At 39.3% G+C, this 230,686-nt stretch carries 206 protein-coding genes, 1 other RNA gene and 1 riboswitch (2 of these 208 only partly in view); of the genes, 115 read left to right on the forward strand and 92 right to left on the reverse strand.

The features are described 5' to 3' along the window. Positions 1-10,273, forward strand: the 3' portion of a protein-coding gene (locus OZX63_RS04165) for an SLAP domain-containing protein (RefSeq protein ID WP_277144869.1). It extends 4,136 nt beyond the left edge of the window; only the last 10,273 of its 14,409 coding nucleotides appear in the window; the start codon falls outside the window, past its left edge; its stop codon occupies positions 10,271-10,273. Positions 10,274-10,469: 196 nt separating this feature from the next. After that, a complete protein-coding gene (locus tag OZX63_RS04170) occupies positions 10,470-11,132 on the forward strand; it encodes a hypothetical protein (protein WP_277144871.1) in 663 nt (220 codons plus the stop codon). A 105-nt stretch (positions 11,133-11,237) separates the two neighbouring features. Here OZX63_RS04170 and OZX63_RS04175 read toward each other — a convergent pair whose 3' ends face one another. From OZX63_RS04175 to rpsD, 3 genes are all read right to left on the reverse strand, one after another. Next, on the reverse strand, positions 11,238-12,542 hold the full coding sequence (locus tag OZX63_RS04175) for a replication-associated recombination protein A (RefSeq protein ID WP_277144873.1): 1,305 nt from the start codon (positions 12,540-12,542) through the stop codon (positions 11,238-11,240). Beyond that, the gene (locus OZX63_RS04180; RefSeq protein WP_277144875.1) at positions 12,542-13,006 is read right to left on the reverse strand and encodes a YueI family protein; all 465 of its coding nucleotides are present in this window, start codon (positions 13,004-13,006) and stop codon (positions 12,542-12,544) included. The genes OZX63_RS04175 and OZX63_RS04180 overlap by 1 nt, the downstream gene beginning before the upstream one ends. A 71-nt stretch (positions 13,007-13,077) precedes the next feature. Beyond that, positions 13,078-13,689, reverse strand: a complete 612-nt coding sequence (gene rpsD, locus OZX63_RS04185; protein ID WP_277144877.1) for a 30S ribosomal protein S4 — start codon at positions 13,687-13,689, stop codon at positions 13,078-13,080. A gap of 343 nt (positions 13,690-14,032) precedes the next feature. Between rpsD and ezrA the strand changes: the two genes are divergently transcribed. The 10 genes from ezrA to mreD all read left to right on the forward strand — a co-directional run bounded on the left by ezrA (position 14,033) and on the right by mreD (position 26,313). Beyond that, complete coding sequence (ezrA, locus tag OZX63_RS04190) at positions 14,033-15,748, forward strand: septation ring formation regulator EzrA (RefSeq protein ID WP_277144879.1); 1,716 nt, start codon at positions 14,033-14,035, stop codon at positions 15,746-15,748. Between the two features lie 140 nt (positions 15,749-15,888). Beyond that, positions 15,889-17,046 (forward strand): cysteine desulfurase family protein, encoded by a 1,158-nt coding sequence (locus OZX63_RS04195; protein ID WP_277144881.1) that lies wholly within the window; start codon positions 15,889-15,891, stop codon positions 17,044-17,046. Between the two features lie 3 nt (positions 17,047-17,049). Beyond that, positions 17,050-18,267, forward strand: coding sequence for a tRNA uracil 4-sulfurtransferase ThiI (gene thiI, locus OZX63_RS04200; protein WP_277144884.1), 1,218 nt, complete (start codon positions 17,050-17,052; stop codon positions 18,265-18,267). A 271-nt stretch (positions 18,268-18,538) separates the two neighbouring features. Beyond that, positions 18,539-21,178, forward strand: coding sequence for a valine--tRNA ligase (locus OZX63_RS04205; protein ID WP_277144886.1), 2,640 nt, complete (start codon positions 18,539-18,541; stop codon positions 21,176-21,178). Position 21,179: 1 nt separating this feature from the next. Beyond that, the gene (locus tag OZX63_RS04210; RefSeq protein WP_277144888.1) at positions 21,180-22,457 is read left to right on the forward strand and encodes a folylpolyglutamate synthase/dihydrofolate synthase family protein; all 1,278 of its coding nucleotides are present in this window, start codon (positions 21,180-21,182) and stop codon (positions 22,455-22,457) included. After that, on the forward strand, positions 22,438-23,118 hold the full coding sequence (locus OZX63_RS04215; protein ID WP_277144890.1) for an HAD family phosphatase: 681 nt from the start codon (positions 22,438-22,440) through the stop codon (positions 23,116-23,118). Before OZX63_RS04210 ends, OZX63_RS04215 begins: the two co-directional genes overlap by 20 nt. 35 nt (positions 23,119-23,153) lie before the next feature. Further along, positions 23,154-23,777 carry a JAB domain-containing protein gene (locus tag OZX63_RS04220; protein ID WP_277144891.1) on the forward strand — a complete coding sequence of 208 codons (624 nt, stop codon included), beginning with the start codon at positions 23,154-23,156 and terminating at the stop codon, positions 23,775-23,777. Between the two features lie 97 nt (positions 23,778-23,874). Beyond that, entirely contained in the window at positions 23,875-24,879 is a 1,005-nt protein-coding gene (locus tag OZX63_RS04225) for a rod shape-determining protein (RefSeq protein WP_277144893.1), read from the forward strand. 49 nt (positions 24,880-24,928) lie between these two features. Next, the gene (gene mreC / locus OZX63_RS04230; RefSeq protein WP_277144895.1) at positions 24,929-25,780 is read left to right on the forward strand and encodes a rod shape-determining protein MreC; all 852 of its coding nucleotides are present in this window, start codon (positions 24,929-24,931) and stop codon (positions 25,778-25,780) included. Further along, complete coding sequence (mreD, locus tag OZX63_RS04235; protein ID WP_277144897.1) at positions 25,780-26,313, forward strand: rod shape-determining protein MreD; 534 nt, start codon at positions 25,780-25,782, stop codon at positions 26,311-26,313. Before mreC ends, mreD begins: the two co-directional genes overlap by 1 nt. Before the next feature lie 32 nt (positions 26,314-26,345). Here mreD and OZX63_RS04240 read toward each other — a convergent pair whose 3' ends face one another. Next, positions 26,346-26,483 carry a DUF4044 domain-containing protein gene (locus OZX63_RS04240; RefSeq protein WP_277144899.1) on the reverse strand — a complete coding sequence of 46 codons (138 nt, stop codon included), beginning with the start codon at positions 26,481-26,483 and terminating at the stop codon, positions 26,346-26,348. 92 nt (positions 26,484-26,575) lie between these two features. Between OZX63_RS04240 and OZX63_RS04245 the strand changes: the two genes are divergently transcribed. The 28 genes from OZX63_RS04245 to OZX63_RS04380 all read left to right on the forward strand — a co-directional run bounded on the left by OZX63_RS04245 (position 26,576) and on the right by OZX63_RS04380 (position 53,827). Continuing rightward, on the forward strand, positions 26,576-26,902 hold the full coding sequence (locus OZX63_RS04245) for a DUF3397 family protein (protein ID WP_277144901.1): 327 nt from the start codon (positions 26,576-26,578) through the stop codon (positions 26,900-26,902). Between the two features lie 171 nt (positions 26,903-27,073). Continuing rightward, complete coding sequence (mraZ, locus tag OZX63_RS04250; RefSeq protein WP_277132578.1) at positions 27,074-27,505, forward strand: division/cell wall cluster transcriptional repressor MraZ; 432 nt, start codon at positions 27,074-27,076, stop codon at positions 27,503-27,505. 3 nt (positions 27,506-27,508) lie between these two features. Continuing rightward, positions 27,509-28,456 carry a 16S rRNA (cytosine(1402)-N(4))-methyltransferase RsmH gene (gene rsmH / locus OZX63_RS04255; RefSeq protein ID WP_277144904.1) on the forward strand — a complete coding sequence of 316 codons (948 nt, stop codon included), beginning with the start codon at positions 27,509-27,511 and terminating at the stop codon, positions 28,454-28,456. A 12-nt stretch (positions 28,457-28,468) separates the two neighbouring features. Next, a complete protein-coding gene (ftsL, locus tag OZX63_RS04260) occupies positions 28,469-28,831 on the forward strand; it encodes a cell division protein FtsL (protein WP_277132582.1) in 363 nt (120 codons plus the stop codon). Further along, positions 28,831-30,996 carry a penicillin-binding transpeptidase domain-containing protein gene (locus tag OZX63_RS04265; RefSeq protein WP_277144906.1) on the forward strand — a complete coding sequence of 722 codons (2,166 nt, stop codon included), beginning with the start codon at positions 28,831-28,833 and terminating at the stop codon, positions 30,994-30,996. The genes ftsL and OZX63_RS04265 overlap by 1 nt, the downstream gene beginning before the upstream one ends. Positions 30,997-31,003: 7 nt before the next feature. Next, positions 31,004-31,966: a phospho-N-acetylmuramoyl-pentapeptide-transferase gene (gene mraY / locus OZX63_RS04270; protein ID WP_277144908.1), complete on the forward strand. Its 963-nt coding sequence runs from the start codon at positions 31,004-31,006 to the stop codon at positions 31,964-31,966. Between the two features lie 10 nt (positions 31,967-31,976). Then, the gene (gene murD / locus OZX63_RS04275) at positions 31,977-33,356 is read left to right on the forward strand and encodes a UDP-N-acetylmuramoyl-L-alanine--D-glutamate ligase (RefSeq protein WP_277144910.1); all 1,380 of its coding nucleotides are present in this window, start codon (positions 31,977-31,979) and stop codon (positions 33,354-33,356) included. Position 33,357: 1 nt separating this feature from the next. Further along, positions 33,358-34,464 carry an undecaprenyldiphospho-muramoylpentapeptide beta-N-acetylglucosaminyltransferase gene (gene murG, locus OZX63_RS04280; protein ID WP_277144912.1) on the forward strand — a complete coding sequence of 369 codons (1,107 nt, stop codon included), beginning with the start codon at positions 33,358-33,360 and terminating at the stop codon, positions 34,462-34,464. Positions 34,465-34,485: 21 nt separating this feature from the next. Further along, the gene (locus OZX63_RS04285; protein WP_277144914.1) at positions 34,486-35,340 is read left to right on the forward strand and encodes an FtsQ-type POTRA domain-containing protein; all 855 of its coding nucleotides are present in this window, start codon (positions 34,486-34,488) and stop codon (positions 35,338-35,340) included. Between the two features lie 56 nt (positions 35,341-35,396). After that, positions 35,397-36,758 (forward strand): cell division protein FtsA, encoded by a 1,362-nt coding sequence (ftsA, locus tag OZX63_RS04290; RefSeq protein ID WP_277144916.1) that lies wholly within the window; start codon positions 35,397-35,399, stop codon positions 36,756-36,758. A gap of 15 nt (positions 36,759-36,773) precedes the next feature. Next, positions 36,774-38,096 carry a cell division protein FtsZ gene (gene ftsZ / locus OZX63_RS04295; RefSeq protein WP_277144918.1) on the forward strand — a complete coding sequence of 441 codons (1,323 nt, stop codon included), beginning with the start codon at positions 36,774-36,776 and terminating at the stop codon, positions 38,094-38,096. Positions 38,097-38,111: 15 nt separating this feature from the next. Continuing rightward, positions 38,112-38,552 (forward strand): cell division protein SepF, encoded by a 441-nt coding sequence (gene sepF, locus OZX63_RS04300; protein ID WP_277132597.1) that lies wholly within the window; start codon positions 38,112-38,114, stop codon positions 38,550-38,552. After that, positions 38,552-38,854 carry a YggT family protein gene (locus OZX63_RS04305; protein WP_277144920.1) on the forward strand — a complete coding sequence of 101 codons (303 nt, stop codon included), beginning with the start codon at positions 38,552-38,554 and terminating at the stop codon, positions 38,852-38,854. Before sepF ends, OZX63_RS04305 begins: the two co-directional genes overlap by 1 nt. After that, the gene (locus tag OZX63_RS04310) at positions 38,854-39,663 is read left to right on the forward strand and encodes a YlmH/Sll1252 family protein (protein ID WP_277144922.1); all 810 of its coding nucleotides are present in this window, start codon (positions 38,854-38,856) and stop codon (positions 39,661-39,663) included. The genes OZX63_RS04305 and OZX63_RS04310 overlap by 1 nt, the downstream gene beginning before the upstream one ends. After that, a complete protein-coding gene (locus OZX63_RS04315) occupies positions 39,630-40,406 on the forward strand; it encodes a DivIVA domain-containing protein (RefSeq protein WP_277144924.1) in 777 nt (258 codons plus the stop codon). The genes OZX63_RS04310 and OZX63_RS04315 overlap by 34 nt, the downstream gene beginning before the upstream one ends. Before the next feature lie 227 nt (positions 40,407-40,633). Beyond that, positions 40,634-43,423 (forward strand): isoleucine--tRNA ligase, encoded by a 2,790-nt coding sequence (gene ileS / locus OZX63_RS04320; protein WP_277144926.1) that lies wholly within the window; start codon positions 40,634-40,636, stop codon positions 43,421-43,423. After that, entirely contained in the window at positions 43,423-43,644 is a 222-nt protein-coding gene (locus tag OZX63_RS04325; protein WP_277144928.1) for a cold shock domain-containing protein, read from the forward strand. Before ileS ends, OZX63_RS04325 begins: the two co-directional genes overlap by 1 nt. Further along, positions 43,645-44,208, forward strand: a complete 564-nt coding sequence (locus OZX63_RS04330) for an NUDIX hydrolase (protein WP_277144931.1) — start codon at positions 43,645-43,647, stop codon at positions 44,206-44,208. It abuts the gene before it with no gap. A 1-nt stretch (position 44,209) separates the two neighbouring features. Further along, positions 44,210-44,560, forward strand: a complete 351-nt coding sequence (locus OZX63_RS04335; protein ID WP_277144933.1) for a hypothetical protein — start codon at positions 44,210-44,212, stop codon at positions 44,558-44,560. A 26-nt stretch (positions 44,561-44,586) separates the two neighbouring features. After that, entirely contained in the window at positions 44,587-45,282 is a 696-nt protein-coding gene (locus tag OZX63_RS04340) for a 5'-methylthioadenosine/adenosylhomocysteine nucleosidase (protein ID WP_277144935.1), read from the forward strand. Continuing rightward, a complete protein-coding gene (locus OZX63_RS04345; RefSeq protein WP_277144937.1) occupies positions 45,283-46,431 on the forward strand; it encodes a cysteine desulfurase family protein in 1,149 nt (382 codons plus the stop codon). 48 nt (positions 46,432-46,479) lie between these two features. Then, positions 46,480-46,821, forward strand: coding sequence for a DUF1831 domain-containing protein (locus OZX63_RS04350; protein WP_277144938.1), 342 nt, complete (start codon positions 46,480-46,482; stop codon positions 46,819-46,821). 39 nt (positions 46,822-46,860) lie between these two features. Then, entirely contained in the window at positions 46,861-47,952 is a 1,092-nt protein-coding gene (gene mnmA, locus OZX63_RS04355; protein WP_277145097.1) for a tRNA 2-thiouridine(34) synthase MnmA, read from the forward strand. A 106-nt stretch (positions 47,953-48,058) separates the two neighbouring features. Then, the gene (locus OZX63_RS04360; RefSeq protein ID WP_277144940.1) at positions 48,059-48,718 is read left to right on the forward strand and encodes a histidine phosphatase family protein; all 660 of its coding nucleotides are present in this window, start codon (positions 48,059-48,061) and stop codon (positions 48,716-48,718) included. Beyond that, positions 48,719-49,357, forward strand: a complete 639-nt coding sequence (locus OZX63_RS04365) for a tetratricopeptide repeat protein (protein ID WP_277144942.1) — start codon at positions 48,719-48,721, stop codon at positions 49,355-49,357. Beyond that, on the forward strand, positions 49,350-51,713 hold the full coding sequence (locus OZX63_RS04370) for an ATP-dependent RecD-like DNA helicase (RefSeq protein ID WP_277144943.1): 2,364 nt from the start codon (positions 49,350-49,352) through the stop codon (positions 51,711-51,713). Before OZX63_RS04365 ends, OZX63_RS04370 begins: the two co-directional genes overlap by 8 nt. A 14-nt stretch (positions 51,714-51,727) precedes the next feature. Continuing rightward, the gene (locus OZX63_RS04375; RefSeq protein ID WP_277144944.1) at positions 51,728-52,114 is read left to right on the forward strand and encodes a DUF1828 domain-containing protein; all 387 of its coding nucleotides are present in this window, start codon (positions 51,728-51,730) and stop codon (positions 52,112-52,114) included. Positions 52,115-52,270: 156 nt separating this feature from the next. After that, a complete protein-coding gene (locus OZX63_RS04380) occupies positions 52,271-53,827 on the forward strand; it encodes an APC family permease (protein ID WP_277144946.1) in 1,557 nt (518 codons plus the stop codon). A gap of 42 nt (positions 53,828-53,869) precedes the next feature. On the opposite strand, the gene OZX63_RS04385 is transcribed toward OZX63_RS04380, so the two are convergent. The 4 genes from OZX63_RS04385 to def form a co-directional block, all read right to left on the reverse strand. Next, positions 53,870-54,817 carry a diacylglycerol kinase family protein gene (locus OZX63_RS04385; protein WP_277163681.1) on the reverse strand — a complete coding sequence of 316 codons (948 nt, stop codon included), beginning with the start codon at positions 54,815-54,817 and terminating at the stop codon, positions 53,870-53,872. Positions 54,818-54,852: 35 nt separating this feature from the next. After that, the gene (locus OZX63_RS04390; RefSeq protein WP_277144950.1) at positions 54,853-56,532 is read right to left on the reverse strand and encodes a ribonuclease J; all 1,680 of its coding nucleotides are present in this window, start codon (positions 56,530-56,532) and stop codon (positions 54,853-54,855) included. A 5-nt stretch (positions 56,533-56,537) separates the two neighbouring features. Beyond that, entirely contained in the window at positions 56,538-56,762 is a 225-nt protein-coding gene (locus OZX63_RS04395) for a DNA-dependent RNA polymerase subunit epsilon (protein WP_277132629.1), read from the reverse strand. Positions 56,763-56,938: 176 nt separating this feature from the next. Continuing rightward, positions 56,939-57,493: a peptide deformylase gene (gene def, locus OZX63_RS04400; protein WP_277144952.1), complete on the reverse strand. Its 555-nt coding sequence runs from the start codon at positions 57,491-57,493 to the stop codon at positions 56,939-56,941. Positions 57,494-57,749: 256 nt separating this feature from the next. Between def and typA the strand changes: the two genes are divergently transcribed. The 9 genes from typA to holA all read left to right on the forward strand — a co-directional run bounded on the left by typA (position 57,750) and on the right by holA (position 67,289). Further along, the gene (typA, locus tag OZX63_RS04405) at positions 57,750-59,591 is read left to right on the forward strand and encodes a translational GTPase TypA (RefSeq protein ID WP_277144953.1); all 1,842 of its coding nucleotides are present in this window, start codon (positions 57,750-57,752) and stop codon (positions 59,589-59,591) included. Positions 59,592-59,693: 102 nt separating this feature from the next. Beyond that, a complete protein-coding gene (locus tag OZX63_RS04410) occupies positions 59,694-60,863 on the forward strand; it encodes an FtsW/RodA/SpoVE family cell cycle protein (RefSeq protein ID WP_277144955.1) in 1,170 nt (389 codons plus the stop codon). Further along, on the forward strand, positions 60,863-61,204 hold the full coding sequence (locus OZX63_RS04415; RefSeq protein ID WP_277144957.1) for a YlbG family protein: 342 nt from the start codon (positions 60,863-60,865) through the stop codon (positions 61,202-61,204). The genes OZX63_RS04410 and OZX63_RS04415 overlap by 1 nt, the downstream gene beginning before the upstream one ends. Next, entirely contained in the window at positions 61,201-61,752 is a 552-nt protein-coding gene (gene rsmD / locus OZX63_RS04420; RefSeq protein WP_277144959.1) for a 16S rRNA (guanine(966)-N(2))-methyltransferase RsmD, read from the forward strand. The genes OZX63_RS04415 and rsmD overlap by 4 nt, the downstream gene beginning before the upstream one ends. Further along, a complete protein-coding gene (gene coaD / locus OZX63_RS04425; protein WP_277144961.1) occupies positions 61,752-62,231 on the forward strand; it encodes a pantetheine-phosphate adenylyltransferase in 480 nt (159 codons plus the stop codon). The genes rsmD and coaD overlap by 1 nt, the downstream gene beginning before the upstream one ends. Positions 62,232-62,233: 2 nt before the next feature. Next, entirely contained in the window at positions 62,234-63,283 is a 1,050-nt protein-coding gene (locus OZX63_RS04430; protein WP_277144963.1) for a SepM family pheromone-processing serine protease, read from the forward strand. Positions 63,284-63,344: 61 nt separating this feature from the next. Then, positions 63,345-64,052 (forward strand): helix-hairpin-helix domain-containing protein, encoded by a 708-nt coding sequence (locus tag OZX63_RS04435; protein ID WP_277144965.1) that lies wholly within the window; start codon positions 63,345-63,347, stop codon positions 64,050-64,052. After that, on the forward strand, positions 64,021-66,306 hold the full coding sequence (locus OZX63_RS04440; RefSeq protein ID WP_277145098.1) for a DNA internalization-related competence protein ComEC/Rec2: 2,286 nt from the start codon (positions 64,021-64,023) through the stop codon (positions 66,304-66,306). The genes OZX63_RS04435 and OZX63_RS04440 overlap by 32 nt, the downstream gene beginning before the upstream one ends. Beyond that, positions 66,303-67,289: a DNA polymerase III subunit delta gene (gene holA, locus OZX63_RS04445; protein ID WP_277144967.1), complete on the forward strand. Its 987-nt coding sequence runs from the start codon at positions 66,303-66,305 to the stop codon at positions 67,287-67,289. Before OZX63_RS04440 ends, holA begins: the two co-directional genes overlap by 4 nt. A 63-nt stretch (positions 67,290-67,352) precedes the next feature. Here the strand turns inward: holA and rpsT are convergent, their stop codons facing one another. Next, entirely contained in the window at positions 67,353-67,604 is a 252-nt protein-coding gene (gene rpsT / locus OZX63_RS04450) for a 30S ribosomal protein S20 (RefSeq protein WP_277129711.1), read from the reverse strand. Positions 67,605-67,806: 202 nt separating this feature from the next. On the opposite strand from rpsT, the gene rpsO reads away from it, so the two are divergent. The 7 genes from rpsO (at position 67,807) to yihA (ending at position 75,662) form a co-directional block, all read left to right on the forward strand. After that, complete coding sequence (gene rpsO, locus OZX63_RS04455) at positions 67,807-68,076, forward strand: 30S ribosomal protein S15 (RefSeq protein WP_277129710.1); 270 nt, start codon at positions 67,807-67,809, stop codon at positions 68,074-68,076. A gap of 155 nt (positions 68,077-68,231) precedes the next feature. Next, positions 68,232-70,001 carry a ribonuclease J gene (locus OZX63_RS04460; protein WP_277144969.1) on the forward strand — a complete coding sequence of 590 codons (1,770 nt, stop codon included), beginning with the start codon at positions 68,232-68,234 and terminating at the stop codon, positions 69,999-70,001. A 2-nt stretch (positions 70,002-70,003) separates the two neighbouring features. Further along, the gene (locus OZX63_RS04465; protein ID WP_277144971.1) at positions 70,004-70,837 is read left to right on the forward strand and encodes a tetratricopeptide repeat protein; all 834 of its coding nucleotides are present in this window, start codon (positions 70,004-70,006) and stop codon (positions 70,835-70,837) included. A 185-nt stretch (positions 70,838-71,022) separates the two neighbouring features. After that, complete coding sequence (gene tuf / locus OZX63_RS04470) at positions 71,023-72,213, forward strand: elongation factor Tu (RefSeq protein ID WP_277144973.1); 1,191 nt, start codon at positions 71,023-71,025, stop codon at positions 72,211-72,213. 148 nt (positions 72,214-72,361) lie between these two features. Further along, the gene (tig, locus tag OZX63_RS04475; RefSeq protein ID WP_277144976.1) at positions 72,362-73,693 is read left to right on the forward strand and encodes a trigger factor; all 1,332 of its coding nucleotides are present in this window, start codon (positions 72,362-72,364) and stop codon (positions 73,691-73,693) included. 126 nt (positions 73,694-73,819) lie between these two features. After that, positions 73,820-75,085: an ATP-dependent Clp protease ATP-binding subunit ClpX gene (gene clpX, locus OZX63_RS04480; RefSeq protein ID WP_277144978.1), complete on the forward strand. Its 1,266-nt coding sequence runs from the start codon at positions 73,820-73,822 to the stop codon at positions 75,083-75,085. Then, complete coding sequence (gene yihA, locus OZX63_RS04485) at positions 75,075-75,662, forward strand: ribosome biogenesis GTP-binding protein YihA/YsxC (RefSeq protein WP_277144979.1); 588 nt, start codon at positions 75,075-75,077, stop codon at positions 75,660-75,662. The genes clpX and yihA overlap by 11 nt, the downstream gene beginning before the upstream one ends. A 129-nt stretch (positions 75,663-75,791) precedes the next feature. Here yihA and OZX63_RS04490 read toward each other — a convergent pair whose 3' ends face one another. Continuing rightward, positions 75,792-75,914 (reverse strand): SPJ_0845 family protein, encoded by a 123-nt coding sequence (locus tag OZX63_RS04490; protein ID WP_277144982.1) that lies wholly within the window; start codon positions 75,912-75,914, stop codon positions 75,792-75,794. A gap of 176 nt (positions 75,915-76,090) precedes the next feature. Here OZX63_RS04490 and uvrC point away from each other — a divergent pair, with 176 nt between their 5' ends. The 8 genes from uvrC to OZX63_RS04530 all read left to right on the forward strand — a co-directional run bounded on the left by uvrC (position 76,091) and on the right by OZX63_RS04530 (position 85,115). Continuing rightward, entirely contained in the window at positions 76,091-77,893 is a 1,803-nt protein-coding gene (gene uvrC / locus OZX63_RS04495) for an excinuclease ABC subunit UvrC (RefSeq protein WP_277144986.1), read from the forward strand. 81 nt (positions 77,894-77,974) lie between these two features. Further along, positions 77,975-79,279 carry a GTPase ObgE gene (obgE, locus tag OZX63_RS04500; protein WP_277144988.1) on the forward strand — a complete coding sequence of 435 codons (1,305 nt, stop codon included), beginning with the start codon at positions 77,975-77,977 and terminating at the stop codon, positions 79,277-79,279. A gap of 28 nt (positions 79,280-79,307) precedes the next feature. Further along, positions 79,308-81,227 carry an acyltransferase family protein gene (locus OZX63_RS04505; RefSeq protein ID WP_277144990.1) on the forward strand — a complete coding sequence of 640 codons (1,920 nt, stop codon included), beginning with the start codon at positions 79,308-79,310 and terminating at the stop codon, positions 81,225-81,227. 12 nt (positions 81,228-81,239) lie between these two features. Next, on the forward strand, positions 81,240-82,181 hold the full coding sequence (rnz, locus tag OZX63_RS04510) for a ribonuclease Z (RefSeq protein WP_277144992.1): 942 nt from the start codon (positions 81,240-81,242) through the stop codon (positions 82,179-82,181). Next, positions 82,174-82,968: an SDR family oxidoreductase gene (locus tag OZX63_RS04515; RefSeq protein ID WP_277144995.1), complete on the forward strand. Its 795-nt coding sequence runs from the start codon at positions 82,174-82,176 to the stop codon at positions 82,966-82,968. Before rnz ends, OZX63_RS04515 begins: the two co-directional genes overlap by 8 nt. Before the next feature lie 8 nt (positions 82,969-82,976). After that, positions 82,977-83,198, forward strand: a complete 222-nt coding sequence (locus tag OZX63_RS04520; RefSeq protein WP_277144998.1) for a lipopolysaccharide assembly protein LapA domain-containing protein — start codon at positions 82,977-82,979, stop codon at positions 83,196-83,198. A gap of 111 nt (positions 83,199-83,309) precedes the next feature. Continuing rightward, positions 83,310-83,501 carry a 50S ribosomal protein L32 gene (gene rpmF / locus OZX63_RS04525; RefSeq protein WP_277129694.1) on the forward strand — a complete coding sequence of 64 codons (192 nt, stop codon included), beginning with the start codon at positions 83,310-83,312 and terminating at the stop codon, positions 83,499-83,501. 66 nt (positions 83,502-83,567) lie between these two features. Next, positions 83,568-85,115 (forward strand): bifunctional UDP-sugar hydrolase/5'-nucleotidase, encoded by a 1,548-nt coding sequence (locus OZX63_RS04530; protein ID WP_277145001.1) that lies wholly within the window; start codon positions 83,568-83,570, stop codon positions 85,113-85,115. Positions 85,116-85,162: 47 nt separating this feature from the next. Here the strand turns inward: OZX63_RS04530 and OZX63_RS04535 are convergent, their stop codons facing one another. Then, positions 85,163-85,369, reverse strand: a complete 207-nt coding sequence (locus OZX63_RS04535) for a YjzD family protein (RefSeq protein ID WP_277132678.1) — start codon at positions 85,367-85,369, stop codon at positions 85,163-85,165. A 111-nt stretch (positions 85,370-85,480) separates the two neighbouring features. Between OZX63_RS04535 and OZX63_RS04540 the strand changes: the two genes are divergently transcribed. From OZX63_RS04540 to OZX63_RS04620, 17 genes are all read left to right on the forward strand, one after another. Next, a complete protein-coding gene (locus tag OZX63_RS04540; RefSeq protein WP_277145003.1) occupies positions 85,481-88,609 on the forward strand; it encodes a DNA polymerase III subunit alpha in 3,129 nt (1,042 codons plus the stop codon). 166 nt (positions 88,610-88,775) lie between these two features. Continuing rightward, entirely contained in the window at positions 88,776-89,735 is a 960-nt protein-coding gene (gene pfkA, locus OZX63_RS04545; protein ID WP_277145004.1) for a 6-phosphofructokinase, read from the forward strand. A gap of 31 nt (positions 89,736-89,766) precedes the next feature. Further along, positions 89,767-91,536, forward strand: coding sequence for a pyruvate kinase (gene pyk, locus OZX63_RS04550; RefSeq protein ID WP_277145006.1), 1,770 nt, complete (start codon positions 89,767-89,769; stop codon positions 91,534-91,536). Between the two features lie 112 nt (positions 91,537-91,648). Further along, positions 91,649-92,536: a S1-like domain-containing RNA-binding protein gene (locus OZX63_RS04555; protein ID WP_277145009.1), complete on the forward strand. Its 888-nt coding sequence runs from the start codon at positions 91,649-91,651 to the stop codon at positions 92,534-92,536. Beyond that, positions 92,520-93,428: a site-specific tyrosine recombinase XerD gene (gene xerD / locus OZX63_RS04560; protein WP_277145011.1), complete on the forward strand. Its 909-nt coding sequence runs from the start codon at positions 92,520-92,522 to the stop codon at positions 93,426-93,428. The genes OZX63_RS04555 and xerD overlap by 17 nt, the downstream gene beginning before the upstream one ends. Before the next feature lie 8 nt (positions 93,429-93,436). Next, a complete protein-coding gene (locus tag OZX63_RS04565; protein WP_277145013.1) occupies positions 93,437-93,799 on the forward strand; it encodes a reductase in 363 nt (120 codons plus the stop codon). After that, a complete protein-coding gene (locus OZX63_RS04570) occupies positions 93,792-94,526 on the forward strand; it encodes a segregation/condensation protein A (RefSeq protein WP_277145014.1) in 735 nt (244 codons plus the stop codon). Before OZX63_RS04565 ends, OZX63_RS04570 begins: the two co-directional genes overlap by 8 nt. Then, the gene (gene scpB, locus OZX63_RS04575) at positions 94,516-95,124 is read left to right on the forward strand and encodes an SMC-Scp complex subunit ScpB (RefSeq protein ID WP_277145016.1); all 609 of its coding nucleotides are present in this window, start codon (positions 94,516-94,518) and stop codon (positions 95,122-95,124) included. The genes OZX63_RS04570 and scpB overlap by 11 nt, the downstream gene beginning before the upstream one ends. Continuing rightward, a complete protein-coding gene (locus tag OZX63_RS04580) occupies positions 95,124-95,843 on the forward strand; it encodes a pseudouridine synthase (protein WP_277145018.1) in 720 nt (239 codons plus the stop codon). The genes scpB and OZX63_RS04580 overlap by 1 nt, the downstream gene beginning before the upstream one ends. A gap of 27 nt (positions 95,844-95,870) precedes the next feature. Next, positions 95,871-95,984, forward strand: a riboswitch (FMN riboswitch). Between the two features lie 138 nt (positions 95,985-96,122). Next, positions 96,123-96,764: an ECF transporter S component gene (locus tag OZX63_RS04585; protein WP_277145099.1), complete on the forward strand. Its 642-nt coding sequence runs from the start codon at positions 96,123-96,125 to the stop codon at positions 96,762-96,764. 98 nt (positions 96,765-96,862) lie between these two features. Then, positions 96,863-97,381 (forward strand): LysM domain-containing protein, encoded by a 519-nt coding sequence (locus OZX63_RS04590; RefSeq protein WP_277145020.1) that lies wholly within the window; start codon positions 96,863-96,865, stop codon positions 97,379-97,381. Positions 97,382-97,423: 42 nt separating this feature from the next. Further along, positions 97,424-98,098, forward strand: a complete 675-nt coding sequence (cmk, locus tag OZX63_RS04595) for a (d)CMP kinase (RefSeq protein WP_277145023.1) — start codon at positions 97,424-97,426, stop codon at positions 98,096-98,098. Between the two features lie 72 nt (positions 98,099-98,170). Further along, positions 98,171-99,379 (forward strand): 30S ribosomal protein S1, encoded by a 1,209-nt coding sequence (rpsA, locus tag OZX63_RS04600; protein ID WP_277132701.1) that lies wholly within the window; start codon positions 98,171-98,173, stop codon positions 99,377-99,379. Positions 99,380-99,439: 60 nt separating this feature from the next. Next, on the forward strand, positions 99,440-100,750 hold the full coding sequence (gene der, locus OZX63_RS04605) for a ribosome biogenesis GTPase Der (RefSeq protein ID WP_277145025.1): 1,311 nt from the start codon (positions 99,440-99,442) through the stop codon (positions 100,748-100,750). A 186-nt stretch (positions 100,751-100,936) separates the two neighbouring features. Continuing rightward, the gene (locus tag OZX63_RS04610) at positions 100,937-101,212 is read left to right on the forward strand and encodes an HU family DNA-binding protein (RefSeq protein ID WP_277132704.1); all 276 of its coding nucleotides are present in this window, start codon (positions 100,937-100,939) and stop codon (positions 101,210-101,212) included. A gap of 125 nt (positions 101,213-101,337) precedes the next feature. After that, positions 101,338-102,591 carry a tetratricopeptide repeat protein gene (locus OZX63_RS04615; protein WP_277145027.1) on the forward strand — a complete coding sequence of 418 codons (1,254 nt, stop codon included), beginning with the start codon at positions 101,338-101,340 and terminating at the stop codon, positions 102,589-102,591. 192 nt (positions 102,592-102,783) lie between these two features. After that, positions 102,784-103,980, forward strand: a complete 1,197-nt coding sequence (locus OZX63_RS04620; protein ID WP_277145029.1) for a CCA tRNA nucleotidyltransferase — start codon at positions 102,784-102,786, stop codon at positions 103,978-103,980. On the opposite strand, the gene OZX63_RS04625 is transcribed toward OZX63_RS04620, so the two are convergent. Next, positions 103,977-104,642 (reverse strand): hemolysin III family protein, encoded by a 666-nt coding sequence (locus OZX63_RS04625; RefSeq protein WP_277145031.1) that lies wholly within the window; start codon positions 104,640-104,642, stop codon positions 103,977-103,979. The genes OZX63_RS04620 and OZX63_RS04625 overlap by 4 nt on opposite strands. A gap of 118 nt (positions 104,643-104,760) precedes the next feature. On the opposite strand from OZX63_RS04625, the gene OZX63_RS04630 reads away from it, so the two are divergent. The 11 genes from OZX63_RS04630 to OZX63_RS04680 all read left to right on the forward strand — a co-directional run bounded on the left by OZX63_RS04630 (position 104,761) and on the right by OZX63_RS04680 (position 115,748). Beyond that, on the forward strand, positions 104,761-105,621 hold the full coding sequence (locus OZX63_RS04630) for a DegV family protein (RefSeq protein WP_277145032.1): 861 nt from the start codon (positions 104,761-104,763) through the stop codon (positions 105,619-105,621). Positions 105,622-105,623: 2 nt separating this feature from the next. Then, on the forward strand, positions 105,624-105,854 hold the full coding sequence (locus tag OZX63_RS04635; RefSeq protein ID WP_277145034.1) for a YozE family protein: 231 nt from the start codon (positions 105,624-105,626) through the stop codon (positions 105,852-105,854). 50 nt (positions 105,855-105,904) lie between these two features. Then, positions 105,905-106,744, forward strand: a complete 840-nt coding sequence (ylqF, locus tag OZX63_RS04640; protein ID WP_277145036.1) for a ribosome biogenesis GTPase YlqF — start codon at positions 105,905-105,907, stop codon at positions 106,742-106,744. Beyond that, on the forward strand, positions 106,741-107,499 hold the full coding sequence (locus tag OZX63_RS04645; RefSeq protein WP_277145039.1) for a ribonuclease HII: 759 nt from the start codon (positions 106,741-106,743) through the stop codon (positions 107,497-107,499). The genes ylqF and OZX63_RS04645 overlap by 4 nt, the downstream gene beginning before the upstream one ends. Positions 107,500-107,545: 46 nt before the next feature. Next, positions 107,546-108,394 (forward strand): DNA-processing protein DprA, encoded by an 849-nt coding sequence (gene dprA / locus OZX63_RS04650; RefSeq protein WP_277145041.1) that lies wholly within the window; start codon positions 107,546-107,548, stop codon positions 108,392-108,394. A 65-nt stretch (positions 108,395-108,459) separates the two neighbouring features. Beyond that, positions 108,460-110,571: a type I DNA topoisomerase gene (gene topA / locus OZX63_RS04655; RefSeq protein ID WP_277145043.1), complete on the forward strand. Its 2,112-nt coding sequence runs from the start codon at positions 108,460-108,462 to the stop codon at positions 110,569-110,571. A gap of 87 nt (positions 110,572-110,658) precedes the next feature. Beyond that, entirely contained in the window at positions 110,659-111,975 is a 1,317-nt protein-coding gene (gene trmFO / locus OZX63_RS04660; RefSeq protein WP_277145045.1) for a methylenetetrahydrofolate--tRNA-(uracil(54)-C(5))-methyltransferase (FADH(2)-oxidizing) TrmFO, read from the forward strand. Further along, positions 111,976-112,899: a tyrosine recombinase XerC gene (gene xerC, locus OZX63_RS04665; RefSeq protein WP_277145047.1), complete on the forward strand. Its 924-nt coding sequence runs from the start codon at positions 111,976-111,978 to the stop codon at positions 112,897-112,899. Then, complete coding sequence (gene hslV / locus OZX63_RS04670) at positions 112,899-113,423, forward strand: HslU--HslV peptidase proteolytic subunit (RefSeq protein ID WP_277132724.1); 525 nt, start codon at positions 112,899-112,901, stop codon at positions 113,421-113,423. The genes xerC and hslV overlap by 1 nt, the downstream gene beginning before the upstream one ends. A 15-nt stretch (positions 113,424-113,438) precedes the next feature. Next, a complete protein-coding gene (hslU, locus tag OZX63_RS04675) occupies positions 113,439-114,842 on the forward strand; it encodes an ATP-dependent protease ATPase subunit HslU (protein ID WP_277145049.1) in 1,404 nt (467 codons plus the stop codon). An 18-nt stretch (positions 114,843-114,860) separates the two neighbouring features. Beyond that, positions 114,861-115,748, forward strand: a complete 888-nt coding sequence (locus OZX63_RS04680) for an aldose 1-epimerase family protein (protein WP_277145051.1) — start codon at positions 114,861-114,863, stop codon at positions 115,746-115,748. Positions 115,749-115,870: 122 nt separating this feature from the next. On the opposite strand, the gene plsY is transcribed toward OZX63_RS04680, so the two are convergent. Continuing rightward, positions 115,871-116,506, reverse strand: coding sequence for a glycerol-3-phosphate 1-O-acyltransferase PlsY (plsY, locus tag OZX63_RS04685; protein ID WP_277145052.1), 636 nt, complete (start codon positions 116,504-116,506; stop codon positions 115,871-115,873). Between the two features lie 96 nt (positions 116,507-116,602). On the opposite strand from plsY, the gene parE reads away from it, so the two are divergent. The 4 genes from parE to OZX63_RS04705 all read left to right on the forward strand — a co-directional run bounded on the left by parE (position 116,603) and on the right by OZX63_RS04705 (position 123,102). Next, complete coding sequence (parE, locus tag OZX63_RS04690; RefSeq protein WP_277145054.1) at positions 116,603-118,561, forward strand: DNA topoisomerase IV subunit B; 1,959 nt, start codon at positions 116,603-116,605, stop codon at positions 118,559-118,561. 15 nt (positions 118,562-118,576) lie between these two features. After that, a complete protein-coding gene (gene parC / locus OZX63_RS04695) occupies positions 118,577-121,027 on the forward strand; it encodes a DNA topoisomerase IV subunit A (RefSeq protein ID WP_277145056.1) in 2,451 nt (816 codons plus the stop codon). Between the two features lie 148 nt (positions 121,028-121,175). Next, positions 121,176-122,111, forward strand: coding sequence for a LysR family transcriptional regulator (locus tag OZX63_RS04700; protein ID WP_277145058.1), 936 nt, complete (start codon positions 121,176-121,178; stop codon positions 122,109-122,111). A 61-nt stretch (positions 122,112-122,172) separates the two neighbouring features. Continuing rightward, positions 122,173-123,102, forward strand: coding sequence for a manganese-dependent inorganic pyrophosphatase (locus OZX63_RS04705; RefSeq protein ID WP_277145060.1), 930 nt, complete (start codon positions 122,173-122,175; stop codon positions 123,100-123,102). A 65-nt stretch (positions 123,103-123,167) separates the two neighbouring features. On the opposite strand, the gene OZX63_RS04710 is transcribed toward OZX63_RS04705, so the two are convergent. After that, a complete protein-coding gene (locus OZX63_RS04710) occupies positions 123,168-123,527 on the reverse strand; it encodes a helix-turn-helix transcriptional regulator (RefSeq protein ID WP_277132737.1) in 360 nt (119 codons plus the stop codon). 1,326 nt (positions 123,528-124,853) lie between these two features. Between OZX63_RS04710 and xerS the strand changes: the two genes are divergently transcribed. Continuing rightward, positions 124,854-125,924, forward strand: a complete 1,071-nt coding sequence (xerS, locus tag OZX63_RS04715) for a tyrosine recombinase XerS (protein ID WP_277145061.1) — start codon at positions 124,854-124,856, stop codon at positions 125,922-125,924. A gap of 70 nt (positions 125,925-125,994) precedes the next feature. Here xerS and OZX63_RS04720 read toward each other — a convergent pair whose 3' ends face one another. The 3 genes from OZX63_RS04720 to OZX63_RS04730 all read right to left on the reverse strand — a co-directional run bounded on the left by OZX63_RS04720 (position 125,995) and on the right by OZX63_RS04730 (position 128,038). Beyond that, complete coding sequence (locus OZX63_RS04720; RefSeq protein WP_277145063.1) at positions 125,995-126,618, reverse strand: NUDIX hydrolase; 624 nt, start codon at positions 126,616-126,618, stop codon at positions 125,995-125,997. Between the two features lie 49 nt (positions 126,619-126,667). Beyond that, positions 126,668-127,546, reverse strand: a complete 879-nt coding sequence (locus tag OZX63_RS04725; RefSeq protein ID WP_277145065.1) for a DegV family protein — start codon at positions 127,544-127,546, stop codon at positions 126,668-126,670. 78 nt (positions 127,547-127,624) lie between these two features. After that, positions 127,625-128,038, reverse strand: coding sequence for a MarR family transcriptional regulator (locus tag OZX63_RS04730; protein WP_277141925.1), 414 nt, complete (start codon positions 128,036-128,038; stop codon positions 127,625-127,627). 377 nt (positions 128,039-128,415) lie between these two features. Here OZX63_RS04730 and OZX63_RS04735 point away from each other — a divergent pair, with 377 nt between their 5' ends. Next, entirely contained in the window at positions 128,416-130,104 is a 1,689-nt protein-coding gene (locus OZX63_RS04735; protein ID WP_277141927.1) for an NFACT RNA binding domain-containing protein, read from the forward strand. Between the two features lie 51 nt (positions 130,105-130,155). On the opposite strand, the gene OZX63_RS04740 is transcribed toward OZX63_RS04735, so the two are convergent. The 11 genes from OZX63_RS04740 to OZX63_RS04790 form a co-directional block, all read right to left on the reverse strand. Beyond that, on the reverse strand, positions 130,156-133,332 hold the full coding sequence (locus OZX63_RS04740; RefSeq protein ID WP_277141929.1) for a carbamoyl phosphate synthase large subunit: 3,177 nt from the start codon (positions 133,330-133,332) through the stop codon (positions 130,156-130,158). Between the two features lie 3 nt (positions 133,333-133,335). Then, complete coding sequence (locus OZX63_RS04745; protein WP_277141931.1) at positions 133,336-134,391, reverse strand: carbamoyl phosphate synthase small subunit; 1,056 nt, start codon at positions 134,389-134,391, stop codon at positions 133,336-133,338. Between the two features lie 4 nt (positions 134,392-134,395). Continuing rightward, the gene (locus OZX63_RS04750; protein WP_277141933.1) at positions 134,396-135,304 is read right to left on the reverse strand and encodes an RluA family pseudouridine synthase; all 909 of its coding nucleotides are present in this window, start codon (positions 135,302-135,304) and stop codon (positions 134,396-134,398) included. Further along, entirely contained in the window at positions 135,297-135,761 is a 465-nt protein-coding gene (gene lspA, locus OZX63_RS04755; protein ID WP_277141935.1) for a signal peptidase II, read from the reverse strand. Before lspA ends, OZX63_RS04750 begins: the two co-directional genes overlap by 8 nt. A gap of 9 nt (positions 135,762-135,770) precedes the next feature. After that, a complete protein-coding gene (locus OZX63_RS04760; protein ID WP_277141937.1) occupies positions 135,771-137,447 on the reverse strand; it encodes a formate--tetrahydrofolate ligase in 1,677 nt (558 codons plus the stop codon). Between the two features lie 188 nt (positions 137,448-137,635). Further along, a complete protein-coding gene (locus OZX63_RS04765; RefSeq protein ID WP_277141939.1) occupies positions 137,636-137,971 on the reverse strand; it encodes an acyltransferase in 336 nt (111 codons plus the stop codon). 4 nt (positions 137,972-137,975) lie between these two features. Further along, positions 137,976-139,214 carry a metallophosphoesterase gene (locus tag OZX63_RS04770; RefSeq protein WP_277141940.1) on the reverse strand — a complete coding sequence of 413 codons (1,239 nt, stop codon included), beginning with the start codon at positions 139,212-139,214 and terminating at the stop codon, positions 137,976-137,978. After that, positions 139,211-140,335: a class I SAM-dependent RNA methyltransferase gene (locus tag OZX63_RS04775; RefSeq protein ID WP_277141941.1), complete on the reverse strand. Its 1,125-nt coding sequence runs from the start codon at positions 140,333-140,335 to the stop codon at positions 139,211-139,213. Before OZX63_RS04775 ends, OZX63_RS04770 begins: the two co-directional genes overlap by 4 nt. Before the next feature lie 68 nt (positions 140,336-140,403). Further along, positions 140,404-140,761, reverse strand: an RNA gene (rnpB, locus tag OZX63_RS04780) — RNase P RNA component class B. Positions 140,762-140,790: 29 nt separating this feature from the next. Next, positions 140,791-141,219, reverse strand: a complete 429-nt coding sequence (locus OZX63_RS04785) for a DivIVA domain-containing protein (protein ID WP_277141943.1) — start codon at positions 141,217-141,219, stop codon at positions 140,791-140,793. Between the two features lie 91 nt (positions 141,220-141,310). Beyond that, entirely contained in the window at positions 141,311-141,880 is a 570-nt protein-coding gene (locus OZX63_RS04790) for a DUF1273 domain-containing protein (protein WP_277141945.1), read from the reverse strand. A gap of 69 nt (positions 141,881-141,949) precedes the next feature. Between OZX63_RS04790 and recU the strand changes: the two genes are divergently transcribed. Beyond that, on the forward strand, positions 141,950-142,585 hold the full coding sequence (gene recU, locus OZX63_RS04795) for a Holliday junction resolvase RecU (RefSeq protein ID WP_277141947.1): 636 nt from the start codon (positions 141,950-141,952) through the stop codon (positions 142,583-142,585). Beyond that, positions 142,572-144,896, forward strand: coding sequence for a transglycosylase domain-containing protein (locus OZX63_RS04800; RefSeq protein ID WP_277141949.1), 2,325 nt, complete (start codon positions 142,572-142,574; stop codon positions 144,894-144,896). The genes recU and OZX63_RS04800 overlap by 14 nt, the downstream gene beginning before the upstream one ends. A 44-nt stretch (positions 144,897-144,940) precedes the next feature. Here OZX63_RS04800 and OZX63_RS04805 read toward each other — a convergent pair whose 3' ends face one another. From OZX63_RS04805 to OZX63_RS04840, 8 genes are all read right to left on the reverse strand, one after another. Further along, positions 144,941-146,485: an ATP-binding cassette domain-containing protein gene (locus OZX63_RS04805; RefSeq protein ID WP_277141951.1), complete on the reverse strand. Its 1,545-nt coding sequence runs from the start codon at positions 146,483-146,485 to the stop codon at positions 144,941-144,943. A gap of 289 nt (positions 146,486-146,774) precedes the next feature. Then, complete coding sequence (gene nth / locus OZX63_RS04810) at positions 146,775-147,398, reverse strand: endonuclease III (RefSeq protein WP_277141953.1); 624 nt, start codon at positions 147,396-147,398, stop codon at positions 146,775-146,777. Next, positions 147,398-148,039 carry a DnaD domain protein gene (locus OZX63_RS04815; RefSeq protein ID WP_277141956.1) on the reverse strand — a complete coding sequence of 214 codons (642 nt, stop codon included), beginning with the start codon at positions 148,037-148,039 and terminating at the stop codon, positions 147,398-147,400. Before OZX63_RS04815 ends, nth begins: the two co-directional genes overlap by 1 nt. 75 nt (positions 148,040-148,114) lie before the next feature. After that, a complete protein-coding gene (gene asnS / locus OZX63_RS04820) occupies positions 148,115-149,413 on the reverse strand; it encodes an asparagine--tRNA ligase (RefSeq protein WP_277141958.1) in 1,299 nt (432 codons plus the stop codon). 66 nt (positions 149,414-149,479) lie between these two features. After that, a complete protein-coding gene (locus tag OZX63_RS04825) occupies positions 149,480-149,962 on the reverse strand; it encodes a hypothetical protein (RefSeq protein ID WP_277141960.1) in 483 nt (160 codons plus the stop codon). Further along, on the reverse strand, positions 149,955-152,741 hold the full coding sequence (locus OZX63_RS04830; RefSeq protein ID WP_277141962.1) for a helicase C-terminal domain-containing protein: 2,787 nt from the start codon (positions 152,739-152,741) through the stop codon (positions 149,955-149,957). Before OZX63_RS04830 ends, OZX63_RS04825 begins: the two co-directional genes overlap by 8 nt. 21 nt (positions 152,742-152,762) lie before the next feature. Beyond that, positions 152,763-156,377 carry a helicase-exonuclease AddAB subunit AddA gene (addA, locus tag OZX63_RS04835; protein ID WP_277141964.1) on the reverse strand — a complete coding sequence of 1,205 codons (3,615 nt, stop codon included), beginning with the start codon at positions 156,375-156,377 and terminating at the stop codon, positions 152,763-152,765. A 3-nt stretch (positions 156,378-156,380) separates the two neighbouring features. Then, the gene (locus tag OZX63_RS04840; RefSeq protein WP_277141965.1) at positions 156,381-159,857 is read right to left on the reverse strand and encodes a PD-(D/E)XK nuclease family protein; all 3,477 of its coding nucleotides are present in this window, start codon (positions 159,855-159,857) and stop codon (positions 156,381-156,383) included. Positions 159,858-159,932: 75 nt separating this feature from the next. Between OZX63_RS04840 and mvk the strand changes: the two genes are divergently transcribed. From mvk to fni, 4 genes are read left to right on the forward strand one after another with little or no spacing between them, the layout of a single operon-like run. Further along, positions 159,933-160,841, forward strand: a complete 909-nt coding sequence (mvk, locus tag OZX63_RS04845; protein ID WP_277141967.1) for a mevalonate kinase — start codon at positions 159,933-159,935, stop codon at positions 160,839-160,841. Further along, positions 160,841-161,803, forward strand: a complete 963-nt coding sequence (gene mvaD / locus OZX63_RS04850) for a diphosphomevalonate decarboxylase (protein ID WP_277141969.1) — start codon at positions 160,841-160,843, stop codon at positions 161,801-161,803. The genes mvk and mvaD overlap by 1 nt, the downstream gene beginning before the upstream one ends. Before the next feature lie 35 nt (positions 161,804-161,838). Continuing rightward, positions 161,839-162,921, forward strand: coding sequence for a phosphomevalonate kinase (locus OZX63_RS04855; protein WP_277141972.1), 1,083 nt, complete (start codon positions 161,839-161,841; stop codon positions 162,919-162,921). 8 nt (positions 162,922-162,929) lie between these two features. Next, complete coding sequence (gene fni / locus OZX63_RS04860) at positions 162,930-163,946, forward strand: type 2 isopentenyl-diphosphate Delta-isomerase (protein WP_277141974.1); 1,017 nt, start codon at positions 162,930-162,932, stop codon at positions 163,944-163,946. A 417-nt stretch (positions 163,947-164,363) separates the two neighbouring features. On the opposite strand, the gene OZX63_RS04865 is transcribed toward fni, so the two are convergent. The 8 genes from OZX63_RS04865 to OZX63_RS04900 form a co-directional block, all read right to left on the reverse strand. After that, the gene (locus OZX63_RS04865) at positions 164,364-166,154 is read right to left on the reverse strand and encodes an FAD-dependent oxidoreductase (protein WP_277141976.1); all 1,791 of its coding nucleotides are present in this window, start codon (positions 166,152-166,154) and stop codon (positions 164,364-164,366) included. Between the two features lie 11 nt (positions 166,155-166,165). Next, on the reverse strand, positions 166,166-167,977 hold the full coding sequence (locus OZX63_RS04870) for an FAD-binding protein (RefSeq protein WP_277141978.1): 1,812 nt from the start codon (positions 167,975-167,977) through the stop codon (positions 166,166-166,168). An 18-nt stretch (positions 167,978-167,995) separates the two neighbouring features. Beyond that, complete coding sequence (locus OZX63_RS04875) at positions 167,996-168,991, reverse strand: helix-turn-helix transcriptional regulator (RefSeq protein ID WP_277141980.1); 996 nt, start codon at positions 168,989-168,991, stop codon at positions 167,996-167,998. A gap of 371 nt (positions 168,992-169,362) precedes the next feature. Next, positions 169,363-170,100 carry an NADPH-dependent oxidoreductase gene (locus OZX63_RS04880; protein ID WP_277141983.1) on the reverse strand — a complete coding sequence of 246 codons (738 nt, stop codon included), beginning with the start codon at positions 170,098-170,100 and terminating at the stop codon, positions 169,363-169,365. Positions 170,101-170,125: 25 nt separating this feature from the next. Next, a complete protein-coding gene (locus OZX63_RS04885; protein ID WP_277141985.1) occupies positions 170,126-170,911 on the reverse strand; it encodes an HAD family hydrolase in 786 nt (261 codons plus the stop codon). A 9-nt stretch (positions 170,912-170,920) separates the two neighbouring features. Continuing rightward, positions 170,921-172,306, reverse strand: a complete 1,386-nt coding sequence (locus OZX63_RS04890) for an RsmB/NOP family class I SAM-dependent RNA methyltransferase (protein WP_277141986.1) — start codon at positions 172,304-172,306, stop codon at positions 170,921-170,923. Then, a complete protein-coding gene (locus OZX63_RS04895) occupies positions 172,299-173,264 on the reverse strand; it encodes a hypothetical protein (protein WP_277141988.1) in 966 nt (321 codons plus the stop codon). The genes OZX63_RS04890 and OZX63_RS04895 overlap by 8 nt, the downstream gene beginning before the upstream one ends. After that, positions 173,254-174,006: an SAM-dependent methyltransferase gene (locus OZX63_RS04900; protein WP_277141990.1), complete on the reverse strand. Its 753-nt coding sequence runs from the start codon at positions 174,004-174,006 to the stop codon at positions 173,254-173,256. Before OZX63_RS04900 ends, OZX63_RS04895 begins: the two co-directional genes overlap by 11 nt. An 81-nt stretch (positions 174,007-174,087) precedes the next feature. Between OZX63_RS04900 and lepB the strand changes: the two genes are divergently transcribed. Both lepB and OZX63_RS04910 read left to right on the forward strand, forming a co-directional pair. Continuing rightward, positions 174,088-174,660: a signal peptidase I gene (lepB, locus tag OZX63_RS04905; RefSeq protein WP_277141992.1), complete on the forward strand. Its 573-nt coding sequence runs from the start codon at positions 174,088-174,090 to the stop codon at positions 174,658-174,660. A gap of 62 nt (positions 174,661-174,722) precedes the next feature. Continuing rightward, positions 174,723-174,914, forward strand: a complete 192-nt coding sequence (locus OZX63_RS04910) for an LBP_cg2779 family protein (RefSeq protein WP_277141994.1) — start codon at positions 174,723-174,725, stop codon at positions 174,912-174,914. Between the two features lie 52 nt (positions 174,915-174,966). On the opposite strand, the gene OZX63_RS04915 is transcribed toward OZX63_RS04910, so the two are convergent. The 10 genes from OZX63_RS04915 to OZX63_RS04960 all read right to left on the reverse strand — a co-directional run bounded on the left by OZX63_RS04915 (position 174,967) and on the right by OZX63_RS04960 (position 185,008). Continuing rightward, on the reverse strand, positions 174,967-175,755 hold the full coding sequence (locus OZX63_RS04915; protein ID WP_277141996.1) for a DeoR/GlpR family DNA-binding transcription regulator: 789 nt from the start codon (positions 175,753-175,755) through the stop codon (positions 174,967-174,969). A 212-nt stretch (positions 175,756-175,967) separates the two neighbouring features. Continuing rightward, positions 175,968-177,362 carry a PTS transporter subunit IIC gene (locus OZX63_RS04920; RefSeq protein WP_277141998.1) on the reverse strand — a complete coding sequence of 465 codons (1,395 nt, stop codon included), beginning with the start codon at positions 177,360-177,362 and terminating at the stop codon, positions 175,968-175,970. Between the two features lie 45 nt (positions 177,363-177,407). Continuing rightward, positions 177,408-177,701, reverse strand: coding sequence for a PTS sugar transporter subunit IIB (locus OZX63_RS04925; RefSeq protein WP_277142000.1), 294 nt, complete (start codon positions 177,699-177,701; stop codon positions 177,408-177,410). Further along, complete coding sequence (locus OZX63_RS04930; RefSeq protein WP_277142002.1) at positions 177,698-178,150, reverse strand: PTS sugar transporter subunit IIA; 453 nt, start codon at positions 178,148-178,150, stop codon at positions 177,698-177,700. Before OZX63_RS04930 ends, OZX63_RS04925 begins: the two co-directional genes overlap by 4 nt. A gap of 55 nt (positions 178,151-178,205) precedes the next feature. After that, on the reverse strand, positions 178,206-178,853 hold the full coding sequence (locus OZX63_RS04935; RefSeq protein ID WP_277142004.1) for an L-fuculose-phosphate aldolase: 648 nt from the start codon (positions 178,851-178,853) through the stop codon (positions 178,206-178,208). A 15-nt stretch (positions 178,854-178,868) separates the two neighbouring features. Beyond that, positions 178,869-180,323: an FGGY family carbohydrate kinase gene (locus tag OZX63_RS04940; RefSeq protein WP_277142006.1), complete on the reverse strand. Its 1,455-nt coding sequence runs from the start codon at positions 180,321-180,323 to the stop codon at positions 178,869-178,871. Position 180,324: 1 nt separating this feature from the next. Continuing rightward, a complete protein-coding gene (locus OZX63_RS04945) occupies positions 180,325-181,320 on the reverse strand; it encodes a 2-hydroxyacid dehydrogenase (RefSeq protein WP_277142007.1) in 996 nt (331 codons plus the stop codon). Positions 181,321-181,323: 3 nt separating this feature from the next. Then, a complete protein-coding gene (locus OZX63_RS04950) occupies positions 181,324-182,379 on the reverse strand; it encodes a s-methyl-5-thioribose-1-phosphate isomerase (RefSeq protein WP_277142010.1) in 1,056 nt (351 codons plus the stop codon). 11 nt (positions 182,380-182,390) lie between these two features. Then, positions 182,391-183,605, reverse strand: a complete 1,215-nt coding sequence (mtnK, locus tag OZX63_RS04955; RefSeq protein ID WP_277142012.1) for an S-methyl-5-thioribose kinase — start codon at positions 183,603-183,605, stop codon at positions 182,391-182,393. 17 nt (positions 183,606-183,622) lie between these two features. After that, on the reverse strand, positions 183,623-185,008 hold the full coding sequence (locus tag OZX63_RS04960; protein ID WP_277142015.1) for a Na+/H+ antiporter NhaC family protein: 1,386 nt from the start codon (positions 185,006-185,008) through the stop codon (positions 183,623-183,625). A gap of 206 nt (positions 185,009-185,214) precedes the next feature. Here OZX63_RS04960 and OZX63_RS04965 point away from each other — a divergent pair, with 206 nt between their 5' ends. Further along, positions 185,215-186,387: an iron-containing alcohol dehydrogenase gene (locus tag OZX63_RS04965; protein WP_277142017.1), complete on the forward strand. Its 1,173-nt coding sequence runs from the start codon at positions 185,215-185,217 to the stop codon at positions 186,385-186,387. A 314-nt stretch (positions 186,388-186,701) separates the two neighbouring features. Here the strand turns inward: OZX63_RS04965 and OZX63_RS04970 are convergent, their stop codons facing one another. The 9 genes from OZX63_RS04970 to OZX63_RS05010 all read right to left on the reverse strand — a co-directional run bounded on the left by OZX63_RS04970 (position 186,702) and on the right by OZX63_RS05010 (position 194,191). Next, positions 186,702-187,538: a hypothetical protein gene (locus OZX63_RS04970; protein WP_277142019.1), complete on the reverse strand. Its 837-nt coding sequence runs from the start codon at positions 187,536-187,538 to the stop codon at positions 186,702-186,704. A 26-nt stretch (positions 187,539-187,564) separates the two neighbouring features. Beyond that, positions 187,565-188,383 carry a hypothetical protein gene (locus OZX63_RS04975; RefSeq protein ID WP_277142022.1) on the reverse strand — a complete coding sequence of 273 codons (819 nt, stop codon included), beginning with the start codon at positions 188,381-188,383 and terminating at the stop codon, positions 187,565-187,567. Positions 188,384-188,403: 20 nt separating this feature from the next. Then, entirely contained in the window at positions 188,404-189,240 is an 837-nt protein-coding gene (locus tag OZX63_RS04980; protein WP_277142024.1) for a hypothetical protein, read from the reverse strand. A 13-nt stretch (positions 189,241-189,253) separates the two neighbouring features. Then, the gene (locus tag OZX63_RS04985; RefSeq protein ID WP_277142026.1) at positions 189,254-190,084 is read right to left on the reverse strand and encodes a hypothetical protein; all 831 of its coding nucleotides are present in this window, start codon (positions 190,082-190,084) and stop codon (positions 189,254-189,256) included. After that, positions 190,084-190,791, reverse strand: coding sequence for an ABC transporter ATP-binding protein (locus tag OZX63_RS04990; protein WP_277142028.1), 708 nt, complete (start codon positions 190,789-190,791; stop codon positions 190,084-190,086). Before OZX63_RS04990 ends, OZX63_RS04985 begins: the two co-directional genes overlap by 1 nt. An 11-nt stretch (positions 190,792-190,802) precedes the next feature. Next, a complete protein-coding gene (locus OZX63_RS04995; RefSeq protein ID WP_277145100.1) occupies positions 190,803-191,156 on the reverse strand; it encodes a GntR family transcriptional regulator in 354 nt (117 codons plus the stop codon). Positions 191,157-191,461: 305 nt separating this feature from the next. Next, positions 191,462-192,703 (reverse strand): peptidase T, encoded by a 1,242-nt coding sequence (gene pepT, locus OZX63_RS05000; RefSeq protein WP_277142030.1) that lies wholly within the window; start codon positions 192,701-192,703, stop codon positions 191,462-191,464. Between the two features lie 14 nt (positions 192,704-192,717). Continuing rightward, on the reverse strand, positions 192,718-193,515 hold the full coding sequence (locus OZX63_RS05005) for a Nif3-like dinuclear metal center hexameric protein (protein ID WP_277142033.1): 798 nt from the start codon (positions 193,513-193,515) through the stop codon (positions 192,718-192,720). Continuing rightward, a complete protein-coding gene (locus tag OZX63_RS05010) occupies positions 193,502-194,191 on the reverse strand; it encodes a class I SAM-dependent methyltransferase (RefSeq protein WP_277142035.1) in 690 nt (229 codons plus the stop codon). Before OZX63_RS05010 ends, OZX63_RS05005 begins: the two co-directional genes overlap by 14 nt. A gap of 184 nt (positions 194,192-194,375) precedes the next feature. Here OZX63_RS05010 and OZX63_RS05015 point away from each other — a divergent pair, with 184 nt between their 5' ends. After that, positions 194,376-194,816, forward strand: a complete 441-nt coding sequence (locus OZX63_RS05015; RefSeq protein ID WP_277142037.1) for an 8-oxo-dGTP diphosphatase — start codon at positions 194,376-194,378, stop codon at positions 194,814-194,816. Between the two features lie 50 nt (positions 194,817-194,866). On the opposite strand, the gene rpoD is transcribed toward OZX63_RS05015, so the two are convergent. From rpoD to rpsU, 10 genes are all read right to left on the reverse strand, one after another. Further along, complete coding sequence (gene rpoD, locus OZX63_RS05020) at positions 194,867-195,988, reverse strand: RNA polymerase sigma factor RpoD (protein WP_277142039.1); 1,122 nt, start codon at positions 195,986-195,988, stop codon at positions 194,867-194,869. Continuing rightward, the gene (gene dnaG, locus OZX63_RS05025) at positions 195,988-197,805 is read right to left on the reverse strand and encodes a DNA primase (protein ID WP_277142041.1); all 1,818 of its coding nucleotides are present in this window, start codon (positions 197,803-197,805) and stop codon (positions 195,988-195,990) included. The genes rpoD and dnaG overlap by 1 nt, the downstream gene beginning before the upstream one ends. 24 nt (positions 197,806-197,829) lie before the next feature. Then, on the reverse strand, positions 197,830-199,896 hold the full coding sequence (gene glyS / locus OZX63_RS05030; RefSeq protein ID WP_277142043.1) for a glycine--tRNA ligase subunit beta: 2,067 nt from the start codon (positions 199,894-199,896) through the stop codon (positions 197,830-197,832). After that, positions 199,889-200,806 carry a glycine--tRNA ligase subunit alpha gene (gene glyQ, locus OZX63_RS05035; RefSeq protein WP_277142044.1) on the reverse strand — a complete coding sequence of 306 codons (918 nt, stop codon included), beginning with the start codon at positions 200,804-200,806 and terminating at the stop codon, positions 199,889-199,891. Before glyQ ends, glyS begins: the two co-directional genes overlap by 8 nt. Positions 200,807-201,058: 252 nt before the next feature. Next, positions 201,059-201,811: a DNA repair protein RecO gene (gene recO / locus OZX63_RS05040; RefSeq protein ID WP_277142047.1), complete on the reverse strand. Its 753-nt coding sequence runs from the start codon at positions 201,809-201,811 to the stop codon at positions 201,059-201,061. Further along, positions 201,812-202,720: a GTPase Era gene (gene era / locus OZX63_RS05045; RefSeq protein ID WP_277142049.1), complete on the reverse strand. Its 909-nt coding sequence runs from the start codon at positions 202,718-202,720 to the stop codon at positions 201,812-201,814. After that, complete coding sequence (gene ybeY, locus OZX63_RS05050; RefSeq protein WP_277142051.1) at positions 202,720-203,244, reverse strand: rRNA maturation RNase YbeY; 525 nt, start codon at positions 203,242-203,244, stop codon at positions 202,720-202,722. The genes era and ybeY overlap by 1 nt, the downstream gene beginning before the upstream one ends. Continuing rightward, on the reverse strand, positions 203,244-204,200 hold the full coding sequence (locus tag OZX63_RS05055) for a PhoH family protein (RefSeq protein ID WP_277142053.1): 957 nt from the start codon (positions 204,198-204,200) through the stop codon (positions 203,244-203,246). The genes ybeY and OZX63_RS05055 overlap by 1 nt, the downstream gene beginning before the upstream one ends. A 21-nt stretch (positions 204,201-204,221) precedes the next feature. Next, complete coding sequence (locus OZX63_RS05060; protein ID WP_277142055.1) at positions 204,222-204,665, reverse strand: GatB/YqeY domain-containing protein; 444 nt, start codon at positions 204,663-204,665, stop codon at positions 204,222-204,224. Positions 204,666-204,802: 137 nt separating this feature from the next. Next, on the reverse strand, positions 204,803-204,979 hold the full coding sequence (gene rpsU, locus OZX63_RS05065; protein ID WP_009560161.1) for a 30S ribosomal protein S21: 177 nt from the start codon (positions 204,977-204,979) through the stop codon (positions 204,803-204,805). Positions 204,980-205,162: 183 nt separating this feature from the next. On the opposite strand from rpsU, the gene OZX63_RS05070 reads away from it, so the two are divergent. The 3 genes from OZX63_RS05070 to OZX63_RS05080 all read left to right on the forward strand — a co-directional run bounded on the left by OZX63_RS05070 (position 205,163) and on the right by OZX63_RS05080 (position 207,810). Continuing rightward, on the forward strand, positions 205,163-205,990 hold the full coding sequence (locus tag OZX63_RS05070; RefSeq protein ID WP_277142057.1) for a pyruvate, water dikinase regulatory protein: 828 nt from the start codon (positions 205,163-205,165) through the stop codon (positions 205,988-205,990). A 71-nt stretch (positions 205,991-206,061) separates the two neighbouring features. Further along, positions 206,062-206,604, forward strand: a complete 543-nt coding sequence (gene msrA, locus OZX63_RS05075; RefSeq protein ID WP_277142059.1) for a peptide-methionine (S)-S-oxide reductase MsrA — start codon at positions 206,062-206,064, stop codon at positions 206,602-206,604. A 327-nt stretch (positions 206,605-206,931) separates the two neighbouring features. Further along, entirely contained in the window at positions 206,932-207,810 is an 879-nt protein-coding gene (locus OZX63_RS05080; protein WP_277142061.1) for a YitT family protein, read from the forward strand. Between the two features lie 49 nt (positions 207,811-207,859). Here the strand turns inward: OZX63_RS05080 and msrB are convergent, their stop codons facing one another. After that, on the reverse strand, positions 207,860-208,291 hold the full coding sequence (gene msrB, locus OZX63_RS05085) for a peptide-methionine (R)-S-oxide reductase MsrB (RefSeq protein WP_277142063.1): 432 nt from the start codon (positions 208,289-208,291) through the stop codon (positions 207,860-207,862). Positions 208,292-208,442: 151 nt separating this feature from the next. On the opposite strand from msrB, the gene OZX63_RS05090 reads away from it, so the two are divergent. Together OZX63_RS05090 and tpx are read left to right on the forward strand one after the other, a co-directional pair. Continuing rightward, positions 208,443-209,630 (forward strand): aminotransferase class I/II-fold pyridoxal phosphate-dependent enzyme, encoded by a 1,188-nt coding sequence (locus tag OZX63_RS05090; RefSeq protein ID WP_277142065.1) that lies wholly within the window; start codon positions 208,443-208,445, stop codon positions 209,628-209,630. A 100-nt stretch (positions 209,631-209,730) separates the two neighbouring features. After that, positions 209,731-210,222, forward strand: a complete 492-nt coding sequence (gene tpx / locus OZX63_RS05095) for a thiol peroxidase (RefSeq protein WP_277142067.1) — start codon at positions 209,731-209,733, stop codon at positions 210,220-210,222. Positions 210,223-210,268: 46 nt separating this feature from the next. On the opposite strand, the gene OZX63_RS05100 is transcribed toward tpx, so the two are convergent. The 7 genes from OZX63_RS05100 to prmA all read right to left on the reverse strand — a co-directional run bounded on the left by OZX63_RS05100 (position 210,269) and on the right by prmA (position 218,310). Next, positions 210,269-210,769, reverse strand: coding sequence for an NUDIX hydrolase (locus OZX63_RS05100; RefSeq protein ID WP_277142068.1), 501 nt, complete (start codon positions 210,767-210,769; stop codon positions 210,269-210,271). A gap of 69 nt (positions 210,770-210,838) precedes the next feature. Continuing rightward, the gene (gene aspS, locus OZX63_RS05105; RefSeq protein WP_277142070.1) at positions 210,839-212,695 is read right to left on the reverse strand and encodes an aspartate--tRNA ligase; all 1,857 of its coding nucleotides are present in this window, start codon (positions 212,693-212,695) and stop codon (positions 210,839-210,841) included. A gap of 2 nt (positions 212,696-212,697) precedes the next feature. Continuing rightward, entirely contained in the window at positions 212,698-213,984 is a 1,287-nt protein-coding gene (hisS, locus tag OZX63_RS05110) for a histidine--tRNA ligase (protein ID WP_277142072.1), read from the reverse strand. Between the two features lie 275 nt (positions 213,985-214,259). Continuing rightward, positions 214,260-214,697 carry a D-aminoacyl-tRNA deacylase gene (gene dtd / locus OZX63_RS05115; RefSeq protein ID WP_277142075.1) on the reverse strand — a complete coding sequence of 146 codons (438 nt, stop codon included), beginning with the start codon at positions 214,695-214,697 and terminating at the stop codon, positions 214,260-214,262. After that, on the reverse strand, positions 214,698-216,938 hold the full coding sequence (locus OZX63_RS05120) for a bifunctional (p)ppGpp synthetase/guanosine-3',5'-bis(diphosphate) 3'-pyrophosphohydrolase (RefSeq protein ID WP_277142077.1): 2,241 nt from the start codon (positions 216,936-216,938) through the stop codon (positions 214,698-214,700). 14 nt (positions 216,939-216,952) lie between these two features. After that, positions 216,953-217,327 carry a hypothetical protein gene (locus tag OZX63_RS05125; protein ID WP_348535247.1) on the reverse strand — a complete coding sequence of 125 codons (375 nt, stop codon included), beginning with the start codon at positions 217,325-217,327 and terminating at the stop codon, positions 216,953-216,955. Positions 217,328-217,365: 38 nt separating this feature from the next. Further along, the gene (gene prmA / locus OZX63_RS05130; RefSeq protein WP_277142079.1) at positions 217,366-218,310 is read right to left on the reverse strand and encodes a 50S ribosomal protein L11 methyltransferase; all 945 of its coding nucleotides are present in this window, start codon (positions 218,308-218,310) and stop codon (positions 217,366-217,368) included. 63 nt (positions 218,311-218,373) lie between these two features. On the opposite strand from prmA, the gene ybaK reads away from it, so the two are divergent. Next, positions 218,374-218,874 carry a Cys-tRNA(Pro) deacylase gene (gene ybaK / locus OZX63_RS05135; protein WP_277142080.1) on the forward strand — a complete coding sequence of 167 codons (501 nt, stop codon included), beginning with the start codon at positions 218,374-218,376 and terminating at the stop codon, positions 218,872-218,874. 114 nt (positions 218,875-218,988) lie between these two features. Next, positions 218,989-219,936, forward strand: coding sequence for a sugar-binding domain-containing protein (locus OZX63_RS05140; RefSeq protein ID WP_277142082.1), 948 nt, complete (start codon positions 218,989-218,991; stop codon positions 219,934-219,936). On the opposite strand, the gene citX is transcribed toward OZX63_RS05140, so the two are convergent. From citX to OZX63_RS05195, 11 genes are all read right to left on the reverse strand, one after another. After that, positions 219,929-220,471 (reverse strand): citrate lyase holo-[acyl-carrier protein] synthase, encoded by a 543-nt coding sequence (gene citX / locus OZX63_RS05145; protein ID WP_277142084.1) that lies wholly within the window; start codon positions 220,469-220,471, stop codon positions 219,929-219,931. The two genes, OZX63_RS05140 and citX, sit on opposite strands and share 8 nt — an antisense overlap. Before the next feature lie 87 nt (positions 220,472-220,558). Next, positions 220,559-222,097 (reverse strand): citrate lyase subunit alpha, encoded by a 1,539-nt coding sequence (gene citF, locus OZX63_RS05150; protein WP_280924406.1) that lies wholly within the window; start codon positions 222,095-222,097, stop codon positions 220,559-220,561. After that, positions 222,087-223,001: an aldolase/citrate lyase family protein gene (locus OZX63_RS05155; protein ID WP_277132891.1), complete on the reverse strand. Its 915-nt coding sequence runs from the start codon at positions 222,999-223,001 to the stop codon at positions 222,087-222,089. Before OZX63_RS05155 ends, citF begins: the two co-directional genes overlap by 11 nt. Continuing rightward, positions 223,002-223,298, reverse strand: a complete 297-nt coding sequence (gene citD / locus OZX63_RS05160; protein WP_277132893.1) for a citrate lyase acyl carrier protein — start codon at positions 223,296-223,298, stop codon at positions 223,002-223,004. Further along, positions 223,288-224,343, reverse strand: a complete 1,056-nt coding sequence (citC, locus tag OZX63_RS05165; RefSeq protein WP_277142087.1) for a [citrate (pro-3S)-lyase] ligase — start codon at positions 224,341-224,343, stop codon at positions 223,288-223,290. Before citC ends, citD begins: the two co-directional genes overlap by 11 nt. Further along, positions 224,328-225,128: an alpha/beta hydrolase gene (locus OZX63_RS05170; RefSeq protein ID WP_277142089.1), complete on the reverse strand. Its 801-nt coding sequence runs from the start codon at positions 225,126-225,128 to the stop codon at positions 224,328-224,330. Before OZX63_RS05170 ends, citC begins: the two co-directional genes overlap by 16 nt. 12 nt (positions 225,129-225,140) lie before the next feature. Continuing rightward, positions 225,141-226,607 carry a DASS family sodium-coupled anion symporter gene (locus OZX63_RS05175; protein ID WP_277142091.1) on the reverse strand — a complete coding sequence of 489 codons (1,467 nt, stop codon included), beginning with the start codon at positions 226,605-226,607 and terminating at the stop codon, positions 225,141-225,143. 19 nt (positions 226,608-226,626) lie between these two features. Then, positions 226,627-227,325, reverse strand: coding sequence for an RraA family protein (locus OZX63_RS05180; RefSeq protein ID WP_277142093.1), 699 nt, complete (start codon positions 227,323-227,325; stop codon positions 226,627-226,629). 16 nt (positions 227,326-227,341) lie between these two features. Further along, positions 227,342-228,271, reverse strand: a complete 930-nt coding sequence (locus tag OZX63_RS05185; protein WP_277142095.1) for an L-lactate dehydrogenase — start codon at positions 228,269-228,271, stop codon at positions 227,342-227,344. 220 nt (positions 228,272-228,491) lie between these two features. Continuing rightward, positions 228,492-229,889 (reverse strand): flavocytochrome c, encoded by a 1,398-nt coding sequence (locus tag OZX63_RS05190; protein WP_277142097.1) that lies wholly within the window; start codon positions 229,887-229,889, stop codon positions 228,492-228,494. 16 nt (positions 229,890-229,905) lie between these two features. Further along, positions 229,906-230,686, reverse strand: partial view of a class II fumarate hydratase gene (locus OZX63_RS05195; protein WP_277142099.1) — the 3' portion only. Its footprint extends 623 nt past the window's final position; only the last 781 of its 1,404 coding nucleotides appear in the window; the start codon falls outside the window, past its right edge; its stop codon occupies positions 229,906-229,908.

Genomic DNA, 230,686 nt, shown 5'->3' on the forward strand with positions numbered 1-230,686 from the left:
AGCTCAAGATTTAATCGATGATGTCAATAAGCGCTTAGACGCTCTTAATCAGTTAAAAGATGCTGCGGACAAGGCCAAAAAAGACCACCCTAAGCAGTCAGCTGCTATCAATGATGCCTGGAAAGAAGCAGCCAAAAATGTACTTAATGCTGCTAAGGACACAGGAAAGAACACTCCGATTGAAGATGCAGGTAAGAATGGGGTTGCTGCAATCACTAATACTGGTTTGCAAAGTCATGCCAAAGACGATATTGATACTGCCTATAATGCAGCTAAGAAGCGCATTCAAAACTCAGGCTTATCTGCAAAAGATCAAGCAAAATATCTTGCAGACCTTGATGCTGCCTATAAGTTAGCAACTGATAAAACCGGTAAAGATTCAATTTATACAACTAATAGTTCTGATTACATCAAAAATCGTAAGCAAAGAGCTCTTAATAAATTCAATAAAGCAGCTGCTAAGGCTGAAGTTGCTGGTTATGCGGATAAAGTCAAAAATGAGTTGGGTATCGCAGGGAATAATGCTGCAATTGATGCTGCTTTAGCTGCTGGTGAAGGCTTAATTGATGGTATTTCTGAAGGTGGTGCAACTGCACCAGATAATTCCCAGCTAATTGCTGATAATGAGCAAACAGCTAAGGATAAAATTCTGGCAGCAGCTAAGACTGCAGCTAAAGATTTGTTAGCGCAAAAAGAAAAAGATATTGATGATGCACTTGCTAAATTGCCAAATCTATCTGGAGACGACTTAGCTGCAGCCAAGCAAAAGGCTAAAGACTACGTTACTGCTGCTGGCAAAGACATTGATGCAGCTACGGATGATACCGGCGTTAAAACTGCCTATGACAACGGCGTTCTTAATCTTAATAATTTGCTGCAGACTGAAACTAAGAAGGACAATCGTAAACAAGCGATTAAGGACATTGAGAATAAGCGCGACGAAGTTTTAGCTGATCTTAATGATAAGAACAAGTACCCTGACTTAACTGATGAACATCGTAAGCAATTAATTGACAATGCCAATAATGCTGCTAAGGATGGAATTGATGCACTTAATTCACCTAGTGCAGTACCCGATGATCAAGTTGAAGGCGAGAAGAACAAAACCCTTACTAATCTTGACAATGTTTTAACTAATGCAGCTAGTGAAAACAAAACTGATAAAGAAAATAAAGAGAATGAAGTAAATACAGCCAAGACTGCTGCACTTAATAAGCTGAAGGCAGCACATGATGCCGCAGTAAGTAAAGTTAATGGTTATAAAGATAATCAAATTAGCTCAACCGACAAGGCAAATTATCTTGCACAGATTGAACATGATTATTCAGCTGCCCAGAATGCAATCAATGGTGCTACTGATGTTGATCGCGTTAATGCTGCTGAAGCAAAAGGTGAAAAGGACTTTGATAAACAAACCGATCTGGCTGAGATTGAAGCAGCAAAATCTGACGCAATTGCAGAGTTAGATAAAGATCGTGATGCTGCTCTTACTGCAGTTGAAAATGCCCATAACAGTGGTTCAATCACCGATGACCAATATAATAAAATGAAAGATGACATTACCAGCTTCCATAATGACGGTGCTAGTGCCATTAATCAGGACAAGGATAAGGCTGCAATTACCCAAGATAAAAATACTGCTGCTGAAAAAATTAAGGGTGTTGTTGACGGCATTTCAGATACTGCTTTAGCTAACAGTAAAGAAAAAGCCAAAACTGACCTTGAAACTGCAGCTAAAGATGCTAAAGATCATATTGATGGCTTAGATTCTCTTGGTCAAGATGAAAAGAATAGTCTAAAGCAACAAATAGACGATCAATTAAAAGCAGCTGAAACTGCAGTCGACACTGCTAAAACGCCAGATGCGGCCGCTAGTGCTGGTAGAAATGGTAAGACTGATTTTGCTAATACTAGTGCTGATGCCGATTTAAAGAATGCCAAGATTAAGGGCAAACATAAACTGGATGATCAACTAAAGGCAGTTGATGATGCGATTGATGCATTAACTAACCTCGATCAAGCAAGTAAGGATGCTTTAAAACAGAGTGTTAAGAATGCATACAATGATGCGTTAAATAAGGTTAACAATCCTGATCCAGCAACACCATCTCAAGTTGCTACTAATGCTAAAGATGGGTACGATGCTATGCAAGACATCATTAATAAAGCTCAAAGCCTTGATACTGTTAAGCAGACTAATAAGAATAAATTAGACCAAGCAGCCCAAGATGCTAAGGATCGAATTGACAAGTCTGCTTTAACTGATAAGCAAAAGCAAGATGCCTATCAAGCAATTGATAAGGCTCGTGATAATGCTAAGGCTAACGTTGACAAGGCGACAGATACTTCAGGTGTTACTCAAGCTGAAAACGATGGTGAAAAAGCAATCACTGACGCTGAAGCAGCTGCCAACAAGGATTATCTTGATGGTTTAAAGGACCAAGCTAAGCATGATATCGACGAGGCATGTAATGATGCTGAAACAGCTTTAGATGATGAATGGAAGACTTTGACTTCTGATGAGCAAGATAAAGTTAAGGATGACTTTAATAAAGCTAAGCAATCTATTGAAGATGCTCGCAAAGCTGCTAAGGATAAGGTTGACAAGGCCACTAATAAGGACGACATTGATGGTGCTGTTACTGAAGCCACTAACTCGGCAGCAGCAGCTAAAAAGCCGGCACTATTAGCTGCTTCTAAGGAAAAGGCTAAGCAGGAAATCAAAGATTATGGTGACAAGATTAAGGGTCAATTAACTAATCAATCTGACAAAGATATAGTTGATTCATTAGTTAATGACGCAATCCAAGAAATTGACAAAGATGCAAGCGCTGATGAAGTCAACGGTACTGTTACTAAATATAAGGACAAGATCGATGGTGTTAAGACTGCTGCTGATTCTGCTGAAGCTGATGCAATTAAAAAAGCTAGAGAAGAAGCACTTGCTGCCTTGAACCACAAATTAAATGGTGATGGTAAAGATAAAGGTGTTCTTGACCAAATCGATGCCTTAAAAGATCATTTAACTCAAGACCAACTTGATAAATATAAAAATGAAGCAACTGGTGCTCATAAGACTTATACAGGCAATGTTAATGGTGATACTAATGTATCTGATATTAATAGTGATAAAAAACATGGTCTTGATGCTATGCAAGCTGCTTTAGATGAAGCAACTTTGCAAGCAGCCAAGAACGATGCTAATAAGAAACTGCAACAAGATGCCCAAGATGCAATTGACAAGATTAATGGCATGACTAACTTGACTGATGACCAGAAAAAAGATGCGATTAATAAGGTCAACAATGCCATTTCACCAGATCCTGAAGGTGGTCAATATCAAGTCAATAATGCTAAGGATAAGGACTCAATTGATAAGATTCTTTCTGATACTGAGAACACAATCAATAACATTGTTGGTAATTCTTCTAATACGTCCTTTACTGCTGCTCAAAATAAGGCTAAGGGCGATTTGGAAACCAAGGCTAAGAAACTCAAGCAGAAGATTAAGGATGACTTAGCTGCTGGTAAGTTGAGTGAAACCCAAGCTAATGGTCCTGACGGTAAGGGCGGATTAAATGCCGCAATTGATGATGCTTTAAGTGCAGCAGAAGGCAAGATTGACGCTGCAACCGACCAGGCTGGAATTGATCAGGCTGAAAAAGATGGAAATACAGCTTTAGATAATATTAACGATGAGATTAATAAAGATGAGGCTTACAATGCTGACCTTAAGAAAGTAGCTGATGCTGTCAAAGCTGCTAAAGACCAAGCTAAAAAGTACTTTGACTCGCACCCACATATGACGCAAGCACAAAAGGATAAGGTTAATAATTCGGTAGATGCGATTGGTAATGCAGCTAACGAAAGTATTAAACAGCACTATAACGATCCAGAAAATGCTATCAATAATATGGATCAAGCTGCTCACGATGCCGTTGATAAGTTAAGTCACTTAACATCAGGTTGGGACGACAAGGAACAAGCAGTTGAGAAATTAAAGGCTCATGCTAAACAAGACAGCGACAATGTAACTGCTAATAATCCTGATTTCGATCAATTAACACCAGCTGAAATTGCAGCAGCACAACAAGCTATTCAACAAGCACAACTTGATGGCGAAAACACAATTTTTGGTTTAGATACTTCTAAGAATAACTTGAATGATACAGAAAAGAATTGTGAAAAAGACGTCGACAATGCATTACTACCTTATAAATTGTTGAATAAGCAACATCATCAAACTTCCGCACTTGATGATTATGCGGCAGGTAAAGATGGTCAGTCTGGGGATGGTGCAATTGATGCTCTGCCTAACTTGACTGATAAGGAAAAGGAAGACTACAAGGCACAAATTGCCAAAGCTCGCCAAGATGCAGCTAATAAGGTTAATGGTATTAAACTGCCAGATAAGCCAACTGATGCTGACTATAATTCTGCTGCTAAAGACGTTGACGATGCAGAAAAAGCCGGCGAAGCTGCCATTGCTGCAATTATCAATCAAGCAAAGCAAAATGATGATAAACGGCAAGCTGATAAAGAATTGGAAGATGCAGCTAACAAAGCTAAGACTGATAATCCTGACTTAGCAGACGCAATTAATCAAGTGGTTAGTGATGCTGAGAAACAAATCGAGAATACTTCAGTTACTGACCCAACTAATGCTAAATCACCAGAAGGCATTAAGAATGATGCAATTGATAAGATCAATAAGTTGGTTGACGATGCTAAGATTGGCAGTCACAAGCAAGATACAATTAAGAAATTGGATCAGGAAAAATCGAAGGCTGCAGCAGTTATTAACCGTTCGCAATTAACTGATGAGCAAAAGAAGGCGGCTTTAGCGAAGCTCGATGCGTTATATGATGACGCTCAAAAGCGGCTTGACACTAGCAAGACAGATAAGAACGGCAAGCCATTGCCAGCAAATGTTTATCAGGCAGCTGCTGACCAAATTGCTAATGATTACCAAAAGATGATTGATATGGTCATTAACCAAAATTCAAAGAATGCTGATTATCCTTGGTTTGAAAATGAAGCTGACAATGCTCACGGCGATTTGAATGGTAAGTGGAATAATCTTGAAGGCAGCTTGTCTGATACGCAAAAGAATAAGTATCGAGATTTAATCAATACTATTGAAAACAGTATTGGTGATCTTGATAAGTCACAAAGTGGCCACAAGACCTCAATTAGCGATGATATTACTGCTTATGATGCTGGTTTAACTGCTCTAAACAAGTTGAAGGCAGTTAAAGATGTTGAAGATGCCCAAACTGCAGCTAATACCGCAATTGATGGCCACTCTAACTTGTCCAAGGAGCAAAAGCAGTCATACAAGGATCAAGCTGATAAAGATGCCCAAACTGCAATTAATAATATTCTTGGTGTTAACCCAAGTGCTAATGACACAATTGGTAACCAAGATAAGATTGATGCAGCAAAGGGCAGTGTCGACAAGGACTTAGCTACTATTGTTAATAATGCCAATAAAGATGATGCTGGTGTACTTGCTGATGCTAAGAAAAAGGCAGCTGCTAAGATTGATGATGCATACAATGCTGCTAAAAAGAAGCTAGGTTCAGCTTATAAGCCAGGTGGCGAACTTGATCAAGCTCACCAACATGAGATTGATCAGTTGAATGGGATGTCACTTGACGCTCTGCAAAATGTTGATGATGCAATTAAGAATGTTGACAAAGCAGCCGTTAATGAAGCTGGCGATTACGCTAAGGATCAGATTGATAAATTACCTGACTTTACTGATCACCAAAAGCAAGCTTTGAAGGGTCAAATCGATAAGGATGTCGCAGTCGCAAACGGCGATCAGGGTACGATTACCGCTGGGACAGTTGATCCAGATACTGTTACTACTGCTCGTGATAATACGATTGATACAATTTTGGCTGATGCCAAAGGTGATACGCAAAATGACAAGGATGCGTTAGCTAATGATCCAGCTGTTCAATTAGATGAGGCAAAAGCACAAGCTGAAAAGGACATTCAAACTGTTTATGATGCAGCTAAGGCAAAATTACCTAGTGGTGCTGATACTTCTGAACTTGATGATGCTTTTAACAACAATAAGAATGTTAATGGCTCAAGCATTCAGGAAATTAAGGATGCTGTTAAGGCAGCTGAACAAGCAATTGCTAAGGGTGCTATCAAGGATGCTGCTAAGGCTGCTAAGAATCAGATTACTGGCTTAAAGCATGACGATGGCACAGACTTTACAGATGCTGAAAAGAATGCCTTGAATAACTTGATTGATAGTGATGTTGCTAAGGCTGATGATGCGATTAATGCAGCAGCTGCTGATCAAACTGGTATCACTTTAGCAGATGCCACTAATTCAACAGATGAAGGAATTGTCAGTGGTGCCTTGAACAATCACTTAATGACAATTGCTGCTGATGGCTCAGGTACGAGTGATGCAGATAAGGATGCTCTAAATACTGACCCAACTGTGCTTGCTGATGCTAAGCAAAAAGCTAAGGATGCCGTCAATACTGCAGCTAACAAAGCAAAGAAGGCAGTTGATAAGCTGACTAACCATAAGGATGGCACACCATATACTGCTGCTGAAAAGCAAGCTCTTAAAGATGCCATCCAAAAGGAAGTCGATAAGGCCAATGATGATTCAACTGGCTCAATTGATCAGGCTGACACGGTTGGTAAAGTTGATCAGGCTAAAGATGATGCACTTGCAGCAATTAATGGTATTAAAGATGATTGCGATAAGAATAAAGAAGATGCACTTAATAACATTATTAACAATGATCCTAATGTTGAAAAAGAGCGTCAGGATAAGGAAAATGCCAAGAAAGCTGTTCAAGAAGCGGCTAACAAAGCTCGCCAAGATTTAGGTGTTACTGAGGGTAGTTCTGATGCTGCTAAAATTGATCAGGCTGAAGAAGATGCATTAGCTAAAATTAACGAGGTAACTGATGGTAATTACACCACTGCTGCTAACACTGGTTTAGGTAATATTGTTGACCAAGAAAAGCAAACAGCCAAAGATAAATTAGGCAAGGATGCTGATGTAAGTGCAATTGACGCCGTTACAAGTGACGATACAACCAGCGCCAATGTTACTGACAAGCAGGATGCAATTAAGAATGCCTTTAATTCTAGCAAGGACAAGCAAGCAGCCCTTACTGCAGCTAATAGTGCCATCGATGCTGCTTACCATACGGCAATTGACAAATTGCACGAGCAATATGGTCCTAATGCGGATACTTCAAAGACCGATGCTGCCTATAAGGATCATCATGTAGCTCAAGGCGATACTGTTGACGCAATTAAGGCTGATGCTTTAAAGGCTGAAAAGGAAATCGCGCAAGGTGAAATCGCAGATGCCGCTGCTAATGCTAAGAATAAGATTGATCATTTGGCTAACAAGCCAGATGGTACTCCTTACACCGATACTGAGAAGCAAGCCTTGAAGGATAAAATCGATCAAGAAATTGACGACTATGTTTCCCAAGGTAATCAGGCAATTACTGATTCTGATACAGAAGATAAGGTTAACTCAGCTAGAGATAAGGCACTTGATAACATTAATAATGCACTTTCTGCTGATAATTTAGCTGATATTTTAAGTAAAGATCCTAATGTTGCTAAGGACAATGCTAATGCAGCAATCGATCAGGCTGCTCAAGATGCAATTGATAAAATTGATAAGAACAAGACCTGGAGCAAGGAACAAAAGGACAAGCTTAAGGATCGAGTTAAGCAAGACGCTCAGGTTGGTAAAGACAAGATCAAGAATGACTCTGACATTGCTGCCATTAATAAAGACAAAGATGCCGCAATTGACAAGATCAATAATGAACTTACTGCCGGAACTGCGATGCAGGCAGCCAAAGATAAGATTCAACAAGCACATGATGCTGCGATTGCTAACGGCGTATCTAAAGAAGATGCCGATAAGGCACAAGAAGAAGCTAATGAAGCTATCGAGAATGCTAAAGATCCATCTGATATTGATCAGGCACAACTTGCTGGTGAAAAAGACTTCGCTAAATTAGAAGTAGCTCATGCACATGATGTTGCAATTGCTAATGGTGTCTCTAAAGATGACGCTGATAAGGCCCAAGTTGCAGCTAATGCCGCAATCGATAAGGCAGACAGTGAATCGGGCGTTGATGATAGTAAGCTAGACGGCGAAAAAGACTTGGCTAAGCTAGAAGTTTCCCATGCCTATGATGCAGCGATTGCCAGTGGTGTGTCTAAAGATGATGCTGACAAGGCCCAAGCCGCAGCTAATGCCGCAATCGACAAGGCAGACAGTCAGGCAGGAATTAACAGCAATAAACTAAATGGTGAAAAAGACTTAGCTAAACTGGAAGTTTCCCATGCCTATGATGCAGCGATTGCTAGTGGTGTGTCTAAAGAAGACGCTAACAAGGCACGAGAAGATGCTAATAACGCAATCGACAAGGCAGACAGTCAGACAGGAATTAACAAGAATAAGCTAGACGGTGAAAAAGACTTGGCTAAGCTAGAAGTTTCTCATGCCTATGATGCAGCGATTGCCAGTGGTGTGTCTAAAGATGACGCCAACAAAGCGCGAGAAGATGCTAATAATGCAATCGATAAGGCAGACAATCAAGCAGGAATTAACAAGAATAAGTTATCTGGTGAAAAGGACTTAGCTAAATTAGAAGTAGCCCATTCCCATGATCTTGCTATTGCCAATGGTGTATCTGAAGCCGACGCTGATAAGGCCCAAGCTGCAGCCAACGCCGCAATTGATAAGGCAGACAATCAATCAGGTATCAATAATAGTAAGCTTGACGGTGAAAAGGACCTTGCTAAGTTAGAAGTTCAAGCTGCTTATGATACGGCTATTAGTAGTCATCTTACTGACGAGCGAGCAGAACAGGCTAAGAAAGACCGAGATACTGCACTTGCTGCGATTGATGATGCTAAGGATTCAGCTGGAATTACCAATGGTAAGTTATCCGGTGAAAAAGACATTGCTAAACTTGAAGTTGACCAATCCTATGATGATGCCATTGCCAGTGGTGTATCAAAAGATAAAGCAGATAAAGCTAAGCAAGATGCATTAGGTAATATCAATGATGGTAAAAATAACAATACTGTTACTAAAGATAAACTTGGTGGTGAAAAAGACCTCGCTAAACTAGAGGTTTCGAATGCTGCTGATAAGGCCAAGCAACAAGTTAAGGATCAGACCAAGGGTCTGCCACAAGACTTAATAAATGAATTGCTACGTGAGTTTGATGATTATCTTAATGAAGCTAACGGTGATGATACTAATAATGGTACGATTGACGATGCTAATAACCGACCAAGCATCACTGATGCAAGGGATAAGGCAATTAAGAAGATAAACGATGCCCTAGAAAAGATTAAGCAAAAATACCAAAATACTAGTTCTTCACCATCTGAGCCTGTCCAACAACCTGCTCCTGCAAAGGAAGAAAAGGGCACTGACTTAATCTTGATGCACAATGCTTACCTTTATGATGAAAATGGTAACCGTGCTAACAAGATTAACTTGAAGGCTGGCTCAGTAGTCACGACTTATGGTAAGCAAAAGATTAATGGTACAGAGTACTTCATCTTGATTGACAAGGGTGCTAATAACAAGAAGTATTACTTGGTAAGCACGAATATAACTAGTGTGCACAAGACTTTGACCCATAATGCCTATGTCTACAATAAGTATGGTCAAAGAATTAAGTCTCGTCATGCATTGAAAAAGGGCACGACAATTGCTACATTCGGAAGTGCTGTTACTATTGAAGGCCGCAAGTACTACATTACTGGTGAAAATAAGTACGTGAGAGTAACTAACTTTGCTAGTGATTCGACAGCTGCTACTAAGACAGTTAAGACACAAGAGGCAGTTGCTCCAATTAGTGACAAGCCTGATGCTCCAGTTGAAAAGAAGATTATGCATAATGCATATCTTTATAATAAACAAGGTGTTCGTACTACTGGATTGATCTTTAATGCTGGTTCAGTAATTACCACGACTGGCACTAAGTCAATTGATGGCGAAATTTACTACGGACTTGAAGACGGCTTGTATGTCAAGGCTGCTAATATTGATGCCAAGAAGTTAAAATTGAAGCATAATGCTTACATTTACGGCCAATATGGTAATCGTAAAGGTAAAAAGGTGCTTAAGAAGTCTAAGTCAGTTAAGACTTACGGCAATGCAATTTCAGTTCAAGGTAAGAAATATTACATTACAGCCAAAGGAAAATTAGTTAAGAAAGCTAACTTCAACAAGAAGTAAACTTTAGATAAGAAAATGTCCCAAATTGTTAAAATGACAATTTGGGGCATTTTTTGTGTTTCAGATAAAAATATGTAAATACTAGTATAAAGTATATTGACTTTTCGGGGGGGGTCAAGAGCATACTGTATACGTGAATTGTAGTTACGGCAAATTTTGAGTTTGGCGCATTTAAAATTATAGGAGGAGTTTGAGTATGAATTTAAACAAGAAAATCATCAAGTTAACAGTCTTAGGACTAGCAGCAGTTGCTCCATTGAGCTTATCGCGTGCAGCATTAGCTGATACGACAACCAATAACACTCAACCAACAACAACTAACGCACCAGCAAATACTGATAATAGTAAAACTACGACTGATACCACAGTTGACAAGGATACGGTAACCAATACAAAGCCAGTGACTAAGAAGCAAAAGGCACAAGCTGCTGCCGCAAAGAAATATTACAAGAAAGCTGTCAAGAAAGCCAAGGGTAAGTCAAAGACTAATAAGCGTAAGATTTATAGTAAAGCATACAATCACTTTAAGAAAATTCAAAATCATGCTAATAGTGTAAAGTATATGAAGAAGCTAGGTACTTTAATTTTTCATACGCGTACATTTTATCCTGATGCCAACGGTGTAATGCATGTAATAGAAAATCATATGGTAGATGCATATTCTAATAAGGTTTTTGGAGATTATACATTAAAAGATCTAAATATGAATATATTAAATAAAGAATTAGAAAAATATAATATGCCACAAAATATTCTACCAAATAAATATTACTTTAATTATAATTATAATGAAGATTCATGGCAAATGGTATTAAATTATACTAAATATAATCAAAAATTATATCCATTATTTAACTAATTATTTTAAGGAAGAGAAATCCTCCTTTTTTGTGTGATGAATTATAAAGGCAGGGACACAAAAATGCGTTAGAACTTTTAAGCTCTAACGCATTTTTTTAATTAGTTATTTTTGTTTAAGGCCATCTTCCTGCATTTGGTGCAAAACTTGGTATTGCTCCTTGAGGGCTTTTTCAATTTTAGAATTACCTTTAGGAGCAAAGTATTGCTTGCCAACGAGTTTATCAGGTAAATATTGTTGGGCAATCCAGTCATTAGGATAGGCATGAGGATAAATATAACCTGTGCCGTGGCCTAACTTCTTGGCACCAGAATAGTGGGCGTCTTTGAGATCGGCTGGAATTGCGCCAATGTCATTCTTGCGAACATCGTTAAGGGCCGCATCAATTGCCGACATTGCGCTATTGCTCTTAGGTGAGAGAGCCAGCTCAATTACGGCGTTAGCTAAGGGAATCCGCGCTTCGGGGAAGCCCAGACTTTGAGCGGCTTGAATAGCAATGATTGCATGTTGAGCCGCTGCAGGATTAGCTAAGCCAACGTCCTCATAGGCAATGACACTTAGGCGGCGACAGATTGAGACCAAATCGCCTGATTCAATTAATCGTGCCAAGTAGTGCAGGGCTGCATCGGTGTCAGAACCGCGAATTGACTTTTGAAAGGCTGAGACAAGGTCATAATGGCCATCACCATTAGCATCAAAGTTCTGGCTGCGCATCTGGATGGAATCAGCCATTTCTTGCTGAGTAATGGTGAAGTTGGTGTCTTCTTTTCCAGCAGCAATTAGCTCTTGCTTAGTTGACCTAACAGCCAGCTCCAAGCCGTTTAAGGTTGCTCGCAAATCGCCGTTACCTTTTTGAATCAGCAATTTTTCGGCATCATCTGTTAATTTTACTTGGTAGTCACCCAGACCATTTTCCTTATCAGTTAAGGCTCGATTAATCGCCCGTGCGACATCATTTTCGGCTAATGGCTTCAGCTCGAAAATTTGGCAGCGGGAGCGAATGGCGGGTGAAATCGAAATATAAGGATTTTCAGTTGTTGCCCCAATCAGAATAATTTGCCCAGATTCAAGTAGTGGTAGAAGATAATCCTGCTTGGTTTTGTCCAAGCGGTGAATTTCGTCTAATAACAAAATCACGGTGCCGCTCATTTTGCCTTCAGCGGCTACTTGTTCCAGCTGCTTTTTACTATCCGTCGCAGCATTTAACTTCCGAAAGGCATACTTGGTTGAGCCAGCAATTGCGCTGGCAATGCTGGTTTTACCAATTCCCGGTGGCCCATAAAGGATCATCGAGGAGAGCAGCTTGGCTTCAACCATTCGGCGAATAATCTTCCCAGGACCAATTAGATGTTGCTGGCCAACAACTTGATCAAGATTTTGCGGACGCATGCGGTAAGCTAACGGCTTCATTAATTGCCTCCATGAAAGAGCCGGTGCCAGAAGCCAGACTTCTTTGGCGTCTGGCCTAATTCCATCTTCGGCATTTCTTGCGGATAAACTTGCCCAATCTCAACGCGCATCTTATTGATAGCGGTCTTGGCGACAACAAGAACAGCAGTGTCTTGAGCACCGGTTCGGGCAGTATCGTTATTAACTAAGGTGAAGGGAACATTGTACTGCCCGCATTTAGCTTCGATTTGATCCAAAAATTCACCGGTTAAGTTGCCATTAATTAAGATTGAGTAATCACGATAATCGGCAAAATGGTCTAAAAAAGTTGCAGTCAATTCTGGCTTTTCAACTTCAGTATTGTCCATTCTGACTAATACGCGCTCACGCAGTGATCCTAAGAAACGCCGGCGCTCGTCAGGTTTAGTTTGTGGGGTAATTCCTTTAGCAGCATTTTCAACGCGAGTATTTAAATCTTCTGTCATGGCTGAAAATTTCCTTTCTTGGGTAGCAAAAACCCCTCTCCAAAGTGGAAAGGGGCATGCCAATGTAGAAATTAAAGTAACTTGTTGTAGTATTCAACAACGAGGGCTTCGTTAATTTCTGGTTCCATTTCATCACGTTCTGGAAGACGTACAAGAGTACCTTCCAACTTGTTGTCATCAAATGAAACAAATGATGGACGAGTTACGACTGCTTCAAGAGCATCCTTAACTTGTTGTAAGTTCTTTGACTTTTCCTTCAAGCCAATTGTTTGACCAACTTGAACTTCGTATGAAGGAATGTCAACGCGCTTGCCATCAACAGTGATGTGACCATGGTTAACTAATTGTCTAGCTTGTTGTCTAGTAGTAGCTAAGCCTAAACGGTAAACAACACTGTCCAAACGACGCTCTAACAAGATCATGAAGTTAGTACCGTGTTCACCTTCACGGATCTTACCGGCTTGAGCAAACAAAGTTCTAAATTGACGTTCGTTTAAACCGTACATCCAACGAAGCTTTTGCTTTTCGTGCAATTGCTCGCCGTATTCTGATAAACGACCACGTGAGTTAGGACCGTGTTGACCAGGAGCATAGTTACGACGACTAATTTCCTTGCCAGTACCTGAAAGTGAGATACCTAATCTTCTTGAGCGTTTCCAACTTGGACCTGTATATCTTGACATAAAATCCTCCAATAAAATCTGATAACAGTTTCTGGAGTAAAATATCACACATAAGTTCAACATTCGTGCATCTTAATTTTCATTTTCGCCTGTTGCAGCGTCGGTTACTCGTTCACTAAAACGTATTAAGATGTTGACGTTCTTGTCACTTATAGCTGCAAATATTTTACACGAAGTTAATTATATCGGTGTTAAGGCTCTAAAGCAAGGGAAAAGGTGATTTTAATCACTTTTGTGCTTAAAAAGGGATATTTTCGTAATTAAATTGCAGCTATCTTTAAAACCAGGCCCCACAGCAAGTAAGAAATTTGCTATAATAAAGGGTAGTTTTGGAGGAGAAATTATGTCACCAACCCAATCTCTAATCGTAGTAATTGCAGTTATGCTTATCTTAATTGCTGTTGCCTTTATGCTCTACGTTAATCGCCGGCAATTGCGGGCAATTTTGGAGTTAGACGATTTAATTACTAAAATTGAAAAAATGCATTTAAAGCAGGACATTGACCGGTTAAATAAGATGGATCTTGCCGGCGAGAGCCTGACGACCTTAACAACTTGGCGCAAGAGCTATGAGGAAGCAACAAGCAAGAAAATTCCTCAGGTGCAAAAATTGCTGGAACAGGCAGCTGACGAGAATGTTCATTATCGCTTGTTTAAGTCGCACCAAAATATTAAGCAGGCTCAGGAGATCATGAAGCAGACCTTTGATGATGCCAAGAATACCAAGGATGTTTTTACGGAATTACTTGAATCTAACCGCGAAAATCAGGTGCAGTATGATGCCTTAATCAAGGTTTATCATGAATTGCGCAAGAGTGTTTTGGCTGATTCGTTTGATTATGGCACGGCAATCGATCAGATCGAAAATGACTTGTCGAACTTAGAGAATGACTTCGCTGAAGCAAAGAATTTGTCAGCGCAGGGCGATCAAGTTGAGGCCAAACGGATTTTGTCCAAAATCAAGGCATCTTTGGCGACAATGCAGCAAGAACTGCCGCAAATTAAGCAAGGTCGCCATGAGCTAGATTCTGTTTTTCAAGATCAGCTGCAGGAATTGTCGGATTCCTATAAAAAGATGATTGCTGATAAGTACTACATTACTGAAATTGATGTCTTAGGCAAGATTAAAGAGATTCGCGGACAGATTACTGAAGCAGGGCAATTTTTGACAGAATTAAAACTGCCGGAATTAGCTAACTATATTAAGGAAATTAAAAAGGAAATTACTGCCCTCTATGATGTTCTAGCTAAAGAATACAAGGCGCGGCCATTTGTTGAAGAAAACCAAGATAAAATTCAGCGATTATTAGCGCGTGAACAGGTAGAATCCAAGAATTTGGTTGCTAAACTGCGCCATATTGATGAGAGCTACGAGCTGACACACGGCGAGTTAGCTAAGAGTAGGCAGCTGGAGCAGGAAGTCAACGACATGAACCGGCAATACACGGTTGACACGCAAAACGTGGCTGATGGCAAAGGTGTATTTTCTACGATTAAAGATTCGTGGCTGGGGATGCTGGAGCGTTTGCGCGAGATTGGTGAGCAGCAAAAGCAGATGTCGCAGGATGTCGATGGTCTGTATGATTCCGAGAATGTGGCTAACGACTCGATCAACCGCTTTAAGCAAGAAGTATCTCTAGTGTACCGGCGATTAGAACGCAAAAAGTTGCCGGGAAATCCTGATACCTTTGTTCAAATGTATACCTTGGTAATCAATGAGATTGGTCATGTTGCTAAGGAATTAGGTGAAGTTAGAATTAACATGGAAAAGATTTCTAACGAGTTAATTCAAATTTCTGACGATGTTGAGCGCTTGAAGCGTGAAGCCGACGACATCATTAATTCTGCAGATTTAGTTGAATTGACCTTGCAGTACTCCAATAAGTATTCTGATAACGATGCAATTAAACGGGCGCAAAAGAAGACGATGCAGCTTTACAGTCAGGACTACAATTATAAGGAAGCTTTGGACACGATTGCGACAGCAATTGAGAAGGCTGAGCCTGGATCATATCAGCGGTTAGAAAATTTATACTATTCTGATAAAAAGAATGAATAAAGTTTAAAAACAGTTTTAGGGCGATCCTAGAATTGTTTTTTACTTTAAAATGATTATTAATTGAAGCAAAGCTATATTTAAGTTACAATTTATAAGTTGAAGAAGTGGCTCAGTGGGCCTTTTTGAGGGGAGTAAAGTCTGTGATTTATTTTGATAATAGTGCGACGACTAAGATTGATCCGGCAGTGTTAGCTACTTATGATCAAGTTGCACAAAACATTTGGGGGAATCCGTCTAGTTTACATAAAATGGGCGACCGCGCGTTTCAATTATTGACGAGTTCGCGCAAGCAAATTGCCAGTTTACTAGGTACTAAACAAGATGAAATTTTCTTTACTTCTGGTGGAACTGAATCCAATAATCTGGCAATTAAGGGAACGGCAATTCAGAAGCGTGAATTTGGTAAGCACATCATTACTTCAAGTGTGGAACATGCTTCTGTTGCCAACGCGTTTAATGCCTTAGAGAACTTGGGCTATCGGGTTACGCGGCTTCCGGTTGATAAAGAGGGCCGCGTGAACGTTAATGATTTGCGCAATGCGATTGATACGGACACAACCCTGGTTTCGATTATGGGTGTCAACAATGAAATTGGGACAATCCAGCCGATTGAGGCCATCAGTGATTTACTAACCAACTACCCAACAATTCAATTCCACGTTGATAATGTTCAGGCTCTTGGTAAACATATTTGGCCGCGAGTATTTACTCCGCGCGTTGACTTGTCGAGCTTATCAGCACACAAGTTCCATGCGCCACGTGGCATTGGTATTTTATATAAAAAAGAAGGCAAGATGCTGTCACCGCTGCATGATGGTGGTGGTCAAGAAAAAGGTTTGCGGTCTGGTACGGAGAACTTACCAGCAATTGCGGCAATGGCGAAGGCTGTGCGGTTACTTTTGACTGATGAGGCCGCTAAAGCTGACCGCGAAGCCGCAATTAAGCAAAAAATTGTCAATTATCTGCAGGATAAGCCGGGAATCAAAATTTTCTCGCCAGTTAGTGACGGCTTTACACCACATATTTTGTGCTTTGCCCTTGAAGGAATTCGGGGAGAGACCCTGGTACACACGCTGGAAGAACACGACATTTATACATCAACAACTTCTGCTTGTGCTTCAACTAAGACTGATGAGGCCAGCACTTTGGTATCAATGCACGTTGACGACAAGATTGCAACTAGCGCAATTCGGCTGAGCTTCGATGAGAGCAATACAATAGAAGAAGCTGATGAATTTATCGCTGTCTTTGATAAGATTTACCAGCATTTTGCTAAAATTAATCATTTGGGAGAATAATTAATGGAATATACGGAAATTATGGTTCGTTACGGCGAACTATCGACAAAAGGAAAGAACAGAAAGGACTTCATCGGCAAGCTTGCTGGTAACGTAACTAAGGTGTTGCGTAATTTCCCAGAAGTTGAAATTCACCCGCGGCATGACCGGATGCACATTGTGCTGAATGGGGCACCGTTTGCGGAAATCGACCAGCGTTTGAAAAAGGTGTTTGGTATCCAGACCTATTCGCCAACAATTAAGATTGAAAAAACACTGCAGGCAATTGAAGAAACTTCTTTGGCACTAATGAAGGAAACTTTTAAAAAGGGCATGACCTTTAAAGTTAATACTAAGCGCAGTGACCACCATTTTGCTTATGATACAAATGAATTAAACTCACTTGTTGGTGATTATTTATTTGAAAACATGGCCGACTTAAAGGTAGAAATGAAGCACCCAGACCTTGTTCTACGAATTGAAGTTCGTCAAGATGCGATTTATATTTCTAACCAATTATTACATGGTGCTGGTGGGATGCCTGTTGGTACCGGTGGTCGTGCCGTCATGATGCTTTCGGGTGGGATTGACTCACCAGTTGCGTCATACTTGGCACTCAAGCGCGGCGTTGATATTGAAATGGTGCACTTCTTTAGTCCGCCTTATACTACTGAGAAGGCTCTGAACAAGGCAAAGGAATTGACTGGGATTTTAGCAAATTATGCTGGTCGCATTAACTTTATTGCCGTTCCGTTTGCGGAAATTCAGGAAACAATCAAGGAAAAAGTGCCAGAAGGATATTTGATGACGGTTCAACGGCGGTTTATGCTGCGGCTGGCTGATGAAATTCGGGCTAAGAGAAATGAATTGGCAATTTTTAATGGTGAATCAGTTGGTCAAGTTGCTTCACAAACTTTAGAGTCAATGATGGCCATCAATGACGTGACGACAACTCCTGTTGTGCGGCCAGTTGCGACGATGGACAAGACCGAAATTATTCGCTTGGCTGAAGAAATTGGCACCTTTGATTTGTCTATCAAGCCATTTGAAGATTGTTGTACAATTTTTGCGCCACCACGCCCTAAGACCAAGCCAAAAGTTGACAAGGCTCGTGAATATGAAGCCCGCCTTGACGTTGACGGCTTAATTGAACGCGCTCTTGCAGGGATCAAGGTCACGGCAATTTATCCGAATGACAAGTTTTTAGCTGATAAAGCTGAAGAAGATGCTGCATTACTATAAAAACGTGCTATAATAACTAGCAAAGCAATAACCAAGAGGTATTAACTTTATAGACAGAGAAAGGCTAAAATGGTGCGAGGCCGAGAGTTAATTGGTAGCTTGGTTTATAACTGATTGACTGAACTAATAGTAAGTTGATCCGGCAGAATTCGCCGTTATCACGATGCAAGAGAAGCAGTAAATGCTTAACTTAGGTGGTACCGCGGTTAGTAAATCGTCCTAGATATAAAATCTAGGGCGATTTTTTTATTATCAGAAAGAAGGAAATTATATGACAGATTTGGCTCCAAAATATGATCACAAGGAAGTTGAGGATGGTCGTTACCAAACTTGGCTTGATGAGGATTTGTTTAAGCCGTCAGGCGATAAAAAGGCACACCCATATTCAATTGTTATTCCGCCGCCAAACGTTACGGGAAAATTGCACTTGGGACACGCTTGGGACACAGCAATTCAAGATACATTGATTCGTTTTAAGCGGATGCAGGGCTATGACACGCTGTATTTGCCAGGAATGGACCACGCGGGAATTGCAACTCAGGCAAAAGTTGAAGCCAAGTTGCGCAAGCAAGGCAAAGATCGTCACCAAATGGGACGTGAAGCCTTTGTCAAGCAAGTTTGGGACTGGAAGGACGAATACGCTAGCATTATCAAGGGTCAATGGGCCAAAATGGGTCTGTCACTTGATTACTCCCGTGAACGTTTTACTTTAGATGAAGGTTTATCTAAGGCTGTTCGCCGCGTCTTTGTTCAATTATATAACGAGGGCTTAATCTACCGCGGGCAATATATTATTAACTGGGATCCAGCTTTACAAACTGCTTTGAGTGATATTGAAGTTATCCACCAGGATGACAAGGGTGCCTTTTACCACATTAAGTATCCATTCGCTGATGGCTCGGGCTTTGTTGAAATTGCAACGACGCGTCCCGAGACTATGTTTGGTGATACTGCTGTTGCGGTTGCTCCTGGGGATGAACGTTACAAGGACTTGGTTGGTAAAGAACTGATTTTACCACTTGTTGGCCGCCATATTCCGATTATTGAAGATCAACACGTTGACCCAGACTTTGGGACTGGTTTAGTAAAGATTACGCCAGCTCATGACCCGAACGACTTTGCCACTGGTAATCGGCATAACTTAAAACGGATTAACGTCATGAATGATGACGGTACGATGAACGAGGAATGTGGCGAATATGCCGGCATGGATCGCTTTGACTGCCGTAAGCAATTAGTTGCAGACTTAAAAGAACAAGGTTACTTGATTAAAGTTAAGCCAATTGTTCACTCCGTTGGTCACTCAGAACGTTCTGGCGTTCAAGTTGAACCTCGTTTGTCAACTCAATGGTTTGTTAAGATGAAGCCATTAGCTGATAAAGTGTTGGCTAACCAAAAGACTGATGGTCGGGTTAACTTTGTTCCTGAGCGATTTGAGCAAACCCTTGAACATTGGATGGAAAATGTTCATGACTGGGTAATTTCTCGCCAATTATGGTGGGGTCACCGGATTCCAGCTTGGTACAATAAGAAGACCGGTGAAATGTACGTTGGTGAAGAAGCACCTAAGGATGCTGAAAACTGGCGGCAAGACCCTGATGTTCTGGATACTTGGTTCTCAAGTGCTCTATGGCCATTTTCAACGATGGGCTGGCCTGATGAAGACGCACCGGACTTTAAGCGTTACTTCCCAACTAACGCACTAGTTACTGGTTACGACATTATCTTCTTCTGGGTATCACGGATGATTTTCCAAAGTTTACACTTTACGAATGAGCGTCCGTTTAAAGACGTTGTTTTGCACGGTTTAATTCGTGATGAACAAGGTCGAAAGATGAGTAAATCATTGGGCAACGGGGTTGACCCAATGGATGTTGTTAACGAATATGGTGCCGATGCTTTGCGCTGGTTCTTATTGAACGGTACAGCTCCAGGTCAAGATACTCGTTACAATCCAAAGAAGTTAGCTGCAGCTTGGAACTTTATCAACAAGATTTGGAATGCTTCAAGATTTGTAATCATGAACTTGCCAGAAGATGCCCAGCCAGCTCACATGCCTGATACCAGTAAGTTTGACTTAGCTGATAGTTGGATCTTTGACCGGTTGAACCACACAGTGAGCGAAGTTGTTCGTTTATTTGATGAATACAAGTTTGGTGAGGCAGGCCGTGAAGCTTATAACTTTATCTGGAATGACTTCTGCGACTGGTATATTGAAATTTCTAAGGTTGCCTTAAACGGTGATGACGCAGAGTTAAAGGCAAGAAAGCAGGATAACTTAATCTGGATTCTTGATCAAATTTTGCGGTTATTGCACCCAATTATGCCGTTTGTAACCGAAAAATTATGGTTGTCCATGCCTCATACTGGCAAGTCAATTATGGTTGCCAAGTACCCAGAAGCTCACAGTGAATTTGTTAATGAACAAGCTTCACGTGATATGACATTCTTAATTGATGTAATTAAGGCAGTCCGGAATATTCGCATGGAAGTTAATGCACCAATGTCATCACCAATTGATATTATGATTCAACTTGATGATGCCGCAAATGAACGGATTTTGACCGACAACGAAGATTACGTTAAGAACTTCTTGCACCCAAAGAAGTTGGAAATTGCCACAGAAATGGCTGCGCCAAAATTAGCTAAAACAGCAGTTATTTCCGGTGCGCAAATTTTTGTTCCGTTAGCTGAACTGGTTAACATTGATGATGAACTTAAGCGGATGGCAAAAGAGGAGCAAGACCTTGAGGCAGAAGTTGCTCGTTCAACTAAGAAGTTAGCTAACCAAGGTTTCGTTGCTCATGCACCAGCAGCAGTTATTGACAAGGAAAAGGCCAAGAAGGCTGACTATGAAAGTCAATTGGCTGGTATTCGTCAACGAATTCAAGATTTGAAAGAGAGTAAATAATGTGATTTTTACCAAAGCGCAAGATGTGATATCTTATTTATATTCATTACCCAAATTTCACGCAAAAGGTGACCTGACCTTTATTAAGCGGGTCTTAGCAGAATTGGATAATCCTCAAGATAAAGTCAAGATGCTTCACGTTACGGGCACTAATGGTAAAGGTTCTACTTCGTATTATTTAAGTAATTTATTGCAAAAGGCTGGTCAAAAGACTGGCCTTTTTGTCTCACCGTACGTTTTTGCGTTTGGTGAGCGGATCCAATTAAATGGTCAAAATCTTAGTGATCCTGATTTGGTAGCAACTGCTAATCAAATTGAACAGGTTTTGCAAAAAATCAGGCAAACAGACCCTGATTTTGGCTTAGTTACTTTTGAATATGAAGCAGTCATGGCTTTTACCTATTTTGCCCAAAAAGAGTGTGACTATGCAGTAATTGAGGTGGGCATCGGGGGCACGCATGACTCCACAAACGTGATTAAACCTGAAGTTAGCGTCATTACAACCATCGGCCTTGATCATGAAAAAATTATTGGCCCCACGATCCAAGATATTGCTCGGGAAAAGAGCGGCATCATTAAATATCAGCGGCCAATAGTTTTAGGCAACGTACCACAGACGGTTTTACCGATTATTAAAGAAAAAGCGGAGCAGGAACAGGCCCCCGTATTTCGATTAGGTCAGGACTTTACTGTAAAAAGTGCCTTGCAAACAAGCTATCGGGATGCAAGAAGAACATTGACTTTTGCCATTAGACCCGAAGTTGAAGGTTATGATCTGGCCGTTGCGATTCGGGCCTTTAGTACTCTGAATTTGCCGCTGAGTGATGAAAAGATTGGAGAAGCAATTAACCACACGGTAATTCCGGGGCGTTATCAAATTTTGCAGGATCAGCCGCTGATTATTTTAGATGGGGCACATAATATCCAAGCAATGCAAAATTTGCTCAATTTTGTTCACGACCAGCAGGCGAGACGTCGCGGCAAAGTGCGGGTGCTGATTACGATGATGAAGGACAAGGACTTAACAGAAGTCTTTTCGCTATTTCAAGAGTCCGATCAAGTCGAACTGACGACAATTGCTTATCCGCGCGCCGCTAAAAAGGCAGACTTTCCCTCTGCAGTGCAAGCAAAGTATCCGTATGATGCAAGCTGGCAAGCTGCTTTTACGCAGTTAAAGCAAGATAGTCAGCCAAATGATATACTGCTAGTAACGGGGTCGTTTTATCTCGTCGGAGAAGTTTTGCAATTGGAGGCCACAAATGCAAGTTCAAGGCATTGATGAAGAAATCAAGGGAATACTGTTTGATATGGATGGGCTGCTCGTTAATTCCGAGGATCTATACTGGCAGGCTAATATTCAGGCTTCAAAAGAAGCTCATTTGGGCACGCCTGATGATACTTATTTGAAACTAGTTGGTTCAACAACCAAGGAAATGCGGTCATTTTATGAGCGGTATTTTAAAACTGAAGAGGAACGCGTGCGTTTCATTGAGCGAACCAATGAATTGGTGGAGCAGTGGATTGCGGCAGGCAAGCTTGAGCTTAGACCTGGTGTTCAGCAGGCACTTGATAAATTTTATAATCTTGATTTGCCCCTAGCCATTGTTTCCAGTAATTATGAAAAAAGTATTGAGCAGGAAATGTGGGCCACTGGTATTCGGAATTACTTTCAGTTTCACCTAAATTATGATGATGTAAAAGAGCATCACTTAAAGGCTAAACCAGCGCCAGATATTTACCTGTGGGCTGCAAAAAAAATAAATATTCCCAAGCAAAACTTACTGGTCTTTGAGGATTCCTCAACTGGCGTCGCTGCAGCTGCCAACGCAGGACTTAAGTGTGTAATGATTCCAGATTTATTACCGCCAACTGACCAGGATCAAGAAAACGCGACGTTAATTTGTCATGATTTTAATGAATTTCTAAAAAGAATTAAGTGATTTTTGCGTAATAAATAGTGAAGGGAGTGATTTGAATGGAAATCATCAAGTCCAATCACTATTTAGTAAACACCGATATTGAATTATTAGGAAACTTATTTAATCAACTGCGAGCAAATGGCATCAGCGACTTAACGCAGGTGGAAGCCAAATTAGCGCAATTACAAATTGCCAGCTTTAATGACTTAGTTAAATATTTTTCGGGTTCCAATTGTGATCCGCAATTAGCAGTTGTTGGTGAAGAATTAATTGACCGTTTGCGGACTGCTGTTCCTGATCGCGAAGCTGTTTTGACTTCAAGTAATGAAGTTGGGACATATTTAGCTGACAAACTAGCTGGTCATAAGCAGGAAGAATTATGGGCAATTTATATCGATAACAGTAACCATATTATTGCCGAAAAGTGCTTGTTTAAGGGAACAATTGATAAGTCGGTTGCTCATCCGCGGGAGATTTTCCGCTGGGCTTTGATTTATGCGTGTGCAGGGATGTTTGTCGTTCATAATCATCCTAGTGGTCATTTGACCCCGTCGCAGAGTGATCTTAAGCTAACCCGCATGCTTAAAGGGGCTGCGGATATGTTACAGATTGATTTTTTAGATCATTTTATTGTTGGCAAAAACCAATTTTTAAGTATGCGCGAGCACGAATTGTTTTAAAATCGTCTTAAACTTGCTGCGGAATTCTTTTTTAAACAATGCTTTGTGCTATAATTATTCAAGATTTAAAGACTGCAATAATTAAGGAGAGATTTTCGTGTTTGGATTTGGAGCAAAAAATATTGGTATCGATTTAGGAACGGCCAATACACTTGTTTATATGGAAGGTAAGGGAATTGTCCTTAGAGAACCTTCTGTTGTAGCAAAGAATACCCGCACTGGTAAAGTAATCGCAGTTGGTTCAGAAGCCAGAGAAATGATTGGTAGAACACCTGCAACGATCGTTGCAATTCGGCCAATGAAAGACGGCGTAATTGCTGATTATGATACAACTGCATCAATGCTAAAGTATTTTATTGATAAGACTGTTGGCAACTCGAAGCCATCGGCAATGATTTGTGTGCCATCAGGCGTCACTGAAGTAGAAAAGCGTGCGGTTATTGATGCTGCACGTGTTGCCGGTTCTCGTGAAGCTTATGTTATTGAAGAACCATTTGCTGCAGCAATCGGTGCTGGTCTTCCAGTAATGGATCCAACTGGTTCAATGGTTGTTGATATTGGTGGTGGTACAACTGATGTTGCCACGATTTCACTTGGTGGGATTGTTTCATCAACTTCTATTCGTCAAGCTGGAGATAAGTTTAATTCCGCAATTGTTAATTACGTTCATTCTAACTTTAACTTGTTAATTGGAGAAAGAACTGCTGAGGATATTAAGATTCAGATTGGTTCTGCTTCAGTTGAAAAGGCAAAGGATATTGAATCCGTAAATATTCGCGGTCGTGACTTAGTAACTGGTTTGCCGAAGTCAGTTGATGTTAAGGCAGTTGATGTTGCTAAGGCAATTCAAGATGTCGTTCAAGATATTATTATTGCGATTAAAGAAACTTTAGAACAAACTTCTCCTGAAATTGCAGCCGATGTAATTGATCATGGTATTGTGTTAACTGGTGGTGGCGCTCTGCTTAAGAACCTTCCAGATGTTATTTCGGAAGCTACTAAGGTGCCAGTATTTATCGCACAGGACCCACTTGACTGTGTCGCAATTGGTACCGGTGAGTCACTTAAAAATATTGAATTAATGCGTAGAAGTCGCAAATAATACTGAAGCCGGCTGTTTTTGCCGGCTTTTCTTTTAGGAACAATCCCATATGAAAAAATTTCTACAGAATAAAAAATTATTAACGGTGTGTGTTGTTATTATTGTCATTTTTTCTGTGTTGGGTACCAGTGTTCATTTGCGTAATAAACGTAATACGCCGCTAATCATTCAGAGCTTAGGCAATGATGTTGTCGCAGTCGGCACAAGAGTCGTTGATTTTCCAATCAGTCTTGTGTCTGGTGGCCTCAGCAACGTTAATGAACTGCTGAATACACAGAATGAAAATAATTATTTAAAGAGCAAGGTAACTGATTTACAGCAAACCAAAGCTCGTAATGAAACTTTAGAAGCCGAAAACAAGCAATTAAAGTCAGCTTTAAAGATTAAGACAACACTGTCTGATTATGATCTAATTAGCGCATCAGTAATTTCACGTTCACCTGATAGTTGGACGGACTTATTGGTAATCAATAAGGGAACCACTTCTGGTTTACGCAAAAATATGGCCGTGATGAGCGGTGGTGGCGTTATTGGTAGGATTGTCGAAGTCAGTGCTGCATCATCTAAAGTTGAATTAATTACAACTAGCGATAAGGCTGCTAACCGGTTTGCAGTTGAAGCCACAGCGACTAATGGTAAGAAGGTTCATGGAATTATTACTGTGATCGGTAATAGTACACTGGCATTTACACAAGCCCTTGATAGCAACAAGTTAAAGCAAGGAACGCAAATTTATACCAGCGGCATGGGTGGTAATTCGCCTAAAGGATTGCTTGTTGGCTCGATTGCGCGGACAACTCATGATTCCTTTGGCTTATCGGATTTAATTAAAATTAATCCAGCAGGTGAACTGAATGATCCATCTGTTGTAACAGTCATCAGGAGAAAGGTGGAAGACTAATGCGGTCTCTACGCAAGTTTATTTTGGCTTTTGCCTTATATGTTGCTTTAGTTCTTGATGGCAGTTTGGCACTTTTTTTGCATCAATTTATGGCGCTGGGAAATGCTGCTTGCTTAATTATGCCAATTGGGATGATGTTAATTGCCTTATTTGATGATTTAAATAATAAGGAGATCTGGTTGGCCATCGGAGCTGGCATTGTCGCTGATATTTATTTCTTCGGAATTATTGGTGCCTATGCGGTTATTTTGCCAATCGTAACGTGGCTATTGCAGAAGTCAGCACGGTTTCTTCCAGAAGTATTCTGGGCAAGAATACTAGCTGTTTTACTGGCAGTTGTTATTGTGTGCTGTTATAACTGGTTAATCTTGAGCGTTGTTGGCGTAATTGCTGTTCCAATTAAGACAATGCTAGTTAGTTTATTGCCAACATTAGCTTGGTCGTTGGTCTTTGCAATTTTATCGTATCCAATTTGGGGGCGGCTAGCACGCAGTCATCCATTTATGGTTAACTTAGATAATTATCAACACTAAAAAAGCGTGAGAATTTTCTCACGCTTTTATTTTTAACCAAATGTACCGTTGTTAACCAATACCATTGCTACTTGAGCAACAATTGCCGCTAAAGTAATGAATGCCATCAGCCATGCCATCACGATAGTTAACTTTTGAAATCCTGATTTCTTTTTCTTTCTCCGTGCCATTAATTGACCTCCTCGTTTGAACAATATTTTATTCTTATTAGGAGTTTTTTTCAATTGCGTAGTAAGATAAAATAAGTAATGGAGGAATTATCATGCTATTTGTCTTTTTATTGCCACTTGTTGGCCTCGTCTTAGCGTTTTTGCTCACTAAATTTTGGCCAAAGGCAAAGTTTTGTGGTTATGACGTCTTGCCATTCTTTTTAATCTGGGCTTGTTACTTAATCACAGACATTGAAAGAAGACCTAGTTTTTTGCCTTATGGCTTCTTTGTCTTCTTCTTCTTAGTAATTATCGTTGCTGTCAGTGATGCAATCAAAAATAAAAATATTTCGCTTGGAAAAACATTGTATCGGCTGTGGAACTATTTAACAGTTTGTTCTATTTTTTGGTACATCGGCTTATTGGTGATGATGATCTAATTCCCACTATTTTTATAAAATAATTTGTCAAGAAAAAGGCTAAAATTCAACTGAATTTGGCCTTTTTTTACTTAAAAATAATTTAATCGTTAAATAACATACCTTTTTTAGGGAAACTGTGGTAGAAAGTGGTGAAATGTGGTAAATTATTCATTGGAAGGGGGCTAAACCATGTTCATGGGCGAATATCACCACAATCTTGACAGCAAAGGGCGGTTAATTATCCCTGCTCGTTTGCGAGAACAGATTGGTGATAAGATGGTATTCACCCGCGGAATGGAAGGCTGTATTTTCGGCTATACCACCGAGGCATGGCAGAAAATTGAAGCCAAGTTAGCGCAACTTCCGTTGACTAAGAGAAACGCGCGTAGTTTTACGCGTTTGTTTTACTCTGGTGCGATGGAATGCGAATTCGACAAGCAGGGGCGCGTCAATCTGACCACAACATTGAAGAAGCATGCTAACCTGACAAAAGAATGTGTCATTATTGGCGTTTCCGACCGAATTGAAATTTGGGCTAAGGAACGCTGGGAGAGCTTCAGTGATGAAGCAAACGAAAACTATGATGACATTGCCGAAGATTTGGACGATATTGAACTATAAATTATGGAATTCAAACACACCAGTGTACTCTTACACGAAACAATAGATAATTTAAAACCAAAAAACGATGGTCTATACGTAGATGCTACTTTTGGCGGTGGTGGACACGCAAGATATTTGTTAAGTAAGCTTGAACGAGGAACATTGATTGGTTTTGACCAGGATGAATACGCGATAAAATCGGCTAAGTTAAACTTTGCTGATTTATTGCAGGCTGACAGTAATCCTAAGTTGGAGTTGGTTCACGACAATTTTAGTCATTTGCAAAAGAATCTGGTTGAGCTAGGTTACACAGATGGTATTGACGGAATTTACTACGATTTAGGCGTTTCTTCACCCCAGTTTGATCAAGCAGGACGCGGCTTTTCATACCGCTTTGATGCTCGCTTAGACATGAGGATGGATCAAAGCCAGACTCTTGATGCTTATCAATTAGTGAACAACTCAAGTCAAAAAGACTTGGCAGCTATTTTGTACAAATATGGCGATGAAAAGTTTTCACGCCAAATTGCCCGCAAAATCGTTGAAAGGAGGCAGATTAAGCCAGTTGAAACGACATTTGAACTGGTTGATCTGATTAAGGAAGCAATTCCTGCATATGCAAGACGAACGGGAGGACATCCGGCGAAGAAGACTTTTCAGGCACTGCGAGTGGCTGTTAATCATGAGCTTGATGTCCTCAGAGAATCTCTTGAGGAAGCTATCGAACTTTTACGACCTAATGGTAGAATCAGCGTGATTACCTTTCAATCTGACGAAGACAAGATTGTTAAGAATATCTTCAAAAAGTATTCTGAGGTTGAGGTGCCACGCGGGATGCCAATGATACCAGACAGTATGAAGCCAACGCTTCGTTTGGTTAATCGTAAACCGATCGTTGCTTCTGATGAGGAGCTAGATAACAATAATCGCTCACACAGTGCAAAATTGCGAGTTGCGGAAAAATTGTAAAGAGGAAAAAAGATGGCTGATAATTTAGCGAGAAAAATAGAGTTTAATCCTAATAAGCAAACGGAAACAGAAACTCATCAGCGATTGGTTCTTGACCATCGCCGCGTTACTTGGTCTGCTTTCGAAAAATCTTTGCTTGTATTGGGAGCCTTAATAACTTTGGGCTTGATGACCCTGTTAGTTTCTTCTAGTATTTCTGCTACTTCAGCTCAACATGAACTCACCAACGTGGAACAGTCTGTTGCTAAAAAACAGAGTCAAGTTAGTGACTTACATCAAGAAATAGGTGAGTTAACCTCAAGTGCACGCATGAATAAGATTGCTCGCAGCAAGGGGTTAACTTTGATTGAAAAGAATATTAGGACTATTCACTAATGAAAAAACGCATTAGTAATTTAAAAACACAAAAATCCAAAGCACACAGCTACCGCTTCACAGTAGGGAGATTTCTCCAAGTAGCTGTAGCTTTGGTTTTTCTTGTATTTACAGGTAGATTTTTATATATTGGTATCTCTCAGAAGGTTAGTGGTGAGAATTTAAGCCAGCGCACAGAGCAACTTTATAAGCGCAATGAGGTGCTGAAGGCTAATCGTGGGACAATTTATGACCGTAACGGCTTGGCAGTTGCTCAAGACTCACATTTATATACTGTGTATGCTATCTTGGATAAGTCGTCGATTAATTATCACAATAAACCTGAATACGTAGTTAATAAAGAAGAAACCGCTGAGAAATTAGCAAAGGTCTTACCGCTTTCAGCAGATAAAATTTTGCACTACTTAAATCCTGCTCGTACAGCTTTTCAAGTACAATTTGGAGCTGCTGGCAGTAATTTAACTAAAGAAGAAAAAAGTAAAATTGAGCAGATGAAGTTGCCGGGAATTAAATTCTTTGAAACACCCGCACGATTATACCCGAACGGCAATTTTGCCTCACATATTGTTGGGCTTGCCACCCCTGAATATAATAAGAAAACAAACTCGGAAAACTTGACGGGTACAATGGGATTAGAAGCTTGGTATGACAAGCTTTTGACGGGTAAAGATGGCTACCGTATTTCATCAGTTGATGCATCTAACTATCAAACGCCTAACAGCACCCAGGATTATCAAGCACCAAGAAATGGTGATAACCTTTATCTAACAATTGATTCGCAGTTGCAAGATTATTTGGAAAATCGGTTAACCTATGTGCAAAAGACCTATAATCCGGTTTCGATGACAGCGGTTGTTGAAGATATGAAAACGGGTAAGGTGCTGGCAGCGTCTCAGAGACCGACGTTTAATCCGCAGACTAAAAAGGGAATGTCCAAGTCGTATCGGGATATTTTAGTTCAGGATGTCTATGAACCCGGCTCGGTTTTCAAAGTTTTAACTTTGTCGGCTTCAGTTAATAGTGGTAATTTTCATCCGAATCAATATTATAATTCTGGCTCGGTCACTGTTAGTGGCTCGACAATCCACGACTGGCAGACTTCTGGTTGGGGCAGTATTCCGTTTTCTCAGGCTTTCCCGCGTTCAAGTAATACCGGTTTTGTTCATATTGAACAGCAGATGGGGGCTAAGACTTGGCGTAAATACTTGCGCAAGTTTCATATTGGTAAAAAAACTGGCGTCACTTTGCCAGGTGAGCAGGTGGGACTGCTAGCTTTCAAGTCGCCGATTGATCAGGCGGTAACGAGTTTTGGTCAGGGTGTTAACGTTAATGTTATGCAAATGATGCAGGCGTTTAGCAGCTTGGCCAATGATGGTCAAATGGTCAAGCCGCAGTTTGTTGAAAAAATAACAGATCCCGATGGCAAAACAATTACTGGCTATCAAATTAAAAATGTTGGCCAGCCGGTATATTCTGCAGCGACAGCGCAAACTGTTTTAGCTAATATGCGGCGCGTCTTGAATAAGCGCATTGGTACGGGTTATGCCTATAAGATGAGCAACGCAAGCATTGCCGTCAAAACGGGAACGGCCCAGATTGCCAACCCTAAAGGCGGTGGCTACTTAAAAGGAGACAGCAACTATGTCTTTTCAGTGGTTGGTGTAACTCCAGCTAAGCACCCGCGTTACTGCATTTACATCACAATGAAGCAGCCACGGCGAATGGTGAAGCCAGCAGAAACTATTCTGTCGTCAATTTTCAAGCCAATGATGAGACAAACCATTTTAATGGCGAAAAACGCTCAGGACGATTCCACGGTAGTTAAAGTTCCAAATTTAAAGGGTCTGACTTATTCTGCTGCTGAGCAAAAAGTGCAGCAGATTGGGTTACGCATTGTTAAGATTGGCACAGGAAGTAAAATTATCTCTCAGTCGTATGCTAAGGGACAAAAAGAGCAGTCTGGTAAGCGAATGTTTGTTTTGACTTCTGGTAAGATTATCTGCCCAGATATGAAAAACTGGACGCTGGATGACCTGCATCAATTTGCAGACCTAACTGGTGTTAAGCTGAAAGTTGTCGGCAGCGGCGTCGTCAAGCAGCAAAGCATTCCACCGAAGACCAAACTTAAGTCAAAGACCAAAATTGTAATTAATTTAAAGGAGTAAACACAATATGCTCATTATTAGCATCATTGCATTAGTTAGTTCATTAGTTTTAACGGCAATCTTTTTGCCGTGGATGATTATTTTTATGCGGTCACATCACGAGGGCCAAGAAATTCGTGATGAAGGACCTAAATGGCACCAGAAAAAGTCTGGTACACCAACAATGGGTGGTGTTGTTTTCGTTTTAGCAGCAGCGATTTCTTCTGTATGGGTTTCTGCTTGGCAGCATAATATTAACAAAACCATTTGGATTTTGGTGATTAGTCTTCTGGGATACGGGATTATCGGTTTTCTGGATGATGGGATTAAACTCTTTTATAAGCGGAATTTAGGTTTACGAGCTTGGCAAAAATTATTACTACAGATTTTGATTGCGGTAGCGATTGTCGGGATTGCAATCACTGATAATTTCAAATTTAATCTGTATATTCCATTCTTTGGCGTAATTAGTAGTGTGATTTTGTTTACACTATTTGTCATTTTTTGGTTAGTTGGGTTTTCAAATGCAGTTAACCTTTCAGATGGTCTTGATGGCCTAGCAACAGGCCTTTCAATTGTCGCCTACGGCACATATGCTTATTTAGCTTTTAAGCAAAATAACTTTGCCATTTTAATTTTTTGTATGAGCGTGATTGGCGGCTTAATTTCGTTCTTCATTTTTAATCATAAGCCTGCTAAAATCTTTATGGGTGATGCTGGGTCACTTGCTTTAGGTGGGGGACTTGCAGCTGTCAGCGTCTTCTTAAATCGACCATGGTCACTGCTTTTAGTCGGTATTGTGTTTGTGTGTGAAACTGCAAGTGTTATTTTACAAGTGATTTCATTTCAAACGACTGGCAAGCGGATTTTTAAGATGACACCAATTCACCATCATTTTGAAATGTTGGGCTGGTCAGAATGGAAGGTTGATATTGTCTTCTGGTTAGTTGGATTGATTGGTAGTATGTTGTATTTAGTAATCTGGGGTTAAGATAGTAAAAATGAAACAGATTGACACTTATAAGAATAAGAACATTTTGGTTTTAGGGCTGGGAAAGAGCGGTTTTGCAGTAAGTACGTTATTGCTTAAACTTGGTGCAAAGCTGACCTTGAATGATAAGGCTGATTTAACGCAAAATGAACACGCACAAGAATTGGAGAAGATGGGGGTTCGCGTGATTGGCGGGTACCATCCAACCGAATTATTTGACCAAGAACATTTTGATTATTTGGTTAAAAATCCGGGTATTCCTTACGAAAATCCAATGGTGCAAAAGGCAACTGAATTAGAAGTTCCAATTATTACGGAGCCGGAAATTGCATTGAGCGTTAGTGAGGCGCCATATGTTTGCGTTACTGGATCAAATGGTAAAACAACAACTGTGATGTTAACGCAGCAAATTTTGGACAATCATTTGGCTAAAAATGGTCACCATGCCTATGCTGTAGGTAATATTGGTGTTCCGATTTCTGAAGTAGTTACTAAGGCAACTAAGGATGATATTCTTGTAGTTGAAATTTCTAGTTTCCAACTGCTAGGAGTAACCGATATTAATCCGCGTGTGGCAGCAATCGTTGATATTTATCACAATGTTCATATTGATTATCATAAAACTTTTGCCAATTATGTTAACGCCAAGTTGAACGTGACACGAACTCAATCTGCAGATAATTACTTTATTGCTAACTTGGATCAAAAAGATATTTTGGCTCAAGAACAAGCTGCTACAAAAGCTCAAATTCAAACGTTCTCAGAGACCGACCGGACTGCCGACTACTTTATTGCGGATGGCTATTTGCAAAGTCAATCAGAAAAGATTATTAAAACTAGTGCAATGAAATTGCCGGGAGTTCACAATCAACAAAATGCCTTAGTTGCAATTGCGATTAGCAAGTTGATGGGAGCAGATGACGAAGACATTCAAGCGGTTCTGACTACTTTTACTGGTGCCAAGCATCGTTTGCAATATGTGATGACTCTTGATGACCGTAAAATTTACAATGATTCCAAGTCAACTAATATTGAAGCAGCAACGGTAGCAATTCCATCATTTACTGAGCCTGAAGTCTTAATTGCTGGTGGTCTTGACCGCGGTTTTACCTTTGATTCTTTAGTGCCGCTATTTAAAAAGCATGTTAAAGCAATCGTGCTCTATGGCGAAACACGCTACTTATTGGCTGATGCAGCTCGTAAAGCTGGAATTAAGCAAATCGTAATTGAGAACACCTTGCAAGAAGCAGTTCCTAAGGCATATGAACTGACTGCTGCTGGCGATGTTTTGTTGTTTTCACCTGCATGTGCTTCATGGGATCAGTTTAAGACCTTTGAAGACCGTGGTGATTACTTTGTAAAGTTTGTTAAGGATTTAAAGACAAAATAAAATGAGAATTATTTTTACTGGTGGTGGCACTGGCGGCCATATTTATCCAATTATGGCAATTATTGAGCGCTTAAAAGAGCGGCAACTGGCAACAAATGATGAAATTTTGTTTGTCGGTACTAAACGTGGTTTGGAATCTAAAATTGTTCCAGCAGCTGGCGTTAAGTTTGAAACAATCGAAATTCAGGGTTTCAATCGCAAACATTTGTTAAAAAATTTCAGTACCATTAATATGTTCGTGAAGGCAACTAAGTCCGCTAAAAAGATTCTACAGGAATTTAAGCCGGATGTTGTCTTGGGTACTGGTGGTTATGTTAGTGGCGCCATTGTCTATGAAGCTGCCAAGATGGGCATTCCGACAATGATTCACGAATCAAATTCAGTCGTCGGTGTTGCCAACAAGTTCTTAGGGCATTATGTAGACAAGATTTGTTACACCTTTGATGATGCTGCTAAACAATTTTCGGAGAAGAAAAAACTAGTTAAAACTGGTAATCCGCGTTCACAACAAGTTTTAGGTTTGAATGAGGAGCATGTTAATTTAGAAGCTGAATGGAACTTTAATCCTAAAATTCCAACTGTGCTTGTGTTTGGCGGCTCACGTGGCGCTTTAGCAATTAATCGGGTGATGTTGCAGTCGATATTAAAACTGAAAAATAAGCCATATCAAATTGTTTGGGCAACGGGCAATTTGTATTATGATAAGGTACAGGAGAAGCTGCAGGGAATAGATTATGGTACTAACATTAAAATCTTGCCGTATATCAAGGATATGCCTGCTGTTTTACCCGAAATGACTTGTGTGATTTCACGTTCTGGTGCTACCAGTATTGCAGAATTTACCGCATTAGGTGTTCCTGCAATTTTAATTCCTAGTCCTAATGTGACGCACAATCACCAAATGAAAAATGCAACTGATTTAGAAAAAGCAGGTGCGGCATTAGTAATTGCAGAAAAAGATTTAAATCCTAATAGTTTTATTTCTTCAATCGATCATATTTTGCTTGATACAAAATATGCAAATGAAATGAGCAAATCATCGAAACAACTAGGTGTACCTGATGCTTCAGATCAGGTAATCAAAGTGATGCAAGCAATTGCTAAATAATAGGTAAGGGAGGCGAAGCAGATGCCGAAAAAACGGATAACCAAGATTGATCCTAACGAAAAACTAGCACATTATCTGGATCATCAGGCTGACCAAAACAGGCATCAACACCATAAAAATAAGGTTTCTGCCTCGCTTAATCACTTACACAGTGAGCGTAAATCGGCACTGATTAGACGTTTGGGCTTAATTATTGGTATTGCCTTATTGGCAATTGTTGGTTTAGGGTATTATATTTCTCCTCTAGCTAACGTTAGAAGCGTTCAGGTTCAAGGCAGCGATGACTTACCAGTTAAAGAAGTAGTCGCAACATCAGGAATTAAGGCTAGTGGCAAGGTTTGTGACTATCTGCTTAAACAGTCGGTAATTAGTCAAAAATTGGCCAATAAATATACCGAAGTTAAAAATGTTCAGATCACCACCCAAAATTTTAATCACCTAATTATCCATATCAATGAATTTAAAACAATTAGTTATATTAAAACGGATAATAGGTACCGTAAAATTCTTTCACATGGTAAACTAGGTACAAGGCTCTTGCCATGGAACATGGTGGATCATGATAAGCCGATTTTTGTAGGTTATAGTCATAAAGTTTCTTTAAAACAGGATCTTTCGTTATTTAATAGTTTACCCGACGATTTTCAGGAACAAATTAAGTTATTAAGTGGTAATACTAGACGTAAATCACAAGTCATTTTTGTAATGAAGGATGGCAATGTAATTACCGGCAATATTTCTACTCTCAAAGATAAAATAAAGTACTATAATAAAATCAAATCTAAAGTAAAGAAGAATAGTTTAATTGATTTAGAAGTAGGGGTTTTTAGTAGACCGCTAACAGCAAGTGAGAAGAAGGCTTATGGCATATCGTAAACTTGATTAGCATTTTATTAAGAATTTACTAGTTGAGCATCGATGGGGGGTTAATTTTGGACAATTCAAATTTATTAGTAGGCCTTGATATAGGTACTACAAGCGTGAAGGCAGTAGTCGCCGATTCCGGTAAAGTGATTGGCGCGGTCGCAATTCCTAACAAGGGAATGCGGCATGGTAATATCGTTGATATTGATGAGACAGCAAGTGCGATTAGTCGTGCACTGAAAGAAATTGCCGATAAGACAAATGCGCGGATTTATAGCGTGGTTACGGGAATTCCTGTAGGCCTTTTGCAACTTGAAACAGCCAGTGATCTGATTAATGTTAGTGATAATGGTCAAGAAGTTGGTAATAGCGACGTTAAACGTGTTTTACGGGCTGCGGTCAAGTCTGCAGTTAAAAATGAACGGGAACCAATAGCGTTTTTACCGAGTCGATTTTTAATCGATGGCAAAACCGAAGTTGATGACCCCCGGAAGATGATTGCGCATTCCCTTGCAGTTCAAGGAATTTTGCTGACGGCACCAGCTAGTCCATTGCATAATATTAAAAAGGCAATTGAACGTGCTGGCTACCAGAACAATTTCTTTGTGCCAACCCCTCTGGCCATTGCAAGTGTTGCTCTTGACGAAAGTGAACGTACTTTTGGATCAATTATCCTTGACCTAGGCGGCGGCGTGACTACTGCAACCGTTATTCATGACGGTCAAATTAAGTATGCGAACATTGATTTTGAAGGCGGCAGCGATATTAGCAATGATATTTCAGTTGTCCTGAGCACTTCCAAAAAAGATGCAGAGCAGATTAAACTTGATTATGGTTATGCTGATCCAGAATTAGCTTCAGAAAAAGACAAGTTTGCGGTTAACAGTGTTGGCACTGATGGTCAGCAAATGGTTGACGAAGTGTACTTGAGTAATATTATTAACGCTCGTTTAATGCAGACAGTTGGGCGAATTGGTAAAGGTTTGGCTAAGCATGATGCATTGAAATTGCCGGGCGGGATTATTATCACCGGTGGTAACAGTTTGCTTCAGGGAATTGATAACATTGTTGCTAATACTTTAAAAGTGAAAACGCGGATTTATCAGCCTGATCAGATTGGTATGCGCAATCCTGTATATTCTGCAGCTTATGGTATTGTTAACTACTCGTATAAAATGTCTGATATTGACTTTTTGGTTATCAGTGCAATTTATGGTAAGAGTCTCGTTGGTCAGACTGACGATGAGCCGGCTCAAGAGAATGTAAAAAAATCGAAAAGACCGGCAACTGCTAGTGAAACCAAAGTAAAAGAAGAATATAATAGACATGAGTTGCGAAAACAAGATAAGACAGCGCAACACAAACAAACAAATAATAATCAAAATAAAAATAAAGGCATTAAGAACTTCTTGAAAAAGTTCTTTGATTAAAGGTGGTTAATTTAGATGGATTTTACGTTCGATTCAGACGACAATAAAAATGCTGTCATCAAAGTAATTGGTGTCGGCGGTGCAGGTGGTAACGCTGTCAATCGAATGATTGATGATGGTGTGCAAGGGGTTTCCTTTGTTGCTGCAAATACTGATGTTCAAGCACTTAACAGCAATAAAGCAGAAACCAAAATTCAGTTAGGGCCTAAATTGACCAGGGGATTGGGTGCTGGTTCGCATCCAGAAGTTGGTCAAAAGGCAGCTGAAGAAAGTGAACAAACAATTGAGGATGCCCTTAAAGGTGCTGATATGATCTTTATCACTGCCGGAATGGGTGGTGGTACTGGTACTGGTGCTGCTCCAATCGTTGCCAAAATTGCTCGCGAAACTGGCGCTTTGACTGTTGGGGTAGTAACCCGCCCGTTCACTTTTGAAGGCCCTAAACGTTCTAAAAACGCAACTGAAGGTATTGCCCAATTAAAGCAGTATGTTGATACATTAGTTATTATTGCTAATAATCGCTTGCTTGAAATGGTTGACAAAAAGACACCGATGATGGACGCCTTTAAAGAAGCTGACAATGTCTTAAAACAAGGTGTTCAAGGTATTTCCGATTTGATTACCTCAACTGACTATGTTAACTTGGACTTCGCTGACGTTAAGACAGTGATGGCTAACCAAGGTGCTGCTTTGATGGGAATTGGCCGTGCTAGTGGCGAAAACAGAACGGTTGAAGCTACTAAATTGGCGATTTCCTCACCACTACTTGAGGTTTCAATTGATGGTGCTAAGCAAGTACTGCTCAACATCACTGGTGGCCCAGACTTAACATTGTTTGAAGCTCAGGATGCTTCTGAAATTGTGTCTAAGGCAGCTGGCGATGATGTTAACATTATCTTTGGTACGTCGATTAACCCTAACTTGGGTGACGAAGTTGTCGTAACTGTTATTGCAACTGGGATTAGTTCGCAAGCTGAAGAAGAAGCTTCTAAGCAGCTTCCGGGTCGCAGTCACCAAGTTAAAGCACAACAGTCAAGTGATATTACTCGTGAAAAGGCAGAGCCGCAAAACCAACAAGTAATGAATCATGAACAAACTGCTGAGCAAACACAAGTTAAATCTGCACCAAAGCATGAACCAATGGTTGATCCAACTAGTGTTTGGGGCTTGAATAATGACAGTCACGAAGCAAGACGGTCAACACCAAACATTAGCCAAAATGATGGTTTTAATTCATTTGACGATGATGATCAGAGCAGTATTTCACAAATTGAAACTAGTGCCCAAGATGATGATACTGATGATATTCCATTTTTTAGGCACCGTGGTGAGAACTAATAGGAGGCAAAAAAATTGGCTTTTAGTAAAATAGGTAAATTTTTCGGCATTTCTGATGAAGACGATGACATGCTTGATGGTGAAGAATATCTCGATGATCAAGAAATTGACAACGACACTATTCCAGCCAATACGATTGATCATGATAAGGTGGTTTCAATTAAGTCAGGGATGAATGCTGCTAAAAGTAAAATTGTCCTGTATGAACCACGAGTCTATTCTGATGCTAAGGATGTTGCCCAAAATTTGCTGAATAACAAGGCAGTGATCATTAATTTTAGTAGAATGGAAGATACATCTGCTAGACGAATTGTTGATTTTATCACAGGAACGGTGTATGCCCTTAATGGTGAAATTCAACGCATTGGTGACAAAATATTTTTGGCAACACCGCCTAAGTTTGTCACTAATGGGAAAATTAGTGAATTAGTTGATAAGAAAGATAACTTAAGTTAATGCTCACAATAATTTCTTATATTTTAAGTGCAGTCAACTGGCTGATTTGGCTTTACAGCATTATTATGGTGATTGATGCAATCTTGAGTTGGGTACCGTTTTTGCGGGATTCAGCTGTTGGCAGAATTCTTAATCGCATAATTGATCCTTACCTGAATATTTTTCGTAAGGGGCCAGTGCAAAGATTATCTTACGCAACGGGATTAGATTTATCTTTCCTATTGGGATTATTAGTTCTTTACTTTGTGCAGGATTATGCTCTTAATTGGTTAGCTAACATTCTCTTTCGGGTGCTAGGCTAATGATGAAAAGACAGGCAAGCAGCTTTTACCCACACTTTGATTCAGAAGAAAAGTCGACTGTTGACAAAATGGTCGGCTTTTTTAATCAGGTTATTTTTAAGCACGAGGCAATTCTAACGGACTTTTTAGACCCAGCACAAAGGGACATTTTAAAAACGGTCGCTGGTGGTGACTTGCTGGTGCAGGAATTTGGTGGCTACACTGATGCGGAGAAAAAGCGCGTTTATTTAAGTGAGGATTGGGTTAATTTAATGCCCGCGGATTATCAGGTAACGGCTTGTGAAATTTATTATCCTAGTAAATTTACCCAGTTAACTCATAGTTCAATTTTAGGAACATTGGCTAATTCCGGTGTTGAGACAGATACCTTCGGGGATATTATTACTGATGGCGCTGGCAAATGGCAGTTTTTTATAAAAACTGAACTGCTCGATTTTTTTACGCAGCAGATTGACCGCATTGGTCACACGCAGGTTAAAGTGCGTTCAGTTTTACCAAAAGAAATTTTAGTGCCAGAAGATGATAGTCAAATTGTTCCGCTAATTGTTGCTTCGCTTAGAATTGACGCGGTTTTAGCTGGGATTAGCAAGAACAGTCGCGGGCAATTAAAAGACGCAATTAATGCTAATTTAGTAAAATTAAATTGGCATGGAGTGAAAGATTCTAATATAATAGTAAAAGTAGGTGATGTTCTCAGCTTAAGGCACTTTGGAAGAAGTCAAATTATGGACATTACAACAACTAAAAAAGGTAAATATAGGGTGGTGCTAAAACTGTGGCAGACAAAAAAACACAAGCAAAAAGATTAACGCCAATGGACATTCACAATCAAGAATTTAAAAAGCGTGGACTTAACGGTTATGATCGTCGAGAAGTCGACAGTTTTTTAGATCAGGTTGTTGATGATTATGGTGATGCGTTAGATCAAACGGTTGATTTAAAAAATAATATTGTTAGCTTAAAGGATCAAGTTGCAAAATTGCAAACGCAGATTAACCAATATCAGCAGACTAAAGAAGATGCTGAGCAGGCAGTTGTTCGCGCGCAAGAGCAAGCACAAAAAATTATTCAGAACGCGACGCAACAAGCAGCAATTAATACTGATTACGAAAAGCAGCAACAAAAAACCATTAATAATGATTATGAACGGCTAAAGAAAGAAATAGCTGGTTATCGCAATCATCTTCAAGATTTGCTGCAAACGGCGATTGATAATTTAAGTGATGAAAAATGGCAAAAGGCGCTCGATAAATATTTTTCAACGGAACGCTTTTACCCGCCAGATGGCTCAGAACCAATAACTTTGGTCGATGATGACGAAGATATGGATGACGATGAAGAGCTAGATGAGCTTGACAATGATGATGAAGATGACGTAAACTTTGAGGAAGACATTGAAGAGGATCAGGATCCTGATGATCCGGACCGCCCCCAGCCAATGACTGGTGATAGTCCGAGTCATGAAACTGTTAATCAGCAAACGTCTAATCTATCAGATAATGGATCTGGACCAACAATTGTTTTTCCAGATGATTATAAAGATCATAATTAATAATAGACTGACAGTAAAACTTGCAGGCAATTCAGCGAATTAGCGCTGGTGGGAGGCTAATGTAAGAGCCCAATAGTTGATCAGCTGCCTTATTTGGTCTATTTACGTCGATTGCACGATACGCAATACATAAGTGGAGCTTAATAGCTCAATTTAGGTGGTACCACGATGATAAACCTCGCCCTAATTTAGGACGAGGTCTTTTTTTTACAGAAAGGAATCTAACAATGAGAGTAAAAGATACACTCAATTTGGGTAAGACCAAATTTAAGATGCGGGGAAATCTTCCAGTTCGCGAAGCTCAATGGCAAAAAGAATGGGAAGAAAACAAATTATATGAACAAAGATTGAAGTTAAATGAGGGCAAGCCTCGTTTTGACTTACATGATGGCCCGCCATTTGCCAATGGTAATATTCACATGGGTCACGCAATGAACAAGGTTTCGAAAGATATTATTGTTCGTTATAAGAATATGGACGGCTATTATGCACCATACGTTCCAGGTTGGGATACTCACGGTTTGCCAATTGAACAACAATTAGCTAAGCAGGGAATTGACCGCAAGACAATGGATCGGGCAGAATACCGTAAGCTTTGTGAAGAATTTGCTAGAAAAGAAATTAAAAAGCAAATGGAAGACTTCAAGCGCCTAGGTGTTATGGGCGATTGGGATCACCCGTATATTACGCTGCAGCCTGAATATGAAGCCGAAGAAATTCGCGTCTTTGGTAAAATGTACGAAAAAGGTTACATTTACAAGGGTAAGAAGCCAGTTTACTGGTCACCATCAAGTGAATCAACCTTGGCTGAAGCCGAAGTGGAATATCACGATATTAAATCACCATCAATTTATGTTGCCTTTCCAGTTAAAGACGGTAAAGGAATCTTAGATAGTAAAGATACTTATTTCTTAATCTGGACCACGACACCATGGACAATCCCAACTAACCAAGGAATTACAGTTAATCCAAAATTTGATTATTCTGTTGTTCAAGTTGGTGCTAAGCGTTATGTTGTTGGTACTGACCGCTTAGAAGCTGTTGCTAAGGATCTTGACTGGACTGATTACCAAGTTGTTCAACACATGCAGGGAACTGATATGGACCGCATGGTAGCCAAGCACCCATTGTATGACCAAGATTCCTTGTTGATGAATGCACTTCACGTTACATCTAGTGATGGTACTGGTTTAGTCCATACTGCTTCTGGCTTTGGTGAAGATGACTATAACGTTGCGCAAAAATATGGCTTGCCAGTGTTCAGTCCAATGGATAACAAGGGTTGCTTTACTTCTGAAATTCCTGATCCTGACTTAGTAGGGATGTTCTATAATGACGCTAATAAAGTTGTTAGTGAAAAGCTAAAGAAATCTGGCAATTTACTTAAGTTAAGTTTCTTTACGCACTCATACCCACACGACTGGCGGACTAAGAAGCCAGTTATTTATCGGGCAACGACTCAATGGTTTGCTTCAATTAAAAAGTGCCGTGAACAAATTCTTGAACAAATCGATCAAGTTAACTTCACACCATCTTGGGGTAAGTTGCGTCTGCACAACATGATCAAGGATCGTGGTGACTGGGTAATTTCACGTCAACGGGCGTGGGGTGTTCCATTACCAATTTTCTACGCTGAAGACGATACACCAATTGTTACTCCAGAAACGATTGAACATGTTGCCCAAATCTTTGCCAAGGAAGGTTCAAATGCATGGTACACGCACACTGCTAAAGAATTGCTTCCAGAAGGATTTACTTCAGAACATTCACCAAATGGCGAATTTAGAAAAGAAACCGACATTTTGGATGTTTGGTTTGACTCTGGGTCATCACACCAAGCAGTGATGGCTTACCGTAAAGATTTGCGCTTCCCAGCTGACCTCTACCTTGAAGGTAGTGACCAATATCGTGGTTGGTTTAACTCAAGCTTAATTACTGCTGTTGCAGCAACTGGTCAAGCACCTTACAAGGGAATTTTATCGCAAGGATTTGTTCTTGATGATAAGGGTCATAAGATGTCGAAGTCTTTGGGTAACGTAATTTCACCTAATGATGTAATTAAGCAAATGGGTGCTGAAATCATTCGTCTGTGGGTTGCTTCAGTTGATACAACTTCCGATGTTGCTGTTTCTCAAGATATTTTGCGTCAAACTTCTGAAAGTTACCGTAAAATTAGAAACACATTCCGTTACATGCTTGCTAATACTAGCGACTTTGATCCAAGTAATAATCGTGTGGCTTACAAGGATATGAATTCAATTGACCAGTACATGGAAGTTAGATTGAATGACTTGGTTAAGGAATGTCTTGACAGTTACGACAGATATGATTTTAATAATGTTTATAAGAAGGTCTTTGCCTTTATTTCTAACGATTTGTCAGCCTTTTATCTGGACTTTGCCAAAGATGTTTTGTACATTGAGAGTGAAGATGGTCTTGCAAGAAGATCAATGCAAACAGTGATTTATGATGCTGCCGTTAAGTTGGCCAAAATTTTAACACCGATTTTGCCGCACACAATGGAAGAAATCTGGTCATTCTTAAAAGAGCCAGAAGACTACATTCAACTTGCAAATATGCCAGAGGTTGAGGACTTTGCCAACCGTGAAGAATTGCTCGATAACTGGAAACACTTTATGCATCTGCGCGATGATGTTTTAAAGGCACTGGAAGAAGCACGGGATAAGAAGCTAATTGGTAAGTCATTTGAAGCTGCCGTTACTATTTATCCAACTGAAGAAACTAAGACAGTTCTTAATGAATTAGATGCTAACTTCAGACAGATTCTGATTGTTTCTAAGTTGACAATTGCTGATGGCGAAGCACCAGCAGAAGCTGAGCAATTGCCAAATGCCGCAATTGTTGTTGAACATGCAGCAGGAGAGGTTTGTCCACGTTGCCGGATGATCAAGACAGATATTGGTAATGATGCTGACTTGCCTTTGCTCTGTGCACGGTGTGCAGCAATTGTTAAAGAAGACCATCCTGAAGCAGTTCAAGAAGGATTAGAAGAATAATGCGTTTAGGAACAGTAAAACAATTTGATCATGACAGCAGTTTTGGCTTTATTGAGGATGACGAAAACCATAAATCGTACTTTGTATTTTATACAGCGATTAAAGAAGAGGGCTACCGCCGTCTTCAAGTCGGCCAAAAGGTTAAGTACCAACTTGCGCAAGGCAAAAACGGTTTACAATGTGTCAATGTGTATTTAGCTGATACGCAAGAAAGTGAGTAAATGGATTTAATAGAAACTGAAATTTCTTCAAAGCAAATTTTTAAGGGGCGAATTGTCGATCTCGCTGTTAGAACAATTAAATTACCTAACGGCGCTAGTGCAACTCGCGAAGTAGTCAATCATCAACCAGCCGCAGCTGTGATTGCAGTTAATAGCAAGCAAGAGATGTTGCTAGTTGAACAATGGCGTGAACCAATTAAAGAATTGACGTTGGAGATTCCAGCTGGGTTAATCGATGAAACTGACGCAAGTCCACTTGACGCGATGAAGCGTGAACTCAACGAAGAGGGCGGCTATCGTGCTGATTATTGGGAAAAAGTTGCTGAATTTTATTCATCACCCGGTTTTACTAATGAAAAATTGCATTTATTTTATTGTGATACATTAACTAAGTTAACTGACAAACGACCGCTTGATACTGACGAATTTTTAACCAGTCACTGGTATAATTTGGCTGATTTGAAGCAGCTGTCTGCTCAAGGTAAAATTGTTGATGCTAAAACCTTGTATGCAATGAGCGTGTGGGAAAACATGCTGCTAACAGGCGAAAAAGCAAAGGAATAATATGACTGAGAAACGATCCGATTACCGCAAACAAATTAAACGTAAAAAGAATAGTGGTCTTTTACATACAATTAAGTCAGCATTCGATGATAGCGATGAAACAGTTGATGTTAACCCTGACTTTATGCGTGAGCCTGAAGAAAAAGAGCAAGTAGCGTCAAAACATGCTGCAAGATCTAAGCGTGAAAAGCAGCATCATGATACTCGTGAGTCTAGTGCGCGAACTAGTGCAAAGGCAGGCAAAAAGCAGGATACTGACAAGGCCTTGCTCTTAAAGAAAAAGCTGAATCGAGCAATTTTGATTGTAATTGTTTTAATTGTTCTGGTATTATTGGCATTGTTTCATTTATAAAGATAAAATTTTATTTGAGGACTAAGATGAAGATAGCAATTATTGTCCCAATGGCAATTGAGGCAGAATATTATCGTAAAAACTTTCACTCAGGTAACAAGGAAATGTTCGGATCAACCGTATTCGAGCATTTTTGCGTTAAAGACAATGATATATATTTGGGCCTGAGTGGAATCGGCAAGGTGCAAGCGGCAATGAACTTGTCTAGTTTATTAAGCAAGATTGAGATTGATTTAATCTTGATGACTGGGACTGCTGGGTCACTGGCTGCTGATGTTCACAGAGAAGACTTGCTGCTAGCTGATTCGTTTACTTATCATGATGCGCATAATACCCTGGCTGGCGATTATGTGGAAGGGCAAATTCCGGGAGAACCAGCAGAATTTAAGCTGGATTCTCCTGCTAGAGAAGATTTTAAACGTTTCTTAACTGAGGAAAATGTGCCATTTAAAGAAGGGTTAATCGTTACTGGGGATGCCTTTATTGGCTCTGATGTTCAAAAGAAGACGATTAAGCAGAAATTCCCTAATGCCTTGGCTGTAGAGATGGAAGGTGCTGCTTTTGCGCAGGTTGCCTACCACTTCAATAAGCCGCTGATTGCTTTGCGGGCAATTTCCGACAATGGCAATGACGATGCTAACGAAGATTTTGACAAATTTGCCCAAAAGGTTGGTGCTAAAGCCGCTGAACTGATTTGTGCTTATTTAAAGAAGATGAATTAAATGCAAGAAATTTATTTAGATAATGCGGCGACCACGCCAATGTCACCGCAAGTTATTGATGTCATGACCAGCGAAATGAAGAACGACTTTGGTAATGCATCAAGTACTTACGAATTGGGCCGTAAGGCGCGACACGCAATTGATCATGCGCGCAGCCAAATTGCTGCAGCAATTAATGCCGATGATAATGAAATTATTTTTACTTCCGGTGGCTCGGAGAGCAATAATACTGCTATCTTTGGCGTTGCCCACAGTCGCAAAGAGATTGGTAAGCAAATTATCACGACTAAGATTGAGCATCCGTCGGTTTTGAATCCAATGCGTCAGTTAGAGCGTGAGGGTTACGAAGTGACATACCTCAATGTTGATGAGACCGGGCATATTTCACTTGATGACCTTAAAAACGCCTTGACACCAGAAACGATTTTAGTATCAGTCATGGCCGTTAATAATGAAGTTGGTAGCATTAATCCGCTGGCAGAAATTGGCGCAATTGTCGCGGATAGTAACGCTTATTTCCATGTTGATGCGGTTCAGGGTCTTGGTAATATTGACCTTGATGTTAAGAAAATGCAGATTGATTTATTATCAACTTCAGCTCATAAAATTAATGGCCCGAAGTTTTTAGGCTTTTTATACGAAAACAAGCAAATTAATTTACCACCACTAGTTTTAGGTGGTGAGCAGGAAACTAAACGTCGGGCTGGTACTGAAAATGTGCCGGGAATTGCTGGCTTTGGTGAGGCCGTTAGTGAAATTGCCGCGATTGATAAGACTGCTTTGCAGGCCAAGTATTCGCATTGGCAAGAGATGATTTTGCAGGCACTTGACGAGGGCCATGTTCAGTATGAAGTTAATGGCGGCCGCGGTGAGCACGTATCACATCATGTTCTTAATCTGCATATCGTGGGTGTCAGCACGACGATTTTACAGGCAAACCTTGATTTGGCAGGCTTTGCCGTCTCTGGTGGTTCTGCTTGTACGGCTGGTTCTCTTGAGCCTTCGCATGTTTTGATGGCTTGTTTTGGTAAAAAGTCTCCGCGAGTTAATGAGTCAATCCGAATTTCTTTTGGGCGGTATAATACGGACGAAGAAGTGGCTGCTTTTGCACAAGAATTATGCAAAATTGCCCATAAGGTACAAAAGTGATTGCTTTTTCTAGCAAGTTAACTTATTATAAGTAAGTGAGGTAAAATTATGGCAAATACAGTTATAATTAATGGCGACCAGCGTAAATTTACACTAAGTCCCGATTTAAAACTTTATGCGTTGATTGATGCCGGTTTTGTCAAAACCGTTAAGGGCAATTTCAATTATGAGCATCCACTTTATAATGATTCTCCTTATGATGCACCAACTAAACTTAAAATGACAATTAACAAGGACATGACGCGGTTAACAATGGTGGTAACCGATCGCAGTGGCTTGCAAAAGGTAAATATTTTTAAGAACAAGCAATTAGCGCAAACTGTAGAACTGTTAGACTATATTTTAAAAGATCTCGAAGAACGTAAAATTATTGTTCCAGTAAAGGATTGATGAAAGTTGACTGAAAAGAAGACAAGAGTCGTTGTTGGCATGAGTGGCGGCGTTGATTCATCTGTGTCTGCTCTTTTATTGAAGGAGCAGGGCTATGATGTGATTGGCGTCTTTATGAAAAACTGGGATGACACTGACGATGCCGGTGTTTGTACAGTAACTGAAGATTACGATGATGTTAAAAAAGTAGCAGATCAAATCGGCATTCCATATTACTCAATTAATTTTGAAAAGGAATATTGGCACCGTGTATTTGAGTACTTTTTAAGTGAATATAAAAAGGGTAGAACACCTAATCCAGACATTATGTGTAATAGTCAAATCAAATTCAAATCATTTTTGGAATTTGCATTGAACTTAGATGCCGATTATATTGCAATGGGTCATTATGCTAAAACCGTCACGGACGAAAACGGCGTCACGCACATGATGCGGCCAAAAGATGGCAATAAGGACCAAACTTACTTTTTAAGTCAACTAAGTCAAGAACAAATTAGCAAGGTGATTTTTCCACTAGCTAATTTGACAAAACCGCAGGTACGCGAAATCGCAATTAAGGCAGGATTAGCAACTGCTAAAAAGAAGGATTCGACTGGGATTTGTTTTATTGGTGAACGTAATTTCCGTAAATTCTTAAGCGAATTTTTACCAGCCAAGTCAGGTAAGATGGTTACCGCAGATGGCAAGGTTGTTGGCGAGCATGCCGGCTTAATGTATTACACAATTGGTCAGCGGTCAGGCTTGGGTCTTGGCTCAACCAAGGAGTCAACTGATCCGTGGTTTGTTGTTGGTAAGGACTTAGCAAAGAATGAATTAATTGTTGAACAGGGTTACGATAGTGAACTGCTGTATGCTACTAAATTAGAAGCTAGCGGCATGTCATTCTTTACTGGTCAGCCAGACCATGATTTCAAAATTCATTGTAGCGCCAAGTTCCGCTACCGCCAGTGTGATGTTGGCGTGACGGTTGAATATCACGCAGAACAAAACACTGCTACAGTATACTTTGATGAGCCGGCTCGCGCAGTAACACCCGGTCAGGCACTCGTCCTTTACAACGGTGAGGAATGCCTCGGTGGTGGGAATATTGATGCCGCATACCAGGAAGAGAAGCAATTACAATTAGTTTAATTTGATCTAAAAAAGGAAAGCATAATTTGCTTTTCTTTTTTTGTTTTGCTCTCATTAAATGATAAACTAGACAAGTAACAGCAATAGAAAAGAGATAAAATTACTGATGCAGATTTATTTTGTACGGCATGGAAAAACAGAGTGGAATCTTGAAGAACGGTTTCAAGGAGGACATGGGGACTCCCCGCTATTGTCGCAAAGTTTAATTGATATTAAAAAGTTGGGTCAGCACCTAAAAAATACTAAATTTAGGGCAATTTATGCTAGTCCGCTAAAGCGGGCCTTTGATACGGCGCAAGGAATTGATGATGCAATGAATGCTGAATTACCGGTGATTATTGATGAACGCCTGCGTGAATTTAACTTAGGTAAAATGGAAGGCATGCAATTTAAGGCAGCCGAACAAAAGTATCCTACACAAGTTGATGACTTGTGGCATCATCCTGAGCGCTATGAGGGGCATCAGATTAGTGGTGAAAATTACCCTGAAGTGATTGCTCGTGGTCAAAGTTTTGCCCGTGAAGTTGCGCAGAAATTTTCTAATCCAGATGATAAAGTTTTGGCAGTTAGTCATGGTGCTGCTTTGTCAGCAATTATGGGTGGTCTGTTAGGCTTTTCGCTTAAAAATTTACGGCAAAAAGGTGGCCTAAATAACACTAGTTTGACAATTTTATCTACCGATGACCAAGGCCAAACCTGGCACTCATTGATTTGGAATGAGACCGACTTTTTAGACCGTAAACTTTCAGAAACGGATGCATTATAAATGGCGAAACAGGATAAAAAGCAAGCAGACATTGACCAAAAAATTCACCAATTAATAACCAAAATCGATCAACAGCCGCAAAAGGCGGATAATTATTTGCAACTGGCAACTTATTTACTAAATGAGGGTAGTTTTGCTCAAGCAACGCAATTATTGGAGCAGGCCAAGCAGCTAGTGAAAAAGCCGCAGGACTTAGATTATGATTTAGCAGTCTGCTATTACATGCAGGGAGATTTTGATAAGGCATTAACCTTGCTGGACCAAATTCCAAATGATGATTTGGTTTTATATCAAAAAGCACTGGTTTACCTCAAGATTGGGCAGAAGCAAAAAGCCTTGGCTTATGCATTGACAATCAAGAAACTTGATAATCGGGTACGAGAATTATTGGGCGATATTTGGCTTAGCCTGGGTCAATTGAAGGAAGCGCGCACTAGTTATGAGCAAATTCCACCGGCTGCTAGAAGTGCGAAAGTTAATTTCTTACTTGGAATTACAGTCTTGGAAGATGACCGCAAGAAGGCACAAGAATTTTTGCAAACAGCGAAAAAATTGGACCCGAAATATTATCAGCAGGCACTTGACCAGTATTCATCAATTCTTAAATTAGTTAAGGATAAGGGCAATAGTAATGACTGAATTTGTAGGCAAAATTAACGGAATTGTTTTTGAAAATAATCAGGATTTATACAAAATTCTTGACGTGACGATCAGCGGCAAACTGGCTGATTATGACCGGGATGAAATCAAAGTCACCGGTAATTTCGGTGATGTGCAAATCGGTGGCACCTATCAGTTTTCAGGTAAATTGGTGGTCCACAATAAGTTTGGTTTGCAGTTTCGCTGCGATCGTTATCAGCAGGCTCTGCCACATGAGGAAGGCAGTTTGAGCCGTTATTTGAGTTCAAGCAAGTTCCCAGGCATTGGTAAAAAGGCCGCTAATACAATTATTGCCGAATTAGGAGTTGATGCCTTGGCGGTGCTGAAGGACAACCCGGCTAAGATTGCTACATTGCCGTTAACGCAAAAACAGAAGGACAGTTTGCTTACTGGCATAAATTCGATGGATTCTTATTCAGAAATCATTTTGAAATTGACCCAGTTCGGTTTGAATAAAAAGGTTGCCAGTCGTCTTTACCAAATCTATCATGGTGAAACGCTGGCCAAGCTCCAAGAAGATCCTTATGCCTCAATTGATGAGGTCACTGGTTACGCGTTTAGGAGTGCTGACCGTATGGGGCAGGAGCTGGGAATTCCTAGTGATGATCCCCGTAGAATTAACGGTGCCATTTTTCAGGTTTTGCTTGACGAGCTAAGTAAAGAAGGCAACACCTACGTTAAGTTGGCGCAATTATTGACAGATACCAGCAAGCTGTTGCAAATTAACCAGTTTGACCCAATTGCTAGCTGTGTTAACCAGCTTCAGCATGATGGTAAAGTTGTTGTTTCTGGCGAAAATGCGGCTTTGCAAAATATTGCGCAGACCGAGAATGACATCGCCTTAACAATGAAGAATTTAATTGAACGGCGAGTTGAGCAGGATGAAAACGAGCAATATAGTGATCGCAGCGTTAATCAAGCGATTAAAAAGGCCGAAAAAGAGTTAAAAATTAAGTATGATGACACGCAAAAGGCGGCCATTAAAAATGCTTTAACTCACCCGATTTCGATTTTGACAGGTGGCCCTGGTACCGGTAAGACGACAATCATTAACGGAATTTTGCTAGCGCTGCGTGATTTAGCAGAGATACCAGCTTCCGCTCTTTACAGTAGTGATCCACCGTTCCTATTGGCCGCGCCCACTGGTCGTGCTGCTAAAAGAATGGAAGAAATCACCGGTATTACTGCTAAAACAATTCATCGCATGCTAGGGTTAGGGATCGGTGAAAACGATGAAGCCGACTTAAATGAACTTAATGGTGAAATTTTAATCATTGATGAAATGTCCATGGTTGACATGTTCCTGTTTAAGCAGCTAATTTCAAGTATTAACCAAACTAAGCACGTTGTTTTTGTCGGTGATAAAGACCAGCTGCCGTCAGTTGGCCCAGGCAATGTCTTTAGTGATTTGATTAAATCAGCAGCGCTGCCGACGACGGTGTTAACGCAAATTCACCGGCAAGGCGACGATTCAAGTATTATTACTTTGGCGCATGATATTAATGAAGGTACTGATCAAGATGCCTTGTTCCAAAAGACTAAAAATTATTCCTTTATTTCTTGTCCACCACACGAAATCGGCCACGTGGTCAGTCAAATTGTTGAGCGTGCACTAAAGAAATTTAAACCAGATGACATTCAAGTTCTTGGGGCAATGTATCACGGGGAAGGCGGGGTTACTAACCTGAATAATTTGATTCAGGAAATCATGAACCCAGCTCAACCTGATAGCAAGTATCTTGAAGTCCATGATGAAATTTTTCGGATTGGTGATCGGGTGTTACAACTGCAGAATAACCCGGAAAAAGATATTTATAACGGTCAAATTGGGAAAATTATTTCCATCGATTCTAAAAATGCTCAAAAATGCATGACTGCTGATTTTGACGGTCGAGAAATCAATTTTAGTAAAAAAGACCTGTTTGACCTGACTCGTGCTTATGCCATTACAATTCATAAATCACAAGGGTCAGAATTTCCGCTGGTTATTTTAAATTTGACTATGCAAAATTATGTAATGCTCAAACGCAATCTGTTATACACGGCAGTTACGCGGGCAGAGAAAAATTTGGTTTTAGTTGGCGATCCACGCGCTTACGTGATGGCACTCAATACATCGGGCAATGACCGAAAAACTGGCTTGACCGCCAAACTGCAAAAATTACTTGAGCAGGAGCCAGATGAAGCTGACGATGAACAGGCTGTGGCTGAAACTTCGACTAAAGAGCAAAATAGTGAGCCGAAGGATTATATTTTGACATCAGAATTGATTTATTCTGGTGAAATTGATCCGATGATTGGCATGCGCGGCATTAAATTGGTGTCCCGCACATAAAATAGAGGTAAATAATGATAAAAGAACTAACAAAGCCAGTGCAACTTAAACAAGCAATCGGCGATTGGATTGCAAGTCACACTGGCGTTACCGCCGTTAGCAGCGATACTTGGGAAGTGGCAACGACTGCAATTGATTCTTATGGTGATACAGTTTATTGTTTTGTCCAACAAGTTGGCGAGGATTATTTAGTAACCGACGATGGGCGGATTTTATTTAAACTTGACCCCGGAATTAGTGACACAGATTTATTTGAAACAACCGCTGAGATTGCTTTAGGGGCGGGTTATGATTTCAATGAAGAAAATTGTGAAATTTCCATTCAGGTTAAACAGGAAAACTTGGCTCAGGCAATCATTAAGTTGGCACAGCTGCAAGTTGCTATTTCGTATCTAGGTTAAAAAAAGGTTAGTATTATTCAAAATTGTTTCTTCGCTTGGTTGCGGTTACCTTGATTTTGATGCTTGACATTTATACCAGAAGGGGCAAAATTAACTTTATGAAATGAGGTAATAAAAATTAAGAAGCAAAAAATTGGGTTAGTATCACTAACTCTTTTGTCATTAGGTTCGATTATTGGCTCGGGTTGGCTATTTGGTGCCGGAGAGGGTGCACATTTAGCAGGACCTGCGGCCATTTTTTCTTGGCTAATCGGTGCCGTTATCATGGGTTTTATTGCCATTGTTTATACTGAAATGGGAACAATGTTCCAGCAGAGTGGGGGCATGAGTCGGTTTGCACAGTACACTCACGGGTCACTGCTGGGCTTCATTGCTGCATGGGCTAACTGGGTTTCGCTTGAGACAATTTTACCAATTGAAGCCGTAGCTGCAGTTCAATATTTAAGTTCATGGCCATGGCCGTGGGCGCGCGGGTTTCACCAATTAATGCATCACGGACAAATCACGGGACTAGGCCTATTGGTCGTGTTTGCCTTTATGGGCATTTTTACATGGATTAATTATTATTCCGTTAATTTGATGGCGCGTTTTTCCAATACTATCACGTGGTTTAAAATTATCATTCCAACTTTAACCTTTATTTTGCTGCTGATGTCTGGCTTTAATGCACAGAACTTAGCGTTAACAACTACAAATTGGTTTCCTAACGGGACCGCGCCAATTTTAACGGCAACTACTAGTGCTGGAATAATTTTTTCTTACGACGCGTTCCAAACGGTTATTAACCTTGGGAGCGAAATTGAAAATCCGCAGAAAAATATGCGGCGTGCGATTATTATTTCATTGGGATTAAGTGCGTTATTATATACGCTGCTGCAATTTACGTTTGTAGCCAGTATGCCGCATCATTTGATTCAGGTAAAAGGCTGGTCAGGAATTAATTTTAGTTCACCATTTGCTCAACTGGCAGTGTTATTAGGGCTGAATTGGTTATCTATTTTGCTATATATCGACGCGTTTGTGTCGCCGTTTGGTACTGGAATTGCGTTTATGGCAACAACGAGCAGATCACTTGCCGCAATGGCTGAAAACCGGCACTTACCGCAATTTTTAACTAAATTGGATAATAAATATCACACGCCGCACAAGGCAATGCTGGCAAGTTTAATTGTTAGCATCATTCTTGTAACCTTGTTTCCAAATTGGGGCCAGCTGGCAAGTGTGATTGCCACTTCTACTTTAATTGCGTATTTAACTGGACCGGTTTCGACAACGGCATTGCGTAAGTTAGCACCGAAATTTAACCGCCCGATTAAGTTACGTCACTTGAAGGCACTGGCACCAATCACCTTTGTTTTAACCAGTTTAGCTGTTTACTGGGGCCAATTTCCAACTACTTGGGAAGTAATGCTGGTTATTTTGGCAGGGATGCCAATTTATGCTTATTATGAGTGGAAGAATAACGATCATCAGTTTAAGCAAGCTCTCCGCGGTAGCTGGTGGCTAATTTGTTACCTGGTAATGATGGCTGGGCTATCAGTTTTGGGTGCTAAAGAATTTGGCGGACTTAATTGGCTGCATTATCCCTGGGATTTGGTAATTGTGGCGATAATTAGTATTGGCTTTTACTATTGGGGTGTCCATAGTGCTTATGCTGGCCCTGATTTAGACCAAGCTGCACAAATTAATCAAAAAGCTCAGATAGAAGAATAAATAAAAATCGGTCTCGTAACTATTAATTACGAAACCGATTTTTTATTTTAATAGATTAAAATGACTGACCTTTAATTTTAAATTAAATGGTCGCTGGTAAATTTCCTCACCATCTACTTGCGCAAATTCTTTTTGCTCAGTTTTAACAATTATTTCTTTAGCTTCAATATAATGAAATTGTGGGTCGTTAACATGAGAACCATCTTTGAGCAAATGATAAAGCAAATTGACTAATTTAGGAATGCTGAACTTTTCGATAACAATTGTATCGATCCGGTGGCTTGTAATCTTGGCACTTGGCAATAGCGGGAAGCCACCGCCAAAGTAGGGATGGTTGGTGGTGGTCACTAAAAAGGCATCATCAAATTGCATCTTATTGGTTGCACTGCGAACTTCTACACTAAAGGTATTTTGCTTGCGCAGAGCACGTAAAATATTAGCACCATAAATTAGTTTGCCCTCATTCACTTTGTTGAGCATTTCTTTTAGTTTTGAGTGGTTGCTAAAATGATTAACATAAGCATCAAAGCCAATGCCGAAGCTGTTAGCAAAGTAACTGGTTTGATCCTTGTAGCCAGCTAATTGGAACTGGCCGCAGTCAATTCTTTTAGGGGATAAATCCTTTTGTAAGCTTGCCAGCAATTTTTCCGGATTAGATGTTAATTTAGCAGCTCGGGCAAAATCATTACCGGTGCCAGCGGGTAGGTAGGCAAAAGGAGTTTTGGGATTAGCAGAGCGTTTAATGCCGTTTAATACTTCATTAAGCGAACCGTCGCCGCCAATAATTAATAAGACATCGCTTGGAGAATGTTTTTGGTCACTATAATCTTGGGCCAGCTTAATCAATTCGCCGGCGTAGGTACTCTTTTGAAAGTCAAAATTAATATTGGCATCAACTAGTAGTTGTACTAATTTGCTAAAACTTTTTTTACCTTGGCCGTTACCAGCTATTTCGTTAACCAGCAGGTGTAATTTCATTTTATTACTCATCTTTATATACTAAAAAAGCCCTAACGGGCTTTTTATTATTTCTTTTCAACAATCATTGGCAAAATCATTGGCCGTCTCTTGGTTCTTGAATATAAAAAGTCAGAAAGATTTTCAACAATTGCCTTACGGATAACGCTGTCCTTAGGATGATCAGTCTTATCCATTTCTGATTTAAGTACGTGGTAGATATGCTTTTGAGCTTGACTAATTAAATCAGTTGACTCGCGCATATAGACAAAACCACGGCTTAAAACATCAGGTCCAGCTAAAACTCGCTTATGCTTGTAGTCAACAGTGGCAACCGCAACTACTAAGCCTTCTTCGGATAGGACCTGGCGGTCATGAACAACAACGTTGCCAACGTCAGCAGTCCCTGAAGTATCAACGTAAACATCGCCTGCTGGAATATGTCCAGCAATTCTGGAACCTTCGGGACTGAAGCAGAGCACCTCACCATTTTCCAAAACAAAAGTATGGTCTGCTGGAACCCCAGCAGCTTGGGCTAATTCTGTATGGATCACTTGCATGCGGTACTCGCCGTGAACCGGAATCATATATTGCGGGTGGGTCAAGCGAACCATCATTTTTAGTTCTTCTTGACCACCATGTCCGGAAGTATGAACGTTATTAACCCGGCCGTGAACAATATTAGCGCCGCCTTCCATCAACTTATTGATTAGGTGGTTAACACTCAAAGTGTTCCCAGGAATTGGGTTAGACGAGAAGATAATCGTATCTCCAGGCTGCAAACTAATTTGTCTGTGGGTCCCATTGGCAATCCGTGAAAGGGCAGCTAATGGTTCGCCTTGCGAACCAGTACATAAAATCATGGCCTGATCAGCTGGTGTGTGGTTAATTTCATTGGCATCGACGATTAATCCTTCAGGAACATTCAGATAGCCGAGGTCAATCCCATTTTGCACGCCGTTTTCCATACTACGACCAAAAATGGCTACTTTACGTCCCGTATCAATGGCAGCCTGAATAGCTGTTGATACCCGATAAAGGTTAGAAGCAAACGTGGCAAAGATAATTCGGCCATGAATCCCAGTGATAATGTCATGCAGCGATTTGGCTACAAAACGTTCAGACTTGGTAAACTGGGTAACTTCTGCGTTAGTTGAGTCGGAGAGAAGGGCTAAGACGCCATCCTTTCCTAATTTAGCCATCTTTTGGAAGTCCGGAGCTGGTTGGTTCATTACTGGGGTTAAGTCGAACTTAAAGTCACCAGTAAAGACAACTGCACCAAGTGGTGTATGAACGGCAATTCCTAAGGTGTCAGGAATTGAGTGGGTGGTTCTGAAGAATTCAACGGATAACTTCTTGAATTTGAGGACAGTGTCTTCGTGTTCTTCGTGAAGTTCAGTTGTTCTTAAGATACCATGTTCTTCAAGCTTGCCCTTAATCAAGGCCAAGGCAAACGGAGTGGCGTAAACCGGAATTTCTGGAATTTTTTCTAGTAAAAACGGGATACCACCAATGTGGTCTTCGTGACCGTGACTGACAACTAACGCCTTAATTTTCTTGCGATTCTTAACTAAGTAAGAATAGTCGGAAATAACGTAGTTAATTCCCAGTAAATCATCTTCTGGGAACTTAATCCCACAATCCATGATGATAATCTCATCTTGATATTGAACACAATACATATTTTTGCCGATTTCGTGCAACCCCCCGATTGCAAAAACGGCAACTTCATTATTTTTAATGCGCACGAAAACTACTTCTTGCTCTCAAACGACGTTAATTTAAAATCAGCGTGTTCTTTTTCGTAATCTAATGAATTACCTGCGAGTTCTTGGATGAGTTCGATGTTGTAGGGGGTATTTTCCTCAACCAATGTCCGGGCACTGACCATGTTGTCAGCTTCCATATAAAGAGTTTCGGTTGTTTCTCTACGTGGGTTAACAACCTTGTCTTTTTGATACAAAACTTTGTAGATCATCTTTGTATTCTCCTATTCAGTTATAAAAACGTTCTTAAGATGAATATTTGCAAAAATATTCAATAGCTAATAAAAATTCTACCATAATTGCAATGGCAAGTATAGAAACAAGTTTTAAATAGTTAAGCAAAAAAGCCGTCAAACAGGCATTGGCGGCTCCCTTGTCTTTAGCTTAACTAATAAATAACGACTGTGTCTTCGTCTAACTTAAATGGGTCTTGCTTGTTGATCCGGTCATAAAAGAGGTGACCACGCAAGTGCTCAATTTCGTGAGAAGCAACAATTGCTGGGTAGTCCTTTAAGCGAATGGTCTTTTCTTCACCATCAACAGTATAATAATGAATCTTTAACTTATCAGGACGTGGCACATAACCATCAATTACCTTGTCAACACTCAGGCAGCCTTCACCTTCACTCAGGCAAGCTTGGCGGACTGATTCGGACAAAATCTCGGGATTGACAAAAGTTTCCTTAAAAATAATTTCGTTCTTTTCATTTGGTACAAGCAGTGAGGCCATTTGGACACTTTCGCCAACTTGGGGTGCAGCCAGACCAACACCCGCACGTAACTGGTGCTTTTTGGCAATTTTAGGATCTTGCGAATTAATTAGGTATTCCATCATTTCGTCAGCTAATTGGCGATAGTGGTCACTAAGTGGGAAAGTCAATGGCTGAGCCACTTTACGCAATACTGGATTACCATCGCGGGTAATATCTTTCATTAAAATCAATTAAATTCACTCTTTCATCTAAAAGTTATACTTATATTTTTACCATAAATCTGGTTTAATTGTCTGACTTTTATTCTATAACACTTTTCAATTTTGAAAAAGAGGGTTAAACGTTGACCTGCATATACTTAGGTGGTAAAATCAATGAGCGTAACTACACAGATATTAAAACACTTCGATCAGCATGTTTTAAGCATGCCGCCGAAACTGTGACAAAGTCACAGTTTTTTTATTGAGGAGTGGAGGAGGAATACTTTTGTCAGAAAAAAGAAGAGACGATATTAGAAATATAGCTATCATAGCTCACGTTGACCACGGTAAGACTACTTTGGTTAACCAATTATTGAAGCAATCCGACACTCTACCTGAGCATATGGCTTTGGAAGACCGGGCAATGGATTCAAACGATATTGAACGTGAACGTGGTATTACTATCTTATCTAAGAATACTGCAGTTAAATACCACGATACTACAATCAACATTTTGGATACGCCGGGACACGCCGACTTTGGTGGTGAAGTTGAGCGAATCATGCACATGGTTGATGGGGCATTACTTTTGGTTGATGCCTACGAAGGTACAATGCCGCAGACTCGTTTCGTGCTGAAAAAGGCTTTGGAAGCTGGTGTTAAGCCAATCGTTGTTATCAACAAGATTGACCGTCCAGGTGCTCGCCCTAAGCAAGTTATGGATGAAGTATTGGAACTCTTCATTGAATTAGGTGCCAATGATGAACAGCTTGACTTCCCAGTTGTTTATGCTTCAGCCTTGAACGGAACTTCTTCATACGAAGCTGATCCAGCAACTCAAAAAGAAACAATGGATCCAATTTTTGATACCATTCTTAAGGCAATTCCAGCTCCACTTGACAACGTTGATGAACCATTACAATTCCAAATCACAATGCTTGACTGGGATGACTATGTTGGTCGTATTGGTGTTGGTCGTATTTACCGCGGCCAAGTTAAGGTTGGCGACAACATCACTGTTATGAAGCGTGATGGCTCAACTCAAAACTTCCGCGTTACTAAGCTCTTTGGTTTCTTTGGTTTGAAGCGTAACGAAATTAAGGAAGCTAAAGCTGGTGACATTATTGCGATCAGCGGAATTAACGACATTTTTGTCGGTGAAACAATTGCTTCAGCTGAACACCCAGAAGCATTGCCATTACTTAAGATTGATCCACCAACTTTGCAGATGGACTTTGTTGCTAGTGACTCACCATTTGCTGGTCGTGAAGGTGACAAGGTTACCCCTAAGAAATTGGAAGATCGTTTGATTAAGCAAACTCGGACCGATGTTTCTTTGAAGGTTGAACCAACTGACCAAATTAACGCTTGGACTGTTTCTGGTCGTGGTGAACTTCACTTGTCAATCTTAGTTGAAGAAATGCGTCGTGAAGGCTTTGAATTACAACTTTCACGGCCAAAGGTTATTTACCGTGAAGTTGACGGTACAATGTGTGAACCATTTGAAGCTGTTCAAGTTGATACTCCAGATGAATACGTTGGTTCAGTTATTGACTCCTTATCACAAAGAAAAGGTGAGATGCAGAACATGACCTCAACTGGTAATGGTCAAACTCGTCTTGACTTCTTAGTACCATCTCGTGGCTTGATTGGTTACAACAACGAATTTATGTCACAAACTGGTGGTTACGGAATCATGAACCACAGTTTTGATTCATACAAGCCAGTTGTTAAGAACTGGGAACCAGGTCGAGTAAACGGTGCTTTGGTTTCAATCAGTCAAGGTAAGTCAACTACTTACTCATTGCAAACTGTAGAACAACGTGGTCAATTATTTATCGGTGCCGGTGTTGAAGTTTACGAAGGAATGATTGTTGGTCAATCTTCTCGTGATCGTGATATTGCCGTTAACGTTATTAAGGGTAAGAACTTAACTAACACTCGTGCTGCTGGTAAAGACCATGCTGCTGCTATCCACGCACCAAAGAAATTGACTTTGGAAGAAGCAATTGAATTCTTAAATGAAGATGAATATTGTGAAGTTACTCCTGAATCAATCCGTCTTCGGAAGAAGATTTTGAACACTTCAGAACGTCAAAAGGCTGACAAGAAGCGTAACCGCAACTAATCAAAGTTTAACAAATTCAAAAAAAGAGCATTCACCTAATGAAGTGGTGCTCTTTTTGCTTTATAATAAAAGCAGGTTTTTACCCTGAAGGAGAGGCTATCCGTGCGTGAAAAAATACACCATTTGAATTACAATATTTTAGTTCCATATTTGTTACTGATTGTTATCGGAATCATTATGGTTTATTCAGCAAGTTCTGATATTTTGCTGGTAAATGGTTTTAAGCCGTCAGTTTATGGTGTTAGGCAGGCAGAGTATGCTGTTGCTGGACTAGTTTTTGCCTTTTTGTTTTTAAGACTACGACTTGAAAACTTTAAAAGTGCTAAGTTTGTTGAGTGGTTTTTAGGAATTAGCATGTTATTGCTCGCTTACTTGATTGGCTTAAAAGTTATCAAAGGGTCGGCAGCAGCTGTTAATGGGGCAGTTGGTTGGATTGACTTAAAAGTTATCAAGATTCAACCACTGGAAATTGCCAAATTGGCCTTAGTTGTTTATCTTGCCTTTATTTTAGACCGGCATGATGGTGCTTTTAGACTGGGGCATATTATCGAAAACTTATCACGGCCAGCATTTATAGCAGTGATCATGATGTTCTTGGTATTACTTGAACCGGACTTTGGGGGAACTGCAATCTTAGCAATGATTGTGATTGTAATGTTTGCAATGTCAGGCATTCCTGCCAAAATGGCGTTGCTTTGGCTAGTTGGCATTGGTGTTGGCGTCTTTTTGCTAGCGGCACTGGTGGTGCATTGGAATCCCAAATTTTTGCAAACTAGTTACCAATATCAACGTTTTATGTCGTTTTTACACCCGTTTCAATTGCAGCAAAAAGGTGGCGCACAGCTTGTTAATTCCTACTACGCAATTCATAATGGTGGCCTATTTGGCGTTGGTCTTGGTAATAGTATGCAAAAGCGCGGCTACTTACCGGAGCCATACACAGACTTTATCTTGTCAATTGCCGCTGAGGAACTTGGCGCAGTTGGCGCGATTGTTATCGTTGGGCTAATCTTTTACTTAATGTGGAGCATTATGGAGGTTGGCATTCATGCCAAGTCCCAATTTGATGCCCTAATTTGTTTTGGTGTAGCCACGATTATTTTTACAGAAACTTTATTTAACGTTGGTGCGGTACTGGGTTTGCTCCCAATTACGGGGGTAACCTTGCCGTTTATTTCTTATGGTGGGTCGTCAATGATCGTCCTTTCCGCATCGATTGGCCTAGTACTTAACGTGGCAGCTAATGAAAGAATGGAAAAGGAGCGTGAATAATGAGTATTAATCAGGACTTGCAGGATACTCCTGTGACTAAGAGACAGGGCCTAATTGTCTACCTTGATTCGGTTAGTAACCAATACAAGTTACGGCATTATGGCGATATTGTTTATTTTTCTAAAAAAATGTGTTACTGCGTTTTATATACTGATCAAGAAGAAATTGATCAGGTAATCCAAAAGTTGAATTCACTTGATTTTGTTAAAAAAGTAGAAAAATCAAGTGAGGAAAACTTGGACTTATCGAGCAGTCATATTGAACAACAAATTACAGAGATGGCACAAGCCGCAGAAGATAAACTATTAAAAGAACAAGAAAAATTGGAACATTTATCATGAGAATTATTTCTGGCAAATATGCTAAACGCAATTTATTTACGCTAAAAAGCCAAAAGACAAGACCAACAAGCGATAAGGTTAAGGAATCGCTGTTTAATAGTCTGGGGCAATTTTTTTCTGGTGGGCAAGTGCTTGACCTGTATGGCGGCAGTGGTGCTTTAGGAATTGAAGCAGTGTCGCGGGGCTGTGACCACGCAACAATAGTTGATATTAATTACGCAGCGGTAGAAATTATTCGCAAGAATGTTGCGCTCACTAAGGAAGAAGAGCGGTTTTCGGTTTATAAAATGTCCAGTAGTGTTGCGCTTAAAAAATTAGCCCAGGATGAGCAGCAGTTCGACTTAGTGTTTTTAGATCCGCCGTATGCTAAGCAGCAAATTGCAAAAGATATGCAAAAAATGGTGGAACTAGACTTGTTAACGCCAGACGCATTAATTGTTGCAGAGACCGATGATGAAACCAGTTTAGGTGACATTGCTGATTTTGCCTTAATTAAGGAGCATCATTTGGGCAAAACGATTGTCCGCTTTTATCGGAGGGAAAAGTAATGACGGCTGCATTGTTTCCGGGAAGTTTTGACCCAATTACGAATGGTCATGTTGGCGTTATCAAGCAGGCTGCGGGGATGTTTGATAAGCTGTACGTGGTTGTAATGACTAATATGGCGAAAAAATATTTATTTACCGTTGATGAGCGGGTTGCTTTTGCCCAAGATGCGTTAAAGGATTGCCCTAATGTTGAAGTTTTAAAACGGCCGGAAGATCTAACAGTTAATGTGGCGCGTGAATTGCATGCAAAGGCAATTGTTCGCGGCGTGCGCAACAGTTCCGACTTTTTGTATGAGCAGGAAATCGCAGCGATGAATAAAAAAATGGTGCCAGAAGTGGCAACGGTTTTGCTATTTACCAAGCCAGAAGATAGTTTTGTTGCCTCAAGTATTATCAAAGAGGTTGCTCATTTTCACGGCGATATTAGTGCTTTTCTGCCTAAAATGGCAGCTGAAGCTGTAAAGCAAAAGTTGGGATAATTATGACAAACGAGCATCAAAATTCGCCACAAGGCAAAAGACGACTACGCAACTGGCTATTTGGAATTATTTTTTTCGTGTTAGCAGTTGTTGGCCTAAGTTGGCCAACTAATTATTACCTAGAAATGCCAGGGGCAGCTGTTTCTACCGGTCAATTTGTGAAAAGCAGTCAACATGCACCTAATAATTTATATTTGGTAACGGTGAGTGAAACCAGTCAGCCGGCAACCGTGCTGCAATATTTATGGAGCTATACGCAAAAATATACAACGCGAATCCCGAGTTCCGAATTACTTGGCGGGCAAACCAATAGTCAATATCAAGAATTGCAGAATTGGTTTATGGAAACCAGCCAGCAAAATGCAATTTACTACGCTGCAAAAACAGCGGGCTTAAAGCCGCAACTCAATTATAAGGGCGTTTATGTGATGCAAGTCCAGAAACAGTCGAGTTTTAAGGGCAAATTGCAAGTTGGTGATACTGTCCTTGGGGCTAACGGTCACCGCTTTAAATCAACCGAAGAAATGATGCAATATTTGCAAAAGCAGCCGCTTCACTCGCAGATTAAAATTATGGTGCTACGTGAAGGCAAAAAGCAGTTTTTTACCGGTAAGATTGTGAAGGTGGCGGGAACTGGCAAGCCTGGAATTGGCATACAGCTAGTTGAACATGTTCAGGTTACTACTAAACCGCGATTGACAATTGACGCAGGTGAAATCGGTGGCCCGTCGGCGGGTCTGATGTTTACGTTAACCAGTTATGAAACTTTTACGGGCCGTCAATTAGCTCGAGGACATAAGATTGCTGGTACTGGGACAATTGCACCTAGTGGTAAGGTAGGCATTATTGGCGGGGTTGATAAGAAGGTTGTCGCCGCAGATAGAGTTGGTGCCGAAGTCTTTTTTGCGCCGATCGATACAACTGGTGTCAAAAAGTCGGCTAGCAATTATGTAGTTGCTAAGAAAACGGCACGCGCAATTCATTCAAAGATGAAAGTTGTTCCCGTCAGGACCTTTACCGATGCACTCAATTATTTAAAACAACATTATTAATCAAAAAGTCCAGAAAAATTCTGGGCTTTTTTTGCGTATTTAAAAATTGAGGTGAAAAAACGTGAATTGGGAACAAATCAAAGATTTTATTTTAGAGCATAAACAGTATTTTTTAGTTGGATTAGTTGTTGTTGGAATTGCGCTTTGGACTCATCAAGGAAGTAGTCAAAATGATACTGCTACCGAATTTACTGAAGATTCGCAAACAGAGCAAAAAAGCGCATCAGTTAAAGAAACAACTGATGATGTTAAGAGTACCAGCGCACAGGAGGAGCCAGCAAAACCGAAAAATGTCACTTGTGATATTTCTGGGGCCGTTAAACATCAGGGCGTCTATACCTTAAAGGCTGGTGCGAGACTTCAAGAACTAATTGAAGCTGCTGGAGGAACTGCTAGTAACGCGCAATTAAAGCAGGTTAATCGCGCATTAATATTACAAGATCAAGATAAAGTTCATATTCCTTATCAGGGCGAAAAAATTAAGGCTGATGAAATTGTAGTATCAATTGGTGGCAGTTCTACAGTAGCCACCACTTCAGATAATACTGGCAGTTCAACCACTGCTGACAAATCTGGGGCCAAGGTTAATTTGAATACAGCAGATGCCCAAGGACTGCAGCAGCTTAACGGTATTGGCGAGAAAAAGGCGGAGCAGATTATTGCTTACCGCCAAAAAAATGGTAATTTTAAAAAGATTGAAGATTTAAAGCAGGTTTCAGGAATTGGCGACAAAACCTTTGCGGCGCTCAAAGACCAACTGGCAGTCTGAATTATTAACGCCGGGCTTTTTCCTATTAACGGCGCTACTGGGTGTTGATCTAAGTTTTGGATTTTACCAAAGTCGCGGCTTCTTGCAGCAATTGACCTGGATATTATTAGCAAGTTACCTTGGTTTACTACTTTTGCAAAAGTTCGGTAACTTAAAGTGGGTAATTGTCATCTTGCTAGTAATAGGAATGGTTGATGTCTTTTTACATAATTCTAAAACTAATTTTGCTTTAACCGAAGATGCAGTAATCAAAATCTATCCCGACCAAGTTAAGGTTGATGATGATTGGCTATCTGGAATTGGTAGTATCAAAACCGGCAAAGTTTTAGTCTCGGGTACGATAACTAACCAGCAGATTAACCAGCTTAATCAGGGGCAGTCTGTATACCTATCAAGTTTAGTAGGCGATGTTAAGGCAATAGAGCCAGCAACTAATTACGGTCAATTTGATTCACGTCAGTATTATGCCGGCAAAAATATTTGGCAGCAGGTTAAATTTAAAAGTTGCCGGATGCAAACTAAGACTGGCAATTTGAGCGATTATTTTCATTATCTAAGGTTTAAATTGCAATCTTATTTTCGCAAAATGCCACGTATTTTGGGATTTTTTAGTAGTGAATTACTCTTAGGAGAAAATCCTAATCAGGATAACCAACAAATTTTAGATAATTATCGTGACCTCGGTGTCATCCATATTTTAAGTATTTCGGGATTGCACGTTGGGATCTATGCGCTGCTAATTAGCACTCTGTGTTACTATCTGAAATTTACTGAAGAAGAAACTTTTGTCTGTTGTTTAATTATCTTATTGGGCTGGGTGTTTTTAAGTAATGGTCAGGCCGGCTTTGTGCGTGCCAGTTTAACTTATCTTTTAGGAAAATTTTTCAATTTTAAAGGTTGGCAAATAAAGCATTTTGATTTATTAGGCTTAACTTGTCTAGTTCATCTGCTAGTCAATCCCCGTTTAATGATGGGCGTTGGTGCTATTTTAACTTACACGTTAGCGCTCGGCTTAGAGATGACTGATAAAATGACGGCTTTCAAGCAGTCGGCCATGCTTAATTTACTGTTAACCCCATTGTTATTAGTTTATTTCTTTCAATTCAACTTGTTGACGGTTCTGTTTAATATGTTAATCGTACCGTACTTCAACTGGGTGGTAATGCCGCTAACCTTTATTAATTTGGTGGTATTTAGCTGGAAGCCTAATATCTCAAGAATATTTGAGGCTGTTCTAAATTATGGTGAGCAGTTAATTGGTAAACTGTCCGCAACTAAGATTGGGCTATTAACTTTTGGTAAGATTAATTGGTGGCAATGCCTGTTTTTGCTGGTGCTAACGGCGATAATATTGGTCAAAGTCAATGAAAAAGTTAAACTGACTGGGCAAAATCGCAAACTAACAGCTGGTCTTGGCTTAACCTATTTGGCTATCTTAATTACGATTCATTTTCCGCTTACTGGCCAAGTAACTTTCATTGATGTTGGTCAAGGTGACAGCATTTTGATTACAACGCCACTTTGGCGCCATGTCTACATGATTGATGTTGGTGGTAAGCTGAATTTTGGTGGGAAAAAATTAACGCCGCAAGTCAATAAAATAACAATTCCACTTTTGAAAGCTGAGGGTATTAGCCAAATTGACGGGCTCTTTGTTTCGCATCAGGATGCGGACCACGTAGGCGATTTAGGTCCTTTTTTGGAACAAATGAAAGTTAAAAAGTTGTATATGGCACAAGGATTGATCAATAATCCATCTTTTCAAAAGCGAATTAGCGGTCGAATTGCTAAAAAGCAGATTGTTCAATTGCTGGCGGGGATGACTGTTCCTGGGCCGTTGCCATTTCATGTTGTTTATCCCTTTAAGCCGGGACTGGGAACCAATGATGATTCTTTATCGTTGACTTTTACATTGGCAGATAAAAGCTGGCTCTTTACAGGCGACTTGGGTCAAAAGGGTGAGCAGGAAATTATGGCAAAATATGGGCTGCATGCTGACTATTTTAAATTAGGACATCATGGCAGCAAGACTGCTTCAAATCCTGACTTTTTACAAAAATTACACCCAGCAATGGTCTTTATTTCTGCTGGTCGTGATAATCGTTTTGGCCACCCACATCCAGAAACACTAGCGACACTAGAGGCGCAACATATACCGTGGGCTTCAACCCAAGACTGTGGTATGATTACATGGACTTATGGCAAATTAATCAAGCCCAAATTAACACGTTTTATCCCGGTGAATAACAAATGACATTACTTTCCTTATTTAAAAATTCCAATAATAGTAATCCCCAAACATTAATTTTGGGTGAAGATAGCTTTTTAAATGATTATTTGGCTCGTTCTTATACGCACGAAGAGCGGTTTAATGATCTTGAACGAATCAGTATTGATTGTGAAAGCGATGGTCTTGATGAATTGATTGCGGACCTAACCGAATCAAGTTTATTTAGCCAACAAAAAATTATCACAGTTAAAAATCCGTTTTTCTTAACAGCCAAAGTTCCTAAAAAAATGCAGAAGCAGTTAGAGCAGCTACAGGAAATTTTTGCTAACTTGCAGCAGCTTGATGACATTGTTGTCCTAGTGGCTTCTTATGAGAAAGTTGACCGCCGTAAAAAATTAACCAAAACGGTCTTGCAGCAGTTCAATGTTATTGAAACCAAAGTGAAAACTTACGAAGTTGGTGCGATAACTAAGGCGTTGATTACTGCAGAAGGTTATCAAATTTCGCGCACGGGATTGCAATTATTGCTGCAGCGCAGTGACCAGGTGCTTGATACCATTTTAGGTAATTATAATAAGCTGAAGATGATTGCTGTTGATGGCAAAATTACTGAACAAGCAATTGAACAAAACGTTGACTTGTCACTTGCCCAAAATGTTTTTGCTATTTTAGAAGCCGCGCTAAAGCACAACTATCAAGAGGCGATTAGTCGACTGGACAACCAATTGCGTGAAGGTAGCAACCCAATTCAGTTGTTAGCTGTTTTTGAAAATCAGTTGGAATTAATTTTGGCAGCGAAAATTTTACAAAAGCGGGGGAGAAATGAGTCGCAGATTGTTAAGGAACTAGGTGTTCATCCTTACCGGGTAAAATTGGCGCTGAGTAATCGGTTAGCGCTTAAAAAATTAATGAACTTACTCGAAGAGGCAATTAAGTTAGACTTTAATTATAAAAACGGCCAGTATCGTGAAGATAATTTTCTAAAATTATTTATTTTGAATGTATAAAAAAGACAAGAATCATTAAGATTCTTGCCTTTTTAATTTGTTAGTCAATAAAAATTGGGCTAACTACTTAGCCAATTTAGCCAAACGACTCTTATCACGGCTAGCCTTGTTCTTATGAATAAGACCCTTTGAAGCGGCCTTGTCCAAAGCACGAGCAGCAGCAATGTGTAATTCGGAGGCGTCTTCAGCACCGGCTGCTTGAGCAGTCTTGAACTTCTTAACAGCAGTTCTTAACTGGTTCATTTGAGCGGCGTTACGCTTTCTTGCAGCATCTTGAGTTTTAACACGTTTGATAGCTGATTTGATTTGTGGCATGAGATTCACCTCCATTGATCGTAATTTTACTTAATTGATTATACTGGAGAATAATCTAAGATGCAAGATAATTTATACTTGCTTTTTAAAAAAATAATCTGTATTATACTATTGTTGTGAACCGTTAACGCTGTTTGCACGCTCACACCTGACGGTTAACGTTGTTAACGGCAATTATTTTAGTGAAAGGTGAAAAAATATTATGGCAATTTCAAAAGCTGAAAAAGACGAAATCATTAAGAAGTATGCAACTCACGAAGGCGATACTGGCTCAACTGAGGTTCAAGTTGCTATCTTGACTACAGATATCAACAACTTGACTGAACACATGAAGAGTCACTCACATGATCACCATTCTTACGTTGGTTTACTGAAGAAGATTGGTCACCGTCGTAACTTACTTCGTTACTTACAAGATAACGACATTAATCGTTACCGTGAATTAATCAAGAAGTTAGGTTTACGTCGTTAATTGCAAATATGATAAAAAAGTCAGCTCGTTTAGAACTGGCTTTTTTATTTTTGTCATCAATACTTTTTATGCTAAAATTAACAAAGATACTTTTTACGTTGTGATCGCAATGATCCATAAAATAACAACTGAATAGCAATAGAAAAGGAAGTATAATGGCTGATCAAGTTAAAATAATGATTTTGAGCGGCGTACGCGAACAAGGAAAAGACATGTTTGCCGTTCAAGTCAATGATGAAATTTTTGTCCTTGATGCAGGATTGAAGTATCCTGATAGTTCTTTGTTTGGAATCGATTTGGTTATTCCCGATCTTGATTTCTTTGAACAATATGGCGATCAAGTTGTCGGCATCTTTTTGACACACGGACACGCTGACTCTATCGGTGCTTTACCATATATCTTGCGAGATTATGATATCCCGGTATTTGGGTCACAGTTAACAATTGAGCTAGCTAAAATCAAGGTTAAGCGGGTTAATAAGCGGTGTAAAAACAGCTTATTCCATACAATTGATGCGGAAACCGAAATTGACTTTAAGAACGCTAATATTTCGTTCTTCCATACAACGCACTCAATCCCGGATTCATTGGGAATTGATGTTCATACACCAGCTGGTGAAGTTGTTTACACGGGGGACTTTAAGTTTGATCCATCGGCAGCACCAAATTACCGCACTGATATGGATCGACTTGCTGAAATTTCACAAAAGGGAGTTTTAGCACTCTTAAGTGATTCTTCAAATGCAGAAGCATCATTTCCAAATAATTCTGAGCAGAGTATTGGTGACTATGTAACCAATGTTTTTCGTAATACCGAAGGGCGCATTATTGTTGCTGCTAAGGCATCGAATATTATTAGAATGCAGGAAGTATTTAATGCCGCTCAGCAAACGGGCAGACGCGTTTTATTAACAGGTCGTGATGTCGCTAAAATTACGCGGACAGCAATGGAATTAGGCTACTTAAAGGTACCTAAAGGCTTATTAATGCGAGTTAAGGACCTTAAGACAACGCCCGAAAACAAGACGGTAATTTTAGAAACCGGACAGACTGGCGAACCACTTAATTCTTTACAAAAAATGGCACAAAACCGTCATAGCATGATTACCATTCATAAGGGCGATTTAGTCTTTATTTCGACAACACCGTCGCATTCAGTAGAAACGCGGCTTGCCCAAACAAGTGATATGGTTTACCGTGCTGGTGGTACTGTCATTCAATTAGGGCACGCTAAACATACTAGTGGCCATGCGACTGGACGTGATTTGCAGCTGATGATTGACACATTAAAGCCGCAATTCTTGATTCCTGTTATTGGCGAATACCGTTTGCTTGAAGTGCATAAGGATTTAGCAACCAAGACTGGCATGAAACCAGAAAATATTTTTGTTACCAAAAATGGTGACTGCTTGAATTATGACTTTAAACAAAAGAAGTTGTACTTAACAGATCCAGTACCTGGTGAGGATACGATGATTGACGGTTCAGGTATTGGGGATGTCGGCAATATTGTTCTCCGTGACCGCGAAGTATTGTCTGATGATGGCATTTTTATTGCTGTCGTAACAATTGATCGTCGCAAGAAGAAGATTATTGCAGAGCCGCAAGTCACTAGCCGCGGGTTTGTTTACATTAAGGCCAACCATAAGCTGATGCATGATAGTATTGAGTTAATCAAGGAAACCATCAACAATAATTTTGCCCATAAAAAATTTGATTGGACAGAAATTAAACAAGATGTGCGTAATGATCTTGAGAAGTTTTTGTACAAGCAGACTAATCGTCGGCCTGTAGTCTTGCCAGTTGTGATGGAAGTCAATCAAAATCGCCACCGTGCAATGCAAAAGCGTAACAGTAAAAATGATGCAGAGCCGCAAATGTCACCTAAGCAAAAGTCCAACCAAAAACCTGAACAGAAGGACTAAACATGACTTCATTGAGTCAACAAAATTTACTTAATTTAGCTCAAAAAAGCGAAGCAAATGGTGATTTTGAACAAGCTATTCAATATTTAGAAGAGGCTTTGCGCAGCGGCCGCACGGCTGAATTAGTGATTAGACTCTGCGACTTATACTTAAAGAATGGGCAAGAATATGCTGCATTTGCATTGATCAAAGAAGAGCCAGATCTCTTTTCGGAGCAGGACATTTTTGCTGAATACAGTAAAATTTTGCAGGCCAATCATTTCTTGATTGAAGCACTTGAAGTACAAAATTTAAGTAAAAAAAGTGTGCAGATCGCGGTTTCACCGATTCCTTTAGCCAAGCAGCAGGAAGTTATGCGGCAGTTTAGGCAGAAAAATCACGTGACGCAATTTGATTATGAGCAGTTATTTAAGTTAGATTTATCTAATTTTGTTAATTTTGCTCAAAGTCTTTTGCTGGATCCAAGCTTAAATTTTGCCGTGCGAATTGCTTTGTGCGAAGATTTAGTTCGTCTTGGCGTTAAAGATAAAATACGCGTTTTGGTGTTAGGCCAAAGTGAAGATTTTATCCCTCAAGATACTGAATTATTGGAAAAAGGCACGGTTTACCGTGAAATTATTTCGGCGATTGGATCGCGATATTATCACCGTCCAAGTCAATTACCGACAGTTTTAGGTGAAGTAAACTTGATTTTAGGCAGTCTTTATCCTAAACTAGCTAAGTACGTTGATGAGCCGGACAGTTTTGCCAGTGACCTTGCTTCGTATATTGAAAAACACGATGGACGAGGTCACCACAAGCTGTTTGAGCAAATTTATGCTAATTTACCTAAATAATTTTGAACAAAAAGACTTTACTTTTTGGAAGTATTTAGTATAATAGCAAAGGACGTTTTCATTAGGCATGGCTCTATGCATTAAAATACTAGGCATTTGCCAATGAAAGTAGTACAATATTCAACAGAGAATTATCCGTTACTTACTCAACGGACTTCTTGCAAAATTACAGGAGGGTCATTTTAATGGCAGAAAAAGAACATTACGTTAGAACGAAGCCACACGTAAACATTGGTACTATCGGTCACGTTGACCATGGTAAGACCACTTTAACTGCGGCTATTACTAAAGTTTTATCAGAAAAAGGCTTAGCAAAGGCTGAAGATTATTCAGAAATCGATGCTGCGCCAGAAGAAAAGGAACGTGGTATTACCATCAATACCGCCCACGTAGAGTACGAAACTGAAAATCGTCACTACGCTCACATGGACGCTCCAGGCCACGCCGACTACATCAAGAACATGATTACCGGTGCCGCACAAATGGATGGTGCTATCTTAGTTGTTGCCGCAACTGATGGTCCTATGCCACAAACTCGTGAACACATCTTGCTTGCTCGTCAAGTTGGTGTTAACTACATCGTTGTCTTCTTAAACAAGACTGACTTAGTTGACGATCCAGAATTGATCGACTTAGTTGAAATGGAAGTTCGTGACTTGTTAACTGAATACGATTACCCAGGTGATGATATTCCAGTTATCCGTGGTTCAGCTTTGAAAGCTTTACAAGGTGACAAGGAACAACAAGACGTTATCATGAAGTTAATGGACACTGTTGACGAATACATTCCAACTCCAGAACGTCAAACTGACAAGCCATTCTTGATGCCAGTTGAAGATGTCTTCACTATTACTGGTCGTGGTACTGTTGCTTCAGGTCGTATTGACCGTGGTACTGTTAAGATCGGTGACGAAGTAGAAATCGTTGGTTTGGTACCAGAAGTTCTTAAATCAGTTGTTACTGGTTTGGAAATGTTCCACAAGACTTTGGACTTAGGTGAAGCCGGCGATAACGTTGGTGTATTGCTTCGTGGTATTGACCGTGACCAAGTTGTTCGTGGACAAGTTTTGGCCGCACCTGGCTCAATTCAAACCCATAAAGAATTTAAGGGTCAAGTTTATGTTTTGAAGAAGGAAGAAGGAGGACGTCATACTCCATTCTTCTCAGACTACCGTCCACAATTCTATTTCCACACCACTGATATTACTGGTGAAATCGAATTGCCAGAAGGTACTGAAATGGTTATGCCTGGTGATAACACAGAATTTACTGTTAACTTAATTAAGCCAGCTGCCGTTGAAAAGGGTACTAAGTTCACTATCCGTGAAGGTGGTCGTACTGTTGGTGCTGGTCAGGTTACTGAAATTCTTGACTAGTTTCTAAAGAGACAGTTAAAAAAGATGTACTTCTTCATAGAAGTACATCTTTTTTTGCCTAAATTTGTTTTTTGCGCGCGTTTAATGTAAGATAACTTAGTACGCAACAAAGCGATCGATCGAACTTGACATTGGAGGTATTTAATTAATGTCTGTAAAATGGAATAAGACCGGTAAGACTGCCGGAGAACTTACTTTTGATATTTCTCAAGCTGAGGTTAAGCGCGGCTTGGATCAAGCCTTTAAGAGAGTAAAGAATAGTTTACGTGTGCCTGGCTTTAGAAAAGGTCACGTTTCTCGTGTTATTTTTGACCAATATTACGGTGAAGAAGCTTTATACGAGAATGCTTTAAACATTGTTTTGCCTGACGCATACTCAGCTGCTATTAAAGAAGCTGGCATTGCTGCTGTAGGTCAACCACAAATCCAACCTGTAGCAATGGATGCTGATAAGGACTGGACAATGAAGGCTATTGTTTCAGTTGAACCTGAAGTTGAATTAGGCGACTACAAGGGTATTGAAGTTCCTAAGCAAAACACACGTGTTTATGCAAAGGATATTGATGCTGAACTTGAAAAAGACCGTGAAAAGAATGCTGAACTTGTTCTTAAGAAGGGTGCTTCTGAAAAGGGCGATACTGTAACCATTGATTACAAGGGTACTATTGACGGTACTGCCTTTGATGGTGGTTCTGCTGACGATTACTCACTTGAACTTGGTTCAAACACATTTATCCCAGGCTTTGAAGATCAACTTATTGGTCATGAAGCTGGCGACGATGTTGATGTAGTAGTTACATTCCCAGAAAATTACGGTGCTAAAGATTTAGCTGGTAAAGAAGCTCACTTTGCAACTAAGATTCATGAAATCAAGTCAAAGCAAATGCCTAAGTTAGACGACGAATTTGCTAAGGACGTTGATGATTCAGTTGAAACTCTTGATGAATTAAAAGATAAAATCAAGAAGAACTTGAAGGAACAAAAAGAAGCTGCTGCTAAAGATGCTATTGAACAGGCAGCTATTGAAGGTGCTGTAGCTAATGCTACAATTGATGAAATTCCTGATGCAATGCTTCAAGAAGACATTAACACTCAAATGAACCAATACTTGGGCAACATGCAACGCCAAGGTATTAGTCCTCAAACTTACTACAAGTTAACTAATACAACTGAAGATCAATTGCGTGCTCAGTTTAGCAAGGATGCTGCAGAAAGAGTTAAGACTAACTTAGTTCTTGAAGCAATTGTTAAGGCAGAAGACCTTAAGGCTTCAAAAGAAGAAATTGACAAGGAAGTCAAGGATCTTGCTAGTGAATACAATATGGATGAGAAGACTGTCCGTAGTACTTTGACAGATGAAATGCTTTCTCACGATATTAATGTTCGCAAAGCCATCGACCTTGTTGCTGACAACGCTAAGCAAGTTGCTAAGTCTAAGATTAAAGACGAAAAAGAAGACGACAAGTCTGATAAAAAATAGAATTTAAATTCTAATAAAAAAGGTGGTTTGAGTTAAACCGCCTTTTTTATTTTCTACAAGCAAATAAGTCTGGTACTTTTTTAAATTTATGATACGCTTATTCTTGTAGATTACAGGAGGAATAGTATGGCAACACAGTTTACTGATCAGGAAGAAATTAAATGCTCTTTTTGTGGTAAAACACAAGATCAAGTTAAAAAGATGATTGCTGGTAACGGCGTATATATCTGTAATGAGTGTGTTGATTTATCTAAAAAAATCATTGATGAAGAACTGAAGTCTGACTCACTTAAAAAGGCTCATGACTTGCCAAAACCAATGGAAATCAAGGAGCAACTTGATCAATATGTGATCGGGCAGGAACGGGCTAAGAAAGTCCTGTCAGTGTCTGTTTACAACCATTACAAACGAATCAGTCAAATGGATATTGATTCGTCCACAGAACTGCAAAAGTCAAATATTGCCTTAATTGGGCCGACTGGTTCAGGTAAGACCTATTTGGCACAGACCTTGGCACGCATTCTGGACGTGCCGTTTGCAATTGCTGACGCAACTACTCTGACTGAAGCAGGGTATGTTGGTGAAGATGTCGAGAATATTTTGCTCAAGCTCTTGCAAAATGCTGATTATGATATTGATCGAGCAGAACGGGGCATTATTTATATTGACGAAATCGATAAAATTTCTAAAAAAGCAGAAAATGTTTCAATTACCCGTGATGTTTCCGGTGAAGGGGTACAGCAATCATTGCTGAAGATCTTAGAGGGCACCATTGCTTCTGTCCCACCACAAGGCGGTCGTAAGCACCCACAACAGGAAATGATTCAAATTGATACAACTAACATTTTGTTTATTGTTGGCGGTGCTTTTGACGGTATCGAACAGATTGTTAAAAATCGTCTGGGTAAAAAGGTTATCGGCTTTAGTGCTGAAAATAACCTTAACCAAGCTCGAGACGATGCTTGGACGCAACATTTAACAACTGGCGATTTAGTTAAGTTTGGTTTGATTCCAGAATTTATAGGTCGAATTCCAATTATTGCAACCCTTGATAAGCTTAATAATTCTGACCTTGTTCGCATTTTGACGGAACCTAAGAACGCGCTAGTTAAGCAATATACTAAATTGTTGGCACTTGACCAAGTAAAATTGAAGTTCACTGATGGTGCTTTAGAAGCAATTGCTGACTTAGCAATTGAACGTAACATGGGTGCCCGTGGCTTACGAACCATTATTGAAAATGCAATGATGGGCATTATGTACCAAACGCCAAGTGAGACGGATATTGAAGAAGTAGACGTTACTAAGGACGTTATTTTGCATAATGCTGAGCCTAAGGTAATTCGGCATGAATCAGACGACGAAATGAAGGCAACCGCGAATGATCATTAGAAGTAGTGACTATGCAATCAGTGCCGTTCGTGAAGATCAATATCCCAAAAATGATTTGCCTGAAATTGCACTTGCAGGGCGGTCTAACGTTGGTAAGTCAAGCCTGATTAATTCCTTTTTAAACCGGAAAAACCTCGCTAGAACTTCAGCACAACCGGGTAAAACGCAGACTTTGAACTTTTATATTGTCAATGAGGACTTTTACCTAGTCGATGTTCCTGGTTATGGCTATGCCAAGGTTTCCAAATCGCAACGAGCTAAATTTGGTGAAATGATTCAGGATTATCTCGAAACGCGGGAGAACTTAAGGGGATTAATCATTTTAGTTGATTCGCGCCACGAGCCAACTAAGGATGATATTGCTATGTATAATTATGCTCAATACTTGAATTTACCGATTTTGGTGGTTTGCACAAAAATTGATAAGGTCAAAAAAAATCAGGTTAACAAGGTATTGGCTAACCTGAAGAAGACGCTGGATTTGTCTTATGATAACGTTACTGTTCTAACATACAGTTCGGTTAAAAAATTCCATATTCAAGAATTAGGCAATTGGATTGAACAGCGTTTACAATAAAGTGGCAAATGTTTTAAAGTGGATAAAAGTACGGTGATGCTTTTATCTACTTTTTTATTTTGATGTAAAAAAATATCCTGTTAAAAGCACTACAAGCGGGTGCAATAACAGGATAAAATTCAATTTAATTTATTTATCTTCAGTTTTCTTTTGATTATCTTTACTTAGTTTTTTCTTTTTATCTTCTGGAACAGTTGCAAATTTATCAAATAATTTTTCTAATTCGTCTTGTTTTTTAAAAGTTAAGCCCATAATTATCTTCCTTTCGTTATGTCAATTATAATAAAGTTTGGTGCAGAGAGCTAGTATAAATTTTAGCAATTTTAAATAATTAAAATTATGTAAAGCTGACGGTTAATAATTAGAATAAAATCGATTTCAGTCAAATTATGTTAAAATTAATAGTGCATTTTCGAAGGAGTGATTTTTTGGCAACCGAATTAATTGAAAATAAATTAAAATTATTACCCGCAAAGCCGGGTTGTTACTTAATGAAGGATATTAATGGGACAGTTATTTATGTTGGCAAGTCAAAAAATCTAAAAAATCGGGTGCGCTCATATTTTAAAAGTAAGCAAGTGGGCCGCCGTGCTGAATTGGTACAGGAAATTCGTGATTATGACATTATTACGGTATCGACAGATAAAGAAGCATTTTTACTCGAAATCACTTTAATTAAGAAGTATCAGCCGTATTATAATGTTCAATTAAAGCAGGGGACGGGTTATCCGTACATTGAAATCACTAACGAGCGTGACCCACAGACCAAGCTCACAAGTATTGTTCGCCGTGATGGTGGTTATTACTTTGGGCCGTATCCCAATGTTTATGCTGCGCAAGCAACCCTGAAATTTATTCAAAAGGTGTTTCCACTTAGGCATTGTCATGGTAAAGAAGGTCGGCCGTGTCTTTACTATCACATGGGGCAATGTTTAGGTGCCTGTTTTAAAACTGTACCTAAAGCAGTTTACGATGCTCAAATTAAGAAGATTAAAAGTTTCCTTAATGGTGATATTGCTTGGGTCAAGCAGGATTTGAACCAAAAGATGCTGGAGGCATCACAAAATCTTGAGTTTGAACGAGCAGCAGATATTCGCGACCAATTGAAATATATTGAAGAAACCGTTGAAAAACAAAAGATTATTTCCAATGATAATAAACAGCGCGATATTTTTAATTTCTACGTCGACAAGTCCTGGATTTCCATTCAAATTTTCTTCCTGCGACAGGCTAAATTGTTGCGGCGGGAAACGAGAATGTACCCGTTAACTGATACTAGTGACCCAGAAGATACCTTTGCATCGTTTATTGTGCAATTCTACGGTCAAAAGAACCGGATTTTACCTAAAGAGGTGTTGGTACCCAAGGGGCTAGATAATGAAGCACTGGCAGAAGTGTTAAAAGTGCCAGTTAGAACGCCGCAGCGTGGGCAAAAACGGGCGTTACTTGATATGGCTAAGGATAATGCTAAATTAAAGCTTGACGATAAATTTAGATTGTTAGAATTGGGCAACAGAAAAACTAAGGGCGCCCAAAAAGAAATTTTTGCTTCACTTGGTTTACCATATGGTCATGTTATTGAAAGTTTTGACCACTCACATATTCAGGGTGCTGATCCTGTTTCTGCCTTAGTTGTCTTTAAGGACGGTGAGCCAGACAAGAACGCCTACCGTAAATACAAACTCAAGGGTAAAGTTGAACACCAAAATGGTGGTGATGAAGTCAGAAATACGCGTGAAGTTGTTAGACGGCGCTACGGCAGATTGCTGCGTGAACACCAAAAGATGCCCGACCTAATCTTAATGGATGGGGGGCAAATCCAAGTCGATGCCTGTGAAGATGTTTTACGCAATGAATTAAACCTTAATATTCCGGTTGCCGGGATGGTTAAGGATGATAAACACCGGACCAATCACTTGCTGTTTGGGGACCCAATTAACGGTGTGCCCTTGAAACTAATCCCACTTGATCCGAAGTCGCAGGGCTTTTACCTAATGACAAGGATCCAGGATGAAGTTCACCGGTTTGCGATTACTTTTCACCGGAAAACGCATGCTAAAAATGCATTGTCGAGTAAGCTTGACTCAATTAAGGGGATTGGCCCAAAAAGTAGAAATAAGCTATTGCGCCAATTTGGCTCGCTTAAAAAGATTAAAGAAGCATCAATTGATGAATTGCGAGCTGTCGGCTTAACACTGCCGCAAGCACAAACAGTGAAATTAACTCTGTAATTGTGGATTTATCTGATGATAACAGTAATTTTTATGTTATAGTAATGTATTAGAGTCTAGAAAGACGGAAGGAGAATTGACATGCCTACATTTGTCGATCAAACTAAGATTGAAGTCCAAGCCGGTAAAGGTGGCGACGGCATGGTTGCTTTCCGCCATGAAAAGTACGTTCCAAATGGCGGTCCAGCCGGTGGTGACGGCGGTCGTGGCGGCAGTATTATTTTTGTTGCGGATAGCGGATTAAGAACCTTGATGGATTTTCGCTATCGGCGAAAATTTAAGGCCGAACCTGGTGAGAATGGGCGCATTAAGTCCCAATATGGCCGTGGTGCAAAGGACCTTTATTTAAAGGTACCCGTTGGAACAACGGTTTATGATTTTGAAACCAATGAAGAAATTGGTGATTTAACCGAAAATAAGCAGGAGTTAGTTGTTGCTCATGGCGGTCGCGGTGGTCGCGGCAATATTCACTTTGCCACAAGTGTTAACACTGCGCCTGAAATCGCTGAAAACGGCGAGCCCGGTGAAGACCGTGTTCTTCGGCTGGAGTTAAAGGTGTTAGCTGATGTTGGATTAGTTGGTTTCCCATCCGTTGGTAAGTCAACTCTATTATCAGTTGTTACTAAGGCCAAGCCAAAAATTGCGGCCTATTCATTTACCACATTGACACCTAATTTGGGAATGGTTATCTTACCTGATGGCCGTGACTTCTCAATGGCTGACTTGCCCGGATTAATTGAAGGTGCAAGTCAGGGTGTAGGTCTAGGCATCCAATTTTTACGGCATATTGAGCGCACAAAAGTTATTCTGCACTTGGTTTCAATGGATCCAAATAATGGTCGCGATGCACTCACTGATTATCAGGCAATTCGTAAAGAGTTGTTGACTTATGATGACAGTCTTCAAGATAAGCAGGAGTTAATTGTTGCTTCGCAAATGGACATTCCAGGTTCAGACGAAAAGCTGGCAGAGTTTAAGCAAAACTTGCAAGAAGCAGGGATTAAAGAACCAGTTTATGCAATTTCGAGTGTGGCACACAAAGGTGTTGATGTCCTGATGCAAGATACTGCAACAATGGTTGCCGAAGTCGAAAAAAGACAAGCTGAGCAAGCACCTAAACAAGTTGAAGAAACTAAAGAATACAAGTTTACCGCTCCTAAGAAGAATGAATTTACAATTGAAAAACTTGAAGACCATGTCTTTGAGATTAAGAGTGAAAGTTTGCTTCGGTTAGTTGAGCGGACCAACATTGATTATCATGATGGGATTATGCGGTTAGCTCGTAAGCTGAAGAATTTAGGCGTTGATGACGCTTTACGCGAAAAAGGAGCCGTAGACGGCGACGACGTAATAATTGGTACATTCAATTTTGAATTTGTCCAATAGAATCATTAAATAGAAAAAGTTAGACATTATGACAAAAAATCGGTTTATTACAGGATACTCTGGACTTAGAGCATTGGCAGTTATTGGTGTGATTTTATATCACCTGAATCCTAATACTTTCGTCGGTGGTTATCTTGGGGTGCCGATCTTTTTTGTGTTATCGGGATATTTGGTTACTGATCATATGTTTAAGGCATATCGTGAGCAAGGGTATTACGATCAACACAAATTTTATTTTGGCCGCATAAAAAAATTGTACCCGCCGTTAATTGCTGTTTTATGGTTGTCGGCGGCATATATCTTTTTGTTTCAACGTAATTTACTGGTCAAGTTAGCGCAAATCGTAGTCGCCAACTTGCTGAATGTTTATAATTTTTGGCAAATTATAAATGGCCAGAGTTATTTTGAGCGGTTTGCTACCAATGAATCACCGTTCACGCATTTATGGACAATGTCCATTAACGGTCAATTTTATCTTTTATGGCCAATCGTGATTTATTTGCTGGTTAAATTCGCTAAAAAGCGCAAGACTACCTTTTGGATTTTGTTTGGTGTGTCTCTTGCATCAGCACTAGAAATGGCGCTTTTGTATCATAGCGGGGTTGACATTAACCGAATTTATTACGGCACAGATACGCGTTTCTTTTCTTTAGGATTAGGTGCGGCATTAGCTGTAATTTGGCCAATGGAAAAGTTACGGACCGATGTAACCATTACTGATACTTATATTCTTGATGGCGTCGGGCTAGTGGCATTAGCCGGGTTAATTTGGCTGTTCTTTAGTCCGCAAATGGATCCGGAGCATAGTTTTACTTATAACGGCGGGATGTTATTGTTTACGGTGCTAACAGCTATCTTAGTTGGCATTATTGCTCATCCTAGCAGTCACTGGAATAAGTGGCTGACCAATCCGGTGTTTAATTGGATTGGCTCGCGGAGCTATGGGATTTATCTTTATCAATTTCCCGTAATGATTTTCTTTGAAGACAAGGTAACGAATGTAGCTGATCATGTTTTCTTATATCCACTGATTGAAATTGCATTGATTTTGGTCTTAAGCGAGATTTCTTACCGGTTTATTGAACGGCCTCTGGGCAAAATTACATGGGTTAAGCTTAAGAACTATTGTAGTCAGCTGTTTAAGAAATCAACAACCAATTATTTTGCTAAGCTACAGGCAATTATTAGTTGTCTAGTGTTTTTAATTGGTACTGCAGCCATCTTAGTTTCACCTACAGTCAAAGCCCGCGATTTTAATAAGTCGCAATTAGCTACAAGAATTAGAGCTAACCAGGTTCAACAGAAAAAAGATAATCAAGTTTTAATTACTAAATTGCAAAAAGCCAAGAAAAAAACGCGCCAAAGGACTAAACTAGTTAATGAGGCACATCGTGCAGCCAAAAGCCATCCAGTTAACCAGTCTTTTGAAAAGTATGGTATTTCGCAGGTAGATTTACAATTAGCGCGAAAAGTGCAACTAACGGCGATTGGGGATTCCGTAATGGCAGGCTCAAGCGACACTCTTAGGCAGCTGATGCCTAAAGCAGTTATTGATGCCGCAATTTCAAGGCAGTTAAATGCGGCCTTTGGCTTAATCAGTCAATATCAGGCGCAAAAGGCGTTAGATAACAATGTCTTAATTGGATTAGGAACTAACGGGCCATTTCCAATGACTGACTTAGATCAGTTAATGAAGCAAGTAGGTCCAAAGACGCAAGTCTTTTGGATTAACACGCACGTGCCAAGTAAACCGTGGCAAAATCAGGTTAATAGTTTGCTAGAAACGGCAGCTAAAAAATATCGCAATTTAATTATTATTGATTGGTATAATTATTCAAAGAAGCATCCTAGCTGGTTTTATCAGGACAACACACACCCAACTCCAGTAGGATCAAAGTATTATAGTGCTTTGATTGCCAAAACAATTGCTAAGCACGCAAGATTTTAGAACAGGAAATATATGGAACTACAATTTCTAGGTACAGGGGCAGGGCAGCCGTCCAAAAAACGTAATGTATCAAGTATTGCATTAAAGATGCTTGATGAAATAAATGAAATATGGTTATTTGATGTTGGAGAAGCTACGCAGCACCAGATATTGCGGACAAATATTCGTTTGCGCAAGGTAACCAAAATTTTTATTTCGCATAATCATGGCGACCATATTTTTGGCTTGCCTGGATTACTTGCCACGAGATCATTTCAGGGGGATGTTGGCCCCCTAACAATTTATGGTCCAAGTGGCTTGGAACAATTTGTCCGGACAGCATTGCGGGTTTCACGAACTAAGGTTACTTATCCGATTAAGTTTGTTGTTTTGGACCAAGGCGGCTTAATTTATCAAGGACAAGGATTTAAGGTCTATGCCGAAAAATTGGTTCACCGTGTACCTAGTTTTGGCTATCGGGTAGTTGAGGATTCTCATCAAGGTGAACTTTTGATGGATAAATTAGCGCAATATAATGTACCTAATGGACCATTACTTGGTAAACTTAAAAATGGTGAACAAATTTCATTAGCCGATGGTACTGTGTTAGATGGTCATGACTTTTTAGGTCCCGATAAACCTGGTAGAATAGTAACAATTATTTATGATACTCGTTCGACACCAACAATTGCCAAATTAGCTAAGAATGCGGATATTCTAGTTCATGAATCAACGTTTGCTGGCAATGAAGCTGACTTAGCGCATTCATATTATCATTCGACTGCGGTTGAAGCGGCTAAGATTGCGCGCGATAATGGGGTTAAAAGTTTATACTTAAATCACATTTCGGCTAGATATTTGGGTGCTAAAGCTAAAAATTTAGAAAAACAGGCTCGAAAAGTATTTCCAAATACCAATTTAGCTAATGATTTTGATCGAGTAGAGATTCCAATGAAAGGTGAAAACAATGAGTGATTCGTTAAGAAATAAAGTAGTGGTTGTAACTGGTGCTTCCAGCGGCATTGGGCGTTCAATTGCGTTAGAAAGTGCCGGACGTGGGGCAACAGTGATTTTGATTGCTCGCAGTAAGGATAAACTTGAGCGGATTGCGGCCGAAGCACGTGAATTATCTGGTGCGGCATCTTATACTTTTCCAACCGATATGGGCGAAAGTGAAGAAATTGACGCTACTTTTAAGGAAATCATTAAGGTAACTAAGCACATTGATTATTTAGTTAACTGTGCTGGCTTTGGCAAATTTGAGCAATTTGTTGAAATGAACCGCCGAGAAGTAACCGCGATGTTTCAGGTTAATGTCTTAGGCTTAATGTATTTCACTCGTTTAATTGGCCGGGTGATGATGGACCAAAAGAGCGGGCAAATTATTAACTTCGGCTCGATTGCCGGCAAGATACCAACAGTTAAGTCTGCCGCATACAGTGCATCAAAGGCAGCTGTTATCCAATTTTCTAATGTTTTACGGTTGGAATTAAAGTCATTTGGCGTCAAGGTCATGACCGTTAATCCGGGACCGGTCTACACTAATTTCTTTAATATTGCTGATAAGAGCGGTAATTACGCTCAAAATGTTGAAAGATTTATGCTTGATCCTGATGATGTTGCTTGGCAAGTTGTCCATTACTTTGGCAGCAATAAGCGCGAGCTTAATTTACCAGTCAGCTTGGCTGTCTTAGCTAAGTTATATGATTTGTTCCCAACTATTGGTGATAGTCTATCATTGAAGTACGCTTCAAGAAAGTAGAGCTTAATATGAAAGATAAAATGCAACAGGCTAAATTAATTTTCAGTTTAGTTCTAATTTTATTAGCCGTAATTTTCGTTGTTCTCAATACTAACCAAGTAGCAATCAGTTTTGGCTTCTTTGATGTCAAATTGCCACTAATTATTGTGCTGGTCGTTATGATCATTATCGGGGTTCTAATTGGTTGGTTTTGGGGTTCCAACAAGGGCAATCATGATAAGAAAAGCTAATAAATCTTGATTTATTTATCATTCAATAGTATCATTAACACACGTGAGGTAATTTAGGCACTTTTATTAGTGTCCTAAAACTTAAATCTACAATAAAGGAGATCAATTTAAATGGCAGTTCCTAAGAGACATACTTCTAAGCAAAAGAAACGTTCACGTCGTGGCCATATCAAGTTAGCTGTTCCAGCAATGCATTACGATGCAACTACTGGTGAATACCGTTTGAGTCACCGTGTTTCACCTAAAGGTTATTACAAGGGTCGTCAAGTGGTTAACGAAACTAGCGCTAGCGACAACAACTAATTAAAGGACACCGAAATTTTTGGTGTCTTTTTTTTGCCCTAAATTTTTATAGAAAGAAAAAAGATTATGAAATTAGTATTTTTACATTCTAGTGATATTCATGGTTATTTGCTAGCGACGGATTATCAGACAAATACGGATTATGATGCTCCTTTTGGGTTAAGTCGAGTTGCTAGTGTCATTAAAGCAGAACAGGCAAAATATGGCGCTGAAAACGTGATTGTTACTGATGCGGGTGATTGCCTTCAGGGAGCGCCACTAGCTTCCTACGTCCATAATGCGGGCACAAAAGAGGCACTTAAGCAGTATACAGATGTTTATAATGCTATTGGCTATGACGCACGAGTCTTAGGCAATCATGATTTTAACTATGGCTTAGATTACCTGAAGTATTATATTGCGCAAAATACGGCGCCAATGTTGAATGCTAATATTTTAAATCAAAACACTAATGAGCCAGCGTTCGGTCAGGCTTATCGCATCATTGAAAAGCATGGAGTTAAGGTAGGACTAATTGGAATTACCACTCAGTACATTCCGCATTGGGAACCAGCAGACCATGTTGCTGGGTTAAAATTTACTTCCGCCTTTGCCGAGGTTAAGCATTACGCACAAATTTTACGTCCTCAAGTTGACGTTTTAGGGGTTATTTATCACGGCGGGTTTGAAGATGATCCGCAAACAGGTAGTGAGATTATGCCGCATAATGGCGAAAATGAGGGCGCCCAAATTTTAGCGCAAATCCCTGAAGTTGATGTCTTTTTAACTGGCCACCAACACCAAAAAATGCAGATGGTGGTTAATCAGACTGCCATTGTCCAACCGGGTTATCGCGGCGAGGCCGTTGGTAAGGTAGTGCTCGACATTGACGATACAACTAAAAAAATCACGTCAATGTCAACTGAGCTGATTACGACCAAGGATTTTGCAGCAGATCAGACAGTTAATAAGTTAACCAAAGCGCTGGATCAAAAAACACAAAGTTGGTTAGATCAACCGATTGCCACACTAAGTGAGCCAGCACCGATTGGCAATGCCACTAAGGCAAGGCTAGAGGGGGCACCGTTTATTAATTTGCTGCAGGCGATGCAGCTGCACTTTACCGGTGCTGATATTTCTGCGACGGCGGTAATGAGCGAAACAGCTAAGGGCTTTGACAAGCAGGTGACGATGCGGGATATTTTGCTTAATTATCCGTATTCTAACCAGCTATGCAAAGTAAAATTAACTGGCCGCGCGTTACGCCATGTGATTGAACATAGTTTGTCATTTTTGACTAAAGATGCTGCGGGCAAAGTAACTTTTTTGCCAGAAAAACGGGCGTTTCTCTTTAACTTTGATGTTTTTTATCCTGTAAATTATGAAGCAGATATTGCTCGTCCAGTTGGCCAGCGCCTAACTAAATTGGAATTAAACGGCCATCCAATTGAAGACGAACACACCTATTACTTGGCCGTTAACAATTATCGGGTAATGGGCGGCGGCTTTTATCCTGAGTACAGCCCAGATAAAATTGAAGAAATTTCTGATAAGGATTACGTGCAAATGTTTCAGGAATTTTTAACAAGTGGGCAAGTTAAAGTTGACACGCAGGCTAATTATCATTTCTTTTAGACATAAAAACCGCTAGCCAAAGCAGCTAGCGGTTTTTAAATTCAAAATTATTTAAGCTTGGTAAAATTACTTTTATCTTTACTTGAATGAGCGGTAATTGTTGGTATAATTGCCGCAAACAAAATACCGAAGATTATACCAACAATCACGGCATCTTGTAAATTAAAGACGTTCTGTGTTAACGGTGCAGCGATAAAACCCACGATTAACATGTAAACAACGCTCCAACAGATAGTCACTATATAACGACCCATAGTAGTTCCCTCTTTCATACATAGTAGAATTTTAGCAAAATTTATGTGCTTTTTCAAACTAAAAAGTTAGTTTTTGGTATACTGATTTTAGAAGAAAGGTGGAGCTTAAAGATGAAAATCGCCGCATTACAAAATATTAGCTCGTTTACGCTGCTGGCTAGTCCGATTAAAATTAAGGACTTGCTGCAAGCGGCAAAGGAGCAAGGGTATGAGGCTGTTGCATTAACGGATATTAATTTTACTTACGGATTGGTTAATTTTTATGAATTAGCCCAAAAAGTTGGTATTAAGCCGCTATTGGGGATGCAGCTGCGACTTAATGGCTTAATTGATAGTGCCCACCAATATGACTTAATTGCTCTAGCTAAGTCAGATGCAGGTTACCGTAATCTTTTGCGATTATCTAGTGCGATTAATTTGTTAACTGAGAATGGGACCAATCAAAAGATTTTGACTTTAACGGAATTAACAAAGTACTTAGGTGAATTAGTGCTGGTTGTCCCGGCTAATGACCGCAGTGAATTGGTCCACTTGCAAGAGCAGCAGGAACAATTAGGGAATGATTTTGTTCGCCAGTTGCTTAAGTTAGTGCCGCAATCGAGTTCGCTTTATTTAGGCGTATACGCCTCACACCACCAGGAAAATTATCTAGCTTATGTTCAAGCGCTGGCAAAGCAGTTTTCTCTTCCCGCGGTCGCTGTGGAAGATACACGCTATTTGAAACCAAATGAGCAATTTTTGCGGCGGACACTGCAGGCAATTAAAGCGGGAACAGTTCTGCAAGATACCGAGGAAATAGCCAAGCAAAAGGGGTCACACTTTTTAGCATCAGCTCAGGAATTAAGTGCTCGCTATCATGAAATGGACTTAGACGATGCGCTAGCGAATACTTGGCAAATTGCTCAGGATTGCAACGCTAAAGTGATTTTTCGGACGCCAGTTTTGCCCCAATATAAGCAGCAAAAATTTCCAACTTCGAAGGAATATTTGAATTATTTAGCGCAAAAAGGCTTGCAGGCAAGGTTTACTAATCGACCAGTTCCGGCTAACTACCAAAAGCAGCTTGATTATGAGCTAGGTGTCATTGACCAGATGGGCTTTAATGATTATTTCTTGATTGTTTGGGATGTAATCAATTATTGCCATCGCGCAGGAATTACTACTGGGCCGGGACGTGGTTCTGCTTGCGGCTCTCTAGTATCGTATTCTTTAAAAATTACCGAAGTTGATCCAATTCAGTACCATTTGTTGTTCGAGCGTTTTTTAAATCCAGCAAGACACGAAATGCCAGATATTGATTTGGATATTCCAGACAATCGGCGTGATGATGTAATTAAGTATATGTTCCAAAAATACGGCATGGATCATGCCGCGCAGATTCTAACCTTTGGCACATTAGCTGCTAAGCAGGTTTTACGTGATACGGGGCGCGTATTTGGGTTAAGCGAGGTTGAATTAACTAAGTGGTCGAATAGTGTTCCCTTTGCTAAGGGCAAAATTACGCTGCAGGAGGCTTATAAGCAGTCGACAAAGATGCGCCTGTTAGTCGGTGCTAGTGCCAAAAATAAATTGCTGTTTCAAACAGCTAGTAGACTAGAAGGCTTGCCGCGTCATTATTCAATCCATGCAGCCGGACTGGTAATTAGTGATAATTCCATTGCTGGGATTTCTGGCTTACAAACGGGGCAGTTGGGGATTCCAGTTACCCAGCAAACTAAAAAATACGTTGAAGCACTTGGCTTATTAAAGATTGACTTTTTAGGTTTACGTAATTTAACAATTTTGGGCGATACGCTGGACTTAATTGCCCAGCAGGGTAAAAAAATCGACCCTAATCAGATACCACTAGATGATCCCCAGACAATGACGGCATTTCAGCAAGGGAATACCGATTTGGTTTTCCAATTTGAATCAGGCGGGATCAGGCAGGTCTTGCGCGAATTACACCCAGATAATTTTGAGGATTTAGTAGCTGTTAACGCTCTTTACCGTCCGGGTCCAATGCAAAATATTCAAACCTTCATTGCTCGGAAAAAAGGTAAGCAGAAAGTTACTTATCCTGACCCAAGTTTGAAGACGATTTTAGCACCGACATACGGCATCTTAGTTTATCAAGAGCAGGTAATGCAGACGGCACAAGTGCTAGCTGGCTTTTCACTAGGTGAAGCCGATATTTTGCGCCGAGCAATGTCTAAGAAAAAGCAGGATGTCATTGAACAAGAGCGGGCAAAGTTTATTGCGGGTGCAGTTAAAAAAGGACATGCCAAAGAAGTTGCTAGCCGAGTTTACAATTATATTGAACAGTTTGCCAATTATGGTTTTAACCGTTCGCACGCGGTGGCCTATACTAAGATTGCTTTTTGGCTGGCGTATTTAAAAGTTCATTATCCAGCTGAATTTTACGCAGCAATGCTTAATTCAAATAGCGGCAGCCGCTTGAAGCTAAGTGATTACGTGATGCGTGCTCAGGAGGCTGGTACCAAGATTTTGCCGCCCGATATTAACCACAGTACTTTGGATTATCAGGTCATTAATGGCAGGATTTTAGTCAGCCTGAAGGCAGTCAAGGGTGTGCGGCTGGATTTATTAAAGGAAATTATTCAAGTTAGAACGCAAAAGCCATTTGCTTCACTTGATGACTTCTTGCGGCGAATTGATGTTAAGTTTATTAAGGTAAAAGTCATTCAGGCGTTAATTCAGGCCGGGTGTTTTGATCACTTGTATCCTAACCGTAAGGAACTACTGGCAAATAGCCAAGAAATCATTGAAAATGTTGAACTGACCGGGCAGAACATCGCTCTTTCTGAAAGTTTGGGTGGTGTCCCGATGAAGGAAGTCCCTGAAGCTACTAACGCGGAAAAGGCAGAAATGGAAAATGAAGTTCTCGGCTTTTCAACCAAGACTTCACCACTAGTTGCCGCGCAAAAATACGCAGAGCAGTTTAATGCTCGCCCGCTGCGTGATTTTGCAATTAATGAAACGGGGATTGCTGTTGGCAAACTGCTAAATTTAAAATTAATTCGCACCAAAAAAGGTAGCACAATGGCTTTTGCTACTTTTACTGACTCAACTGATAGACAAGAAATTGTTATTTTTCCTAATGTTTATGAAAAAGTGCAGGATAATCTAAAAGTTGGCAATGTTTATTTGCTGGGGATTAGAATCCAAAATGACCGTTATGATTCAAGTAAAAAGCAGTATATTTTAACTAATTTAAAGACGATTAATTTTAAAGGCTAAATATTTTTTTGCTTAAGTGTTAACAAGTAAGCATTGTTAACGCTAACATTCGAAAAGACCGTTAAATCAGGAAAAATAATCGTTTTTTGTGAGATTTTTTACTAAAAAAATGTTAAAATCTAAATGATGTGAGAAATTACACAATAAATCTTGATGAGGTGAATTCATGAAACGAATTGGTATTTTAACCAGTGGCGGGGATGCTCCAGGAATGAACGCAGCGATTAGGGCTGTTACGAAAACTGCGATTCATCACGGGCTTGGCGTCGTTGGTATTCGTTATGGTTTTGCCGGGTTAGTTGCTGGTGATTTTGTTCCGCTTACTGCGGAAGATGTTGACCACAAAATAAGTTTAGGTGGCACATTCCTTTATAGTGCTCGCTACCCAGAATTTGCACAAGAAGAAGTGCAAAAAAAGGGTGTTGAGCAGCTAAAAAAGCATGGCATTGATACTGTTATCGTTATTGGCGGTGACGGTTCATACCATGGTGCATTAGCTTTAACTCGTCTCGGTATTAATTCAATTGGTCTTCCGGGAACAATTGATAACGATATTCCGTATACTGATTATACAATCGGTTTAGATACTGCATGTACAACTGCGATGCAAGCAATCGATAAGATTCGCGATACTGCAAGCAGCCACCACCGTGTGTTCATTGTTAATGTGATGGGCCGCGGTTGTGGTGATATTGCAATGCGTGTTGGTCTTGCTAGTGGTGCCGATGCAATTGTTGTTCCTGAACGTGAATATGACGTTCAAGAAATTGCTGAAACACTGAAACGTGGCTTTGCAGACGGTAAAGATCATGGTATTGTCGTATTAGCCGAGGGTGTGATGGATGCTAATGACTTTAAGACTGAGCTCTTAAAGTATGGCGACTTTGATGCCCGCGCTAATATTTTAGGTCATATGCAACGTGGTGGCTCACCGAGCGTTGTTGACCGGATTAATGCCACAAAGATGGGTAATTATGCTGTTAAGTTACTTCTCGATGGTCAAGGCGGTTTAGCTGTCGGCATGGAGAATAACAAGTTAAGTACGCATGACATCCTTGATTTGTTTGATGAAAAGCACCACAGTGATGAAACACTGCTAGATATAAATGAAGAAATGACTAAATAATTAGCCGATTTTTTGGGGAGATTTTTACATAATGAAGAAAACTAAAATTGTTAGTACGTTAGGGCCAGCTTCAAATGATATTGAAACAATTACTGCTTTAGCAAAAGCTGGTGCAAATGTATTCCGGTTTAACTTCTCGCACGGTGACCATGCAGAACACCTATCACGGATGAAGATGGTGCGCCAAGTTGAAAAGGAAACTGGTTTAGTTCTGGGAATTGACCTTGATACTAAGGGTGCTGAAATCAGAACTACTGAACAAGAAGGCGGAAAATTTACCATTAATACCGGTGATGTTATTCGCGTTTCAATGGATGACTCTAAGAAGGGTAACAAGGACAAGATTCATGTTACTTATGAAGGCTTGTTTGACGATACTCACGTTGGCGGTCACGTTTTAATCGATGATGGTTTAGTTGACTTATTAATCACAAACAAAGATGACGAAAATCGTGAATTAATCTGTGAAGCACAAAATACTGGTGTGATTGGTTCTAAGAAGGGTGTTAACGCACCTGGTGTTGAAATTCGCCTCCCAGGAATTACTGAAAAAGATACTGATGACATTAAATTTGGTTTGCAACACGGAATTAACTTCATCACTGCTTCCTTTGCTCGTAAAGCACAAGATATTCTTGATATTCGGAAGTTGTGTGAAGACGCTAATTGTGATTACGTTAAGATTTATCCTAAGATTGAATCACAAGAAGGAATCGACAATGCCGATGAAATTTTACAAGTTTCAGACGGTTTAATGGTTGCTCGTGGTGACATGGGTGTTGAAATTCCATTTATCGATGTTCCATTTGTTCAAAAAGACTTAATTAAACGTGCTAATGCACTTGGCAAACCAGTTATTACTGCTACCCAAATGCTTGACTCAATGCAAGAAAACCCACGTCCAACTCGTGCCGAAGTATCCGACGTTGCTAATGCCGTTCTTGACGGTACTGACGCTACCATGCTTTCTGGTGAATCCGCTAATGGTCTTTACCCAGTTAAAGCTGTTAAGGCAATGGCTGAAATTGACGAAAGAACTGAACGTGAATTGTTGAAGCGTAACACTTTAGCTTTACAACGGTTTGAAGAATACAAGGGTTCAAATGTAACTGAAGCAATCGGTGAATCAGTTGTTCGGACTGCTCAAGAATTGGGCGTTAAGACAATTATCACTGCAACTAATTCAGGCTACACTGCAAGAATGATTTCAAAATATCGTCCAAACGCAGATATTTTAGCTTTGACTTTTGATGAAAAAGTTCAACACTCATTAGGTATTACTTGGGGTGTTCAACCATTATTGACTGAAAAGCCAAAATCAACTGATGATATGTTCGAAGTTGCTGCTAAAGTTGCTAAGGAACAAGGTTACGTTAAAGATGGTGACTTGGTAATTATTGTTGCTGGTGTTCCAGTTGGTGATTCAGGTACAACTAACTTGATGAAATTGCAAATTATCGGTAGCAAGTTAGCTCAAGGCTTAGGCGTTGGTAACGGCTCTGTTGTTGGTAAGACAGTTGTTGTTAACAGTGCAGAAGAAGCTAACAGCAAGGTTAAGGAAGGCGACATTCTTGTTTCTAAGACCACTGACCCAGATTACATGCCTGCAATTAAGAAGGCATCTGGTTTGGTAGTTGAAGCATCTGGCTTAACTTCACATGCTGCTGTTGTTGGCTTGTCACTTGGCATCCCTGTTGTAGTTGGTGTTACTGGCGCAACTGAAAAGATCGCTAGTGGTACAACTATTACGGTTGATGCTCGTCGTGGTGCAATTTACCAAGGTGAAATTTCTAACCTGTAATTAACAAGATAATTAAATAAAATAGTCAGCTTAAGTGCTGGCTATTTTATTTTGCAGCATTTTCTTTTATACTTAATAAAGACAGAATTATGTAAAATTAGGAGAAGTGACTATGCTAGGCACGATTGAAACAGGTAAAGTAATTGATCAAAATGAAGACGCATATTATGTGCAAATTGATGGCATTACTTATGAATTAAAGCGTAAGGAAATTACTCAAGAAGAAAAGCCCCAAATTGGTGATGAAGTTCGTGGGTTTTTGTATGATGATAAGCAGCACAATCGTGAAATGACGCAGTTTTTACCATTTGCCCAACAAGATCAGTATGGCTGGGGGAAAGTTACCGAAGTTAAGTATAACTTGGGTGTTTTTATTGATATTGGCTTGCCTGATAAAGATGTAGTGTTATCAGTTGACGACTTACCATTTGATAAAGATCGCTGGCCACGTAAAGATGATCAGTTGTTAGTCCACTTGATAACTGATGAAAAAGATCGTATTTGGGCAAAGTTAGCTGATGAAAATATTTTCGAGCAATTGTCAGCTCATTTTCCTAATGATATGGAAAACAAAAATATTTTTGGCACGGTTTATGCCAGTCGCGACTTGGGCGCCTTTGTAATTACTAAGGAATATTACTTGGGCTTTGTTCACTCCTCACAGATGGCACGGCCATTGCGTTTAGGTGAACAATTTAAGGGACGCGTTGTTGGCATTAGTCAGTATGGCCGGCTTAATTTGAGCAGTTTACCGCGGGCTTTTGAAGAAATTGACGATGATGCGCAGATGGTATTAATGAGTTTACGCAGAATGAATACAAAAACCCTGCCATTTTACGACAAGTCCGATGCTCAAGAAATCAAGAATTACTTTGGGATCTCTAAGTCTGCCTTTAAACGTGCATTGGGCCACTTATTAAAGGGTCATTACATCACTGAAGATAAGGTTAGCGGCACAATTAGCCTAGTTAACGATCCAAACGATGACCAAAATGAGTAAACTGCAGGAACAAGTTGAGGATTATTTGCGGTACAGTCAGGTTGAACGTGGGTTAAGTGCGAACACAATTACAGCTTACCGCCAAGATTTAACCGAGTTTCTCGCATTTTTAACTAACGAAAATCTAACGGCGTGGCCAACTAAGGCCTTAGACATCGACGCCTTTTTAGCTCAGCAGCGTGATTTGAATAAGGCTACCAGTTCGATTAGCCGGATGATTTCAAGTTTGCGAAAATTTTACCAGTGGCTAGCTAGGCAAAACATTCAAAAGTTAAATCCAATGCTTGAGATTGACCCACCTAAAAAGGAGCAGCGGCTGCCGGTTGCTCTGACGGTTGACGAGGTTGAGCGTTTGCTAGCTCAACCTGATGTTCATCAAAAGTTAGGCTTGCGCGACCGTGCACTACTTGAAACGCTATACGCTACTGGGATTCGAGTTAGCGAATTGATTAATCTAAAATTCGATGATTTGCATGAAGAATTAAAATTGCTGAAAGTCTTTGGTAAAGGCTCTAAGGAACGACTGATTCCGATTAGTCCAGTGGCCATTTCGTGGATTGAAAGTTATCAGACGAAGGTGCGCGAGCCACTACTATTAAAGGTCGGTAAAGCTAGCGATTATATTTTTCTTAATAATCGCGGTGGCTCATTAACCAGGCAAGCAGTTTGGCAGATTATTAAGCGCTATTGTCGAATGGCCCAGATAACCAAAGATGTGACACCACATACTTTGCGCCACACTTTTGCGACCCACTTATTAGAAAATGGGGCCGATTTGCGTGTTGTGCAGGAAATCCTGGGTCACTCTGATATTAGCACCACCCAGATTTATACCAATTTATCGCAAAAGCATATTCTTCAGGTTTATGCTAAAGCGCATCCGCGAGCTTAGGTGATTAAATGTTAATTGAATGTAAAAGTGATAAGGAAAAGGTCGCCATGGGCCTTTTGTCTTACCTAAAGGATTTTAAAAATCTTGCCAACCTAAAAGATGAAATCAACTTGAATAAAACTAGTTCGGAATTTCAGCTTTACTTGTATCGCGAAAATAATGCCAATTTTATTGGGGTCATCGGGACGCAGAATGATGCGAATTTCATTATTATTCGCTATCTTTCGTTTGCTCCCGATTATCGCAGTCCTAAGTATGAGGCAGCTGCAGTCCGTGAATTGGCAGCTAGCAATCCTAATAAACGGGTGACGGCTCTGCCTGACTGGACCCGCCTACTTAAATATTTAACAGAAAATAAAAACCATGAGTGATAATTTAACTTTAGAATTACCTAATTTTGAGGGCCCGCTAGATTTACTATTGCACCTGATTAAGTCGCAAAAAATTGATATTTATGACATTCCAATTGCACAGATTACTAGTCAGTATTTGGCTTACCTGCAGCAAATGCAGCAATTAAATTTGCAAATTGCGGGTGAGTATTTTGTAATGTCGTCAACGCTTTTGCGAATTAAATCGCAGTCTTTATTGCCGCAGAATGATTTTATCGAAGATGAGGTCGAGGAGGACCCACGAGATGAGTTAGTTCAGCAATTAGTTCAGTATTCAGTCTTTAAAAAGATATCGGCTTATTTTAAAAAGCGTAATGAAGCAGTGCCAATTACTGCGGCTAAAGAGGAGAGTGTTCCGCAAACTAAAAAGGTGCAGCCCCTTCCAACTGGGCAGATTACGGCAACTGAACTGGCTAATACTTTTATGGTTGTACTTCAGCGGCTAAAAATCAGACAGCCAGATATTGCATCCGTCGAGGTAAAGGAAACACCAATTACGGAAATGATTACTTTCTTAGAAGCAAAAACCGCTGGTGGAAAAAAGGTTAGCTTTTTTGCGTGCAGTGATGAGTTGCATAGTTTGTCCGATGTTATCGGTTTGTTCTTAGCGTTACTGGAGTTATGCAAGAAGCAGAAAATCAGGGTCAGTCAATCGCGAACGTATGGCGACTTAGAATTAGAAGGAATTGATGTTAATGCCAAGTAAAATTGCGCAATTAGAGGCTCTACTTTATGTAGCAGGAGACAACGGGATTGTTAGTGATAATTTATGCGAATTATTGCAGGTTGGCCAGCCGGCTTTACGAGAACTAGCTAAAAATTTGGCCGATAAATTGCAGGAAAATCATGATTCAGGATTGCAACTACTGCATATTAACCATAATTACAAGTTAACGACGCGCCCTGAAGTTGCTAAGACAGTAGCTAGTTACTTCCAAAAAGATTTAACAAAAACACTCAGTCAGTCAGCTTTGGAAATTTTGGCAATTGTTGCATATCGCCAGCCAATCACGCGGGTCGAAATTGATGACATTCGCGGAGTTAACTCATCTGGCGCATTGCAAACATTGATTTGGCGCGGCCTTGTTAAAGTTAACGGCAAAAAAGATGCACCGGGGCATCCCAACTTGTATGTTACTAGTGACTACTTCCTGCAGTATTTTGGCTACCAAAGCTTAGCCGATTTGCCGCTAATTGAAGATTTTGAAGATGACAGTATTAATGCGGAAGGCGAAATAGATTTATTTGCGGCTAAGGGTCAGGCTGATAAGAACTTGGCCAGCATACAAAAAGGAGAAAAATAATGGCGTTACAACGTTTACAAAAAGTAATTGCTGAGGCAGGAATCGCCTCAAGACGCAAGGCCGAAAAGATGATTACGGAAGGTCGCGTCACTGTAGATGGTGAAATTATCACTAAACTTGGGACTAAAGTAGAAACTTTTAGCAACATTACGGTTGACGGCGAACCAATCGAACGCGAGAGCTTGCACACCTACGTGTTTTATAAACCACGGGGAGTTGTTTCTACTGCTAATGATGACAAGGGTAGAAAAACAGTGGTCGATTACTTTAGCGATTTACCATACCGGTTATACCCAGTTGGACGCCTTGATTACGATACGTCGGGCTTACTCTTAATGACTAATGATGGTGAGTTAGCCAATTTAATGATGCATCCGCGTAACAAGGTTGCTAAGGTTTATGTTGCCCGCATTGAAGGCCAATTATTGCCTGAAGAAAGCAAGCAATTAGCGCGCGGAGTTGAATTTGACCACCACAAGAGTTCTCCAGCTAAGGTAAAAATTATTCGCACAGATAAAAAGCATAATCGGCAGATTGTCCAATTGACCATTCATGAAGGACATTATCACCAAGTTAAAAAAATGTTTAAGGCTGTTAACCATCAAGTTGAAAAACTAGCGCGGGAGAAGTATTCTTTCTTGACACTTGATGGTCTTGTGTCTGGTAAATATCGCGAATTGTCTCATGAAGAAGTTGACAGATTGAAGCATGTAGACTAGTATATTGATAGAAATTAATAAAGAGTTTGTTGTCTTCATGGCAGGGTGTAAGTCCCGACCGGCGGTAAGTCCGCGACCCGTGTAAACGGTGGAACCCCATAGTGGTACCGATAGTTAAAGTCTAGATGAAAGAAGACAGACTAAACTAAAAGAAAAGTAGATAAAAAGCTTACTTTTATTAGGTCTGTTGCTAGGAGCAACAGACCTAATATTGTTTTGGAGGTAAGTTTTTTGAAGAGTAAGAGTACGAGTAATTTAGCATTATTAATCGCCTGTGCGATGTTTGGTGCGGTAGCATTTGTCATCATTAAGTTTACGGGGATTCCGATTTTACCGAATGCGAGTTTCTTAAAATTTGATTTTTCTGATGTCATTATTACAATTGGGATGTTTCTTTTTGGCGCTTGGCCAGGGTTTTTCATTGCGATTATTAGAATGCTGTTAAGTTTGGTTTATAGTGGATTTAGCTTACCAAGTGTTGTTGGTCAACTAGCAGCATTGTTAGCATCAATTTCCTTTGCATTACCATTTTACTTTGTCACTAGAAATATGAAGCATGATGAAACAAGTGGAATGAAGCGCCACGTTAAGCCAATTATTGGTTTGATTTGCGGGACAATTGCCATGGCAGTTGTTTTGGCAACCCTGAATGCCTTGATTTTGACGCCAATGTACGCTGTAACAATGATACCAAAATTGCCAGCAATCCACGGTTATTCTGGTTTGCTTGGCTTTACCGAAAAGGTATACTTAGGTCAGATGTTACATATTCCATCAATGGGAGCATATATTTTCGGAATAATTGTTCCGTTCAATCTCGTAAAGGGATTAATCAACAGTGTTGTTGTTTACCTATTGTTTGAAGCAGTTTTACGTAACTTGAAACCTTTTGTTCAAAAGAATTTCAATTTAAAGAGATAATTTAACTTAAGTCGGTCATTCAAATGGCCGATTTTTTTATCCAAAAACGCCGGTAAATATGCTAAAATTAAACAAGTTAGGTGAATCGAGGTATTTTGATGAATCAGAAACAGGAAAAATCATATAAACATTACGCACGTCCAAATGAGCCCAGAGCCGTGATTAACAGGCCACATTATAAAGGCTGGCTAGTCACGATGGCAATTTTGGTCGTTGTGATTATTGCTCTTATTCCTGTTGTTCATCACTTAGCTTCAAGTGATCAGGTCAAGGAGCAGGCTGTTGAATTGCAAAAAACAACCAAAAAGTCGCCTAAAAAACCTGCTAAGCATGTGAAGCAAGAAAAACAAGCGGCTAAAAGCAAACCAAAAAAGGCAAAGGTTGCAGCTAAAAAGCAGCAGGCACCTAAAGTTAAAAAAGCCAAAGCTAAGAAATCCTTGGCTAAAAAGGCGCAAGCCAAAAAGCAGCAGGTGCCAAGTCAATATGTTGTTCAAGTTGGTGATACTTTAACTAGCATTGCCCAAAAGAATAACGTCTTGCCGCAAGAATTAATCCGCCTTAATGGCCTTAGCGCTGACGGCCAAGTATATGCCGGACAAACACTTAAATTGAGATAATTATTAAGAAAGGATAGGGACTATGCGTCCCTTTTTGATTGAATGCAAGTAGCAATTGATGGACCAGCTTCAGCTGGTAAAAGTACAGTCGCAAAAATTATTGCGCAAAAGTTAGATTTTATTTACATTGACACTGGAGCAATGTACCGTGCATGTACGGTAATTGCTCGGTCGCATCACCTTGATTATGGTGATGAAGCTGGAATTTTAAAAGCAATCGACCAGGATGGCATTGAACTTAAAGCTGTTAATGGTGAACAAAAAGTCTTTGCGGGTACGAAAGATATTTCTCGTGAGATTCGGACACCAGAAATTTCTGCCAATGTCTCACAGGTATCTGCTTTGGCTGGTGTACGAGCTAAGATGGTTGTTTTGCAGCGGCAAATGGCCGGAAAAGTAAATGTTATAATGGACGGCCGTGATATTGGGACAACTGTTTTACCTGATGCTGAAGTTAAAATCTTTTTAGTCGCATCACCAAGATCGCGGGCAGAAAGACGGCTGCTCGACTTGCAGGAGCGCGGGATTAAGTCCGATAAAACGGTCGCTGAAATTGAGCAGGACATTGCAGCTCGCGACTATAAAGATTCCCATCGGGAAATTTCGCCGCTGAAAAAGGCATCAGATGCGATTGAAATCGATACAACGACCATGTCAATTGACCAAGTTGTGGCCGCAATTTTGGCTGAAATTAAAAAAAGTCAAAAAAAACTATAAAAAAGGGGTTAAAACAGTAGAAAAATATCTAACTTTCATTTAGAATTAGATTATGATATTGGGAGGTAAATAATGTCAGAAAACAGTAATCAATTTTTAGATGCATTGAAACAAATGCAAGGGGTTGAGGTCGGAGATATCGTCGATGTAGAAGTATTAGACGTTGAAGACGGCCAAATCGATGTTGGTGTTGAAAATGCCGGTGTCGAAGGTGTAATCCCACGTCGTGAATTCACTTCAGACCGCAACGCCGATTTACGTGACCTTGTTAAACCAGGTGACAAGCTTAAGGCTTTAGTTTTAAGAAAAGCCGGTGGCGACAAGGAAAACGGTGAGTTCTTCTTCTCAGTAACTCGTCTTAAGGAAAGAGAAGCTTATGACGAATTACAAAAGGACTTTGAAGCAGGTAAGACAATCGAAGGTACTGTCACAGCTTCTGTTCGTGGTGGTTTATTAGTTGACGTTGGTACTAGAGGATTTTTACCAGCTTCACTTATTTCTAACCGTTACGTTTCCGATCTTAAGCCATACATTGGTAAGACCATGAAACTTAAGATTACCGAAATTGATCCAAGTAAGAATCGTCTGATTCTTTCACACAAGGACTTAATTGAAGAAGAACGTGAAGAAGCCTTTGATAAAGTAGCATCACAATTAGTTGTTGGTGATGTTGTTGAAGGTAAAGTTTCTCGTTTGACTAACTTTGGTGCCTTTGTTGATGTTGGTGGTGTTGACGGTTTAGTTCACATCTCAGAAATTTCATACAAGCACGTTGATAAGCCTAGCGATGTATTAAAGGCTGGTCAAGATGTTAAGGTCAAAGTTATCGGTATTGATGATGACAGACATCGCATCTCCCTTTCAATCAAGCAAACTGAACCTTCTCCATTTGAACAAGCTACTTCAGACTTACACGAAGGCGACATTTTTGAAGGTGAAGTTAAGTCATTGACTAACTTTGGTGCTTTCGTTGAAGTTGCTGACGGTATTCAAGGCTTAGTTCACGTTTCAGAAATTTCATACAAGCACGTGGACAAACCTAGTGATGTTTTGGAAGTTGGCCAAACTGTTAAGGTTAAGGTTTTGAACATTGACCCAAGTGAACGTCGGATTTCACTTTCAATGAAGGCAGCTGATTCTAAAGGCTCTGACAATGAAGGTTCTCGTTCACACAGTTCATACAACAATAACAGAAACTCTGTTAAGAAGTACATGAACAACGAAGACAGCGGTTTCGCTTTAGGTGACATTATTGGTGACCAATTAAAGGACCGTCGTTAATCATAATAAAAAAGCCGACTGTATAGCCGGCTTTTTTTATTTTATAAAGGAGGCTGAAAGATGGTTTTACCAGTAGTTGCAATTGTTGGCCAACCAAATGTTGGTAAATCAACGCTTTTCAACCGGATTATTAATGAGCGTTTAGCAATTGTTGAAGATAAGCCCGGTGTCACTCGTGACCGTAACTATGCCAAGGCTGAATGGATGGGGCAGAAGTTTGACCTAATTGATACAGGTGGTATCACGTGGGAAAATGGCCGCATTGAAGATGAAATTCGGGCGCAAGCAGAAATTGCGATTGATGAAGCTGATGTTATCGTGATTTTGACCAGCGTAACTAACCACCTGACGGACTTAGATGAGCGAATTGCTCATTTACTCTATCGCACCGAAAAACCGGTTATTTTGGCTGTAAACAAGGCTGATAACCCTGAGCAGCGGGCCGATATTTATGATTTTTACAGCTTAGGCTTTGGCGATCCAATCCCCGTATCAAGTGTTCACGGAACAGGAATTGGTGATTTACTTGATCGGATTGTTAGCGAGCTGCCAAAAGACTTAGCTAAAAAAGACGACGACCAAATTTCCTTTAGTGTTATTGGTCGACCAAATGTTGGTAAATCATCGATTGTTAATCAATTAGTCGGTGAGAAGCGCGTTATCGTCAACAATGAAGAAGGCACTACCAGGGACGCTGTTGATAGTCCATTTGTTGGTGAAGATGGCACTAAATTTAGGATTGTCGACACCGCTGGTATCAGACGTCGGGGCAAGGTCTACGAAAAGACGGAGAAGTACTCTGTAATGCGTGCAATGGGGGCAATTGAGCACTCAGACGTTGTTTGTCTTGTCTTAGATGCAAGTACAGGCATTCGCGAGCAAGACAAGCACGTTGCTGGCTATGCCCATGACGCGGGCCGCGGAATTATCATTATTGTTAACAAGTGGGATTTACCAAAGAAGAGCAGCACCAGTGCTAAGGAATTTGAGCAGACAATTCGGCAAGAATTCCAGTATCTTGATTACGCACCGATTTTGTTTGTTTCTGCTAAAACCGGTCAGCGACTTGACCAAATTCCGAAGATGGTTAAGCAGGTTTACCAAAACCAAAATCAACGGATTAAGTCTAGTGTACTCAATGACTTACTGCTAGAAGCAAGTAAATTAGTGCCGACGCCAATGATTAAGGGGAAACGTTTAAGAGTTTACTATATGACCCAAGTGTCAACTAATCCGCCGACATTTGTAGTCTTTGTTAATGATGCAGAATTAATGCACTTTTCTTATCAACGCTTTTTAGTAAATCAATTGCGGGAGAACTTTGATTTTACAGGGACACCAATTAAAATAATAGCGCGTAAGAGAAAGTGATTTGTATATTACAAATATACAAAAAATAATATTTTTAGTAAAAAAGCTTGTTGTAGTAAGGCTTTTGTGCTATTTTGAGTGCATGGAAACAATGATTAAATTGTAATCATTATTTCTTATTCTTCAGTTGAAGAATAAGCTTTGAGTCCAGTTAGGGGGACTCAAATTTTGGGAGGTGAAGTCCAGATGGCAAATAAAGCAGAATTAGTTTCAGAAGTAGCTTCAAGAACTAAATTAACTAAGAAGGACGCAGCTACTGCTGTTGATGTAATTTTTAGCGCAATCCAAGATGATCTTGCAAAAGGTAACAAGGTTCAATTAATCGGCTTTGGTACTTTTGAAGTTCGTGAACGTGCAGCCCGCAAGGGTCGTAACCCACAAACTGGTGATGAAATTGAAATCCCAGCAAGTAAGGTTCCTGCATTTAGACCTGGTAAGGCTCTTAAAGAAGCTGTTAAATAATTTAATAGTTTTATCTTAAAAGACGGTGATGTGATGGTCACCGTCTTTTTTGTTGGGCATAAATAATTCAGGATGTTTCTTGTTAAGCTGATTTTATGTCATAATTAAGGTAATGGAGGGACTAAATGTATTCTGAACAATTACTTGATTCAATTGAAAAACAAGATTTTTCGCAGGAAAAAGTCTTACTAAAAAAGGCCTTGGATAATGATGAACCAGAAGTATTGGCATCTTTAGCTGAAAATTTAACTGGGCTAGGTTTTACTAACTTATCAAAAGAAGTTTATCGCAGCCTGATTGCCCAATTTCCTAAAGAAGACTTATTCAAGGTTTACTTAGCAGAAATTTTACTGAATGATGGCGAAGACGATGATGGCCTGTCACTGCTGTATAACATTAAAGAGGATTCTTCAGCCTATCTTGACAGTCTGTTAGTTCAAGCTGATTACTATCAAACTAACGGCTTGCTCGAGACGGCCCATAGCAAGCTGATGAAGGCTGCTAAATTGGCACCTGATGAAGATATCGTTAAGTTTGGTTTAGCTGAGTTAGACTACTTGAGTGGTCATAATGAGCAAGCTCTAGCTTTGTATCAGGATTTATTAACGCGTCACAAAAACTTTAGTGAGGTCAACCTGATTGATCGCTTGTACCAGACACTGGCAAAATTAGGCCGTTATGAAGAAGCTAGCAAGGTAATCGAAGATCATAGCGGTGATATTTTAGATATTGATAGTAAATATCAGGCTGCCCTGATTATGCTCAATGTTAATAAGGACGACCAGGCAATTACGTATTTGAATGACGTTATCAATCAAAGTCCGGACTATGTGAATGCCTACCCGCTTCTAGCTACAGCTTATGAGCACAAAAATGATAACGAGCAGGTTTTGCGTTCAAGCCAAGCAGGACTGGCCTATAATGAGCTTGATCCAGTATTATACTCTAAGGGTGCACGTGCAGCTGCTAAATTGAACGATTTAAAAACAGCTGAGGATTTACTGACCCGCGGCCTCAAGGTTGAGCCAGAAAATAACGATTTACGGTTGCAATTGTCCAATCTTTATTTACATGAGGGTAAAAATGAGGCCAACCTGCAATTGTTTGCCAAACTCGATGAAAGTGATTTGGAACCACAAGCCCACTGGAATATGGCATTATCTTATGAAAATTTGGATAATAGTGACAAAGCTAAGAGTGAGTTTTTGCTGGCATATCCAGAATTTCAAAGTAATCCCGCTTTTTTGAAGCAAATGATTCGTTTCTTCAACACTGAGGCTAATGCTACCGAAATTGTTTTGCAGCTCTTAGAACGCTATCTAAAGCTGGAACCAGAAGATGGCGAAATGCAGGAATTGTATAACCAATTGGCTGATTAATTAAATTTTTTGGCAAAAAAGACCATGATGTGGCCTTTTTTCTTTGGCGATTTTTCAAGATAATACAAGTGGGTTCGTGTTCTACTTGTAAATAGGCTATAATAAGACATAGCTGCTATTTGAAAATTAATTAAAATAATAGTGCTAATTTACTAACAAAAATTAAAAATAAATAGATGAGTTGATTAATTAATGATGAAAATAAATGAATTACCCGCGATTTTTACCGCGGCGCTTCCTGTCCTTAAGACACTGGAACAAGCAGGCTTTGAGGCATACTTTGTTGGTGGCTCGGTCCGTGACTTGTTACTGGGCCGGCATATCCATGACATTGATATTGCCACTAGTGCTTATCCAGAGGAAGTTAAAGAACTATTTAGTCGATCGATTGATACTGGGATTAAACACGGAACCGTGACCGTCTTATACAATGGCGGCAGTTATGAAATTACAACCTTTAGAACGGAGTCTGGTTACCAAGATTATCGCCGTCCCGATCATGTAACTTTTGTGCAGAATTTAAGTGAAGATCTTAAACGCCGTGACTTTACAATAAATGCACTGGCGATGAACACAAGCGGTGAAATCATTGATTTGTTTGATGGTCTCGGCGATTTGCAAAAGCATGTTATTCGGGCTGTTGGTGATCCGGAAAAGCGTTTTAACGAAGATGCTTTACGCATGATGCGTGCAGTCCGCTTTATGAGTCAATTGCAATTTAGTTTGGAAACAAAAACAGAGCAGGCGGTTAAGGATAACCACCAGCTCTTGCAAAAGATTTCGGTAGAACGGATTCGTGATGAATTTGTTAAGATGGGGATTGGCCCGCATTCACGGCAGGCTTTTCAGGTCTTTTTAGATACGCAATTAAGCGAAGACGTACCGGATTTTGGCGGTAAAAGCGAATTATTGACAATTTACCCAAGCCTAAAGTTTAATCCAGATATCGAAACTAGCTTGTGGGCCATTATTATTATTTTGCTTAAAATCCCTAACGAGCAAATTGCTAAATTTATGCGTGATTGGAAAAATTCAAACGCTATGACAAGCGAAGTTGAAAAAGTGGTTGCGGTCTTTGATTTGCTTTCAGAGCGGACACCAACTGATTTTGAACTTTTTGAAGCAGGAAAAGATATTTTGCTAAACGCAATTGATGTCGCTCATATCTTGGGCCAGCCAGTTAATTCCGAGGCCTTAGTTGACCGCTATGTTGCTCTGCCGATTAAGTCGACAGCTGAACTGGCAATTGACGGCCGGTTTTTAATTAATGCTGGAATTGCTCCGGGACCTCAACTAGGTAATTTATTGACCGAAATTAAGCAAAAAATCATTGCTGGCGAGCTTGAAAACACGACGGATGCAGTTACTGCCTTTTTGGCAAATAATTAGACGTATAACAGGACTGAAAAGTACATTAAGCCCGATCCCAGCATCACAAATAAGTGCCAAATGACATGGATGAAGGGAATACCGCGCATGGTATACAGTAAGGCGCCGACGGTGTAGGCAACACCGCCACCAACAAGTAGCCAAAAGCCGACCGGACTGAGGCGAACATAAAGTGACTGCCCCGAAAAAATCACGAGCCAACCCATGACAACGTACAAAACGGTGTCAAGGATTGTGTGCTTACCACGGTTAAAGATATAGTAAATAATGCCAAAAATGGTCAATGTCCAGATTAGGCTAAATAAAATCCAGCCCCGAATGCCGCCGATAGCTACAAGCGAATACGGCGTGTACGATCCAGCAATTAATAGAAAGATTGATGTGTGATCAAAAATTTGAAAGACATTGCGTGCACGGGTAAAGATTAGGCTATGAAATAGCGTTGAAAATAGGTATAAAAAGACCAAACAAGCACCATAAATACTAAAGGTAACAATACGTAAGGCATTCCCAGTAGCTGCAGCTTTAACGATTAGCAATACTAGACCAGCAACGGCTAGGCCAAAGCCAATTCCGTGAGTAATGGCACTAAAAGTATTGTCTAAAATGTAATATGTTTTTGATCTTGTAGTTGGTTCTTGCCAAAGTTTTTTAAATTTCATTATCAAAATAGTCCAATCCTTTTCTTCTGCACTAAGGTTTTTTGCTATAATGCATGTATTGATATTGTTCACATTTTATCATAAAATGTAACGCGAATTAGAATTGAGGGCAAATACGTTGTCAGAGATAAAAATCATGACGGATTCTTCGGCGCAATTAACGCCAGAAGAAATCGAGAAATATCATATCACAGTTGTCCCACTACTGGTGACGATTGATGATCAAACATATGTTGATGGCGTGGACATTACACGGCAAGAATTTGTCGAAAAAATGACGACATCAAAAGAATTACCTAAGACGAGTCAGCCGCCAATTGGCCGGTTAGTTGATACAATCAATGAGCTAACCGCTGACGGTAGTAGCGTTATCGGGATCTTTTTAGGTAAAGGCTTGAGCGGCACAGTTGATGCGGCAAGACAGGCTGTTAAAATTGCGGGTAAAGCCGATCAAGTAAGTATCGTGGATTCTCAATTGACTGATCGAGCTGAAGGACTGCAAGTTTTAGAAGCCGCTCGCGGTGCTCTTCAGGGACAAAGTGTTCAAGAAATCTTGGCGCACCTGGAGCAAATTAAAAAGACGCAGCGCTTGCGCATGATGATTGTTAATTTGGAAAATATCATTAAGGGTGGACGACTAGGAGCTGTTTCTGGTAAAATTGCTACTTTACTGAACATTCGCATTGAGCTGCAAATGCCTGGTGGCCATTTAAAAGTGGCTAAAAAAGGTCGCGGCAAGAAGTTCTCGCTAGCTTTTGATAATCGGGTGTTAGCCGATATTGAGGCAAACAAGGATAAAATCAAGGAAGTTGGTATTTCTTACGTTTCACTCGATGGTGTGCCGCAGGAATTAAAGGATTTTGCACAAAAAATCAAAGAAATTAATTCTAAAATTGATGTGCTAGTGCGCGAGACCAGCCCAGTAATTGCAACACATGCTGGACTTGGTGCTTATGCAATTTTGTACTATACGGAGTAATAATGGCTTATCGAGAAAGTTTTTATCGTTATTTGATGACGCAGCGTGACAGTGATTCAAATGATGAAGTCGCACAGTTTGCAAATAATGCTCAGAATGATCAGACTTTTCCTAAGCAGGAACAAAATTACGAAAAGCTATCTGATTACCTAGAACTAAATGCGGGTTATTTACCTAGTATGAGTATTTTTGATCAGGCTTATGAGATGTATCGGGAAAAGATGGCGTATTAAGCAAGCTCCTCATTATTTGGGGCTTTTTTAGTGTTAAAGAGGGCAAAAAAATGGCGACAATTCAATGGTATCCGGGACATATGAACAAGGCGCGCAACCAGCTTGAAGACAAGATGGGCTTAATTGACGTCTTAGTTGAAGTTTTAGATGCGCGCATCCCGCAATCATCAAGAAATCCGATGATTGAGGAATTAGTAGGCAATAAACCACACTTAATCATTTTGAATAAGGCGGATTTGGCAGATCCAGTGCTAACTAAGATTTGGCAAAAAAAGCTTACGCAAAAGGGTAAATTCGTCATGGCGATGGACTCACTGCATAATACCAACATGCAGGTGCTAGTCCGGATGATTAAAAAGGCGGCGGCTGATAAAGTTGCTAAATTGGAGGCCAAGGGTGCTTCTAATCCGGTGATTAGAATTGCCCTTGCCGGTATCCCTAACTGTGGTAAGTCAACGATTATTAACCGGTTAGTAGGCCGAAATGTGACTGCTGTTGGAAATAAGCCAGGGGTAACCAAAGGTCAAACTTGGCTTAAGACGCAAAGTAATATTCAAATTTTGGATACCCCGGGAATTTTATGGCCTAAATTTGATGATCAAGAAGTCGGCTATAAATTAGCTGCTTTTGGTGCAATTAAGGACAGCATTTTTCACGCTGATGATGTGGCGCTGTTTTTACTGAAGAATTTGCGCAAATATTATTTGGCCGATTTAGCTAAATTTGCCCGAACAACTAAGGATCAAATTACGCAAATTAACGACACTGACTTATTGCTAGCGATGACTGAAGTTTACGGGATGCGGGACGATTACGACCGCTTCTCGTTATACTTATTGCAGCGTCTGCGTAAGGGTAAGGTTGGTAGAATTACGCTGGACCGCCCATGACAATTAAAGAAATAAAACAGCTGCTTTCAGATAAAGTTAGTGAAGCAGAATTAGCTACTCTAAAGGCTGACCCACGTGCAGGTGTTCAAAAGTTATTGGCCAGTTACTATCGCCGCCAAGAAAAGTTAGCACAAAAACAGGCTGCTTTTTTAACCAGAATGCAATATGAACAGCAGTTTTGGGCTAAGGGGCAAATTGTGGCTGGTGTAGATGAAGTTGGCCGCGGACCATTAGCTGGGCCAGTCGTCACGGCCGCAGTGATTATTGATGCCAATTTTGACTTGCTGGATGTGAACGACTCTAAGAAGCTAAGTCCGCAAAAGCGACAGGAACTATACCCGAAGATTTTGCAAGAAGCAGTAAGTGTTGCTGTGGGTGTTAAAAGCGCCCAAGTAATCGATGAAATTAATATTTATGAGGCGGACCGTTTGGCAATGGCGCAAGCTGTTACGGCGCTTGACTGCAAGCCTGATGCATTATTAGTCGATGCGATGAATGTCCCCGTTGATTTGCCGCAAGTGCGCCTAATCAAGGGGGATGCTAAGTCGAATTCAATTGCGGCAGCCTCGATTGTAGCGAAGGTCTTCCGTGATCGTTTGATGACCGATTACGGTAAAATTTACCTGCAATATCAATTTGCACATAATGTCGGTTACGGCACCAGTGCCCATCTTACTGCTTTAGAAAAGTATGGGCCAACACCAATTCACCGCAAGACCTTTGCACCAGTTAGTGACTTTTTTAAAACAAAATAGAATATATCCTCCTTTTTTACGTATTTGTAATTAGGAGGCTTTTTTAATGGAAAAAACAAATTTTTTGTTACGCCTGAAATTACAAAAGGGACTTGGTTATGTTAAGATGCTGCAGATTGCTAGCCAACTAGATGATGAGCAGGTCACCGTACAAACAATCAAGCAGATGACGCTACCTGCAGCTGTCAAAGAAGCTAGCTTGGCTGCATATAAGCTCGAAAAGTATGGCAAGGTGATTAAGCGAATTAAAAAGCAGTGTCAGGTAATCAGTTTCTTTGATGATAATTATCCCGAGCAATTGCGGCAGATATATCAGCCGCCCCTAATTTTGTTTGCGCGCGGCGATATTACCTTACTACAAAAAAGAATTGTGACAATTGTTGGCTCGCGGCAAGCAACGGCGTATAGTCAGCAAGTTTTGGCGCAACTTGTACCAAATTTAGTTAATAATCATGTGGTAATTGCCAGTGGCCTGGCTAAAGGCGTCGATGTCTTGGCGCATCAAGCCACTTTGCAAAATCATGGCAAAACCATTGCTGTTGTCGGCAACGGACTAAATCATTATTATCCAATGGTTAACCACCAGGTGCAGGAGCAAATCATGCAAAAGGGGCTAATTTTAAGTGAATATTTACCAGATACACCGCCGCGCCCATTTCGTTTTCCTGAGCGCAACCGTATTCTAGCGGGACTTGCGGAAAGCGTTGTGGTAACGGAAGCTAAGGAAAAGTCAGGCTCCTTAATCACGGCCAACTTGGCACTGCAGGAAAATCGTAATGTCTATGCCGTCCCCGGGCCAATTACTAGCCCATTATCGGCGGGACCAAATAAGTTGATTGCAGTGGGTGCTAACCCGATAACGGATTTTAAATTAAATGAAAGATTTGACAACTAGCCATTAAATATTCTATTCTCAGATTAGTATTTTTAAAAAATAGAATTTTAATGAGGAGGCATTTGATGCCTACTAAGTCAAAGCCAAAAAAACGTAAAAAAACATTAGTAATTGTAGAATCGCCGGCAAAAGCCAAGACGATTGAAAAATATTTGGGCCGTAATTATCGGGTAATTGCTTCTAAGGGGCATATTCGCGATTTGCCAAAATCACAAATGGGAATTGATTTTGATAATAATTACAAGCCAAAATATATTTCCATTCGGGGCAAGGGCGATACGATTAAGGAATTAAAGTCGGAAGCTAAAAAAGCCAAAGATGTCTATCTGGCATCCGACCCCGACCGTGAAGGAGAAGCAATTGCTTGGCACGTAGCTCATGCGTTAAATCTTGACGATACAGCTAAGAACCGGGTAACCTTCAATGAGGTTACCAAAGATGCCGTTAAGGAGAGCTTCAAGCATCCCCGTGCAATTGATATGGACACGGTTAATGCTCAGCAGGCACGGCGCATTTTAGACCGGATTGTTGGTTATTCACTGTCACCAATTTTATGGGATAAGGTTAAAAAGGGCTTGAGTGCTGGTCGTGTTCAGTCAGTTGCCTTAAAGCTGGTAATTGACCGGGAAAAAGAGATCAAGAATTTCAAGCCGGAAGAATACTGGACAATTGATGCTGAATTTAAAAAGAACAGTAAAGCATTTAAATCACAATTTTGGGGTGTTGATGGCAAAAAGGAGGAACTGCCAAATAACGATGCTGTTAAGGAAGTTTTAGCTAAAATCGACAAGAAAAAGGCGTTTACTGTCAGCAAAGTTATTGCTCGTGAGCGTCGCCGGCAACCAGCTGCACCTTTTACGACTTCCACAATGCAACAGGAAGCTAACAAACGGCTTAATTACCGCACTCGGCGGACAATGAGTATTGCCCAACAGCTTTATGAAGGAATTAGCCTTGGTAAATCGGGCACAGTCGGCTTAATTACTTATATGAGAACCGACTCTAAGCGGACATCGCCGATTGCTCAAGCTGAAGCCTCGAAGTTTTTAAATGAAAAATATGGCAAAGAATATGCAGCTAAGGGTCAGCGGCACTTTAAGAATGCTCAAGATGCTCAGGATGCCCATGAAGCAATTAGACCGACTAGCATTTATCGGACGCCGGAATCACTCAAGTCAGTTTTAACGACTGAACAATATCGATTGTACAAGCTAATTTGGTCCAGATTTTTAGCTAGTGAAATGACCCCGGCTGTGTATGATACGGTTAGAGCTGATATTGAACAAAATGGGGTTATTTTTAGAACAACTGGCTCAAAGATGAAGTTTGCCGGATTTACTAAGGTTTACGATAATCAACAGGAAAAGAATATCGAATTACCAGATTTAAACGAAGGCGACCAGGTTAAATTAACTAAGTCGGATAACAAGCAGCACTTTACTTTGCCGCCGGCAAGATATACCGAAGCCAGCCTGGTACATTCACTTGAAGAAAACGGCGTTGGCCGTCCTTCGACCTATGCACCAACTATTGATACCATTCAACGGCGCTACTACGTTAAGCTTGAAGGTAAGGCGATTGTGCCGACGGAATTAGGCGAAATCGTTGATAATTTAATCGAAAAGTTCTTCCCTGATATTGTTAACGTTGACTTTACCGCCCAATTAGAAAACGACCTCGACAGCGTTGAGGAAGGCAAGAAAAATTGGGTCAAGGTCATTGACGAATATTATCATCCCTTCAAAAAGGAACTTGATAAGGCAGACGCCGACATCAAGAAGGTCCAGATTAAGGACGAGCCCGCTGGCTTTAATTGTGACATCTGCGGTGCACCAATGGTCATTAAAATGGGCCGTTATGGTAAGTTCTATGCTTGCTCACGCTTCCCTGATTGTCGTAACACTAAGGCAATTGTCAAGAAGATTGGTGTAACTTGCCCTAAATGTGGCAAGGGGGATGTTGTTGAAAAGAAATCCAAGCGTAACCGTAAGTTCTTTGGTTGCTCGCGTTATCCAGAATGCGACTTTGTCTCATGGGATAAACCGATTGGTCGCAACTGCCCTAATGATGGTCACTTTTTGGTTGAAAAGAAAAACAAGAAGGGCTTGGTTGTTCTGTGTCCTAACGGTGACTATAAAGAGGAGCCTAAGGATGAAGGCGCTGTAAAAGAAAGTTAAATTTAAGTTAATATCATCAAGTCAGGTATGGTTTGATGATATTCTTGTATTTAGAAGAAATATTTTTTAGAAAAGGAATATCTTAAGATGCCTAAAAATGTAACAGTAATTGGTGGTGGACTTGCCGGTAGTGAGGCAACGTGGCAATTGGCCAAGCGTGGAATCCAAGTTGATTTATACGAGATGCGCCCCACGAAGTTAACGCCAGCGCACAAGACTGGTAATTTTGCCGAGTTAGTCTGCACCAACTCAATGCGGTCCAACCAGTTGTCAAACGCCGTTGGCCTATTAAAAGAAGAAATGCGGCAACTAGATTCACTTATTTTAGAGGCGGCTGACAAAACTCAGGTTCCAGCCGGTGGTGCCTTAGCAGTTGATCGAGATAAGTTTAGTGAGTATGTCACCCAGAAGCTGCATTCACTCCCTAATGTGACCTTCCATGATGAAGAAATCACGTCAATCCCGCAAGATGGAATTACGGTAATTGCGACTGGCCCTTTGACTAGTGATGCCTTGGCTGACAAAATTCAACAATTTTCTGGAACCGATAGTCTGCACTTCTTTGATGCAGCAGCACCAATTGTGGCGGCCGATTCAATTGATCAGGAGATTGTTTATAAAAAGTCCCGCTATGACCGCGGTGAGGCAGCTTATTTAAACTGTCCGATGACTAAAGAAGAATATGATCATTTTGCTCAAGAGCTAGTTAATGCCGAAACAGCTGAAATGCACGGCTTTGAAAATAGTGAAGTTTTTGAAGGTTGTATGCCAATTGAGGTAATGGCCGCACGGGGAAGTAAAACAATGCTGTTTGGTCCCCTGAAGCCAGTTGGCTTGGAAGATCCCCACACGGGCAAGACGCCGTATGCCGTTGTTCAATTGCGCCAGGATAATGCGGCTGCCTCAATGTACAATATTGTCGGCTTCCAAACGCATCTGAAATACGGTGAGCAAAAACGGGTCTTCTCAATGATTCCCGGTTTAGCCAATGCCCGCTTTGTCCGTTACGGTAAAATGCACCGCAATACCTACATGGCTTCACCAGAAGTCTTAACTGCTAGTTATGAAGCTAAAAAGCAACCTGGTTTGTTCTTTGCCGGACAAATGACTGGCGTTGAAGGTTACGTGGAAAGTGCCGGCAGTGGTTTAGTTGCCGGAATTAATGCAGCTAGAAGAGCGCTGGCAGAAGAACCGGTTGCTTTTCCGAAAGTGACAGCTCTTGGTTCAATGGCTAATTATGTAACTACCACTAGTGCTAAACACTTCCAACCAATGAATGCCAGCTTTGCTTTGATTCCAGGGCTTGAAGGTAAAAAGGTGCGGAATAAGCGTGAGCGCCACGAAAAAATTAGTGAACGCGGCTTAGCCAGTTTAGCTAAATTTAAAGAGGAAGTCTTGGGTTAAATGACAACGCAAGATCAAGAGTTGCAAAGCTTTATTTCTTATTTGCAAAATGAGCGGCATTATAGTTCAAAGACGATCCAGTCTTACCAAACTGATTTGCTTGAGGCAAAGGCATTTTGGCAGGTTAATGGCGGGTTTGTGTCTTGGCAAAAAATTACTGAACGCGATGTTGAGATTTTTTTACAAAATCTTGCAGAGCGGAAATTAGCTAGAACAACGCAAGCTCGTAAGATGTCCAGTTTACGGTCATTTTATCGCTTTTTAACTCGGCGCAAGGTAGTTAAGACTAACCCAACGCAAACAATTGTGCTCCGCAAAAAGACGCGCAAATTGCCCCAATTTTTCTATGCACCGGAAATGAAGCAGGTCTTTGCGACATTGACGGCTAGTGATCCACTAACGGTGCGTAACCTCGCGATGTTTGAGTTGTTTTATACAACTGGGATGCGGGTCAGTGAAGTTAGTGGGTTAAAATTGCCGCAGCTGGACTTAGATTTAAAAGTAATTTTAGTTCACGGTAAAGGCAATAAGGATCGTTATGTCGCTTTTGATGAGCAAACTGAAAAAGCATTAAAGCAGTATTTAACCGACTCCCGGCCGCAACTTCTTGGTCAGCAAACTGATCCGCAAACAGTCTTTTTAAATAATCAAGGTAAGCCAATTACATCACGCGGAATTGAATATGTGATGCAAAAAGTATTTAATAAGGCTGGGGTCAGCGGCAAGGTGCATCCCCATGAACTGCGCCACTCCTTTGCGACGGCAATGCTTAACAACGGTGCCGATCTACGCAGTGTGCAGGAATTACTGGGACATGCGAACTTGTCAACAACGCAAATTTATACCCACGTTACAATGAGCCACTTACAGGCTAATTACGAGCAATTTTTCACTCGTAATAATCAGAAAGATGAGGCAAAATAATGACAACAATTTGTTCAGTGAAATTTAATGGTAAAACAGCAATTGCTGGTGACGGTCAAGTTACATTAGGCGAAAAGGTAATCGCCAAAGCAACAGCTAAAAAGATCCGGCGGATCTATCATGACCGCGTTGTGATTGGCTTTGCCGGCGGTGTTGCGGATGCAGTTAGCTTGCAGGATATGCTGGAAGGCAAACTAGAAGCCTTTGGCGGCGACTTACGTCGTGCTGCCGTTGAGATGGCGCAATCATGGCGCAAAGACCCTACTTTGCAAAAGCTGGAGGCAATGCTGATTGCATTTGATGAAAAGGATTTGTTACTGATTTCTGGAAATGGTGAAGTGCTGGAACCAGACGAAAACGTTGTCGCAATTGGTTCTGGTGGTAACTTTGCTCAGGCTGCCGCAATTGCTTTGACAAGACATTCAACAGGAATGTCGGCTGAAGAAATTGCACATGAAGCAGTGGAAATTGCTTCAGGAATTGATATTTTTACTGATAATCAAATTATCACGGACGAACTCTAATTAGGAGAAAAATTCATGGAAACAAAAACGCCAAAACAAATTGTTAATTTGCTAAATGAGTACATTATTGGGCAAGATGAAGCAAAAAAGGCGGTGGCGATTGCCCTTTATAACCGCTATCGCCGCATGCAATTGCCAAAGAAAATGCAGGAGGACATCACACCTAAGAACTTGCTGATGGCTGGTCCTACCGGTGTTGGTAAAACGGAAATTGCTCGGCGGCTTGCTGCAATTGTTCAGGCTCCTTTTGTTAAGGTTGAGGCAACTAAGTTTACCGAAGTTGGTTATGTCGGCCGCGATGTTGAGTCAATGGTGCGCGATTTAGTCAATGAAGCTGTTCGCATGGAAGAAAAGGACCAATTTGACCGTGTCCGTGCTCAAGCGGCTAAGGAAGCCAATAAGATTTTGGTTCGGTTATTGGTTCCCGGAATTAAGCACGAAAAGCGCCAAAATCAGATGCAGGAAATGCAAGATATGATGTCAATGCTAATGGGCGGCAGTCAAACTGATAAGCAACCTGCTGACCAAGAAGAAGTCACCGATGATATTCGCAATCAGCGGTTGACGGTTTCCGAGCAGCTGAATAAGGGTTTGTTAGAAAATCGTGAAGTGACGATTGAGGTTGAGCAGGCACCAAAGGTTAATCCAATGGGCGACATGATGGGCCAAATGGGACTTGATATGAGCTCAATGCTGAGTGATTTGGTTCCTAAAAAGAAGGTTAAGCGGACTTTACCGGTTAAGGATGCACGCGAAGTCTTAATTCAAGAAGAATCGCACAAGCTGATTGATTACGATACCCTTTACCAAAAGGCAATTGAGCGCACAACTAACAACGGAATTATTTTTATTGATGAAATTGATAAAATTACTTCAGGCAATAAGAAAAACTCCGGCGAGGTTTCTCGTGAAGGTGTGCAACGTGATATTTTGCCAATCGTCGAAGGCTCAACTGTGCAGACCAAATACGGTCCAGTTTCTACCGACCATATTCTGTTTATTGCTGCAGGGGCATTCGCAGAAACTAAGCCAAGTGACCTGATTCCTGAATTACAAGGACGTTTTCCAATTAGAGTTGAATTAAATGCCCTGTCTAAAGATGACTTCGTTAAGATTTTAAAAGATCCAGCAGACTCATTATTAGAGCAATATGTTGCCTTGCTGCATGCAGACGGTGTCAAATTAATCTTTACACAAGAAGCCATTGATCGCATCGCACAAATTGCCTACGACGTTAACCAAGGAACAGACAATATCGGGGCAAGAAGACTGGCAACTATCCTTGAAAAATTGCTCGAAGATGTGCTGTATGAAGGCCCAGACATGGAAATGGGAGAAATTACTGTGACCGAAGCATATGTTAATGAAAAACTTAGTGATATAATAACAAATAAAGATTTGACTAAGTTTATTCTTTAACAAAGGATGATGAGTAAGATGGACTACATTATCAAAAATACAATTTTACAAGTTGTTATTTCAAGCAAGGGTGCCGAATTGCAAAGCATTAAAAGTCAGCACAGCGGTTACGAATATCTCTGGCAGGCAGACCCCAATGTGTGGGGACGTCATGCGCCGGTGTTATTTCCAATTGTTGGTCGGCTTAAAAATGATGAATACACTTATCAGGGTAAGACCTATCACATTACGCAACATGGCTTTGCTCGTGATATGGAATTTAGTGTTGAGCAGCAGACTGCTGAGAGTATTACCTTTTTGCTAAAAGACACTCCAGAAACAAGGAAGATTTATCCGTTTAAGTTTGAATTGCGGGTTAATTATAATTTGTTGAATAATTTGCTTGAAGAAAACTTCAGTGTGACGAATAAGTCCGCTGGTGAAATGATTTTTGGTATTGGTGGTCATCCAGGATTTAATATTCCAACAACTAATTCGATTAGTAAGGAAGATTATTACTTTAGTACGAAGCCTTCGGTTGCTAGAGTGCAAATTCCATTAAAGGGTTCATATCTTGACTGGGATAATCGCTCTCTTGCTTCTACCAACAGCCTAATTACGTTAAGCGATCATTTATTTAAGAATGATGCTCTGATTTTTCAAATGAGCGGTCATGATAATAAGGTGTCCCTTAAAACAGAGACGAGTGCTTTTCACGTTAATGTTTGGCTGCGGGATGCACCATTTGTTGGTGTTTGGTCGCAGTACCCGCAAACAGCCGATTATGTATGTATCGAGCCGTGGTGGGGAATTGCTGACAGAAGTGATACTAACGGTAAGTTAGAAGATAAATATGGGATGAACCATTTAGCTCATGATGCTACTTTTACGGCTGGTTTTGGCATGGCTTTTCATGATCAAGATTAAGCAAAAAAGAGACACTAACGTGTCTCTTTTTAATTATAATTAACACTTGCGAACAATTGTTCGAATAGATATAATATAAAAGCCAGTAAACTAAGGTTTAGCTGGCTGTATTTATTTCTAGTTTATAACTTGTGGTGGCTTTTTTTATACCAATAAAGCAAGCCAAAGGGAATAATATTCTCGTTGTGGTGCTCAAGGCGCTTAATGTTATCTCGATGTCTTGTAAAAAGAATAATGAGCATGACGCCCGCGATTACGGTTAAGAAAATATCGTGAAAGAAAAACGTCGCGATAAAAATTGCGGTAATCGAAATTAGGCTTGATAGGCTGACATACGATGTAATAAAGACTAACGGTAAGAAGATTACCGCACAAACGCCAAAGAATTGGAGATTGTAGCCTAAAAAGACACCGGCGCTAGTCGCAACTGCCTTGCCTCCCTTAAATTTAAGGAAGATTGAAAAGGTATGTCCTAAAACGGCTAGCCCGCCACAAATTAATAAGACATACTTAGGTGTCCCCAGATGCAAGAGCCGCGGCAAGCAAGTTGCAAGCGTCCCCTTAAGGACATCGACGACGAGCACAAAGCTGCCGGCAAGTGGTCCCAGAACCCGAAATGAGTTGGTGGTACCGATGTTTCCCGAGCCATAATTACGGATGTCTTCATGGAAAAATAGTTTGCCAATGATTACCCCCGTCGGGAAGGATCCAATTAAGTATGCTAGAATAAATACCAGTAATAATTTCAAATTTATCATTTAAATCCCGCTCTCTTAGTGTCTTAAAGCTATTTTAGCAAAGATTAAGCAATATGCGGTGACTTTTTAGATGATTTAATAACTGGAGGAGTTTATTTGGCTAAAATAAATAAAAAAACAAATTCTTACGATGACTCGTCAATTCAGATTCTTCACGGTTTAGAAGCGGTTCGGAAGCGGCCCGGAATGTATATTGGGTCAACTGATATTCATGGCTTGAATCAATTGGTTTATGAAATTGTCGATAATTCAGTTGATGAAGCGATGGCCGGTTATGGTAAAGAAATTGACGTGACCATTCATCAGGATAATAGCGTAACTGTGCGCGATTTTGGTCGGGGGATGCCGACGGGGATGCACAAGTCAGGAAAACCAACGATTGAAGTTATCCTGACTGTTTTGCATGCCGGTGGTAAGTTTACCGAACAAAACTATAAGACATCAGGTGGTCTGCATGGTGTTGGGTCTTCAGTTGTCAACGCTCTGTCCAGTTATCTAAAAGTTAGAGTTGTGCGTGATGGCAAAGCTTATGAGGAAGAATTTGCTAATGGTGGTCATCCAGTAGGAACTTTAAAGTCGCTGGGTAAAACCAAAGAAAAAGACGGCACAACTATTACTTTTAAGCCTGATGAGACCATCTTTTCAACTACTAAGTATAAATACGAGACTATCCAAGAGCGGATTCGTGAGTCTGCCTTCTTGTTAAAGGGTGTGCGTTTTATCTTAAATGATGAACGTGAGCCGGAGCATCACGACGATTTCAAGTATGACGATGGGATTAAGTCCTTTGTGTCCTACTTGAATGAGGGCAAAGACACCCTGAACGATGTGTTTTATTTTGAAGGCAAACAGGACGGGATGGAAGTTGAGTTTAGCGGTCAATACAGCGACAGCTATTCAGAAAACTTGGTTTCCTTTGTTAATAATGTCAGAACCTCTGACGGTGGTACTCATGAAGTTGGTGCCCGCAGTGGTTTCACTCGTGCCTTTAACGATTATGCCAAAAAACAAGGCTTGCTTGGTAAAAAAGATAAAAATATTGATGGCTCAGATTACCGTGAAGGCCTCAGTGCTGTCCTTTCAGTCAAAATTCCAGAAGAACTACTTGAGTTTGAAGGTCAGACTAAGGGTAAATTAGGAACACCACAAGCTCGTTCGGTAGTTGATACGCTTGTTTACGAGCAGATGTCGTACTATTTAATGGAAAACGGTGAGTTAGCCCAAGACCTCGTTAAAAAGGCTCAGCGAGCACGAGACGCCCGTGAAGCAGCTAAAAAAGCTCGTAACGAGAGTCGCAATGGTAAAAAACGCCGCAAGAAAGAAGTATTGTCCGGTAAGTTAACCCCAGCTCAATCACGTAATCCCAAAAAGAACGAATTATTTTTGGTCGAGGGTGATTCTGCCGGTGGTTCTGCTAAACAAGGCCGAGACCGCAGATTTCAGGCAATTTTGCCGCTGCGAGGCAAGGTTTTAAACACCCAAAAAGCTAAATTACAAGACATTTTTAAAAATGAAGAAATTAACACCATGATTTATACCATTGGTGCTGGTGTTGGTGCCGAATTCAAGGCCGAAGACTCTAATTACGACAAAGTAATTATCATGACGGACGCCGATGATGATGGTGCACATATTCAAATTCTGCTGCTGACATTTTTCTACCGGTACATGCGACCAATGATTGAGCAAGGTAAGGTCTATATTGCTTTGCCACCTCTTTATCGTCTGCAAAAAGGCCGCGGTAAAAAGGCACAGGTCAAGTATTCTTGGACTGATGAGGAATTAGCAACCGACGAGAAAAATATGGGTCGTGGCTATGCTTTGCAAAGATTCAAAGGTTTAGGTGAAATGAATGCCGAGCAATTGTGGCAAACAACCATGAACCCAGAATCCAGAATGTTAATTCGGGTGAAGATTGATGATGCGGCTCTTGCTGAACGCCGAGTTACGACTTTGATGGGTGATAAGGTTGCTGCTAGACGGAAATGGATTGAACAGAACGTTAAGTTTAGAATGGGCGAGAACGCGTCAATCTTAGAAGAAGAAAATGAGTAAAGAGGTTTTTAATTAATGGCGATAAAAGAACGAATTCGTGAAATGCCGCTTGAGCAGGTCATGGGTGAACGATTTGGACGGTATTCCAAATACATCATTCAGGAACGGGCTCTTCCGGATATTCGTGATGGCTTAAAGCCAGTGCAAAGAAGAATCCTTTACGCAATGTATCAGGATAACAATACGTACGACAAGCCGTTTAAGAAAGCAGCCAAGGCTGTAGGAAACATCATGGGTAATTTCCACCCCCACGGCGACAGTTCCATATATGGTGCGCTAGTCCACTTATCACAAGACTGGAAAATGCGTGAGCCGTTAGTTGAAATGCACGGTAACAATGGTTCAATGGACGGTGATGGTCCGGCTGCCATGCGTTATACGGAATCACGGCTAAACAAGATTTCCAATATGCTATTGCAGGACATTGACAAGGAAACCGTCAACATGGTGCTTAATTTCGATGATACGGAATATGAGCCGACGGTTTTACCGGCCAGATTTCCTAACCTGCTGGTGAACGGTTCAACGGGGATTTCTTCAGGTTATGCCACAGATATTCCGCCACACAATCTGTCAGAAGTGATTGATGCCACGATATATTTGTTAAAGCACCCAGATGCTACGCTAGACGACTTAATGAAGTATGTTCAGGGGCCAGATTTCCCTACTGGTGCAATTGTTATGGGCCAAAAGGGATTGCGTGAAGCTTATGAGACGGGGCGCGGCCGCATTCAGGTGCGGGCTAAGACGTCAATTCAAGAAATTCGTGGCCACCGGCAAGAAATTGTAATTACCGAAATTCCATTTGCCGTCAATAAGGCTTTGATGGTTAAGAAGATGGATGAAATTCGTCTTAATAAGGAGATTGACGGGATTGCGGAAGTTCGTGATGAGACAGACCGGCATGGTTTATCAATCGTTGTTGAGCTTAAAAAGGACGCTGACGCGCAAAACATTTTAAACTATCTGTTCAAGAACACCGAGCTGCAGGTTTCTTATAACTTTAACATGGTTGCAATTGATAATATGACGCCTGTTCAAGTTGGTTTAAAGCACATTTTGGCTTCCTACCTTGACCATGAAAAGGACGTTGTGATTAAGCGAACCAAGTTTGATTTAAATAAGGCACAAAACCGTTTAGAAATCATTCAGGGCCTAATTCACGCAATGGACATCTTGGATCAAGTGATTAAGGTTATTCGGGCATCCAAGAATAAGGCTGATGCTAAGAAAAATTTGACGGCTGAATTTGATTTTACGCCAAGACAGGCAGAAGCCATTGTATCCTTGCAGTTGTATCGTTTAACCAATACCGATGTTGATGCTTTAATTGCTGAACAAACTGATTTAAACAAAAAGGTTGAGCAGTATCAGCAATTGTTATCTGACAAGAAGGTTTTAGAAAAAGAAATTATTCGTGAGTTATCAGCTGTTAAACGGGAATTTGGTAATCCGCGGCGAACAGAAATTTCTACTGCCACTGCCAAAATTCAAATTGATGAAAAAGCATTGGTTGCTGACGAACAAGTTCGGGTTTTAATTAGTCATGATGGCTATTTAAAGCGCTCGTCCTTACGTTCGTGGCAATCAAGCGATGATGCAGAAAACGGTTTGCCTGATGGTGATGACGTTGTCTTTGAAAAGACAATTTCAACTTTAGCTAACCTGTATCTGTTTACTAATCGCGGGAATGTCATTTATCGGCCGGTTCACGAGCTAGTTGAAACAAAATGGAAAGAAACTGGGCAGCACCTGTCGCAAGAAATCGGCTTACCAAGTGAAGAACAGATAATTCGCGTCTTTGCGTTTGACAAATTGGACAAGAATATTAACTTCTTGCTAGCTACCAATGATGGCTATATCAAGCAGCTGGAACTGGCTAATTTGCAACCGACCAGGACTTATCGTTCTAGAGCAATGGGCGCTATGAAGATGAAGTCACAAGCAAGTCAAGTGGTGCGCGTTGATGTTGTTCAACCTGATACAAAGGCAGAAATCATCTTGTTCACGCATGATGCTTATGCTGTTCGCTATGACGTAAGTGAAATACCGACATCTGGAGCTAAAGCTGTCGGAGTTAAATCCGTTAATTTGAAGGATGATGATTTTATCGTGTCCTACATCTTAGTTGATCCTGAATATCTTGACCTAATTAAAGTTGGTTTGATTACACAACGAGGTGCTTTCAAGCAATTCAAAGTTAAGCTGATTAATAAGGTTTCGCGTGCTAAACGCGGCGTGCTTGTTTTACGTGAGTTAAAGACAAAGCCGCATCGAATTTCAGCATTAGTATCTTATGGTCAAAATCATACTTTAATAATTGTTTCTAGTAGTAAAAGAAAAGTAACATTGCAAACTAGTGATTATCCATTGGGAGATCGTTACTCAAATGGATCGTTTGTAATTGACACAGTAAGCGATGGCCAACCTGTTGACTTGATTTTGGGACAACCACTAAGTTGTTAATAATTGAAGGGCTTACAATTTTTAAATCAAAATTTTAAAAATCGTTTATAAATTTGTAAAATATTTTAAATTATACTTTGACATGAGCCCGATTTTATTTGATAATACATGTAAATATATTCTTACTAAGATAGAGGAAGTTTTTTACATGCCTAAAACAGATACAATACTTTCAACAAAGTCCTTACATTATTTTTTACAACTAATCGATACGATGAATTATACGCAGGCTGCTCAAATATTGGGTATTACACAGCCAGCGCTGACGCAGCAAATTAAAAAGATTGAGCATGCGATTGGAACACCGCTGTTTGGTCAAATGGGGAAGAAGCTCTATTTAACTGAAGCTGGTAAAGAACTGCAGACTGGTGCCATTAAGCTATTAAATACAATTAATTCAGTTGTAAGCGGCATTCAAGAGTTTACTCAAGCTGATAAAGGTCAAATCTCAATTGGTATTTTGGATAGCATTAATTCAGAAATATTGCGGAAGTTCTTGGTTGGCTTCAACCAAAAGAATCCTGATATTGTTCTTAATGTGACTTATTATGACCGCAAAAATTTGTGGTACAGCTTAGACAATAACTTAATTGATATGGCAGTTATGTTCTGGCCTGACAGTACTAAGAAGAGCCAGGCTGAATTGCAGAATCAATATGAGCACGCAACTGTTTATGAAGATCAATTAACGGTCTTAACACATAAGGATACAGTTGAGGCAGGGAAGTCATATCCGATTTCTCGCTTTGCTCATCGTGAATGGGTCGCTTATCCAGATGGCTTTTACTTAACTCAGTTAATGAAGAAAAAGCTGGGTAATAAGACTAATATCAAGGATTGCTTAACTGTTCCAATCAGCTTGTCATCAACAGAGCAATTAATTAAGACCGCTCAAGAAACTGATTATGACACGTTTGTCAGTGATGCATATTACCAAGCTCATAAAGATGAGATCAAGCTGACACCAATTCATTTAAAAGAAGTTGAACCATTTGCTGTTTCATTAGTTTATCGTAAAGGTAAAAAGGCTGTTCCTCGGATCAATAATATTTTGACCGAATTCAAAAATTTCTTGGATAAATAACGTCTATTAGCTAAAATAGAATAGAACGATAAATTTTATAAAAGAAGAAAGAGGAAGATTAATGGAAAAAGAGTTAGTTTTTGGTCACCAAAATCCTGATACTGATGCGATTGGGACCGCGATAGCTTACTCATACTTGCAAAACAAGTTGGGTTTTAACACTGAAGCTGTTGCACTTGGCGAACCTAATGATGAAACTGCCTATGCTTTAAAGAAGTTTGGTTTTGAAGCACCACGGGTAATTAAGACTGCTGCCAATGAGGTTGACAAGGTAATGCTGGTTGACCACAATGAGCCGCAACAGAGTGTATCTGACATTGATCAGGTGACAGTAACCCACGTTGTTGACCACCACCGGATTATGAACTTTGATACTAGTGCACCATTGTTTTATTTAGCAGAGCCTGTTGGTTGTACAAGTACAATTATGTGGAAGTTGTACAAACACTTTGGTGTAGAAATTCCGCAAAACATTGCTGGAATTATGTTGTCAGCAATTATTTCCGATACTTTGCTGCTCAAGTCACCAACTACTACTGATGACGACCACGAAGCTGTTGAAGCTTTAGCTAAGATCGCCGGTGTTGATTACAAGACTTATGGTCTTGACGAATTAAAGGCTGGTACTAACATTGCATCTAAGTCAGAAGAAGACTTAATTGATTTAGATGCCAAGAGCTTTGCCCTTAACGGCAAGAATGTTCGGGTTGCTCAAATTAACGTTGTTGACTTGCCAGAAGCAATGGAACGCAAAGATGCTTTCTTAAAAGCAATGCAAGCAGCATCAGATGCTAACAACTACGACATGTTTATGCTGTTAATTACCAATGTCCTTGATTCTGATTCAACTGCTCTTGTAGTAGGCTCAGATGAAGCTCAAGCAGCATTTGAAAAGGCCTTTGGTAAGGTTACTGACTCAGAAATTAGCTTACCAGGAGTTGTTTCGCGTAAGAAGCAAGTTGTCCCGCCGCTAACTGAAGCCTTTAACTAAAATTGAATAACAAAAAAGACGAAGTAGGGAATTGATCCTACTTCGTCTTTTTTGATTTTTGAAAATTAATCTTTGTTAATTTCTTTGGCTAAGATAATGAAAGACTTGCATACGCGTTCAGCCTTTTCAGGAGCCATTTTTCTTAATTCGTTAAGAACCTTCTTAATGAAAACTGGAGTATTATCTTGATGATTTTCTACCTTAACTTCTTTGAAGCGGTAAGCGTTCATGATAATATCTGGTGTTGTTGTATTTAAAGCTCTGGCGATTGAATCAAGCTTTTGAATACTAATGTTTTGGTTCTTAGTACGTTCAAGACGTGAGATAAAGTTAACTGACAAATCACTTAATTCAGCGAGATCCTCCTGTGTCAGTTTTTGTTCACGTCGTCGACGGCATATTTCTTTTCCTAAATTTATACTCATGGAATAAATCAACCCTTTCAAAAAAATAATCTCTATTCAAGATTATAAAATAAAATGTTAAGAATAATAAGTATAATCTTTAATTTCAAGTAACCGAATTGAAATTAAAAATTATTTTTAAAAACCCCAGATAGTATTGTAGGACATTTTGCTAAAAATTTAAATAAAAATGCACCTAGAAAAATTCAACTTAAAATAAAAAAGGGAAAAAGTGGCAAATATTATCTTAAATGGCGTAATTGCTTGTCACATGGGAAAGGTAAACAAAAAGATTAAAGTATAGTTAATTATTAAATGCAATGTATTTAATTTTTGCCTAGTAATCGCTTAAATTTTATAATTTTTAAAATATAGGATCCTTAAATGACTTTCAAATTAAATATTTACTTGGTTTAAGTAAGTAATTATTAATTTTAATCTGGTGAGTTTAGCGTGTCAGCAACTTGTTTTGGCAAATTTATCCAGTTATATCAACGATTAAGTAGCTATTATCTTTGCAAGAAAAAATTACGGGGTAGCAAGTTAAGAAGAGGAATATAAAAGAGTAAATGCTAAAATTATTCTTGATGTTACTTCGTATAATATATATTATGTAAAGTTATTTAGAAAAATAATTATTATTCAGAAGAGTCATCACTGACTGACTTTAAATTATGGTTTATTGTAAATAATCAGATCATGCAACGGTATTTGAATAAAAAAACTCAATTTGAGTTCATACAGAATTTATTTAACTGCTGAGATTGCAATTCTACGGCCAAATAAAATTATTTTGGCTGATAACTGATAACCTGTTAATCCAGTTAGTTTGAATTTGCTAGTTGTTAGTAATAATTAAAGTGTAAAGTAGTAATGACTGAATTTTTTAATGCAAGGATTTTATTTTGTATTATATATAGAAGAAATGAGTCATTAGTTTTATTGCGGACGTGGCCGTTATTATAAGTATTTTTTGGCTGCTATCATTAAAACTATAATTTTAATGATAGGTATAAAGAGCTGTCTTACAAGGTTTTAGCTAAATTAATTTAACTGACAATCAATAATTAATAATTTTTTAGCCAATTAAAAAATCAATCAGTATTTAAATTTTAAAACTTGGGAGCAAACACAAATGCTGAAAAAATAATTTTGTCTCAAAAGATGAAATTGCATGCCAGGAAATAATTTGTCGACTTAATAACTTAATAACGGCAATACCACGAATCCTACTTTTCTCCCTCCTCTTCTCTTTTATATCATTTTTCATAGTCAAAAATTCGAACATACATTCTACTTTTGCTTTATAATTATTAATGACAATAAACTATCAAGGAGAACATATTTGTGGAAACCAAAAAGTATTTAGACTTAATTGAAGCTGAGCTTACAGGCATGCCGGATTTTGTTAAGGAATATAATTTCGGCACCAACCATTCATTAACAACCACTTACCAATATTTAACAGAAATACGACGCTTTTTTGATTGGCTGCGCCAAGAAGGAATTTCCTCTGCAGCGGATAATCGGGATATTGACATTACTACACTAGCAAATTTGCGACGCAATGACATTATGTTGTACATTAATTATTTAGGCCACGTTAAAAATCAGCAAGGACATTTAAATTCACCGACAACGATTAATCGCTCAATTAATGCCTTACGTTCCCTATTTAAATTTTTAACGATTACTGCTGACAATAATGATGGTCAGCCTTATTTTGAGCGTAACGTGATGCTCAAAATCGACTCACTTAACAACACAAAGACGTTAAACTATCGAGCACATATCCTTGAGTCGCATATGTACATTGGAAAGTTAAAGTATCAGTTTCTTGATTTTATTGAAAATGAATATGAACAACATTGCAATAAGCAGGCCTTGCCGAGTTTTAAAATAAATAAAGAACGCGATATGGCAATTATTGCTTTAATTTTGGGAACTGGAATTCGAGTTTCTGAATGTGCCGGCGTTAACTTGTCAGATTTAAATTTGAAAAAGGCTACGCTCGATGTTACGCGTAAAGGTGGCCAGCGCGACAGTGTGCCGATTGCTGAATGGACTTTGGATTATATTACTGAATATCAGAAAGTTAGACGTGAGCGCTATTTAGCCACTAAAAAGGAAACTGCGTTTTTCTTAACTCGGTGGCATCAAAAGACAAAAAGAATGACAACTAATGCAATTGAAAAAATGGTTAACAAGTATTCCGCTAGCTTTGGTCACCCACTGACACCACATAAGTTGCGCCATACCCTTGCTTCTGAGCTCTATGGCGTGACTAAGGACCAGGTGCTTGTAGCACAGCAGCTTGGACAAAAAGGCACCTCAGCCACGGATTTATACACTCACGTCGATCAGAAAAAACAGCGTGATGCCTTAAATGAAATTTCTGAAACGGAAAATAAAGATTAAATAAAAAGTACCAATAACTGCTAATTTGCTGCGTAACAGTTATTGGTACTTTTTTATAGTTACATGAATTTTATTCAAAAGTCGTTTGCCAGTTCGGATCATGATATGCATCAAAGCAAGCTTTAATTTCTGCTTTACTGTTGCGCTCAGCTGATAACTCAGGTAGATCTTCAAGACTGAAATAGCGACAGTCAGTTGTTTCCGTGTTTTTGACAAACTCGCCGCCAACTTCACGACATAGGAAGAAAACATCAATGACATTAATTGCTCGCTCGCCGCGAATCGTATGTATGTGGTTGCGAATTGTAATTACTCGTTCGGCAACAACGTCACGACCTGACTCCTCTTTGGCTTCTTTAATGCAATTCTCTTTAACGGATACATTAGGCTCGCACCAGCCACCAGGCATTGACCAAGCACCATCTGTGGTTTCTCGCACTAGCAAAATTTGATCATCTTTAAAAATCGCTGCACGAGTGCCCAGTTTAGGCGTCTGGTAACCGTCATCACTGCTGAATAATGACTTAACCTGCTTGAGTGGCAAACCAGTTTTAGCGGCCATCATTTCTGTAGCAATAGCTCTAATTCGTTCGTAGCGCTCTAAGTCAAATTTGTCGTGACCATACTCCAAGCCATCTTGAGCTAAGCTTTGTAATTCAATTGCCCAATCAGTAAACTGATCTTTTTTATCCATGTTTTCTCCTTTAAATATTACAGAAAAAAGCAGCTATAAAAGCTGCTAATTATTTTGTTAAATCAATTTTGTCAATGTCGATCATCCAGCCAATGGCAAGTGATTTTTCACCTAAGTGAGTCGCAATGCCGGGGCTAAATCTGGTGATTGAAATTGTCTTATCTGGGAATTCTTTTAATAAAAATTCGTTTGCTTCCTTAACCTGACTTTCATCATTTGAGTCAATAATGAATAACTTGATTTTATTCTTGTATGGCAATTGGTTGATTTTCTCAACTGTCAAACTCTCCATTTTGATGAAAGCTCGCTTCATTGAGCGGATTTTGTCAAAAGCAACAATTTCTCCGTCTTTAAAGGTTAATAACGGCTTAATATTAAGCATTGAACCAATAAAGGCACCAGCATTACTTAAACGGCCACCACGGCTGAGGTTTTTCAGGTCATTAACGACAAATACCTCATCAATTGTTGCTCTGATTTTTTCTAAGTGATCAAGAATAGTTGTTAAATCTAAGCCATTTTTGATCATTTTTGCAGCAGCCAAGACCAAATTACCCTGCAAACGCACAGTCATCTTGGTATCAACTGGATGAAGATTGTATGCTGGGTGACTCTGGGCAATATTACATAAATTTTGATAGAAACTTGAAATGCCACTAGAAAGTGTAATCGCGATAATTGCTTCATATCCTTCTTCATGTAGCTTGTCAAAAAGGCTAGTCATACTACCCATACTTGGCTGTGAGGTTTTAGGAAAATCAGCACCCTCCCGCTGCAGCTCAAAAAGCTTGTCGGAAGTAATATTGACACCTTCTAAATATTCTTCATTACCAATAATAATTGGAATTGGCACAACAATAATATTATTGTCTTCAGCTTCTTGTTTAGTTATAACGCTAGTACTATCGGTAACTAATGCAATTTTCATCTAATTAACCTTTCGCTTATTAATATGTGATACAAGAGAAATTATAGCATAAAAATAGGCGGGCATTCTACTATCTATCTAAAGAGACTTTACTGTTTCTAATTTAGTAGCCAATTGGTTAATTGTGGTGCTCAACTGCGCAAGATCGTTTGGTGAAAAATCTTTGAAGAGCACATCTTCAATTTGCTTTAAGGCAGCTTTTAACTCGGTAGCTTTTTGAGTACCAGCCTCGTTTAAGACGACCGATTTACTGGAATTACTCTCCGACCGGGTAATTTCAACTAAAGCCAAAGTTTTTTTCTGTTGTAATTGTCTACTTAAGGTTGATAAAGATATATTTAAGTTTTTTGCTAAACTTCCCATTTTTAGCGGTTGATTACCACTTTTATCGAAGTATAGTAAAATTCTTGTTTGCGATAAGTTTAACCCACATTTACGACTGATTTCATTTTTTATTTGCGCGGCAAGCGTGCTAAAACATAAAATATCCATTCAACTAACCCTTTTCCTCTGACTAACTAAAAGATAAAATTATTTTCAATACTATAAATTTTTGCGATAAAAAAGCTGAAAATCATTGTTAAATAAGCGTTTATTAGATTAATTAAAGCGTGAAACAATAGTATTTAGTGTGCAAATAATTTTATTGTGAAACATTTTGACATTAATTTTAACTTATAAAGAATAAATACTGATATTCATTAATATATATTACCAGTATAGCATCTTTTTGCAATGATTTGTTTAGCTAATATTAAATTTGTTAATATATTGTTATTGTACGTTATTTTAAGAAAGTCGGTATCATGATACTTATACTTATTGTCAAATAATTGGTATAATAGAGTTCGTATTTTGAGGTGATCTTTATGGCATTTGACGGCTTATTCATTCATAGCCTATTAAACAGTGTGGCTCCAGCTCTTGTTGGTGGCCGCTTATCAAAAATTTACCAGCCTTTTAACCAGGATTTGATTTTAACTTTTAGAAAAGAACGCAAAAATCAGCAATTATTGATTTCTGCAAATGCGCAATATCCGCGGTTTTACTTAACCAAACAAGCAATTAGTAATCCGGATAAGGCGCCTACTTTTGTAATGGTTCTACGAAAATATCTTGAAGGCTCGGTTTTACAGTCTATTAATCAGGTTGGAGTTGACCGGATTATTAACTTTTGTTTCAGTAATCGTAATGAGCTTGGCGATCAGGTACAACTTGTTTTATCAGTTGAATTGATGGGTCGCCACAGTAATGTGATTTTATATGACCAAACAAGCGGTCATATAATTGATCTATTAAAGCGAATTAATCCTGATGAAAACCGGGCACGAATTCTACTACCTAAGGCAAAATATGAATTGCCGCCCCTTAATCCGGGTTTAAATGGCTTTGAGTTAACGGAGAATGACTTTAATCAGGAAATTGCTGGCTGCGAGCCAGCGGCTTTTGCTAAAAAAGTTGGCGGCTTAGACCGTGATGATCGAGATGAATTAACCGGCTATTTGGAAGATGATAATACTTACTCAACTTTCACAATTTTTATGCAGCAATTTAATAAGTCTGGCGCGTTTGTTTTAAAAACACCTAATAACAAGCGAAAAATCTTCCCTTACCTCCCCTATCACCTAGATTTAGTCCAAGAGAGCACAGATCCAGATTTAAACCATGCTCTTGATGAATTTTATCAATATCAGGCTAATCGTGATTGGGTTAAGCAAAAGGCAAGTCAAGTTGAGCGCATTGTTAAAAATGAGCAAAAAAAGTTAAGTAAAAAAATTGTCAAACTTAATAAGCAGCTTAATCAAGCAGAAAATTCCGAAGGGTATCGCATTCGGGGTGAAATTTTAAATGCAAATTTGAGGCAAGTTAAACCTGGGATGACCAAGATTTCTTTGCCGAATTATTATGATAATAATCAACCAATTGAGATTAAACTTGATGCTGCATTGTCTCCAGCGCGCAATGGTCAAAAATATTTTACCCGTTATAAAAAGCTGCGAGATTCGATTAAGCACGTTAAGCAGCAAATTGATATAGCACAGAGTAATTTAACTTACTTTGATTCCATTCAAACTGCGATTGATAACGCTGAGCCACAAGATATTGACCAAATTACTGATGAATTAATCAGCCAAGGTTATATTCGCCGCCCGCAGAAGCAAAAACGCCGGAAAAAAATTACGGAACATAATTTAAACAAGTTTAAGCTTACCTCTGGTAAAACAGTGCTGGTTGGTAAAAATAATTACCAAAATGACTGGTTAACGCTTAAAAAGGCAAACAAAACTGATTTTTGGTTCCATGTTAAGAATATCCCCGGCTCACATGTTATTTTGCAAGATGACCAGCCTACCGATGAAGATATTGCGGAAGCTGCTGAAATTGCGGCCTACTTTTCTAAAGCTAAAGATTCAGCGCATGTGCAAGTTGATTATGTTCAAGATAAGCGTGTTAAGAAGCCAAACGGTGCTAAACCTGGATTTGTTATTTATACCGGACAGAACTCGATTGAAGTTACTCCAGAAAAAGATCGTGTTTTAAGTAAACGAATAGATTAAAAAAACCGAGAATGCATTGCATTCTCGGTTTTGCGTTAGCAAATTAAATTTCTAAATTGGTTGCGTGGTTAGTGATAATGATTCTAAGACCTGCAAGATTAGTTCCGTAGTTTCAATACTAGATAAAACAGGAATATGTGTGTTTAAAGCTTCATCTCTGATCCTTATTGCGTCACCACTTGCTGTATCTGAAAGGTTAGTAATATTAACCACCATCACAATTTTATGCTGGTGAATTTTTTCCAATAAGTTATTCGGATCCGAATGAACTTTGCTTACCACACCAGTTGTAATCCCGGCTTCAGCGAAAGAATTGGCAGTACCTTCGGTCGCCACAATCTTAAAACCTAACCGGTTAAAGCGTTGTGCCAACTCCGTCATTTTTTTCTTGTCCTCATCACGAACAGAAATAAAGAGAGTACCAAAGCTTGGAATATGCAGGCCGCTGGCTTCATAACCCTTATAGAGAGCTTTAGCCAGTTCCGTATCGCGGCCCATTACCGAGCCAGATGACTTCATTTTGGAATCAAAGGTATTGCCACTATTGTAATCAACGTATGAGAAGACTGGCATCTTAACATGAATAAAGTTATTTGAATGCCAGAGGCCCTTTTTACAGTCTAAGTCAGCCAAATTCTTTCCCGTTAACACTGCTGTCGCGTATGATGTAATATCTTTGCCTAATGATTGCGATAAAAAGGCAACATTGTGCCCCGCATACGGCTTAATTTGTAATAGGTAAATACTCTTATCGACAATTAAAAAGTGAAGCGTGAAGATGCCGCGCATCTTTAGCCGCTTAATTAATTCGGTTGCATATTCAACTAGCAACTTTTTGCCAGCTTTAGACAAATTTTGTGGTTTAAAGACCGCGATTGAGTCCGAGGCATGTGAACCTGACTGCTCTAAGTGCTCAATAATTCCCGGAATGGTAACGTCTTTACCATCAGAAATCGCCGTAATCTCATACTTGTTACCTTCAATGAAGTGTGACAAAGTTACTTTTGATAGCTGAGTTTCCAAAACATACTTCTCTAATGCTGGCTGATCATAAACAACGGCCGACTTTTGCTTAACCCCCTGGTTATTGAAGCCGCCGATCAAAATTGGAAAATCGTGTTCTTGAATAAACTTTTCTGCTTCCTTAGCGTCAGTAGTCGTCAAAAGCGGATTTTGCTTAAGTGACTTCATTGGCGTTGTCAGCAGCTGCTTAATCTTGTCAACGGGATTCTCGCTATGATTACCTAAAACATTTAAACCACATTGAACGAGCTTATCTCCTAGTGCGTTGATTTTTTTACCAGAAAATTGGAGTAAGACATTTTTGATGTTTTCCTTGCGTGTTACCTGAACAATATTCTCAACCGTGACAGGTTCGAAATAGATGCGATCAGTATATTTATAACTAGTGGCCACGGATTCATCATTATTGGAAATTAAGATAGTGGCATAATTATTATTATGTAAAGTTTGTACCGCATGACTAATCATGTAGTCAAACTCGCTGGTAACTGATACTTGTGATGGCAACATACCAATGACAAGTATCTTATTGTCGGCTTTAAGTGGCTCGACTTCATCCTGAACGCCAAAAGCACTGTAATAAGCAGAAACATTGGGCCGATAAACACCTGATGACCCATCAATCTGCAAATAAGATGGTGTCAAATGGATTTTTTTAAGATGCTTTTGCAAGGCATCAAGACTAATTCCAGTTAAATTGGCAATTAATTCATCACGAAACCCGCGCTTTTTAGCCTCAAGAAGTAATTCATCACTTGGTTTATCTTCGTTTAATTTCTGTCCGATCTTGACAATGTTTTGCAATTTTTGAAAGTAAACGGGATGCAGCTGCAACAGCTGTTGTAATTCTTGATAAGAAAATCCTTTAGCAATAGCAGCTAGCAGCTTAATCAGATGCATTTCATCGGGATGAAGTAAGTCCTGCTTAATTGCTTCCTTGTCTTTTTCTGTTTCGGCGACAAATAATTGCACGGCCGTATTGAGATTAATTGTTGAAGCAAGGCCCTTTAAAAATGCCGTTTCAAAATTGCGCCCAATACCAATGGCTTCCCCGCCTGATTGCATTCTTTTACCTAAAGAATAGTAGTTTGCTCCCAATTGCGTTAGTGACCAGTACGGCATGCGCACAGCGACCTTATCTTGAGTTGGCTCAATTGCGGCGTTTAGCCCCGACATGGGGTCCGTAATCTCGTTAAGGCGATAGCCAATCGCGATTTTGCTAACGATATAACCAACACTATAAAGACCAATTCGTTGTGTCCAAATTGCGCTCCTAGTTAATCGTGGTTTAATTGTTAAAATTTTGACATCAAACTTAGTTCCCTGATGCTTAACAGCAAAATGAATATTCAAAATACCAACTATTTTTAAGCTAACCGCAATTTTTTGCGCAATCTGTCTAATGCGTTGCACTTGGTCATTATTCAGAGTCAATGCCGGCATTACCATCGCGGAATCCCCGGCATTAATTGCAACCGGTTCAATCGAATCCGCAAAACTGGTGAATAGCACATTGCCATCACCATCACGGATAATATTGACGATGACTTCTTCCCATGAAGACAAATCTTCAATTAAGCGGTAGTTGTCACAGGAAAAGCCTTCGCATTGCCGCTCTTTTTTAACGTAATCAACCAAATCTCGAGTTTTGTGAAAAATAGTCTGCTTATTAGGCAAATAACGCTCTTTTTTGACCAGTAAGACAGGAAAAGTAACTTTTGTGTCTAATTCATGCGCCAAATTTTCAATGGTAAAATCGGCTAGTTTCCAATTTTGATTGACGATTAGACCGTTTTGCTTAAGAAAGGCAGTCATTTTCTGTTGAGAATTAATCATCAAGGTTTCTTTATTTAGCGTGAGCAACTTAATGCCCATTTGCTGCAAAATCCCATCGTTGACTAAATCCATCGTTACTGACAACCCCGTAGTTGAGCCGTACGCAGGAATGATTGCATCGGGTTCTTCCATGCGAATAATTCGCTTTAAAAAGTCCAAGGTCATGGGTTCAAGATAAACGGTTACTCCCGGCCTTTTATCAGTTGAAATTGTTGCTGGGTTAGGATTTACAAGGACCACATGAATGTCTTCTTCTAAAAGCGCTCTGATTGCATCAGAGGTCAGTAAGTCGGTTTCTGCAACACTACCTACCAGTGTTGGTCCTGATCCGAAGATTAAAATCTTATCTAAATCGTTTTCTAAAGGCATACTCTACCCCATCATCTTTACAAAATCATCAAAAATAGATAATGCATCAAGACTTCCTGGTGCACCTTCAGCGTTGAAAGCTGTACCGATTATCTTTTTCTGCGTATTACAAAAGCCCGCCAGTAAATAACTGTGCAGGTCAAAGTATTCCTGTTCCATTTCCATTTGGACGCTATCAGCTAAGACCAATTGGGAGATGTTCATTGCTGTTTGCCAAATATGGTTACAATTTTGTTCAATTACCGGATAATTAGTGCCATTAAATTCCTCAGGTAAGTCAACTAATTCAAACTTCAGGTAGTCACTGAGGGCCAAAAACCCTAGACCGATGCCCCAAATAGGATACTTTCCACAAAAATGAGTAAACATTGGCTCTAAAGTAGCTTTGACTTCAGCGGCTTTACCTGGTCCTCCCGAGATAATAATGCCATCCGGTCGTAAATTCTTGATGTCGGTTACAGAAGCATCGAGCGGCAAGACTGTGGCGTTGATTTTTCTTAATGATAGTTCGCGCAGCATTGAGTGTTTGAGCCCGAGGTCTAAGACAGCAACGGTTTTGCCTACATTTGGTGCTGCATAAGCGTTTTTGGTTGAAACCGCAGCCGATTTGTTTTTAGGCAAGACAAGTGCCTTGATTTGGTCAAAAGCATGTTCATCACTTGCGTCCATAATTGACGCCTTGATGGTCTTTTCTGCAATCAATAAGTGCACCAGCGCCCGCGTATCAACGCCATATAATGCCGGGATTTTCTTTTCTTTTAGAAAAGAATTTAAATCTTGAAAATTTTCGCTATCGGAGATATTTCGGGCAACATCGTTGGCAATAATTCCCTTGACAGTTGGGTTAATGCTTTCGTAATCAATGGCATTAATTCCGTTGCCCCCAATCATTGGCGCGGTAAAAACAAGTATTTTACCAGCATTGGTTGGATCGGTTAAAGCTTCTTGATAGCCATAATTGCCGGTTTGAATTGCCAATTCACCCGTTGAAATAATTGAGGCACCAAAGCCCTCACCTTCAAATGAACTGCCATCCTCAAGAATTAAATATCGTTTCATGTAATCACTTAGTTTCTCTTAATTCAGCTAGCCGCTGCAAAAAGATTTGCGGTGGCTCTATCTGAAACTCAAGCCACTTGCCACTAGATGGTTGTGAAAAGCCTAAAACTTGAGCATGTAAAAATTGCCCATGACCTTGTAAGGTATGATGCGGTCCGTATAAGGGGTCGCCTGCAACGGGATGGCCAATATAGGATAGATGAACACGGATTTGGTGCGTCCGACCGGTCTCTAATTGACAACGAATTAAACTGTAATCTTTAAATTGTTCAAGCACTGTAAAATGCGTGACAGCATCTTTGCCATTTTCAACAACAGCCATCTTTTTGCGATTGTAATGATTACGGCCAATTGGTGCATCAATAACACCACTATTTTCGCTAAAATTACCGTGAACAATTGCTAAATACTGCCTTTTATTAGTCTTATGGGCTAATTGGTCTTCTAAGCTCTCACGCGCATGAGCGTTTTTGGCAATCATTAATAAGCCTGATGTATCCTTGTCAATGCGGTGGACAATCCCTGGGCGAAAGCCTTCAGGACTGGCAGCTAAATCTTTTGTATGGTATAACAGCGCATTAACTAAGGTATGATCAGGATGTCCTGCTGCTGGATGGACAACCATTCCTTGCGGTTTATTAACGACAATGACATCTTCATCTTCATAAACAATATCCAGCGGGATATTTTCTGAAGTGACTGCTAACGGCTTTAGAGCCGGAACTGTTACCTCGATTTGATCACCAGGCTGCACCTTGTATGAAACTTTCTCGAGCTTTTGGTTGACCAATATTTGTTTATCTTGAATCAATTCTTTGATACGAGTACGCGATAAGGTCGCAATTTTGGCAGCAATAAACTTGTCGAGCCGTCCTTGTTCAGTCTTAACTTCAAGCTGATAGTTTTCAGTCATTCACGTTACCACTTTCATCAAAAAACACCAGATAAATAAACACCAGAATAATGCCAACAGTGATTGCGGAATCGGCAATATTAAAGATATTAAAATGCATAAAATCTAATTGCAGCATGTCAACTACGTATTTGAGGTGAATGCGGTCAACTAAATTACCGATAATGCCCCCTAAAACAAGGGCTAATCCCCAATCAAATAACATGTTCTTGTATTTGGGCTTAAATAGATAAAACAGGCAAACACCAATTGCAAAAACGCTAATCAGGTAGAAGAGCCACATTTGCCCAGTCAGAATATTCCAAGCAGCACCGTTATTTTGGACATAAGTAAATGACAAAATGTGCGGCACAACTTGATGAACTTCTCCTAGCGCATAATTATTGCTGATAAAAGACTTAAGTCCTTGGTCTGCAAGGACAACCACTAAAGAAATAATTAAATATAAAAATTGCATAAATAAGTTTTAGAATAAACCGCTGATTTTACCATTATTGTCGACATCAATATCAAGTGCTGCTGGATGCTTAGGTAATCCCGGCATATCTAAAACATGACCGGTAGTAATTACGATAAAGCCAGCACCGTTTCTTAAGCTTGCACCCTTAACGTGCAAAGCAAAATCAGTTGGTGCCCCCAGTAATTTTGCGTTATCAGTAAATGAATATTGCGTTTTGGCAATGATAACGGGTAGTTTATCTTTTCCAATCTTTTCTAATTCTTGAATATCACGCTCAGCCTTTTCGCTGTACTCAACGCTTGTTGCGTGATAAATATTTTTGGCAACTTTAGCAATTTTGGTTTTGACGTCATCCATTGCTTGATAAGTTGGTGTCAAGTTGGATTTACCAGAATTAGCTAAGTCAACGACAGCTTGAGCAGCCTCAATACCGCCCTTTGAGCCTTGCTCATGATAGTCAACAACCTTTGCGTCAATTCCCTGCTCGTTAACTAACTGTGTCAGCAAATCGAGTTCTGCTTGTGTGTCGGTTGCAAAACGATTAATCAGGACGATTACAGGAACATCATAATTACGCATATTATTCATATGGCGCTCTAAATTCTTAAAGCCGCTGCGTAAAGCAGAGAGATTTTCCTGATCTAGATTATCGGTTGAACCTTCAGCCTGATATTTTAATGCTCGCACCGTTGCAACAACAACACTAGCGTCAGGCTTTTTATCAAGTTTAGTAGATACAAAATCCATAAACTTTTGGCCGCCAAGATCGCTACCAAAACCAGCTTCTGTTAAAGTGTAATCACTTAAATGAAGAGCAAGGTTAGTTGCAATAACAGAGTTAGCACCGTGAGCAATGTTAGCAAATGGCCCACCGTGCACTAATGCAGGTGTGTGTTCAATTGTTTGTACTAAATTTGGCTTTAGTGCATTAGAAAGAAGTGCAGCAATTGCCCCTTGAAAGCCAAGTTGTTTAACATAAACTGGTTCATTAGCAGTTGTATAACCAACCAACATAGCACCAATTCGTTTTTTCAAGTCGTTAATGTCTGTTGCTAAGCACAAAATTGCCATTAGTTCGTTAGCAACGGTAATTGCAAAGCTTGACTTATGTTCAATCCCATTGAATTTAGAACCTTGGCCAACTGTTACTTGACGTAAGCTACGGTCATTAACATCAATTCCGCGTTTCAAGACAATTTTGTCAGGGTCAAGATCAAGGTCATTTTGCTGGTAAATATAATTGTCAACAAGTGCCGCTAAAGTATCGATTGCGGCAGTTAACGCGTGCATATCACCTGTAAAGTGCAGGTTAATATCTTCCATTGGAATAATCTGGGCTTGACCACCACCAGTGGCACCACCTTTAAGACCAAAAACAGGTCCCATTGACGGCTCACGCAATGCAATTACAGTTTTTTGATGTAATTGGTTGTTAATTGCGTCACCAAGTCCAATTGTCATTGTTGACTTGCCTTCACCAGCTGGTGTTGGTGAAATTGAGGTTACTAAAATCAGCTTACCTAAGTGTTCGTTAGCTTGAACTCTCTTAATTGCTTGCCAATTAATCTTGGCCTTGTCATAGCCATAAGGCTCAAGGTCAGCCTTAGTTAAGCCTACCTTAGCTGCGATTTCATTAATTGGTAAAATTTGTGCTTCTTGTGCAATTTGAATATCTGTTTTCAATTAGCATTCTTCTTTCTGTCTTTAAATTAAGTTGTCATTTTGTCTTCTTGCCTTTTCATATTAGAATTTAGGTCCCACCTTTGTTAAAATCAACTTCTATTATAGCAAATTTTAAAAATATTTTCTTATTTACAGGCTAATCGCAGTCACAAAAAAGCAGCCAACATTTTTAGTTGACTGCTTTTAATCTAGTCTTTAGCAATTCGCAATAGATAATATTTTTCTAAATCGGCAACGGTGATTACGTAAACATTCAAGCGGCGCCACTGCCAGAACATTTCTGGCTGCTTGTTGCTTTTTACTTTAGCCCTGAATGGCAGTTTAAAATACTGCTCATTCCAATATGAAGTTAAAAAGGTATAAATGAGCAAGATTATAAAGACTAAGCCGAGAATAATTGCCGGCCAGTTAGTAATGTGTGTACCCTCATAAGCGATGATTAAGCTAAGAAATAGCACAACAAATACCCAGCTGAAATAGACTAGCCCTACACGGCCAAGAATAATAAAGTGTTTTTTAGTCATTTAACTACTCCTGATTATATCTAACTGTTGCTTCTAAGTTACTATGTTGCGATGTATCATGCAATGTTTTCATATAATTGCGGAATTTAGGGTGCATGGCTTCAAGCGTTTTGTAAGCAATCGAATCATGAATTTCATCGAGCTTTTCTTGGCTAATATGATTGTGCCCAGTAAAATAATTAAAATTCATGCTGAGAAACAAGTCATTCGCCTCTTTGATTAGTGGCGATTGTTCATCAAGCAGTGGATTGGTAGTTTCAGATTGACTACTCAAATTGCGCAACTGAATGTCTTTTAAATATTGGTGAAAGTGGGTCAAGCGATGATTTTGCCGCTCTAGATCCGTCAAATAAGGCACCATGTCAAATGTTTCTCTTTGGTAAGTAACTTGTTCAGGACTAACCTTGACAACACCATATGCTTGGTCATAAGAACAAAAGCTTGAAGTCACTATCTCAGTCGTTGGCGTTTTGCCAACTGGGTCAACAATATTCTGTGCGTGAATATGACCAGAAAAAGCCATTTTAACGTCGTATTCTTGGCATAATTGTCGCAAAAGTGGCGCATTATTTAAAACAAAGCCGCGATTAACTTCTGGGTTATGAACATAGAGCGTATGATGCATAAATAGCAGTGGCCGCAAATGATGTTGGCGTGCCGCAATTAATTGCTTTTCAAGCCAGACAAATTGATCATCACTAATCTGCCCTTCAGTATTCGGCGAACTAAAGTTTTCTTGAGTGTCATAAATGTTGGAATCTAGCATTAACAAAAGGTATTGCGGATTTAACTGTACACTGTATGCCAAAGAATGTGGGTCTTGACTTAAACTGCAATCATAGGTTGATTTAAAGACCTGCCGCCAAGCCTGGGGGCTAATTTGCGGAGTTAAGCTTTGCTTGGCAGCTTTAAAACTGCGAGCCCAGCCATCATAAATGTCGTGATTACCGGGCAGAACCAGTAATTTTGTTTCAGTCAAACTACTGAAAATCTCTTGAAATTTTTGTGCAGAAATCAGTTCGCCATTAAAAGTGACGTCGCCAGTTACAATAATCGCTGCCGGCTTCTTTTCTTGTGCCATCTTACAAAAGGCACTTAAAGCGACTTCTTGGTACACTAGGTCTTTACCCTGACTAGTATTTTGCATTCGTGCAAAAGCTGAGCCATCGTCGTGAAGACTGTCCGCAATTAAATGCGTATCTGTAATTACCCAAAATTCAGAGTTTAACTTATCTGTAATCATTTTCTATTTGCCCAATATTGGTAAAAGTCAACACGCAAGTTACCGTTAAATAATTTGCGCTTTTTGGTTGCTCTTTGACCGAAGCATTTTTCAAAATCAGGGTCACCAACTAAGTAATATTGACTAAAACTGTCATATTTACGGAAGACTTCACCCATTTGCTTGTACAAAGCTTCGGCAGATTCCTTATCTTTTAATCGTTTACCGTATGGCGGGTTAGCGATTATGACGCCATTTTCTAGGTCTGTCGCGAAATCCTTAACCGCTACCTGCTTAAAGTTAATATCCTGCAATACGCCAGCATTGTGAGCATTCAACTTAGCAATTTCTAAAATTGACTGGTCAATATCACTAGCCCAGATTGGCTGCTCTAGTGGTCGAACTTGAGACTTAGCTTCTACTAACGCTGCTTCGTGTAGACTAGCATCAAACCAGTCAAAGCCGTCAAAGGCAAATTTGCGCCAAGTACCCGGAGCAATATTTCTGGCAATTAACGCTGCCTCAATTGCCAAAGTTCCTGAACCGGTCATTGGGTCGATTAATGGGTGCGTACCATCATAAGGGGTCAATTTAATTAGGCTGGCCGCAAAATTTTCTTTTAACGGTGCGCCACCGTGCTCGATGCGATAGCCGCGCTTGAACAAGCTAGCGCCAGTTGTATCAAGAGAAACTCGCGCTGTATCTTTATAAATGTGAATGTCCAGCGGATATTCGTTGCCACTTTCTGGTAAAAAGCCGCGGCGGTGATACTGGTCGGACATTTTATTGACAATGGCCTTTTTAACAATTGATTGGATGCCCGGTTCAGAATGTAGTTTTGACCTAACGGAACGGCCTTGAACTGGAAATTTGGCATCGATTGGCAATAATTCTGCCCAGTCAAAATCGTAGACTTGGTTATAAAGCGTGTCAAAGTCAGTAGCCTTGAATTCTTTCAGCAAAATTTTAACGCGGTCTGCGGTCCGCAGCCACAGGTTAGTCTTAACGATATCTGCTTGATTACCCTTAAAGAAAACCCGGCCATTTTCTGTTTTGGTTTCATAACCAAGTGATTGCAATTCTTTAGCGACGACACTTTCAAAGCCCGCGCCCATTGTTGTGTAAAGTTGGTATTGTTTCATAATGATCCTTTTCATTTCTTAAAAAAAGCGTTGAGCCCTTTGAAAAGCTCAACGCTGCCAGTGCAAATTTTTATAAGCCACGTTCTGTTCCAGCAATTTTGGCAAAATTACCTTCAGCAGCCATCTATCTTTACTATAAAGTAATCCAACCTTTAGTTCAATTTCTTAGGTTGAGACGCCCCCACCAAATTTGGGTTGCACGCTCGCAGGGTTTACCTCGTTCCACCAGCAGCGTTTCCGCTGCTGCTTCGTCACTGTGGCACTTTTCAGGATAGTCATGCATATCAAAGACTTAGCACTTTTTCCGCCGTAATTAAAAATTCTTTAGCTTATTGGGCTAAATACGAACACTACAAGCATCGCAGCTTGTGCGTGCGTGGACTTTCCTCAGCTCGGCACAAAGCCAAACCGCGACTGCTCAAAATTCACACTAAAAAAGATTATACCAAAAGAAATTACTTTTGTAACCCATAAACTCGTCTTTCCAAGTTATAGACCTTGCGCTCAAGGGCCGAAATGCGTTGAATTATCGCCATATTAGTCGAATTTTCGGTTTCTTGATAGCTATCACTATCTACAAAAGAATTAAATGTGCTAGCTTGGCTGCTTGGCGTATAAGTCCGGACAGTATCAGTTGGCACAGTACGCCGCGATTGCTGATTTTCTAGCGTTTTTTCTTTTTTCTGGTCAGTGATCAATTTTCCTTGTAAATCGCCGATTTGACCGTAAAGGTCTTCGATAATTTGTTCAAAAGTATCATAATCGGCAATTACCTTATCTAAGAAGGCGTCGACTTCGTCTGGATCAATGCCCTTGACCTTAGTTCTAAATTGTTTTTTTAAAATATCCTCAGTGGATAATTGAATATCATTTAAATCTGGCATAGTAATGACAACTCCTTTATCATACCCTCTTATTTTAGCAAAAAGAGTACCAGCTTAACACCGTAAATTTAACTTTAAGAAATATTTTCAGTTATTCTGACAGCTTTTTATCCGCTAGACTTTCCTGATATTCTTCTGCAGCATCTTGTAAATCATAAAAATCAATTAATTCTAGGGGATAATCCTTGGTTTCTTGGTATTTTTTGATTAAATTATAATCAAATTTTGGCTTACCCGGGTTTTCGGGATCATAAATCATTAATGCTTGATCCGTATGCGTTAACATAAAGTTTTGATAATTACGCAGCTGAACCGGACTTTGGTAAGCATGGCTTGAAGTTGAAGCGTAAAAATCAACTTGATTTTTTAAATTGATAAATTTTCCTTGGTTGGCCTCGTTCCAGCGGCCTGCAAATTCCTCATACGGCGTGATTATTGAAACGCGCAAAGGATAACGTTCACGTAGTTTGATTGCCACCTCACTGGCCCACTGCTCAACGCCTAAGTTAGCACCAGTAATTACCCAATCAAGTTGACCATCTTCTAAGCGCGTTGTCATGCGTTTTTCCAAAACCAGCTTGATGATCTTTATTTTAGGATCCTTATCACCAAAAGTATTTAATTCGTAATTTCTATAACCGGTAACCCATAGTCGTTGCATAGTGAAAGAGATGGCTCCTTGTTCAAAATTTTTTTCTTTATTGCTATAATGCTAGCAGGAGTGAGATTGATGGTCAAATATCCAAGCGGTAGTTTAGCCGCATTTCGTAAATCAACTAAAGAGCCCAAAATCCGCAAAAACTTTGAACACCGCAAGAATGTCAGTTTTTCTGGACGTGGGATGACTTTGGAGCAAATGATTAACGAGTCAAATAAATATTATCGTCTAAAAGAGATTGCCGTTGTGCACAAAAAGCCAACGCCAGTCCAGATTGTCAAGGTTGATTATCCCAAACGCTCTCGGGCCGTAATTCGCGAAGCATACTTTCGCCAAGAGTCAACAACGGACTATAATGGGGTATATCAAGGTTATTATTTAGACTTTGAAGCTAAAGAAACCAAAAACAAGACTAATTTCCCGCTAAAAAACTTCCATGAACATCAAATTGTACATTTGGAAGAATGTTTAAAGCAGCAAGGAATTTGCTTTACCATCATTGGTTTTACAAGCTTAAAGCGGTACTTTGTTACCCCAGCTAGTTTCATCATTAAAGCATGGTGGACTAAGGATAAAAGCTCGGTAACTTTACCTGAGGTAGAAAAATGGTCGGTTGAAATTAAAAGTGGTTTTCAACCTACGCTGCCCTATTTAATTGCTGTCGACCGTTTTATTACAGATAGGAATATGAATAATGGCAAACAATAAATCTAGTTCAAATAATCAGCGCCAGTCGCGCCGAGAATATCGACAAAAGCAGCCTAAGCCTTTGTGGTGGCGCGTAATTAAATGGTGTCTTCTAGCTGCTTTATTGCTAATTGTTTCGGGAATTGGTCTTTTCGCATATTATGCAAAGGATGCACCCAACATCAGTCAAGCTCAGCTTGAAAGCGGCGGTTCATCCGGCTTTTACACTACTAATGGTAAGTTTCTTTTATCATTAGGTTCAGAAAAGCGGATCTATGTTAAGGATAGTCCTAAATTGCAACTGCTTAAAGATGCAGTTGTGTCTGTTGAGGACAAACGCTTCTATAAAGATAAGTTAGGTATTGACCCGATTAGAATTGCAGGCTCAATGTTGACTAACGCTCAAAGCAAAGGAATTGCTGCTGGTGGGTCAACAATTACCCAGCAACTAGTTAAGTTAACGGTCTTTTCGACAGATGCTTCGCAAAGAACATTGCGGCGTAAAGCTCAAGAAGCGTGGCTGGCAATGCGTGTTCAGCGCGAATATACGCATGACGAAATTCTAGAATTTTACATTAATAAGGTTTACATGAATTACGGCAATTACGGCATTGGGACAGCTGCTAATTATTATTATGGTAAGAGTATTGGTAAGCTGGACCTAGCGCAGACTGCCCTACTTGCTGGGATGCCAAACAGGCCAACCGCTTATAACCCGTATACCTACCCTAAATATGCTAAATATCGCAGAAACATCGTCTTAAACGCAATGCTGGATAATAAGAAAATCACGCAGGCGCAATACGACCAAGCAAGTAAGGAAAGCATTAAAAAGGGGCTAAAACATCATAGCCAAAAGGCCCAAACTAAATTACGTCAAATTGATGATCCTTACATTAAGGAAGCAATCGGCGAGGTGCAAGACAAGGGCTTTGATCCTTATCGTGATAACCTCAAGATTACGGTGAATATCGACCAAAAAGCACAAAATAAGCTGTATGAGCTTGCTAATAACGGTCTAGTACCGTTCACTAATGATCAAATGCAGGTTGGTGCCACAGTTGTTGATCCAAGTAACGGCCACATTGTCGCTATTTTGGGTGGACGACACTTGCCTTCTGTACAGCTCGGGCTTGACCGTGCTGTTCAAACCAGCCGTTCAACTGGGTCTTCAATTAAGCCAGTGCTTGATTATGGCCCAGCAATTCAATATCTAAACTGGTCGACGGCCAAAATGCTTGATGATAGTAAATACTATTACCCTGGCACGAATGTGCAACTTTATGACTGGGATAACAAGTACGACGGCATGATGACCATGCGGCACGCATTGGAGCAATCACGTAATGTTCCTGCTGTTAAAACTTTGAAGCAAGTTGGTGTTCCTAAAGCTGCTGCTTTTGCGAAAAAGCTGGGAATTAACGTTCCAAAATCTTCCGGACTGTCGGTAGCGATTGGGGCAAATGCTTCAAGTATGCAAATGGCCGGTGCCTTTAGTGCTTTTGCGGCAATGGGTGTTTATCATAAACCGCAATTTGTTTCTAAAATCGAAACTCCAGATGGTTTAACCCGCAATTATGATTCTGCCGGTGTTCAGGTAATGAGCAAGTCAACGGCGTACATGATTACCGACATGCTTAAGGGTGTCATTAAAAATGGTTCGGGTACGAGTGCTAAAATTGCTGGCTTGCACCAAGCTGGCAAAACTGGTTCTGTTAAATATTCAGATCAGGATTTGGCTCGCTACCCTGGCTATGCCTCAACGCCTAAGGATTCTTGGTTTGTTGGTTACACACAAAGTTATGTCATGGGTGTTTGGACAGGCTATGACAATCTAAAAGATGGGACTATTTCTGGTATTGGTCAGCAATCTGCACAGCTGCTGTATAAGAGCATGATGTCATATCTGATGCAAAATAAATCCAATATTGATTGGCAAAAGCCAAGCTCAGTTATTCGGGCTAGAATTGCTAAAAACTCCAATCCACCTGAAGTTTCTTCAAGTGGTCAATGGCAATTATTTGTTCGCGGTCATGCTCCTAGCGGAATTGTTGACGACAGTAGCAATTACGATGAGGATGATGAGCAAGCTGATACTAACAGCTCTAGTCCAACGACTAATACGCAGCAAAACCATGCGACTAAGCAACATAAGAAGCAAAACGGCTCAACTGCCCAGTCGCATGACAGTCAGCATCATACAAATACCCATCAAAATAATCAAAACAATCATCAACCTGAAAATCATGAGCCAAGTTCAAATAATTCCTCATCGTCAGGTTCAACTAACGATGAAGCACCAGCTGAAAATGATACAGGTACTAAACCATAAAGCTTAATAACACCAAAAAGGCCTTCACGATGTGAAGGTCTTTCTTATCTGGTTAATTCTTGTAATTGTTGTGTAATTTCCTTTATTTGCGTTAAAGTTGCCGTAGGATCGCCAATCATTTGATCACGTTTAAATTTAAGCAGCGCAATCTTTTCTTGGTTTTGGTTACTATTTGATTGCAGATAAGCCCCATTAAGAAGTAGACCGTTTTTAATTTTCCAGTTAGGCAGGTTCAGGTCGGCAATAAATTTTTGGTCATGTGACACGACAATCAGAGCAAACGGATAGTTTTTTATAAAATTAGTTAGAGCGGTAATTGCGCTAATGTCTAAAAAATTAGTTGGTTCATCAAGTAGTAAAAAATTGTGCCGCCCTAACAATACCTGAGCTAAGTTAAAGCAGACAAGTTGACCCCCGCTCAACTTCGTAATTGGCTCGTTAAGCGCCACTTGTAAATGCAAATCACCTAAAAGCTGCATTGTAGAACTTCGAGCAAAAATTGATTCCTGTAAAATTTGGTGTAAGACAGTTTCCTGTGATAGTGAAGCAGTTAAGTCTTGATTAAAATGGCCAATGCTCAACTGCTGGTTATAAAAGCCGGTTAGGTGCTGACCTGCCAATTGTTTCAAAAAGACAGACTTGCCACTACCATTAGGTCCAGTTAGGACTATTTTGCTGTTAGCTTGCAGCCGTAATTCGTGAGTGATCTTAAACAATTCTTGCTTTTGCCAAGAAACATTTTGCGGCTTAATGCTGATTAGATTAGCTTTGGCTGGTAAATTCAATTTACTCAAATCAGCCGTAATATTTTTAAGTGTAATTGGCTGACGTTTATAAGACTGCTTAACTGCTGCGGCTTCCGCCGCGATCTTTTTGGCTAAAATTCGACTTTGCCGCAATAATTTACGTTCTGTTCCAGTGGCGTCACCGCGTGATTTCCAATCTGATGTGGAAATTCCTGCTTTACGTTTGCGAGCAGTGTGGCCTTGACTCTGTTTATGCTGGTACTCTTTTTGCAATCGCTTGCGTTTTAATTCATGTTGGCGCACCTGAACTTCATGGGTTGCTTTTTCGCGAGTCGAATGCTGTTCATAGGCGGCAAAATTGCCCGTAAAGGCAGTGATTTGCTGGTTCTTTAACTCCCAAATGCGATTGGTAACGGCATTCAGTAATTGCCGATCGTGACTAATGACAAGCAAGGAACAAGTTAGGCTTTGCAGCTTAGTAATTAGCCATTTTTGTTCAGTTTCATCTAAATTTGAAGTTGGCTCGTCAAGCAGCAGCACACTATTTGTCTGCCCTTTTAATTGGTGAAAAGCCGCTTCTAGTGTAGCCTTTTCTTTTTCACCGCCACTGCAATCAGTTTGCGGCAATAATTGCGGGACATACACCAGTGAACAATTTTTAATGATTTGACCGTGAGCTGCTTCTGGCATTTGCACAATTGCACGCATCAAAGTCGTTTTACCAGCTCCATTTTCACCAATTAAACCAATTTTTTCGTTTGTACTAATTTTTAAATGTGGGATTACAAATAACTTTGTTCCCTGATGATTAATTATTAGATTAATAATTTTAATAAATTCCATAACTATCACACCTACTATTCAGTGTTAATTGATTTAGCCATGGAATTTGCTCTAACAAAAGTTTCTTAAATAAAAATTGCTCTTGTTAGGCAATCTCCATTGCTTGTTTGCTAGTTAATTGGATTCTCATTGTCATCACTTCCTTGTAAATAGATTTGCTTTGTAGCATAACAATATTTTTAATAATTTTATCATGGTTATCTAAAAGAAAAAAGACCTAGTCAAAACTAGGTCTCTTACTGTTTATCGAATTGTTATAATGCTATCTGTGAGCGCATATAATGGTAATTTATTTCAAGTAAGTATACGGATCGTCTTTATCGCGGGCTGTCATGGAATAACGACCAAACAAAATCATTGCGTGGTGCGTGTGAATCCACTCTTCAGGCGGTAAAACTTCTTCCAGCCTTTTTTCAATTTCAAGTGGTTTTGCATCTTGAGCTACAATGTGGAATCGTTTAGAAATGCGTGAGACGTGGGTATCAACGGCGATTGCTGGAATGCCAAAGCCATCGGCTAAAACAACGTTAGCAGTTTTTACACCAACTCCTGGTAAGGTAACAAGCGTCTTTTTATCCCCTGGAATTTTACAATCATATTTATCAACTAGAATTTGTGCGGTTTCCTTAAGGTGCTTAGCTTTTGAATGATACAAGCCAATTTTCGAAATATGATCTTCAATATCCGCAATTGTTGCCTGTGCCAGCTCAACTGGCGTGGGATAATCAGCAATGAACTGGGGCATTACGCGGTTCACCATCTTATCCGTTGTTTGCGCACTCATTAAAACTGCACAAAGTAAGTGGAAGTTATTGTCCCAGATGAGTTCACTTTTAGCGTCAGGATACATCTTATTAATTGTGCGTAATACTTTGTGTGCTTCTTCAGTGCTTAATAATTTTTCGTGTGCCATTAGCGATTCCTTTGTAAAAACTTCTGAACTTGGGCGACAGTTTTGAGATTATGTCTTTGCCAATTTAACAAAATACGGTCAACGTACTTTAAGCTATATGCTTGTGATAAAACTGCTTCTCGCAACGCAAGCTTAATGATTTCTGGGTCGTAGTGATCGACATTCAGCCAAGCCGAAATTTCTTCGCGCTCAATTGGACTTAAATAACGACCAAATTCAATTTCAAATTGTCGTGCAAGTGTGTTAAGTGGATTATTATCTAAGCTATCACTGACTTTTTCTGTTTGGTCTTGATGGCTCTTAATCATCACATTAGTACTCAAAAAGTCATCTAGCTTTTGATAAAGTGCATCCAAATTATAAAAATTGCCAATCCGGCCTTGTTTGTCAGTTAATTGATCAATGCTTAAATAGTTTTGGTCAATTAATTGCTGTGTAATGCTGGCCACCTCACCGGTTGAAAGATTAGTATTAGCAGCAATTTGCTCATTTGTTGGGAAGTTTTCTCCTCTTTGTGCAAAGGCCTCTAATTGAATGATTAAAATTAATTCGGCATCACTGATCTTAAGCTGCGGATAATAAGCAATTAGACCATTAGGCAAAGTAGTAAAACCTAATTTGCGAAAATCATTGTAGTGCAATTAAATTCTCCCCTTTAAAAAAGTTGAACTAAAAACTTTAGTTCAACTTTTAATAATATTCTACTAATAATAAGTTTATGGCTCGATGCGGTTAATCATTCTTGGGAATGGAATAGCTTCACGAACATGGTCTAATTTACAAATCCAAGCAATTACACGTTCAAAGCCCATACCAAAGCCTGAGTGTGGCACACTACCATACTTACGCAAGTCAAGGTACCAGCTGTAATCATCTTCATTCAAGCCAGCTTCATTAATTTGCTTTTTCAGAATGTCATAGTCGCTTTCACGTTCTGAACCGCCCATGATTTCGCCGTAGCCTTCAGGTGCCAAAACATCAGCACATAGGTATTCCTTAGGGTTTTCTGGGTTCTTCTTCATGTAAAATGGCTTAATTACTGTTGGGTAATTTACGATAAAGAATGGTCGGTCAAATTTTTCTGAAATGTAAGCTTCGTCAGGAGAACCAAAGTCATCGCCCCACTTGAAGTCACGACCACCTTCTTGCAGCATCTTAACGGCATCATCGTATGATAAACGAGTGTAGTTACCTTCTGCGGCTGGTTCAAGCTTCTTAGGATCACGACCCAAGATTTCCAATTCATATCGGCAGTTAGCTAATACTTGCTTAACAACATAAGATAAAAATCTTTCTTGAATATCAAGGGATTCATCTTGATGCATCCATGCCATTTCTGGTTCCATCATCCAAAATTCAGTTAGATGACGTCTAGTCTTTGATTCTTCAGCTCTAAATGTTGGACCAAAGGTGAAGATTTTGCCAAATGCTTCAGCACCAACTTCACCATAAAGTTGACCTGATTGTGATAAGTAAGCATCCCCACCAAAGTATTCCGTATGGAACAACTCAGTTGTACCTTCTGGTGCAGAATGCATGAAAATTGGCGCATCAAATTTTACGAAGCCTTCATTTTCAAAGAAATCAACCGTTGCTTTAAAAATGATATTTCTAATGCGCATGATAGCAAATGGTCGCCGGCTTCTTAACCATAAGTGACGGTGATCGAGCAAGAAATCAATCCCGTGTTCCTTATTTGTGATTGGGTAGCCTTCGTTATTAGTAACAACCTTCAGGTCCGAAATTTGAATTTCGTAGCCAAAGTGTGAGCGCTCATCTTGATGAACAGTTCCCTTAATGTAAAAGCTAGCTTCTTGGTGCAATGACTTGGCTGCTTCAAATACTTCGCTAGAAACGTCATTTTTCCGCATAACTCCTTGGAAAAACGCGGTACCATCACGCAATTGTAAGAAAATAATCTTCCCACTTGAACGTTTATCTGTTAGCCAAACATGCATCTCAACTTCTTCATCAACATGCTTGGAACAGTCTCTAATTGAAATTAATTCTGTCATAAATTCTTATTCCACTTTCCTTATTGTATCAAGTTAATCATACCAAAGTTTTATCTTTTTCGCGACTTAACCGATAAATTTTCCAGTTTTAAATTCATATAATTTGTAACTATAATCACCAGCCGCATTTTTGGCTGTTACTTCCCAAACAGGTTTGTTCTTGTACCAGCCCAAGTTGACCTGATTAATTTTACCACCAGTTTGCTTCTGATTAAACTCAGTTCTAATCTTGGTTTCGCTAACGCCCTTTTTAGCAGGATAAAGGTAACCCTTCTTCGAGCCTGGCAAGTAAATAAAATAATATGTGTCATTATGCCTGCTAATGCCCTTAACCGAATAGCTATTAACCTCGCGGTCTAAGTGATAGCTTGCTTGGACTAGCGTAATCGGGGTTTTACTGGTTGCTATCTGCTTAGCATTCTGCGTTTCGTTGCGCCTAGGTTGTCCTGCTTGGTAAAAAAGGGCCACAAACATGAGGTAGAGTAGCGCGATAATGATTACCACCCAAGTAACGAACTTAATTGTTTGTCTCGTATCATCTTTAATCATAATTAGCCAACTTATCTCGTAACTCCTTTAAACTGACTTTCTGCGTTTTTACCGGAATTGCATCCAGAAATACTTTACCATAATCTCTCTGCCAAATGCGTGAATCTAAGATTACAAATTGACCGCGATCTTCCTCGCCGCGAATTAAGCGCCCCATCCCTTGACGAAAGCGAATTACTGCCCGCGGTATTGTATCAGTCTGAAAAACATTCAAGCCTTCATCCTGCAACTTCTTTTGCCGTAATCTAACTTCTGGCTGATCCGGCGATTCAAACGGCAATTTGGCTGCAATTACCAGATCAATCCCGCATTGGTGAAAATCAATTCCTTCCCAAAAGCTGTCAGCACCAAGAATAATTGCCTGATTGGCAATCGCAAATCTTTTGGCAATACGATTATTTGACCCTGACAATCCTTGAGCCAAAATTTCAAAGTCCCGTAAATTCGGTGAATTTAGAATCAGCGTAAATACTTCTTTAATTTGGTCCAAATTGGTCATTAGTACCAGCACATGCTTTTTCTTGCCTAAATCGTTAGTCAGAATATTTGCCAATTGCGCAGGATATTGACTATCGCTAAAGTCTGGCATGTCCTTAACCGACAATACCTCAAGGTGCTTTGCTAATTTGAAGGTACTCTTACCAATGTACTCCTTGGGCATTAAATCGGCCAAGGCCAACTGCTTAATCGCAAAAGTAAAATTGTTCTCACTAGTTAGTGTTGCACTGACAAACAATAAATGGTCAAAACGCGCATAAATTTGCTTTAACTCACTGCTGGCATCTAGCATCAGCCAACTAAGATTGGCACTAAGAGGATCCTGCGGATTAGTTAAGGTAACAATAAAGCCTTCCTGCTGCAAATTCTTTTGGTCATTGAGCAAGTCAGATAACTGATAACTCTTTTCAATATAAAAGTCGAGACGGTCAAGTTGCGTCGTGATTTCACTTAATAATGCATCTTCATCACTGGTTGTGTCTCCAGCTTCTTTATCAAGCTTAAATAAAATCTGGTTAAGATGCTGCCGAACACTCTCTAATTTACGTTGAAATTCACTGAGCCGCGGTCGAAACTGCCCTTTTTTGGGAAAGAGGTCTGTTCCTTGAAAGCTAAGTAGCAATTTACCATTTGCTAGTAGATTTTGATTGATTGCTCGCGATTTTTTGGCTGCCAACATTTTCTGCAATCTATTCATTACGTGAATCAGATCGATAAGCTCTGGATTTAATTTCTCTAGTAAAAAGTTAAGCTGCGTATCATTACCGTATTGGTTAGAAATACCATCCTCTGCGTAGTACAGCAGATTGCGGATATGACTAAGCACACCCCAAAGTGACTCAAACTGAAACGAATCATTGCGCGAAGTAATCACATTGTCCACGAACCTGTGGGCCTCATCAATTACTAGGTACGGGTTTTGGCCCCAGATAGAATCGTTATAATGATTAGCCAAATACGCATGATTGGTTACCAAAATATCAGCTTGTTCCTGCCTCTGTCTTGCCAGATTCCAAAAATCAACAGCCGCAAAATTACTGCCGACACGTGCATCCCCCGGATGAGTGACTTGCGTAAATAATGGCGCCCGATAATTGGTTAGCTGCAATTCGTCCAGATCACCTGTTTTTGTTTGCGTTAACCACACTAAAATGCGCATTTGCAAAATCAAGGTAGGTTTGTTTTGCGTTCCCTGATAGAGACTTTGATAAAAACCATCGAGGTCAAGGTAGTGACTGCTTGACTTAACTACTTCTGCAGTCAGGTCAAGCTTAGTAACCGCCAGCATTTGCGGGATTTCTTGACTAATCACCTGATTTTGTAAAACCTTGGTTGGCGTCGCAATGACTAATTTTCGGCTGGAATATAACCGGTAAGCATAAGCAAATAGGTAAGAAAAAGTTTTTCCTGTACCATTAGGTGCTTCAACAAGCATTGCTCGCTCATTACCGTTACCTAAAAAGTCGTCAATTTGGTTAATCAAATTGACCTGCGGCTGGCGATAATTAATTTTCCCTTTAAACAGCTTGCGCTTAAGGTCGTCCTTAACCGGAAACTTTGCTTTGCTAGTTTTAGGATTACTTGGCGTAGTTACTCGCTGCTTTTGCAGGACAATATTCCGTACCTGCATTCGGTCTTTACTCAAGGGGCGTTTTTGCTGGCGAGCATTTTCCGCAATCGTTGTAAAAATCCATGAGGTATCACGAATTAGTCCGTGAGCTAGCGAGCTGAGGGTATTGAGTGTAGCTTGTGGCAAAGTCTCGAGCTGATGAATAATATCAATTAATAAGATGGCAGTGCCGTACGCATCAGAATCGGCCTTGTGCGGATTTAAATGCTTGATTTTTAATTGAGCCGTTAAGTCACTGAGCTTGTATGACGGCAAGGTTGGAAAGGCGATTTTAGCTAATTCAACCGTATCAATTGCCTTGTTAGATAACTCATCAAAGCCGTGACTAACCAATTCATAATTTAAAAACGGCAGGTCAAAGTTAACGTTATGCGCGACAAAAACCGTTCCTTTAAGAATTTTACTGATTTTGGGAGCGTAGTAAGCAAAGTCTTTTTGCCCAGCAACATCCTCATTATGAATGTGGGTCAGATTTTGAACTGCCAAGGGAATTTCACGGTGGGGATTAATCATGAACGAATAGGTCTTGACAACCTGCAGGTTTTTAACAATGGCGCAGCCAAACTGGATAATATGATTATCGTCCTCACGCTGCGTGCCTGTTGTTTCCAAATCGACGACCGCAAAAGTGTCTTTAGCAAATGATGTCATGTTCTGCCCTCCTTTTCTCTTCTATTTAACTTCTACCGCCCTTTTTGCGTCAAGTAGAATTAGGTATTTATGGGTTACTTTTTGTTTGGCAAAAGAATTAAGCGCCTGCTCGTATAACCTAAGCTGGCCCGTATATTTTTGCTTAATCTTAGCAATTGCCGTATCCAAATTATTCGGGTCAACGTGGTCAGTCTTGTAATCAAACAAAATGATCCCATCGTCAGCTTCAAAATAACCGTCAATGGTCCCGTGAACCAAAATCTTGGCATCAGGATCACTAAACTGGTTAAACAAGGTCGTTGCCGCAATTAAGCTGGAAAAATCAACTTCACGCTTTAAATTATCCGGCTGCTGCCAAAAATCGCGAGCAAAATCACTGTGAACAAACCAGTTAATCTCATCTTTTTTCAGACTTACAACAATTTGCGGGTTCAACTTTTTCTGTTTGACCAATTCCTGAATTTCGGCATCTAATTGCGCGTCATCACCACTACCACAATAATCATAATACTGCAGAATTAGGTGTGTTGCCGTCCCGATTTCCGCACCAGTAAATTTTGATTCAAATAGAAAATTAGGTTTGGTATCAATTGGCTGCAAATAACGGTTAGTGGACGATAAGAGGTGTGCATTTTCTAAATCCGTGTCAATTGGATCATTGAAGGCCTTCTTGATTTCTGAAACAGCCTGATATGCCGTTGTTTGACTCGCATCCTTAAACGGATAAACAAAATCATACAGTTTCTGCGCTGTTTGGTTAAGTAAAGTCAAATCTTGCGTTTCTTCCTGGCGTTCTTCTTCTAGAACTGCTCCAGCAATCTGTTCATTATCATACTTGATAATTAGCAAGTCTTGGTTTTGATCTAGCTCACTTGTGACATCGCTAATCTTTTGCACTGGTTGTTTATCAAAGTGAATTGCGGGTCCGATAAAATTCATTGGGCTGGTAGCCGTTAACTTATCGGCTAGTGCAAGGCGACCATTAGCGTTTAATTGGTGCTCCCAGGTCAAGACTTTTTTAGGAAAGCTCGGAATATCGGCTACTAAGATAAGTTTTTGCTTAGCCCGCGTTAGCCCAACATATAAAATTCGCGCTTCTTCCTCCAGTAATTGTTGCTTTTGCTTAGTATTGTCAATTGCCTTAACCAGTGAGTCCGCACGATAATGCTTGCGCCTCAAGGTTAGTCCAACGTTATCGGCATTAATAATGTAATTGCCGCTTAGGTCACGCATCTGGAACCGATGCTGGAGCCCAACGTAAAACACAATTGGAAATTCAAGTCCCTTAGAACCGTGAACCGTCATCAGCCGCACGGCATCACCGGCTTCTTTAGTTAATAGCGGCTGGGCCAAGTCTTTCTGACTGCGCCGCATGCGTTCAATAAAGTTAATGAATTGGTACAGACCCTTAAAACCCGCACTTTCATAGGAACTGGCGCGTTCATACAGGGCCTCAAGATTAACTCGGCGCTGTTCGCCGTTAGGTAATCCGGTCATGATTTCCAAAAGGCTGGTCCGCTCATAAATACTCCAGATTAATTCGGAAATGCGGTGATTAGTCGCAAATTGCCGTAAGTCATCTAGCTGATTTAAAAAGGCTTTAATTTGAACGCTTAATTGGTCACCGACCGTCACATAGGAAGTCAAAGCATCGTAAAAACTCGTATTTTTGCTGTGAATGCGAATTTTAGCAAGGTCTGGCTCTTTGAAGTTAAACAAGGGTGAACGTAAAACTGCCACGAGCGGGATGTCCTGGTCTGGATTATCAATGATTTTTAAATAATTCATAATCACCGTTAATTCAAGCGTTTGAAAGTAATTTTTGGCATCCGTGATAAACAATGGCAGGTGGTTTTTAGCAAACTCTTGCATGATTGTTAAGTTATCGCTGCGACTTCTAGTTAAAACGGCAATATCACTGTACTTAAAGGGACGCTGATGTCCCAAATGAGCATCATAAACCTGCAAATTCTCTTGCTTAAATTGCTGAATCCGATTGATAACCATCGTAATTTCGCTGGCATCAATTTCCGGCTCGGTTTCATCAGAGTGATTTTGCTGGGTTTCTTTTTCGTGATAAAGAACCTCGCTGGCTGTTGGCAAGCTCGACGGATAATATTGCGCACCAAAAACTAGTTGGCCTTCGCTAGGATAATCAATCCCGCCAAAGTCTGTACTTAACACACTATCAAAGACTTGGTTAACCAACTTGACAACTGGCTTAGTGGAGCGAAAGTTTGCCGATAATAAAATTCGTTCTTGATTTTTATTTTCCGCTTGTGCAGCTGCATGGTATTTATTCAGGAACAAACTCGGTTCAGCCTGCCGAAAGCCGTAAATCGACTGCTTAACATCCCCCACCATAAAGAGATTGTTTTGGCCGTCTTTTTTCAGCAGCTGCAAAATCTTCTCTTGAAGGGCGTTGATATCCTGATATTCGTCAATCAAAATTTCTTTAAACTTATTACGATAAAAGTCACGAGCTAACTGCGAATTAGACGTGTCCTGACTAAGAATCTGGTAAGCTAGTTGCTCCATATCACTATAATCAAGCAAGTTTTCTGCCCGCTTTAACTGGTTAAAGCGATCAATTAAAGCTAGCTCCGCCTTAGTAATTGCGGACGTGATTCTTTGTCCCTGCTTTAATAGGTCTAGCTGTTCAGACTCATCCGTTACGTAAAAAGAGGTGTACGTTGAAAAGACCTGATTCTTAGCTTCTTCTTTTAAAGCTTGACTTTCTTGATAAACGTCAAGCAGGTCCTCGTCCCACTTATTAGATTTACGGTAACTTCCGGTGAAAACGCAGCTGCGTAAATATGCCCGCTGAGTCTCATAATCGTCATCAGCTGCCAGACTTTGGCGATAATTTGATAGCGCCTGGTGAAATTGCGTAAAGCTCTCATGCACCTTGCTTAATTCTTTAGTTTCAATTTGACTGCTGGCAAGCAAGCGCTCAATTTTTTCATTAAGACTAGCAAAAGTATTGCTTAAATACGGTTTAATCTGCTCTTGCCATAAAGCAGACGTAATAATATTATCTGCCACCTGGTATTTTTGACTTAATTGCTTCAACCAATCACGATAATCTGGCTTAGCCATCGCAAAATCATACAAATCAAGTAGCAATCCTTGAGCCGAGTCAGCATCCCGATCACCAGCAAAATTATCATAGAAGGCAATAAAATCTTTGTCCTTGGCTTCTAAAAATTCACCTTCGATTTCTCGCAGTGCCCGCTCACGCAATAGTGCCGCCTGCGTCTCATCGGTTAAGACACTGAAGCTAGGATCAATGTCAATTACGTAATAGAAACGGTGAATAACGTCCAGACAAAAAGCATCGATTGTTGAAATGTTGGCCGTATCAACTTGGTTAAGCTGCTGGCGTAAATAACGCTTGTCTGCTGCAGACTTTAGCTGCTGTTCTAGCACCTGCTTAATCCGCGCTTTCATTTCTTGGGCCGCCGCCTTGGTAAAAGTTACAACGAGCAATTGGTCAACGCCGGTGCCAGCTAGGATTTCTTGCATAACCCGTTCAACTAAGACCGTAGTTTTTCCACTACCCGCTGATGCAGAGACCAAAATATCTTGCCCGCGATCATCAACTGCTTGCTGTTGCTCTTTAGTAAATTGGGGCATTGTCTAGTCACTCTCTCCTAATTTTTCTTTGATTTTATTAAGCAGTTCTTTTTTACTTAAATTACTGATTTGATGGTATTTGTTTTCCTTGAGCATAGCGTCAAAAAAGAAGACGTCGCGATAATCGGAATAGGTCAAGGCATTTTGGCCCTTGCCATACTGATAAGGATTGAGCTTAACTTGCCCCGACAGAATTTGGCTGGAAGCCGCCTTAATTAAATCTTCGTCATACTTTAAAAGCAAGTCGATTTCATCTTCGGTAAAATCATTTTTATTACTAAAGCTAAAGCCGCCTTTAGCCTTAGACTTAACGCCAGTATAAAGTTCTGAAGCTTGACCCTTTTCTTCAAGTAGTGGCTCAGCCTTTAATAGTAAATCAGGGTCATTATTAATCAGTCCCGTGTACTTTAGCCGCGTTTTACCATCAAGGGATGGCTGCTTCAGCATTAAATCAGTGCCAATCAAGTCTTTACCATTCAGGCGCTCAATTTGTCTGGTAACTGTTTGATAAAAAGCCCCTAATAAGGACAACGGATGATTACCAACAAAGAAGTCCTGATTTTGCGCTAACACATCAAGATAAGACACCATCTGCAAAGAGATGCCGTTATAAAATAAGCCGAGATTGAACTTTTTCGCTGATGACTTATAGTCAATTACTTGCGCCAAAAACTCCCGCTGATCAGAAATTTGCGCAAGATCTACCCGATCCATCTTGCCGCGTAAGTTAACGTAGTGTTCACCTGCTAAATTAGGAATCGCAAAGTTCAGACCTTTGACTTTTTCGCCTAGGCCAAAACTTAATTCTGAATATTTGGCCCGCAGTGGTGTTTTTTGCAAAGAACGGTGCCAATTATTGGCGACTTTAGTTGTCGTTTGGTCTAAACACCTAAATAGGTACTTGTTAAACGGGTCATTCATTAACTGCTGGTATTTAGTCTCATCCTGCATTTTTGCCCGCGCCAATTCGAGCAGTCTCTGTAAGGTTGCCTGATCGATTTCTGCTAAGTCGAGCTTTTGCTGGTTTAATTCCTTAACTAACCGATCAAAGGTCTCATGAAAGTAATTACCAGCTTGGATCACATCAAGCTCATTTTCAAACCGTTTTCTTAGCCGCAAACCATAATTTAAGAAATATTCGTAGGAATTTTCGTAAAAAGTTTCTAACTGCGAAACCGAAGAATTGAGGTTTTCACCGTATAATTTTTGGGCTAATTCTGGACCAATATCTTCCGGCCGATTATCAAATTGACTGGCTTCAAGAACCATTGCCGTTTTTTGTGGTAAATACTTTTGCGTCAGGGTTAATAATTGCTGAACCTGAGTCTGCGGCTTATTTTGATTCAAATAAGTTAAATAACCGAGGCTGGCTTCAGGATTAGTTAAAAATGACAGCAAATCCTGTAATTTATCCGGCAAGTTGTGCTGACTAAATTCGGGCGCACCAGCATTTTTCAGTCGTTCATAATAAATTGAGGGCTCAAGCTCCTCATTTGCAGCGTTTAAGACGGGATAAGACAGGTAAACCTTATCTTGGGCCAGCGCAAGCGACACGCCAAACTGGTAATTCTGATCTAAATTGCTCAGTTGCTGGCGGTCCTCTAAGTAAGAGTCCTCACCAAACGCTTGACTCAACTTGTCTAAGTTTTCCGTACTTAAAAAGCCCGGGGTGTTTTGAATTGCGGGCAGATTGTTGCTGGTTGCCCCAATAATGAAGACCTGCTTGTAGCCGCTGGTCTGAATCATCCCCATTTCAGACAGGTTGACCGCATCAAGAGTAGACGGAATTTGCGAAAACGTTGCTTCTTTGAAGCCATTGGTTAACACGTAAAAAAAGCTGTCAATGTCGAATTTATCGGGATTAATTAATAGATAATCGTGAAGCAAATTGATTAATAAGTCCCAGACCTGTTCGGGCTGCTGCGCCTGTTGCAATTCGCCCTGCTCTTGAGCATCTTCACGCCATTTTTCCAAACGTTTAGGAACCCCATTTTGGGTTAAAAAGTTAAAGAAAATGGTAACAGCGCGTTGACTATCAGTCTCTTTTTTCATTTCAGTAAGTAAGTCTGAAATTCGCTTGACAAAATAATCCTTAAGCTTGCTGATGTTAGCAACTTCATTAGGAATTTTATCTAATCTAATGACTTCCGCAGCCACATAATTGGTAAAATCGCGGCGCCACAAATTATGGTTAATTCCGTGTGCTAGGACAAAGTTTTCAAGCTCGTCAACATCGTGAATATAGGCGGCCTCTTCTTGATACCAATCCGGAATTAACAGTCGCGTTTTTAAAATCGCTAGCAAGTTGCTGGTTTGCAGGGGTCTAGTAAGTAGCTGAGCAATATTCTCAATCAGCACTACCAAGGGATGGTACTTCATCTCCTGTTGCAGATCATTAAAAAAGGGAATCTGATTTTGCCGCAAAATTGGCGTCAAGTAGGTTTCATATTCATGCAAATTGGGTGCTAATACCAAAAAATCACGGTAGCGATAATTACTCAGAGCTACTTGCTGGTAAATTGTGCGGGCGACAAAGTAAGCTTCAGCGTAACGCGAATCGGCACGCACTAACTGGACCTGATTTATTTTCTCAGGTACGGCAGTTGTTCCCGTCCAAAACTCATTTAGTAACTCACGATTTGATTGCTTAGGTGCAATTGGCGTTCCAATAACCTGATAATTTAAGTTATGATCATCAAGATAATGCGTTAATTGGCCAATTGTTTTTTGAATAACATAGTCGTAATCGCCAGCCTCGGCATCAGAATCAATTTGGCCCAGCTTTGTCTTAAAGGCCAAGGTAACATTGCCAGCATGCATCATGAGCAGCTTAATAGTCAGACTTTCTTGCAGCGAAAAGTGAGAAAAATCGCTGAAATAAAAATCCGTCTTGCCCAAGTCTTTTTTGCTAGCTAATAATTCGTTTAACTGCAGCTGCACTTCATTCTTGGTTGAAAACTTATCCGTAATTTCTGTGATAAAGGCATCATAAATAACGCGCAAGTCCGCAATTTTGTTTTTCGTTTCTAAATCTAAATTACTGTCATCAAGTTCGTCGAGGTCTAAGTTACCCGCCCGCACCTGCAAAATGGTGTCATAGAGCTGCTTGACTAAGCCAGAATTAACAGTAACGTTCTTAAATAAATGCAGCTGATCACGCTGGTTTTCAATAATTTTTGCCAGCAGCATGGCCGCAGCCGCATCATCTAATTGCGTCGGCAGTCCTTCTTCAGCGTCTTTTAAAAAGTACCAGGCTAGTCGTGAAAACGACAAAACCTGCAGATTTTTCACTGATTGCTCAACTTGCTTTTGACTCAGCGCAAGCTTATTTATTGCCCTAATTTCTGTGGTAAACTTAATATGATTAGGTACAATGATAAAAGTTTCATGTTCTGGCTGGTTTTGATAATTTTCAATTGCTAGTTGCAGAATTTTTTCTTGCAAGGGATCTGTTTGGCGACCGACTAGAATCTTGATCATTTGTTCACTTCTCCTTAGCTAATATTTTAGCATAGGAGCCGCAATTTTTTACTAACATTAAGGATCTTAAATAAAATGAAATGTAGTTATTTAGCACATGGCAAAGTTATCCTGATTGGTGAGCACGCAGTTGTTTATGGTTACGATGCCCTTGCCATGCCGATTATGTCCTTGCAGATTAAAGCTAGTGTTGAACCGAGCTCAACCATGTGGATGGATACTGCTCGCTATCACGGGCCCTTTTTTACTGCGCCAGATGAATATGACGGGTTAAAATATGTGGTCAAGACAATGCTTACTAAGGCAGATAGTAATGCGCCACTTAAAATCACTTATACCGGTGAAATTCCAACGGAACGTGGTTTCGGTTCCAGTGCAACCGTTGCTCTGGCCACAACTAAGGCAATGAACGAGTATTTTGCGCTAAACCTGACGGAGAAAGAAATCATGGCGATTACCAACCATGCCGAAATGATTAATCACGGTAAGGCCTCCGGTCTTGATGCGGCAACTGTTAATTCTGCTAATTTAGTCTTTTTTAACCAAAAAATGGGACCTAAAACGCTCAATGCAAAACTGGGAGCCACCTTGCTAATCATGGATACTGGAGAACTTGGTAGCACAAAAGAAGCAGTTAACCAGGTTCACACGCAAATGATTGCCGATCCTGCTAAAAAGCAAATGATTGCCCAACTAGGACAGTTAGCTACTGCAACTAAAGCGGCATGGCTTAACCAAGATCAAATTCAGGTTGGTCATATTTTTAGTCAGGCGCAAGCAATTCTGCAGGCGTTTGGGTTAGCCACCACTAAAATTGACCAGCTAGAGAAACTTGCCTTAGCTAATGGGGCTTTAGGCTTTAAATTATCTGGCAGCGGTCTGGGCGGCATTGTGATTGCTCTATGCCCTAACAGGAAAACAGCGGAAAAAATAGCGACCAGCAGTCAAACGTTAATCACTGGTTCATGGATTGAGGAAATTTAATGGCGAAGACAGTTCGAGCACATACAAACATTGCGTTGATTAAATACTGGGGTAAGGCAGACGACCAGCTGCGACTGCCGTTAATGTCGAGTCTGTCAATGACTCTGGATCAGTTTTATACGGATACTAGAATTACAGCGAGTACAACGGGAAATCATTTTTTCCTTAATAATATTGAACAAACTGGGAAAAGTGCCCAGCGGGTTTTTGCTTATCTTGAAAAATTGCAACAGCATTTTAACGTGACGGGTTCATTGTCCGTTTATTCGATTAATCACGTACCAACAGCCGCAGGCCTAGCCTCATCAAGTTCTGCTTTTGCGGCATTGGCTGGGGCTTTTTGCGCGTACTACGAGTTAGACATTAATCGGCGGCACTTGTCGCGCCTAGCTCGGCTTGGTTCAGGTTCTGCCAGCCGATCAATCTATGGCGGTTTTGCTATTTGGCAAAAAGGCGTGGATGATGCGACCTCTTATGCCTACGCTTTAGACGAAAATCCGCAAATGGACTTACACCTTTTGGCAATTGAATTAAATCAGCAGCCTAAAAAATTGTCATCAACTGGTGGGATGAAACAAGCACAATCTTCGCCCTTTTTTAAGCCGTGGCTGGCGCGTAATGAGCAAGAAATGGCGCAAATGATGTCTGCCATTCAAGAAAATGATTTTACTCGTTTGGGTCAACTGGCCGAACTTAATGCCAGCGAGATGCACGCAATTAATTTAACAGCGCAGCCTGGCTTTACTTATTTTGAGCCGGACACTGTTGAAGCTATTAAGTTAGTTACCCAATTGCGCGCGCGCGGGATTGAATGTTACTACACAATCGATGCCGGCCCCAACGTTAAAGTTCTCTGCCAGTTAAGAAATGTAAAAGATGTGACCAATTCATTTGTGTCTGTGTTCAAGAATGCTAAGATAGTAAATGCAAGTTTTGGTCCAGGTATCTCATGCCTGGACTAATTAGCGTAATTTAATTGATTAGGAGATTAAATTAATTGATCACAGAACAAGCACCCGGAAAATTATATATTGCTGGTGAATATGCTGTTTTAGAACAAGATTGTCCTGCAATCTTAGTCGCAGTTAACCAGTTTATTCGGGTTTCAATTACTAAAAGCAAGTCAACAACGGGCCTAATCCACTCCAAGCAGTATTCACAGGACTCAATTCATTGGGTGCGTAAAGGCGCCAAAATGGTAATTGATAACCGTGACAATCCGTTTGAATATATTTTAGCCGCAATTTCTTATACAGAACGTTACTGTATTGAACAGAATATTAAAATGAAGGTTTACGACCTGCACGTTAATTCTGACTTAGATTCAGCTGATGGCAAAAAATACGGCCTGGGTTCCAGTGCGGCGGTTACCGTGGCAACAGTTAAAGCAATTTTACGCTTTTATAATGTACCTTTTAGCAATGAATTAGTTTATAAATTATCCGCAATTTCGCACTACTCCGTTCAGGGTAATGGCTCTGCCGGTGATATTGCCGCGAGTGTTTACGGTGGTTGGCTGGCCTACCAAACCTTTGATAAGGCATGGTTGACTAACGAACTGGCTAGCAAGACTTTATCAAGCATTGTAAATGAAGCATGGCCAGGGTTGAAGATTCAATTGTTGACGCCGCCGGAAGGGATGCGTCTAATGATTGGCTGGAGCCACAAACCAGCATCAACTTCACGACTAGTTGATGAAACTAATGCGAATCGTGCTGCCTTAAATGGTGAATATCGTGAATTTTTGCAAGCATCACGCGAATGTGTATTAAAGATGATTACTGGTTTTGAACAAAATAATATTGCCTTAATTAAAAAGCAAATCCGCGTTAATCGTAGCCTGCTGCAGCATTTTGCTCAAATTAATCAAATTGCAATTGAAATTCCGCGGCTTTCCAAGTTAATTAACATTGCCGAAGATTTCGGCGGTGCCGCTAAGACTTCTGGTGCTGGCAACGGCGACTGCGGCATTGTAATTGCAGATGAAACAACTGATGTGGCTGCATTAGAAAGTCAGTGGCAGGAAAATGGCATTCAGCCCCTCAACTTCCACGTTCATCAGGTTAAATTTGCCCAATAGGAGAAAAAATGTCAATCAGATCTAAACGTAAAGAAGAACATTTAACTTTAGCCCAAACTTTTTTTGAACCCGAAAAAGCCAACAGCTTTGACCAAATGCATTTATTACGGCCGGCACTGCCAGAAACTCGAGTTGATTTAGAGGCAATTAAAACAACAATGTTTGGTAAAGCGGTTAATGCGCCCTTCTTCATTAACGCGATGACTGGTGGCTCGCCTAAGTCATTATTGATTAACAAAGAGCTGGGCAAAATTGCTAACCAAACTAAGATTGCTCTTGCTCTTGGTTCAGCCAGTATTTTAGTTAAAGAACATGTACAATTAGATAGCTTTTTAGTGGCTCGTGAAGCTAATCCTGATGGGATTATTATCGCTAATATTAATGCAAAAACGGCACCTAAAGATGCCCAAAAAATTGTCAGCGAATTACAGGCTGATGCATTACAGGTACACCTAAATACGGTTCAAGAAATTGCGATGCCTGAAGGTGAACGTGATTTTCGCTGGCTAGATAATCTTAGAAGTTTACGGCAAGAAATCACTGTTCCAATAATCATTAAGGAAGTTGGCTTTGGCCTTGACCAGTCAGCTATTCAGCTACTAAAAAATGAAGGCTTTAAGTGGTTCGATGTTGCTGGTAGTGGTGGCACGAATTTCGCGCAAATTGAAAACGCACGCAACCAAAGTGACCTTTCTTATCTAGAAACTTTGGGCTTGCCAACAGTTATTGCAGCAATGATGGCTCAAAAAGAACAAGTTAAACTAATCGTTTCTGGTGGTGTTCGCAATCCTCTGGATGTCTTCAAGGGTTTATGCCTAGGTGGACAATATGTTGGTATTTCTAACGTCTTTTTGCAAACTATGGAGCAAAATACTCCCGAATATTTATTGCGGACAATTCAAAATTGGCAGCATGAATTAGCTGGTTTATTAGCCATCTTTGGTCAAAAGGATTTGACTAACTTAGCAAGTATTAAACAGTATTTTGACCTTCCCTTGCATGATTTAATCACGCAGTTAAGTTAAAACTTTACATAATTAAAATTATGACAACAAAAAAAGGACTATGCGGTAAATCGCATAGTCCTTTTTTGCTTTTGGTTCAAACATTGCAGCGATTATCTTGGTATTGATAATAGTAGTTAAGCAATTAAGTTTGTTAATTACTTTAATTACCAAGTTAATCAAAGCCTTGAACGAACTAAAAGCTGCCTGGAATAAATTTAAGGCAAAATAATAACCGCTCTAGTTTGACCAACCCAGCAGTTATTATATTAACCATTGCTAAGTCACCGCTTTTAATGCGGAAACTCATGTTGAGAAGTCCTGTTAGTTCCAGGACTTCTTTTTCTTTACAGCCGTATTGTAGCATTTTTATATTTAAGATTCAATTACGACAAAAGAGCCGATGTATCAAAAAAACAATCGACTCTTTTTTAATTATTAATTATTTGAAGCTCCCGAAGTAGTGTCTTCACTGGCATTTTCAGCAGCTTGTGTACCAGCTATCCTACCAAAGACAACAGCATTGGTAATACCCATCCCGCAGCCAGGATAAGTCATCCCGCGCCAGCCGCCAGTTGTACTACCAGCAGCGTAGAGATTTTGAATTGGTTTATTTAAATTATCCAAAACCTCTGCTTTAGGATTAATTGCTAACCCGCCTGCCATATCAGGAGTTGATGGCGCAAGTTTAGCAGCATAATAAGGTGCCTTAAAGGCAGTGAGGTCTTTTGTCCGACCAAATTCTGAATCAGAGCCTTTTATGACGTCCTGATTCCACTTGGTAATTGTTTGCTTTAAGGTCTGCGGGTCTAGTCCTATCTGTCCAGCTAAGTCTTCAATCGTATCGGCCTTCTTAAAGTAGCCGTCTTCAACCTCGCGCTTTAAATGTGGCGATGGTGCAGGTGCTGAAAAGGCTGCAGGCATTTCATTGGCCATACCTTCATCAAACAATAGCCAAACATAACCTTGATCTAAACTTGCAATTTTCTTTGAAGCAAATTCAAAATACATGTCTTCTCTAAAATGACGTTTAGCATCAGTACCAACCCAAATATAAGGCTTAGTCCAAGCAGTACACAAAGGCCCAATACAAACATTATCACCTGATTGTGTGCCGATTGAATTAGCAATTGGCATCCACATATCACGCAATTTGGCACCAATTTCAGCACCCATAGTAATACCATCGCCCATTTGTCTAATTGAACCGTAAGACTCACCAACGGCAAAGTCAGGTGCAAAACTCTTGAGTAGTTCCTTATTACGTGAGAAACCAGCAGTTGCTACAATAATACTTTTGCCCTTAAAATTACCTTTATTTGTGTGAACACCAATTACACAATTATTTTTATCTGTAATTAGATTTTCTGCAGTAATGTTAAAAATGAACTTACTGCCGACTGCTTCGGCCTTTTCAAATAAAGGCTTAGATAGACCATAGCCACTCTTTTCAACGGTTAAATGAGACCTAGCAGCTGGCTTAGCATAAGCTTTCATAGCTTGTTCATTACCGATTTCTTGGACTTCTTCAAAGTTAACGCCAACGTCACTGGCTAGCCATTCATAATCCTCTGCACCATGTTCGACAATAGCTTCACGCATGCCATCATCTTCATAGCCCTGACCAACTGCTTTTAGATAATTGTCCCAATTTTCTTTAGTATCTTCAATGCCTTGCTGTTTCTGCAAACTTGTACCACCACCGGCATTATAATAGCCACCTGACAAGGTCATATCAGATAACATATAACTTGATGTGTATTCTAGACAAAGAACAGACGCACCCTTTTGTCTAGCAGAAATTGCGGCTGATAAGCCAGCGGCACCGGCACCAATAATCAAAACATCAGCCTCATCTTCAAAGTTTAATGTGGCAGGATCAAGGTAGCGGTAATCTTGCGTATCATCAGTTTTAGTTGTCGTTCTTAAGTCTACCTTCTTGGCAAATGCGCTGCTATCGCCTGCTTTAGATAAAGCATCCCTAACTGCTTTTTCAACAGCTGTAAATGTAATTGTCGCACCGGTAACTGCATCGATATTGTATGATTGATGTTCAATAATTAGTTCTGGAGCTTTCTTCAAAGCCGCACTGCTAATACCTGCTGTTTCTTCTTGTTGATCCACATTGACGGCTGCAATCGCACCGTTTTTAACAGTGACAGAAACTTTAACTTCGCCGCGATTTCCCGAACCTGTACCTTGATAAGTACCATCTTTTAAATTAGCCATAATTACCTCCTCTATTGTTTAACTTGTTTTAACGCTGCAGAAACAGCTTCTTTGAATGCCTTGCTTGTGGCAGAAGCACCGGAAACGGCATCAACATCAGCGGTTTTTTCTTTAATCATCTTTACCTGTAGTTGCTTTAATGCCTTACCACCATAATCAGGTGATTCACTTTCCTTAAGAATTTCAATCTGTGTTGGCTGCTTTTTATCATTAACCGTTACGCGAACAATGATTTCATTACCCATGCCACTAGTTGATTTACCAATGTATTGGTTTGGCTTGGTCTCATAATTAGTTTCATTCAAAGCAGATGCTGGGAAATCATCATTAGCAATAGGCTCACTCTTACTGGCACCACTAATTACAACTGGTTCCTTTATTTTAGCGGCATTCTCACCGGCAATTTTACCGAAAATCAGGCAGTCGGCAATATCGCCACCACCGTTGTATTGGTTAGCGCCAATGTGGCCTAATTCTCCTGCGGCATATAAGTGCGGCAGAACTTGGTGGTCAGTATCTAATACTTCTGCCTTTTCATTTCTGCGTGGGCCGCCTTGAGTGTTTAACATCGTATGTTGCTGAGCAAGTGAATAAAATGGTCCCGTTAAAGAAATTTTCGCCATCGATTCTGGCTTTCTGCCGCATTGGTAGTCAGCGCCTTGATCAACGAAGAAATTATAGGTTGCGATTGTGTTCTTTAATACGGCTGGATCGACATCTATTTCCTTAGCTAAGTCAGCGAGAGTATTTGATTTAACAACTTTAGCTAAACTCTCTTTTTGGAAATTATCATTATCCTGATTCATGAATTCGTCATATTTCTTTTGGTCAAAAATCATGTGGGGATGAACTTGAGCAAGCGGAATCCGCCAAATACCATGATTATAGCGATGACCATGTCTTGTAGGATCGTCTTCAGCAATATAACGCGTACCATCATCGCCAACAGTAATTAATGAACCACCAAAAAGTGATTTCCAAGCCATCGTGCTGTGCGCTCTTTGACCTTTAGGAGCAGCAATATTGACTGGGCCACCTGGTTCATAATTGTTCATGTGCCAAAGGTCAGCACCAACTTCAATTGCCATCTTAATACCGTCACCATTGTTGTACAAAGTTCCGTATGGCAACAATTTAGTTTCGCCAAGGTAGTCCTGAATCATTTGTTCATTATTCTCAAAGCCGCCCAAGGTCAACACAACACCATTATTTGCTTTGGCATTATATAATTTGCCGTTCTGCTCAAACTGGACACCAATAATTGTTTTATCTTCGTCTTGAATTAAATGCTTAGCTGGTGCTTCATACAGAACATCAATTTGGCTGCTGCGATCAAGGACATTTTGCCGTAATCGTTTCCACAATGCACTATCAAAAATTTGGTCATGAATAAGCAGATCATCATTCGTTTCTGCCCCTTCAAACTCTGGATATTCTGCAATCATGTATGCCAGTAAGGCGACATTCTTGTTGCCGGGATTTTTTCTGACACTGAAGGCCTTGCCACCTAAATATTTTTCAAAGTAAGTTGGTAAATCAACCATGCCCTGAACAAATGTATTCAGTACTTTTTCATCTAAGTCAAGTGGGGCCGTCATTTGTTCATAATATTTCTTCAATTTGGCAAAGTCATAACCTGCTTGGACAATCTGACCGCAATAGCGTGTGTTACCACCTTCGTGACCTTCTGGTGCACTATCAATTAGCAGTACTTTAGCGCCATTATCTGCAGCGAACCTAGCTGCAGTTGCTCCGGCACCACCAAAGCCAACGACAATAACATCATAAATAGCATTCCAAGAATCTTTATCTTTTAAGAACATCGTTGTTTCTCCTTTATGTTAATTTGGATCATTACTCATGCTTTTCTCTAAAATAATTTGATGACGATATGTTAAGACTGTCTTGCCCGTCCAGCGTTTAAATGCCTTATAAAACGAAGTCACATTGCTAAAGCCAACTAAGAAACTAACTTCAGTAGTAGTTAAAGTTAAATCTTGCAGTAAATTGAGTGCCAATATTTTTTGAACAATAGTTACTTGTTCTTTAAAACTGGTTCCTTCACGTGCAAGCCATCTCTGCAAGGTTCGCGGTGAAATTTTGATAGCTTCAGCTACGTCTTTTAGTTGAAAATTGCCGCCGGCAATTAACTTGAATAAAGTATTTTGAACAACTGCCACAAAAGGAGGATCAGCATTTAGCTTTTTAAGATATTTTTTCAAGCCCGGCTCCATAAAACTCCAGACAACATCATTTTCTGTCGAAAATGAACGCTTAAGATCACTTAACTTAAACACTAAGTAATTGTCGCGACTTTTTTGCGGTGTTATTCCTAGATATTCGGTAATTATTGGACCATATTTAAATCTACTGCCAATTGAAACGGGAATAATTTGTGAATTTGTCCCTGTTCGAAGTAGGCTAATTACAGAAATTTGGTCAACTAGTAAACTAAATCTAGAATATTTACGATAGTCGTCCAAATAACTGATATGAATCCGTAGATTTTTACCTTCCGCAAAAATTCCCATTACAATTGGACCAACCAGTTTTTCATAAGCAGCTAAACGCTTGATTGCCTGCAGGCCATTTGAACTAGACAAAGCAGCAAAGAACGGAGGAATAAACGGATAAAACTTGCTAACATCACTACATGCAAGTAATTGCTGGTCGTTAGCTTCTTTATCTAAAATGGCAAAGGCATGTGAGCTCTTTTCCCATTTAGAATTTAAATAACGATCAATGACACTTGAGTCAAGTAACCCTGAGATAGAATCAAACGGGTACCCAAGATTTTTCAAAAAATTTTGTAATTCGCTAGAAGTTTGCTCGGTCATTATGCTTTCTCCGATCTCATCAGTATTGTATACCCTTTCATTTGAGCAAAAAGTATCTTTTACCGACATTTTATGCCTAAACGCGCCAAAATAATACTATTTTGTGAAAGATATAATTTATTTTTTGCTTAATGTAATGTCTTAAAGATGTATGGTAAACACTGTATAGTTATGAAAAAGCGGTTTTGTAGGATGATATTTTTAACTAATTATGTTTAATTATGAGCAATAATTAGTTAAAGCCAGTTTTCTCCATAACTAATGCAAATTTAAAAGGACCAGCTCCCGATAAAATATCGGAAACTAGTCCTTTGATAAATTGATTTTACATAATTTAAATTATGACATTAAATATAACAAGTTTTATTCTTCTACTTCAATACAAAACCTTGCTTTTGCAAAAAAGCACCCACATCAGGACGTCTTGCTTCACTAAAAAAGTCAATATTTTTTTGTAGCCAGTCAGTTTGTTGTTGGTTACTGTTACGACTAGCATAATAAGCAGCAGTCTGTTGCTGATAAGCTGTTAAATCAGTGAACTTAGCTATGTTATAGCTATTCTGTGCGACCTTTTGATCTAATGCCATCCGCGGCTTAGGTCCATTCTTCTTGGTTGGAATACCGATTGTCATGCCAAAAACTGGTACGGTGAACTCTGGCAATGCCAAAATTTCACTAACTTGTTTCAAGTCGTTACGAATGCCGCCAATATAGCAAATACCCAAGTCAAGTTCCTCAGCAGCGATGGCCATACTTTGGGCTGCAATAGTGGCATCAATGACGCTAACTAACAGTGCCTCCATGTTTTTAATGCCAGCTAATGACTGATTTGCTTGTTCTAAAAGGCATTTTTGCCGGTATAAATCAGCGACAAAGACATAAAAGGCACTACTGTGAACGACATATTCTGGACAGTTGGCAATTTCTCCTAATTGCTGACGCTTCTGGGTGTCCGTGATTTCAATGATTGAGAATGCCTGAACAAAATTTGACGATGAAGCACTATTAGCAGCTTTTAGCAGCTCTTCTTTAGTTGCAATTGGTAGCGGCTCATCGACAAATTCTCGTACGGAAACGTGTTGTGTCATTTTTTGGATAAAATCATTCACTATTTTTAATTCCTTCTCTAGTTTTTTAATTTAATAAGCGCCATATTTCCTTTTGGACAGCACTATCATTACTGGAACCGATAATTCGGTCCGCTGCATTCTTCGCACTTGGCAGCGCCGTGCCAGTTGCATAGCCGCGGCCAACATACTTAAGCATCCCAACATCATTGCCACTGTCACCAAAGGCAACCATTTCGCGGGGATTAATTCCGAGCTTCTTGCTCAGATACTGCAAGCCGATGGCTTTATTCATCCCTTTAGTTGACATATCAATCGAGCCTGCAGAGCCAGAAACAAAACCTAAATTAGGATAATTCCGTTTAAGTTCAGCTAGCATTTGCGGCATTTTAGTCTCAGCGACGTCAAAAGTTATCTTGAATATCTGATCGTTTAAGTTTGCAAAGTCAGCCACCGGCGTAATTTTGTAGTAATACTTGCGCAATTCCTCAATGTATTCCGGACTATCGCTATCCAGCACATAGGCACTTAGTAGTCCGGAAGCAACTGCCTTTTCGTCATATTGCCGTGTAATTTGCACGATTGTCGCTAAATCATTGTCAGAAAGGCTATCGGTGTGAATTACCTGCCTACCTTTGGCAACCAATGCCCCATTTTCAGCAACAAAATAAATCTGATCGGCGACTTCTGGAAATCTCGTTATCAAATTTTCGTACTGATTACCACTAGAAACGACAAATTTAATGTCACGTTCCTGCATAATTTTAAATTCACGCAAAAACAGGTCAACATCATAGGTCTTAGCATCGGTCAGCCAAGTACCATCCATATCTGTTGCAATTAACTTAATCATTTTACCTAATTAACCTTTCTTAAGAGTTCGTAAACCTTTCGGGTAGAAGTTCTTGAGTACCCCATTGCCGGTAACTTTGCCAAAACTAAAAATTAGCTGGCGAGCACTGACTAAGACAAAACCGCGCAAGTCAGTCTTTACCCGGACCGTTTCACCATGTAAATAAGCGGCGTAATCATCACGATTTAATTCAACTACTCGGTCCTGTTGAACTTGGCTTAATGCCATTGCTAGTTGATGCCCCGGTTCGAAGCGGTTTTTCTTTAAAACACCTAATTCTAGACCATTATTAATTACCTTCAGGTGCAAGTTAGCTGCTTTAATCGCGGGAAGAAAGACGTGGTCATGACTCACGCGAATTTCTTGACGCCAGTTGGCTAGCGGCTGCGGTAAATTGAATTTATCTAAAACTGCAGTTACTAATTCGGTCTGCTCCTTAGTTAACAGCATCTTAGCGCGAGTTTTTTTATGTTTCTTGTCTTTAGTCTGTTTTTGCTCGCTATTACCAGGCAATTTTAACTTCGCCGCAAATTGCCCTTCGCCTAAGTCGTCCTGTGGCCAAAAGCGCAAGGTCCCCTTTAAAGCTGGATTATTATCAGCCCATTCAGGCCGGCCGTGACTAATTTTAGCAGAGTACAAACCTGACGCTATTACAGAAAAGCCAAATTCGTTAATTAGCCAGCTAACAATCTGCTCATCTTCTTCTGGGGCATAGGTACAAGTTGAATAAACTAATTCCCCGCCGGGTTTAAGCATCTTGACAGCCTGCGTTAGGATTTCTTGTTGGCGCTTTTGACAAACTAGGACGTAATCTTGTGACCAATAATTAACTGCATCTGGATTTTTACGAAACATGCCTTCGCCGCTGCATGGTGCATCCACCAAAATTTTATCAAAAAATTGCGGGAATTGCGGTGCTAAATTTGCTGGATCCTCACTGGTAATTAAGCAATTGGTAATGCCCCAACGTTCAATATTTTCTCGCAAAATTTTAGCCCTTGTAGCTGAAATTTCGTTAGCTACTAATAACCCCGAACCAGCAAGTTGCTCACCTAGAGCTGTACTTTTACCACCCGGAGCTGCACAAAGGTCAAGAACCTTGTCGCCAGGGTTAATTTTCATTAAAGTAGCCGGAAACATCGCCGATGGGTCCTGCGAATAAACCGTGCCGCTAACCCATTCTGGATCATTACCTGCAACCTGACCATAATAAGCTGCATTAATCTCTGGTACAGGCTGCTCACAATTATAGGAAACTTGCTGATTAAACTTTAGCGGATTAAGGCGAAATGCTTTTTTACTCGGCTCAGCCATTGCTTTAAACATAATGGCTGCCTGCTCCTGACCAAGTAATTTCTGATATTTATTTGTAAATTCTGCGGGCAAGTTAAGCACGATGCCGCTCCTTTCGTGATAAGTAAAAAATGCCGAAAATATAGCCCCAAATAATGAGAAACCAGCTAAGTGCCAACAGCCACATCAGATGGTCAGGCTTAGAATAAAATGCGCGCCAGCATAAAAAGAGGTAGGCACCTACTGTAACTAACAATTCAGTTAAAATTAGCCTGATACCACGATTGATAAACCAATTGCGTAACAAATTGCCAGTTAAGTTAGTCCGTTTAACTGTTTGCCAATCAATTAAGGCGAGCAATAGGTTACAAATGATCGCAATTATGCCAAACATAATCATCAGTAAAATCTCCCGAATAACTGAAAAACGGTGAATCTGGTGTTTCTTAACAAATAATGGTGTCCTTACTCTGCCACCATAATGCGCTGCGACTTTACGAATAACCTTGTCTGAAGCATCCATAATAATTTGGTAATTTTCCAGTTTAAATTCACCCGTTGGCTGTTTAGGTCCAGTTGACAAATAATAGCCATCCTGCTTCATTTGTCGGTAGTGCTTTAGAGTTCCAATTACGGAATAATATTTATGATGCAAGACAACATATTGATTGCCCTGCGTTTTTAACGTCTTAACTTTAGCGTTCAGTCCCAGAACCGCAAAAGAAACTTGCCCTTTAAAATCATCAGCCGAAAAGTAGCGGCCAGATTCCGTAGGTAAGCTAATAATTGTGTGATTAGCCCAAATAAGTGTTTGGTGGGTTGTCCCCTGCCGTTCAAGATGAACTTGAATTTTGTTCTTGGGGTAATTTTGGGTTAAATAGCGCAAAAAGGTATTAACCTTTTGCTCGGTATTAATCTCAATATAGCGGGTATTGTTACTCAAGCCATAGGCTTCCAGCAGCTGATCGGCTTCGTGTGACTGCACGTTAGACAACATGCTGCCGATGCCTAAAAGCGCTAAGAAAAAAACAATAATTAAGCCTAATTTTTTAAATTTCATGTTCTATCTCAAATATTTGTTCATTAATAAAATCGTAACTACGAAACGACTGGTTAATTAGCCGTAGTTGTGCCGAATGGTGCAATTTCATTGTTTGCCAAAAGGCAGGCGAATTTGTTGCCCCATTTTTTTCGCCAATAAATAGCAGGCGACTCTTAGGATTATACTTTTTCCATGCGGCAACTGCCAATAAATCACTCTCGGTAAAGTTGGGCGCCCATGAGCAAATAATCAAATCAACTTGGGCAAAGCGCTTAATTGCTTGAACTGCATCTAAATCTACGACATTAACTGCCGGTTGACTGCCAGTTGCGGAAGTCTTGGACCATTCTAATGAATCAGTCGCGATTGTCCTGATTTGTCCCGTGTCCAATGCCCTTGACCAGTATGCGTTACCAGCCATGATTTCTAATGCAGTGTTTACATGTAACTGCTCCTTAATTAGCCGCGCCGTTGTTAAATTGGGCAAAGACCAAATGCCATACCTAATTGATAAGTATTGCCGCAAGCTGTTAAGCAGCTGATTTAATACCTTGATATTCGCAGTCTGCCCCTGTCCAACTTGCTCCAAAATTTCTTCTACTTCATCTGGTAACAAGCCTAATCTTGCCGGCGCCGATGTTAAAATTTGTTGTTGATCCAGCTGGTTAATAATTTGGTTAACTTCTGCAACCTGTTTATTTACTGCTTGATGTTTAATTTGACCATTTAATTGGTTAACTTTATCTAAAAAATTTGTCATATTCAATCCCTATACTGATTTTACCATTCAAACGGACAGATTTCAGTTATAATAAAAGATAACAAATAAAGGAGAAGTTTTATGGCAAAAAAAGCAAATAAACAAAATGAAGAAGAAAGTTTAGGAAAATTTATCCTTGACGTTGTAGTGATGATGGTCGTCATCTTAGGTATCTTTTGGCTTGTCTTTACCTACGCTCTTTCAAATGATAGTGTATCAGGACCTTCGATGCAGCCAACTTTTGAAAATAATGACCGCCTAATTTCTGTTCGGCATTTTGAACCTAAGCGTAATGATGTTGTTGTTTTATTGGCACCTAAGGCAGCCAACGATGTTCCTGGTGCACTTTACATCAAGCGGATTATTGGCTTACCTGGCGATAAGTTGGTTTCTAAAAATGACAAAATGTACATTAACGGCAAGTTATTCAAGGAACCATACTTGGATAACAGCTTAAAGCAAGCTGATAATGCGGCTGGGCAAACATACACAACCAACTTCACTTATAAGGTGCCAAAGGGTTACTATTGGGTAATGGGTGATCACCGTGACATCTCCAAAGACTCACATATCTTTGGTCCCGTTAAACGTAATGCCTTAGTTGGCAAAGTTGTCTTACGTTACTGGCCCTTCAACAAAATTCAGGGATTTTAATATTCTTTCTCTTTGAATTTAAGCAATTTTTCGTTAAAATAAAATTGTAAAGGAGAATAATTATGAATCATCAAATAGAAGAGTTATCCGATGCAATTATTGATTATCAAGTAAGACATCACGTCACAGATACTGATTTAGCCTTTGCCAGCCACCTATCAGTTGAAAAAATTCATGCAATGAAAACTGGCGAGGGTGAATTCACTCCTGAAGAAATTAATCAGCTTTATGATTACATGGCAGCTAGCCATTAAAACTAATTAACTTACTTAAAAAGACCTTCAATTATTGAAGGTCTTTTGTTGTTTAGTTGTTTTTTTGCTTATCACTATTAGTTTCTTTGAATAGAAAATCATTTTTTTTAGCAGTTATACTCCAATTTTTGGGGTCACTAACTTTGTCAGTAATTATGCCATCGATCTGATCTAAATTACCTACTGTAAAAGTATTAACTGAATCGATTTTAGTATGATCTGCAACCAAATATACTTTCTTAGCTCTTTGAATAAATACTTGCATTGTTTTTGCTACAATTGGATCTTTATCTGTAATACCACATTTAATATCGATTCCAGTTGGGCTGAGAATCGCGTAATCAGCACTGTATTTTGCATAATCACTTACATTTTCAGCCTCAAAACTTAAATTATCCTTATTTAACTTTCCCCCTTCTGTATAAAAATCTAATGTCGGTTTTGTCAAAGCAAAGTTTAAACATTCAACAGAATTAGTAATACCTGTAAATTTTCTTCCAGTTGCACTTAAAACTTTTAAAACTCGCAAAGAAGTACTTGCTGAATCAAAGAAAAGACTGATATTTCCTTGGTTAGTAATTAACTTTGCTGTACTAGTTGCAATATCATTTTTAATGTTTGCTAACATTGAATTTCTAGCTTTAAATGGTACAGATTTATTAGCTAAAAAAGAATATGCGCCACCATGTACCCTTCCAATTTTACGTTTAGAAGCTAAGTAATCTAAATCCTTGCGAATAGTTTCTTTTGAAACTCCAAGTTCATCTGATAACTGTTTGACTGTCACACTACCAGATAAATTTAAAAGCTCTTCAATTTTTTCTAGTCTTTCAAATTTCAATTGTCTACATCCTCCAAATTAATTTCTAAATTTTATCTACCAATTCTAAAATAGCATATAACAAAATTATATTAACTAACAAACAAATCACTTAACAACAAATAATATAATACACTAAAAAAGGTATTAAGTAATTCAACTTAATACCTTAATAGCTATTATTATTATAATGCTGGATAATTCACTTTACTAACTTAAAAGCGTCTAATCTGTCATGATTTCGCTACACGAACATTTGAATAATCTGAATGCTTTTCAATTGTATCGATAACTTTCTTCTTATTCTTTTTAAAGTAAATGAACTGAACAATATACAAAATGACTACAATTCCAATAATTAATGGGTTTTTAGTCATAAAAGCGATTGTAATTAATCCCAATAGAATATTCGCAGCTACAAAACCAATGACCATCAAACTATTACCGGGAATTTTAACACCGACTTGTTTAGCAATTTTGGTAAACATAGGTGCAAAATAAGAACCGATGTACAGCTGACCTGCAAAAATACAGATATCCATAATTAATGCTTTAAAAATATTTCCATCTGCTAAAGCAATATTGATTTCTGAATCATATGCAAATCCCGTTAAGCACATTACTGGAACAATAATGTTACCTGGTAAAATAAATGCCATAATCAAAGCGAACGGAATCATTAAAATTCCAGTAGTTAACGTTGCACTTTCACCATAGCCTAATGCATCATTAACAGCAACATACCATTCTCGACCACCCTTTTTCATTGATTTTTGGGAAGCAGATGTAATACTTGAAAATGAAGCTGCAAAAATACTACCTATCTTCGGGAAGATTGCCATAACTGCTGAAGTAGTAACTGCAGTAGTCAAAATTTGTCCCCATGATGCAATTGCTGTTAGTGTTGTAAAGTTACCAATAAAACCAAGTAAAAAGCCAACGATAAAACCAATAATCATTGGATCACCCAAAAATCCGAGCTTTTTACGAATGTTTTCAGGATTTAATTGAATCTTATCAGCACCTAATTTTGATAAAACTACATTTAAAATTAAGGCAAATGGTACATTACCAACTTGGTGAGGTGCAGATAAAGTACATTGAGGATATCCATAGTATGTTGACCAGCGATTAGCTATAACTTCAGAATATAGTAAACATACCATGTTACCAAACAACATTAAAAAGCTAGCTAACCACATATTTTTTGTAACAAAGTAAAGTTCAGAACCCCATAAAATTAATGAGTAATTATTCCATAAATCACTTGGCATAAAAACGTTAGTCCACTTAATTGCAAATAAAAACACTTGAAAAATTAGTAAGACTGCAATAAAGACCATTCCGATTTGAGTAGAATAAGCAATTACAGCTGTAGCTTGCCAACCAATATCTAATACTGGTAAGTTTAGGTGTGCCAACTTTACCATTTTGTCAACAACTGGAGAAATAACTGGTGTGAAATAATTAGTAATCATATCAAAGCCAATTAAACCAACAGCTGCAAGAATAGCTGAGTTAATAGCTTTTTTAACATTTATCTTCATGAAGATACAAATTAGGAAAATTACGATTGGCACAAAGATATTTGCTCCAAAGGTATCCATAATTGTTTTTAATGTTTGCATTTATTTGCCTCCTATCCTTTTAAGATAAGTTTTAAATATACATTACTATTCAGTAATGGCTTCTTTGATTTTTTCAAACACATCTTCTTCACCAATACCTGTTAACAATCCAGTTGCATTGATAATCGGAATGTTATATGTTCCAGGGATTGGTGATGTAAAGACGACAAGATCATAATTACCGGATGGGATTCTTTCAGAAGCCTGCTGCGGATTTAACTCTTCGGCTTGAACATTAAAACCCAAAGATTCAATATATTCTTGAGCTTTTTCAGCTACCATTGTTGAACTGACAGTTCCTGAACCACAAACGGCTAATAAATTAATTGTTTTTTTCATTTTTCTTTTCCTTTCCATAAAGATAGTGCATCAAACAAATTTTTCGATTGATATACATCTTTTAAAAAGCTATCGTCTTGGAACATTGCGATTAATTCTCGTAAATTCTGTAATTGTTGTTGGGCTCCCGTAGAGCAAATAAAGAACACTATTTTCACTTCAACTTTAGTATCAGAAGATCCCATTTGTTGAAAAGGAATAGGCTTATTCAAACGAACTACGAGAATGCCATCCTTTTTGACATTTATCGGGTCACAGTGTGGAATAGCAACACCAATAGTTTTTGTTTGTAGTCCTGTAGGAAAACTTTTTTCTCTTTTTTGTAAAGCAGGCAGATACGAGTTATTTATCATTTTTAATTCAGATAATTTTTTAGCTGCTAAATTAAAAAGTTCATCTTTAGTTTGGACAGACACGTTATCTATAATTAATTTTTCACTAAAAATCATATTTTCACCATCTAAAATATTTGAAATAAAAAGAGGGGTATTGACCCCCTCTTTTTTATTTTTTAGGTTGTCCGTATGTCGTAAATTTTTTAGCTACTTCATTCATTTGTTCCTCATTCAATGGTACAGGGGTCCCCACTGCGCTGGCATAAATATACAGTTTACATAAAAATTCAATATTTCTGGCATTACCCATTGCTGATTCAATTGAACCACCAATAGCTAAAAGACCGTGATTGGCAAGCAAAATACCGTGATCTTCTCCCATGGTCTTGTAAGCTTCTACTGCAATATCATGAGAACCATAGATCTTATAATTAGTACACTTTAATGTTTTGCATAAATCAGCTACTACATAATGAATTGGTGGCACATCTTTGTTTAGGCAAGCCATTGCTGTTGCAAAATCAGCATGCGAGTGAATTACAGATTTAATTTCAGGATTATTTTTATAAAAGATTGAGTGCATTTCAAATTCACTTGATGGTTTACGGTCACCTTCAAGAATGTTGCCATCGAGATCCATCACAACAACATCTTCTGGTTTAGTTTCATAATAGTCAATGCCTGACGGACTAATTAGCATCACCTTGGATTCAGGAACAAAGATACTCAAGTTACCACCAGTACCTGTTGTTAAATGCTCATCAACCAATTTTTTACCAAATTCAACAATTTTATTTCTTTCTTCAATATAATCCATAATAATTTTATTCTCCTATTTTTTGACAACTGTGTTATTACCAATTTCTTGCCACTGATAATAACAGCGTAATAATTTTTCGTTTTTATGCGGTTGATATTTGAATCTTAATGGCCTTTGGATATTCTGATTACTCTCTCCCATTGCTTCATTAGCAACATTAAAGCAACCAATAATTGATGGCTCTTGAAAATCTGAATATATCGCTACTGTTCTACCAGTTATATCAGCAACAACTTGGGGAATTATTTGAGAATTCATCCCTCCACCACAGGCAACGATTGTATCCTTCGTATTGGATACTGTTTTACTTAATTGTTTAATTTTTTGTGAAATTGCAAAGCCAATATCTAGTGGTACACTACCAACAATTTCCTTTTTGGTTATTTTCTTAGAAAGTGGTGGTAACATATACCAACCACCATAACCATTAATTCCTGTAGATTTACGAAAACTTTGTGTAGTTAAATTTGCCAGTATTTTTTGTTCACCAGACAGCGAAACCTCTTCTTCTATTTCTTTATAACTGGTTTCAGGTAATAATGCCTGTCTAGCGTATTCATAATTAAGACCTGTGACGCCTGGATTATATTCTAAGACATAATCATCACCGCCAAGATCCAAATCAAGCCAGCAATTAGTATCGCTTGAAGCTTCTTTTGAACGAATACAAACTGGACTAGTTGTTCCGGAAACTAGGCACAAGGTACTAGTATCTTGTGAATCTGTGATTGCTCTCATTGCTAGTTGGGTATCAGCTCCCCCAATTACAAAATCACAGTTACTTTGACGATTAATACCAAAACTCTCTAGCATATCTATATTGGTTACTTTAAATTTAGTACCTGTTTTAACAATAGTAGGTAACCTAATGTTAGTTAGTCCGAATATATCCAATAGGTTTTCATCCCAGTTTTTAGTATGTAAATCGAATAATTGTGTTTCAACAGCTTGTGAATATTCAATTACTAACTTATTACAAAACAGTAACGCAAAAGCTTCACTTAAACTTGTAAATGAACAAACTTTAGCAAATAATTCTGGTCGATCATGCTTTAATCCTACTAATTTCATTGCCAAAAAATCTGCAGATAAGCTTCTTGTAGTAATATTTTGGATTTGGATAAAATTATCAACGTAATCGTTAATAAAACGTTCCCCTCTACTATCAATATTAGGAATGCCAAAAAGTAATTTCTGATTTTCATCAGTTAAAAAGAATGTCTGTCTAGCTCCTGAAACAGTAATTGCTGAGATATGATTATCAAATGAACTTAAAACTTTTTTAGAAGCACTTTGAAGATTCTTCATAAAAGTTGGAATATCAATTAACATTCCACCATTTTTATCAGACTGATATTCATTAGAAATATGCTGCAGGTCATAAACCTTACCTAGATTGTCCATTAAACAAACTCGACTGCTACCTGTTCCAATATCTATGAGCAAGTAAAACTTCTTGTCAGCCATATTAATTGCTTCCTATTACAGTTGGATTCATCAAATTTGCATGCTTATAATCTTTATTTAAGAAGTTCAGAATAGATTGAACAGCAATTTCTGATTGATGAAGTACAACTTCATAAGTAGAGCCACAAATATGTGGTGTACAGATGACATTATCAAGTAGAGCTAATTTCATATCATCTTTTGTTTTTGGTGGTTCAACATCTAACACATCAAGAATTGCGCCACTAATTTTCTTATTAACCAATGCATTATATAAGTCATCGTTATTAACCACTGCTGACCTTGAAGTATTAACAAATAGTCCATTCTTATTCATTAAATCAAAGTATTTAGCATCAATCATTCCTTCAGTTTCTTTAGTTACTGGTAGGTGAACAGATACGATATTAGATTTCTTAAAAATAGTAGCAAGATCTGTCTTTTCTACTGGACCGTCTGTGTGCTCAACATATGGATCATAGAAATACATTTTACAACCAAATGCTTCGAGTAAATGAGCTGCTTTACGTGCAACTGCTCCAAAACCGACAAAGCCAATAGTCTGTGAATATAATTCATGCCCTTTCCAAATATAGTAAGGAGTTGTACCAGGTACCCACTTGCCGTCAAGAATCCATTGTCTTGCAGGAATAATTTGTCTTTGTTGCATGACTAAAGTACCAACTAACATTTCAGCAACAGCTTCAGCGTTTCTTGCTGGAGTGTGGATTAACGGTACATTATGTGCAGTTACTGCTGGAACATCAATATTTTCTGGAGTTGATCGACAATCAACAATTAATTTTAAATTTGTTGCTGCATCTAGAACTTTGTCATTAATTTGGTCTAGCTCTGTAATTAAAACATCTGGATTAACTTCAGCCATTTTTTCGGCCATTTCGTCTGGATAAAAGCGTTTACCATCTTTTGTCCATGGATCGTAAACAACTTCATCAAATTTATCAGCTAATTTAGCACGTAAATCATCAACAATTTCTGCACGAATATAAATTTTCATTTTTTAATAAAACTCCTCTACTTTTCCATCAGTCAAATATTTATTTAAGTTATATGGTGAATAAACACCTTTATCAGTTACAATTCCTCCAATTAATTCCGGTGGTGTTATATCAAATGCGGGATAAATCGCATGGACATTAGGTGCACAAACCCGAGTTCCTTGAAATTCAAGAACTTGATTAGGATCACGAAATTCAATCTTAATTGAATTAGTATCTTTTTTATCTGTATCAGGTATACCAGTGACAAAATATGGCACACCAACACGATTAGCTAAAATAGCAATTTGTTTAGTTCCAATTTTATTAGCAATATGACCGTCCATTGCAATCGTGTCTGCGGCGGAAGTATAAAAGTCAATTCGCTCATGTTCCAGACCAAAATTAATCATGTTATCTGTTAGTACAGTCGTATCAAAACCTGATTCAGCAAAGCAACTAGCAGTTAATCTTGCACCTTGCATAAATGGCCGAGTTTCTGCATCATAAATCTTAAAAACTTTATTAGTTCTTCTTGCAGCACGGATAATTGCACCAATAATTGTTTCTCCGTAGCACTGAGTTAAAATACCTGAATGATCTGGGAATAAGTCAACTAAATAATCGCCAACCTTTTGCATTGTTGAGTAGCGACGATTTAAGGAATCTACAGTATCCTCAATAATTGCATCAATGGGACTGCTACCATCTTGAATGGCTTTCTTTGCAACCTCATAAGCTCTATCAGTTATTTTTTTGTAGCGATTAGCTGTTGTTGGTCTTGCATTTCCAAGTTCTTTGCTTGCTTGAAGCAAAAAGTCAAGTTGCTTATCTTCTGCCATATCTTTACATTGATAAGCTGCTAATGCCATTCCCATGCCAACTGCTGTATACGGTCCTGCACTTTGAGTTACCATATCTTGAATGGCTTTAATGACTTCATGATAATTTTCACAAATCACAAAATGCTTTTTAGTTGGGTAAACTCTTCGATCAAGAATTTTTACGATGCCATCCTCATACCAAGCAACATTTTCATATTTTAAAAGGAATGGCATTCCTTTGTCTTCTCTTTTCAAATTATGCCTCCTCATATGATTGAATCAGAAATTTTTGCAATATCAGAAATCAGTTGATTACCAGCACTATAAAGCTTTCTATTTAAAATTAAGTCTGTACCAATTTTAATTAGAGCCATTGAGACAATATTTCTTTGTTCAACATTAGTAATCGAAGTTATTTCTAAGACTTTTGAATCGCCAACTGTTCTTCTAATAATTTCAGTACCTGCATAACCAAGAGAATCAGCAATAATTGAAGAAATGTAAGAATTTTCAAATTTTCTTTCTTTATATAATGGAAATTCAACTAATTCATCATATTTCAGATAAAGTTTTTTAATTGTTAAATCAAAAACATCTTCAATAGTATTCTCAAGCCAAGTCATGAATTCAGAATTCTTGTTTTCTTTTTTGCTGTATTCAACAACTAATGGGAAAACCAAATTACCAATTACATTCCCAATGTCATAACCAATTGGACCATAAAAGGCGAATTCTGGATCAATAATCTTAATTCCATTTTGATTAATAAAAATAGAACCACTGTGTAAATCACCATGTAATAATGCCTGAGCATTATTCATAAAATTATTTCTAAGCTCTGCTACATTAGCTTTTAACTCATCATTTTCATACAAATTTTGTTTAACAAAATCATCGAGGGCACTATCATAAGTATTACGATTCTTATAATTGTAATATGGTTCTGTTAAAACCAAATCTTCAGTAATATCGCATAAATCGATATTAATAAATTCTTTAACCACATTCTTCTTTTGATGCCGATCGAATATTAAGTCAGTTGTAGGTAAAAGAGCATCTACCATAAATGACGAAATTTGTTCTGCTAATTCTGGAAAAATCTTTTCAGCATGCAATTCTTTACGTAAGTTTTTATAGGCTGAAACGTCTTCCATAATAATTGCCGACATCGTTTCATCATAGTTGTACATTTTAGGAACCATATCATTAGTTAGCTTCCCTTCAATGCTTAAAGTCTTATATTCAAGTACATTTCTATGTCGATCTAGTTCTCTTCCAGAAGTTCTAATTTTATTATCAGCTTGCTTAACTACAACTGATTTTTGAGAATTGGCAACTGAGTAAACATAATTAATATTACCGTCACTAATCTCTTTACTCTTTAAATCTGATACATGAGTTCCATCAAAAATATTTGTCTTATCTTTAACATATTGTTTGACAGTTTCAGTATTTAATAAAAAATGTTTTGAATAATCCATTTTATTTCCTTTGATATTTAATTTGTTGCTTCACTTACTTTGTCTGTTGTTTTGGTTTCAAAATTATCGTAACCGGATTCTGGAGTAACTTTAACTCTAGGAAAATCAAAAATGACAAACAAAATACTGCATATCAGAGTTAGGTAGCAATACCAAACCCAGGGCATAATTGATACTGGGGATACTTTTGCCATTGCTCCCGCAACTAACAATTGACCAGCATATGGAATTAAACCTTGAACGTGGGTTGCATACATTGAAAGCAAAGTAGCAACTCTTGACCTTGCCAGATGGAATTTATGTCCAATTTCTTCAGCTAATGGTGCTACAGTGATAATTGCAATCGTATTATTAGTAGTTGCTACACAAAGTAAAGTTACGAGCATACCAATTGAAAATTCAGCTCCACGCTTGGTCTTAGTTTCTTTACCCAGCTTATCCATTAACCACTGGATTCCGCCAAGATACTTCATAACTTCAACTAGTCCACCAACAAAAATTGCAATAATGGACATATCTTCCATTCCAGCCATTCCACTTTGAACATAAGTCATCGAACCAATTAAGCTAAAGTCACCATGAATAATTCCAATGACTATACCTGATAAAACTCCAATAATCATTACTGGCATAACATTCATTCCGACAAGAGATAGGATAATAACCAGTAAGTAAGGAATAATATCAACTAAGTTATATGAATATGAACCGCTCATAGAGACAGTTTTAATAGGATAAATAGCTAATAAAATAATATTAATTACAAGGGCTGGAAGATAAGTGATGATGTTTAATTTGAACTTTTCACGTTGCATTACGCCTTGAGTTTGTGCGGAAGCAATAGCAGTTGCAGAAATAAATGAGTTATTATCACCAAACATTGCCCCACCAACAACGATACCAGCCATTAATGCTGGATTAACACCGGTCTTAACAGCCACATCAACAGCTACAGGCATTAATGCAGCAACAGTACCCATTGAAGTACCCATAGCAAAACTCAAAATACAGCCAATAACGAATATTCCCGGTAATATCATTTGCGATGGTAATAAACTTAGTCCCAAATTGGTAATTGAAGAAACCGCATGCATTTTAGTAGCAACACCTTGAAAGGCACCAGCTAAAATGAAAATTACCACCATCATGATTAAGGTTGGCTCACCACCACCCTTACAGAATGTCATTACTTTTTGGTCAAAGTTTTGTTTTTCTGTTCCTTTTGGTGGTGTTAGTGCAAAAGAAACCATTGAAGCAATAATCATTCCGACTAGTAATGGCATACTGTCAAACTTTCCAGTTATAAAACCTGTTAATGCATACAAAATCAAAAATACAATTAAGGGCATTAGCCCCATGAAACTACCGCTTTTCGATTGAGATAGTTCTTTTTTTTCGTTCATTACAGACCTCCTTTAGTTAAGATCTTTTGATAAGTTTTTAGTAAGCGCTCACAGTTATAGATTATAATCATAAACAAAATAAATTCAACATAAAACCAAAAAAAGATAACTTTTTATATTTTTATTTTGGTTTTTATTGTTTTTAATTGATTTTTGTGCAATACTGTAAGCGCTGTAAGTTATAAAAGTTTTTAAGGAGGTTTATTTTGCAGAATTTTAATTATTACAACCCAGCTAATATGTATTTTGGTAAGGGTGAAGAAAAAAAGGTTGGTCAATTAACTAATGAATTAACTAAAACCAAAAATGTCTTAGTTCTATTTAGTGGTGATTACTATAATTTCCTTGGTATTTCGGCTGTAATTAAGGAGCAATTTAATAAATTTAAAATCAACTATATTGAAAATGGCGATATTGTTCCTAATCCAGAAGTTTCTTTAGTAAATAAGCTAGCTAATATTGTGCGTGAGAATAAGATCGATTTTATTTTAGCCGTTGGCGGTGGCTCCGTTATTGATACAGCAAAGGCTGTTTCATTTTCAGCACTTTATGATGGTGATGCATGGGACTTTTTCCAAGGTAAAGTAACAGTTGAAAAATCCCTACCAATTGGTGTAATTTCAACTGCTGCATCATCTGGCTCTGAAATGTCAAATGCTACCATTATCGACAATGGTGAGTTTAAGCTTGGAGTAGAAACGAATTTAATTATTCCTAAATTTTCAATTTTGAATCCTGAATACACATTAAAGGTTCCTGCATTCCAAACAGGAGCTGGTATTTCTGATATGATGTCTCATATGCTCGAAAGATATTTTACGACAGTTAAAGATGTTAATTTAACTGATCGCATGCTTGAAGGAGCAATGACCGCTCTAATGGCTACAGCATACAAGTTAACTAAAGATCCAACTAACTATGAATTACGTGCTGAAATTATGTGGACTGCTGTAACGGCCCACAATAACTCCCTTGAATCGGGCCGTGAACCTGATTGGGGTTCTCATCGAATTGAACATGAGCTAAGTGCTGAATATGGTATTACTCATGGCGAAGGAATGGCTATTGTCTTTCCAGCTTGGATGAAGTATGTCAGCAAGGAATTGCCAGATAAATTTGTTCAGCTTGCCAGTCGGATGTTTAATATTGACACTTATGCATTTTCACAAGAAGAAGTAATCGACCTTTTGATTAAACGATTTACTGATTTCTTCACTATGGTTGGTATGCATAAGAGTCTAAAAGAAATTGGTATAAAAGACGATTCTAAGTTTAAAGAAATGGGACTACATGCCACTCATGATGATAAGGTTCCTGTAGGTCACTACAAGAAATTATATTCTGATGACATCGTTAAAATTTTGAACATTGCATTATAATCGTGTTAATAATTTACAAATTATAATGAAAAAAACGTATAATATTATTTTGCTAATCATTTATTTGGTTTTAGTATTTAATATGGTTATTAAGTTTATTCCCAATGTATTGGCAATAATGCTTGCATTAGTAGTACTACTACCGTTAATCATTGCTAAAGTTAAAAAATATAATAAATAGTATCTTTAGATTAATAAGTTAAAGTATCTCCTTCATTTAATAATTCAATCTATCAGGCTATTACAAATTATTTATTGCACACAAAAAAGACCTTCAAATTATTGAAGGTCTTTTGTTGTTTAAATGTTACAAATCAATTGTTGGCTTTTGCTTCGACAAATTTATTAACTAAGTAAAGGTTGATTGCAAACAGTATCACAGCAATTAGAAGTAAAATGCCAACTGAGCTGCTGACGCCCGCTGTATATTGCCCAGCAATAAAATTAAGCGGATAGTGTAATGCCTGTGGTAAGAAATTGAACATCGATAAAATTGGCCGGAAAATGCCAAACAGGAAGAAAAACCAACATAGCATCAATATCACGTTGTTTGACCTACTATTAAAAGCATTGCTAATCAGTTGCCAGCAAAAGCAAACCAAGTTAATTGCCAAAATGACTACAATAACTAGCAATAACACTAAGCTGATTAATTCTACAAGCCTAACAGCAGTCATGCCATTGTAAGTAATAATTTGGCTGTCTTTATATAGTTCTTGTAGAAAGTCACTATGAAAGTTTTTACTCGTGATAAAAGAAATGCCAAAAACAAAACCTAACGCAAGTAATTGTAGAAATGCTAGATAAATTACACTAATAAGCGTGCTTGCAAAATCAATTAAGAAAAAATTGGTATCACTCACGGGAATTAGACGCCAAGTTTGACTAGTACAATTTTGCTGCGTCTTGGACACTGCAACTAGAAAGAAAACTAATTGACATAAAAAACTCAGAGAAATTATGAAAATCCCCCACTGCGGCAAAAAGTCAGTCATTTCCAAACGGTCAAAATAAACGTTCATCGCATTATGATTAAGCCAATTTAAGGCAGCAATAACAAATGCAGCAAGTAATTGAATGCCGATTAATAAGTGTGCTGTCCCTCTTTTTTGCTTAAACATTACGCCAAATAACTTAGTAAAGTTAGTCATTTTTATGCCTTCTTGCTGTTAAACAATTATTTATTTTGTTTTGCTTCAAATGATTTATTAATTAATAACAGATCGATTGCACCAACGAATATGTTAAAAATCACTAAAATGCTAATACTGCTCAATAATTTAAGCTTTGCTGCACCGACATACATTAATTCGAATGGTAATTTAAAAATTGGCAAGAGCGTGTTGGTGGCACTAACCCCGAGCCAGCAAATCAGTAAAATGATAATTACTCTGACAATTGTTAATGTCAGTTTTCCTGAAAGATGTGGTAAAAAGTCAACAATTGTCTGACTGCTGAAATTTAAAAAGCTCACTGTAAAATAGATAGCTAAAACGATGAGAATTAGTACAGCTATAATTTGGAGCCATTTTAACCAGCCAAGTTTAGCCATGTCGCTAAAGAAACTTACAAGCAGTGATCGTTGACCGCTCACTAAGTATTGCAGCAGCACTGGTCCGATTCCGCAAACAAATTCTAGTAAGACCAAGATGGCAAATGCAGCAAGTGAGCTAGCAACATTACTCAAATAAATATTATTCTCAGTTGTTGGAACTAATCGCCAAGTTTGACTACGGTTGATTTTTTCCGTATCAGATACAGTACCAATTAAACTGCCCAAGACAACGATGAATCCAGTCCACATAACGACTCTTGTTAAATTAAATAAAAAGCTATGAAACGTAGTGAAAAAAGGATCACCATGAATTGCAATTGCCCTAAAGGTCATCACACCTGCTAAAATAGCGGCAGCAATTAGTTGGATAACAATAATTTGCAACAACTTTTTGCTTTTACTTCTAAATAATTCTTCAAATAACTGTCCAAAACTCGTCATAGTAGTGCCCCCTACCTCAATTACTTATTCGGTGCCGCTTCAAAAAATTTACTAATTAAAAACATGTTGATTAGAATAAGAGCAATATCTAGCACCAAATAAATCAAAATTGCTTTACCTAAGCCGGTACTTGCACTGCCTAACAAACCCATTGGCGACGTTATAAGTCTGCCAAATATTTTAAACAGTGTCGTTAGCAATCTCATAATTAAAATGATTAATACAACCTGGACTATAAATACCCCGGTCTTACTAGACATCCCCGGCAAATAATCCATAATTGACCGCGTGGCAAAATTTAAAAAGCTAATAATTAGGTAGGTAAATAGACTAAACAAAATGATAAAGCAGATTATTTGTAAGACATTGCCAATTACAATATTAAAGTGCAATCCACTTCCGGCTTTAAATCCGTTGACAAAAGACTTAATTGTATCGTTGAAAACATCTTTAAATAGTAATGATCCGATCCCAACTAGCGCAGCAGTAATTAAAAATTGAGCTACCATCAGATAAATGACTGATACAAACGAGCTCAGAATATTATCCAAATAAAACATCTCGTCATTGACCGGTGCTAGGCGCCAAGTTTGGCTGCGATTGAAGCGCTCATTTTTAACACAAGTAACAATTAGATAAATTGGTAAGGCAACAAAACTAAAGAGACCGAAAAGTATGTAGCTTAATGGCTCGATATCGCGCCAATCTTCACTTGAAAAGTCTTTATTAATAATTAAATTGCCCACTGTAATTAACAAAATTGCCATAGCAGCGACAAATTGAATAATAATTACCGCATTAGCATTCCGTCTCTTTTGCTTAAAAAGTTCTTTAAATAAATGCTTAAAAACTGTCATTTTTTACCTCAAATTACTTATTTTGCTTTGCTTCAAAGAATCTGCTAATCAGGAACATGTTAATGGCTGCCAAAGCCACATCAAGTATCGTAAATAAGCCTACTGCTGGCCAGATAGTTAAATGTTCTACGCCCAGCATGTAGCTTAACGGCGAAGTGATAACTGGTTTAATAAACTGATAAATCTCAGTTAAAAGCCACATAATAGCAATAATTAAAATTAAGCGAATGATTGTCACAACTAGCTTGCTTGAGACTGCTGGCAAGAAGTCAACGATTGCCTGACTGCTAAAGTTTAAAAAGCTGATAACTAAGTAAACTAATAGTCCAAGCAGAATGGTAATTAACGCAATACCAAGTAAATCGGCAATCGTGGCATTACTTTGGTTGCCTTTTCTAATGGCCGCAATCATATCATCCCAGCCGTTTTTAACTCGCTTATTAGCTAAGTAGCTAATACCAAACAAAATTATCGAACTAATTACCTGCAACAAGGCTAAGTAGATGAAGTTAACAAACGAGCTAAGTGTGTTATCTAAATATATGTTGGCATCGCTCAGTGGCGCTAACCGCCATGTTTGACTGTGGTTAATTTGTTCAGTCTGAAAGCTAGTGATAATTAGATAAATTGGCAGATAAATAAAGCCAAATGCGAAAAAGAAAATAAATAAAAACGGTAAAAATAAATCTATTTTGCGCTCATTGCCACTAACTATCATATTTCCTTCAAAATAGGCAAATACAGTAGTAACGAATGCACTTAAAAATTGCAGCAAAATTATGACATGGGCCTTTTTACATTTTTGCTTAAATAATTCAGTAAATAAACGTTCAAAAGCAGCCATTAGTCTTCCTCATCCCCATCATAAAGTCCCTCGTAATATTGCTCAATGGTTTCATGATTGCTGCGAATTTCGTCGGCTGACTTATGAGCATAAATAGTTTGGTCTTTAATGATTACGACTTCATCAAGTAGTGATGCAATTTCGTTAACAAAATGGTCTGAAATAAGAATCGTTGCGTTATCGTTTTTCCAAAGAATAATCGAATTGATAATCTTTTTGCGTGCCATTGCGTCGATACCACCAAATGGTTCATCAAGTAAATACAGATCAGCCTTGCGAGCAAAAGTCAGGGCAATAATCAGCTTTTCACGCATTCCTCGTGATAATTGGCTAAGACGCATTTCAAGGTCTAGTTTCATGAATCTGCGCAATTGCTCAAATTCCGACTTATCGAAATCTTGGTAAACAACTTCGTAAAAGTCCACAACAGCCTTGATTTTAGTAGAATCATTAAAACCGGTTAAGCCATCAGTAAATGATAAATGTGCTTTTTTCTCAGCGTCCTTGTCAAAGCCATCAATCTTGACACTGCCACGGTAATTTTTAGCCATCCCACTAATAATCCGCATTAATGTGGTCTTACCTGCCCCATTTTCTCCAAGAAGTGCAACGATTTTACCCGGTTGTAAATCTAAATTGACATCTTTTAAAATCAGTTTTTGATTTTTCTTGTAGGTTACATCTTTGATTTCAAGTACATTTTCCATTACAAAACTCCTTACTTCAAATAATTCGTTAAAATCGAACTAAGCTGGTCATTTGTGACTCCCAAAGCATTCATGCTCTGCACAAACTTGTCTAACTCACCATTAATCAAATTTTGCTTAGTCTGCGCTAGTAAATCCGTATCTTCTGTGACGAAATTTCCTTCGCCGCGCTTAGTGTATAAAATTCCTTCATCATTCATCTGTTGCAACGCCCGCTGTACCGTATTTACATTAACCGTTAACTGCAGGGCCAATTTACGTACCGACGGGATCTTTTCTCCGGGTTGTAATTTGCCAACGACAATTTCACGATAAAGATATTGTTTGATTTGCAGATAAATAGGAATATTATCCTTAAATTCCAAAAGTTCACCTTCCGTTCTCACTGTACTATTTTCCTAACACACTTATATAGTAACCTATTTAGTGTTTTAAAGCAATCCTTTTTAAGTTAGTTCCAATGTTCCACAAATGCAATTTTTGTCATTGTGCAAATTAAAAAGCTCATTTTAGTTGATATATCAGCTTTAAAATGAGCTTTTTAGAAAATTAAGTTATTTGTGCATAACTTTTTAAAAATAAGCAAAAAGAAATTTTACTTAGAGAGACAAGCATTTGTTGTCCTCAAATATTTTTAATAAAACACTAGATTACTAATGATTTTGTTCCACTACTTATTATTAGTAACGTTCAATTCGGCCATCTTAACCATTACGTCAACGGCTTTGTACATTGACTCTAAAACGGTATATTCATAACGGCCGTGCATGTTTTCCTCACCGGCAAACAGATTAGGGCATGGCAGCCCCATGTAAGTTAATTGGGAACCGTCTGTGCCCCCACGAACTGGGTCTTCATTGATTGTCAAGCCCTCTGCCTTGTATGCATCACGAGCCAAATCAACAATATCCATGTGTTTAGCTAATTCATCAGCCATGTTGTAATATTGATCCCACATCTTAAGCTTAATTCGCTCAGTGCCAAACTCGGCGTTCATCTTGTCAACAATCGACTTAACCAAGTTCTTACGTTGTTCAAGACCATCACGCTCAAAGTCACGGATAATGTAGTCCAAATGTGCATTATCAACGGTACCAGTGAAGTTCATTAAATGATAAAACCCTTGCTTACCATCTGTTTCTTCTGGCACTTCCATTTGCGGTAATTGATTTTGGAAGTTGATTCCAACTTGAACGGCATTAATCATTTGACCCTTGGCAACTGCTGGATGCACGTTAACCCCCTGAATATCAAGACTGAACTGTGCTGCCGAGAAAGTTCCCCAATCTAGTTTACCAGGAGCTTCACCATCAACAGTAAAGGCAAAGTCTGCGCCAAATTCAGCAACATCAAAGTGTTCTGCACCCGTACCAATTTCTTCATCAGGGGTAAAGGCAAGGCGAATTTTACCATGCTTAACTTCAGGATGAGCAAGTAAGTATTCAGCAAACGTTACTAACTCGGATACACCACACTTGTCATCACCACCAAGCAGCGTATCACCAGATGCCGTAATAATCGTTTGCCCCTGATAGTTTTTTAAATGCGGAAAAACTTCGGGGTCTAAATAAAATTCAGAATCACCCAATTGAATTTTGGACTTGCCGTCATAATTTTCATGGATTTGCGGCTTAACATTTTCAGAGTTAAAGTCAGCCGTATCACTATGAGCCAAAAAGCCCATTACTGGTACGTCCTCAGTAATATTGGCTGGAATTTCGGCAATCACACAACCAGACTTTTGGTTATAATGAACGTCACTTAAGCCCAATTCCTTCAGGTCACTCATGATAACTTGCTTTTGAAAGTTTTCCTCTCGCTCTGTCGACGGAAAACGGTCAGAATGCTCGTCAGAACGTGAATTAACTTGGACATATTTTAAAAATCTTGGTAACAAATTTGGATATTCCATTTTTTCTCCTTAAATTAAACTAAATCTTGAAACGGATTGGTTGAAACCTGAGAAACAGCAACTTCTACCTGCCAGCCTAGCTCAGTATTCCACTTTTGCAGTAAGTCAAAGACCCGATACTTAAACAGCTTCTCGGTATAATGCCCGGGATCAACTACCGTTAATCCTGCAGAAATCATATCATGACCGGTATGATAATAAACATCCCCCGTAATAAAAGCGTCCAGTCCTTCGTCAACTGCACGGCGCCAATACTTACCACCATCACCACAAATAAAGCCAACACTGGAAATTGCTTTTTGATTATCGGCAGTGATTAGCCGCGCCATCTTGATACCCATCTTCTGCTTAACGTAGTAAGCAAAATCATAGGCAGTCATTTCTTGTAGCAGTTTACCCTTGCGTCCGATTGCAATGCCGTCATCGTCCAAGCAAAATGGCTCAACGTCAATCAGTCCTAGTTCTTCTGCCTGCCAATCACTTGAACCATTTTGCGCCTTATCGGAATTAGTGTGGATTGAATAGACAGTAATGCCATGCGCAATAATCTGACCATACATCGCATTTTGCGGATCAGCAAAATCTAAATTGCGCGCCGGATGAAACATTAATGGATGGTGACTAATGATCAAATTAGCACCTTGATTAATCGCTTCTTCAACAACCTGTGGCCGCACATCAAGTGTGGTTAGCACTTTGGTAACTGGCTGCTCCAGCGAGCCAATTTGCAGTCCGACAGGGTCACCCTGACTAGCAATTTCTTCGGGAAAATCTTGCCGCAAACGCTTGACTATCTCTTTAACTTTGGTCATCCAATTCCTCCTTAATCATTGTAATTTCATGTTCAATTTGCTCAATATGCTCAGTGTCTTTATTTTTGGCCTTGTTGAGATTAACTAGTAAATTCTGGTGGTATGCTAATTGACCGCGCCACTTTTGGTAGAAGACCGGATTTTTAGCTTTTAAAATTAATGGGCCAAAGAAAATTTCTGCGTCAGTTAACTTCACTGGGGCTGACACATGAACGGCCTTAATTAGCTCATAAGTATGACCAGCTTCTGCAATTAAGTCCTCGGCTTCAATCTGATAACTATGGTCTACCAGCCACTTGCGTACGCCGGGTTCGCCAACGTTGGGTTCAAGCACTAAGGTTGGAAACTGAAAGTCATTTTGCCAGGCCGTATCAAGGATCTCCGTCATTAATTTACCGCCCATTCCAGCAATCACAACCGTATCAATCCGATCTTCATGAGTGATTGTTTCAAGACCGGCACCTAGCCGCACATCAATCTGCTGCTCAAGCCCGGCCTGAGCAATATTCTCTTGGGCATTGGCCAGTGGACCTTGAGCAATATCACTAGCAATTGCAAAGTCGATTTTGCCAGATTGCACGAGTGCGATTGGCAAGTAAGCGTGGTCGGTGCCGATGTCAGCTACCCGCGCTCCCTGATCAATCATTTGTGCTAAAGTATTTAACCGTAAATTCATTTTTGTTCCTCTGCTCTCTAGGTATCACTCAAATTTTAACATAATAAAATTAGTAGTTGCAGTCAGTAAAATAAAAATTACTAGCTGTTTATTATTTTTTCTTTTTGACAAGTGAAAATTCACGGCTTTTTCAAGAAAATGGTTAGTGGTAAGATGATAAAGAAACGAAAAATTAGGAGGATTTATGGATAGAACTGAACGAGTTACGTTAACCAATATGTGCATGATAACTAGCGGTGACCAAATTTTAGTTTTAAATCGCAATGATCCCACTTGGCCCGGATTAACTTTCCCCGGTGGCCACGTTGAAGCACACGAGTCATTCCACGATTCTATTGTTCGCGAGGTTAAAGAGGAAACCAATTTAACAATTAGTCACCCTCGTTTAGCTGGGATTAAACAATTCTACGATGATAACGATCACCGTTACATTGTATTTTTCTATATTGCCAATGAATTTACGGGTAAAGTGAAAGCCTCAAATGAAGGTTCTTTAACTTGGATGAGTAAGGATGAACTAATGAGCCACAAGCTTGCCTATAATTTTGACCGTGATTTGCTCGTTTACTTTAATGAACAGATTTATGAGCATTTGCTTGACGGCAAACGTGACGAATTATTTTAAATAAAAAAAGATGATTGTATCGCAATGGATATAATCATCTTTTTTGGTTATTAATCTAAGAAATCACGTAATTGGTTAGAACGGCTAGGATGACGCAACTTACGTAAAGCCTTCGCCTCAATCTGCCGAATCCGCTCACGCGTTACGCCAAAGACTTTTCCTACTTCTTCAAGTGTCCGTGTCCGTCCGTCATCAAGACCAAACCGCAAACGTAAGACGTTTTCTTCACGATCAGTTAAAGTATCAAGTACTTCTTCCAATTGCTCCTTGAGCATTTCATAAGAAGCATGTTGTTCAGGACTGGTTGCATCCTTATCCTTAATGAAATCACCTAAGTGTGAGTCGTCTTCTTCACCAATTGGTGTTTCAAGCGACACTGGTTCTTGTGCAATCTTTAAAATATCGCGGACTTTGCTTGTTGGCATGTCCATTTCAGCACCAATTTCTTCAGGTACTGGCTCACGACCCAAGTCTTGCAACAATTGCCGCTGAATCCGAATTAGCTTATTGATGGTTTCAACCATATGAACTGGGATTCTGATTGTCCGGGCTTGATCGGCAATCGCACGCGTAATTGCTTGCCGAATCCACCAAGTGGCATAAGTTGAGAACTTAAAACCAAGACTATAGTCAAATTTATCTACAGCCTTCATTAAGCCCATGTTTCCTTCTTGAATGAGGTCAAGGAAGGACATCCCGCGGCCAACGTAGCGTTTAGCAATGGAAACAACTAACCGCAAATTAGCTTCTGCTAATTCTTGCTTAGCTTCTTCATCGCCCTTTTCAATTCTTTTGGCTAAAGAAATTTCTTGGTCAGCGTTCAATAGCGGCACCCGACCAATTTCCTTCAAGTACATCCGAACTGGATCGTTCATGCGAACACTTGAAGGAGCTGACATATCTTTTAATTCAGCTTTTTCAACGTCTTTTTGCTTCTTTAAGGCTAATTTTGATGGTTCGCCTTTTTCGTCAACGATACTGATACCGTTGTCTTCGAATTCTTGCACCAGTTGGTCAACGGCCTTACCCTGCAGCTTATATGGCTCAATTAACTGCTTAGTAAACTCGTCTTCAGTAATTGCCTTGTCTTTTTTAACTTCCTTGACAATTTTCTTAACTACCTTATCTAAAGATAGTTCTTCTGTTTTGCTAGTATTTTTCTTTTCTACCACTAAAAAGCCCCCCTTTGACCCTGAATTCTTTTTAACTGCAAAATTTTCTGAGTGATGGTAATGATTTCAGTCGTATCTGTTTTGCGCTTTGCATCTTGCAACTGATTTTCTAAATCTTTCAGCTGTGCATTGATTTTACGCATCTCGATTGCGGCCATCTGCTCTTCAAGTTCGCGGTCAGAAAAATCCTGGGGCATATCTGTCATTTCAGTACTTACTATTATACCTTGAAGTTCGTCAGGAATAAAATCTAAAAAACTATTTATTTCAGGATTTTCGTGTTCTTCACTAAATTTTAACCATAATTCAGCTAAATCCGCATATTTTTCATCGGGAAATAAAAAATTATTTTCAAGTAAAAAATCACGCGCGTGTTCCGAATGCATAAAAAGATATAACAATCGCGTTTGAACCGGATCGATTTTAGCTGTTTGATTACCCTCAATAATTGGTGTTGAATCGTCTTCTAAAATGGGATCAACTGGGCCGACATTATTTTTATGTCTTTGCGCTGCGTTATTAATTCGCCGTTGCCGAAGCAGATTGACCTTGAGTGAATCCTTAGACACATTTTGAGCCTGAGCAATTCGTTCCAAATAAAGGTCCTGCTCAACGGGATTGGACAGCTCCGCGATTTCTTTAACGGCATCGCTAAGATAAGCGATTTTTTCACGGTCATTAGCTAGATTGTACTTTTGAGCTAATCGCTTTAAGAAAAAGTCGGTTGGCGTTAGCGCACCTTTAATTTCATCACGATACTTTTCCACACCGTATTTTTTAACATATTCGTCGGGGTCCAACTTTTCCGGTAAAACAACAATCCCAATATTAAAGCCGCCAGCCTTATCGAACATCTTAGCTGCTCGTTCTTCAGCGTGAACTCCAGGATCGTCGCCATCATAATTGATAACAATATTTTTTGTGATGCGGCGCAACATGTACACTTGCTGATCGGTCAAGCTTGTTCCCATCGAGGCAATTCCGGACTTAATTCCGGCTTTATATGCCGCAATTACATCCATGTACCCTTCGTACAAGACCAAATGTCCTTCTTCACGAGCTGCCTTTTTAGCTTCCGCAAAGTGAAATAGCAGCTTAGATTTAGTAAAAATCTTCGTTTCGGGACTATTGATATATTTAGCTTCTGTTTTGTCCGTTGACAAGCGTCTGCCAGAAAAACCAATGACATAGTTACTTTCATTACTTAGCGGGAACATTAATCGATCGCGAAAACGATCAAAGAGTTCACCATCTTGTGTTTGAACAAATAACCCGCTAGCAGCTAATTCATCATCTGAATAACCATGTCCGCGCAAATATGTCAACAAGAGATTGTTTTGCTTCGGCGCATAGCCGATTTTGAAGTGAGCAATAATCTCATCATCAAGTTCACGGGATTGAGCATATTCCAATCCGCGTTTACCGGCATTGGTTGAGGTTAATACTCGCTGATAAAAGTCACAGGCATCCTGATGCATTTTAAGCAATGGATTAGTAGTATGACCTTGTGATTGCCCCGTTTCACCAATATCAATGTGAGCAAAATCGGCAACTTTACGAACACTTTCTGGAAAAGTTAAATTATCCTTTTCCATCAAGAATTTAAAAACATTGCCACCTTTGCCGCAGCCAAAGCATTTAAAGAACTGCTTTTCTTCATTAACGGTAAATGACGGCGTTTTTTCTTCATGAAAAGGGCAAAGACCAATGTAGTCTTTGCCTTTCTTTTCAAGTGAGACATACTGGCTGATTACATTGACAATGTTAACATTATTGCGAACTTTAGCAATCGTTTCTTCTGGAATTAAACCAGCCATTCATATCACCCATTCTTGATTAACTTATTTAATAACTAATTTACTCAAATTGCCTAGACGTTCAGCCAAGTCACCAATCGTATTTAATTGTGCTAAGCGGTTGTTCTTAACAGCCTCATCCTTAGCCATAATCATATTAGTGTCAAAGTAGCGGTCAATAACTGGTTGTAATTTAACAAACCCATCATAAAGTTCAGTTAAATCAGTCAATGACTGCAAGTTTTGAACACCAGCATAAAGCTCATTTTCAGTTACATCGCTAAACAGATCTGGATTAATCTGAACCTGACCCTTAAATTTAGCCTTTTTCAGAATGTTATTAATTCGTGTCAAACTTTCAACAACAGGCTTGAACTGCTCATCATCATGGTGTGATTGCAAAACAGTAGCTGCAGTTAAAATTTGAATTGGATCTTGTTGACTAGAAGCAAGAACTGCATCGATAATGTCGTACTTGAACTTATTCTTTTGCAAGTATTGGTTAATCCGATCACGAATGAAGGAAGCAATTTCTTCATCTTGACTCTCTGATTTTGGCATTTTTGCAGCAGTTTTACCATCAAGCAAGCTCACGATTTGTGGCAAAACTTGGTTAAACGGTAATGACCATTTTTGGTTAAGCAAAATGCGGACAATTCCGTAAGCATAACGACGCAAAGCATACGGATCGTTAGATGAAGTTGGAATCATGCCAGCAGCAAAGAAAGTAATGATTGTATCAAGCTTATCAGCTACTGATAATAGTGCACCAACGGTTGTTTGCGGCAATGTACCTTCTGCAGATAATGGCATGTAGTGTTCCTTAATGGCAACAGCAACATCCTCGTTTTCGCCAGCAAGGCGAGCATAGTGCATGCCCATCACACCTTGTAATTCCGCAAACTCACCGACCATTTGCGTAACTAGGTCAAATTTATATAATTCACTAGCCCGATCAAAGTCAGTTACAGTTAGCTTGTCCAAGTCCCATTTTTCTGCTAAAAAGTCACCGATAATCCGAACACGTTCAGTCTTTTCTGCCATTGAACCAATTTTATCGTGGAAGGAAACGTTCTTCAATCTTTGAACAAAATGACTTAGTGGGTACTTACGGTCTTCATCATAGAAGAATTGAGCATCGTCAAGCCGAGCAACCAATACCTTTTCGTTACCAGAAATAACATTGTCAAGATAGTCTTTGTTACCATTACGAACAGCAATAAAGTGATTAATCAAATTGTCTTGTTGGTCGTAAACTTCGAAGTAACGTTGGTTATCTTTCATTGAAGTAATCAGAACTTCTTGTGGCATTTGCAAGTATTTTTCATCAAAAGTACCAGCAAAGACAGTTGGATATTCAACCAAGTTGGTAACTTCTTCAAGCAAGTTCTTATCCAGCTTAATCTTCCAGTTGTTCTTTTCAACCAAAGCATTCATTTGCTGAACGATCATTTCTTTACGTTCGCCAGCATCAACAATTACAAATTGATCTTTCAATGCGTCTTCATAGTCATCCGCATTAGCAAGGACAACAGAATCACCTAAGAAGCGATGCCCTTCAGTTTTACGACCAGCAGTAATATCCAAAATTTTAACTGGAATAACATCGCTGCCAAATAATGAAACTAACCAGTGAATTGGCCGCACGAATTCAAAATCATGCGAATCCCAACGCATTTTAGTTGGGAAGGTCATAGCCTTAATAATGTCGCTCATCCCAAGCAAAATATCGCTGGCTTTTTTACCTTCTTGCTTAACATGAACATAAGCATATTCTGTACCCTTAAGTTCCTCAAAGTAAATATCGTCGGTTGTCATGCCTTGACCGCGAGCAAAGCCTTGTGCTGCCTTGGTCCAATTACCGTCAGCATCCTGAGCAATCTTTTTAGCTGGGCCTTTTTTAATTTCATCAATATCGGCTTGCTTTTCGACTAATTCCTCAACAACAATTGTTAGTCTTCGCGGTGTTGAATAAGTCTTAATATCCTTAAATTTCAAGCCGTTTTCTTTTAAAAACTTGCTAGTTCTGTCAGCTAGTTGCTTCACACTCCGTGAAACCACGTGCGCTGGCATTTCTTCAATTCCAATTTCAAATAAATAATTTTTAGTCATTTTCAAGCCCCGCCTTCTTGTCTTCTGCATTCTTTAATAATGGAAAGCCCCGCTTTTCACGTTCTTGAACGAAGCACACAGCTACTTCATGGGCCAAGTTACGGATTCGTGCCAAATAGCCTGCACGTTCAGTAACTGATACAGCTCCACGTGCATCAAGCAAGTTAAAGGTATGTGAGCACTTCAAAATATAGTCGTAAGCAGGTTGAACCAAGTTTTGACTTAGTAAGCGCTTAGCCGTCTTTTCATAAACATCAAAGAATTTTAACAAATTCTCTTGGTTAGATTCTTCAAAGGCATACTTAGAATTCTCGTATTCTGCTTCTTTAAAGATGTCACGGTAAAGTACACCGTTGCCCCACTCTAAGTCAAAAACAGAATTAACATCTTGAATATAAGAAGCTAGACGTTCAACACCATAAGTGATTTCACTCATGGTTGGCTTAACATCAAGCTCACCGACAGTTTGGAAGTAAGTAAATTGGCTAACTTCCATTCCGTCAAGCCAAACTTCCCAACCAACACCGGCACAACCCATCGACGGATTTTCCCAGTTGTCTTCAACAAACCGAATATCATGTTCTAGCGGATTAATACCTAATACTTGTAAACTATCCAAGTAATATTGTTGGATATTCTCTGGTGCTGGCTTAATTACTGCTTGAAATTGGTGGTGCTGGAACAAACGGTTAGGGTTGTCACCGTAACGGCCATCTGCTGGTCTTCTTGACGGCTCAACGTAACAAGCTGCCCAAGGTTCAGGACCAACTGCCCGTAAAAAGGTATACGGACTCATTGTTCCTGCCCCTTTTTCAACGTCGTATGACGGCATAATCATACAACCTTTGGAAGACCAAAATTCTTCCAATTTAAAAATCATTTCTTGAATTGTTAATTTTTTCTTTGCCATATTAATTCCTCCCTGCATTAGGCCATAAAAAAAGCCTATGCAAAACTTGCATAGGGACGAGATTTGATCGCGGTTCCACCCTAATTCAGAGAATATCTTCTCTGCTCTTAATTGAATTGGCTAGAGGTGCCTGTTTCCCAGATGTCCTTACACCAACGACACTCGCTTAACTGGTACTTTTTCTAAATTCCTCATCATTGCCAAAGCACACTGGTATTTTACCATAATCACGGGTGTAACCAAAGGATTTGGTTAAAATAATTTCAATTCATCTAAGAATTTTTTGGTTTTTAAATTAAGGTCAACTGTCTCTTGGTAGATTCGGTCAATGGCCTTGCGAGTTGCCTTTTTAGTTGCGTCACTAACAGCAATAGATCCTAATCGCTCAATCGGCAATAAACCAATTGTTCTTAAAACGGCTGTTTCTTTGGGCTCCAAATGCATGCGACTTGTTTCCTGATAAAAATGGTCGCTGCAGATAATCCCACCACGTTTAATTGAATAATCAAAAACGCCTTGACTTTTACCGCAAATAGCACAGGTGCGCAATTCAGGGGCAACCCCATAAGCAGCTAACAGCTGCATTTGACAAATTTGGGTAATCATTTCCGGATCAACGCCAGCATTGATTTTTTGTAAAGCAAACTCAGCTAGTGCGTAATACTTGCCTAAAGGTTGATATTCCACAAAAGCATGGTCAACCAAGTCTAAAATAAAAGAAGCATAAGCATTCTTAGTTAAATCGTTGAATAAACCATCAAATTGCTTTACTTCTTTATAAGTACGCAGATTGCTTAGCCCCTGACCACTCGTATAAATAATATACGTTCCGTAAGAAAAATTGAGTAGCGCTGCTCCTAATTTTGACTTAGGCCGTAAAGCTCCACGAGCAATCATTGTAATGATGCCATTTTCTTTGGTAATGATTTTAGCTAATAAATCCGCTTCTTTAAATTTTTGGCGTTTAAAAATAATGCCTTGAACTTCCTTAAGTTCACGTGTCATTTATGAAAGTGCCTTCTTGTCATAGCCAATTTGCTTCAAAAAGCTTGGGTCAGACCGCCAATTACGCTGCACTTTAACCCACAAATGAAGGTTAACCTTTTCACCGAGCAAGTTTTCAATTTGGCGGCGGGAATTAATACCGATCTGCTTGAGCATCTTGCCGCCCTTGCCGATAATAATCCCTTTTTGACCATCTTTTTCAACATAAATCGTTGCTTCGATTTGCAATTTGCCCTTCTCATGTTGGTTCATGCGTTCAACCCAAACGGCAGCAGCATGTGGCACTTCTTCAGCTGTTAACTTCAGAATTTGTTCACGTACTAGTTCGGCAACCATGAAGTATTCAGGCCGATCAGTAATCTGCTCGGGATCATAATAATCTGGACCTTCGGGCAAATATTGGTGCAATGTGGAGATTAAATCTGTGATGCCCACTCCCTGAGTTGCAGAAATTGGTAAAAATTCCTTAAACAAATCAAGCTTACGGTAAGAATCAATAATTGGCAGTAAGTTATTAGGATTAACTTGATCTACCTTATTGATTACCAAAAAGACGGGAACTTTAACCAGCTTTAGCAAGTTAACAATGTATTCGTCGCCTTTGCCCATTTTTTCAGGTTCAACCATAAATAAAACCATGTCTACATCGTTTAAACTAGAAACACTAGCCTTATCCATGTAATCATCAAGTTTTAAATGTGGTTTAAAAATCCCCGGCGTGTCAACAAAGACGACTTGCATATCATCTGTTGTGTAAATACCGGAAATTTTATCACGGGTGGTCTGCGGCTTACTAGAAGTAATTGCCACCTTTTGTCCAACTAAATTATTCATTAAAGTTGATTTACCAACGTTTGGTCGACCAACTAACGCAACAAAACCGGATTTATTTTTCTTATCTTCAGTCATTATTTACCTCTGCCTTCATCTAACTGGTCAGGATACAGCGGCAAGCCATATTCTTCAAGTACTTTACCCTGAATGCCAAACATTTCTTTTGCCTCATCAGGCTCAATATGGTCATAACCGTTAAGATGCAAAAAGCCGTGAACTAGGGTATAACCAAATTCACGGTCCCAGCCTGTTCCGTATTCCTTACTGTGACGCATAATCACACTTGGACACATGAACAAATCACCGATATCCTCTTGAAAATCAGGATCTGCAGTAAATGCTGCAAGGTCAAGACATTCGTCGCCATCTTCAATTGCAAATGAAATGACATCTGTTGGTCGATCTTTTTCACGATACTTCTTGTTAATTGCGTGACTGCGTTCTTCATTAACAAAATTGATACTCATTGCTAAATTATTGTCTTTAGCAATTTCCTTTTTAGCCAGTAACAATAACTTAGCAATCCAATCTTGCCAGTCACGATCGGTATTTTCTAAAAAACCAACCTCGTCGTTATAAGTAATTTCAATAGGCGTCATTAATGTCTTTCGTCCTCTTTCTCATAAGCATTAATAATCTTGGCAACCACCGGATGACGAACAACATCATTAGCAGTGAAGCGAATAAATTTAATTTGGTCAATGCCCTTTAAAATTCGCTGTGCATCAATCAGGCCACTACGCTGCCGACCCGGTAGGTCGACCTGCGTCATATCCCCGTTGACAATCATTTTTGAATTAAAGCCTAACCGCGTTAAAAACATCTTCATCTGTGCATCGGTTGTATTTTGCGCTTCATCCAAAATAACAAAGGCATCATCAAGTGTTCTTCCCCGCATATATGCCAAAGGAGCAACTTCGATTACCCCGCGTTCCATTAACCGGTCAGTTGTGTTAGTTCCCAAGATTGCATAAAGCGAATCATAAATTGGCCGTAAATACGGATCAACTTTTTCCTTTAAATCTCCTGGTAAAAATCCCAAAGATTCACCAGCTTCAACAGCTGGTCTAGTTAGAACGATCCGCGAAACCTCACCCTTTTTAAAGGCTGCAACGGCACAAACGACGGCCAAGAATGTTTTACCGGTACCGGCAGGTCCGATACCAAATACAACATCACTTTTTTTAATGGCTTCAACATAGCGCTTTTGCCCCATATTTTTAACTCTAATCGGTTTACCTTTAGCATCACGAATTAGAATTTCTTTATATAAATCGGCAAAATACTCTGTCGTGCCTTTATCCGCCATTTTCATTGCACTGACAACATCAGTAGCACCAATGTTAACACCGGTGCTCACAACGTTGTCTAAAGCCTTTAAAACTGCGATTACCTTCCGCGTATTTTCAACATCGCCATCAACAACAATTTGGTTTCCGGTATCAGTTACACTTAGATCGTAACCTTCAGCTAATAAGTTAAGATTACCATCATTAATTCCAACTAGTTTTTGGATGTTTTCTGGATTTTTAGGAATAAAATTGGTTTGAGCCAAAAACTTCGCTCCTTTTCTTGCTTAATTTAGATGATTGCGCACTGCACTAGAAGCTGCTTTACCATCAGCTTTGCCCTTAATCTTGGGCATTAAAGCCTTCATTACCTTACCAAAATCGGACTTACCTTTAGCATCAACTTCGGCAATTGTTTTAACGACAATTTGTTCAAGTTCATCCTCTGACAACTGCTTAGGCATGTAGCCTTCCACAATTGCTAATTCCTTTTTGGTCTCATCAGCTAAATCGGTTCTAGCAGCTTTAGTAAATTCTTCAATCGACTCTTCACGCTGCTTCTTTTCACGGTTTAAAACGGTCAGTTCTTCATCGGAACTAAGTTCGTGCCCTGCCTTGATCTTTTCATTCATCAAGGCTGACTTAATCATTCGCACCGTATTCAATCTAACTTTATCACGTGCCTTCATGGCTTCCTTCATGTCAGCCATAATTTGTTCTGATAAACTCAAAAGTTCTCCTTCTTCCTAAATATAGAATCTAACTAAATTATAGCAAATCTAGTCCATGGTAGAAAACAATTAACGAAATTTACCTGTAATGTAAAAAAACGACCTCTATCAACAGATAGAAGTCGCTTCTTTATATATTAATAATGTCTACGTTTCCGTGCTGCTTCAGATTTAAGCTTTCTACGTACACTAGGTTTTTCGTAGAATTCGCGTTTGCGGTATTCTTGCAAGGTACCACTTCTTGAAACGGAACGTTTGAAACGACGAAGAGCATCATCAATAGACTCGTTTTCGTGAACGACTGTCTTGGCCATGTGTGATCCCTCCTTCCATTTCTTGACGTTACCGTCATACATTTATTTAAATTATATCAAACCTCACGCAAGGGTCAATACATACATGCAATATTTTTAAAAAAGTTTTTTTACAGCATTATTTTAACTAAATCTGTTAATGCATTTTTGAAAAATGTATAATTGATTAAAAAGGAGTTAACAATGAGCCAAGAAACTAAAAAAGAAGTCAACATCATTATCATTTCTGATTCTGCTGGTGATACTGCTTTTAACAACGCAATTGCGGCTGCTGCACAATTCCCTGATGCCCAGGTTAATTATCGCCGCTACCCATTTATTACCGATAAGGACAAACTTGATGATGTTTTTGAAGAAATTGAGCAATATTCTAATTTAATTATTATTTACAGTTTGGTTAAAGATGAAATGCAAATTCCGGTAATTAGATTTGTCCGGGAACACAAGGTTCAGAGTGTCGATATTTTATCCCCTGCCATCGAAGCCTTGCAAAAGGTCACAGGCATGCGGCCCCTAGAAAAAATTGGTGCCCAACACAAGATGAACCAGCACTACTTTGACCGAATTTCAGCGATGGAATTTGCCGTAATGTACGATGATGGTAAGGACCCTAAGGGCTTTTTGGAAGCAGACGTAGTTTTATTAGGAGTTTCAAGAACTTCTAAAACACCACTGTCACTCTTTTTAGCTAATAAGAACCTAAAAGTTGCCAACTTGCCGCTAGTGCCCGACACCCATATTCCAAAAGAAATTTATAAAATCAATCCCAAAAAGATTATCGGTCTCACAAATGACTTATCGGTATTAAATGAAATTAGACGCCAAAGAATGATTTCATACGGCCTTAACCCAAATACAACGTATTCTAATACTGATTCAATTAAAGCCGAACTTGATTCCGCAAAGAAGCTTTATGACAAGCTTGGTTGCTTTGTAATCAATGTTGCTCACCGTTCAATTGAAGAAACTGCGGCACTAATTATGAATCATTTAGGAATTGAAGAGCAATAATCAACAATTAATAAGCTTTTTTTAACAATTTATGTTTTAATATAAGAAAAATATTTCGGAGGTAATTAATAATGAGTGATCAACAAAATCCTAATCAAAAAGAAACCGCAATTTTTGCCGGTGGCTGCTTCTGGTGCATGGTTAAGCCATTCGACAGTTTACCGGGTGTTGAGTCGGTTATTTCGGGTTATACTGGCGGACATGTTGCTAACCCAACATATGAGCAGGTTCGTGCCGGCGATACTGGACATACGGAAGCTGTGAGAATAACTTTTGATCCACAAATAATGCCTTATAAAAAGTTGCTCGAATACTACTGGCAAGTAACCGACCCAACTGATGCTTCAGGACAATTTCAAGATCGCGGCGACAATTACCGTCCTGTAATTTTTTATAACTCACCTGAACAAAAAGCAGCTGCAGAACAATCAAAAGAGGAATTGGCAAATAGTGGTAAATTTGACAAACCAATTGTTACTAAAATTGAACCAGCTAGCGATTTTTATGATGCTGAATATTACCACCAAGACTTTTACAAAAAAGATCCACTAAGATATTCTATTGAAGAAGCCGGTGGCCGTGAAAACTTCATTAAGGAACACTGGGGAAAATAATTTTTAATAAACAAAAGATAACAAAATAGTGGTATACTAAATACGTGGACGTTCCTTTTAGTATATACTTATAATAACAATAATTATACTATCATAAATACAGATATGTTTTTTACTTAGTTTAAATCGTCCACATAAGCCATCAGCTAATTGCTGGTGGTTTTTTTAGTCTTTAAAGATTACCTTTTTTAAAATTATTAGGAAGGAAAAAAGGAAAATTAATGATAAAATAGAAAACGAATTGAGTAATGTTTTAGGATACTTGGTACATAAAGATCAAGCACCAAGTCCTAAAACCTTTAATTATAAGGAGTTATTACTAACTATATGGATCAATTGGATAAGTTTAATAGAAGATATAATTTACTTTCCAAAATTTCAGCAGCCTTCTTCTATTCGTTAGCGGTTGCCGTTGCGTTAAATTTCTTTTGGACGCCAGGTCATATGTACTCTTCCGGAGTAACTGGGTTTGCCCAACTGATAAATACGCTGAGCGAGCGCTTTTTACCTTTTACATTGACCACTTCGGTCATGTACTTTGCGCTTAATGTTCCCCTGTTTCTGGTAGGCTGGTTCAAAATTGGTCATAAATTTACCTTTTTTACCATCGTTTCAGTTGTTTTAGGGTCAATCATGATGCACGTAATTAATCCCATCAACATGCACGTTGATCCATTAGTTTGTGCTATCTTTGGTGGCATGGTAAACGGCTTAGGAACAGGTTTTGCACTTAAAAACGGCATTTCAACTGGTGGCCTTGATATCATCGGTATTGTCATTAGAAAGAAAACCGGTGCCAGTTATGGCAAAGTTAACATTATGATTAACCTAGTGATTATCGCTGCTGCGGGATTTGCGTTTGGCTGGAGCCGCGCCCTGTATTCTGCCCTAACCATCTTTATTAATGGTCGGGTGATTGATGCCGTTTATACGCAACACCAAAAGTTGCAGGTGACAATCGTAACGGAACATCCCCAAACAATTATTGATGGCATTCAAGAAAAGATGCACCGGGGAATTACCATCTTTCATGATGTCGAAGGTGCATACAGCCATGATGAAAAAACGGTTTTAATTACGGTAATCGACCGCTACGATATGTATGACATTTTGCAAATTATTAAAAAATGCGATCCCTATGCTTTCATGAGCGTTAGCGAAGTTGAACGCGTTTATGGACGATTTAGGGAACAAGAAATCGTTTAAACTAAAAAGAGTGTTAGAAAAATTCTAACACTCTTTTTTTATTCAAAAATTAAGCAAATAATTTTCGATATTCGCCGTAGCCTGATTGTTCAAGTTTATCATACGGAATAAATTTTAATGCAGACGAATTAATGCAGTATCTTAACCCGCCTTCATCAGCTGGTCCATCAGTAAAGACATGTCCCAAGTGCGAATCTGCATCGGGACTTTTGACTTCTGTTCGCTCCATATTATGCGATTGATCGCGATGATAAGTTAATTTTTTAATTGGCTTAGTAAAACTCGGCCAACCACAACCAGCATCATATTTGTCTTCACTAGAAAATAATGGCTCACCTGAGACAATATCAACATAAATTCCCTTTTGATAAAAATCATCATACTTGCCACTAAAAGGATAGTCAGTCGCCGCGTTCTGCGTTGATGCATACTGATCTTGCGTTAATTCCTTTAAGCGCTCGTTCTTTTTTTCTTGGTCCATAAAATACCACCATCTTTCGTCCTAACTATAACAAAAATTCGCTTACTCGGTCATTTTTAAGGACTAATTAAATTTTTTATTTTATAATTTCACTATTGTCGTATGGTTTATAATTAAAAGGTAAACAATTAACAGAAAGGATTTTTTAATTATGCCTCATCTAGCAAAAAATTTGTCTGGAACAATCAATCATAAAATTGCGCAGTTAGCTGATTCGCAGATAACTACGTTTAATAACGAAACATCTAAAATTCCGGGGATTATTAAGTTAACCATTGGTGAACCTGATGCTAATACCCCAGAACATATTAAACGAGCCGCGATTGTTGATATTGAAAAAGACGATTCTCACTATGCTCCAGAAGCTGGCCAACCACAATTATTAACGGCAATTAGTAATTACTTAAATGAGAGTTTAGGCGTTGACTACGACCCTGCCACCGAAATCTGTGCTACTGTTGGTGCAACTGAAGCATTGAATGTTGCTTGTATGACCTTGCTCAATCCTGGTGATAAAATTTTAGTACCTACTCCAGTTTGGGGCGTTTATTTTGGCATTATTGAAATGGCTGGAGCAATTCCAGTGGAAGTCGATACTTCACAAGACGACTTTCTCCTGACTGCAGCTCATTTAAAGAAGGTACTGGCAAATGAAGGCAAAGGTGCAAAAGCCGTTATTTTAACGGACCCATCCAATCCTACTGGTCGCGTTTATAGTAAGCAAAATTTATTAGAACTAGCACAGGTTATCACCGATAATAACCTCTTTGCCGTCACTGATGAAATCTACTCAGAATTAATTTATGGTGACAAAAAGCACTACTCGCTCACGCAAATCATTCCTGAACGGACACTGCTCTTATCGGGTCTGTCCAAGAGTTTTGCAATGACTGGTTGGCGGATTGGTTATATGGCTGGACCTAAAGAACTCATGAAGTCAGTAATTAAAGTTAACTCATTTTTAATTACTTCGGTAACTGACAACGTCCAAGCTGCCGCAACCGAAGCCTTAGTCCACGGTGCAGCCGACTATCCTGCTGCTCGCGCTACTTACGGAAGTCGATTAAAGATTATCGAAACTGGTTTACGCAAATGTGGCTTTAGCATGGCCACCCCTGAAGGTGCATTTTACATTTTTGCTAAAATTCCAGCCAAGTTCGGGCAAGATGATGTGAAATTTGCGATTGATTTAGCTAATAAAGCCAAGGTTGCACTAATGCCTGGTAGCTACTTTGGCAAAGGTGGCCAAGGCTATGTACGTTTATCTTACGCAGCTTCTGCTGAGGATTTACAAGAATCCGTTCGACGCATTACTAATTATGTCGACAGCAACTTATAGGCGTTAAGCAAAGTAGACGTAATTCGGAGTTTTTTATAGTAAAATTGAATAGATAAATAATTTATCAAATTAGACATTAGTCAAATGAAGGGATTTTATTATGAAAATTACAAGATTAAACGAGCCTCTATATACTAACGGTGAGCCACCTAAGGTTGGTGAAAAGTTACCTGATTTTACTGTAGTTAGAGCCGATGGCAGCAAAGCTACTAAAGCTGACTTGTTGTCCAAGCCAACTTTGATTAGTGTTGTTCCTGACCTTAACACTAGTGTCTGCAGTATCTCAACCAAGCGTTTCAACAATGAAGTTGACAAATATTCTGACATTAACTTTTACACGATTTCTACTAATACCCTTGCTGACCAAAAGAATTGGTGTGCTGCTGAAGGCGTTAAAAACATGGAAATTTTATCTGATGAAAGTCATAACTTCGGTGAAGCAATGGGTCTTTACCTTGAAAGTGGCGTAGATTCAAGAAGTGTTTGGATTATTTCAGCTGATGGTGAAGTTTTATACCAAGAATTAGTTTACGAAATGACCAATGAACCAAACTACGATGCTGCTTTAACATTTTTAAACAACTTAAAATAATTAGGCATCAATCTAAAAACGATAACCATTGCTGGTTATCGTTTTTTTAATACACTGCCTTAGTTAATACTGGCCATGACGAGAAGGTTTGGTCAGCTGAATCAAATTTCTGACTGTTCTGCAAAAACTCTTTGGCCTTTAAAACTAGCGGTGATGAGTTTTCCAAATTAAGTTGTTCTAAAGAAACAGCAACTGCTCCAAGAGAATCTTGGCCAACAAATTGTTTAACTGTATCTTGCAGTTGTCCCTGCCACTGCTTAACTTGATAAAAAACACAAAGATGTTGATTAAAATGCCATTCTTGATAGTCCCAAGGATAGCGAAAAGAAGTAATTCCTAATTGAACTGCTTCAAGTGTAGTTAACCCTGTTTCTTCCTGGATTTCGCGCACGATTGCAGTTTCGAGTTTTTCGCCATCCTCAAGGCTGCCTCCGGGCAAATCATAGCGATTGGTGTATGGACCTCCATGTTTTTTGATTACAATTAATTTTTCTTGCTGATATATAATGCCATATACACCAAATGCCCGATGATATTTAGCTTCCATTTTTGTGCCTCCTTTATTTTGAAAAAAAGCGATGTGAATTTAACCAATCACACCGCTTTTTTTCATTTTTTATTCTTCATCCCAAGTTGCGTTTTGGTCCGCATCTTTTTGTGCTTCTTCTTCTAACCGAGCTTCTGTTTGCGCAACGCTTTCTTGATATTGTGCTTCAACTTCAATACCCAAGTCAGTTAATTGCTGCTCAGCAACGGGTGCTGGAGCATGCATCATTGGTTCTGATGCACTAGCATTCTTTGGAAATGCTAGAACATCACGAATATTGTCTTTCTCTGCTAGCATCATTGCAAAGCGATCAAGACCAATAGCCAAACCAGCATGTGGTGGGAAGCCCATGTCAAGCGCATCAAGCAAGTAACCAAATTGTTCATATGCTCGCTTCTTAGTAAAGCCAAGAGCCTTAAACATTTTTTCTTGAATTGAGCGCTTGTGAATTCTGATTGAACCACCGCCAAGTTCATCCCCGTTCATTACAATGTCGTAACTGCGAGCATGTGCTTTATGTGGGTCAGTATCAAGTAACTTAATGCCCTCATCATCAGGCATTGTGAATGGGTGGTGCGCAGCAATCCAACGGCCAAAGCCTTCATCATATTCAAACAATGGCCAGTCAACAACCCATACAAAGTCAAAGACATGCTTAGGAATAATTCCTGTTTCTTTGGCAAATTCACGCCGTAAATGATCTAAAGAATCACAACAAACTTTCCACTTATCAGCAATAAAGACAAGTAATTCGCCGCCTTCAAGGTTAAATTCCTTGATTAAAGCTGCTTGGTTGTCATCCGTTAAGAAACGACTAACAGGTCCTGAAAATTCGCCATTTTCGAATTTAACCCAAGCCAAGCCTTTAGCATGATAACGTTTAATGTAATCTTGCTTTTTCTCAATTTGCTTACGTGAATATGCTTCGGCACCATTCTTAACGGCAATTCCCTTAACGAAGCCACCATCTTGGATTGCACTAGAAAAGACCTTAAAGTCACTATCTGCAAAAATATCGTTCAAATTATGAATCAACATGCCAAAACGAGTATCAGGCTTGTCTGTACCATAGTTGTTCATTGAGTCGGTCCAAGAAATTCTCGCAATCGGCGTCTTTAATTCAACACCCATAACATCTTTCATGATTTTCTTGAGTAAACCTTCGGTGTAATCTTGGACTTGTTGCTCATCAGTGAAAGACGTTTCCATATCAATCTGAGTAAATTCAGGTTGACGGTCGCCGCGCAAGTCTTCATCACGGAAACATCTTGCCAATTGGTAGTACTTGTCAAAGCCCGCACCCATTAATAATTGCTTAAACAATTGCGGTGATTGTGGTAAAGCGTAAAAGCTGCCTGGATAAATTCTAGATGGTACAAGATAATCACGAGCACCTTCTGGTGAAGACTTTCCTAAAATTGGCGTTTCAATATCAATAAAACCGTTCTCATCAAAGTATTCATGGGTTGCACGTAAAATCTTTGACCGTAAAATAATTGCTTGTTGCAAACTTGGACGACGTAAATCAAGATAACGATATTTTAATCGAGTCTGTTCACCAACTTCAATGTCATTTTTAATTTCAAATGGCGGTGTTTGGGACTTATTTAAAACTTTAATTTCAGAAGCTTCAATTTCAACTTCTCCAGTTTTCATTTCTGGATTTACACTTGAACGCTTAACTACTTGTCCCTTAACCTGAACAACATATTCACTACCAAGTGATTCGGCAGTTGCCATTAATTCTTCACCGGAATCATGGTTAACAACAACTTGTACCAGGCCTTCGCGGTCACGTAAATCAATAAACAATAAATTTCCTAAATTGCGGACACGTTGCACCCAACCATACAAATTAACTTCTTGGTCAAGATATGCAGTAGTAATATTGCCGCAGTAGTCTGTTCTTTTTTCCATTTGTTCCATAATTAATCCTTTAATTGTTCCATAACTGTCTTCATGTCATCAACATCTTCAAGCTGCAAATCGATTGTCTTACCATCAGATAGTCGTTTGATATTTAGTGTGCCATTAGCCAATTCCTTTGCACCAAGAGTAATAACGAACTTGGCGTGAACGCGGTCGGCCTTCTTAAATTGCGCCTTTAATTTCTTTTGGTCAACATCGTATTGAGCTCTAAAGCCTTGCTTACGCAATGAACGGGCAATTTCAACGGCTTTAATTCCAGTTCCTTCACCAATATTGGTAATGAAAAAGTCAATTCCTTGATCGGCAAACAGAGCTGGATTTTGCTTTTGCAAGACCAGCATCATCCGTTCTTCACCAATCCCAAAACCAACAGCTGGTGTTTCTGGACCATCAAACTCTTGTACCAAGTGATCGTAACGACCACCACCCAAGATAGTAGTAGCTGATTCCCATAAGCTCTTATCTTCAACCATAAATTCAAAAATAATTCCGGTGTAATAATCAAGCCCGCGAACTAAATCATTATCAATCACATACTTAATATTAAGTTGATCAAGAATACTGGTAATTTCATCAAAGTTGGCTTTAGAATCTGCATCTAAATAATCAATAATTTTTGGTGCATCTGGTAAAAATTGCTTGTCTTGTTCATCTTTAGAATCCAAAATTCGCAGCGGATTCTTCTCTAAACGTCGCTTAGAATCATCAGACAATTGGTCTTTTAGTGGCGTAAAATAGTTCACCAACGCATCATGGTAGTCTTGACGCACTTGGGCGTTGCCTAACGTATTAATGTGCAACTCATAATTTTGAACGCCAAGTTTAGCCAGTAAATCATGAGCTAAAACAATTGTTTCAACATCTGCTAGTGGATTGCTGGAGCCGAAACTCTCAACCCCAATTTGATGGAATTCACGTTGCCGGCCAGCTTGCGGGCGTTCATAACGGAAGGTTGATTCAATGTAATAAACATTAAACGGCTTGACTACTTCTGGAGCGTACATTTTGTCTTCAACATAAGCACGGACGACACCAGCAGTCCCTTCGGGCCGCAAAGCAATGTGCCGGCCACCCTTATCGTTAAAGTCGTACATTTCCTTTTCAACAACATCAGAAGTCTCACCACTTGAACGTGAAAAGACTTCATAGTTTTCAAAACTCGGTGTTCTAATTTCTCGGTAATTGGCTTGTTTAAAGAAGTCACGGACAGTTTGTTCGACTTTTTCCCATGAACCAGATTGTTCAGGTAAAATATCGACTGTTCCTTTTGGTTTTTGAACTCTCATTTAATCATCCTTTTAAATATAAAAAAGCGTCCTTGAAAAAATCAAGGGCGCTAAATTTCGCACGGTACCACCTTTTGTTTGCTACGAATAACGCTCGCGACGCGCACATTATCTGCTAAAGGGGTCACAGTTAGCTTTCTATCCGCCTTTTGCACCAGTCAAGCGGTCTCTTTAATAGAAATTGCTATCTTCAATCTTTGTCATTGATAATTCTTGTTTTAGCTTATAGTTTTAAGGGCAAAAAGTCAACCTAGAATGCAAATTTCTGCCGTTTTTTATAAATCTAGCACGATTGTGAACGGGCCATCGTTTTCAAGTGTAACTTTCATATCTGCACCAAATTCACCAGTCTCAACATGCAAACCTGCATTAACCAATTCTTGATTGAAGCCTTCCCATAATTGCTTTGATTTCGGCGGTCTCATTGCCTCGATAAAACTTGGGCGATTTCCTTTCTTAGTATCAGCTAGCAGTGTAAATTGGCTAACACTTAAAATTTCACCGCCAACATCCCTAATTGCCAAATTAGTCTTGCCGTTTTCATCTTCAAAGATTCGCATTTTAGCTACCTTAGCCGCTGCTTTTTGAACCGTTGCTAAGTCATCGCCCTCTTTGATACCGACTAGCAACAGTAAACCGCGCTTAATTTGACCAACAGTCTGACCTTCAATCTTTACTTGGGCATGATTAACCCGTTGAATTACTACTCGCACTTAATTATCCGCCCTTCGTGTTTCATAAATGTCTGGTACATCACGCAATCTGCTTAATATTTCATCAAGTTGAGCTGCGTTTTTAACTGCTACGGTAGCATAAATATGAGCAATATTATCTTCGTTTACCTTACCTGATAAGTTGCTAATATTAGTCGTAACAGTATTTAATTTTGTAATCACATCACTTAGAAGTCGTTCACGATTATAACCAAAGGCCTCAATATTGGCATTAAAGGCTTGTTTAGCACTATCTTCAACGTTTTCCCATTGAACTTCAATCAGGCGGCCTTGACTTGCTGCGTCGTTAGTAATATTCCGACAATCTGCACGGTGAATAGTTACCCCGCGACCTTTGGTGACATAGCCAACTATTTTATCGCCAGGAACAGGATTACAGCACTTGGCTAAATGGAGCATTAAATCACTAATGCCTTGGATCATTACGCCGTTCTTGTGTTTAATTGTCATCGGCGAATTAGCAGATTTATTAGCCTGCGGTGATGAAGCGGCTTTTTGACCAGAATTTAGAATCTCTTCTTCAAGCTCTTTTTGGCGGCGCTGTTCTTCTTGTCGTCTTAAGTCCAACGTAAGTCTATTGACAACACTGATTGCAGACAGATCACCAAAGCCAATTGAAGCAAACATTTCATCAGCAGTATGGTAATTAAACTGGTCTAGAACCTTCTCCAGATGGTCTTTGTCCATAAATTCTTTAGGAGACAGATCTTGGTCACGCAACTTGTCAGCAACCATTTGCTCGCCCTGTTCGATGCTATTTTCGCGGTCTAAATTACGGAAATAGCGGCGAATTTTGTTTCGTGCTCGCGAGGTCTTAACAATATCCATCCAGTCACGCGACGGTGTCGCATTTGACTGGGTCATGATGTCAATCACATCACCATTTTTTAATTTATAATCAAGTGGCACTAATTTGCCGTTAACCTTGGCACCAACAGCATGACTGCCAACTTGCGTATGGATTTGATAAGCAAAATCAAGTGTCACTGCACCTTTAGGTAATTCATAAACTTCGCCTTTGGGCGTGAAAACATAAACGCGATCAGAAAAGATTTCACTTTTGACACTCTTCATAAATTCGCCAGCATCTTGAGTTTCATCTTTTAACTCTAAAATTTCACGAACCATGTCCAGCTTCTCGTTCGAACTGGTTTGTTCAACACCGGCAAAATTACCACGCTTGTATGCCCAGTGAGCAGCGACCCCGTATTCAGCAACCTCGTGCATTTGTTTAGTTCTAATCTGAATTTCTAAGGGCCGGCCGCCAGGACCAATAATTGTGGTATGAAGTGATTGATAGCCATTAACCTTAGGCACCGCAATATAGTCCTTAAAGCGGCCTGGCATTGGCTTCCACTTGGTATGAACTGCACCTAAGACGGCATAACAATCTTTGACAGTGTTAACAATCACCCGAACCGCAGATAAATCGTAGATCTCATCAAAGTCCTTATGCTTATTAACCATCTTTTTATAAATGGAATAAATATGCTTGGGACGACCATAAATTTCATATTTAATGCCTAAACTATCAAGACTAGTTTCCAGCGTGCTAATTGCATCCTGAATGTACTTTTCACGTTGGCTGCGCTTTAGACTCATCATATTTACAATTTGATAATAAGCCTTGGGATTCAGGTAATGGAAACTCATGTCCTCTAGTTCCCACTTAATCGTCCCAATACCCAAGCGATCAGCAAGTGGAGCATAAATATCCATTGTTTCTGAAGAAATCCGGCGCTGCTTATCTGGCCGTAAATGCTGCAAGGTATGCATATTGTGCAACCGATCAGCCAATTTAACCATAATAACGCGAATATCCTTGGCCATTGCAATTAACATCTTGCGGTGATTTTCGGCTAAAAATTCTTGGTGCGATTTATATTCGTACTTATTAAGCTTCGTTACCCCATCAACGATAAAGGCAACATCTTTGCCAAACTTTTCCTTAATATCATCGTTAGTAACTGGCGTATCCTCAACCGTATCATGCAAAAAACCGGCAGCAATCGTATCAGGATCAAGTCCCAGATTTGCCAAGGTGCCTGCTACTTGAGTCGGATGTACAATGTAGGGCTGCCCTGAAGCCCGCTTTTGATCTTTATGAGCTTCATTAGCAAATTCATAAGCTTCTTCAACAAAGGCAATTTGCTTGTCATTCATGTACTTCTTACAGGCAGCTATTACCTGATCATGCGTCATTTCAATGTATTTCGACATTTAAATCGCCCTTTCTAGTTATAAATATGTCTATCCATTAATCCAAAAATTTCAAAAATAAGATAAATAAGGCCGAACAATAAATTATATTTAGCAAATCTAATCAGCATTGCTAAACAAAAGATAATTGGTAACACAAGCAGCCAATATTCTGGCAACTTAAGGCTAATTAATAGGCGGCCAACGTGGTAACTGATAATATTGTTAACAATGATGAATAGTAAGCCAACACGGAAAATAATTGGTATCCGCAGCAAACTAAAGACAAATGGTAGCAGCGCGACTAATAAGCTCCACCAAATGATTGGCATTGCCTGAAATTGATTTAATTTACGAATTAGCGGGATTGCCATGACTTTTTGCTTAAATTGTTTGAGTTTAATAATCAATCTGTTCTTCCTTACCTAACTTTACATTATAGTCTTTTTTACTTTTCTTTGCGTTCAATTATTAGCCCGACCCAACGATCTTGAGACATCGTCAAGGTAATCCTAAAGCCATGCTGGTCAAGAGCAGCCTTGATTTTATCTAATTGCAAGTAATCAATACCTGAGAAAATAATCTGGCCGCCTTCATTTAAATGTTCGTCCATTTGCGGAATCAAATCTAGCAGGATTTCAGCTAAAATGTTAGCTACAATTATATCAAATTTGCCAGAAACACCTTGTAATAAACTGGCTTTTTCTACCTTAATATTGGTTAAATTATTTAGGCTAATATTTTCACCAGCTGCCGTGACTGCTTCATCAGAAATGTCAGTAGCCTCAACACTTTTAGCACCAAGAAGTGCAGCAGCAATTGCTAAAATACCAGAGCCAGTCCCAACGTCGATTACACTTTTAGGCGTTGTCATTGTCCGTTCCAAACCCATCATTGCTAGTTGTGTTGTCTTATGGTTACCAGTACCAAAGGCCAAACCTGGGTCCAGCTTAATCAATTGTTGATCCTTAAAGGCAGGTTGATAGTCTTCCCACTCTGGCACAATAGCTAAATGGCGAGAAAAATCAATTACATGGTAAAATTTTTGCCAAGCAGTGTTCCAATCTTGATCCTGAATGTAAGATGTCGTAATTTTGTCTGAACCGATCGCCAAGCCATAGCCCTTCAATTCAGCAAGTTTATCATGATATTTTTGGACCAGCTCGTTAGCATCGGCTTCTTCATCAAAATATGCGAAAAATTGCATGTCTTCGGGCAAGTCTTTAATTTCATCTAAATTAACAATCGTCGAGTCGTGCTCCCAACCGGCATGCTCAAAATCTGTCCGCTTTCTAGTCTCAGTTCCTAAAGCATGCAAGACATCTTGGCTGTAGACACTAAGTGCGTCTTCTACTTCATGGCTAGTTTCAATTTTAATAATTAATAATTTCATTTTAACTTAAAACTCCCTTTTTATTTTTATCCAGGCAATGCTATCATAAAAAAGGTGATAAATATGGCAAAGAAAAAAAATAAACTTGAAAAAACATTAGTTGAAAAAATTTTAGATCGGAATAAAATTCCGTATGAACAAACACAATTTACAACCCATGAGGATTCTGGTGGTGTTGCCCAAATGGATACTTCTATTTTAAACGAGAAAGAACATTTGGTCTACAAAACCTTGGTTTGCACAGGTAATAAAACAGGACCGCTTGTTGGTGTTATCCCTGTTACCGAGCATTTAAGCATGAAAAAGCTAGCTAAAAACTCTGGTAATAAAAAGTGCGAAATGCTACCCCTCAAAGACTTAGAAAAGACCACGGGTTATGTTCATGGTGCAAATACGCCGATTGGTATCTATTTTAAGCATCATTTTCCAATTTTTCTAGATAGTGGCATGAAAAATGAAGCAAAAATTGGCGTTTCCAGTGGTAAAATTGGCCGCAGCGTTTTCTTAAGTCCTGATGACCTTCAAAAAGTTACTGAAGGAAAGTTCTGTGATTTACTCGAGTAGTTTCATCTAGCAAAAATAAGTAAAATATTTTCTATATACAGGGTAAAACAATCAAGCAAAATTCTTCATTTGTAATATAATATAGATTAATACAAATATATAAGGAATAGGAAAATGACATTATTAACAGATGAACAGCTTGCAAATATCGCACACGATTATTTTTTAAGCAAATTAAATATCGCTGACATTTCCAAAAAATACGGCCTTTCGCGTTACTTGATTACCAAGGCGTTAGAGGAAGCCGAAGAAAAAGGAATTGTAAAAATTAGTATCTATCAAAGTCCAAAGCGGGCCGAAAAATTAGAGCGTAAGTTTCAACAAATCTTTCATTTAAAAGAAGTATACATTTTAGAAGATTTGGAAACGAAAAACCAAGATAACGAAATGATCGTTAATTACGCTGCTAAGCAAATTCAAAATTATACTAAGTCAGCTCACGTAGTTGGCTTAACTTGGGGAACGTTAATTCGAGATATTATTAATAATTTCCCTGAAACTGAACGTGAAAACCTAACTTTTGTTCAGCTTGTCGGCCAAGCTGTTAATGCAAGTAAAAGAAAAAACCAGCTGGTACAGCAGGCAGCTGATAAATTTGGCGCTAATTGTTTAACATTTCCAGCTCCACTGTACACCATCAATCCGGGCTTTGTTCAAGACATTATGCAAGAGCCATTTTTTGAATACATTAAAACTTTTTATCCTAGAATCGACTTGGTTTTTGCAAGTATTGGGACCGCTCAATCCTTAGAATCTGGACAATTCTTCATGGATTATTATGCAGATAAATTATTTAGAAATATCGATCGCAGTCGCGTTGCTGGCATGATTTTTGGTCGACCGTATGATATTAACGGCAACTTCTTCCAGCCAATTGAAACTCATATTTGTGGAATTAGTTTTGATGAAATTATGCGGATTCCCAAGCGGTTTGTCATTGTTAAAAATCGCTTCAAGGAAGATGCTCTCTTAGGTGCATTACGAAGCGGCATTGTTACCCACTTAATCACTACCAGCGGTATTGCTGAACGAGTACTGCGCAAAAATATTGAATTTAGCTAAATTCTTCATTATAGATATTACTAATATAATTTTGTAATTCTGCCACATTATGACGCCGTGATCGCGCACATTCTTTAGCTGGTCGATTACATAAAAAGCAACGACGAACAGGCAAACCCAGCTTCGACCGTGATAAAGCTGCATCTTGATCTTTAACCAAGACATCAGCATCAAAAAGACGCCCTAACCTATTTCCGTCTTCAAATGCAATTGCGACCTGTTTTACATCTTTGGCATTAGCATCTAATAAATAAAAATTTTCACAGCCACTAGGATTATCCCAGCTCGCTGCCAAGTCATAATTAAAACCTTGAGCTTTCAAATTTTTTTCTAAATTTGTGCAGCCCGTTGTAAAAAGCTGCTTTAAGTAATGGTTATTTTTGATTGGTCCTGGAATATTTAATTTTATATCTAGCAATGTGCTCTTGGGGTTCTGATTAAACAGCTGCGCTTGCAATACCACACGTTGATCTTTAGCGGCTAACACATCTGGGATACTTTGCGGTGTTCCCGTTAAAAAAATTGATTGATTCATGATAAACTTCCTTTTTATTAATTATTATAACTAAAAAAGCGTGGAAACGAGCTCTAACTTGTTTCCACGCTTTTAATTTATAATTTTTTAGTCTTTAACTTGCTTGATAGTATCAATAATTGAACCATCACGGTATTCAACTAAAGCAACAGTCCGATCAGTGTATTCAAGCGGCTTTGGTACACCAACTTGTCCTTCAGCCATCTTTTGCAAATCTTTAATGTCAAGAATTTGCAAACCTGGAACTTTGCTAAATGCAGCAACTAAATCTTGCCGTTTAGGATTAATGGCAATCCCGCGTTCCGTTACCAAAACATCAATGGAGTCTCCTGGTGTAACTACTGTTTCAACAGAAGGAACTACCGTTGCATTCCGACCACGAACGAGTGGCGCAGTAATAATTGTCATTTTGGCATTGGCTGCATCTTGGTGACCACCAATCGCACCACGAATGACACCGTCTGAACCAGTCATTACGTTAACGTTGAAGTCAGTATCAATTTGCAATGCTGACAAAATAGCAACGTCCAAATTGTTAACAACTGCACCCTTGTTATGAGGATCCGCATACCATGAAGCGTCAATTTCTTGTTGGTCTTTGTTTTGGGCCATTGAAGCTGCGGCACCCTTATCAAAGTCCTGTACGTCCATGATTTTCTTAACTAAGCCTTCTGCAAGTAAGTCAGTTGTTGGCTTAGTAATACCACCTAATGCAAATGAGGCTGTAATACCATCATCAAGCATTGATTGGCGTAAATAACGTGTTACGGCTAGAGCAGCACCACCAGAACCGGTTTGGAATGAAAAGCCTTGCTTATAATATGGTGAATTAACAATTACTTGGTTAACCATTTGCGCAATCTTTAATTCTTTTGGATCTTTAGTAAAACGAGTTGCTCCTGAACCAATTTTATCTGGATCACCAATCTTGTCGACTTTGACAATATAATCAACTTGATCTTGCTTAATTGAAGCTGGAGTATTTGGATAATCGACAATATTATCGGTTAGTAAAACCACTTTATCAGCGTATTGCGCATCAATTAAAGCATAGCCGAGTGAACCAAAGACAGCATCACCATCTTGACCATTTGCATTACCAGCTGGATCTGAAACTGGTACACCGAGAAAGGCAATGTCAATTTTAATATCGCCCTCTTCAATTGCTCGTGCACGATTACCATGTGAACGGAAAATAACTGGATTCTTTAAACCACCATGAGAAATAAAGTCGCCTAGTGAACCACGCATTCCTGAAGAAACAATGTTGGTAATAACACCCTTTTTAATAGCCTCAATCACCTTATCGTTCATTACGCCGGTAAGTGAAGATGGTGCCAGAGTTAAATCCTTATAACCCATGTTAATGATTTTATCCATTACTTTATTGAAGGCAAAATCACCATTTCTAAAGTGGTGGTGGAAAGAAATCGTCATCCCATCTTTAAGATTATTCTTAATTACATCGTCAAGTGAATCGACAACCTTGTCTTCACCAGCAGTAACTCGCACTTTAGGCGCAACTCTTTGAACTTCCGGATTACCAATAGTAGCTGATGTAAATGGCTTTAAATTCATTTCTGACATTAAATTGTCTGGTAATTCGCGATTAACTTTATTCTCCAATGTAATTACCCTCCTCATCAATTAAGTTAGAAGCCTTGGCAGTTTCAATAACACGGTTTGCCTTAGCAACAACTGGCTTATCAACCATCTTGCCGTTCATTGAAATAACACCTGAGCCCTTAGCTTTAGCTTCTCTAATTGCATTTTGAACGTTTTTAGCGTTTTCAATTTCTTCTTTAGTTGGGTTGAAGACATCATTAACCATTGGAATTTGCCGCGGGTTAACTAATGACTTACCATCATAACCAAGCTCATAAATGTATCTAGTTTCGCGATAAAAGCCTTCAGTATCCTTCATATTTGAAAAGACAGTATCAAAAGCATAAACGTCAGCTGCTCTAGCAGATTGAAGAACCATATTCCGAGCGAATTCCAATTCACGACCATCTGGATAACGATGAGTATGCATATCAGCAGTGTAATCTTCGCCAGATACAGCAAGACCCATCATTAAAGGTGTTGCTGTAGCAATAGTTGGTGTATTCAAAACACCTTTAGCACTTTCAATCGCTGCCATGACACCAATTGAACCTTTTTCAACGCCATATTCTTCTTCTGCTTTTTCCATGTCTTTAACTAATTTTTGGATCATTTCAGCAGATTCAGTCTTTGGCAAACGAATAACGTCAACACCGGCTTTAACCATCGCTTTAACATCTTCGTCATAAAATGGCGTATCTTGACCATTAATCCGAACGACAATTTCAGCACCACCAAAATCAACGTGCTTAATTGCGTTATAAACAAGCATTCTGGCTGCATCCTTTTCAGTTAAGGAAACGGCATCTTCTAGGTCAAGCATAATTGAGTCTGCACCATAAATACCAGCATCTTTAACCATTGCTGGATTATTGCCGGGCACAAACATCATCGTCCGGCGCAAACGATTCTTTACGTAAGTCATTTATTGCAATACCTCCAATTCTGGTTTATCAGTAGTTTCAGTAGCTCTTTGTGCTGCAGCTAAAGTACGTGCAGCAATGACACAATCAAGTGCACCTTTATCAGTAGCTTTGACCTTCGCATTGCTAATACCAAACTTTTCCAAAGTATCAGTAATCACCTTTTTAATTTGATCGCCATATGCTTTGATTACTTCTGAATCCAAATCAATTTGAATCCCATCATTACCTTTAGAAATCATAATTTGAATATCTGAGGATTCTAAAGTTCCTGCGACACCAATTGTTTTAATTTCCATTAATATTCATTCCTTTCTGAATTCTAGTCTGCAAAACTTTTTGATTACTTTTAATGAAGTCCATTGTTGTATTCGGAACGAGCAACTTAATTGCTGCTAAGTCACCTATTTTAATTAATTGCCTTACTCGAGTTGCAGTGATTACTTGATCATTATTGCTAAATCTTGGCACAATCTTGACTTCAATCTGGGGGCTGAGTTCATTAATTAAACTCTTATTGTAGAAATTAGTTGTATGTGAGAAAGGTTCCGTCCCCAAATATCGCCGATTGATTGCCAACTTAGGTGCAATAATGTTTTTAAAAACACGTGCATCAATTGTAGTTTGCGTCTTAATTAAATCATCCGGACTTTTTAAGAAATATGCCGGAAAGGTAGCTTGCGAAACTAAGTAGTCGCTACCACTAACAACATGGACATTTTTTAAATCAGCAGTTCCACTCTTTACTAGCTGCATCCGCTCTTCAGTTTTAAATAAGGAAGCATCTGTTGCCACAACAAAAATATAAACTAAATCATTTTCTTGACTAGCTAACTGAGCAAGCCTTTGATGACCCAAAGTAAAAGGATTAGCATTCATTACAATTGCCGCTACCTTCTTAGCTTTTTGGCCTTCTACTTGCGGAATTGTAGCCAAGTAGTCATTTACATCTGGCGTACCACTTTCCAAAAAAGCTGCTACATCAGTATGAGCCAATTCTGTAAAGCCAAGATGTTGAAAACTAGTTGAGTATTGCGTTTTAGTAAATACAAAATTATGAAAAATCTTTCGGTTAAATTGATATTGTTGTAAAGCCGTCACCATTTGATTAAAACGGCTGCCAGGAGTTGCACCCTGATTACAAACAGCAATATATTTTAAAACATTGCCGGCCACACTCCCCGTTCCTACTAATTCGCCTTCATCATTAATGATACCTAAAGTATGATCAATGACGTTAACTTCGCGAGAACTAAAATCGTGTAAGCCCAATTTAATTAAGAATTTTTCCCATTTAGTCCGAACTGTTTGATCGTTTAAATAAAGATCTACGATTTGGTCCATTGGGTCACATCCTTTAAGAAATTAATAATTGCTTGATACATTGCAAGTGGCTGTTCCGCTTGAACTAGATGTCCACAATTTTTGATAATCTGAACCTGAATTTTAGAATTAAGGTTTTGCATTTGAAATGCAAAATGATAATCAAAAAATGGTGAATTTTCTCCTGCTAAAACAAGCATTGGAATCGTCATGTCCATTAAAACATCGTGCCAATCCTGTTCAGCATGATCAATTAAGCAGAGATAATTATCTTCGGCGCGATAAGGATATTCCTTAGCTTCCTTCTTAGCTTTTGCAAACATTTGATCATCAATATGAGCATAGAATGCATTGCCAAAGTCGATTTTTAAATATTGAGGATAATTATCCCAAGTTAATTCCTTGAAGCCATATTGCCAAGTTTGATCATGAATCATCTTTGGTGGTTGATCCAAATCAACTATTGCCCGTAACCGAGAAGCACCATATAAAGAAAGATAAGACCATAATGTAGCTGCTCCCATTGAATTACCAATAGCAACCACATCATGTAAATCAAGCTTTTGAAATAGTTCAGCTAAATCTTTAGCATGGCGACTAATTCTTTGTCCCTTATACGTTCTTTGTGACAGACCCTGATTGCGTGGATCGAAGATAATGAAACGAAAGTCATTTTTAAATAATTTCATGACCTCAAGCCACATCTGACTTGACCCACCAATACCTGGGATTGCCACAATCACAGGTTTAGCTTCATTTGTATCGTAATAATGCAAACGGATACCATCATTAGTGGTAAAATCCATTGTTATTACTCCTTACCACATACCGATGATTTTCATCCATAATGTACCGATAATACCAAAAATCAATAAATAAATGATTCCTAATAGGAAGTTCATCTTCCACCATTCACCTTGTTTAACATAACCCGTCGTAGCTAAAATTGAAGCAGGTCCGTTAGCATAGTGAGTTGTTGAAGCATTAATTGCACCAGTAAATGCCAGTAGCATAGCAGCTAATTTAAGTGGTGCACCAGTAGCAACCGCAACAGATAAGAATGGTAAGTACAGTGCTGTCATATGAGCAGTACCGCTGGCAAAGAAGTAGTGGGTATAGAACATTAAAATGACTAAAACGATTAAAACTACTTGCCAACTAACACCGTGCAGACTTAATTGAATCGTCTTTGAGAACCAATCAATAAAGCCAAAGGAAATTAATTTACCAGCCATAAAGACTAAGATTGATAACCAAATCAGAATATTCCAAGCACCAGTTTGTTTTAAAGCATCATTCATTGTTAAAACGCCAGTTAACAGAAGTAAGCCAACTGCTAAGAAAGCAACAAAAGTAGAATCCAATTGTGGAATCTTAATAATTCCAGATAAAACCCAAAGAATAATTGCAATTAGGAAGACACCAGCCATGATCTTTTCAGGTGTTGTCACTGGTCCCATTTCAGTTAAACGGTCGTCAGCCCATTTTTTAGCATTAGGGGTTTCCTTGATTTCTGGTGGGAAAATTTTGTAAATAACAATTGGAATGATAATTGTTGCAACAATTACTGGTACTAATGCGGCAATAAACCAGCTGATCCAGCTCATGTTATAGCCTTTTTCAGCAGCCATTTGGGAAGCAACTAGGTTTGGCGCAGCACCGGTGATAAACAATGCTGTTGAAATGGTGTTAGCATGAAAGGCCATAAAGTCTAAATAAGCACCAATTTTCTTTCGTGATGGATCATTTGGCTTTGAACCATAACTTTCTGAAATTGACTTGGTAACAGGCCATACAACCCCACCAGTCCGGGCACTGTTAGAAGGAATCAAAGCTCCTAAGATTAGTTCCAAACCTGTAATCGCATAACCGATACCAATTGACTTTTTACCAAAGCGCCTGATCATCCAGTAGGCAATTCGATTACCTAAACCGGTTTTACTAATTCCATAAGCCATAATGAAGGCCATCGCAATTAGCCATGCAGCTGAATTACTAAAAGCACTCAAGATACCCTTATTGACAACGCCAGTTTTTGGATCTGGAATATCTTTAATCGGTGCAAGACCAACCAAAACAGTTACAATTAAACCAATTAATGTTGTCCCACCAATTGGCAATGGCTTTGTGATACAACCAACAATTGTAGCAACAAAGACAGCAAACATTTCCCAGGCTTGCGGTGTCAAGCCTGCTGGTCGCCAAGGTGTTGCACACCACAGGACGATTCCGATTACCAAAGGCCAAATAAACCCTTTATAATTCACTTTTTCTAAAGTTTTCATGATTATCCTTCTTTATCATTTAAAGGCGATATGTATCGTCAATAATCTTGTAACCTTTGTTAGCAAGCTCTACATCAACCCAGTCTAAATTGCCAGTACCATCATGATAACTTGCAGCTTTAGCATCGTCTTTTTTATGAAAAGCCTGAACCTTTGGCAATAATTCTGCAGCGTCTTCGCGACCTACTCTAACAACCCCATCGGCATCACCTAAAATGATGTCACCTGGATAAACACTGGTATTACCACATGAAATTGGAACGTTAATTTCACCAGGACCTTCCTTATAAGGACCGTTAGGTGTTGTGCTAACCGCATAAATTGGCAAATCCCAATCTCTTAGTGTGTCGATGTCGCGCATTGGACCATCAACAACCACTCCAGCAACATGTCTTTGGTCTCGCAACCATGTCATCATCACTTCACCAATGACAGCTCGTGTGTTGTCACCTTCGTTGTCAATAACAACAACATCACCAGGGTGACAATATTTTAATGCGGCAAAGATTGTCAAGTTGTCTCCCGGCCGATTATGAACAGTAAAAGCTGGACCACACATTTCCTTTTTAGGCTTAGACATCAGTCTAATCCGAGGTGACATTGCACCCGTTCTGTTCATGCAGTCAGCCACGTTAGATGAAGGTAGTTCTGTGTAAGCCTTAATTACTGCTGCATCTGGCAATTCTCTTTTTAAAAAAATCCGTTTGCCATCTTCCATTAAAAACGCCTCTTTTTTAATCTAAATTGACACCTGCAAGGACTTCTTGCATCTTATCAGCTGAATTAAGCATCTTGGCTTGTTCTTCTTCTGATAATTTTGTTTCGATGACTTGACTGATTCCAGTACCATCAACAACAGTTGGAGTTCCTAAATACAAGTCATGCTTGATGCCATATTCACCATTGATTGGTGCAGATAATGGTAAAACGATGGCGTGATTATCTAAAATTGCTCCTACAATTTGGGATAGCATTACTGCGATACCATAGAAAGTTGCACCCTTGTTTTCAATAATCTTGCCACCCTTTTGGCGAATATCACTTTCAACAGATGCTAAAGTTTCATCATTGATTTCATCAAAGTCACGCAATGCTTTTCCAGCAACTAAGGATTCATCAAAGTTTTCAAATGAAGTGTCACCATGTTCACCCAAAACCATTGAGTTAACACTTGCAACTGGTACATTTAACTTTTTAGCTAATTCAACTTGTAAACGAGCTGAATCAAGTGAAGTTCCTGTTCCAATAACTTTATTCTTAGGAAAACCAGATAATTTTTGCGTTAAAGTAGTCAAAATATCAACTGGATTTGCGGAAACAACGAAAACTCCATTAAAACCGGAATCAACAACTGGTTGAACAATACTCTTTAAAATATTGACGTTTTTGTTAACCAAATCTAATCTAGTTTCACCAGGCTTACGAGGAACACCGGCGGTAATTACCACGACATCAGCGTCTTTTGCATCTGCATATTCGCCTGGGTGAATGTTGCATTCACCAGCAAAAGGAGTAATGTCTTCAAGATCCATTGAGTCACCGATTGGGCGTTTTTTCACAACATCAGCAATAATTAATTCATTAACTTTTGTATGTTGCAGTAAATCATTAGCAAAGGTTGAACCAACAGCGCCATCACCAACAAGTAGTACTTTTCTATTCATAGTCGAGTTTCCTTTCAAATATTTAAAAATATTGTACTTTATTACACAAATTATTATAAATCTGATTAGTTTGTTTTTCAATATTTAAAATAAATAATTTTATTTTTAAATTTTTAAACAAGAAATCATTGACTTAATACACTTACTTCAATTAATTTCAATCAAAAAAGAAACTATCCCACTTGAGATAGTTTCTTTGTGATTTTTTTCTTTAAAGTTATTAGTTATTTGCTTGAATGAATTCTGTCATTTGAATGGCAGCTTGACGGCCAAAAATAACAGTTTCGGCAATTGAATTACCACCAATCCGGTTATTTCCGTGTAATCCGCCTGATACTTCACCAGCAGCGTACAAACCTTTAATAATGTTACCGTTTGTATCTAAAACTTCAGTTTTTGGTGTAATATGGATTCCACCCATTGTGTAATGAATTGCAGGATGAATGTGAATTGCATAATAAGGGCCATGAGCAATTGAACGATCCATTCCAGTTTTACGATCAAAATCAGAATCATTTTTGGCAGCAACAGCATCATTCCAATTTGCAACAGTTGTTGCCAAATTATCGGCATCAACGCCAATTTCTTGAGCTAAATCAGCAAGTGTTGCACCATGCTTAACTAAGCCAACATGATCATAAAACTCAACTGCAGTAAAGTTATCGCGAATACCTTGGTCAAATACCAGATAAGCGCCATCTTCATGCAAATTAGTAATTGCATCGGAAACAATTTTTCTTGTATTTAGTTCATTGACAAACCGTTTTCCAGCATTATTAACTAAAATCGCACCTTCACCACGAAGTCCTTCACCAATCAAATAAACATGATCAGTATCAGTTTGAGCAGTTGGGTGAACTTGAATAAAGTCCATTTGCTCTAATTGAGCGTCAACTGCACTAGCTAGTTTCAGACCATCACCGGTAGCACCTGGTTGGTTAGTTGTCTTATATTCAGCAAGATCTGGACGATACTTCTTAATCATTTCTTTAGAAGCACCAAATCCACCTGAAGCAAGCATTACTGCTTTAGCATTAACTGTTTTAACGCCTGCATCAGTTTCTACTTCAATTCCAGTAACTTGCTGTGCACCATTTTCAATTAACTTGATTACTTTAGAATTATTAAAAATCGGAATATTGTCTTCCTGGATTTTCTTTAAAGAACCGGTAACAAGGTAACCACCAACTGGAGCCATTGATGCTGGACGGTGAGCACGCTTTTTGCTCATTCCCCCAGTAATCGTCAAGTTAGTCAATTCAATACCATGCTCCATTAACCAGCTAATTGCAATTGCTGAATGGTCAACAAAGTAACGTAATAAGTCGCGATCATTCATTAAACCGCCACCCTTTAAGGTTTCCTTGTAAAAGTCTTCCTTATCGTCAATAATGCCGTCATTTAATTGCACCAAACTCTCAGAAGCATTCATCCCTGATGATGCTCTGTTAGTGTTGCCACCTAAATCACTATTTTTTTCAAAAATTGCAACATTTAATCCTAATTCATGTGCTTGAATTGCAGCAGTTAAGCCAGCACCACCAGCACCAACGATTACTGCATCATAGTCACTTTTAATTTCAGAACTTTGACTTGGGGTAAAAATAAATTTAGCCATATTTCTCCTCTATAATTTATTCTTCGGGTTTTGTCCGGTCGATATTGGTCATTTCCATGTAATCCATCCACTCATCATATTGAGCTTCAGTCACTTCGCCACTCTTTAAGGCTGCTTCTTTCAAAGTAGTACCTTCTTTATCAGCAGCTTGTGCAATCTTAGCAGCAGCATGATAGCCAATGTGTGGTGACAATGCTGTTACAGTCATCAATGAATTTTCCAATAATTCGTCCATTCTTGCAGAATTGACAGTCAGACCAGCAACCATTTTATCAGCAAAGCCAGTAATTGTACCAGTTAAAATATCACAAGAATCTAAAAATGCGGCAATCATCACTGTCTTAAAGACGTTCATTTCAAAGTTACCTTGTGAAGCAGCAAAGGTAATAGTTGTATCGTTACCGAAAACTTTAGCGGCAGCCATTGTGACAGCTTCAGCTTGTGTTGGGTTAACTTTACCCGGCATAATTGATGAGCCAGGTTCATTGGCAGGAATGTTTAATTCATGGTATCCAGCACGAGGACCTGAAGCCAAGAAACGAATGTCTTGAGCAATCTTGAACATATCAGCAGCTAGAGTCTTTAAAGCACCATGAACCACATCAAGACCAGAGTGGTGAGCTAATCCCCAGAACTTATTAGTTTTAACTTCAAAAGTATGACCGTAATCTTCTGATAATTTACCAGCAATCTTTTCAGTCATTCCTGGTGCAGCATTCAAACCAGTACCAACAGCGGTACCACCAATTGCTAATTCGTACAAAGTTGGCTTTAATTCTTTAATGTAAGCTAAATCA

Origin of the sequence: Lactobacillus sp. ESL0700, assembly GCF_029392095.1 — a bacterium.
GTDB lineage: Bacteria > Bacillota > Bacilli > Lactobacillales > Lactobacillaceae > Lactobacillus.

Excerpts from the sequence above, each read along its gene's own strand:
- OZX63_RS04170 (WP_277144871.1), top strand. The coding sequence starts at position 10,470 with ATGAATTTAAACAAGAAAATCATCAAGTTAACAGTCTTAGGACTAGCA.
- OZX63_RS04175 (WP_277144873.1), bottom strand. The coding sequence starts at position 12,542 with ATGAAGCCGTTAGCTTACCGCATGCGTCCGCAAAATCTTGATCAAGTT.
- OZX63_RS04180 (WP_277144875.1), bottom strand. The coding sequence starts at position 13,006 with ATGACAGAAGATTTAAATACTCGCGTTGAAAATGCTGCTAAAGGAATT.
- rpsD (WP_277144877.1), bottom strand. The coding sequence starts at position 13,689 with ATGTCAAGATATACAGGTCCAAGTTGGAAACGCTCAAGAAGATTAGGT.
- ezrA (WP_277144879.1), top strand. The coding sequence starts at position 14,033 with ATGTCACCAACCCAATCTCTAATCGTAGTAATTGCAGTTATGCTTATC.
- thiI (WP_277144884.1), top strand. The coding sequence starts at position 17,050 with ATGGAATATACGGAAATTATGGTTCGTTACGGCGAACTATCGACAAAA.
- OZX63_RS04205 (WP_277144886.1), top strand. The coding sequence starts at position 18,539 with ATGACAGATTTGGCTCCAAAATATGATCACAAGGAAGTTGAGGATGGT.
- OZX63_RS04215 (WP_277144890.1), top strand. The coding sequence starts at position 22,438 with ATGCAAGTTCAAGGCATTGATGAAGAAATCAAGGGAATACTGTTTGAT.
- OZX63_RS04220 (WP_277144891.1), top strand. The coding sequence starts at position 23,154 with ATGGAAATCATCAAGTCCAATCACTATTTAGTAAACACCGATATTGAA.
- mreC (WP_277144895.1), top strand. The coding sequence starts at position 24,929 with ATGAAAAAATTTCTACAGAATAAAAAATTATTAACGGTGTGTGTTGTT.
- mreD (WP_277144897.1), top strand. The coding sequence starts at position 25,780 with ATGCGGTCTCTACGCAAGTTTATTTTGGCTTTTGCCTTATATGTTGCT.
- OZX63_RS04240 (WP_277144899.1), bottom strand. The coding sequence starts at position 26,483 with ATGGCACGGAGAAAGAAAAAGAAATCAGGATTTCAAAAGTTAACTATC.
- OZX63_RS04245 (WP_277144901.1), top strand. The coding sequence starts at position 26,576 with ATGCTATTTGTCTTTTTATTGCCACTTGTTGGCCTCGTCTTAGCGTTT.
- mraZ (WP_277132578.1), top strand. The coding sequence starts at position 27,074 with ATGTTCATGGGCGAATATCACCACAATCTTGACAGCAAAGGGCGGTTA.
- rsmH (WP_277144904.1), top strand. The coding sequence starts at position 27,509 with ATGGAATTCAAACACACCAGTGTACTCTTACACGAAACAATAGATAAT.
- ftsL (WP_277132582.1), top strand. The coding sequence starts at position 28,469 with ATGGCTGATAATTTAGCGAGAAAAATAGAGTTTAATCCTAATAAGCAA.
- OZX63_RS04265 (WP_277144906.1), top strand. The coding sequence starts at position 28,831 with ATGAAAAAACGCATTAGTAATTTAAAAACACAAAAATCCAAAGCACAC.
- mraY (WP_277144908.1), top strand. The coding sequence starts at position 31,004 with ATGCTCATTATTAGCATCATTGCATTAGTTAGTTCATTAGTTTTAACG.
- murD (WP_277144910.1), top strand. The coding sequence starts at position 31,977 with ATGAAACAGATTGACACTTATAAGAATAAGAACATTTTGGTTTTAGGG.
- murG (WP_277144912.1), top strand. The coding sequence starts at position 33,358 with ATGAGAATTATTTTTACTGGTGGTGGCACTGGCGGCCATATTTATCCA.
- OZX63_RS04285 (WP_277144914.1), top strand. The coding sequence starts at position 34,486 with ATGCCGAAAAAACGGATAACCAAGATTGATCCTAACGAAAAACTAGCA.
- ftsZ (WP_277144918.1), top strand. The coding sequence starts at position 36,774 with ATGGATTTTACGTTCGATTCAGACGACAATAAAAATGCTGTCATCAAA.
- OZX63_RS04305 (WP_277144920.1), top strand. The coding sequence starts at position 38,552 with ATGCTCACAATAATTTCTTATATTTTAAGTGCAGTCAACTGGCTGATT.
- OZX63_RS04310 (WP_277144922.1), top strand. The coding sequence starts at position 38,854 with ATGATGAAAAGACAGGCAAGCAGCTTTTACCCACACTTTGATTCAGAA.
- ileS (WP_277144926.1), top strand. The coding sequence starts at position 40,634 with ATGAGAGTAAAAGATACACTCAATTTGGGTAAGACCAAATTTAAGATG.
- OZX63_RS04325 (WP_277144928.1), top strand. The coding sequence starts at position 43,423 with ATGCGTTTAGGAACAGTAAAACAATTTGATCATGACAGCAGTTTTGGC.
- OZX63_RS04330 (WP_277144931.1), top strand. The coding sequence starts at position 43,645 with ATGGATTTAATAGAAACTGAAATTTCTTCAAAGCAAATTTTTAAGGGG.
- OZX63_RS04335 (WP_277144933.1), top strand. The coding sequence starts at position 44,210 with ATGACTGAGAAACGATCCGATTACCGCAAACAAATTAAACGTAAAAAG.
- OZX63_RS04340 (WP_277144935.1), top strand. The coding sequence starts at position 44,587 with ATGAAGATAGCAATTATTGTCCCAATGGCAATTGAGGCAGAATATTAT.
- OZX63_RS04345 (WP_277144937.1), top strand. The coding sequence starts at position 45,283 with ATGCAAGAAATTTATTTAGATAATGCGGCGACCACGCCAATGTCACCG.
- OZX63_RS04350 (WP_277144938.1), top strand. The coding sequence starts at position 46,480 with ATGGCAAATACAGTTATAATTAATGGCGACCAGCGTAAATTTACACTA.
- mnmA (WP_277145097.1), top strand. The coding sequence starts at position 46,861 with ATGAGTGGCGGCGTTGATTCATCTGTGTCTGCTCTTTTATTGAAGGAG.
- OZX63_RS04360 (WP_277144940.1), top strand. The coding sequence starts at position 48,059 with ATGCAGATTTATTTTGTACGGCATGGAAAAACAGAGTGGAATCTTGAA.
- OZX63_RS04365 (WP_277144942.1), top strand. The coding sequence starts at position 48,719 with ATGGCGAAACAGGATAAAAAGCAAGCAGACATTGACCAAAAAATTCAC.
- OZX63_RS04370 (WP_277144943.1), top strand. The coding sequence starts at position 49,350 with ATGACTGAATTTGTAGGCAAAATTAACGGAATTGTTTTTGAAAATAAT.
- OZX63_RS04375 (WP_277144944.1), top strand. The coding sequence starts at position 51,728 with ATGATAAAAGAACTAACAAAGCCAGTGCAACTTAAACAAGCAATCGGC.
- OZX63_RS04385 (WP_277163681.1), bottom strand. The coding sequence starts at position 54,817 with ATGAGTAATAAAATGAAATTACACCTGCTGGTTAACGAAATAGCTGGT.
- OZX63_RS04395 (WP_277132629.1), bottom strand. The coding sequence starts at position 56,762 with ATGATCTACAAAGTTTTGTATCAAAAAGACAAGGTTGTTAACCCACGT.
- OZX63_RS04415 (WP_277144957.1), top strand. The coding sequence starts at position 60,863 with ATGAGTATTAATCAGGACTTGCAGGATACTCCTGTGACTAAGAGACAG.
- rsmD (WP_277144959.1), top strand. The coding sequence starts at position 61,201 with ATGAGAATTATTTCTGGCAAATATGCTAAACGCAATTTATTTACGCTA.
- coaD (WP_277144961.1), top strand. The coding sequence starts at position 61,752 with ATGACGGCTGCATTGTTTCCGGGAAGTTTTGACCCAATTACGAATGGT.
- OZX63_RS04430 (WP_277144963.1), top strand. The coding sequence starts at position 62,234 with ATGACAAACGAGCATCAAAATTCGCCACAAGGCAAAAGACGACTACGC.
- holA (WP_277144967.1), top strand. The coding sequence starts at position 66,303 with ATGACATTACTTTCCTTATTTAAAAATTCCAATAATAGTAATCCCCAA.
- rpsT (WP_277129711.1), bottom strand. The coding sequence starts at position 67,604 with ATGCCACAAATCAAATCAGCTATCAAACGTGTTAAAACTCAAGATGCT.
- rpsO (WP_277129710.1), top strand. The coding sequence starts at position 67,807 with ATGGCAATTTCAAAAGCTGAAAAAGACGAAATCATTAAGAAGTATGCA.
- OZX63_RS04460 (WP_277144969.1), top strand. The coding sequence starts at position 68,232 with ATGGCTGATCAAGTTAAAATAATGATTTTGAGCGGCGTACGCGAACAA.
- OZX63_RS04465 (WP_277144971.1), top strand. The coding sequence starts at position 70,004 with ATGACTTCATTGAGTCAACAAAATTTACTTAATTTAGCTCAAAAAAGC.
- tuf (WP_277144973.1), top strand. The coding sequence starts at position 71,023 with ATGGCAGAAAAAGAACATTACGTTAGAACGAAGCCACACGTAAACATT.
- tig (WP_277144976.1), top strand. The coding sequence starts at position 72,362 with ATGTCTGTAAAATGGAATAAGACCGGTAAGACTGCCGGAGAACTTACT.
- clpX (WP_277144978.1), top strand. The coding sequence starts at position 73,820 with ATGGCAACACAGTTTACTGATCAGGAAGAAATTAAATGCTCTTTTTGT.
- yihA (WP_277144979.1), top strand. The coding sequence starts at position 75,075 with ATGATCATTAGAAGTAGTGACTATGCAATCAGTGCCGTTCGTGAAGAT.
- OZX63_RS04490 (WP_277144982.1), bottom strand. The coding sequence starts at position 75,914 with ATGGGCTTAACTTTTAAAAAACAAGACGAATTAGAAAAATTATTTGAT.
- obgE (WP_277144988.1), top strand. The coding sequence starts at position 77,975 with ATGCCTACATTTGTCGATCAAACTAAGATTGAAGTCCAAGCCGGTAAA.
- OZX63_RS04505 (WP_277144990.1), top strand. The coding sequence starts at position 79,308 with ATGACAAAAAATCGGTTTATTACAGGATACTCTGGACTTAGAGCATTG.
- rnz (WP_277144992.1), top strand. The coding sequence starts at position 81,240 with ATGGAACTACAATTTCTAGGTACAGGGGCAGGGCAGCCGTCCAAAAAA.
- OZX63_RS04515 (WP_277144995.1), top strand. The coding sequence starts at position 82,174 with ATGAGTGATTCGTTAAGAAATAAAGTAGTGGTTGTAACTGGTGCTTCC.
- OZX63_RS04520 (WP_277144998.1), top strand. The coding sequence starts at position 82,977 with ATGAAAGATAAAATGCAACAGGCTAAATTAATTTTCAGTTTAGTTCTA.
- rpmF (WP_277129694.1), top strand. The coding sequence starts at position 83,310 with ATGGCAGTTCCTAAGAGACATACTTCTAAGCAAAAGAAACGTTCACGT.
- OZX63_RS04530 (WP_277145001.1), top strand. The coding sequence starts at position 83,568 with ATGAAATTAGTATTTTTACATTCTAGTGATATTCATGGTTATTTGCTA.
- OZX63_RS04535 (WP_277132678.1), bottom strand. The coding sequence starts at position 85,369 with ATGGGTCGTTATATAGTGACTATCTGTTGGAGCGTTGTTTACATGTTA.
- OZX63_RS04540 (WP_277145003.1), top strand. The coding sequence starts at position 85,481 with ATGAAAATCGCCGCATTACAAAATATTAGCTCGTTTACGCTGCTGGCT.
- pfkA (WP_277145004.1), top strand. The coding sequence starts at position 88,776 with ATGAAACGAATTGGTATTTTAACCAGTGGCGGGGATGCTCCAGGAATG.
- pyk (WP_277145006.1), top strand. The coding sequence starts at position 89,767 with ATGAAGAAAACTAAAATTGTTAGTACGTTAGGGCCAGCTTCAAATGAT.
- OZX63_RS04555 (WP_277145009.1), top strand. The coding sequence starts at position 91,649 with ATGCTAGGCACGATTGAAACAGGTAAAGTAATTGATCAAAATGAAGAC.
- xerD (WP_277145011.1), top strand. The coding sequence starts at position 92,520 with ATGACCAAAATGAGTAAACTGCAGGAACAAGTTGAGGATTATTTGCGG.
- OZX63_RS04565 (WP_277145013.1), top strand. The coding sequence starts at position 93,437 with ATGTTAATTGAATGTAAAAGTGATAAGGAAAAGGTCGCCATGGGCCTT.
- OZX63_RS04570 (WP_277145014.1), top strand. The coding sequence starts at position 93,792 with ATGAGTGATAATTTAACTTTAGAATTACCTAATTTTGAGGGCCCGCTA.
- scpB (WP_277145016.1), top strand. The coding sequence starts at position 94,516 with ATGCCAAGTAAAATTGCGCAATTAGAGGCTCTACTTTATGTAGCAGGA.
- OZX63_RS04580 (WP_277145018.1), top strand. The coding sequence starts at position 95,124 with ATGGCGTTACAACGTTTACAAAAAGTAATTGCTGAGGCAGGAATCGCC.
- OZX63_RS04585 (WP_277145099.1), top strand. The coding sequence starts at position 96,123 with ATGTTTGGTGCGGTAGCATTTGTCATCATTAAGTTTACGGGGATTCCG.
- OZX63_RS04590 (WP_277145020.1), top strand. The coding sequence starts at position 96,863 with ATGAATCAGAAACAGGAAAAATCATATAAACATTACGCACGTCCAAAT.
- cmk (WP_277145023.1), top strand. The coding sequence starts at position 97,424 with ATGCAAGTAGCAATTGATGGACCAGCTTCAGCTGGTAAAAGTACAGTC.
- rpsA (WP_277132701.1), top strand. The coding sequence starts at position 98,171 with ATGTCAGAAAACAGTAATCAATTTTTAGATGCATTGAAACAAATGCAA.
- der (WP_277145025.1), top strand. The coding sequence starts at position 99,440 with ATGGTTTTACCAGTAGTTGCAATTGTTGGCCAACCAAATGTTGGTAAA.
- OZX63_RS04610 (WP_277132704.1), top strand. The coding sequence starts at position 100,937 with ATGGCAAATAAAGCAGAATTAGTTTCAGAAGTAGCTTCAAGAACTAAA.
- OZX63_RS04615 (WP_277145027.1), top strand. The coding sequence starts at position 101,338 with ATGTATTCTGAACAATTACTTGATTCAATTGAAAAACAAGATTTTTCG.
- OZX63_RS04620 (WP_277145029.1), top strand. The coding sequence starts at position 102,784 with ATGATGAAAATAAATGAATTACCCGCGATTTTTACCGCGGCGCTTCCT.
- OZX63_RS04625 (WP_277145031.1), bottom strand. The coding sequence starts at position 104,642 with ATGAAATTTAAAAAACTTTGGCAAGAACCAACTACAAGATCAAAAACA.
- OZX63_RS04635 (WP_277145034.1), top strand. The coding sequence starts at position 105,624 with ATGGCTTATCGAGAAAGTTTTTATCGTTATTTGATGACGCAGCGTGAC.
- ylqF (WP_277145036.1), top strand. The coding sequence starts at position 105,905 with ATGGCGACAATTCAATGGTATCCGGGACATATGAACAAGGCGCGCAAC.
- OZX63_RS04645 (WP_277145039.1), top strand. The coding sequence starts at position 106,741 with ATGACAATTAAAGAAATAAAACAGCTGCTTTCAGATAAAGTTAGTGAA.
- dprA (WP_277145041.1), top strand. The coding sequence starts at position 107,546 with ATGGAAAAAACAAATTTTTTGTTACGCCTGAAATTACAAAAGGGACTT.
- topA (WP_277145043.1), top strand. The coding sequence starts at position 108,460 with ATGCCTACTAAGTCAAAGCCAAAAAAACGTAAAAAAACATTAGTAATT.
- trmFO (WP_277145045.1), top strand. The coding sequence starts at position 110,659 with ATGCCTAAAAATGTAACAGTAATTGGTGGTGGACTTGCCGGTAGTGAG.
- xerC (WP_277145047.1), top strand. The coding sequence starts at position 111,976 with ATGACAACGCAAGATCAAGAGTTGCAAAGCTTTATTTCTTATTTGCAA.
- hslV (WP_277132724.1), top strand. The coding sequence starts at position 112,899 with ATGACAACAATTTGTTCAGTGAAATTTAATGGTAAAACAGCAATTGCT.
- hslU (WP_277145049.1), top strand. The coding sequence starts at position 113,439 with ATGGAAACAAAAACGCCAAAACAAATTGTTAATTTGCTAAATGAGTAC.
- OZX63_RS04680 (WP_277145051.1), top strand. The coding sequence starts at position 114,861 with ATGGACTACATTATCAAAAATACAATTTTACAAGTTGTTATTTCAAGC.
- plsY (WP_277145052.1), bottom strand. The coding sequence starts at position 116,506 with ATGATAAATTTGAAATTATTACTGGTATTTATTCTAGCATACTTAATT.
- parC (WP_277145056.1), top strand. The coding sequence starts at position 118,577 with ATGGCGATAAAAGAACGAATTCGTGAAATGCCGCTTGAGCAGGTCATG.
- OZX63_RS04700 (WP_277145058.1), top strand. The coding sequence starts at position 121,176 with ATGCCTAAAACAGATACAATACTTTCAACAAAGTCCTTACATTATTTT.
- OZX63_RS04705 (WP_277145060.1), top strand. The coding sequence starts at position 122,173 with ATGGAAAAAGAGTTAGTTTTTGGTCACCAAAATCCTGATACTGATGCG.
- OZX63_RS04710 (WP_277132737.1), bottom strand. The coding sequence starts at position 123,527 with ATGAGTATAAATTTAGGAAAAGAAATATGCCGTCGACGACGTGAACAA.
- OZX63_RS04720 (WP_277145063.1), bottom strand. The coding sequence starts at position 126,618 with ATGGATAAAAAAGATCAGTTTACTGATTGGGCAATTGAATTACAAAGC.
- OZX63_RS04725 (WP_277145065.1), bottom strand. The coding sequence starts at position 127,546 with ATGAAAATTGCATTAGTTACCGATAGTACTAGCGTTATAACTAAACAA.
- OZX63_RS04730 (WP_277141925.1), bottom strand. The coding sequence starts at position 128,038 with ATGGATATTTTATGTTTTAGCACGCTTGCCGCGCAAATAAAAAATGAA.
- OZX63_RS04735 (WP_277141927.1), top strand. The coding sequence starts at position 128,416 with ATGGCATTTGACGGCTTATTCATTCATAGCCTATTAAACAGTGTGGCT.
- OZX63_RS04740 (WP_277141929.1), bottom strand. The coding sequence starts at position 133,332 with ATGCCTTTAGAAAACGATTTAGATAAGATTTTAATCTTCGGATCAGGA.
- OZX63_RS04745 (WP_277141931.1), bottom strand. The coding sequence starts at position 134,391 with ATGAAACGATATTTAATTCTTGAGGATGGCAGTTCATTTGAAGGTGAG.
- OZX63_RS04750 (WP_277141933.1), bottom strand. The coding sequence starts at position 135,304 with ATGACTGAAAACTATCAGCTTGAAGTTAAGACTGAACAAGGACGGCTC.
- lspA (WP_277141935.1), bottom strand. The coding sequence starts at position 135,761 with ATGCAATTTTTATATTTAATTATTTCTTTAGTGGTTGTCCTTGCAGAC.
- OZX63_RS04765 (WP_277141939.1), bottom strand. The coding sequence starts at position 137,971 with ATGACTAAAAAACACTTTATTATTCTTGGCCGTGTAGGGCTAGTCTAT.
- OZX63_RS04770 (WP_277141940.1), bottom strand. The coding sequence starts at position 139,214 with ATGATTACAGATAAGTTAAACTCTGAATTTTGGGTAATTACAGATACG.
- OZX63_RS04775 (WP_277141941.1), bottom strand. The coding sequence starts at position 140,335 with ATGAAACAATACCAACTTTACACAACAATGGGCGCGGGCTTTGAAAGT.
- OZX63_RS04785 (WP_277141943.1), bottom strand. The coding sequence starts at position 141,219 with ATGCCAGATTTAAATGATATTCAATTATCCACTGAGGATATTTTAAAA.
- OZX63_RS04790 (WP_277141945.1), bottom strand. The coding sequence starts at position 141,880 with ATGCAACGACTATGGGTTACCGGTTATAGAAATTACGAATTAAATACT.
- recU (WP_277141947.1), top strand. The coding sequence starts at position 141,950 with ATGGTCAAATATCCAAGCGGTAGTTTAGCCGCATTTCGTAAATCAACT.
- OZX63_RS04800 (WP_277141949.1), top strand. The coding sequence starts at position 142,572 with ATGGCAAACAATAAATCTAGTTCAAATAATCAGCGCCAGTCGCGCCGA.
- OZX63_RS04805 (WP_277141951.1), bottom strand. The coding sequence starts at position 146,485 with ATGGAATTTATTAAAATTATTAATCTAATAATTAATCATCAGGGAACA.
- nth (WP_277141953.1), bottom strand. The coding sequence starts at position 147,398 with ATGGCACACGAAAAATTATTAAGCACTGAAGAAGCACACAAAGTATTA.
- asnS (WP_277141958.1), bottom strand. The coding sequence starts at position 149,413 with ATGACAGAATTAATTTCAATTAGAGACTGTTCCAAGCATGTTGATGAA.
- OZX63_RS04825 (WP_277141960.1), bottom strand. The coding sequence starts at position 149,962 with ATGATTAAAGATGATACGAGACAAACAATTAAGTTCGTTACTTGGGTG.
- OZX63_RS04830 (WP_277141962.1), bottom strand. The coding sequence starts at position 152,741 with ATGACATCATTTGCTAAAGACACTTTTGCGGTCGTCGATTTGGAAACA.
- addA (WP_277141964.1), bottom strand. The coding sequence starts at position 156,377 with ATGCCCCAATTTACTAAAGAGCAACAGCAAGCAGTTGATGATCGCGGG.
- OZX63_RS04840 (WP_277141965.1), bottom strand. The coding sequence starts at position 159,857 with ATGATCAAGATTCTAGTCGGTCGCCAAACAGATCCCTTGCAAGAAAAA.
- mvk (WP_277141967.1), top strand. The coding sequence starts at position 159,933 with ATGAAATGTAGTTATTTAGCACATGGCAAAGTTATCCTGATTGGTGAG.
- mvaD (WP_277141969.1), top strand. The coding sequence starts at position 160,841 with ATGGCGAAGACAGTTCGAGCACATACAAACATTGCGTTGATTAAATAC.
- fni (WP_277141974.1), top strand. The coding sequence starts at position 162,930 with ATGTCAATCAGATCTAAACGTAAAGAAGAACATTTAACTTTAGCCCAA.
- OZX63_RS04865 (WP_277141976.1), bottom strand. The coding sequence starts at position 166,154 with ATGGCTAATTTAAAAGATGGTACTTATCAAGGTACAGGTTCGGGAAAT.
- OZX63_RS04870 (WP_277141978.1), bottom strand. The coding sequence starts at position 167,977 with ATGTTCTTAAAAGATAAAGATTCTTGGAATGCTATTTATGATGTTATT.
- OZX63_RS04875 (WP_277141980.1), bottom strand. The coding sequence starts at position 168,991 with ATGACCGAGCAAACTTCTAGCGAATTACAAAATTTTTTGAAAAATCTT.
- OZX63_RS04885 (WP_277141985.1), bottom strand. The coding sequence starts at position 170,911 with ATGATTAAGTTAATTGCAACAGATATGGATGGTACTTGGCTGACCGAT.
- OZX63_RS04895 (WP_277141988.1), bottom strand. The coding sequence starts at position 173,264 with ATGAAATTTAAAAAATTAGGCTTAATTATTGTTTTTTTCTTAGCGCTT.
- OZX63_RS04900 (WP_277141990.1), bottom strand. The coding sequence starts at position 174,006 with ATGACAAATTTTTTAGATAAAGTTAACCAATTAAATGGTCAAATTAAA.
- lepB (WP_277141992.1), top strand. The coding sequence starts at position 174,088 with ATGGCAAAAAAAGCAAATAAACAAAATGAAGAAGAAAGTTTAGGAAAA.
- OZX63_RS04910 (WP_277141994.1), top strand. The coding sequence starts at position 174,723 with ATGAATCATCAAATAGAAGAGTTATCCGATGCAATTATTGATTATCAA.
- OZX63_RS04920 (WP_277141998.1), bottom strand. The coding sequence starts at position 177,362 with ATGCAAACATTAAAAACAATTATGGATACCTTTGGAGCAAATATCTTT.
- OZX63_RS04925 (WP_277142000.1), bottom strand. The coding sequence starts at position 177,701 with ATGAAAAAAACAATTAATTTATTAGCCGTTTGTGGTTCAGGAACTGTC.
- OZX63_RS04930 (WP_277142002.1), bottom strand. The coding sequence starts at position 178,150 with ATGATTTTTAGTGAAAAATTAATTATAGATAACGTGTCTGTCCAAACT.
- OZX63_RS04935 (WP_277142004.1), bottom strand. The coding sequence starts at position 178,853 with ATGGATTATATTGAAGAAAGAAATAAAATTGTTGAATTTGGTAAAAAA.
- OZX63_RS04940 (WP_277142006.1), bottom strand. The coding sequence starts at position 180,323 with ATGGCTGACAAGAAGTTTTACTTGCTCATAGATATTGGAACAGGTAGC.
- OZX63_RS04945 (WP_277142007.1), bottom strand. The coding sequence starts at position 181,320 with ATGAAAATTTATATTCGTGCAGAAATTGTTGATGATTTACGTGCTAAA.
- mtnK (WP_277142012.1), bottom strand. The coding sequence starts at position 183,605 with ATGGATTATTCAAAACATTTTTTATTAAATACTGAAACTGTCAAACAA.
- OZX63_RS04960 (WP_277142015.1), bottom strand. The coding sequence starts at position 185,008 with ATGAACGAAAAAAAAGAACTATCTCAATCGAAAAGCGGTAGTTTCATG.
- OZX63_RS04970 (WP_277142019.1), bottom strand. The coding sequence starts at position 187,538 with ATGACTAACTTTACTAAGTTATTTGGCGTAATGTTTAAGCAAAAAAGA.
- OZX63_RS04975 (WP_277142022.1), bottom strand. The coding sequence starts at position 188,383 with ATGACGAGTTTTGGACAGTTATTTGAAGAATTATTTAGAAGTAAAAGC.
- OZX63_RS04980 (WP_277142024.1), bottom strand. The coding sequence starts at position 189,240 with ATGACAGTTTTTAAGCATTTATTTAAAGAACTTTTTAAGCAAAAGAGA.
- OZX63_RS04985 (WP_277142026.1), bottom strand. The coding sequence starts at position 190,084 with ATGGCTGCTTTTGAACGTTTATTTACTGAATTATTTAAGCAAAAATGT.
- OZX63_RS04990 (WP_277142028.1), bottom strand. The coding sequence starts at position 190,791 with ATGGAAAATGTACTTGAAATCAAAGATGTAACCTACAAGAAAAATCAA.
- pepT (WP_277142030.1), bottom strand. The coding sequence starts at position 192,703 with ATGGAATATCCAAATTTGTTACCAAGATTTTTAAAATATGTCCAAGTT.
- OZX63_RS05005 (WP_277142033.1), bottom strand. The coding sequence starts at position 193,515 with ATGACCAAAGTTAAAGAGATAGTCAAGCGTTTGCGGCAAGATTTTCCC.
- OZX63_RS05010 (WP_277142035.1), bottom strand. The coding sequence starts at position 194,191 with ATGAATTTACGGTTAAATACTTTAGCACAAATGATTGATCAGGGAGCG.
- OZX63_RS05015 (WP_277142037.1), top strand. The coding sequence starts at position 194,376 with ATGGATAGAACTGAACGAGTTACGTTAACCAATATGTGCATGATAACT.
- dnaG (WP_277142041.1), bottom strand. The coding sequence starts at position 197,805 with ATGGCTGGTTTAATTCCAGAAGAAACGATTGCTAAAGTTCGCAATAAT.
- glyS (WP_277142043.1), bottom strand. The coding sequence starts at position 199,896 with ATGACTAAAAATTATTTATTTGAAATTGGAATTGAAGAAATGCCAGCG.
- glyQ (WP_277142044.1), bottom strand. The coding sequence starts at position 200,806 with ATGGCAAAGAAAAAATTAACAATTCAAGAAATGATTTTTAAATTGGAA.
- recO (WP_277142047.1), bottom strand. The coding sequence starts at position 201,811 with ATGACACGTGAACTTAAGGAAGTTCAAGGCATTATTTTTAAACGCCAA.
- era (WP_277142049.1), bottom strand. The coding sequence starts at position 202,720 with ATGACTGAAGATAAGAAAAATAAATCCGGTTTTGTTGCGTTAGTTGGT.
- ybeY (WP_277142051.1), bottom strand. The coding sequence starts at position 203,244 with ATGACGCCTATTGAAATTACTTATAACGACGAGGTTGGTTTTTTAGAA.
- rpsU (WP_009560161.1), bottom strand. The coding sequence starts at position 204,979 with ATGGCCAAGACAGTCGTTCACGAAAACGAGTCTATTGATGATGCTCTT.
- OZX63_RS05070 (WP_277142057.1), top strand. The coding sequence starts at position 205,163 with ATGAGCCAAGAAACTAAAAAAGAAGTCAACATCATTATCATTTCTGAT.
- msrA (WP_277142059.1), top strand. The coding sequence starts at position 206,062 with ATGAGTGATCAACAAAATCCTAATCAAAAAGAAACCGCAATTTTTGCC.
- OZX63_RS05080 (WP_277142061.1), top strand. The coding sequence starts at position 206,932 with ATGGATCAATTGGATAAGTTTAATAGAAGATATAATTTACTTTCCAAA.
- msrB (WP_277142063.1), bottom strand. The coding sequence starts at position 208,291 with ATGGACCAAGAAAAAAAGAACGAGCGCTTAAAGGAATTAACGCAAGAT.
- OZX63_RS05090 (WP_277142065.1), top strand. The coding sequence starts at position 208,443 with ATGCCTCATCTAGCAAAAAATTTGTCTGGAACAATCAATCATAAAATT.
- tpx (WP_277142067.1), top strand. The coding sequence starts at position 209,731 with ATGAAAATTACAAGATTAAACGAGCCTCTATATACTAACGGTGAGCCA.
- OZX63_RS05100 (WP_277142068.1), bottom strand. The coding sequence starts at position 210,769 with ATGGAAGCTAAATATCATCGGGCATTTGGTGTATATGGCATTATATAT.
- aspS (WP_277142070.1), bottom strand. The coding sequence starts at position 212,695 with ATGGAACAAATGGAAAAAAGAACAGACTACTGCGGCAATATTACTACT.
- hisS (WP_277142072.1), bottom strand. The coding sequence starts at position 213,984 with ATGAGAGTTCAAAAACCAAAAGGAACAGTCGATATTTTACCTGAACAA.
- OZX63_RS05120 (WP_277142077.1), bottom strand. The coding sequence starts at position 216,938 with ATGTCGAAATACATTGAAATGACGCATGATCAGGTAATAGCTGCCTGT.
- prmA (WP_277142079.1), bottom strand. The coding sequence starts at position 218,310 with ATGAAATTATTAATTATTAAAATTGAAACTAGCCATGAAGTAGAAGAC.
- ybaK (WP_277142080.1), top strand. The coding sequence starts at position 218,374 with ATGGCAAAGAAAAAAAATAAACTTGAAAAAACATTAGTTGAAAAAATT.
- OZX63_RS05140 (WP_277142082.1), top strand. The coding sequence starts at position 218,989 with ATGACATTATTAACAGATGAACAGCTTGCAAATATCGCACACGATTAT.
- citX (WP_277142084.1), bottom strand. The coding sequence starts at position 220,471 with ATGAATCAATCAATTTTTTTAACGGGAACACCGCAAAGTATCCCAGAT.
- OZX63_RS05155 (WP_277132891.1), bottom strand. The coding sequence starts at position 223,001 with ATGACTTACGTAAAGAATCGTTTGCGCCGGACGATGATGTTTGTGCCC.
- citD (WP_277132893.1), bottom strand. The coding sequence starts at position 223,298 with ATGGAAATTAAAACAATTGGTGTCGCAGGAACTTTAGAATCCTCAGAT.
- citC (WP_277142087.1), bottom strand. The coding sequence starts at position 224,343 with ATGGACCAAATCGTAGATCTTTATTTAAACGATCAAACAGTTCGGACT.
- OZX63_RS05170 (WP_277142089.1), bottom strand. The coding sequence starts at position 225,128 with ATGGATTTTACCACTAATGATGGTATCCGTTTGCATTATTACGATACA.
- OZX63_RS05175 (WP_277142091.1), bottom strand. The coding sequence starts at position 226,607 with ATGAAAACTTTAGAAAAAGTGAATTATAAAGGGTTTATTTGGCCTTTG.
- OZX63_RS05180 (WP_277142093.1), bottom strand. The coding sequence starts at position 227,325 with ATGGAAGATGGCAAACGGATTTTTTTAAAAAGAGAATTGCCAGATGCA.
- OZX63_RS05185 (WP_277142095.1), bottom strand. The coding sequence starts at position 228,271 with ATGAATAGAAAAGTACTACTTGTTGGTGATGGCGCTGTTGGTTCAACC.
- OZX63_RS05190 (WP_277142097.1), bottom strand. The coding sequence starts at position 229,889 with ATGGCTAAATTTATTTTTACCCCAAGTCAAAGTTCTGAAATTAAAAGT.